Source organism: Nocardia sp. BMG111209 (assembly GCF_000381925.1).
GTDB lineage: Bacteria > Actinomycetota > Actinomycetes > Mycobacteriales > Mycobacteriaceae > Nocardia.
The window spans coordinates 972,042-1,197,357 of record NZ_KB907308.1 but is presented as its reverse complement, the minus strand read 5'-3'; the positions used below and the strand labels follow the sequence as shown (position 1 = coordinate 1,197,357).

Sequence of the window (225,316 nt, the reverse complement as noted above, 5' to 3'; positions counted from 1 at the left end):
TCGACCTCACCCGCAGCATCGCCGAGGTCACGGCGGATGACGTTGCGGTGCAGGAGATCTGGCGTTTCGTCGACAATCCGTACGAAGCGCTGCGGTACCTCCGGGACCGGGCCGCCGTGGCCATCGCCTGCGACAGCCTGGGCCTGAGCGAAGCCATGCTCGACGCCACCGTCGACTATGCCCGCGTCCGTGAGCAATTCGGCCGGCCGATCGGCTCCTTCCAGGCGGTCAAGCACGCCTGCGCCGACATGCTGGTCCAGATCACGATCGCCCGCAAACTGGTCGACGCGGCAATCGACGGTCTGACCGACGAATCGGCGGACGGCGCCGCCGCGGCGATGGCCGCGTCCTACGCCTGCACCGCCGCCGTCGAGATCGCCGGTAAGGCAATGCAACTGCACGGCGGTATCGGCTACACCTGGGAGAGCGGCATCCACACCTATCTCAAACGCGCCATGCTGAACCGGTCGCTGTACGGATCACCCGCTGAACACCGCCGCCGCCTGTCGCGGCGCTATGCGTGAGGATGTGGCGAACCGCCCTCCGCGGTAACCGATTCGAGCTTTGGATCAGCGACCGGTCCAGCGCGGTGAGCGCTTCTCGGCGAAGGCCCGCGGACCCTCCTGCGCGTCGTCGCTGGTGTAGCAGTACTCGGCGGCGTGCCGCGCGGCCTGCAGGGCGGCGGAGCGACCCATTTCCGTTGCGAGCATGACGGTTTCGCGAGCCGCGCGCACCGACAGCGGCGCTCCCGCGAGCACGTCGGTGGCCAGCTCCAAGGCGACGGGCAGCAGATCCTCGGGTTCGGCGATCCGGTTGACCAGGCCGATCTCGTAGGCGCGCTGCGCGGTGATCGGCTTCCCGGTCAGCAGGATCTCCATCATGATCCGTTGCGGGATCATGTGGATCAGCGGCGAGGCCCACGGCGAACTACGGCCCACCTTCACCTCGGTGATCGCGAATCTCGCGGTACTGCTGGCCACGCACAGATCGCAGGCCTGCGCGATCATCCAGCCACCCGCGAAGGCGACGCCGTTCACCGCCGCGATGGTCGGCTTGGACAGCTCGATGGTGTCGTAGGGCAGCGGGAACATGTCGCGAGGGGGCACCCGCATCCCGGTCTCCACCATTTCCTTCAGGTCGCCACCGGCGCAGAACGCCTTCTCGCCGGCGCCGGTGAGGATCGCCACCCGCGCGTCGGGATCGTGTTCGAAACGGTCCCAGGCTTCGAACAGGCCCTCGCGCACATCCTTCGACAGACAGTTGCGCGTTTCGGGCCGGTTCAAGGTGATCACGGCGATGCCGTCGGGGCGCGCGTCGTAGACGACAGCGTCGGTCATCAGAAACCTCTCTGCTGGATCGTGTGAGCGGCCCGATCCAGATCCTCCCGGAAGTCGGGGTGCGCGATCGCGATCAGCCGGCGGGTGCGCTCGGCGAGATTCTGCCCGCGCAGTTCGGCGGCGCCGAATTCGGTGACGACGATGTCGACATCGCTGCGGGCGGTGGTCACCGGTCCGGACAGGGTCGCGGTGATCCGGCTGATCGTGCCGCCCTTCGCCGTCGCCGGTAGCGCGATGACGGCATGGCCGCCGGGGGAATTCGCTCCGGCGCGGACGAAGTCGACCTGCCCGCCGGTGCCACCGAGATACGCGGACCCGCTCTGTTCGGCGTTCACCTGCCCGGTGAGGTCGACCTCCATCGCCGAATTCAGGGTCACCAGATTGTCCAGCTGGGCCAGCACCGCCGGGTTGTGCGTGTAATCCGTGGTGCACATGCGGATTTCGGGATTGCGGTGGGCGAAGTCGTACAGGCGGCGGGTGCCGATCAGGGCACCGGTGATCGAGACGCCGGCGTCGATCCGCTTGCACGCGTTGGTCACCACGCCGGCCTCGGCCAGATCGACCAGGCCGTCACCGATCATGCCGGAGTGCACACCGAGATTGCGCCGGTCGTGCAACTGCCGCAGCAGCGCGTCCGGCACCGCACCGACGCCGGTCTGCACGACCGCGCCGTCCTCGATGTAGGCGGCGGCGAATGTCGCGATGGCCGTGTCGGTTTCGCTGATCCGGGCCGGCGGCACCTCGACCGGCGGCCGCGAGACATGTACCGCGTAGTCGATTCGCGCGGCGGGCAGGCGCTCGCCGAGGGTGAACGGCACCTGATCGTTGACCTCCGCCACCACCACCCGCGCGGATGCGACCGCCGCCAGGACGTGATCGCTGATCAGGCCGAGGCTGTGGTTGCCGTCCGCGTCGGCGGGGCTCACCTGTACGAAAGCCACTTCGCAGCCGAGGATTCCGGCCTCGATCATGGGCCCGACCCGGCTGACGTGACAGGGCACCACCGCGAGCCGATGTTCCTTCGCCAGTGTGCGCAGGGTGCCGATCGCACCCATGCTCGACAGCGCGAAACTGTCGGTGGCGGACGGGGTGAAGATGCCGGAGAAACTGGTCGCCACGAAAACCGACAGCCCGCCGATGTCGCGGCCCTGCGCGATCAGCGCCTCCAGCAGGGTGGTCGGCTCCCCGCACGCCTGCCCGACCACGATGCGATCGCCCGGTCGCACGAAATGCGCCAATTCCACGGCGGTTTCGGGCAGTACGGTCGGGGTGCTCATCGCGGTCCCCAGCCGTCGGCGAGGTCGTCGGTGTGCTCACCGAGCCGCGGCGCCGGCCCGGCCACATGGCCGGGAGTGCGGGAGAACCAGGTCGGCGGGCCGGGGAACCGCACGGGACCCTGTGGGGTGTCGACGGTTTCGAAGAAGCCGACGGCGTTCAGGTGCGGATCCTCGAACAGATCGTCCAGGCTGCGTACCGGCGCCGCGGGAATGTCCAGCGATCGCAACAGATCCAGCCATTGCTGAGTGGTGCGCTCGGCGAACGTCTCACCCAGCAGCGCGTACACGGTGTCGATCTGCTTGGCCCGCTGCGCCAGGGTCGCGAACTGCGGACCGGCCCACGCGGGCTTCACCGCCTCCACGAACGCCGTCCACTGCTTGTCGTTGTAGACCAGCGCGCCGATGTGACCGTCCTTGGTGGCGTACGGCTTCCGGTTCGGCGCCAGCGCGCGCGGATATCCGGCCGGCGCCAGCGGCGGGGTGAACATCGCCCCGTTGGCGTGTTCGACGAGCATGAACGAGGCCATGGTCTCGAACATCGCGATCTCGACTTCCTGTCCCTCACCGGTGCGTTCACGGTGGAACAGCGCCATCATGGTGGCGTAGAGGGCGGTCAGCCCGGCCACCTTGTCGGCGAGAATGGTGCCGGCGTAACTGGTCTGCCCGGTCAATTGCTGTTGGACGTACGGCAATCCGCTCTCGGCCTGGATGGTGTCGTCGTAGGCGGTGCGGTTCGCGTCCGGCCCGCGGCGGCCGTAGCCGTAGCAATTCGTGTACACGACAGCGGGATTGATCGCCGCCACCGCCGGATAGTCGAAGCCCAGATCGGCGACCGCCTTGGCGCGCATGGAATGGATGAACACGTCCGCGTCGGCGATCAGCCCGCGCAACGCCTCCTTGCCGGCGGCCGATCGCAGGTCGAGCACCACGCTGCGCTTGCCGCGGTTCACGTTGACGAAGACGCCGCCGAGACCGGGCTCCGGGCCGACCGAGATGTAGCGGGTGTTGTCGCCGGCGGGGGGCTCGATCTTGACCACATCGGCCCCCATATCGGCCATGATCTGGGTGCAGTACGGGCCCATCACCATGGCGGTGAGGTCGACGACCCGCACTCCGGACAGTGGACCATGTGTCATTCGCGCCAGCCCCTCATGTCACTGCCTCCTATCCAATGAATCTTTGAAAGGATAGATCAAAACAGTGAATCTTTGTAAGGATAGTGATATCAAGGTTGCCGTGGAGAGCTTCACCGATCCGGGCGTGCCGGGCCAGGGCATCGCCCTCCCCGCGTCGATCGCCGCCGTGCTGGACACCGCCCTCGCGCGGCAACCCGATGCCCCCGCGATCGAGGCGGCCTCGGGCGTCTGGTCGTACGCCGAACTGGACGAACGGGCCGGACGGGCCGCGGGCGCGCTGTGGGAGCTCGGGGTGCGCCCCGGCGACCGGGTGGCGGCCTGCCTGCCCAACGACCTCGACATCGTCGCCGCATTCCACGGCTCGCAGCGCATCGGCGCGGTGTGGGCCGGGATCGGCGAGGCGCTCGCGGTGGGTGAACAACAGCAACTGCACGACACGATCGAACCCACCGTGGTCCTCGGCGGTCCGCGTTGCCTGCTGACCGGGCCCACCGTCGTGAGCCTCGACCGCTGGCTGGGCCTGTTGGACACGGCTGCCGCCGCGCCGGCCGTCACCGTGGATCTCGATGCCCCCGCCGGAATCGCTTTCACCAGTGGCACTTCCGGTGCGCCGAAGGCCGTGGTGCACAGTCAGCGCAACATGCTGCTGCCGGGTGCGGTCCTGGTCGCCACCCGCGGCTACGGGCCGGATCTGCGCAAGGGCGACAGCTTCCCGCTCACCATCCTCAACCTCGTCGTGCTGTCCACGCTGCTGACCGCCCAGGCCGGCGGCTGCGCGGTGATCATGAACCGCCGCGACGTCGACGGGGTCGCCGAGTGGATCACCGGCCGGCGCGTGACGGTGTGGAACGGCGCCCCCGCGCAGGTGTACGACCTCGCGCAGCGTCCGCAACTCGACCTGAGCTCACTGCGCGAGGTGTGGAGCGGCGGCGCCGACACCTCCGACGCGCTGCGCCGGAATTTCGCCGCGGCACACGGCCTGACCCCGCGCGCCACCTACGGCCTGACCGAGGCGCCGACGGTGGTCGCGATCGATCCGGCGGGCGAACGCTGGCAGCCCGGCACCGGCGGTCAGGTGCTGCCGCACCTGGACGTCGCCGCGTACGACGACGCCGGCCACCGGCTGGCCCCCGGCGAACTGGGCGAATTGCGCATCACCGCAACGACTTCCGGCCCGTACGCGAATCTGTGGCGGCCGATGCTCGGCTACTGGGCCGACGGTGGCGTACAGCCCGTCGACGCCGATCCGACCCAGACCGGCGATATCGGCACCGTCGACGACGAGGGCTGGCTCGCGGTCCTGGACCGCAAGAAGCTGGTCATCATCCGGGGCGGCGCGAACGTGTATCCGCTGGAGGTGGAACGGATCCTGACCGCCCATCCCGGCGTGGCGAAGGCCGCCGTCTACGGCATCCCGGACGACCGGCTCGGCCAGCGGGTCGCCGCCGTCGTCGAAACGGCCGGAACCGCAGTCGATTTCACCGCACTGGCCGAGTCGTGCCGCCGGGAGCTGGCGGGCTACAAGGTCCCCGAGCTGTGGTCACGGGTGCCGGATCTGCCGGTGAACGCGATGGGCAAGGTGGTGCGCCCCGGGCTCCCGGAATTCGTCGCCGCCCACCGCCTCACCGAGAACGCCGGGGAGTGACCATGCCGTCTCGCAGTGTCACGGACCTGTTCGCTCTGAACGGCCGCGTCGCGATCGTGACCGGCGGATCCTCCGGCCTCGGCGCCGCGACCGCCACCGCACTGGCCGAACTCGGCGCGCGGGTCGCCGTGGTCGCGCGCCGCAAGGACCGGCTGGCCGAACTCGCGGAGCGGATCGACGGCCTCGCCATCGCCTGCGATCTGTCGGACCCGGGCGCGGTCGCCGCGGTCGTCCCCGAGGTCGCCGAAACCCTCGGCCCCCCTGAGATTCTGGTGAACGCGGCCGGCAACCGGTTCTCCGAGGACCGCGCCGAATCCGAGCAACTGGCCGACATTCGCGCCACCATCGACCTGAACCTGGTGGCGCCGTTCCTGTTGTCCCAGGCGGTCTTCCCGCACATGTGTACCACCGGCCGCGGCAGCATCGTCAACGTCTCGTCGATCAGCGGCCGGGTCGGCGTCCCCGGCATTCCCCAAGCATCCTATGCCGCAAGCAAATTGGGCCTCTCCGGCCTGACCGCCGAACTGGCCGTGCAATGGGCCCGCCACTCGATCCGCGTGAACACGGTCGCCCCCGGCTTCTTCCGCAGTGAGATCACCGACGCCCTCTACGACAGCGAACGCGGCGGCGCCTACCTGCGCCGCAACACCCCGCTGCCGACCGAGGGCACCGCCGACGACCTGATCGGCGCGATCTCCTGGCTCGCGGGCGACGCCGCCCGCTACGTCACGGGCCAGACCATCGTGGTCGACGGCGGCTGGACGGCACGATAACCCCTGCCCGAGTGGCCTCCGGTAGCCGTACCCGCGCTACTGCGTAGCGCGGCAGCGTACCGACGCGGCGCGAAGTAAGCACCGCGGCAGGGGGTTTCGTGTCATGACACAGGGCTTCCAGCCGGAGCTTCGGTCCGTGCGGTGTGGTGCCCCGGTTACCGGCCCCGCTCACCGGAACGGGGTCGTGCGTGACGGAAGCCTTCGCCCGGGGATCTTCTCGGCTCGACGGCGACGTGCCTCCACCTGCTCGGGTGACCGTTCCACCTCGACGGCGCGCAGTGTTTCCTGCGTCTGTGCACTCATGGTTCGCCTTCCATGACCATCGCCAGCAAAGGTTCGACACGCATCGTCCGGGCCCACGCCGACGACGCGCAGGGTGAAGCTCGAGCCGACGTCACACCTCAGCGGCGCGTTCGGCAGACTGGTCGGCTGTGAGGCTGCCCGAATTACCCGACCTTCCCGTGCGGGAGGTGCTCGGCGATGTGGCGTCGGCGCTGACCGGCGCGGGTGCCGCGGTACTGGTCGCGCCGCCGGGCACCGGTAAGACGACGCTGGTGCCGCTGGCGCTCGCCGCGCGGACCGAAGGGAAGGTCGTGGTCGCCGAGCCCCGGCGGCTGGCGGCTCGGGCGGCGGCCGCGCGGATGGCGTCGCTGCTCGGCGAGCAGGTGGGTGAGACGGTCGGCTATTCGGTGCGCGGTGATCGCCGGGTCGGGCCGCGCACCCGGATCGAGGTGGTCACCTCCGGGCTGCTCGTCCGGCGTCTGCAGGGCGACCCGGAACTGGCGGGCGTGGACGTGGTGATGCTCGACGAATGCCACGAGCGGCATCTCGACGCAGACCTGCTGCTGGCGCTGCTGCTCGACGCCCGCGGCGGACTACGGCCGGACCTGCGCGTGCTCGCGACCTCCGCGACCGTGGCGGCGGACCGCTTGGCGGCGCTGCTCGGCGGCCCGGACCCCGCCCCCGTCGTCGAGGCGCACGCGCGCACCTACCCGGTGGAGCTCGCCTACACCCCCGCGCTGCCCCGCGAGCGATTCGAGGCGCGGGTGGCGCGAGCCACCCGCACCGCACTCGCCGAATCCGCCGGCGATGTCCTCGTCTTCCTCCCGGGAGCAGGCGAAATCCGCAGAGTCGCAGCGCTGTTGGGCGGCATCGGCGAGATCGACGTCCTCCCGCTGCACGGCCGCCTGCCCGCATCGGCACAGGACACCGCGCTGCGTGCGGGACCGCGGCGTCGTGTGATCCTGTCCACCGCGGTCGCCGAATCCAGCCTCACCGTGCCCGGTGTCCGGATCGTTGTGGACGGCGGCCTGGCCCGGGTACCACGAGTCGACCACCGACGCGGCCTGACAGGCCTTGCGACAGTACGGGTTTCGGCCGCCGTCGCCGAACAGCGCGCCGGCCGCGCCGGTCGCGAGGGACCCGGCCGGGCCTGGCGATGCTGGCCGGAGAACGAGCACGCGACCCTGCCCGCCTATCCGGAACCGGAGATCCGCACCGCCGATCTGACCAGGCTCGCACTGGAACTCGCCTGCTGGGGCACCCCCGACGGCAGCGGCCTGGCCTGGTGGGACCCACCGCCGACCGGCGCGCTGACCGCGGGCCGCGAGGTCCTCACCGCACTCGGCGCACTGGAGGGCGGCGAGGTCACCACTCGCGGCAGGCGCATGGCCGCATTGGGACTGCATCCCCGGCACGCGCGCGCACTGCTGGACGGCGCCGCCGAGATGGGAGCTCGCGCCGCGGCCGAGGTCGTCGCCGTCCTCGATGACGACACCCTGCTGCCCGGCACCGATCTGGTCGCCGGCCTGCGCACCCTGCGCGCCGATCGTCCCGACCGCTGGCGCCGCGAGGCGCAACGACTGGCCCGACTGCTCGACCGGGCCGAGCCCGGACGGCCCCCGCCGGACGACGCGCCGCTCCCCGAAGCACATGCACAGGCGAGTTCCACAGTCCCACCGAAGGATTCACCGCCACACGACGATCGGGCCGCTACCGCACGGCCCCGGTCCACGGTCGCGCCACTTCCCGGCGACCCGTCGCTGATCGTGGCATTGGCCTACCCGGAGCGCCTGGCACGCCGCCGGGCACCCGGCTCGGCGAGCTATCTGATGGCCGTCGGCACCGCGGTGACCCTCCCGCCCGGATCCGGTCTCGGCGACACCGAATGGCTCGCGGTGGCGGTCGCCGACCGGGATCCCGGGCGGGCCGAGGGCCGGATCCGGCTGGCCGCCGCCGCCGACGAGGAGCTCGCTCGGCGCGCGGCCCCGGCCCTGCTCACCACCACCGACGAGGTCGACTGGACCGACGGTGACGTGACAGCGCGGCGCGTGACCCGCCTGGGCGCGATCACCCTGTCCGACAAGCCGTTACGACAGCCGTCCACCGAGGCGCTGACGGCCGCCGTACGATCCGGCCTGCGGACCGAAGGACTCGCCCTGCTGCGCTGGTCGGACGACGCGGTATCACTGCGACAACGCATGGACTTCCTGCACCGCACCCTCGGCGCACCCTGGCCCGCGGTCGACGACGAGACACTGTCCGACGACAACACCTGGCTCGCAACCGAACTCGCGACCGCCCGCCGCCGCGCCGACCTGGCACGCATCGACGCCGGCCACGCACTGCGCCGCCTACTGCCCTGGCCCGCAGCCACCCGCCTCGACGAACTGGCCCCCGAACGCCTGGAAGTGCCCTCCGGCAGCCGAATTCGCCTCGACTACACCGCCGACCCACCGATCCTCGCAGTCAAGGTGCAGGAGATCTTCGGCTGGACCGAGACCCCACACCTGGCCGACGGCCGCATCGCACCGGTACTACACCTCCTGTCCCCGGCCCAGCGCCCGGTAGCGGTCACCGCGGACCTGAAGTCCTTCTGGCACACCGGCTGGCCCCAGGTCCGCGCCGACCTACGCGGCCGCTACCCGAAACACGCCTGGCCCGAAGACCCCACCACCGTCCCACCCCACCGCGGCACCGCCCGCAACGCCAAACGATGAGCGCTACGAGTCCCCTTGGGGCAGCAATGATCACTCCGAGACCGGCCGCGCACCGACAGGTTTTGTGTGAGTGCGCTGATAAGTCGCCGGGATCCTCTCCTACGGAACAGGTTTCGAACCCCCGTCCTCGAATGCCCTGCGAGCACCCGGGCGGTGCCTATCGGTCGAGCAGCGGCTCGGACGGTGGATCGACATGCCCGTCGGAATGAGGCCGAGGACCGGGGTGTCACGAGCGGGCCTCGCTGGTCCATGATCGTCGCCGTGCCTCTGAGAGGCTGTCGGCTGCCGAATATGCGGCAATAGTTACACTGGTTACATCAAAAATTCCCCTCAGCTTGGAATCTTTGCAGGATCGAGTGATATTTTTGATGGGTGGTCCGTGATGAACGATTCCTAGAGCTCGCCGGCTTTGCGGAGTCGCAGTGGGGCCTGCTCACCGCTGCTCAGGCCGCAACCCTGGGTGTATCCGCTCAGCAGCTCAAGCGCCTTGCCGATCGGTCTCTGATTGTTCGCATTCGACACGGCGTCTACCGGCTGGCGGGCCTCGCGGAGTCGCCGGAGGTTGCGATCCGGTCCGAATGGCTGGCGCTGGAGCCGGCCCGGCCCGCTGGTGAACGGCTGGCCGACCCGGTTCCCGTCGGCGTGGTATCCCATCGGTCGGCGGCAAACCTGCAAGATCTGGGCGACCTCGACGCGGACATCCACGAGTTCATCGTTCCTCGCCGCCGCAGCACTCGGAGTCTCGATGTTTCCTTCCACGTCGGGGCCGTCGGCCGCCACGAGTGGCATATCGTCGACGGCCTACCTGTCACGCGCCCCTCGCGAACCGTGGTCGACCTCGCCGCTGCGCACACCGATGGAGGTCACCTGGCGACGGTTCTACGCGACGCCATCCTGAGCGGTGATACCACCGCGTCCGAACTCGCCGAAGCGCTTCGCCCATACGCCCACTATTACGGTGTCGCACTCGGCGACGGTTCCACCCTGATCAGGAACTTCATCGAGCAGGCCGGCCTGCCGGAGTCCGTGCTGTCCCTGGCCGCTCACTCGGATTCACCGGCGCTGGCCGAGGCCGTGCTACGGAACATGCAGGCCAAACCCACCAAAGTTCGGGTCGACACCAGCGCCACAGCCGTTGTGTCCCATGACCCGAACGCCACAGTGGCAGCCGATCTGCCCGCCGAGGTGTGGAAGTATCTGCGTGACCGGGTGGGCGGGGCGGTGCTCGACGAGGTCCTGCGGAAATTGCCGGACGTCGCAGCCGCCGCCTCCGACGACATCGTGCGCAAGCTGATGACCGAATTGGGTGCGACCTCACAGGTATTGCCGGCGGATCGTTCCGGAGCAAGCGGAGAAGACGAAGGGGGACAGTGACGGTCTACAAGACCGGCTCGGCCTTCAAGGCCGCGCTGACTCGACTGCTCCGGAACATGTCACACGTGACGGGCCGTCCGGTGGCCGAGCTTCACCGCGAGTTCTTCATGCAGCGCTTTCTTGCGCGGATCTTCACCGACCCGACCGTGCCATGGATCGTGAAGGGCGGCGGCGGATTACTGATCCGTCTTCCGGGCGCCCGCTACAGCAGAGATCTCGACCTGCTGCACACCACCGCCGATCTCGAGCAGGCGGTGACCGAACTGCGGGAGATCGCCGGCACCAGCAAAATCGACCCGTTCCTCTTCGATATCGCCCTGAAGACACGGCTCACCGGCCACACCGAGGGGGCCACTCTCAACGCCACCGCATTCTTCGGTGCGATGCGACTGGCGCAACCGATCCCTATCGATCTGTCGATCGGCCGGGAACTGATCGGCGATATAGAACGCCTTGTCCCGCGGCCGGTCATTGAGATCGCGGATGTGGCACCACTGCCGAAGTTCGCGGTTTACCCCATCGCCGACCAGATCGCGGACAAAGTCGCAGCGATGTACGAGTTGCATCGGGGCGGGGGAACTCCTTCCACCAGATACCACGACCTCGTCGATCTGCTGCTGCTCACGCGCGCGTATCCCGTCGACGCGGCGAAGACCAGGGCAGCTTTCGCGCGGGAACGTGCTCGTCGTGGCAACGTCGCGTTGCCGTCGAGTATCTGCTCGCCCGGTCCGGGGTGGACGATCGGTTACCGAAACGAAGCTCGATCATCGACGTTGCCGACCGATCTACACGTCCTCGAGGCGGCGCTCGGGTCCGTGGGCGAATGCCTGAACCCGCTGCTCGACGGCACTGTCACGGCCGGGGAATGGAACCCCGAAAGTCGTTACTGGACAACATAATTCATGGTCCTGGTCCGATCCGGATGCTCGGCGGCGATCGCAGGCGATGCCGCCCGGATGCTCTCGCGAGCACCCGGGCGGTGTCCGTCAGCTCACGACTTCGGCTCCGGTCGGTGGGGGCGTCAGCTCTCCCAGTTCCGCGTCCGTCAGTAGTCGGGAGCGGATCAGGAAGCGGACGCCCTCGGGGGCTTCGAGGGAGAAGCCGCTGCCTCGGCCGGGGACCACGTCGACGGTGAGGTGGGTGTGTTTCCAGTACTCGTATTGGTCGGCACTCATCCAGAAGGGGGTGTCCTCGCTCACGGTGCCCAGGAGGACGTCGGCGGCGCCCACGCGGAATTCGTTGCGCGGGTAGCACATCGGGGCGCTGCCGTCGCAGCAGCCGCCGGACTGGTGGAACATCACCGGGCCGTGTTGCCGAATCAGGGTGTGCACCAAGGTTTCCGCGGCCTCGGTGAGATCCACGCGGGTGGGCATCAGAAGAACCCGAGCTTCTTCGGTGAGTAGCTCACCAGCAGGTTCTTGGTCTGCTGGTAGTGGTCGAGCATCATCTTGTGGTTCTCGCGGCCGATGCCGGACTTCTTGTAGCCGCCGAAGGCCGCGTGGGCGGGGTAGGCGTGGTAGCAGTTGGTCCAGACGCGGCCGGCCTTGATGCCGCGGCCGAGGCGGTAGGCGGTGTTGGCATCGCGGGTCCAGACGCCGGCGCCGAGGCCGTAGAGGGTTTCGTTGGCGAGTTTCAGGGCCTCGTCGACGGAGTCGAAGGTGGTCACCGATACCACCGGGCCGAAGATCTCCTCCTGGAAGATGCGCATGTCGTTGCTGCCCTTGAAGATCGTCGGCTCGATGTAGTAGCCGTTCGGGTAGCGGTCGACCTTGCGGGAGCCGCCGCCGGTGAGGACCTCGGCGCCCTCCTGCCGGCCGATGTCGAGGTAGGACAGGATCTTCTCGTACTGGTCGTTGCTGGCCTGCGCGCCGATCATGGTGGTCTCGTCGAGCGGGTCGCCGCCGACGATCGCCTTGGTGCGGGCGATGCAGCGCTCGATGAACTCGTCGTAGATCGAGGACTGGATCAGCGCGCGCGACGGGCAGGTGCACACCTCGCCCTGGTTCAGCGCGAACATCACGAAACCCTCGACCGCCTTGTCCAGGAAGTCGTCGTCCGCGGCGGTGACATCCTCGAGGAAGATGTTGGGGCTCTTACCACCCAGCTCCAGGGTGACCGGGATGATGTTCTCGCTGGCGTACTGCATGATCAGCCGGCCGGTGGTGGTCTCGCCCGTGAACGCGACCTTCGCCACCTTCGGGCTGGAGGCCAGCGGCTTACCGGCCTCCACGCCGAAACCGTTGACCACGTTGAGAACTCCCGGCGGGAGCAGGTCCGCGATCAGCTCCACCACCTTCAGGATCGAGGCGGGGGTCTGCTCGGCGGGCTTGAGCACCACGGCATTTCCGGCGGCCAGCGCCGGCGCCAGCTTCCAGGTCGCCATCAGGATCGGGAAGTTCCACGGAATGATCTGTCCCACCACGCCGAGCGGCTCCTGGAAGTGGTAAGCGACGGTGTCGGCGTCGATTTCGGAGATGCCGCCCTCCTGCGCGCGGACCGCGCCGGCGAAGTAGCGGAAATGGTCCACCGCCAGCGGCAGATCGGCCGCCTTGGTCTCCCGGACCGGTTTGCCGTTCTCCCAGGTCTCCGCGACGGCGAGCGCCTCCAGATTCGCCTCGATCCGATCGGCGATCCGGTTGAGGATGTTGGCCCGCTCGCCCGCGGGGGTCGCGCCCCAGGCGTCGGCGGCGCGATGCGCGGCGTCCAGCGCCAGGTCGATATCGGCGGCCGACGAGCGGGCGACCTCGCAGATCGTCTCCCCGTCGACCGGGGACGGATTGTCGAAGTAGCGGCCCTCGACCGGCGCGGTCCACTCGCCCCCGATGAAATTGTCGTACCGGGACGGGTAATCGACGACGCTGCCGTCCGCGCCGGGCTTGGCGTAGATCATGGCTGTGCTCCTCGCTGAGTCGAGACGGTCGGTGATGTGGATCACTATGCTCAGCGCGGGTTGGCGGAAGGTTGACGACACGGCGACGCGACCGGAACCGCCGGTTCGTCAGCGGCGCAGCGCGGTGTGCCGGCGGGCCACGGCGACGGCCCGGCGGGGATCGTCGGGCGGCAGCAATTGCAGCGCGTGCTCGTGTACGGCGATGTCGTCGGGCACCCGCTCGCCGTAGCGCAACGCGTGCGACGGATCCGGATCGGCGAGTACCGCGGCGCGCACGCCGACCGCGAGATGGTCGCGCCACTCCACGATGCCGGGCGTGTCGGAGCCCGGCAGCAGCGGTCCGCGATACAGCCGGACCGCGGTCGCGGTGTCACCGGCCGCCAGCGCGGCGACCAGCTCCACCGCATCGCAGGCCAGCGGGGTGGTCAGCCGGTAGACGCGGTTGGCGATCTCCCCGCCGGTGGCCCGGCGCAGATGGGAGACATCGGCTTTCAGCGTGCTGGAACCCGCCTGGCGGCCGCCGTAGACGGCGTGGTGCAGCCGCTGCGGGGTGAATCCGTCCGGTTCCAGCGCGAGCAGCGTGAGGATCTCCAGCTGCCGCGGCCGTAGCCGGATCGGCCGCCCGGCGCGGGTGAGGCCCGCGGCGCCGAGACAGCGCAGGCGGATGCCGGTGACCGGCGTGGCGGCGGTCTCGGCGCGCAGCTGGGTTTCGATGGCGCTGACCAGGGTTCGCACCGTCGACATCGCCAAGGGGTTCGAGCGGTCCCAGGAGGCCGACAGATCCAGGACCCCGAGCCGGTGTCCGTCCGGGGCGTGGATCGGCGCGCAGTAGCAGACCCAGCCGTGCAGCGCGGCCACCAGATGTTCGGCCGAGAACACCGTGCTCGGCGTTCCGGTGCGCAGCGCCAGCGACAGCGCGTTGGTGCCCATGTGCGCCTCGTCCCAGCGGCCGCCCGGCGCGAAGTTCACCTGTTCGGCGCGGCGGCATGGCCGGTCCGCCGTAGGACCAGAGGATGGTGCCGTCCGCGTCGGTGACCGCCGCGATGTAGCCCGCGTCGTGCGCGATGCTGTGCAGCGCACCGGTGAGCGCGGTGACCGGACCGTGCAGCGGCGAGGCCGCCCAGCGCGGGCCGATGTCGGCGGAATCGTCCGGGGCGCATGTGGTTTCGGGATCGACGGTGCGCATCGAGCGCTGCCAGGACTGGGCGACCTCGCGCCGCACCCCGGATTCGGCGGGCGCGGGCACCGGCTGCGGCGACCCGGGAATCACCCGCGCCCATTCCTGTTCCAGCGCGGCCCGCCGCCGCGACAGGCTGCTCCGCTCCGTCATCGGACGAGCCCTTCCGCACGACACTCTCGCGAACCATCATGCACCACCGGTGCATCCGGCTGCGGCGAGTTCGGTGGTCAGTCCGGATCCGGGCCGGGGAAGTCCTCGATGAAGCGTTCGTACCCGTCCAGCAGCCTTGCCAGGCAGAACTCGAAATCGGCGTCCGCCCAGTCGACATTGTCGTCGTCGAAGGCGCGGGCGCTCAGCGTCCGGACCAGTGCCGGGAACCGTTGCGGATCGAGGACCCGCGCGAGGATCTCGGGGTAGCCGGTGATCTCGGTAGCGTTCCGGGTGTCGCGCTGGAACCGTGCCCGGCCGATGACGTACAGCGAGAGGTTCAGTACCAGTTGTAGTTTCAGCTGGTCGGGGACGTTCGTGCCCTCCACGGCGGTGAGGCCGGCGTTCAGCCACGCCATATTGTTGGGGCCCATCGGCGGGGTGGCGATCGGGATGTCCAGCCACCACGAATGTGCCTGTAGCGCACGGAATTCCGCCCAGGCCCAGCGGTGCAGCCCATCCCGCCACGGGGTTCCGGGCGGGATGTCCGGCGGCGTGCCGACCACGCGGTCGGAGAGCAGATCCAGGAGGGTGTCCTTGCTGTCGACGTAGCGGTACAGCGACATGGTGGTGAAGCCGAGCCGTTCGGCGACCCGGCTCATCGACAGCCCGGCCAGCCCGTCGGCGTCGGCGATCGCCATCGCCGCGTCGACGATCTGGTCGAGGCTCATGCCGCGCCGCGGGCCGCGGCTGCCCGCACTGCCGAGCCCCCAGAGCAGCTCCACCGATTTCGGCAGTGTCACCTCGCCGGGCCCCGGCACTGCCCTCTCGCCGGGCCCCGGCAGCGCCCTCTCGCCGGGCTTCGGCAGTGTCACCTCGCCGGACTCCGGCCGTGTCACCTCGCCGGGCTCGTCCACAGGGTCTCCGATCGTCGTCGTTTCCTGGACGTCATCTTGCCCGGTCCGGAAAACTGTGTATCTTATAAACAGAGTGTACCTCGCACACAGTTTCTCTCGATCGGATGTCCCATGGCTCCTCCTCCCACGTCCGCCATCGCCGTCACCGGGCTGGCCAAATCCTTCGGCGGTGTTCCGGTGCTGTCCGGGATCGACGTGAATGTCCCTGCCGGAACGGTCTTTTCGCTACTCGGCCCGAACGGCGCGGGGAAGACCACGATGGTCCGGATCCTCGCCACGCTCGGCGCCGCCGACCGCGGAGAGGTCCGCGTCGCCGGCCACGATGTGCTGCGCGAGCCGGACGCGGTGCGCCGGCTGATCGGCGTCACCGGCCAGAACTCCGCGGTCGACGACGTGCTGACCACGGCCGAGAATCTGCGGCTGGTCGGCAATCTGCTGCATCTGACCGGCGACGAGATCAGCCGCCGCACCGGCAATCTGCTGAAACGGTTCGACCTGGTCGCCGCGGCGGGTAAGCGGGCCGGTGCGCTGTCCGGCGGCACCCGCCGCCGGCTCGATCTGGCGATGAGCCTGATGGGCGATCCGCGGATCCTGTTCCTCGACGAGCCCACCACCGGACTCGATCCGCGCAGCCGCCGGGAGCTGTGGGCCGTGATCCGGGACCTGGTCGCGGGCGGCGTGACGATCTTCCTCACCACCCAGTACCTGGAGGAGGCCGATCAGCTGGCCGACCGCATCGCGGTGCTCGACGGCGGGCGGATCGTCGCCGAGGGCACGCCCGCCGAACTGAAGCAGCTCGTGCCGGGCGGGCACATCCGGCTGACCTTCACCGATACGGCGGGTCTGACCGCCGCTTCCCGGCTGGTCCCGGCCGCGGAGACCGATGCCGGTGAACTGGCGCTGCGCGTGCCGTCGGACGGCAGCGCCGGGCAGATCGCCGGGCTGCTGGGCCGTTTCGCCGACGAATCCATCGCGATCGGCGAACTCACCATCCACACACCGGATCTCGACGACGTGTTCTTCGCGCTCACCGGCGCACCGGCCGGAAAGGAATCCCGATGACCCACACCACCACCATGATCCGGCCGCCGGCGGCGGTCCGGGCGGTCCGTGAGGCGACGACGATGGCCGGCCGCAACCTCCGGCACACGCTGCGCAGCCCCGACACCATGATCATGACGCTCGCCGTGCCGATCATGATCCTGCTGCTGTTCGTGTACATCTTCGGCGGGGCGATGCGCGTCGACGGGCACTACATCGACTACGTGGTGCCCGGAATCATCCTGCTGTGCGCCGGATTCGGATCCGGCACCACCGCGGTCGGCGTCTGCACCGATATGCGCAACGGCATCATCGACCGCATCCGCACCCTGGCGGTCCGGCGGTCGTCGATGCTGGTGGGCCATGTGGCGGACAGCGTGCTGCGCAACCTGTTCACCACCGCGCTGGTGGTACTCGTCGCCGTCGCAATCGGTTTCCGGCCCACCGCCGATCCGCTGCGCTGGCTCGGGGTGCTCGGGCTGGTGGCGCTGTTCGTGCTGGCGTTGTCGTGGCTCGCCGCGGCGCTGGGACTGCTGGCCGCGAATCCGGAGGCGGCCAACGGCTTCACCTTCGCCTACATGTTCCTGCCTTATGTCAGTAGCGCTTTCGTGCCGCCGGACACCATGCCGGTGTGGTTGCGCTGGTTCGCCGCGAATCAGCCGATCACGCCGATCACCGAAACCATCCGGGGCCTGCTGATCGGCACGCCGACCTGGCACGACGCCGTACTCGCGGTGGCCTGGTGCGCCGGCATCGCGATCGGCGGCTATCTGCTCGCAGGTGCGCTGCTGCGGCACCGCACGCGGGATTGAGCAGCGGGGCTTGATCGGCGAATGACGGTCGGGTACAGACAGGTTCCATGAATATGCGAATGTCGGCGATCGGTATCGGGGCGCTGTGCCTGTTGCTCACCTCCTGCGGGGGTCTGCACGGTCACCCGGTGCCGGCCGCCGATACCCCGGCCGCCGCGATCCCCACGAGCAAGGCCGCGGCCGTCTCGCCGGGCGCGACGCTACCCGAGATGACGGCGTGGGTGCAGGCCGGGCAGTCGGTGGATCGCAAGGGTTTCCACACCGTCACCCGCGACGGCGCCACCACCGATCTCGGTGACGATGTGGCGTTCACCAGTCCGTCGCAGAAGATCAAATGCATGACCTCGTCCAAGATGTCGCCGTACGCCGAGGGGCTCAGCTGCCTGGTGCAACTGGTCGACCCGCCGGCCCGGCCCGCCACGGTCGGCGCCGATTCCAACTGGGTGGGCGGGTGGCTGGACTATCCCGGCGATGCGCTGAATGTCGGCGCCCAGCACGGTGATCCGGGTCAGTTCGTGAACGGGTACGGCGCGGTGCTGGACTACGGCAGCCGGCTCACCTTCGGCGACTACGACTGCCGGATGGACAGCAACGGGCTCACCTGCGTCGACAAGTCCGCCGGATCCGGTGCGCGGATCAACGATTCGGGTGTGCAGCCGGTCGGCTGCCTGCAGCGCACCGATCCCGGTACGCACGGTGTCGCATATGCCTGCGCCGGTGCGGATTCCTCGTCACCGGATACCGACACCAGCACGACGACCACCGCACGGCCGACCCCGACCCGGTAACCGGGCCGGGGCCGGGCGTGATGCCGGTGCGGCGGTACCGATCACGCCGTCCCGGCGGCCGGCCCGTCGTCGGCGAATCCGAAGGCACAGAAGGTCCAGACCTCCTCGGCCGTGATCGGCCGGCCGGGGAGATCGTCGTTGCTGCCGATGGACTGGGCCAGGAACAGCACCATCTGCGTCATCAGGGTGGCGGTGCGGTCGGCGTCGACCTCGGTACGCAATCGATGTGCGGCGCCGACCTTTTCGATCAGTTCGGTGAACAGCGCCACCAACGGGGTGTGCGCGAGCTGCACCTCGGCCGGATGCGTCACCAGCAGCTGGGTGGCGAACTCGGTGAGCAGCGGGCGGATCGGGGCCGCGTCCGGCCGGGACAGCTCGAACAATTCGTGACAGGCCGCCCGCAGCTGCTGCAGCGGGTCGGTGTGGACGGCGGCCGCGGCGTGGATCTGGTCGGACAGTTGTGCCAGCGCGTCCTCGTACAGCGCGAGCAGCAATTCGTGTTTACCACTGAACTGCAGGTAGAACGTGCGTAGCGACTGTCCGGAGCGATCCACCACCTCCTGGACGGTGAAATCGGTATTGCCCTTTTCGACGATCAGCGCGCGGGCGGCCTCGAGGCATTCCTGAACCCGTTGCTCAGCACGAAGTTTCGCGGTTCGGATGGACCGCTCCACCGCGCGTTGCTTCCAGACCGGCTCTTTCCTGAAGGTGCCCACCGTGTGATCGGCCTTTCGCCAGCGTTGGAGAGAGCAAGCTTACACTCCGACTACGTACTAATTCTCGAATAGGAGAATAGCATTCTCGCATGGGATGTATGTGGAAGTTGACACTCATTCGCTGGGCGAAATAACGGTGTGGGCCGAGTCGGGTCTAGTAGCTGCCCGACGCACTGCCCGTCGGCGGGCGGTAGTAACCCGGACCGCTCCAGACCGGCGGCCCGTCGTGCCAGCGCGGCGGGTGGTAGCCCCAGCCGCCGTCGTGGCCGCGGTGGCCCCAGATCTCGTCACCCTGCTGCTGCTGGGTGATCGGGACTCCCTGTGCGAAAGCCGCTGCGGCGGTGAGGCCGACCGGCGCCGCGGCGACGGCCGCGACCACCGCGATGCGGGCGGCCGTTCTGGTCAGTGCTGTGTTGCGGAACATCGGATCTCCTGAGTTCGGACGGCCGGTAATTCCGGACCAGCCGTTCACAATGATGCCATCGACCAATGTACCGTTATCTATCGGCGAGATCCAGTTTCAAGGAAACTTAGGCAATAACGGCAGTTGAGCGGTGTCGGTGGGGAACTTTTCCAGATGGTCACCATCTGACGTGCCATCGATTGGCGGCATGTTCGCCATCGTCCTTGCGCGGCGAGGCGGTCGAATCCTCTATCAGTTGATTAGATCACATGATAGAGATTCGGCACGGCGGAGTGCCCGGCCGTGATTAGAATGCGCCTGGTGACCGATGCGAACGGGAGTGACCTGCGGGTGAGCGAGGCCGAACTCGCCATGCCCACCGAGCGCCGGCTGGTGCTGGCGGCGGAACGACTGTTCGCCGAACGGGGCATCGACGGTGTCTCGCTGCGCGCGGTGATGGCCGCCGCGGGCACCAATGTGGCGTCGGTGCACTACCATTTCGGATCCAAGGAAGCGCTGGTCGAGGTGTTGATCCGGCAGCGCAGCGACGAGGTCGCGGCCCGGCGCACCGCCCTGCTGGACGAGATGGAACAGGCCGGTCCGATCACCGTCCGGCAGCTGGCCGAGGCATTCGCGCTCCCGGTGTGGGAGATGGCCACCGGCGACGGCGCGGCGTGGGTCAAGTTCATCGCCGGCATCGTCGGCAGCGGACATCCGGCACTGTCGCTGGTGGCCGAGGGATTCACCGAGCAGGCCGTGCGGTTCATGGCGCTGCTCACCGCCGCGCTGCCCGAATTGCCCGGCGCCACCGCGCGTTTCCGCCTCGCGCAGGCCATGACGCTGACCTTCCAGGTGCTCGGCGATGTCCACCGCACCCAGGACCTGATGGCCATCTCGGGCCTGCGGCTGAGCCCGGACCAGGTCTACGCCGAACTCGTCGACGTCGTGACCGCGATGCTGTCCGGGCCCCCCGCCTGATTCAGCGGCCGAGCAACTCCGCCGCCAGTGCGCGGATCGCCTTCTTGTCCGGCTTGCCGAGCACCGTCAGCGGCAGCGCGTCTACGGGCAGTACATGTTTCGGCGACTGCACCGGCCCCTTGGCCCGTTTCACCGCGGCCTGGATCTCGGCGGTGACGGCCGCGACGCTGTCCGCGTCGCGCGCTTCGGGTTTCAGCACCACGACCGCGGTCACCGCCTCACCCCATTGCGGATCCGCCACACCCACGACGGCGACCTCCAGCACCTGCGGATGTTCGGAGACGACATCCTCCACCTCGCGGGGGAACACGTTGAACCCGCCGGTGACCACCATGTCCTTGCTGCGGCCGACGATGTGCAGGAAGCCGTCGGCGTCCTCGCGGGCCAGATCGCCGGTGCGCAGCCAGCCGTTGCGGAACGTATCCGCCGTCACCTCGGGCAGATTCCGGTAGCCGTTCGCCAACAGCGGTCCGGAGACACAGATCTCGCCGACCTCGCCCGCGCCGACCGAATTGTCCTCGGGGTCGAGCAGTTTCACGCGCAGCGCGGCCGCGGGACGGCCACAGGAGGTCAGCCGCTCCTTGTCGTGTTCGTCCTTGGCGAGGTAGCTGATCACCATCGGCGCCTCGGATTGCCCGTAGTACTGGGCGAAGATCGGGCCGAACCGGTCGATGGCCTCGGTGAGGCGAGCCGGATCGATCGCGGAGGCGCCGTAGTACACGATCTCCAGCGACGACAGGTCGCGGGTGCGGCTGTCCGGATGATCCAGCAGCGCGTAGATCATCGAGGGCACCAGCATCGTCGCGGAGATCCGGTATTCCTCGATGGCGCGCAACACCTCTCCGGCGTCGAAGCGCGGCAGCACGAAGCACTGACCGCCGAGCAGCACGGTCGGCAGGAAGAACGCGGCCCCGGCATGGGACAGCGGCGTGCACAACAGGAATCGCGGCCGCCGCGGCCATTCCCATTCCTGCAGTTGGATCGCCGTCATCGTCGCCATCCCGCCGGCGGTGCCGACCACACCCTTCGGCTTACCGGTGGTGCCGCCGGTGTAGGTGATCGAGATGACGTGATCCGGCGCCAGTTCGTTCGCCTCGATGGCCGGATCGGGTTCGTACTTCGCGACCTCCGCGAGCAGATTCACCCCGACATCGGACAGTTCGTCCGGAACCGGGCCCAGCACGAGGACTTTCGTGAGCTCCGGGACCCGATCGACCAGGGCGCGGGCGCGCTGCACGAACGGCGGCAGCGGATCCAGGATGAGGGTGGTGATGCCGGCGTCGGCCAGCACGTAGGCGTGGTCGTCCAGGCCGCCCATGGGATGCAGTGCGGTGCGGCGATGTCCGCGCACCTGGCCCGCGCCGAGGATGAACAGCACCTCGGTGCGGTTCAGCGCCAGCAGCGCCGACGGGGTGCCGGTGTCGACGCCGTGCGCCGCGAAAGCCTGGATGTACCGGCTGATCTCGGCGATCACGTCGGCGCCGGTGAGCACGGTGTCGCCGAGGGTCATCACCGGTGCGGTGCGGTGCCGGCGCAGACCCGCCAGCAGGGAATGCCCGTTGTGCACCGGAAGCCGCAGCCGCGTATCGGGATCGATGGTCGTCATGAGGGGGCTCCGATCGGTTGCCGTCAGTTCTGTGCCGCGCCGGCGGGCGCGGCGTAGGCGGTGACCATGCAGGCGCCGCCGAGTCCGAGGTTGTGTGCCAGGCCGATTCGCGCACCCGGCACCTGCCGGTCGCGGGCCAGCCCGCGCAGCTGCCAGGACAGCTCCGCCGCCTGCGCGAGGCCGGTGGCGCCGAGCGGATGCCCCTTGGAGATCAGCCCGCCGGACGGATTCACCACCCAGCGGCCGCCGTAACCGGTGGCCCCGGATTCCACCAGTGCGCCGGATTCGCCCGCCGCGCACAGGCCCAGCGCCTCGTAGGTGATCAGCTCGTTGATCGAGAAGCAGTCGTGCAACTCGATGACGTCGACGTCGTCCACGCCGATTCCCGCGGCGTCGAACACCTTTCGTGCCGCGGCGCGGGTCATCGGCGCGCCGACCACGTCGATCATCGACCCGGCGCCGAAGGCGGAGGCGTCGTCGGTGACCAGCTCCTGGGCCAGGATCTCCACCGCCTGCGCCTCGAGCCCGTGCGCGACCACGAAATCCTCGCTCGCGATCACCGCGGCGGCGGCGCCGTCGGACATGGGGGAGCACTGCGAGCGCGTCAGCGGGCCGTGTACCGGCCGGTCGCCGAGCACCTGCTCGAGGGTGTACGGATCCCGGAACTGCGCCAACGGGTTTCGGGTCGAGTGCTGGTGGTTCTTCACCGCCACCGCGGCCAGCTGCTCGGCGGTGGTGCCGTAGCGGCGCATGTGCTCGATCGCGGCATTGCCGAAGAACTGGGTGGTCATCGGCGCGGTGCCGAATTCGAACTGCCCGGCCATCGCCTTCAGATGCGCGTCGATGGTGGTGACCTTCGGCGCGGCGCCGGATCCGGCCATGGCCTCCTTCGTCATCTGCTCGAAGCCGACGGCCAGGGTCACCTCCGCCGATCCGGCGCCGACCCATTCCCGCGCGAGCATCAGGGCGGTCGACCCGGTCGCGCAGTTGTTGTTGACGTTGACGATCGGGATGCCGGTCAGGCCGATGTCGTACAGGGTGCGCTGCCCCGCCGCCGACGGCTGGAACACGTAACCCACTGCGGCGCGCTGGATCCGGTCGTAGCCGATTCCGGCATCGCTCAGCGCGGCGCCCACCGCCGCACCCACCATCTCCGGATAGGTCCACTCCCGGGACCCGTTCTTGACGAACGGTGTCATCCCGACACCGACGACGAACACCCGTCGCATCCTGTGCCTCCTCCACTGCCCTCGAGCATGAACCGCCCGCGGCCTACTGTCCGGTGAATCTCGGTTCCCGCTTCTCCACGAACGCCTTCCGGCCCTCCCGCGCATCGGCGGAGGTGATCACCTCGCGCACGAACCGCGCCTCGACGGCGCGTGCCTCGTCGTCGGGCAGCCAGCCACTGGCCAGCAGCGCCGCCTTCGCGTGCTGAACCGCCAGCGGTGAATTGCGGGCGACCCGCTCGGCGAGCTCGTGCGCGCGGGCCAGTGCGGTGCCGGCCGGCGCCACATGCCCGACGAGCCCGAATTCGTAGGCCTCCCGGGCGGTGAGCGGTTCGCCGGTGAGGATCATCTCCATCGCCTTGGTGTACGGGATCTGCCGCTTCAGCCGCACCGTCGACCCGGCGCCCGGGATCAGCCCGCGCCGCACCTCCGGCAGCCCGAACACCGCGTGCTCGTCGGCCACCCGGATATCGGTCTGCTGCAACATCTCCAGACCGCCGCCGAGGCACGCGCCGTTGACCGCCGCGATCAGCGGTTTGCGCAGCGACCGGGTCAGCAGCAGCCCGCGGCCCAGCACGCCCGGATCGAAATCCGCGCGCCGCTGCCCGTCGGTCATCCAGCCGTCGCCGAGATCGCCACCGACGCAATAACTCTCGCCCGCACCGGTGAGAATCGCGACCCGGATCGTGTCGTCGGCGTCGATATCCTGCCAGGCCCGCGCGAGCAGTTCGATCATCGGCAGATTCAGCGCGTTGCGACGTTCCGGGCGGTTCATGGTGACCACCGCGATCGCGCCGGATCGCTGCAGCAGCACCGGTTCCGGGCCGTTCATGCGTCCGGCCGATCGCCGCCGACCACCCAGAGCGCGTGGAACTGCGAGGCGCCACCCATCGCGTGCCCGATCGCCCGCCGGGCGCCGGGGACCTGCCGATCGCCGGCCAGCCCGCGCACCTGGAGCGCCGCCTCCAGGAAGCGCACGAGACCCGTTGCGCCGGTGGGGTTCCCGGACAGCACCCCGCCGGACGGATTGATCGGCAGCCGGCCCTCGAACCGGGTGTCGCCCGCGTCCACCAGCCGCCAGCCCTCGTGCGGCGGCGCCAGGCCGATGTTCTCCAGCCACATCGGCTCGTACCAGCTGTAGGGGATGTACAACTCGGCGAGGTCGATCTCGCCGGCCGGATCGGTGATACCGGCCTGCCGGTACGCGTCGGCCGCGCATTCGGCGCCGGCGCGCGGATTCACCTCGTCGCGGCCCGCGAAATGACCGGTCTCCGTGCGCCAGGACATGCCGTGGATCCAGGCCGGCGGCCGGGCCGGCGCGCCGATGTCGTCCCCGCCGGTCAGCACGATCGCCGCGGCGCCGTCGGAGGACGGGCACGATTCCAGATAGCGGATCGGATCCCACAACATCGGTGAGTCCCGGACCTTCTCGACGGTGATGTCCGGCATGTGGATGTGCGCGTACGGATTTCGCAGCGCGTTGCGCCGGTGGTTGACGGCGACCTGCCAGCCGATGTGCTCGGGGGCCTGCGCGCGGCGGATGTACTCCCGGATCACCGGCGCGAAATGACCACCGGCCCCGGCGCCGAGCTTCGCACTGAACGGCAGCGGCCGCGACAGCGCCCAGGTGAAATTGCCCTCGGATTCCTTGGAATACGCCGCCACCAGTACCCGCCGGGCAAGGCCCGCCTGGATCAGGTGCGCGCCGTAGATGGCCGCGTGCCCGCCGACGCTGCCGCCGGTGAACACCCGGGTCACCGGTAAACCGCACGCGCCCAGCGCATCCGCGAGATACAGTTCCGGATTCATCACGCCATCGAACAGATCCGGCGTCTTCGACAGCACCACCGCGTCGACCTCGCCGAGCCCGAGTTCGGCATCCTCGAGGGCGGCGGCGACGGCCTCCCGGACCAGCGCGCCGATCGTCACCTCGCGGCGCTTGGCCTGCTTGCCCTGACCGACGCCGATCACCGCGACCGGTTCACCCACGACGATCTCCTTCCAGCAGGCACACCAGGTTCTGCTGCAGCGCTTGGCCGTTGGTCGCATGCGCCAGCGCGCGGCCGGCCCGGCCGGTGCGGATCGCGGCGGCCGCCTCGGCGATGCGCAGCAGTCCGGTCGCGGTGGCGGGCCGTCCGGCCAGCGGGCCGCCCGAGGGGTTGACGACGGTCGTCCCGGTGAGGCCGAATTCGCGGACCAGCAGGGGTTCCTGCGCCGAATACTCCACGTGCAGTTCGGCGACGTCGACCGCGGCCGCCGCGAAACCGGCGGTGGCCGCGGCCTTCTCGGCGGCCAGCCGCGCCGACGGCGCCCGGGTCAGGTCGCGCGAACCCGGATAGTGGGTGTCCATCCGGTGGTCGATCCCGCGGACCCAGGCGGGCCGGTCGGTGAGGTCCCGGGCGGCGTCACCGGCCGCCAGCACCACCACCGCCGCGGCATCGCCGATCGGTGAGATGTCGTGGGCGCGTAGCGGACTGGCCACATACGGGGCGGCGAGCAGGGTATCGGCCGCGACGGCGCCCGACACCTGGGCGTACGGATTCGACCGCGCGGCGGCGAGGCTGCGGGCGACGATGCGGGCCATCTCGCGTTCGGTGGTCACACCGGCGCGGATCAGCGCGTCGGCCTGAATTCCGGCGATCGCGTCCCGATGTGGTCGCAGCGGCGTCAGATAGTAGGGGTCCAGCTGCGTGGGGACGACCTCGTCGAGATCCGCCGGCAGTGAGCCGCGGCCGATTCCGTACACCAGCGCGATATCGCCGTGGCCCAGTTGCAGCCACGTCCACGCCTCGTGGAAGGCCCAGGCGGCGTCCATCTCCACGTGCGATTCGGAGATCGGCGGCCATGCGCCCACCGCGTCCAGCGATTCGATGTACGCGAAGGTGCGGCCCTCGTGGAAGTCGTGACTACCAGAGCACACGAAATCGATACGGCCACGCTCCAATCCGAGTCCGGCGAGCGCCGCCCGGATCACCGGCAGCAGGATGCCCGCCATATCGTCGCGCCGGTTCGCGGCCGCGCAGACCGACTGGGCGTCGCCGACGACGGCCACCTCACGCATCGCCGGCTCCGGCCGAATCGTGCTGCGGCACCGGCCGATAGTGCCGGATGCTGGTCCACGACGGCGCCGGATCGCCGTCGGTCCAGACCGGTTCCACCTCCATGCCGATGTGCACATCCGCCACGTCGACCTCGCGGATCAGATGCATCAGCCGGGTGTCGGCCCCGTGCGGCCGGATGTGCGCCACCACGTACGGCGGATCGATCTCCTGCCCGGGAAACGGGAAGCTCACCACACAGAAGGTGGAAACCGTTCCGCGCCCGTCGAGTTCGGTGGTGGCGCCGAGTTCGACCAGGCACCGCGCGCAGAATTCGGGCGCCGGCAGGTAGACCCGGTGACACGACGGGCACGCCCGCGCGAGCAGCCGCCGCTGCGCGAGCCCGCGCAGGAAGCCGGACCGGCCGGCCCCGGCGACGAACGTGTACCGCATCCGCAGCGGGGTGGGCATCACCGTGACTGCTTCCGGCAGTGGACGATTCACGATTCCTCCAGCGGTTCGAAGCACACCAGGTCGCGTAGTTCGCCGCGCGGCTCGTCGGCCCAGCGGGCCCGGACCCGCAACCCGTGCCGCACCCGGTCCGGATCGCCGCCGGTGTCGACCGCGCGGAAGAAGCTGCCCTCGGCGCCGTCGACGGCGACCAGTGCCCAGGCGAAATCGTGGTCCACCGGATCACCGTCGCGGTGCGGCACCCACGTCCACGCCTCGACACTGCCGTATGGCTCCAGATCGACCAGCTCGTCCAGTGATTCGCCGGTGACCGGGTCGAATTCCGCCGGGGGACACAGGATCGTGCCGCGCCGGGTCCGCACCCCGAGCAGTCGCCGGTCCCGCAGGCCACCCAGGAAGGTGCCGACCACCGTCCCCACGGTCCGCTCGAACGGGAACGCGATCTCGTATCCCGCGCACAGGCTCTCGGCTCCGTCGTCGTCGGCCATCGCGCTCCTTCCTCCGAGCCCGGAGTCTGCCTCAATCAAGTGATTAAATCAAGTGCTTGAACGAGGCGGGCGGCATCCGGGTGCACGGCGGGTTGCGGGAATTCGACACGGATATCACGATCCGCTTGGAATCGGTTGTGAGTTCGCTGGGGATCTGCGGAATGCATTGCGATGTCGAGAGGAATGGCGTGCAATGTTAGCGGTCCCTATGACCGGCGACAACCGGAAGAGGTATTAGTTGTGAAATCGAAATTGCTTGCCACTCTGTTCATCGGCGCGGCCGCGAGCATGATGATGGTGCCCGCGATCGGGGCGGCCTCGGCATCGCCGGCCGACCTGCCGGGCATCGCGCACCAGCAGCCGTGGGACCACGATCGTGACCACGACGGCTGGGGCGGATTCGAGCGACCGGGCTGGTTCGACCCGCGGGATCCGTTCCGCAACGACTGGCACTGCGACCGGCACGGCCGCTGGCACGAGGACGAGCACGACCGTTGGGGCCATGACGATTTCGGGCGTTGCCACGCCTGGTGACGCATCCCTGATCGATGCGCTCGCGGCGCCACCTTCCCGGTGGCGCCGCACCCGTATTCGGCGTATGTGACGGGCTGTGTACGGGGGCAGAGAATGCTTACGGTTTGCTGTTTTTCCTGGAGGTTTCGCCGCCGCTGCACTGTACTGATTCAGGTCCCCGCGATTCCCGGAAGAAAGAAAGGGATTTCGACGTGAAACGAAAACTGATCGGTACATTGTTCGTGGCCGCTGCGTCGGGTGCGCTCGTTGCCGGGCCGATGGTCGGCTCCGCGCTGGCCGACGTACCCGGATGGGCACACCAGCAGCCGGGTCCGGACTGGGGTGGATTCAACCGGCCCGGCTGGGCCGATCCGGCGGATCCGTTCCACAACGACTGGCACTGCGACCGGCACGGCCGCTGGCACGACGACGAGCACGACGGCTGGGGGCACGACGACGGCCGCTGCCATGCGTGGTGACCGTTCCCGCTGACGAGGCGGGCCTACGACCGGCGCGGCGATCCGATACGGATCGCCGCGCGTACCGTATTCGGGGCCGGTCACCCAACCCCGAGGAGCGCGCATGGCCGTCGAAGCCGTCCGGATCGAGACGGTCGAACCGTATGTCGACCCCCGCTACGAATCGGTCCGGGGCACGGTCGCCTTCGCCGTCGACCCCGCGCATCCGGCGAACGCGCGGATCACCGATCTCGCCCTCGCGCCGCGCGACGGCGACGGAGCGGTGCGATTCGAGGCCGATCTGCGGATGGTGCGCCCGGTCGGCGCCGGCAGCCGGAACCTGTTGCTGCTGGTACCCAATCGCGGCATGCTCGGCGGCCTGCCACTGAGTATGGGCGGCACCCCGGACTACACGAATCTCGAGAACGTCCCGCCCGGTGACGGATTCCTGCTGGACCGCGGCTGGACCGTCGCGTGGTGCGGCTGGCAGTGGGATGTGCGCCGCGGGCCGGGACAACTCGGCCTGACCGCGCCGGAGGCGGCGGTCGAACCCGGCTGGATGCGTGTCGAATGGCGTGCCGACATCGCGGAGAAGGAACATCCGCTCGCCGATGCCATGGCCGGTCTCGGCGCGCTGTTCTCGTTCACCGAATATCCGACCGCCGACCTCACCGACCCGGCGGCGGTGCTGACCGTGCGCACCGCGCCGGATGCCGAGGCGGTCGAGATCCCGCGTGGCGATTGGTATTTCACCGACCCCACGCATATCGCGCTGACCGGCGGCTTCCGACCCTTCCACTGGTATCGGCTGGTGTTCCGGACCTCCCGGGCCCCGATCGCCGGCTGCGGCCTGCTGGCGGTCCGGGATCTGGTCTCCCACCTGCGCACCGGCTTCGAGCACACCTTCGCCTACGGCATCTCGCAATCCGGCCGCTTCCTGCGGCAATTCCTGTGGGACGGAATGAATCTCGACGAGTCCGGGCGGCGGGTCTTCGACGGCGTGCACATCGATCGGGCCGGCGCCCACCGTGGCGAGTTCGACCACCGGTACGCACAGCCGTCGGTGACCGGGGTCGACGGTTTCGGCACGCTGCCACCGTTCGACACCGCGGGCCTGCTGGCCCGCCAGCGGGCCCTGGGCGGGGTCCCGAAGGTGGTGCAGGTCAACACGGCCGCCGAATACTGGCGCGGCGATTCGGCGCTGATCCACGTCGACGCCGCGACCGGCGCCGACCTGCCCGAGGATCCGGATGTGCGGGACTACCTCGTCGCCGGGACCGATCACTTTCCGCCGATGGGTGGTGTGAAGGCATTCTTCCCCGCCGCGAATCCGCCGCACGACCTGGATATGACGCCGGTGCTGCGCGCCCTGCTGATGGCGCTGGAGCAATGGGTGCGCGGCGAGGCCGACCCGCCGGACAGCCGGGTGCCGCGCGTCGTGGACGGCACCGCGGTGCCGCGTGCGGAGGTGCTGGGCCGATTCGCGCATGTGCACCGGCCCGATCCGGGCGCGCTGGCCGTCCCGCGTCACCTCGATCTGGGGCCCGGCGCCGATCAGGGCATCGGGCAGTGGCCCGCCCGGCTCGGCGAGCCGTATCCCGCGCTGGTGTCCGCGGTCGACGACGACGGCAACGAGATCGCCGGGATCCGCCTGCCCGCCGTCGAGGTCCCGGTGGCCGCCTACACCGGCTGGAATCCGCGCCGGCCGATGCCGGGACTCCCCGATGTGCTGTACGAAAGGCTCGGCAGCAAGGTCGATTTCCCGCCCGGCCGGCCCACGGTGGCGCAGCGCTACCCGACCGTGGCCGCCTACCGCACCGCCGTCGCGGCCGCCGCGGCCGCCGCCGACCGGCTGGTGTCGGCGCGACTGTTGCTGCCGGCGGACCGGACCGCGGTGGTGGCCGCCGCGGTCGCCGAATTCCGTTCCGCCGCAAGCTGACCGCCGATCGTCCGGCCGGGATCAGCCGCGCAACGCGTGGTCGGCCAGGGCGGTCCAGTCGGCCAGGACCTGTTTGCGGCGGGCCCGGTCCCGGCCGACCATATCGTCGAGGGTGGCGCCGCGTACCACGTTGATGGTGATCCAGAACGCGGACTCCAGGCGTTCGCGGGGGAGCGCCGGATCCAGCCGGGCGGTGCACATGTCGAGCAGTTCGACAGTGAGATCGTGCTGTACGCGCAGCATTTCGCGCCGCAGCGCGCGCTCGTAGGCGATGCCGACGTAGAGTTCCACCGCCGCGCGCCCCAGCTTGCCGGCGAAGGTCGCCGTCACCAGCTCCACCAGAACGCCACCGGCGGTGACGTTCTCGCCGAGGGCGCGGGCGCGCCGCTGCATCGCCTCGCGCTGGCGTTGGGTCAGATGGCCGATGGTCTGGGCGAACAGTTCCGCGCGGGTGTGGAAGTGGTGCAGTTGCGCACCGCGGGTGACCCCGGCGCGCGCGGTGATGTCCGCGATCGAGGCGCTGCCGTAGCCGACCTCCGCCAGTGAGTCGATCGCCGCGTCCAGCAGCAGCGCCCGGGTCCGCAGACTCTTCTCCTGATGTTTGTTGGGCGGCAGAGGAGAGGTCATCGGTCCAGTCTAGCGGGGACAAATTGCGTGCTGTCTTGCATGTAATCAAGTGCGGTACGTAATGTGATGAGCAACGACGTCGAATGCGGTGAGGAGAGGGACGACATGCCGGTGGACCGCCTGCTGCCCACCCCGGAGGCCCGGGACCTGCTGGAGCTGACCCGGGAGATCGCCGAGAAGGTGCTCGAACCCCAGGTCGTCCCGGCCGAGAAGAACGAGACCTATCCGGGGGAGGCGTTCCGCGCGCTGGGGGCGGCCGGATTGCTGAGCCTGCCGTACCCGGAGGAGTTCGGTGGCGGCGGGCAGCCGTACGAGGTGTACCTGCAGGTGCTGGAGGAGATCGGGTACCGGTGGGCGGCGGTCGCGGTCGCGGTGAGCGTGCACAGTCTGTCGTGCCATCCGCTGTTCGCCTACGGCACCGCCGAGCAGAAGCAGCGGTGGCTGCCGGATATGTTGTCCGGCACTCTGATCGGCGCCTACAGCCTGTCCGAACCGCAGGCCGGATCGGATGCGGCCGCACTGCGGTGCCGGGCCACCGAGGCGCCCGGCGGGTACCGCGTCACCGGTTCCAAGGCGTGGATCACCAACGGCGGCAAGGCCGATTACTACACCCTGTTCGCCCGGACCGGCGAGGGATCGCGCGGGATCTCCTGTTTCCTGGTGTCGGCCGATACGGAAGGGCTCGACTTCGGCCGGCCCGAGGAGAAGATGGGGCTGCGCGCGGTACCCACCACCACGGCGTCCTACGACGATGCGTTCGTCCCCGCCGAGCGGCGTATCGGTGAACCGGGGCAGGGACTTTCGATCGCGTTCAGCGCACTCGATTCCGGCCGGCTGGGTATCGCCGCCGTCGCCACCGGACTCGCGCAGCGCGCCCTGGACGACGCGGTCGCCTACGCCAAGGAGCGGGAGGCGTTCGGCCGCAGGATCATCGATCATCAGGGCCTGGGATTCGTCCTGGCCGATATGGCCGCGGCCGTCGACACCGCGCGGGCCACCTACCTCGACGCCGCCCGCCGCCGGGACGCGGGGCTGGCGTACTCCCGTCAGGCCAGTGTCGCGAAACTGGCGGCCACGGATGCCGCCATGAAGGTCACCACCGATGCGGTCCAGGTGTTCGGTGGCTACGGCTACACCCAGGACTTCCCGGTCGAGCGCTATATGCGGGAGGCGAAGGTGATGCAGATCTTCGAGGGCACCAACCAGATCCAGCGCCTGGTCATCGCCCGGCATCTGGCCGGGGCCTAGTCCGGCACACCGGCCGCCGGTGCGGGACCGGATCAGCCGCGGCCGCGGATCAGCGGCAGGTAGACCTCGTCGATGATGTCGACGAGCACGTCGTCGGGTGCGCTGGGGACGCCGCGGACGACGAATTCGTTGCGCAGCAACACCATTGCGACCGTCGCGACGCGGGGATGCAGGGCCTCCGGGGCGGCCTCGCCGCGCGCGACGGCCCGGCCCAGAATGGTGAGACAGTCGGCGGTCATGCCGTCGGCGGACTGCTCGGGCAGCCGGGCCACCAGTTCGGTGGCGCCGCCGGCGGCCGCCAGCAACTCGCGCAGGATCGTGCCGAGCGGTGAACTCCAGTGCCGATTCGCGCGGCGGAGCAGTTCGAGCATGTCACCGCGCAGGTCGCCGGTGTCCGGCCGGTCGACCTCGGTGGTCAGCTGCCGGTAGGCGGCGATACCGAGCGCCAGGCGGTTCGGCCAGCGCCGGTACAGGGCGTTCTTGTTGGTGCCGGCCCGCTGCGCCACCTTGTCCATGGTGAGCCCGGCGAAACCCGATTCGGTGAGTTCGTCGGCGGCCGCGCGCAGGATTGCCGCTTCCAGGGCGGCCCCCCGCCGCCGGGTCCCCGCGCCGCCTTCCGTCTCCGCTGCTTCCGACACGGTTACCCACGGTACCCCGCACCCACATGCTTGCGGTCCCGCACTCCTCGGCAATAGGGTACTTCAAGTACCGTATTTTCCCGATGAAGGGTTCGATCATGCGCGCCAGAGGTATCAGCTACGACACCCGGCTTCCTGCAGAACGGCACGTTCTCCCGTCCCGACCTCGATCCGGAGGTGGTCGCGCGTGAACTGCGGATAGTTCGCGACGATCTGCACTGCAACGCCGTCCGGGTGATGGGCGGGGATCCCGGGCGACTGGCCCTGGCCGCGCGCCTCGCCGCCGATCTCGGCCTGGAGGTGTGGTACTCACCGTACCCTCTCGATCTGAACGCCGACGAGATCCTCGCGCTCTTCGCCGCCTGCGCCGACGAGGCGGAGCGGCTGCGGCGCGGCGGCGCGGAGGTGGTCTTCGTAGCGGGCGCCGAACTGTCCCTGATGGTTCCGGGTTTCCTCACCGGGGACACCTTGGCGCAACGACTCGACGGGCTGTTGCGTCATCGCGACCGCCTGCCCGCCGTGATCGCCGAGGTCACCCCGCGGATCAACGACTTCCTCGCCGCGGCCGCCGCGACGATCCGGGAGCGCTTCGGCGGTCCGATCACCTATGCCGCGGTCCCGTTGGAGCGGGTCGACTGGTCGCTGTTCGATATCGTCTCGGTGGATCTGTATCGATCGGCCGAGGTCGCCGACGCCTTCGCCGAGGGGGTGAGAACCGTGGTGGCCCAAGGCAAACCGGTCGCGATCACCGAATTCGGCTGCGCGAGCTTCGCAGGCGCCCCCGATCGCGGCGCGAGTGGGCTGGACATCGTCGTGAAGGACGAGAACACCGGCGCCCCTTCGCATCTGGACGGCGACTATCTCCGCGACGAGGCCGGGCAGGCGCGATACGTGCGCGAACTGCTCGACATCTTCGACACCGAGGGCGTCGACGCCACCTTCGTCTTCACCTTCGCCCTGCACGACTTCCCGCATCGGCCCGGCGAATCCCGGCGCGATCTCGATCTGGCGAGTTACGGCATCGTGCGGGTCCTCGAAAAGGGCACGGGCACGACCTATCCCGGCCTGTCCTGGGAGCCCAAGGCCGTCTTCGCCACGGTCTCGGCCGCCTACGCGGGGTGACGGCCGATCCCGGCCGGTTCGGCTAGGTTGGGGGGCCGGTATCCGATCAGCGAACAGGAGGGCACGATGGAGTTGGGCAAGGTGCTGGCACCGGTGATCCACGGGTTCAACGGCGGGATCGTCGCCCTGACGAAGGCGCCGTGGATCGGGCCCCGGGTGAGCCGGTACATCACCGAGATCACCTATGTGGGAAGGAAATCCGGCCGCACCATCACGACGCCGATCGGCTACACCCGCTCCGGTGACGACGTCACCATCGCCGTCTCGATGCCGGAGCAGAAGTCGTGGTGGCGCAATTTCCTCGGCGACGGCGGGCCGATCACCATCACACTCGACGGCGTGGCCCGGACCGGGCACGCGGTGACGCAGCGCGACGACAAGGGCGTGCGCGTGCAGATCCGGCTTGACCCCGCCACGTCGGCCTAGGGGCCGATCAGTTCTGGCGGGGCAGCAGTTCCGCGGCGAAGCGCTCGGTGAACTCGTCGAACGGCTGTTTGCCGGTGGGTGTGACGACGAATTTGGTCAGCCCGGCCGCGAGATAACCGTCGATCAGGCGGTGCAGTGCGGGCCAGTCGGCGGCGATCAGGTCGCGCGGGTCACTGTCGGGCCGGCGGCGGCGGATCGCCGCCGCCAGGTCCGCGGGCAGTTCGCCGTCGGCCAGGGTCAGGTTGATGCCGAAGTGATCCGGTTCGATCTCCCGGCCGGCCTCGGCGGCGGCCGCGCGGATGGCGCGGATGCCCGCGTCGGCCTCGGCCGCGGTCAGGAAACTGCCCAGCCAGCCGTCGCCGTACCGGCCGATGCGGCGGAATGCGCCGGGCGCGGAACCGCCGAGCCAGATGTCCAGCGGCCGGGCCGAACGCGGCCGCAACGCCACCTCCGGCACCTCGAAGAATTCGCCGGTGAACGGGCCCTCGCCGCCGTCGAGCGCGGCGCGCAGCAGCCGCAGCGACTCGTCGAAGACCGCACCGCGTTTCCCCTCGGGCACCGGGAACAGCGCGCGCTCGCCGGGCCGGGCCGGCTGCAATCCGAACACCGGCAGCACCCGCTTCGGCGCCAGCGCGGCCAGCGAGGCCAGCTGTTTGGCGACCAGCACCGGATTGCGTCCCGGCAGGATCGCCACCGAGGTGCCGACCTTCAGCCGGGTGGTCCGCGACAGCGCGAACGCCATGCCGACGATCGGCTCCACCGCCTCGGAGTAGACGATCTCCGACAGCCACAGCGAGTCGATCCCCGCGGCCTCCAGCCGGTCCACCATCGCGGGCAGTTCCTCGGCCGCCGTCTGTGCCCCGGACCCGACCCCGAACCGAATCTTCATGCGCGCCGCCGTCCGCGTAGGTAGTCCGAGACCACTGCCGTGCCCAGCCCGTCCAGATCCGGTGCGACCACGCGACCGCCGCTGCGGCGGGCGACCAGATCGACGAAGGCCTGCAGCCGCGGATCCTCGCCGAGCATGAACACCGTCACCGACGCACCGAGTTTCGCGAGCGCGTCCACCTGGGCCATGGTCACCGCCAGGGTGCGCTGATCCGGCGGCCAGTTGAACCAGGTGTCGCCGCCCGGTTCCAGATGCGCGGTCGGCTCGCCGTCGGTGACGACCAGGACGACCGGCACCGCGTCGGGATGGCGGCGCAGATGCCGGGCCGCGAGCAGCAGCGCGTGGTGCAGGTTGGTGCCCTGCTCCCAGACCGCCTCCAGGGCGGTCAGCTCGCCGATGTCCACCGTGCCCGCGTGCCGCCCGAAGGTGATCAATTCCAGTGCGTCGGAACGGAATCGGGTGCTGATCAGCTGGTGCAACGCGAGCGAGGTGCGCTTCATCGGCAGCCAGCGTCCGTCCTGCACCATCGACCACGAGGTGTCGACGCAGAGCGCGACGGCGGCGCGGGAGCGCTGCTCGGTCTCCATGATCTCGACGTCGGAGACGTCAATCCGTACCTCGCGCCGCCCGGTCGACGCGGACCGCAGCACCGCGTTGCGCACGGTGCGCGACACGTCCCACGGTTCGGTGTCGCCGAACTGCCACTGCCGGGAACCGCCGGTCGGCTCGCCCGCGGCGCCGGCCCGCGCGGTGTCGCGCTCGCCGCGCCGGGATCGCAACCGGCCCACGATATCTCGCAGCGCCACCTCACCGAGACGGCGTAAGGCCTTGGGCGTCAAGCGAAGCGATCCGTCGGAGGTGCGCTCGAACAGGCCCTGGCGGCGCAGTTCCCGCTCGAGTTCGGCGAGCCGTTTCGCGTCGACGCTCGCGTCCTCGCCGAGCTGGCGGGCCAGCGCGTCGAGATCGATGTCCTCCAGCCGGGCGCCGGGATAGGACTGCGCGAGTTGTTCTGCGAGCGCGTCCAATTCGGCCAGATCCTGCAGCGCCTGCGCCCCCTCGCCGAGGCCGAGCGGATCCTGCCCGCGGAAGCGCTGGGACGACTCCCAGTCCTCACCGGGACGCAGCGCGCGCAGATTCGCATCGAGGGCGGCGACCTGCCCGGCGATGCGCGGATCGCCGAACGCCTGACCGATCAGCTCGGACAGTTCCGCCCGCTGCTCCTCCGACATCGAGTTGAGCATCCGCTGCGCGGCCGCCGCACGCGCGGCGAGCGCATCGATCAACTCGTCGGTGTTGCGCGGATTCTCGGGGAAGAACTCGCCGTGCTTGGTCATGAAATCGGCGAACTGCCGCTCGGTGTCCTCCCCGCGCGCGTGGGTCGCGAGCAGATCGTTGAGATCGGACAGCATCTCGCGGATCCGCTCGACATCCTCGGGCGTGGTGCCCTGCAGCGCCTGTTTCATGCCCTGGAACCGGGATTCCATCAGCTCCTGGCCGAGCAGATCCCGGATCTTGCGGTAGTTCTCGCGGCCGGTCTCGGACTTCCACCGGTATTCGGACAGTTCGTTGACCGCGGCCGCGGTACTCGACGGCAGCGCGTCGAGCTGGGCCTCGGCGAAGCGGGCATCGTCGGAGGGATCGGGGAACAGGGCGCCGCGCTCGGCCTCGACGGCCTCGTCCAGCAGTCGCCGCACCTCCTGCAGGGTGCCGTCGAGCCGGTTGCGCCGGGTGATCTCGGCCCGGCGCTGCCACAGCCGCCGGGTCAGCTCCTCGAGCCCGCTCATGTTGCGGGTACCGCGCCGCAACAGCTCCTGCAGCGCCGTGCGCGGCGAGCTACCCTCCATGACCTCGCGCCCGATCTGGTCGAGCGCCTCGCGCAGATCCAGTGGGGGCGCCAGCGGATCGGGGCCGTCGTGGTACGGCCCGTAGGAGTAGCGGCCGGGGACGGTCATCGCCCGTACACCGCCATGCCGTCGTCGGAATCCTTGGCGATCTGGCGGGCCAGATACAGCGCCTCGAGGCCGAATTCGACGGCCGCCGCGATCCGGGTCGGCGGATCGGCGGCCTCGGCGCCCAGGCGCCGGGCCACCTCGTGCAGCACGGGCAGTTCCGGCAGCGCGGCCAGTACCTCGGTGCCCGCCACCCGCTCGCCGGTGGTGACCAGATGTCCGTCGCCCACGGCCTCGGCCAGCGGCCGCAGGTCCAACCCGCCGAGCCGGCCGCGCGCGGTCTCCGCGAAGGAGCGGCGCAGCAGGTGGGTGAGATGTTCCTGTTCGCGGCCCTCCTCGCCGGATTCGAATTCGAGCTTGCCGCGCAGGACCGCGGGGACCGCGTCGAGATCGACCGGCCGGGCGACCGCCGGCGTCTCACCGATCAGCGCGGATCGGCGCAGCGCCGCGGCGGCGACGGTCTCGGCCGCGGCGACGGCGAACCGCGCCGACACGCCGGACCGCTGGTCGATAGCGGAGGATTCGCGCAGCTGCCGGACGAATCGGGCCAGCACCTCGACCAGCGGATCGCCGACCTCGGCCACCAGGTCGGCCTCCTGCCGGATCAGGGCCATCTCGGCCTCGACCGTCAGCGGGTAGTGGGTGCGGATCTCCGCGCCGAACCGGTCCTTCAGCGGGGTGATGATCCGGCCGCGGTTGGTGTAGTCCTCGGGATTGGCGGTGGCGACGAGCAGCACGTCCAGCGGCAGGCGCAGCGTGTAGCCGCGGACCTGGATGTCGCGCTCCTCCATCACGTTCAGCAGCGCCACCTGGATGCGCTCGGCGAGGTCGGGTAGCTCGTTGATAGCGACGATGCCGCGATGCGAGCGCGGCACCAGGCCGAAGTGGATGGTCTCCGGATCGCCGAGGCTGCGGCCCTCGGCCACCTTGACCGGGTCGACATCGCCGATCAGGTCGCCGACGGAGGTGTCGGGGGTGGCGAGCTTCTCGGCGTAGCGCTCGGAGCGATGCCGCCAGGCCACGGGCAGGTTGTCGCCGAGTTCGGCGGCCAGCCGGCGCCCGGCCGGGCTGATCGGCTCGAGCGGGTGCTCGCCGAGTTCGGCGTCGGCGATCACGGGGGTCCACTCGTCCAGCAGGCCGATCAGGGTACGCAGCAGTCGGGTCTTGCCCTGGCCGCGCTCACCGAGCAGCACCACGTCGTGGCCGGCCAGCAGCGCGCGCTCCAACTGCGGCAGCACGGTCCGGTCGAAGCCGACGATGCCGGGCCACGGATCCTCGCCCGCACCCAGCCGGGCCAGCAGATTCTCGCGGATCTCGGTCTTGATCGTGCGTGGCAGGTAGCCGGCCGAGCGCAGCTCGCCTGCGGTGGTGGGCAGGTGTTCAGGAACTGTCACACTTCGACGCTACGTCGATCGAGCCACGGCGTCGATGTTCCGGTGAGCGCGGAAACCTGCCGGAAATACAGTTGACAAGTTCGCCGCCAACGGTATTCATGTGCTGGGTGGTAATGCCGTTCCGGCCCCGGGGGTCTCGGGCCACGGGTGAGCTCAGTGCCGTGACCAGCGCAGACGGTTCCACCCCGGTCGGCAGCAGGATTCGATTGTCCGGTCAAGCGGAATCGCCGCACTCCGGCATCAATGTGATGTAAATCACTGACGGTCGGGTGATGTCCGAGTTGGGCTGGTGCGCAACGGAATCCCGATCGGACAAGTGGCAACTTCACCGCAAATTAACCTTGTGCACGCCGTCACGACAATTCTGAGGATGCGCCGATTATTAGCCGGGCTCTAGCATCCCCGGTGATCACAGTTTGCTTGCGATCGTGGAAAACCCGAGGCAGACGGGTTGGAGGCATCGCCATACCCAGGAAGTACCTGAGATTCAGATGAGGAAGCTAACAACCATCGCCGCGCTCGCCACCGTGGCGGTCGGCGTCACCACGGGCGTCGCCTATGCCGATCAGGCATCCACCCCGCAATCCGTGCAGGTGCACACCCTCGAGCAGCGTCAGGACGTCGGCCAGGAGATGGACGTCAACGGCGTCCACTACACCCTCGGCCGCGACGGCGACTCGGTCCTGCTCACCGCTCCCGACGGCAGCTTCGACACCGTCGACGGCAACCTGGTCGTGAACGACGCCGACGGCAACGCGGTCGACGCGCTGCCGCTGAACTACCGCAAGGACAATGTCGCCTTCCCGATCGCCGCGCAGATCGACGATCACACGGCCCGGCTGACCCCGGCCGTCGCCGGTGGCGTCGCCGCCGACGGCCCGCTCGCCGCCGAGGCCATCGCGGCGGCCAAGCCGATCGAATCCTTCACCCCGCGCGATCAGCAGGAGCTCGGTGCGTTCTCGCAGCGCGCCAGCATCGCGAGCACCGTCGGCGCCGTCGTCGGCGCGATCGTCGGCGGCGGCATCGGCTGCATCGCCGGTGCGGTCGTGGGTTCGGTGTCCGCGGCCATCACCACGCTGCTCGGCGGATTCCTGCCGGGTGCGGTGGTCGGCTGCATCGCCGGTGTCGCACTGGTCGGTTCGGTCGGCACCCTGGCGGGCGCCGCCCTGGTCGCCGGTCCGGTCGTGCTGTTCTCGGCCTTCCAGTACTTCTCGACCATCCTGTCGCCGTGCTCCGGCCCGGGTACGTACTGCGTCGACCCGGCAGCCCCGGCTCCGCCGAAGTGATATCGGCTCCGGCCGTGTGACATCGGCTCCGGCGGTGACAGCGGCTCCGGTCGTACGTCACCGTCCCGGGACGGGTGACGCCGGTCCGGATCGGCGAACGGTCCGGTCCGGCAACATGGTTCGGAATCACAACTACACACCGGTCGGTACGGGTGCGCTGCGTGATCGCGGCGCACCCGTATCACGTTCCCGACCTGCGCACCAGGGCAGCCACATCGGGTTCGCTGGCAGTCAATCGCCTTACGCCACTATCATTCTCGCGATAGGAACCGGGTAAGCCCAACGACTGCGAAAAGAGCTCGCCATGATCATCGCGGCCCTCCACGACACGCTTCTCGCTCAGGTCGGCAACCCCACCCCGGAGACCCCGCCGGCGGCGGACAAGCTGATGAAGCTCGTGCGGTACTTCACCTGGTTCGTACTCCTGTCCGGCGTGCTGGCGATCACCTATGCCGGTGGGCATTTCGCCTGGGAGAAGTGGACCGGCGGCGGATCGCAGTCGCCGAAGATGGTGGCGGGGGCCATGATCGGCGGGATCGTCGCAACCAGCGCCGGCACCATCATGAACGCCGTCATCGGCTGATCGGCGGCCCGAGCCCGGCGGACATCATCGCAGCGGAATCCATTCCGTGCCGGTCGTGGCGGCGGCGAGCGCGTCGGGCAGCGGTTCGATACCGAGCCCGGGACCGCCGGGGACGCGAATGTACCCGTCCGACATCGCGATCGGCTCGGTGACGTCCCGGTGATAGTAGCGGCTCGACGGCGTGATGTCCGCGGGTTCGGTGCACCCGGGCAGCGCGGCCACCGCCAGATTGGCGGCCTGGCCGAGACCGGTCTCCAGCATGCCGCCGCACCAGGCGGGAATGCCCGCGGCGACGCAGACATCGTGCACGCGAAGCGATTCCAGCAGACCGCCGACCCGGCCGGGTTTGATGTTCACCACCGCGCAGGCACCCAGCTCGATCGCCGCCGCGGCGGCGCGGGCCGACACGATCGACTCGTCCAGGCAGATCGGCGTACGCAGGCGGCGGGCCAGGACGGCATGGTCGCGGATATCCTCCTCGGCGAAGGGCTGTTCCAGCATGGCGAGCCCGAATTCGTCGAGCACGGTGAGCCGGTCGGCATCGGCGAGGGTGTAGGCGGCATTGGCATCGACCTGGAGCAGGACGTCGTCGCCGAAGCGCTCGCGCACCGCGCGAACCGGTTCGACATCCCAGCCGGGCTCGATCTTCAGCTTGATCCGTCGGTACCCCTCGCCGAGATGGGTCGCGACGGTGTCGAGCAGCGCGGGGATGCCGTCCATGATGCCGATCGACACACCCGAGGCGACCACCGTCCGCGTGCCACCGAGATAGGTTGCGCAGGAGAGGTTCCGGGCACGCAGCCAGGCATCCAGCAGCGCCGTCTCGACAGTGGCCTTCGCCATCGGGTTGCCCCGCACCCGGGCGAATACCGGCGCGATGTCCGCCGGTTCCGGATCACCGTGCGCCGCCAGCGCCGGCAACAGGAACCGGCGGACGACCTCGGCCGCGCCATCGAGATATTCGGCGGAATAGCTCGGATCGGGCAGCGCGACGCATTCACCCCACCCCTCGGCCTCCGGGGTCATCAGCCGCAGCAACAGGATCCAGCGATGCCGCTCGGTACCCATCGAGGTCCGGAACGGTTCGCGCAACGGCAGCTCCAGCCACCGCAGTTCCGCACCCTCGAGCTCCATCGGCCCAGCCTAGAGAGCCGACCGGCCGACCGGGGGGATACGGTGCCCGCGCACGCCGGGGCTGTCGCGGCGAAGTTGCCGGTGCGCAGCCCTATTCGGACGGGACGGCGGCCCGGCGCCAGGCCGACGGGCTGATGCCGCGGGCGCGTTTGAAGGCGGTGCTGAAGGCGAAGGCGTCCTGGTAACCGACCGTGCGGGCCACTGTCGCGATCGGGGTGTCGTTGTCCCGCAACAGATCCGCCGCCAGGGTCATCCGCCAGTCGGTGAGGTAGGCGAGGGGTGGACGGCCCACCAGTTCGGTGAACCGTGCGGCGAAGGCGGCGCGGGACATTCCGGCGCCGGTTGCCAGTTCGGCCACCGACCAGCGATGAGCGGGTCTGTCGTGCAACAGGTCCAGGGCTCGGCCGATCGCGAGGTCCGCGAGAGCGCGTGTGCGGTCCGGGATTTCGCCGCCGGGCCGGACGCACCACTCTCGAAGTGCCAGTACCAGGAGCAGATCCAGCATGCGGTGCAGCACCGCGTCCTGGCCCGGTTCGTCGCGCGCGACCTCGGCGGACAGCAACTCGAGCGGTGTGCGGGTGCGCGGTCCGGCCGCGACGATCGCCAGTGGCGGGAGTAGTTCCAGTAGCCGCGTGCCGACGGCGCCGTGTAGTTCGTAGGCCCCGCGCAGCAGCACGGTGGCGCCGGGGAGTCCGTCGCCGTAGCTGCGGGGGCCGACCGGGCGGGACGCCACGGGATCCGCGTCGAGCGGCTGCTTGCGGCCACCGCGGATCACGACCTGTGGCGGCGTGCCGGGATCGTCGCAGATCGTGTGGTCGGTGTCGCCGGTGAGCAGTGCGATGTCACCGGCGGCGAGTCGGCGCGGCGGTCGTCCCGGATCGTCGAATCGGATCCAGCCGTGCCCGCCGAGCACCGCCACCAGCGTGAGATCCGGTGGCTCGGCGAAGGCCAGTGCCCACGGTGGCCGCTGGATCAACTGCCGGATCGTCGACCGACCGGTCTGCGCGCGGCACAGCAGATCGCTGAGCACATCCATGCCGGCACGATAACCCGTGGACGATCACAAAGGAAATGCGGACCATAACCCATGGATCGTCTCACCGGATCGCGGTTGAGTGGATTCCATGACCGACATCCTGATTCTCGGCGGTACCGGTACGACCGGCCGCCGCATCGCCCATCGTCTGTGCGCCGCACAGTATTCGGTGCGGACCGCCGCCCGCGACAACGCCGACCACCGTCCCGGCAGCGCGGTCACCGACGGCGTCGAGCGCGCCCTCGGCCGGGCGGCCCGTTCGTTCGAGGATTTCGTCGCGGCGGCCGCGGCGGCGGGCGCGTGGGGAGCGGTTCAGTCGAGTCCGGGCATCGGCAGTCCCGCGTAGTTCTCCGCGAGTTCCGTTGCGGCGGCGCGTGATCCGACGACGCGCCGGAGCTGGGACAGTTGCAGCCGGGCGTCGAAGTCGTCGCCGTGCCGGTGCAGCATCGTGGTCATCCACCACGAGAAATGGGTGCAGCGCCACACCCGTTCCAGCGCGGTGTCGGAATACGCTGCGGCAGGGGCGGTATCGCCGTCGCGCAGCCAGGCGATCAGGGCGCGGGACAGCAGGGCCACGTCGGCGATCGCCAGGTTCAGGCCCTTGGCGCCGGTGGGCGGCACGATGTGCCCGGCGTCGCCGGCGAGGAACAACCGGCCGTGCCGCAGCGGAGTGGTGACGAAACTGCGCATCGGCAGCACGCTCTTCTCCGTGATGACACCGGTTTTCAGCGTCCAGCCGTCGAGTGCGAAGCGGGTGGCGAGGTTGTCCCAGATCCGGTCGTCGCTCCACCGGTCGATGTCCTCGTCGGGCGTCACCTGGAGGTAGAAGCGGCTGACCGTGTGCGAGCGCATACTGTGCAGCGCGAAACCGTCCGGATGCCAGGCGTAGATCAGTTCGTCGGTGGACGGCTCCACATCGGCGAGCACCCCCAGCCAGGCGAACGGGTAGTTCCGTTCCCAGGTGTGCCGCAACGCATCCGGGATCGCCTGCTTGCTCGGGCCGTGGTAACCGTCGCAGCCCACCACGATCTCGGCGTCGACGCGGCGCGGGTGACCGGCGGCGTCGACGAAGCCGACATACGGTCGCTCGCCGTCGATCTCGTGCGGCGTCACCTCCGTCGCCTGGTAGAACGCGGCCTGTCCGGCGCGTTCGCGGGCCGCCAGCAGATCCTTGGTGACCTCGGTCTGCCCGTACACCCACACCGAGCGTCCGATCAGGTCCACGAAGTCCAGATGGTGCCGCTCGCCGGGCCACTGCAGATGAATCCCGCGGTGTTCCATACCTTCTCGGTCCAGGCGTGTGCCGAGTCCCGCGCGGCGCAGCAGATCGACGCTGCCCGCCTCCAGGATTCCGGCGCGGACGCGCGCGGCCACATGCTCGGCGCTCTGCCGTTCGATCAGCACCGAGTCGATGCCCGCGGCATCGAGCAGATGCGCCAGCAGCAGCCCGGCCGGGCCGGCGCCGATGATCGCCACACGGGTTCGCATGTGCGTGACTCCTCGTCGGATCGGGATGGGGTACCGGAATCCGGCGCGCGACACGCCGCCCGCCGGTCCTCCTGAGGATGCGGTACCGGGATCACGGGCCACCACCACTGTTCCATTGAATGGGTGAAAATGCCGGTTTGTGCTGGTAGAACTGATTCATGGCGAGGTCGACCAGCGGTGAATCGGTCCTGGAACGGGTCGTGCGCATCTTCGAGGCGTTCGACACGGAGACCCCCGCGATCACGGTGACCGAGCTGGCCCGGCGCGCCGGATTACCGCCGGCGACCGCGTCGCGCCTGGTCGGGGAGCTGGTCGGATACGGCTGGTTGCGTCGCGACGCCGACCGCCGGGTCCGGATCGGGGTGCGGATGTGGGAACTGGCGGTGCGCGCGTCCCCGACCCTCGGCCTGCGCGAGGCGGCCATGCCCTATATGGAGGATCTGCACGCCGTCGTCGGGCATCACGTCCAGCTCGGTGTGCTGCACCATCGTGAGGTGCTCTATGTCGACCGGTTGTCGGCGCCGGGTGCGGTCCGCAACGTCAGCCGGTTCGGCGGCCGGATGCCGCTGCACGCCACCTCGCCGGGACTGGTGCTGCTGGCGTACGGCCCGGTCGAACTCCAGGAGTCGATCCTGTCGGGCCCGTTGCGCGCCTTCACCGAACGCACCCCGGGCGATTCGCGCACCCTGCGCACCCTGCTCGGCGAGATCCGGCGCACCGGCTACGCCTACTGCGACGGCTTCATCGACGACCTCTCCACCGCCGTCGCGGCCCCGCTGCGCGGCCGCGGTGACCATGTGGTCGCGGCGCTGTCGGTGATCGTCCCCCGGGACGGCTCCGCGCGCTCGATCCTGCCCGCCCTGCTCGCCGCCGCCCGCGGCATCTCCCGCACCCTCCAATCCCCGGGTTTCGCCGCCACCGGCTGATCCCGGCCGCCGAGGTCGCGAAATTTCCTTCCATTGAATGGATCCCGGGTGGTGCTCGGCGTCCCGGACCGTTCATGCTCCGCTGCATGAGCGTCATCCGTGAGCTGCTGATCGGCGGCAAGGAGACCCCCGCGCGATCCGGCCGCACCGTCGAGGTGGTGAACCCGCACACCGGAATTCGGTTCGTCACGGTCGCCGCGGCCGCACCGGCCGACGTCACCGCCGCCGTCGATGCCGCGGCGCACGAATTCGAATCCTGGTCGGCGCTGGGCCCGTTCGAGCGGCGCGCGATCTTCCTGACCGCCGCGGATCTGCTGGAGCAGCGGATCGAGGCGGCCGCCGACACCATGGCCGGCGAGGTCGCCGCCACCCGCGGCTGGGCGTACTTCAATGTCGGCTTGGCCGCCAACGTCTTCCGTGAGGCGGCGGCCGCGATCACCGCGCCGCGCGGTGAGGTGCTGACCGCGCAGCAGCCCGGGGTGCTGGGTATGGCACTGCGCGAGCCGGTCGGCGTGGTCGCGGCGATCGCCCCCTGGAACGCCCCGCTGATCCTGTCGGCCCGCGCGGTCGCCGCACCGCTGGCCGCGGGAAATACGGTGGTACTCAAGCCCAGTGAGGCCGCGCCCCTGTCCAGCGGCCTGTTCGTCGCCGATGTGCTGCGCGATGCCGGACTGCCCGCGGGGGTCCTGAACGTCGTCACCAACGCGCCGGCCGACGGTCCCGCGGTGGTGGCGGCGCTGATCGCCGACGAGCGGGTCCGGGCGGTCAACTTCACCGGCTCGACCGCGGTCGGCCGCATCGTGGGAACGCTTGCCGCACAACACCTCAAGCCGGCCGTCCTGGAACTCGGCGGTAAGAACTCGGTACTGGTCCTCGCCGACGCCGATGTCGACTATGCCGTCCGGGCAACGGTTTTCGCGACCTTCGCCAATTCGGGCCAGATCTGCATGTCCGCCGACCGCATCCTGGTGCACGAATCGCTGGCGGCGGAGTTCACCGCGAAACTCGCCGCGGTGGTCGCGAACCTGCCCACCGGCGGCCCCGAGGATCCGGCGACCGTGATCGGTCCGTTGGTGAACGCCGCTGCCGCCCAGCGTGTCTCGGCGCTGATCGCCGACGCCGTGGCGCGGGGTGCGACGGTGCTGGCCGGTGGCGGCGAGCCCACCGGCGCCCTGCACCCCGCCACCGTGCTGACGAATGTGCCCGCCACCGCCGAGATCGCGCAGGCGGAGATCTTCGGCCCGGTCTCGGTGGTCGAGACCTTCGCCACCGACGACGAGGCGATCGCGCTGGCCGACGACACCGCGAACGGCCTGTCCGCGGGCATCATCACCGAGAACGGCACGCACGGCCTGAAGGTCGCGGCCCGCCTGCGCACCGGCATCGTGCACATCAACGACCAGTCCGTCGGCGACGAACCGCAGGCCCCCTTCGGCGGATTCAAGGCCTCCGGCTACGGCCGTTTCGGCGGCCGGTGGGGTATCGAGGCGTTCTCGAACACCCGCTGGGTCACCCTCGCCACCGAACACGCGCAGTTCCCCGGCTGATCCGGATCCCGCTGAGCGCAACCCTCGTCGGCCCGATGTCGCTGCGCTACCGTCGCGGCCATGACGAGTGTGCCCACCGACCTGACCGTGCTGGAAGTCGAGTGGGACCACCCGGACGCGGTGCTGCTGCGCGGCGAGATGGCCGCCGAGGTGGGCCCGCGCTACGCCGGCCTGATGCGTGAGCTCCCGGTGAACCCCAACCACGTCGACCCGGACACGGTGGTCCGCACCTACCTGGCCTACGCCGACGGCCCGGCCGGCCACGCGGCCGTCCGCTGGAACGGCGGCGACCTGGAACTGAAGCGCATGTTCGTCCGCCCCCGCTACCGCGGCTCCCGCACCGCCGCGGTCCTGCTCGAGGCCGCCGAACACACCGCCCGCACCCTCGCCCTGCCCCGCCTGATCCTCCAGACCGGCCACCTCCAACCGGAAGCGGTCCGCTTCTACGAGCGCAACGGATACCAGCGCATCCCGCATTTCCCGCCCTACGAGGTCCTGCCCCTGTCCCACTGCTTCGAGAAGCGGTTCGCCTGAAGGGATTTCGCGGCTCCGCAGGCTTGCGCGCGAAACGTATGACGTAATAATTGCGTCATAGTATTATGCAGAGATGCTATTTCCGATGCCTGCCCTGACCGCTGCCGACGAGCGTGTGCTGGCCGACGTGGATCGTATGCGGGACGGACTGCGGTATCAACTACAGGGCAGGCCCGCGAAGTGGACGGGTGGCCTGCGCCGGTTCCTGACCGCGGATGCGGTCGGGGCCTCCAATGCGATCGAGGGGTTCAAGGTTTCCACCGTCGATGTCGTGGACCTGATGGCGGGGGAGCGCGATGTCGACGTGTCCGAGGAGAACCGGGCGGAGACCCTGGCATATCAGCAGATGATGACCTATATCCAAACCCTGCACTCGGTCGCGGATTTCGAGTACGGCAAGGGGCTGCTGAATGCCCTGCACTGGATGTTGCAGGGGCATCGGCACACCGAGCGCGGGCCCGCGGGGCAATGGCGTCCCGGTCCGGTCTATGTCACCGCCGCGCGTGACCCGAGCATCGCGGCTTACACCGCGCCCGAGGCCGATTCCGTGCCCGGGTTGATGGCGGAGCTCGTCGATTGGCTCAACGGTGACGACCGGTCGCATCCGCTGATCCGGGCGGCGATGGCCCATCTGCATCTGGTGTCGATCCATCCGTGGTCCGACGGTAGCGGCCGGATGTCCCGATCTCTCCAGACCTTGATGATCGCGCGGGAAGGTGTTCTGGCGCCGGAGTTCTCGTCGATCGAGGCGTGGCTCGGGCGTCCCGGTAACACCTGGGAGTACTACCAGGTGCTGGGCCGTCGCGGGCCGACCTATCGCCCGGATCAGGATGTCTCCGAATGGATTCGCTTCAATCTGGTGGCGTATCACCAGCAGGCCCAGACGGTGCACGCGCGGTTCGTCCGGTCCGGCCGGGTGTGGAATGCGTTGACGGAGTTCACTTCCGGGGCCGGACTCGACGAGCGCCTGGTGACCGCGCTACACGATGTCGCGATGTCCGGGCGGGTCCGCCGGACCCGCTACGAACACGGTGAGGCGCTGAGTGTGCAACAGGCACAGCGGGATCTCCGCGAAGTCGTGTCACGCGGGATCCTGGAACCGGTCGGGCGGACCCGGGCCAGGTTCTATGTGGCCGGTCACTCGTTCCCGGACTCGGCCCTGAGTCTCGCTCGTACTCCGGTCACCTTGGACGACCCCTACGCCGACTGAGCGTCACCCGAAGTCGGCCGGTCACGCACCACCGAGAGTCTTCAGAGCGTGATCGACATCGTCGATGGTGTTGTGGAGGTGGAAGGAGAAGCGCAGGTTGGCGTTTCGCGCGGTGGCGACGATGCCCGCGGGGGACAGCAGTGGGGCGAGGCGGGTCGCGTCGGGGATGGTGACGATGGGGGAGCCGGGGGCGGGGAGGACGGGGATGGACAGGGCGGACAGGCCCGTGCGGAAGTGGTCGGCGAGGGTGAGGTCGTGAGCGCGGACGGCGTCGACCGTCAGATGCTCCACGAGGTCCAGACCGGCGAGGGTGGCGGTGACGCCGAGCCAGTCGGGAGTGTCGTCGAGGCGGCGGATCGTGGCGGCGAGACGTTGGGGCGCATACATTTCCGACCATCGGTCGGCGGCGGCGTACCAGCCGGGGGCGAGGGGACGCAGGCTTTCGGTGGCCTCGGGGCCGGCGGCGAGGAAGGTCACGCTGCGAGCGCCGAGCAGCCATTTGAAGGTGGCGCAGACCCAGTAGTCGGCGTCGTCGAAATGCAGCGGTAGCCACCCGGCGGCCTGGCTGGCGTCGAGCAGCAGGCGGGCGCCGTGAGCTCTTGTCGCCGTGCGCAATTCGGCCAGGTCGAGGAGGCGGCCGTCGGCGGATTGGACCAGGCTCGCGGCGACCAGCGCGGTCTGCGGGCGTACCTCGGCGGCGAGGCGTTCGAGCGGTACGGTGCGCAGCGACAGGTCGCCCCGGTAGCGGAACGGGCCCGGTACCGAGGCGAAATCGCCTGCGGCGACCAGTACTTCCGCACCGGCGGGCAGGGCCGCGGCGACCGGGCCGATCAGGGCGGCCACCGTGCTGCCGACCGCCACATCGCCGGCGGTCGCACCGGTCAGCAGTCGTGCGAAGGCCGCGCGGGCCGAATCCACGCGGTCGTCGTGCGCGTTCGGCGCGGCCCGCCCGGCCGCCCAGTCGTCGGTGACCGCGCGTACCGCGGCGAGCACCCGGGCCGGGGGCAGGCCGTAGCTCGCGGTGTTGAGATACGTGGCGTCGGGGGCGAATTCGCCGGGTGCGAGGGGCTGCATGGTCTCAGTGTCGAACCGCCGGGACCCGCGGCACCAGAGCCACCGGCGGGTCGCTGGACCGGAGCTCAGACCGGGCGCAGGCCGTTGACCGCGACCGACAGCAGGCGGGGGGCGGCCTCGGGGGAGTGCTCGCACGCGGTCGCGATGCCGTGACCCAGGCGGATCAGGTCGCGGGGTTCGAGGTCGGTGCGGACCAGACCGGCCTGCTGGGCCGGGATCAGCACGGCCGCGGCCGCATCGGTCATCATGGTGCGGCACAGGTTGAAGGTTTCGGTGGTCTGGTCCATCGAGGCCTTCAGGGTGAGCGCGAGGCTGTGCTCGCTCAGCACATAGGCGACCTGGTCGTGCAGCCACTGCTCCAGGGCCTTCATCGGCTCGAGGGTCTCGATCAGCTCGAAGGCGCGACCGGCCAGGTGCTCGATCCGGGCGCGGTAGACGGCCTCGATGAGCGCCTCCCGGTTGGGGAAGTGGCGGTACAGCGTGCCCGCGCCGACGCAGGCGCGGCGCGCGATGTCGTCCAGGGGCGCCTCGGGCCCGTGCTCGGTGAAGGCCTGACGGGCGCATTCGATGATGCGCTCGTAGTTGCGCCGCGCGTCGGCGCGCATCGGCCGCCCTGGAGACGGTGCGTCCACGAACCCTCCCACTAGAAACGGACAGACTCTCCGTTTACTCTTGCGTAAGCGGAGGCCATCTCCCTATGCTATCTCCATCGGAAACGGAGAGTCTCTCCGCTTAGTTCCTCACCGATGGAGCATCCTTGTCTACTACCACTACTGTGTCCTCCGACACGCCGGTTCGCGCCCGATTCGGGCAAATTAGACCCGGCGTCGTGCTGACCACGCTGCTCAGCGGTCAGCTGATGATCATGCTCGACATCACCGTCATGAACGTGGCACTGCCGCGGATCCGGTCCGACCTGGACTTCAGTCCGACCGGCCTGTCCTGGGTGATGAACTCCTACACGCTGGTGTTCGGCGGGTTGTTGCTGCTCGGCGGCCGCGCCGGCGATCTGTTCGGCAGACGCCGGCTGTTCCTGCTCGGCATCGCCCTGTTCACGCTGGCCTCGCTCGGCGGCGGGCTGGCGCCGTCGGCGGCGTGGCTGCTGGTCGCGCGGGTGGTGCAGGGCATCGGCGGCGCGCTCGCCGGACCCAGCACCCTGGCGATCCTCACCACCACATTCAGCGAACCGAAGGCCCGAATCCGTGCGCTGGCATGGTTTTCCACGATCGGCAGCGCCGGATTCGCGATCGGTCTGATCGTGGGCGGACTGCTCACGCAGTGGTTCGGCTGGCGGTCCGTGCTGTTCATCAACGTGCCGATCGGCGCGGCGGTGGTGGTGGCGGGGCTGCGGTATCTGCCGGAGACGCCGCGGCAGCCGGCCCGGCTGGATCTGCCCGGCGCCTTCACCGCGACCGGCGGTGTCGCCGCCCTGGTCTACGGATTCATCAACGCCGCCGCGCACGGCTGGTCCGCCGCGGTGACCGACATCTCGCTGGCGGCCGGGGCGTTGCTGATCGTGGCCTTCGTGGCGATCGAATTCCGTACCGCGCAACCGCTGTTGCCGATGCACCTGTTCGCCGACCGCAATCGCTCGGCCGCCTACGCCAATTTCTTCCTCGGTCCGATGGCGGGCATGTCGATGTTCTTCTTCCTCACCCAATATCTGCAAGAGGTACGCGGAATGAGCTCGCTGACAACGGGTTTCGCGTTCCTGCCGACGGCGGTGACGATGTTCACCCTGGTGCGCCTGATCCCGCGGCTGCTGCCGCGGCTGGGGCCGAAGGTGATGACCATGACCGGCACCGTCCTGATGACCGGCGCGCTGGTGCTGCTGACCTTCCTCGGCACCGACACCGCGTATTTCCCACTGATCTTCGTGGCGACGACGGTGATCGGTATCGGGATCGGCCTGGCCTTCTCCCCGTTGAACGTGCTGATCATGGCGAATGTGCCGCCCGCCGAGGCCGGTGCGGCCGGCGGTGCGCTACAGACGTTGCAGCAGACCGGATCCGCGCTCGGACTGGCCATCCTGGTCACGGTGTTCGGCACCGCGACCCGGCACGCCACCGGTTCGGCACATCACGTGCTGACCGAGGGCGTGACCGCCGCGTTCGCCGGTTCGGCGGTCGTCGGGGTACTCACCCTGCTGATCGCGACCACCTTCCGGCGACCGGCGAACTGAGCGCCGGCCCCGATCGGACCCGCCGCGCCTGCGGGCACGGCGGGTCCGGTCGTCCGCGAATCGACTCACCGTGAATCAAAGGGGCCTGCCCGTAACCCGATGCGCCTACTATCCGGAAGAGTGACTGCCCGCTTGCCGTTGATCGATATCTCCCGGTTCCGGGGGTCCGCCGCCGACCGGGCGGCATTCCTCGACGACCTGCGGCACGCCGCGCACGAGATCGGCTTCTTCTATGTCGTCGGCCACGGCGTACCGGACGAGCTGACCGCCGGGATCTTCGACGTGGCCCGGCAGTTCTTCGCGCTACCGGCCGCGCAGCGCCTGGAGATCTCGAACATCCACTCACCGCAGTTCCGCGGATACACCAGCACCGGGCACGAATACACCGCCGGCGCCCCGGACCGCCGGGAGCAGATCGACATCGGACCCGAGCGCGAGGTGCTCGCACCGGTGCCCGGGGCCCCCGCCTGGACCCGGCTGATCGGTCCCAACCAATGGCCGGCGCAACTGCCGCGGCTGCGCGAGACCACGCTGGCCTGGCAGGCCGAGGCGCTGCGGGTGAGCCGGGAGGTGTTGCGCGCCTTGTCCGTTGCGCTCGGCCAGGACGAGGGCTATTTCGACGCCTGGTTCGACGAGCAGGCGTCCACCCACGTGAAGATCATCCACTATCCGGGTCGTGACACCGGCGATTCGGACCAGGGGGTCGGCGCGCACAAGGACTACGGCTATCTCGCCCTGCTGCAACAGGACGAGGTCGGCGGTTTGCAGGTGCAGGGCCCGGACGGGTGGATCGACGCGACGCCGGTGCCGGGCAGTTTCGTGTTCAACATCGGTGAGATGCTCGAGATCGCCACGCGGGGCTATCTGATCGCGACCCGGCATCGGGTGGTCAGCCCGGCGCCGGGCGTGGACCGGTACTCGGTGCCGTTCTTCCTCGGCCCCCGGCTGGACGCGGTGGTCGAACCGCTCACGCTCCCAGCGGATCTCGCGCCGCTGGCCCGTGGCATCAGCGACGAGGCGGACAATCCGCTGCTGGCCGCCTACGGGGAGAACGCCCTGATCGGCTGGCTGCGTTCGCATCCGAAGGTGGCCCAGCGCTGGTGGTCCGATGTGCCGGAGCAGTCTTGACGGAGGATTGGTCTTTCGAGACGCGGCAGATTCACAGTGGGGCACAACCGGATCCGGCCACGGGTGCGCGGGCCACGCCGGTCTACCAGACCACCTCGTACGTCTTCCACGACGCCGAGCACGCCGCGCGGACCTTCGCGTTGCGCGACCCGGAGACCCACGCCTACACCCGGGTGTCGAATCCGACCACCGCGGTCGCCGAGGCCCGGCTGGCCGCGCTGGAGGGCGGGGTGGGTGCGGTGGCGGTGGCCAGCGGGCAGGCGGCGGTATCGCTGGCGCTGTTGACGATCGCGCGCGCCGGTGACCACATCGTCGCGGCCGCAACGCTTTACGGCGGCACCTACAACCTGCTCGCCTACACCTTCGCCGATCTCGGCGTCACCGTCGATTTCGTGCACGATCCCGACGATCCGGCGCGGTGGCGGTCGGCGATCCGCCCGAACACCAAGGCGCTGTTCGCCGAAACCGTGGGCAATCCGCTCGGCAACGTGCTCGACGTGGCCGCGGTCGCCGAGATCGCGCATGCCGCCGGGATCCCGCTGGTGGTCGACAACACCGTTCCCACACCGTATCTGCTGCGCCCGATCGAGCACGATGCCGACATCGTGGTGCATTCGACCACGAAATTCCTCTCCGGGCACGGCACCGCCATCGGCGGCGCCGTGATCGACAGCGGCCGTTTCGATTTCGGCGCCGAGCCGCGGCGCTGGCCGCAACTGAACACCCCGGACCCGAGCTATCGGGGTCTGGTCTTCGGCGCCGAGTTCGGTGCGCTCGGCTATCTGACCCGGTTGCGTACCAGGCTGCTTCGCGATCTCGGCCCGGCGGTATCGCCGTTCAACAGTTTCCTGTTGCTGCACGGGCTGGAGACGCTGTCGCTGCGGGTGGCCCGGCACAGCGAGAACGCGTTCGCGATCGCGGAATGGCTGTCCACCCGGCCGGAGGTCGAGCGGGTGCACTACGCCGGGCTGCCGTCGAGCCGCTGGCACGCGGCCGCGAAACGGTATCTGCCGCAGGGCGCGGGCGGCGTGCTGGCCTTCGAGCTGACCGGCGGGCTGGCCGCGGGCCGCCGGTTGGTGGACCGGTTGCGCCTGTTCAGCCATCTCGCCAATATCGGCGATGTGCGCAGTCTGGTGATCCATCCGGCGTCGACCACACATGCGCAGCTGGACGCCCGGCAGCAGCTCGACAGCGGGGTGACCCCCGGTCTGGTGCGCCTGTCGGCGGGCCTGGAAGGGACACGCGATCTGATCGCGGATCTGGAAGAGGGATTGGGTGGCTGAATTCGCCGGCACGACCGGAACCGTGCACCATCAGCGCTGGGAGCCGCCGCGGCCGCGGGCCCTGGTGGTGTTCTTCCACGGTCTCGGGGAGCACATCGGCAGCTACGAGCCGTTCGCGGCGGCGTTGCGGGACGCCGGATTCGCGTTCTGGGCCGCGGATCACGCCGGGCACGGCCGCAGTGCGGGCGAGCGCGTACTGATCACGTCGGTGGATGATCTGGTCACCGACGCCGCGACCCTGATCGGGCTGGCGCGGCGGCAACATCCGGAACTACCGCTGATCGTGGCCGGACATTCCCTGGGCGCGTTGGTGTCCACGCTGCTCGTCGCCGAACGTCAGGTGCCCGCAACGGCTCTGGTGCTGGCCGGGTCCTCGCTGGTCGTCGCCGGGGAAAGCTGGGTGCTGAAGGTGCTGGCCGCGGGCACCGATCCCTGGGAGCTGCGCCGGGATCCGAGCGAGATGGTGCGAAATCCCGCCTACGCGCAGCAGATTCGCGAAGATCCGCTGACCTGGCAGGGTGGCCTGCGCTTGCAGACGCTCGGCGCGCTCGGCGAGGTCGCGCCCCGGATCCCCACGGCCCTCGGCGCACTCACGCTGCCCGTGCTGTTCGTGCACGGCGAGGACGACGATATGGCCCCGGTCGCCGGGGTCCGGCAGGCCGTGGCGGCGCTTCCGGATGCCCGCGCCGCGATCTTCCCGGAGGATCGGCACAACATCCTCAACGAAATCGACCGCGACGAGGTCTACCGTGCCGTGGTGGCCTTCATCGACGAGCAGCTGTAAAGGATCCACGATGACACGCGCACACCGGAATCCGGTGGCGGCGGCCGCGGCCGCCGCCACCGCGCTGCTGGCCTGCCTCGCCCTCGCGGGCTGCGGTACCGGCGGCGACACCGGCCCGGGCACCGTCGCGCAGACCAGTCAGGCGGCGACGCCGCCGGACACCGAACTCGACACCGGGGCCACGGTCAACGTCCGCCTGACGCTGGAACCGACCAGCCTCAACATCTTCGGCACCGCGGGCACCGCCCTGGAACAGCTGTTGCTGGACAACGTCTATCGGAGCTTGCTGAGCATCGACACCAATGCCAAGGACAAGATCGTCCCCGGCCTGGCGAGCGCGTGGGAGGTCGCGCCGGACGGGCTGTCCTACACCTTCCATCTGGCGCCCGGCGCGAAATTCCACGACGGGTCCCCGCTGACCGCCGCGGACGCGGTCTGGTCGCTGAACCAGCAGATCGCGCCCGGCTCGAAATCGGTGCGCGCGGCCAACTTCAGCTCCGTCGCCGAGGTCACCGCGCCCGATCCCGCGACCGTCCGGCTCACCCTGAAGCAGCGCGACACCCAGCTGCTGTGGTCGCTCGCCGGTCGCGGCGGCATCGTCTACAAGCAGGGCACCGACTTCGCCACCCTGGACGGTGCGGAGAACGGGTCCGGCCCCTTCCGGCTGACCCAGTGGAACCGGGGCTCCTCGATCACGTTGCAGCGCGACGATTCCTACGCGGGCGCGAAGCCGAAGGTCGCGAAGGTGGTGTTCCACTACATCAAGGACCCCAACGCGGCGAACAACGCGGAATCCACCGGGCAGACCGATATCCAGGTGGCCGCCGATCCGACCCTGCTGCAACCGTTCACAGGCAACGGCAAATTCACGGTGCTGCGCGGCACCACCACGGACAAGTTCGTCCTCGCGTTCAACGGCTCGCAGGCGCCGTTCACCAATCCCGATGTGCGGCACGCGATCCGGCAGGCCATCGACAAGAAGTCGGCGGTGCAGACCTACGGCGCCGGCGTGGTGATCGGCAGTGACGTGCCGCCGCAGGATCCCTGGTACGAGGACCTCACCGGCATCGACGCCTACAACCCGGACAACGCGAAGAAACTGCTCGCCGCCGCCGGTTTCGCCAACGGGCTGCAACTGACCCTCGACGTGCCCAACATCTATCCGCCGTCGGTCACCGATGTGCTGGTCTCGGATCTGAAGAAGGTCGGCGTCACGCTCGTGGTGCGGCAGGTGGAGTTCCAGACCTGGCTGCAGAAGGTGTACACCAACAAGGACTTCCAGCTCAGCCTGGTCGACCATGCCGAGCCGCACGATCTGGACAACTACACCAAGCCCACCTACTACTTCGGTTACGACAACAAGCAGGTGCAGCAGTGGTACGCCCAGGCCCGCACCGCCGCCTCCGACGCCGAACGGGACACGCTGCTGAAGAACGTGGCCCGGCAGATCTCGCAGGACGCCGCCACGGATTGGCTGCTGCTGGTGGAGACCACGACCGTGGTGCGCAACGGGGTCTACGGGGTACCGCAGGCCGAGACCAGCAACCGGTTCGATCTGAGCACGCTCGCGGTCGGCAAGTGATACTGCCGTCGTGACCGTATTCCTGTTGCGCCGCACGGGGTTGCTGGTGGTGTCGCTGGCGGTGGCCAGCGTCGTGGTGTTCGCGTTGCTGCGGCTGCTGCCCGGCGATGTGGCCGCCACCATCGGCGGTATCAACTACAGCCCGGCCCAATTGGCCGCGCTGCGAGCGGATCTGGGGCTCGATCGGCCGCTGCCGATGCAGTACCTGTCGTGGATCGGCGGTGTGGTGCACGGTGATTTCGGCCGATCCCAGCTCAACGGCACCTCGGTGAGCGCCGAACTGGGCCGGAAGCTGGAGGTTTCCGGTCCGCTGGTGATCGGCGCGATCGCGGTGTCGCTGAGTCTGGCCGTGCCGCTGGGCACCTGGGCGGCGATGCGCAACCGCACCGTCGCCGGCGGTGCGCTGTCGGCACTGTCGCAGCTGGGTATCGCGATCCCCGGGCTGTGGCTGGCGCTGCTGCTGATCACGGTCTTCGCGGTCGAGCTGAAATGGCTGCCCGCGCAAGGGTTCCCGGTGGACGGCTGGGCGCATCCGGGGCAGGCGATCCGCAGTCTGGTGCTGCCGTGCCTCGCCCTGGGCCTGACCGAGGGCGCGGTGCTGCTGCGGTTCGTGCGGTCGGCGGTGCTGGGTGTGCTGCACGCGGACTTCCTGCGCACCGCGCGATCGAAGGGTCTCACCCGCGGACAGGCGTTGCTGCGGCACGGTTTCCGCAATGCCGCGCTGCCTGTGGTCTCGATCCTGGGTCTGCAGGTCGCGACGCTGCTGGTCGGGGGAGTGGTGGTGGAGACGGTGTTCACCCTGCCCGGCGTCGGCAACATGCTGGTGGCCGACGTCGGCAACCGTGATCTGGTGAAGGTGCAGGGCGAGATGCTGCTGCTCGTCGCCGCCATCACGATCATCGGATTTCTCGTCGACATCGCCCATCGGCTGATCGATCCGCGCCTCGGGGCCGCGCGGTGAGCGGGTTCGGCCCCCGCCGGGTCGCCGCGTGGCGACGGCGCGGCCGAGCGCTGCGCACGGTGCTGCGGGCGCTGGTGCGCCGGCCGGCCGGGGTGTTCGGCCTGGCGGTGGTGGTGATCCTGGTGGTCGCCGCGCTCGTCTCGGTGTGGTGGACGCCGTTCGATCCGCAGGCCACCGATCCACATGCGGCCTGGCTGTTGCCCTTTCAGCGCGGACATGTGCTGGGCACCGACCGGGTGGGCCGGGACCAGTTCAGCGAACTGCTGGCGGGCAGTCGCGAAACCCTGGTCGTCGCCGCCGGTTCGGCGCTGCTCGCCGCGATCATCGGCCTGGCCCTGGGTATCACGGCCGCACTCGCCCCGCGCCGCCTCGGCGCGGTGGTGGCGCAGGCGATCGATCTGATGATCGCGTTCCCGGCGCTGCTGCTGGCGATGGTGCTGGCCGCGGTCTACGGCAGCTCACTGGCCACGGTGCTCGCCGCGATCGGGATCAGCGCCGGGGTGGCGGTGGCGCGGGTGTCGCGCGGGGAGATCGCGCGGGTGCTGGCCGCGGATTTCGTGCTGGCGGCCCGCGCCGCGGGCGCCTCGACGCCGCGGATCGTGCGAAAACATCTGCTGCCCAATATCGCTCCCACCCTCATCGTGCAGCTGTCGCTGGTGATGGCGGTGTCGGTGCTGACCGAGGCCGCGCTCACCTACCTCGGCTACGGCAGTTCACCGTCGACCCCGTCGTGGGGTGGGCTGCTGCACGAACAACAGGCCTACATCTCGGCCCGGCCGCTGCTGGTGGTGTGGCCCGGCCTGGCCGTCGCCCTGACGGTGCTGGGCCTCAACCTGCTCGGGGACGCCCTGCGCGATGCCACCGATCCGCGACTGCGGCAGGGCCGGATCGGCCGGCGTGGGGGTGCCGGATCGCCCCTGGCGGTCGGCGCCGTGATCGCCGAGTCCGACGTGGTCGCCACCGAGCGCCGCGCCGCCGACGCCGGGAGTTCCGCGTGACACTGCTGCGGGTAGCGGACCTGACCGTGCGCCTCGGCGGCCGGACGGTCGTCGACGACGTCGGATTCGAGCTCGACGCCGGGGAGCGCCTCGGCCTGATCGGCGAGTCCGGATCCGGGAAAACGCTGACGGCCCTGGCGATTCTGGGCCTGCTGCCGGACGAGGCCGAGGTGTCCGGCAGCGTCCGCCTGGACGGCGCCGAACTGCTCGGCCGCGGCGACCGGGAGCTGTCGCGGATCCGCGGCAACCGCATCGCCATGGTCTTCCAGGAACCGCTGTCGGCGCTGAATCCGCTGATGCGCGTGGGCAAGCAGATCGCCGAGCCGTTGCGCCGGCATCGCGGGCTGTCCCGCAGAGAGGCTCTGGCCGAGGCGGTTTCGCTGGCCGCGAAGGTGGGTCTGCCCGATCCGGAGGTGCTGGTGCGCGCCTATCCGCATCAGCTGTCCGGCGGCCAGCGGCAGCGGGTGGGTATCGCGATGGCCGTCGCCTCCCGGCCCGCGTTGCTGCTCGCCGACGAACCGACCACCGCGCTGGACGTCACCGTGCAGGCCGACATCCTCGCGCTGCTGGCCGATCTCGTCGCCGAACAGGGCACCGCCCTGCTGTTCGTGACCCACGATCTGGCGGTGCTGGCCCAGGTGGTGCAGCGCGTGCTGGTCCTCGGCGACGGCCGGGTCCTGGAATACGGCCCCCTGGACCGGATCCTGCACGACCCGCAACACCCTTACACCCGAACACTTCTGGACCTGGCCCGCGCCGCCGCCTTCCGCGGCCCTGCCGCGACCCACTCCGCCGGGGACCCCGAGCCCGCGCCCCCGACTGCCGGGGCTCCGAATCCGGCTGCCGAGGCCGCGAATCCGGTCCGCTCGGACTCGACGGAGGGAACCCGATGACCACCGACGGGGAGGTACCCCCGCTGCTGACAGCCACCGGCCTCACCCGCAGCTACCGCTTGCCCCGGCGGGGCCTGTGGGAACGCCCGCAGATCCGGCATGCCGTGCGTGAGGTCGGTTTCGACCTGCCCGAGGGTGGCCGGCTGGGCATCGTCGGCGAGTCCGGTTCCGGGAAGTCGACCCTGCTGCGCCTGCTGCTGGCGCTGGAACCGGCCGACGCGGGGACGGTCCGCTACCGCGGCCGCGTGGTGGCCGGTCGTGACCTGCGCTGGTTCCGCCGCGATGTGCAAGTGGTGTTGCAGGATCCGCTGGACTCGCTGGATCCGCGCGGTACGGTGCGCGATTCGATCGCCGAACCCCTGGAATGCCTGCGCATCCCGGGTGACCACGATGCCCGCATCGCCGAACTGCTCACCGCCGTCGGCCTGGAACCCGATGCGGCCGAGCGTTATCCGCACGAATTCTCCGGCGGCCAGCGGCAGCGCATCGCGATCGCCCGCGCCCTGGCCCCGCAGCCGGCGGTCCTCGTCGGCGACGAACCCTTCTCCGCGCTGGACGCCTCGGTCCGGGCCCAGATCATCGAACTGGTCCGCGATCTCGCGGCGCGCTTCGGCCTGTCGCTGATCCTGGTGTCGCACGATATCGGGGTCGTGCAGCAGTTGTGTGCCGAACTGCTCGTGCTGAAGGATGGGACGATGGTCGAATCCGGCTCGACCGCAACCGTTCTCGACGATCCACAGCATCCCTACACGCGAAAGTTGCTGCGCGCGGTGCCGACGCTGCCGGGGTGATGCGATGTGCGGCGCACAGTTTCCGTCCGAGACCGAGGAGACGAACCGGTGACGATCGAGATCGACACCCTGACCGATCCCGCCGAGGTGCGGGCCGCCGGGGCGATATTCCGGACCGCGATGGTCGGCCTGCCGCCGGTGCCGGCGGAGGTGGCCGACAGCCTCGTCGAACCCGGTCGCACCCTCGGCGCGCGGCTCGACGGGGAACTCGTGGGCGGGGCCGATTCCTACACCAGCCGGCTGGCGGTGCCGGGCGGGCAGTGGGTTTCGCATGCGGCGGTCACCCATGTCGGGGTCCTGCCGACGCACACCCGGCGCGGCGTGGTCAGCGCGCTGTTGCGGCATCAGCTGACCGAGGTGGCCGCTCGCGGCGAGGTCGTGGCGAGCCTGCGTGCGACCCAGGGTGGTATCTACGAGCGGTTCGGGTACGGCGTGGCCACCTCGTCCGCCACGGTCGAGGTGGATCTCCGGCGTGCCCGGCTGCGCGACACCGTGCCCGACGGCGGACCGGTCCGCTACCTCGACCCCGCGGCGCGCTGGGCGGCGCTGCCGAAGATCTATGCCACCGAGGGCTTCTCGTGGACCGGTGCGATCGATCGTCCCGAATACTGGTGGCGGTTACAGGAATCGGTCGCGGCCGGTGGCGGATGGACCGTGGTGCACGGTGAACCCGGCGCCGAGGACGGTTTCCTGCGCTATCGGGCCGCCGATACCGACGGCTGGCCGCGGCAACCGCGGCGCACGGTGGTGGTGGACGATTTCGTGGCGACCACACCTGCCGCCTTCCACGGGCTGGTGCGGCATCTGCTGTCCCACGACATCCTCGATCGGCTGATCGTCACCTTCACCCCGCTGGACAGTCCGTTGCGGCATCTGTTCACCGACGAGCGCGCGGTCACGGTCACCGGGGTCGCCGACGAGACGTGGCTGCGGTTGGTGGATGTGCCCGCGGCGCTGGATCGCCGCACCTACCGCGGGGGTACGCCGGTGGTCGTGGCGGTCACCGATTCGATCCTGCCCGCCAACTCCGGCCACTACCGGATCTCGGCCGAGGGAGCCGTCCCCACCGGCGATCCGGCCGATCTGAGCCTCGATGTCGCGGCCCTGGCCGCCGTGTACCTCGGTGGCACCGCCTGGCGGCAACTGGCGCTCGCGGGCCGCGTCCACGAACATCGCCCGGGTGCGGTCGATGCCGCGGATACGTTGTTCGCCACCGGCATTCAGCCGTTCGGCGGCACGTTCTTCTGAACCGCGGCCGGCTCAGCGCGGCCGATCCGGCAGGTCCCGGGGCCGGATCGCCTTGTCCCGGTACATCGCCGAGTCCACCGTGTGCATGAGCGCGTCGATATCCTGTGGGCGCCGGTCGACCAGGGTGGTGCCGACGCTGGCCCCGATCGAAACCGGTTCGCCGGCTACGACTATCGGCTGGGAGACGGCGGCGAGGAGGCGATCGGTGACTTCGGCCAGTTGCCGCGGGCCGGTGCAGTCCTCGATCAGCACGATGAATTCGTCGCCACCGATACGGGCGGCGAGCCCCTCCGGCGCGGCGGCGTCGCGCAGCCGTTCGGCCACCGTACGCAGGACGCGGTCGCCGACGGTGTGGCCGTGCGCGTCGTTGATCGCCTTGAACCGGTCCAGATCCAGATAGCACAGCCCGATCGGGCCGGTGACATGGGCGAGCCGGTCGAAGAACAGGACCCGATTGGCCAGGCCGGTGAGATTGTCGTGGTGGGCGTCGTGCCACAGCCGGTCGGCGAGGGCCTTGCGCTCGGTGATGTCGACCGCGACGCCGATCAGGAACCGCACCCGTCCGTCGGCATCGCGTACCACCGACATCGACAGGTCGATATCGGTGTGGCTGCCGTCGGGCCGGATGGTGTGGGTCTCCATCCGGAACCGGTCGACCTCGCCGAGCAACAGCAGCCGGAACCGGTCGTACGCGGGGCCGATGTTGTCGGCGCCGAGAATCTCCAGCACGGTGTGACCGGGGATGCGGTCCTGCGGGACGCCGAGCATCTCGGCGAAGGCCGCGTTCACGTCCAGGACCCGCCCGGTCTCGGCGTCGATGGTGCCGATACCCACCGAGGCCCCGGCGAACACCGCGGCGAACCGCGCCTCCGACAGCTGGCGCTGGGACTGCGCCTCGCGCACGGCGGCCAGCGCCGCCGCGAGGGTGCTCTCCTGCTCGGCCAGTGCGGCGGAGCGCAGCGCCGCGGTGAAACCCGCGGCGAATTCGCTCGCCGCGTCGATCGCGCGCTGCCGCACCCGCTCGTATTCCGGTCCGGCCCGGTCCGGGCAGGCGGCGTCGACCATGTCGCGGCAGATCACCGCGATCGAGCGGCTCACCGCGGTCGCGTCCCGATAGTTGGCCTCGACCAGCGCGGACGCGGCCGCCCGCGCCACGCCCGGCTCGGCCGTGCCGCGCAGGACCGCCAGCAGTTGCTCGCCGAGCCCGGCCAGCAGCGCCTCGATCCGGGTTCGCGTGAGGGTGGGTGCGACCACGCCGTCGAGCGCGTCGGCCCAGCGCACCCCCAACTCGTGCGAACCCACAGCTACACCCCTGCCGTATCGTCGATCCTCGACATAGTTCCTGTTCCGGCGAGTGTGCGCGCCCGGCTCGGCAGCTGCCGCGGCGCCCCCGCACCCGCCGGCGCGCTCAGATCCTGCGTCCCACCCCCGCCAGACCGAGGGAGCGTCCGGGGGCCTCGTGCAGATCGCGGTCGGATTCCGGCCGCCACTGCGGCAACTCCACCACACCGGGCTCGATCATCTCCCAGCCGTCGAACATCGCGGTGATGGCCGCGCGGTCGCGGAAGCGGATGCCGACGTGACTCGTGTTGGCGGAGTGGTCACCCAGCAGCGCCGCGTCGTCGGGGCGCAGCGCGGAGGTCAGATGCGAGATGGCCACGTAGCTGCCCACCGGCAGCGCGGCCCGCAGCGCCGCGACCCGTTCGGCGGGCCGCTCGTCGTCCTGGAGCAGGTGCAGCACCGCGATCAGCAGCAGCCCGATCGGCTCGCCGACATCGATCAGGCCGGTGCCGGCGGCCGTGGCGAGCAGTTCCTCCGGCTTGCGCAGATCGGCCTGGATCGCGTCCGCCCCCGGCACGTTCGCGAGGATGGTGCGCGAATGCGTGACCGCCACCGGATCGATGTCGGCGTAGAGCACCCGGATGCCGGGATCGATCGACTGCACGATCTCGTGCACATTGCCGGCGGTCGGGATGCCGGAACCGATGTCGAGGAACTGCCGGATACCCGAGTCGGCGAGGAAGCGGACCACCCGGCGCAGGAAGGCCCGGTTGCTCAGCGCCAGCCGTGGCAGATCCGGGACGAGTTTCTTGGCCTGTTCCGCGACGAGCCGATCGATCTCGAAGTTGTGCGAACCACCCAGCAACGCGTCGTACATCCGGGCCGGGCTGGCCCGCGTCATGTCCACACCGTCGGGTGCCCATGCCGGTCTGTCCACGCGAAAACCCCTCTTGCGCTTGTATTTCCGAGTCTCCGCCCGAGCGGCCACCCGGCGTGCGCCGAATCGGCGGCACGGGTATACCAGCGGATATTAGTCTCATCGGCGCCGGACGTCGATCTTGTCCGCTACCAGGGGAAACCGGCGCGTGCGGCGCTCGCCGGCGCTGCCGGGCGGTGGCCGGGTTCCCACTGATTCGTTGACACGATGAAACAAATGATCGTACATTGTTTCATATGGGGACGGATCGCGACGATGTGGATGAACGAATCATGGACGCGGCCTTGGAGCGCATTCTCCAAGTGGGTATCCGCCGCGCGAGTCTCGACGATATCGCGCGCCGCGCCGGGCTCAATCGCATCACCATCTATCGCCGTTTCGCGGGTAAGGACAATCTGGTCGAGGCCACGCTGGCCCGGGAGACCCGGCGCATGCTCGCCGAGGTGACCACGGTCGTCACCACGACCGAGGGCGTCGACGCCCAGATCGAGGCCGCCGTCCTGTACGTGTTGCGCACCACCCGCAGCCATCCGCTGGTGACCCAGTTGCTCAACGTCGCCCCCGACGAGGCGATGAGCTTCTACACCGTGCGCGGCGAGGAGATGATCCGGCAGGGTGTCGACTACATCGTCGCCGTCCTCGAACTGACCCGGCAGCGCGGCCTGATCGACGACTACGATCCGCGTCCGGTGGCCGAACTCCTTGCCCGGCTGGCACATTCGCTGTTCCTCACCCCCGGGGGCGGCGTCGACTTCAAGGATCACGATCGCGCACGGGAATTCGTGCGCGCCGCCGTCGTGCCGCTGGTGAAACACGGCATCGGCCCGAAGGAGACCACCGATGAATTCACCCGTCCCGCATCGTCATCCCGCGACGCCCCGTAAGGTGCCCGGCCTGCGGGCCTTCGCCGTCCTGCTGAACATCGGCACGCCGGATCCGCGGGAATGGCAGGCGCTCGGTGAGGCGCTGCTCGTCGGCGACGAGCCGATGGACCGGCTGGTCGAGTGGATGTCCGGCGAGCGCGCCGGCGGCCCGGCGACCACCCGCCCGCTGTTCGAACGCGCTCTGCGCGAAGGGATCTCGTCGATTCCCGATGCGCCGGAACCGTTGCGGGAGTTCTTCGGCCGGTACGAGACGGCGCCGGACTGGGTGGACTGGCCCACCATCCGCCGCGCCGAGCAGGTCTTCCGGATGGGCGGCACCGACGGGTTGTACATCGCCCGCGACGTCGCACTGCTCGGTGGCTATCTGGCCTCCGGATTCAACAAGACGCTGATCCGCACCGGTGCGCTGGAGAAGGGACCGGCCAAGCGGTTCGCCGAGACCCTGCAATGGGCCCTGGACGTCACCTCCGAGGAGGGGATGCGGCCGCTCGGCCCCGGCTACCGGGCGACGATGCAGGTGCGGCTGATCCACGCGCTGGTCCGCAAACATGTGGCGGCGCAACCGGATTGGGACAGCGCCGCATGGGGGCTGCCGATCAACCAGACGGATATGGCGGCCACCCTGGTCGGTGCGCTCATCTCGCCGTTCCTGGGCGCGATGCCGATGGGGGTGGTGCCGGCCCGCGGCGATCTGGCCGCCGCGGCCCACCTGACCCGGTACGTGGGCTGGCTGATCGGGGTGCGGGACGAGTGGCTGCCCGACGGTTTCCGGGATTCGGTGCGCATCCTGTACCACTGCATGACCGCGATCACGAATCCGGACGAGACCAGCGCGCAGCTGGCCATGCCGATGGCCGACGATCCACTGGGCTGGCACTATCCGAATCTGGCCGGGCTGCGCGGTCGGATCGCGCGGGCGCAGCACCTCTCGATCGCGAGTATGTTCCTCGGCCCCACCTCGATGCGGCAACTGGGCCTGCCCGCGACCGTGCCGCCGTGGTACCCGCTGGCGCGCATTCCGGTGAATCTGGCCCGCAGCGCGATCACCCGGATGCTGCCGGGCGGGCCGGCGCGCGCCGCGCTGCACGGCCGCCGCCGTCAGGAACGGTTCCTGCGCACCCTGATCGGGGACCGACCGGCGGTGATCGGCGAATCGGTCCGCTCCGCCGCCTGACGAGTCGATGTTGCTGGGCGGATGCGAGATAATTTGCCGCTCGTTTCCGCCGAGGTCACCGGTTCCGGCAACCCGCCACCGGACCGGAGCTCGAGCGCCTACCATGCAGTTGGCCGGTCTCGTGCGCCGAAACCGGCCGAACCGCAATGTAGCTCGATCGTAGCCGATATGCGGGGAGTGGGCCTCGGCAACCTGCCGATGTGGACTTGTCGGTGTCATGGGGCATGCTCTTGGCACGCAGACTGTCCACGAGCCCGTCCGGAGTACCCCATGTCGTCCCGTCGAACGAAGCCACAACCGCTGTCCGACACCGAGATCCGGCAGATCGCCGCGGACATCACCGCCGGCACACCGCCGATGGTGTGGTTCACCGCGGAGGCTGTCGGCGTGCCGGAAGGCCGTTCCGGCAAGGTGGTTGCCCTCGGAGATCCCACCGAGGGCGACTTCCTGCAGGTTCGGCCCACCGGTTCCAAAGATGTGCTGTCGTTCTCGCCCACCGAAGTGACGTTGACCAAACCGGCCCGGCGCACCACGCCCGCGGCCCCGAGTTCCAGGAAGGACCCCGCCTTGACGACCCCGTCCACCGTGACCCCAGCGTCGGCGCCGAGTCAGGAGCCGGCGAACCACGTTGCCGCCGAGCCGAATCCGGCCCCGGCGACACCCGCCGCGGCGCCGGGAGCGGGCGCCGACCCGGCCGGCGCGAAGCCCGCCGGCGCCGCCCGCGCACCCCGGGAGAAGGCTCCTGCGGCCCCGAAGAAGGCGAAGGTGGCGGAGGTCACCGTGACGCTGTCCGGCACCGCCGACGGCGAATGGACCGTCGACGTGGTCAACGGCAAGAAGCGCACCGTGCGCGGCCTGTCGGTGTCCGGCGCCGCGGTCGCCCAGGCGGCGAGTCTGCTGCATCCGGAGGTCGCCGAGGTCGTCGATTCGGTACTGGAGTCGGTGCGTACCAGTCAGCGGGCCAAGGTCGAGCAGTTGCAGACCGAACTGGAGAACGCGCGCCGGCTGCTCGACGAACTCTCCGGCTAGACCGCGGTCTCCCGCCGCCAGTTGCGCCGGCTGCCCGCCGCCGCATGGCCGAGATGGCGGATGTCGTCGTAGAACACGTACCCCAGCGAATACTCCTTCGCGTGGTACATCGCCGAATCCGCCTCGCGCAGTAGGTCGTACACGGTGTCGTCGGCACTGCGCGGGGCGTCGCAGGCGATCCCGATGCTGGTGGCCACCGATACCGGGCCGGCGGTGAGTTCGAACGGTTCCCGGAAGGCGGCGAGCAGCCGCTCGGCCAGAATCGCGGACTCCTGCCGGTTCGCACAGCCCAGCACCACGAATTCGTCGCCGCCGTACCGGGCCGCCAGATCGTCGTGACCGATCACGTGGCGGATCCGGTCCGCGGCGCCGGCGATCAACTCGTCGCCGACGGCGTGGCCGTGGGTGTCGTTGATGGCCTTGAATCCGTCGAGGTCGAGGAACAACAGGCACAGCGGCCGCCCCGCCCAGCGGTCCGCGTACACCCTGGGTGCGCGCAGCAGCGCGGCCCGGTTCGCCAGGCCGGTCAGCAGGTCGTGATCGGCCTGGTACTGGGCCCGCCGTTCGCTGCGCAGACTACGCACGACCGCGCGCTCGCTGCGGGCCAGCACGCCGACGAGCAGTACCGCCAGCAGTGCGGAGACCACCGCGCGATCCAGGGTGTCGAGATTGGCCCCGACCACCGGCCCGAGTGAGGCCACCACCAGCAGTACCGCGATGAAGCTGGCCCGCTGCCGGGACTGATGCGGATGGATGTGCCGCGGCTGCCCGACGGTGACCATGGTCGGATGCAATGCGGCCAGGCCGACCAGCAGGAAGGCCAGCAGTTCGGGGATGAGCAGCAGATTCGGGCCGAGGGTGAGATATCCGGCGGCGTCGAGGTTGTAGCCGAGATCGCCGGCGAGCACGGTCAGCAGGCAGCTGTGCACCAGCCGCAGCGAGGTCTCCGAACGCCCGGCGGTGACCATCGAATGGGTGACCACCGTCAGCAGCAGCGCGTCGACGATCGGATAGGTCACCCGGATCAGGGTGGGCCCGTCGAAGACCCGCGCCGCGTGCAGGACCGGGGAGATCAGGAAGGTCCAGGAGGCCAGCAGCGCGCCCAGTCCGATCAGCCAGGAATCCAGGATCAGATCGATGTGGAAGGTGCGCCGCGGCACCAGCCACAGCACCGCCGCCGCACCGACACCCACGTACCCCCCGAGGGTGAACAGATCGGCCAGCGGCGGCGGTATGGGCCACTCCAGGAAGTCGCGCAGCGTGGTGCCGACGCAGAACAGGACCGAGGAGGCCGCGAGCAGGAACCACGCCACCGGGGCCGGCGGCCGATGGCGGTGCACCCCGGTACAGATCATCGCCAGCGTGGCGGCCACCACCACGAGCATGGCCACCAGCGCGAGCGGCCGTCCCGCCAGCGGCACCGTGATCACCGCCAGGATCAGGACGGGCGTGGTCGCCCACCAGGGCGACCTGGTTCGGCACCAGTTGCGATCGGTGCGATGTCCGTCGGCTGCCATCAGCCCCCCTTGTCCACGTAGTCCCCTGTGAACCGTGCCGCGTAGTAGGTTTGTGCGTCCTCCACCGCGACGTCAGCATCCGCCTGCTCATCGAGCGCTGCTCGCAGCGCATCGGCGAACGAAAAACGAGAGTTGTTGTACGAGCAGATGTCCCAGCCGACGACCGCGCGTTCGGCCGCCAGGATCCGGACAATCGAAGTGATCATGGCATGAAATGCCGTGCCCTGTCGCGCGGTCGGGTCGACCAATGTGAATCCGGCATAATAGATCGCGCCGCGGGCCGCGTGTAACGGAAAACGTGCTGCGAAGTAGTCCGGGCTGATCCACGGCACCGTCTCCAGGTGCCGGGTCAGGGTACTGAGGCCCACGGGGGTGCCGCCGGTGGTCCGGGCCACATGTTTCTGCACCCGGGGGTCGGTCATCTCTTCGTGAAACTCGTTGCGGTACAAGACTTGCCGTGCAATTGCCCGGGTGCGCAACGGGCCGAACGCGGTCTCGTACAGCCGATGGAAAGCATCGATCTCGGCATCGGGGATCGTGGTCTCGATGCCGACGTGGATCGCCGCGGCGGCGACCGAATATTCCGCGCCGGCCGTCACGACCGGCTCCGGCCGCCGGAACGGTTGCGGCCGAGCAATCTTCGGCCGCCGGTGTCCGCGCAGGCCGCCGCGTCGGCCCGGAGCGCCGGTTCGCCCCAGCCCGCGGTGGCGTAGGCGGCCAGGACCAGTGCGCACACCGGTCGCCCGTCGGCCCGCGCCTCGATCGTGCAGGTGCGTACCGGACCGAAGCGCTGCGGCCGGCCGGCGGTCATGTCCGCGAGGCTGGCATGGATGAGATCGTCCACCTCCCTTGCGGTTTCGCCCTCGTGCTCGACGAACAGCCCGGCGCCGGAGCCATCGGACTGCAATGTCCAGCCCAGTCCGGCGGCGGCGCGCGCCCCCGGCTCGGCGGCGTACCCGGCGGCGTAGACGCAGTACAGCCGATCGCCCCAGACGATCGGTTTGCGCACCCGGCGGGTCCGTTCGATGGTCGCCCGCGGTGGGATCACCGACGACAACCGGATCAGATTCGCGTCGCCCACGCCGAGATCGCGCAACGCCGCGTCGAACGCGGCGATCGGGGTCGCCCCGGCCCCCGCCGCGGCGCCCACCTCGATGGCCGGTGCCGCGGTCCGATTCGATTGGCGCACATCGTCACCGAGCGCGTCGAAACTGTGGTGTCCATAGGTCGCGATCATGTGCGTCCTTCCCCTGCCGTCCCAGTGTCGCATTTAAAAGGCTGGTGTTGCGGCAAATTGGCTCGGCGTGCCTCCGCGGGCGAGTGACCGCAGGTGCCGACCTCGCGCGGGTATGTTCATCCCTGTTGACGGGGTACTCGGTGATAGCGAAGTCGAATCGGCACGTGGGGTGAAAACGGCACAATTCGGCCTGTTAGATGACGTGCCATCATCTATCGGCACTGTTTACATCGTGCCATCATCTGTGTAACTTGTCTGCAATCTGCAGTTCATCTGGTTCGCAATGTAAGTGGTGCAGAGAATGTCGTCACGCGTCCGGGAAGCCCGTTTCGAGTATCTGCCGAGCCGTTCGCTGGAGTGGTACGCGGAGTTGGACAGACCGCGCGTTCTGTTGCGGCGCTACCGCGCGTGGCTGTCCGCGACCCGGACGCGGCGGGTGCTGGTGCGGCTGTTCGCGGCGCCGCTGATACTGCTGACGCTGTGGCTGATCGGCGGTTCCGTGGCCGACGCGAACAACGGCACATTATCCGGCGGCAGTATGTCGGCTATCGACGGTTTGTCCTGGACGGACGTCCGGGACACCTCCGACGTCCCCCTGTCCAGCTACCTGTTCGCGACCGATTCCGGCAACCTGCTGCACCCCGGGACCACCGCGCTGGCGCTGGTGCTCGGCGTCGAATTCACGATCTTCATGGTCGTGGTGATCAGTGCCGTCTGGGTGACCGGCTATGTCCTGAGCTTCCGCTGGCTGGACTGGCTGGGCAAACCCCTGACCGCGATCGGCGACGCGCTGACCCATCAGATCGCGACGCCGATCGTGCTGGCCGTGAGCGCCACCGCGGGCGCATTCCTGGTGGGCTGGTTCGTATTGCGCGGATATCACGCCAAGGCGGCGCTGCAGGTGGCGGCGATGCTGGCCGTCGCGGTGCTGGGCGCCACCTATCTCGCGCATCCCCTGGCCGATGTGCTGTCCTCGAACGGCCTGCTCGCACAGGGCCGTAACGTCGGCATCACGATCGCGGCCGGCGTCGCCGGACAGGACAACCCGCGGTCCGGCGAGATCCTCACCGGACTGCAGGGCACCCTGTCCGACAATTTCGCGCGACATCCGTTGCAGGTGTGGAACTTCGGGCATGTGGTCGACGATCGGCCCGGCTGCCGCGCGGCCTGGTCGGCGGGGGTGCGCGCGGGCAGTCAGACGCAGATGGCGAACGAGCTGGCCGGCTGCGGAGATGCCTACGCGCACGCCAAGATCGACAATCCGAGCTTCGGCCAGGTCGGTACCGGCCTGGTGCTGATCGTCTTCGCGACGATCCTGCTGTTGTTCCTGGCGTATCTGGCGATCAAGGTGTTCCTGGCCGCGCTGTCGTCGGTGTATCACGGCATCCTCGCCGTCTTCGGTTTCGCCGCAGGCGGTTTCGTGTACGGGCCGACCCAGGCCTTCCTGATCCGGAACCTGGTCGACATCTTCGCCGACGCCGTGGCGATGGTCGTCTACACGGTCTTCCTGGGGGTGTACACGCTGCTGCTGGACGCGCTGTTCCGCTCCGCGCCGGGCAGCGGGATGGCGGTGATCTTCGTCGGGGCGATGGTGCTGGTCGCCGGATTCGCGCTGTTCCGGCGGCTGGATCTGAGCATCGCCGGCGGCCAGGTCCGGGTGGTCGAGCAGATCCGGGCCGCGCTCGCCGGCCGTCCCGCCGCCACCGGCGCCGCGTCACCGGCGGAGATGAGCGCCGCCTCGCTGCGCTACAGCCTGTCGCCCGGACATCTGGCCGGGCGGGCCATGGCCGGATTCAACGAGCTGGGTGCGATCAACGCCAACCCGGTCACCTCGTGGATGTTCCGGCGCCCCAACCCGTTCGGTTTCTATTCGAAGCAGATGCAGCACATGAACGAGCTGAACTACCGGCTGCTGCTCGGTGAGATCCCGCCCGAGGCGGCCGGCGGCTGGATGGCCCGGCTCACCGCCGGCAAGAACGCGCACGACGGTGCGGCCCGCGCGGCCGCGGAAACGTTCGGCGGGTACAACTCTCGCGCCGCGGCGGCCGCGGTCACCAATGTGCTGGAGCTCGGTGGCGACGGCGCCGACGCGCAGGGCGCCCTGCTGGCCGCGGGCTTCTCGCCGAGGATGGCGGAGCACGCGGTCCGGGTACATCGGCACATGCTGGACGAGGCCAAGACCAGCGATGTCACCTACCAGCCGCTCGGCGAGGCCGCCGCCGCGCTGCGATTGGCCTCGCGCACCCGCGAGTACTCGCCGGACCGGCGCGGGGCGTACACCGCGCAGGTGGCCGAGGCGGCGAGCCTGTTCGAGCGCGCGGCCACCCGGCCGCTGTGGGACGACGAACACGATGTGGATCGCGCATTCGTCGCGCGGGCACTGCATCTCGTGGACAGCCACGCCGATCTGCAGGAGATCAAGGATCGGATTCCGGTCTCCGAGTGGCGTTCCGTCACCGACGACACCCGTCGCAAGGTAGGTGTCGAGATCGCACAACGGCTCAAGGAGACCAGTACCCGATTCCACCTCGACCCCACCGACGCCAACCACGTCGCGGCGATGGAGATCGCCCGCAGCGCGATGCGGATCGACCGTTTACTCACCAGCGACCAGGCCAGTCTCAACCTGTGGACCAAATGACACCCACGCGGACGCGTCACCGATAGAGGAACCGATATGTCAACCTCGCACACCCCACCGCCACCGGCGCCATCGCGGACGCCGGCCCGGATCGTCCGAAGCCTGGTCCCGGCCCGCATGGACCGGCTGCCGTGGACCAGGTTCCACTGGCTCGTCGTCGTGGGTCTGGGCGTGTCCTGGATCCTCGACGGACTCGAGATCCAGATCGTCAGCAGTATGGGCGGACCGCTCGGGGACATCCGCACGCTGCATCTGAGCAGCGGCCAGGTCGGCGCGACCGCGTCCTGGTATCTGGCCGGACAGGTGGTCGGCGCGCTGTTCTTCGGCCGTCTCACCGACCGGCTCGGCCGCAAGAAGCTGTTCATCCTGACGCTGGCGATCTATCTGCTCGGCAGCGGACTGGCCGGATTCGCCTGGAACGCTTGGTCTCTGTTCCTGCTGCGGTTCCTGGCCGGGACCGGGATCGGTGGCGAGTACACCGCGATCAACTCCGCCATCGACGAGATCATCCCGTCCCGGTACCGCGGCCGGGTCGATATCGCCGTGAACGGAACCTATTGGGCCGGTGCGGCATTGGGCGCGGCGGCCAGCCTGATCCTGTACAACGAGAATTACGTTCCGGTGCAATGGGGTTGGCGGCTGGGCTTCTTCATCGGGCCGGTGCTCGGCCTGTTCATCATCTTCGTGCGGCGCGGGATCCCGGAGAGCCCGCGGTGGTTGCTCACCCACGGCCGTGCCGAGGAGGCCGAACGCACCGTCGACGAGATCGAGAATCGATTGCAGGAGTACGGGGTTTCGCTACCACCGGTGGACGAGAGCAGGATGCTGGCGCTGACGGAGACCGACCGGCTCAGTTATCCGCAGATGGCGCGAATCTTCTTCGGCCGCTACCCCGCTCGCTCGTTCCTCGGCTTCTCGATGATGGCGACGCAGGCCTTCCTCTACAACGCCATCTTCTTCACCGAGGGCCTGGTACTGATCCACTTCTATCATGTGCCGTCGGACCACACCGGGTACTACTTCTTCCCGTTCGCGATCGGCAACCTGCTCGGACCGCTGGTACTCGGGCCGCTGTTCGACACCGTCGGCCGGCGGATCATGATCAGCGGCACCTATCTGCTGTCCGGCGTGTTGCTACTCGGTTCGGCGTGGGCCTTCCACGCCGGAATCCTGAATGCCACGACGCAGACCGTGTTCTGGTGCGTGATCTTCTTCTTCGCCTCGGCGGGCGCGTCCTCGGCGTATCTGACCGTCAGCGAGATCTTCCCGCTGGAACTGCGCGGCCAGGCCATCTCGTTCTTCTTCGCCATCGCCCAGGGCGCCGGCGGCGTGGTCGCGCCGTACCTGTTCGGACATCTGATCGGCGGTTCCGACAACCCCAACCCGGACCGCGTGCCACTGACCTGGGGCTACGTGATCGGGGCGGTGACGATGATCGTCGGCGGCCTGATCGCCTGGTTCTTCGGGATCGCCGCCGAGGGCAAATCGCTCGAGGACATCGCCGATCCGTTGTCGAAGGCACAGGAGCCGGACCCGGGCAGCGGGACACCGCGACTCGCACCCGGTGAACCGGCGGTCTGACCTCGGCCGCCGTCCGGTGGCCGCGGGCGTGGGCTCAGCGTCGCCGATTCGCCACGCGGCGGACGAATTTCAGGCCGGACCAGTCCTCGCCGAGCGCGGCGACCTTCACATCCACGAGGCCGGTGGCGAGGAGGAGTTCGCGCACCAGGTTGTCCGTGATGTCGCTGTCGTGACCGGCCGCTCGCCGGGGCCACGCGATCCACAGCATCGCGTGGTCGTCCAGCGCCGCGGCCAGATCCGCTGCCTCGCAACGCACGTCGTCCAGCTCGCGGTAGAACGCGATCGTCACCTCCGCACCCGCCGGGCCGCCGTCGCCGATCGTGCAGCCGGCGGGCAGTTCCGGCACCGGCCAGCCCGCGGGCCGGTGGTGGAGATGAACGGTGTGACCGGGCTTGATCCCGATCTTCCGGGTGAGGGGGTCGGTACTCATACTCACTCTCGTACAGGACGTTTCACCCGAGGAGCGTGACCACCAGTGGGATCCTGCGCAAGTCGTCGAGGGTGCAGCACATACCGGCAAGCATGCTGACCGCGCGCATACCGATCGAATAGTCGGGCATCCCAGGGTCGAGGTAGTCGAGGTCGAAGGTACCGGCGTTCTCGAACGCGACACGCAATTCATCCGGCATGCCGGGCAGATCCGCTTCGAGATCCAGATTGTCCACGTCGACCCAGGCGAGCTCGTTTCCGTCGACCCAATAGGTCAGACTCGCGTCTGCGTTGATCGACAGCATGCTCGTCGCGGCAACACGGCCGTCGGCGGACAGGAGGCGCGTGCTGCTGTGGTCGGTGGCACCGGAGTCGTCGTAGACGAATGTCCACTCACCGATGCGTCCCGCGAGCAACGCCGCGCCCTCACGTTCGTCGGCGGCGAGGGCAGCCGCAGGCAGCGAGGTCCACTCGTCCGGCCTCGAACCGGGCAGCTCGCATGTCCGGAACCACCGGGGCTTGGCTCCCAGTACTTCCAATGCCGCGGTGGGCTCGAGCCCACGCACCACGTGGACACAGTGGTTCGGGTCGTCGTTCGCCAACCCGCTGATCCACAGTGGTGTTCCCTGGTTGTCGAGGGTGTTCGACGGAAACCGGGGCGTCGGCATGTGCCACCTCACTTCATGGACCGGTACAGAATAGGGGCCGTTCTCGGTGCGGTCCCGAACTCCGACGACGGCGCACCCACATCGGCCCGCCCGGGTGAGGCGGCGGTCCGGCGGGGTACCCGGTGGCTAGGATCCCAGACGCGCGACGACTGAGCTCCGGGACCAACAGCACCGACAGGAGAGTTGTATGCCGCCCACCGCTGTCGCAGGGCACACGATCGGTTCCACGGTGGCGGGCGGCCCACCCGCGCTGGCGGCGGGCACGCTGCGCCTGGATGCCGCGCCGGTCGATTATGTGCTGGTCGCCATCTATTTCGTCTTCGTGCTGGGGATCGGGTTGCTGGCCCGGCAACGGGTGTCGTCGAGTATCGACTTCTTCCTCTCCGGGCGGTCGCTGCCGGCGTGGGTGACCGGGCTGGCGTTCATCTCGGCGAATCTGGGTGCGGTCGAGATCATGGGCATGTCGGCCAACGGAGCCGAATACGGCATGCCGACGATGCACTATTTCTGGATCGGCGCGGTACCGGCCATGCTGTTCCTCGGAATTGTTATGATGCCATTTTATTATGGCTCGAAAGTGCGTAGCGTGCCGGAGTTCATGCGGCGGCGTTTCGGGACCGGTGCGCATCTGGTGAACGCGCTGAGTTTCGCGGTGGCGCAGGTACTCATCGCCGGGGTGAATCTGTATCTGCTCGGCTCGATTCTCAATGTGCTGCTGGGGTGGCCGTTGTGGATTTCGGTGGTGGTCGCGGCGATCATCGTGCTCTCCTACATCACCCTCGGCGGATTGTCCGCGGCGATCTACAACGAGGTGTTGCAGTTCTTCGTCATCGTGGCGGCGCTGCTGCCGTTGACGCTGGTCGGGCTGCACCGGATCGGCGGCTGGAACGGGTTGCGGGACAAGGTGACCGGGCTGTCCGACGGGTCGCAGCAGTGGCATTCGTGGCCGGGTAACGAGCTGAGCGGATTCTCGAACAACGTGTTGTCGGTGATCGGCATCGTGTTCGGACTCGGGTTCGTGCTGTCGTTCGGGTACTGGACCACCAATTTCGTGGAGGTGCAGCGCGCGCTGGCCACGCATTCCATCTCCGCGGCCCGCCGCACGCCGATCATCGGCGCCTATCCGAAGATGTTCATTCCGTTCATCGTCGTGATTCCGGGCATGATCAGCGCGCTGCTCGTGCCGCAGATCGCCGAGCTGAAGGCGACCGGGCACGGTGACGCCACCTACAACCAGGCGCTGCTGTATCTGATGAAGTCGGTACTGCCCAACGGGTTGCTGGGTATCGCGCTGACCGGATTGCTGGCCGCGTTCATGGCCGGTATGGCCGCCAATATCTCCGCCTTCAACACGGTGTTCAGCTACGACCTGTGGCAGCAGTACGTGAAGAAGGATCGGCCGGACGGCTACTACCTCACCGTCGGCCGGCTCGCGACCGTCGGCGCCACCGTGATCGCGATCTTCACCGCGTTCATCGCCGGTCATTTCTCGAACATGATGGACTATCTCCAGACCCTGTTCTCGTTCTTCAACGCGCCACTGTTCGCGACGTTCATCCTGGGCATGTTCTGGAAGCGGATGACCCCGACCGCCGGTTGGGTCGGCCTGGTGTTCGGCACGCTGTCGGCGATCGTGGTGTTCGTGCTGAACAAGACCGAGGTGATCCACCTGTCCGGTCAGGGATCCAGCTTCGTCGCCGCGGGTGTGGCGTTCGTGGTGGACATCGTGCTCAGCGTCGCGGTCAGCGCGGTGACCACGCCGAAACCCGCCGCGGAACTGGTCGGACTGGTGTATTCGGAAACCCCGAAAGAGCAGCTGAACGACCCGGATGCCGCCACACTGCCCTGGTATCAGCGTCCGGTGCTGCTGGCCGGGATCGCGCTGGTGATCGTCATCGCGCTGAACATCTTCGTCGGCTAGCTGCCTCGAAAACCGGAGGAACACAATGCTCTTCGACATCCGCACCATCGTCGGCGCGCTGCTCGGCATCTACGGCATCATCCTGACCGGCACCGGCCTGATCAACGACACCACCGCGGACCAGGACCGCACCGGCGGCTGGAACATCAACCTGTGGGCGGGAATCGGCCTCATCGTCGTCGCGATCCTCTTCCTCACCTGGGTCCGCCTGCGGCCGGTCGAGAAGCGGCGGGTCGCTCACGACGGCACCGAACCCGTCCCGGCCGGCTCCGACGCACCCGCCGGGGAGAAGGGGACCCGGGGTGGGACCGGTGAGCCGGGCGCTCCATCGAGCCGCCCCGCCGACGACGCGGGAACCACCCGGACTCGTCCCGGCGATGAGCCGGGCACCTCGCAGAGTCGCCCCGACGGTGAGCCGGGGTCCGCACCGAATCGGTTGTCCGAGTAGCAGTTACGAGACGGTGCCGGCGTGCCCCTCATTCGGCGTCACCGCCGACGCACTCCGGCACCGTCTCGCACTACGTTCATCCGATCGGCAGGTGTGCAGCTTGCTACCGCATCCGGTTGCGGCACCGAATCCGATTGCTACGCCGCGTCCGGGTGCCGCATCTGGATCCGGCTGTCGTATCCGAATCCACCTGCGGTGGAGCGATTCTCGGGTTGTGGTGGGCCGATTTCGGTTGTGAGGACCGTTCTCACGCTGTGCGCGGCCTCCGGAGCAGGCCGAGCAGAACATCGACGGCCAGGAACACCAGCAGCGGTATCCCGATCAGCGGGGCGAACCAGCCGACCGCGGCCGCGATCACGGCCAGAGGGACCAGCAGCGCAACCGGGGTGCGGCGGAGTGCGCCGCGCCGGGGTGGCCGTCCGAAGGACGGTCGCTGTCCGGTACGCACGGGCCGTCGCTGCCACCACATCAGGTAGCCGCGGACGATCACCGTGAGCAGCCCGATCATGGTGGCCAGCAACAACAGCTGATTGGCCAGGCCGAACATCATGCCCATGTGCAGCTGAATGCCCCAGTTGGCCAACTTCGCCGCCAGCGGCCAGTCGGCGAAGCGCTGGATATCGGTGACGGCACCCGTGGACCCGTCCACAGCCACCGCGTCCTGCGTGAGCACACCCGACAGCCGACGCTCCTTGACGGTGACAGCATCGGCGCCGGTCGCCGGGACGGTGATCTCCACCGGCCCGTCGAGCCCCTGTGCGCGAGCGGTCGCGAACACCGCGTCCAGCTGCCTGTCCCGATCGCCGGAGGCCACCGCATGCGAACCGTGATGGTCGTGCTCCCCGGCGGGGACAGCGGACTGTCCGGCACCGGGCAGTGCCGTCCGCACCGACGGTGTGGTCCAGCTCAGTTCCGCACGCAGCCGATCGATGTGCGCACCGGCGTGGGTCGACCACGTCATCCCGGTCGCGGACAGGAACAGCAGCGGCAGCAGGATCCAGACCCCCACGGCCGCATGCCAACCCACCGTCCGCCGCCGACCGGCCCGCGACCGATCCGGCCACAGCAGCCGCCGCACTCCACCTCTCCGCGATCGTCGCACCCAGAGCACCAGCCCCGCGAGCGCGACAACCCACAACCACGATGCCGCCAACTCGCTGTAGAGCCGGCCGGTCTCCCCGAGATGCAGGTTGCGATGCAACCGGTCGATCCAGGTTCGCAGCGGCAGTGCCCCGGTACTGCCGTAGACCACCCGGTCACCGACCGGATGCGCGGTCTGCGGATCGATGAACACCGCCCGGTTCTCCGATTCCCCCAGCGTGGGATCGGTGAACAGCACCCGGGTGGTGTCCCCGGTCCGCTGTGCCGGATCCACCGCGGAGAGCACGAGATTCGGCTCCACACCGCGCGCCGCCGCCACCTGCTCGGCCAGCGACCGCGCGGGCCCGGTCGAATCCACGTGCAGCAGATCATGATTCACGATCGACTCCACGGTCGGGGCGACCGCGTACAGCCCCCCGGTCACCGCCGCGACCAGAATGAACGGAGCCACGAACACTCCGGCATAGAAATGCAGCCGCAACGCCAACGCGGCCAACGCCTTTCGCATCGAATATCGATGCGGTTCCTCGCCGGGCGGCGCCTCGGCATCCACCACATCCGTTAAATCGGTAAGACTCACAACAACTCCTGTTTCGAAAAAGGTTCACCAGAGCCCGGCCCCACCCGCCGCGCTGTCGTTCACACCCGTGCCACCGTTCAGTCCGGACCGACCGCATCCGCCACGAGTGGCACCGGTCACGCTCGCCGTGGGTGGTGCCGCCGATACATCGGACGCATCCGCCGTTGGTCGTACCGCCCGTTGCACCGGTTGCGCCCGCCGTCGGTAGGCCGTCTGTTGCGTCGGTCGAGTCGGCCGTGGTGGTGCGGCCCGGTGCGCCGGTCGTGGCGCCGGTGGCAGTACCGCCGATTGCGTCGGACGCATCCGCCGTCGGCGTGCCGCCTGTTGCGTCGCCGACGGCGGATGCCGCCTACACCAGCCGCGTCCAGCGTCAGCGGTACCGCCTACTGCGGCCGCTGCATTCGCCGTTGGCGGTGCGACCTGCACTGGCTGTATCCCAGTTGGCGATACTGCCTATTGCGAGGGCCGCATCCGCCATCGCCGGGAGCAGCAGCGGTCCGCTATCGCTGTCCCATACCGGCAGCGCTTGTGGCCCACCGGCCGAACCCGTTGGCGGTGACGGCCTTCCGTGGTCGTGCGGATCGCTTCAGCCCCACACTCGTGGTTCGACACGACGTCCGGCCGGTCGAACCGCGATTTCCGGCTACCCGGCGGTCGCAACTCGGTCGTTTCCAACTCCGCCGGTACGGGGTGGATCCGCTCGGCCGCCAACCGAATATGGAAACCGCGAGGTCCCGGCGTCGACCGGTTCGGCGCGAGGGACCCGGCAGAGTCCCGCGCCGACCGAGTCGCCACCCGCGGCAGCGGTGCCGTTGCGGGTGCGGCCGTGGTGATGTCGGCAGCCTCCGAGCGGACGAGCGGCACGACTCCGCGACGGTGCCACTCCGCGGCAGCACGTGACTGCCGTGGTGGATACGCAACTTCCTGTCGTATCGGCAGGAGGCGGGCGTATCCGCGTGGGACACATGCCCGCACGACAACCAGGCACTCACCTCGGCGCGGCTCCGCACCGGCATGCGGAGTGGGCCGGGTGTATTCCCGGAGCGGGACTGCTCGTTCGGCACGGTTCGGTACACCGGCAGCTGCAACCGAAAGTCGCAAAAGCCAACGGATGCTGAAGGATTCAGGCGGCGAGCGGTGCGGGTGGACCGCGGGTGCGGAAGGTGTCCGCAGGGAAGATTCGCAGGATCACTCGATCGCGGTGAGCGATCGGGAGGGCCGGGGGTCCCGCCGGGGCGGGGGTGCGCAGCAGGAGAGGGAGGGCTCGGGATGCGGCGGCGCAGGCGATGCCGTAGGCCGCCTCGGCGCCGCGGATCAGGACGGCGGCGCAGCAGGCGGCCATCGTGTGCGCGGCGAGCATGGCGGGGGTCCAGGGCGACCGGTGCGGCATTCCGGCCATATCCATGGTGAGGGTGGCGTGGCCGAGCAGCTGGCCGCCGAGCAGCGCCGCCGTCAGCGTGGCGATGCCACCGCCGGCGGAGCCCAGGCCGGTGATCAGGGCGCCGATCACGCTCGCGCCGGCCAGCAGCAGTCCCAGCGAGCCGGACGACACCGGCATGCCGCCGGAGGCCCAGCCGTGGGCGGCGATCGCCAGCGCCGCCGACATCGCCCCGGCGCAGCCGCCGCGCAGCCGCGCCACCGCCACCCGGCGCGCATGCGCCGTGGCGAGGCTGCGGCCGGGACGGCGGCCGGGGTCGATGATCACGTGCCGATGGTATCCGGCGGCGGGGGCGGGTTACTCCGCCGGGACGTCCATCTCCACCAGGGACCTGCGCAGCAGCTTGCCGGTGGCGTTGCGCGGCAGTTCGTCGAGGAAGATCACCTCGCGCGGCACCTTGTAGCGGGCCAGGTTGGACTTCACCCAGTCCTTGATCTCCTGGGGATCGCGGGTACCGTCCGGTCCCTGAACCACGAAGGCGCGCAAGCGTTTCCCGAATTCCCGGTCGTCGACGCCGATCACCGCCGCCTCCAGTACGTCCGGCCGGTTCGCGATCAGGTGCTCGACCTCCTGCGGGAAGACGTTCTCGCCGCCGGAGACGATCATGTCGTCGTCGCGGCCGTCGATGAACAGCAGGCCGTGCTCGTCGAAGTGGCCGACGTCACCACTGGACATCAGGCCGTCGACGGTCTCCTTGGTGCGGCCGTCGGTGTACGCCTTGAACGAGTGCGCGTTGGCGATGAAGATCGTGCCCGTCACGTTCGGGCGGGTGATGCGCTTGCGGTTCTCGTCGTAGAGGGCCAGCCGGATCCCGACCGGCGTGCGGCCCGCGGTGTCGGGGGCCAGCCGCAGGTCGGCGGGGGTGGCGACGGTGATGATCGCGCATTCGGTGGAGCCGTACACGTTGTAGAGCGCGTCGCCGAAGTAGTCGAGGCTACGGGTCACCACGTCCGGCGGGATCGCCGAACCGGCCGCGAAGATCACCCGCAGCGAGGACATGTCGTACTTCGCCAGCGTCTCGGGCGGCAGATCCAGGATGCGCTGCAACATGGTCGGCACCACGACCAGCGATTCCGCTTGGAACGCAACGATATTCGCCAGCGTGCGCTCCGGATCGAACCGGCGCTGCTGGAAGATCATCCGATTGCCCAGGGCCAGGCCGAGAGTGAACTGGGACAGGCCGGTGGCGTGGAAGATCGGCGCCGCCACCACCATGGACGAGTTGCGCGGCAACGGGATTCGATCCAGGAACTGCGCGGAGATGAGCGGGCTCACCTTGTCCCGGGGCGCGCCCTTCGGGGTGCCGGTGGTGCCGCTGGTGAGAATCACCGTGCCGCCGGGTTTCTCGGGCGCGGGGATGGCGTCGGCGGACTGCCCGGCGGACAGCGATTCCAGGGTGGGGGTCGCCGGATCCACCGCGTCGGCCGCGTCCACCCAGGTGAGCACCCGCGGCACGGTGGCCGGGATCGCGCTCATCAAGGTGGTGAACTCGCTGTCGTGCAGGACGGCCTTGGCCTGCTCACGGGCCGCGACGTCGGCCAGCTGCGGCTTCGCGAACCCGGTGTTCATCAGGACCGCGCGCACCCCGAGCTTGCCGGTGGCGGCGAGGGTCAGCACCATACCGCGATGATCGCGGGCCAGCACCGCGATCACATCGCCCGGACGCAACCCCTGCGCCTGGAATCCCCGGGCCAGCTGATTGGATTGCGCGTCGATCTCCGCGAAGGTCATCTCGCCGGCCTCGTCGACGATCGCCGGCGCGTCCGGATTCGTCTGTGCGGCATGCATGATCACCCCGGCGAACGGCCCGTATCGGGTCACGTTGAGCGCGGAGCGCAGCGCCAGATCCAGGCGCAGCGGGTTGAACAGCCCACCCCTGCGCATGGCGTTGACTCCGCGCGTCAGATCGCCGACTCTACGCAGAGCGGTGCTTGCCGACGGAAGGGCAGCTGACATGGGTGACAACCTTCCGCGATGCCGCCGTGCGCCGGCGGATCGCAACATCGAGATCCGGTGCGAGGGGACGACATCGGCCGGCGGGCGCCCGGCCGATGTCTGTGTAACCGAGAGTATCCTATATCCCCGCCCGAGAGGCCCGGTACGCCTACTTCAGTTCGGTGCTGGTCAGTCCGAGTACCCGCCGCGCGACGATCAGCTGCTGGATCTGCTGGGTGCCCTCGAAGATGTCGAGGATCTTGCGTCATATTCTCCCGATCTTGGCCGGTTTCCTCAAAAGTAGCCGCTGACCTGGCAATCTGCACTTGTGAGATCTCGCTGATTCTCAGGCCTTTCGGCTGTGTGACGGCCTGGAGACGGCCTGGCGCGCCGTCCTCCTTTCACGCCCTGATCGAGCAGATATGCCAGACTATCTGGCGGCTGAGTTGATGCACTCCGCTGTGCACCGGACCGGCCAACCGCCACTCGTAGACGAGTGCTCCGGTCTCGGGACGGCCGGTCGGTCGGGCCGTCCCGTCAGTCTGGGATCGACTGTGGGAGAGCAAGCCGGAGATGAGGTACCGCACGCCTAGCATTGCCCGCTCGTTTGCAGTTGAGCGCCCGACGTCCGCAGAGGTACCGCGCTTGTCCGTACTTCCACGTGGGCAGCGGTTCTTTCATTCGGAGGTCATGTTGCGTCCGTGGTGATCCGGGCGACTTGTGCCGCTGTAATAGCAGCCGCGCTGCACAGATCCAGCAGATGGCCCGTACAGTGTCGGCCCGTGCGTCGTCAGCTCAATCCCAGCTTGAGCAGCGCGGACGGGTTGGAAGCACTCGATTTTTCATCGCTGGACGCTTCGGTTGTTGCATCATTGAGGGAGGATAGGCTTAGTCCATGCGGAGGGAGGTGACCTGTGCGAGCACCGAGAGAAGACAAGATCACTCTCGACCTTGAAGGAGAGGACCTTGATCCGCGTGCAGTGGCTGACGCCATCATTGCCGTTGAAAACCTTCTGAAAAGCCTGGACGTGACAGGATCGCTGTATGAGCCTCCTGAGGGAGTCGAGTACGACCTGACGCTGTCTGAGCTGTCGATCGGCAGTGCGCATCTGACTCTGATGGCGCCCCGCGATCGTGCAGAGGTGCTTCAAATGGGCCTTTCGAATCTATCGATCAGACCTGAGGTCCCTCGCGGGTGGAACCTTAAGTCGGTTCAGGCTCTCATAGACCTTGGAAAAGTGAGTCGCAAGCGCGGTGTCAATGAGGTTCGACTCGGTCGCCACAAAGCGAATGCTCGAATAGACGCGGAAATTCAAGCAAATGCGGAACAAGTGTTATCAACGAGGATCATGGCGTTGGGCTCTGTAAAGGGAACCTTATATCGCTACATAAATGATCGACGCCGCTCTGCCGCGTTAAGGGATTACCGCACCGGCGACTCGGTTGAAATATCTTTCCCACCTGCACTAACTTCCGGGGTAAGGCGTGCTTTAGATTCCGAAGTAGAAGTGTGGGGGATAGTCGAGCGGGATCCGGATAATAAGCTAGTCAAAATATACGCAGAGGGCATTGAAGTGATACATGGCCCGGATGAGGAAGTCGAGAGTGCCGATCCGGTCGGGCTACTGGGCGGCGATTGGACTAATGGACTCGACCCGGTCGATTGGGTGAGAGCGCAACGTGACTAGAGCACTTCCCAGGGTCGTTGTTGACACGTGCGTGGTGGTTGATCTCTTAACGGGTATCGATCCCATTCGTGCGGAAAGATCCAAGTATGTTCTCGATAGGCACAGCACTGATTATCAGATCCTCTTACCGGCGATTACTCTAACAGAAATTGCGGGCACTGGTGATATTCGAGGAAACCATCTCCTGCCTGAAATTCGCGAGGCGCGCGTCAAAGCTGCTAACAAGTGGATCGATGCGAGCAAGTTCCTGGTAGCAGAACTCTCTGAACGGCTAGCGCGCAAAGCCGCCTTTCTTGCAGTGCAGAATCAGCTTAAGGGACCTGATGCCACCGTACTTGCAACGGCAATCGAATGGCATTGCACGAGGCTCTATACTCGGGATCGTGGTATACTAAAATGTGATGGGGATTTTCCCGGGTTGAAAATACTTGAGCCGGAAGATCCACCACTTGCACCCCCGACTCTCTTTGGCGATGGTGAATCTTGACTCCTGTACTAATAGGAGCGTGCAAATTCTCGTCACCTCGTTTCCTTCTACTTGCCGTGGACGGAAGATTGTCGCTCTCGATGCTTGCGGTCGTTGGCGGACGTTGAAGCTGAACGGGATACCGGTGCCGATCTGCGAATTATCTAGATTGGCTCATTGGTCGGCATCGCCTCCGTCGTACAGCTCTGCGGACTAGCTGCGGACTCTGAGGGTGGCTAGGTGACAAATGCTCGGCCACTGAGCGGTCTCGTCCAGGTGACTTCCTTTCCCCGGCCTCCTCCTACTGCCCATCCCGAGCGGGAGGGAGGTCGTGTCAAGGGTGCCTTTCCCTTGACGCGCAGAGCGAGGCCAGATAATCGGGGCCATGAGGAGGCGGGGATTACGCAGTCACACGAGCCTCGTCGACAAGCTGCCAGGCTGTCCTCGCCTCAGATTTTGTTGCGTAATTCCTTCGCGCAGTACAGTCCGCTTCCAGGTGATCGGTTCTTCAACTGATTGATGAACTGTTTTTTGGCATCGTGCGCAAGACCCATGAATTAAGGTGGTCCAAGTTTTCTTTGGGCTTCGCATCGGTTTTAGTGTCTTTGGTCAATCGGAATCGAAGAACCGCTGCCTGCTGTGTTGAACTGATCGGAAGAGTCAGGGTTACATCAACCCAACTAGCCTCGCGGAGCGGGATAGCGCTAGCGGACGATATCCCCAGTCTGGCCTTCCAGCTCACGACATCAGGGGCCAGCACTACCAGGCCGGCTGGTTGCTCCGATGCCCCGTAAGGGCTAATCGCCTTCAACCGACGTTTAGTGAAAGCTAGCGTACCCGGTAGCGGTTGCCGGTCATCAGCTGTTGTGCTGAAAGTAATGTGGCCGTCGGTCATCTCGAACTGCTCGCCTGTCGGTGCCACGACCGCAATGTTGTGTCGGTGCTTCGGGAAAAGGATGTGCTGACCAGGAACCGTATCTATGAGGATCTTGCCATCGACAGTGAGTACGGCCATCGGGAGTTTTGGAGCCGCTTCGCGGGTCTCATAGAGCGTTGCGTTGGCCTGAATCAGGTCGAGCCCTGGGACCGCGGCAGACGGGGCAAGGATCGACAACAACTCGGCCCGAGTCGCAGTACGAAGGCCCGTGCCATCACGCCACGGAAGAGCGGATGTCGTCCAACCGGTCTTTGGAACCTTCACCAGGTAGGGCGCCTGTTCGGTTTCGAACTGGAGCGCGAAGACTGGGCCGTGGTCAGTGGTGACCCGCAGTACAGTGAGATTCGGGGCGACGTCGTGCGCGAACTCTGCGCGCATCTGCATCCACCAGGTGTTCGGATCGACGTCGCCGGTGAGTTCGATTACTTGGTGTCGGTTTTCGCTCAAGCCCACAATCCAAAGGATTGAGTTTCCCCTGGCCGCGTTAGCCATTCCGGCTATTTGGCAGGCGTTCTTGGGTTCAGGCCAAGCCCCCTTGGCCTCTGTCCAGTCATCCTCGATCTTGCCGCCCGCGATGACATCATTAACGATCTCGTTGACGCGGATCTCAAGCTGGATCTTGTTCACGAAGAGTCAAAGTACTGCAACGAACGACCGGTCTCGGCGTCCGCACCTTCCTACGGCCGGACCACGGCCAGGCCGAGAACTGGTGCCGGTGGTCGCATTCGAGGCCGCGGAAGAGCCAGCCGGGTACGGCTCTGGAAGCGCCCACACTGCTTGGTCGTTGCAAGAATCAGGCATCAGGGCGAGCCAGCGGTGATACCCCGGTCGCCAAAGCGGCGCCGACGCGCCCGACGGGCCCGCTGGCCGGAGCGAGCGGAGGCCGGGCGGCTGCGCGGCGCCGCGTGGCGGCGCCGCTGGGCGGCGCGAAGCGCCGCCTCTTGAACCTATACAGCGAAATTCGGCAGTCGCTCTCGTGGACATCCCTCGTGGACAGTCTGTTTACCAGTCGCACTGCTGCTGGCCGCTACGGTGACGGCGCTTCAGCGGTCTGCCGGAACGAAGGGCGGCTTCGCCATCAGGTGAAGTAGGGCTCAGGCCTTTTCTCGAGGCCGGACCGTATGCGGGTCATGATCGACGGGTGGATGTTGAGCGCCGGCAGGTCGGCGGGCTCGACCCACAGCACCTCTTTGGATTCGGAGCTGGTTCGTGGCTGTCCTGCGATGGGGTGAGCGGTGAAGCAGATCGAGAATTCCTGGCGCACTTCGCCATCGTCGTAGGCGATTACGTGCTTCGGGTTGGCGAAGATGCCCAGAATCGCTGTGGGCTGCACTGAGATTCCGGTTTCTTCGTGGACTTCCCGCGTGACCGCTTCGCTGACCGTCTCGCCGATCTCCATGCCGCCGCCGGGCATGGAGTACAGGTCGTTGTCGGTGCGGCGGATCATCAGCAGCCGGCCGTTGTAGTCGAGGACGAACGCGCTGACGGCCACTGTAAGGCTGTTGGCCGCTGGGGCGTCCGGGTCTTCGTAGTAGTCGACTCGCGCCATGTAACAACCCCTTTCAAATGGTGGCGTAGCCACCGGGCGTGATGCCGAGTGTGCCAGGTACCGTGGCCGCATGATTTCGGCCGTTGTGTTCGACGTCGGCGAGACGCTGGTTGATGAGACGCGTGAGTACGGGACGTGGGCGGACTGGCTCGGTGTGCCGCGTCATACGTTCGCGGCGGTCTTCGGTGCCATCATTGCGACCGGAGGAAGCTACCTCGATACCTTCCAGGTATTCAGGCCGGGGTTCGACCTGGCCGAGGCGAGGCGGGCTCGGGCAGATGCCGGCCACCCGGAGTCCTACGGTGAGGATGACCTGTACCCCGACGTACGCCCTGCGCTGTCAGAGCTACAGCGACAAGGCATTTGGGTCGGCATCGTCGGCAACCAGACAGTGCGATCCGGCCGGATCCTGCGCAGCCTGGACCTGCCTACTGACTTCATCGCGACCTCTGACGATTGGGGTGTGGAGAAGCCGTCCGCGGAGTTCTTCGCGAGGGTCGTGGAGGCCGCGCCGGCGCCTGCTGACCAGATCGTCTATGTCGGTGACCGGATCGACAACGATGTTGCTCCGGCGAAGAAAGCCGGAATGCGGACTGCGTATCTCCAGCGTGGGCCGTGGGGATGGATACTCCGGGACAGGCAAGAGGTTACGGACCTGTCCGATTGGAAGATCAACGATCTCGGGGAGCTTCCAAAAATTGTTGCAGCGGAAAACAATTCGGCTAACCGACCGTAGTGCATCGGGTGTCGAAGTCCGGCAGGAGGCAAGTCCGTTCGGATGGGTGCCTGGTCAGCAGCGTACTCGGATGTAGTCCGGGCGAATGATCACGCGAACCGCTGCGGCGTCTGACGACTGCGTGCCGGTGATGGGCGGATGATCGCTACGGTCTTGTCGTCGTGCCGCTTGGAGCGCGGCTGGAGTTGCCCATCCGGATCGTGGTGCGCTTCCCATTCGTGGCAGTCGGAGAGAAAGTCGTTCAGCGCTGACGTGTCCAGCCGCGCTAGCTGCTCCCACGAAAAGCCCAGCGGTGCAAGCATATTCGCCGCCCCATCGGTCGCCATGACTACCCAGCTCACGGAGCTTGCCGGGTCGCGCCTGACGATGGCGTGTTCCGCGGCGGTCGGGTCTGCTTCGGCAATCCAGTAACCGTCCTCACGGTTTCGCCACTGTCGCTGCCTCGATTGGAGCGCCGTGAGTAGGTCGTGGTGGCGCCGGTCGTATCCGCTGCCGGCCGCCAGCCTCGCCCGGTACTCACGCGATTCGGGTAGGTCGAGTGCTGCAAGACGATTGTCGGTGAGGATGCTCTGACTCCCATCGGTCCATCCGATGACGATGGGCGAGTCGCCGAGCAAGAGAGTCTCGATGGCATCGTGACGGAGCCGGACGATTGCCACAGTGCTCGATGGTGCTGTTCCTGGGCGGATCTGGAGCGCATCGGCGGTCGACTCGATGGCACTGGAGAGGATGGCTTGGAGTCCGTCGGGAGAGTTTAGGCGTTGGCGGAGTTGATCACAGAGCAGATCGACGTACCTGCCCGAGGTGGGCATCATGGGGTCGTGGGCGGTAGCACCGTCCAGAATGACTACGCCACTCGTGGTAATGGAGATCCGGTCCTCGGCGGAGCTTTCCTGGAGCTGAGCGGTGACGACGTTCATAGTGCCTCGATGTAGGGGCCGACGATGAGACGGCTGTCTGTCACGGAGAAGTCTGCATCGAAATCGCATTCGACCACTCCGTTGATCAGTTCGGCGGCTGGATCGAACACGGCAGTGAGGTGTCCATCGAGCCAGTGCGCGACACCGAGCGAGCCTATGGAGGTGATGCCGGCGATATGAACGAGGATGCGATCCGTGTCACGGTGACGAGCAAAATACCCGATGTCAGTGCGGTCGCTGCTGTCGCGCCGGTACGGTGAGCGGTGCCGCTGCCCGGTCCGGGCGTCCGTGATCCACCAAGCTTCCTCGTCCCGCTCGAATCCGAGAATCGGATCATGTTCGAGAAGCTGCTGCGCGATCGGCGCCGACTTCGGTCCGCAGATGATGACGCAGTCGCCTGCCGGCGGGACGGATCGGTCGGGGTCGATGGCAAAGCTGTTGTAGGCCAATGAGAGTCGCGACAGTGTTGATTCCACGGCCTGTTGGGTTGCCTGGTCGTTCGCGTCGAAGAAAGGTCGTTTTCGGCCCTCTTCCAGCCCGAATCGCCTCGGGATGCCGACATTGACAGGCCCGACCCCGAAGAAGGCGCGCTCGGGCTGCGGTGCAGTCGCCCGGATCTGGCTGATCCGCCCTTTTGTGATCCCAAGCTGATCGGCGATCTCGGTGTAGCTGAGGCCGCGATGATGGGCTTCCTCGATCGCCGCCTTCCGTAGCCTGGCAAGCTCGGTCGCGCGCTGCTGATACACGGTCATCAGCTCAGCGGCACGTCGGCCACGACGGATCGGGTCCGGGTCGTTCCGGACCTCGTCGAAGTCATCAGCAGTCGACACGCAACTGAGTTTAGAGGCCCTTGACTGGACTGGATGCAAGGCGTACCTTCGATTTATCCCCCCTAAACCAGATGGCCAGCGATTCATCCAGCGAGTTTATGGGGGGTAAACAAAACGGAGGAGAACTTGATGGCGTTGAAGGATGCACGGTCTGGGACGGCTCCGGCGGGGGAGGACCGGGTGGAGCGGGGGACTGGGGAGTCGTCCGGGCCTGCTGCTGGGCGCGAGCGGGATGACGCGAGTGTCATGGATCGGCTGGACATCTTGTGTGCTCGATTGGATGCGCTCGAGGGCCGAGTCAGCGATGTCGAGCGGACTCGATCGCGGTGAGGCGGGCCTCGAAAGTATCGAGCCGGTTCATGATTGCGTCGAGCTGCTGGAGCACGACGGGGTTGGTCGGGATGCCGGATTCGCTGGTGTCATCTGCGGGGCGGGCACGATAGAAGGTGCCGCGGCCCTGCCAGGAGACGATCAGACCCTCGTTGCGGAGCACGTCTATGGCGGAGCGCACGGTTTCCCTGGCGACTCCCCATTGTTCGGCCACTTTCGGCACGGATGGCAGCTGTGCGCCCGGCTCGTACGCGTGGCGCAACTCGTCGGCGATGCGCAGGTAGACGGGCCGCGGGTCGTCGGGGTCCATCAGTCGGTCTGTCATGAAATCTAGTTTACTCATATGTTCTAGACAATCTCAGTAACCCAGTAGTCAGCCAGTTACCGCCCATTCAACGGCCTAATCCATGTTATCTAGGTAACCTAGTCGATGAATATTCGGATTCGGCACCGCCTCACTCTCCCGGAGACGTTATGTTCGGCCTTCCACCGTCCAGTCACGCGGCGATACCCGACGATCAGATGACCGATGGTTCGGCTCATCAGGTGATGCAATCGCATCTCGAGTGCTCGATCGAGGTGTGCGCCGCCAAGGCGCAGGCGCACCGGTATCTGGTGTCCGCCGGGAAGCTCGTGCCCGCCACAGTCCCGCACTTCGGCTATTGACGGCGGGAAACACTATGAACGACAGCAAGTTTCACCGCGCTCCAGTGGGCAACGTGATGACCGTCGCCGAGCAGCATGCGGTCATGAACGACTCGCTGCACGCTCGCTGCACCTATGACACGTGCGAGTTGTGGCGGTATTGCTGGCTGAACCTCCGCGCGCTGGGGCACGCACACCCGGAGGAAACCCCGGAGCGTTGCCCGCGGTGCCGTGCCGAAGCCTGCACTTCGAAGTCTTCCCGGTCGGCGTAAGGATTCAGGGCCGCTGGACCGGGAGGAAGGGTAGCCCCCGATGTTCGACAGTGCTCGGGGCGGGGGCTACCACCCTTTCACACTCGAGGAGAACGGATAGTGACCGACGACCAGGCCCCCACTCGCTTGATACTCGTACGCCACGGCGAAGCGCACGCCAACGTCGACGACATTGCCGCCGGCGCTCGTGCTTGCCGTGGGCTGACCGACCGAGGCCGCGAACAAGCCGACAGGCTCGTGAAATGGTTTGCCAATCAACAGGATTACCGGATCGCTGCCGTGTACAGCAGTACCGCCACCCGCGCGAGGCAGACCGGCGAAATCGTCGCTGCCGCCCTCGACCAGCCGGTATTTCCTTCGCTGTCGGCGCCGAACTACGGCAAGGGCGAAGGCCGGCCGTGGCCGGAGATCATCGCCGGATTCGGTGATGCGCCTGCCTTGCGCCCGGACAAGCCCATAGCGCCGGGTGCTGAACCGTGGACGACCTATCAGCGCCGGACCGGCCATGACCTGGCCGACCTCGTGCGGCGGTACCCCGGTGAAACCGTCGCCGTGGTCGCCCACCGGGAGACTGCCATCGCCGCGTCGATGAACTTCCTCTCCCTCTTGCCCTGGGCGCGCGCGGACATCACGTTCAGCGTGGACTACACCGGTGTCACCATCTGGCAGTATGCACCGCTCCGGCACACCGATCCTCGCGACGGCTACAAGCGATGGAACCTCTTGCGCCACAACGACACAAGACATCTCGACTGACTTTCACACTTCCCGGTCCGCTCCCTCACTGCACACCAGTGCGGACCGGGAACCCGGAGGAGGGCGTGGTTTTCCGGACCCGGCCACGCGAACCGGACGCAGACCCGGTCCGCCCCGGAAACCGCTCTCTCACCGGAAGCCCTTGCCGTGCAATCCGTTTCCTGTACGGCAGGGGATCGAAGCCTTGGTGGTACCCGGCCCTATGGTGCCGCCCTTCACCCAGCCGGGTACCGCCAGGGTGATCCACGCACGATTCATCGCTTCAGGGGAAATCTGTTGACCGCTCTACCTACTGCCGCGCTCGTGATCTGCGCGCACACCGATGTTGATCAGGCACACCGGCTCTGGCGTGAACACCGCGCGTGCACCACGTACACGTGCGTCGTCAAACGCGCCGCCCTCCAAATCCTCACTCTCGCAGGCAAAGTCGTACCCCAGACCTCGAGCCTGCACGAGCGCGCCGCCCGGCGAGGCATCCCTGTACCCGGACCGCACGAACCTACCGCCCCGATGCTCACGTTGGGCACCGCGGAACTGCTCGCGACCCTGGAAGGACTCGCCCGCGTATGACCAGCCCCACCCCCACTACCGAACCCGCAGCGGTCCGGATGTTCTTCGGCTTCACCGTCGCGGGCGAGAGCTCACCGATGCCGCTGTACGGTGCTGCCGCCGACACCTACCGGCCGTGTAGCACCCCCGAATGCGCCGGCGACCGCGAGGAGGACTTCCACACCGTCACCGTCTACACGCTCACCGAACCGGTCTTCCCGTGGTGGACCACCGTCGAAATCCACCTCTGCGAGACCGGGCACGCCACGATCGTCGCTCGTCCCACTGCCGCTACTCTCAGACCCCTGCACACCGATGTCGATGAGAAAGTCATCGCCTCGCGGACGTTCGAGATCGTCAGCGTCGACGGGCAGCACCGCAGCGTCCTGGACGCCATCGAGACCGACAACGGGTACGACTGCCAGATCTGCCGGCGCGCCTGGGGGATGGCCTGGTACGAACTTCCGGAGAATGTTCGCGCCGGAATCCCGCAGTGGTTCACCACCTGGTTGTCGCTGGAACTTCATTGGTGCGACGGCTGCGGGCACGGCCAGATCAAACACCACAGCTACACCTGCTTCGCCGCAGCCGCCCCGCCGGCAATCGACCGGTAGGCGCCGATGACCACCTCCACCACTGTCGCTGTCCTGCACGACAATCACATGTCCTACCTCCACCGCCGCGCCGCCGCACTGCTGCTGCAACTGGCCGAACACCCCTACGAGGACGGCTGGGCACTCCTGCGGGAAGAACCTGCCGCCGTAGTCCACATGGCCGCCATGGCTCTACAGGCCACCGTCACGGAGCTGGCGCAGCAGCAGAACACGAGCATTCTGGCGATCCTCGAACGTAGTGGTGTCCGCGTCTGCGTGAACGATGCGTGCGAGCACGGACTCACCACCACCGATACGGCCGTGATCGCCGCTCCCTTCTAGAACGTCTCGCCCCGGCCTCCCCGGCGGTACGAGAACAGCGGAACCCCGATGCCATCACCGAGCCGTCCTCGGGGCATCGGGGTTCATGCCGTCTGCGCCTTGCCGATGCGGCTCCGGTAACCGACTTCGACCCCTGGTACCTACAGGGGGTGCCACGACAGTGGTTACGTCGGGTCCTGGTTCATGCGGTGTCGAGTGTGCAGCGCTCGACGCGTTGTTCGACTGTGGCAAGCCGATTCTCGATGCTGCTGAGGCGCGTGAGTATGGCGGCCAGTTGCCGCGCTATCGGATCGTCGGCGGAATCGTCTTCGGAACGGGCTTGGTAGAAGGTTCCTTTGCCTCGCCAGGACACGACGAGACCTTCCGAGCGCAGCACTTCGACGGCGGAACGGATCGTCTCCCTGGCCACTCCCCAGGTCGCGGCCAATGCCGGCACCGACGGCAGCTGCTTCCCCGGTTCGTAAGCGTGGCGAAGCGAGTCGGCGATCCGCAGATACACGGGCCTCGGGTCGACGCTGGGTGGCCGGTCTGCCATGACCAGACCGTACCACGGACTAGGTTACATAGTTGCTAGCAGTCTTCTATGTATCACCTAGACAAGACTAGTAAACTATCGTAGTCTAGTCCTGTCGGGTGGTCCGGCGCTCGAGTCGATGGAGGTAGAAGACATGGCGATCAAGAAGGGCTATCAGTTCCCGATCGCGTTCGGTGAGGCGTTCCCGCAGGGCCTGGTGGGGGTGGGGGAGATCTCGGCGATGACGAAGTACAACCCGACGCCGGGTGCGATGGCGGAGCAGATGTTCGACATCGATCCGAAGACGGGGGAGGGGACGGGGTTGCCGTTGTGGAAGATGACGGTGACCGATCCGCATCAGGACAAGGCGAAGCGGGCGTCGTTCGAGATCGTGTTCGTCGCGCAGGTGCAGCCGGTTCCGGCGACTCCGGAGATCGTGCCGGGGACCGGGATGCGGATGATCGAGTTGGAGGGGTTGACCGCCGAGCCGAAGGTGATGGGGCAGGGCGAGTTCAAGTACCTGGGTTTCCAGTACCGGGCGACCGGGATCAAGGGCGACACCTCGGGTGCGAAGCGGCCGGCGGCCGGGAAGGCTGCGTGATCGTCGTGTCGTGGATGTCGCTGCATGTGCATGAGTACGACGGTGTGGAGGCGCAGTACACGCCTGCGCACGGCACCGATTACGGGGCGCAGATCGCTGCATATGTGCTGGTGAAGTTTGCCGGTGGTGATGCCTCGATGGGCCTGAAGATCGAGGATGCGCGTGTTCTGGCGGAGTCGCTGTCCCGGATTTTGATGCTGCACGACTCGGTGGAGCACCTGGCCGCGGAGATGTCCGCAGACGTGTCCGAGCAGTCGCCGAAGGTGGCGTGATCGTCGTGAATCAGAGGGCGATGCGGTGGGCGCGGATATTCGCGGTCCTGGTGATCATCGGTGTCGGCGCCGCCGCATTCCGTCTGTCGTTCTCGACTCTGCGGGATCTCGCGAAACTTGCGCACGTCCCGGCGTCGGATGCGTGGCTGTTGCCGTTGATCATCGACGGCACGATCGTCCAGGCCACGGCGGCGGTGCTCGTGCTGTCGAAGTCGCAGGAACGTCGTTGGTTCACGGGGGTGTTGGTGGTCGGCGCGGTGGTGTCGGTGGCCGGTAACAGCCTCCATGCGATCGCCAACGGCCACGAACTCCCGGCGTGGGCGTGCGCGGTGGTCGCGGCTATCGCACCGGTCGGCCTGCTGGTCGACACTCATGGTTTGGCGTTGCTGCTGCGCACCACCGCCCGAAATACGCAACCGGACCCCGTGCCGAATCCGATGACTGAGACTGCGCCGGAACCGATCCCGGAACCCGAACTCGTCGCCCCGGCACCCGCTCCGGCGCCTGTTCCCGTTGCTGCTGCGGTGCGTCGTCGCCCGGTGCCGGTGGTACGGCCCGTGTTGCCGCTGACGGCTCGGCCTCCCGGCGTGTGACTCGTCGCGGTTGCTCGATCGCGAAGTTCCCCAACTCGTTTCGATCCATTTCTGTGCACCCCGAGGAGGGGTGATGTCTGAGCCTGTGCGTTTTTCCTCCGGTCCCGGCGCCCTGCCGAATATCGCGACCGGTATCGGGGTGGTGGTGATTGCTGCTGGTGTCGGCCTGGCGCTGGTGTCCCACCATGTCACTCCTACTGTCCCGCATCCGCAGTCGACTCCGGTCCCGTCTGCTGTGGGGACGTCGTCCTCGCCGATCGCTCCGCCTGTACCCGCCTCGTCCGTGGCGCCGGTGTCCCCGGTGACCGGTCCTGGCTGCTGGATGTTCTGCGGTGAACCGCCGTTGCCGCCGGCGGATTCGTCGGGGTGCCGCTTGTTCTGTGAACTGTCCCGCCCGACCGGGGACGGTGCCCGATGATTCCCGCGGCAGAGCTGGCCCCGATGCTGATTTCCGGTGGTGCGGCATTGGTGCTGGGTGCCCGGATGCTGCGCTGGTCCCGCACACCCACCGCCGCTGCCCCGACCGTGGCCGACATCCTCGCCGATGCCCCGGCCGCGCTGCGTCCGGCGGTGTTGTGCTTCTACGACCAGGCGCAGGAATGGGTCATGTGGAAATCGCTGGGCCTGGGCTCGGTGGACGACGGGTTCCCGCACGTCGTCGATGCCGTCTACACCGGTCACGGCTTGGATGTGGAGATTCAGATCCGTGGTGGCCAGAACTTGAAGACCTGGACCGACCCGGACACCCTCGACGCGTTGGCCCAATACATCGGCGTCCCGGAAGTCACTGCCACGCAAGCGTTTCCGGGGTTCGTTCGGCTTCAGGTGCGTGTGTTCGACACGCTCGCTGCCCCGGCCTCGGCGCCGCGGGTGGTCGGCGATGGTGTGGACCTGGAGGCGGTCCCCGCGGGCGTGTTCGAAGACGGCGACACGTGGAGTGTCCCGATCCAGGGTCGGCATGTCCTGCTCGGTGGCCGCACCGGGTCGGGGAAGTCGGGGGTGTTGTGGTCGCTGGTCAACGGCATGGGTCCGGCGATCCGCTCCGGTCGTGTCGAGTTGCGGGTGATCGACCCGAAAGGCGGTATGGAACTCGGCTTCCTCGAACCGCTGTGCACCCGGTTCTCCTGCACCACACCGGAAGAGATGGTCGGCCAGCTGGAAGAGACGGTCGCCGACATGCAGGAGGCCGCCCAGCGGTACCGCGGGGACAAGGTCCGCAAACCGGTTCCGACCCCGGACAACCCGCTGGTGGTCACGATCATCGATGAGGCCGCGACGTTGTCGGCGTTCACCGAACCGGAGATGCAGCGGCGGTTCCAGCGCGCGCACGGCCTGTTGCTGTCGCAGGGCCGGGCGCCGCTGTTCTCGGTGATCGAGACCGTGATCGACCCGTCGAAGGAGAACGTGCCGCAACGGCAGTTGCTGCCGTACCGGATCGGGCTGGCGATGGACGAACCGACCCAGGTCGCCATGATCCACGGCCAGGGTGCCCGTGACCGTGGCTCGCACTGCGACCGGATTCCGCACTCGACGCCGGGTGTCTGTTTCGTCCAGGAGGACGGTACGGCCGGGTTCCGGCGTGCTCGGGCGTTCCTGGTCACCGATGACGACGTGGATCGCATCGTCGCCGCCTACAAGCCGGTCCCGCGGCCGGTCAACCTCGCCGATTTCGAGAACGGATCCGCAGCATGACCATTACCGACTATCTCGAACATGTCGCCGATGCCGATCTCGATGACCGGATCTGGTTGCGGCAGTGGACCGAACGCCGCGGCCTGGCCGGTGTGGAATGCCCCGACGAGCCGGAACCGTGACCGGCATGACCACAGAAGGCAATCGGAAATACTTGAAACCTACTGTCTCGCAGGTCAATCCGATCGTTCAGGCGGCGGCTGATCAGGTACGTCGCTCGAAGAATCGGACCGCGCGACGCAACGCGAGAGACCTGCCGCAGGCCACAGGTCGAGATCAACAGTCCCTGTTCAATATTTCGGGGGTGACCGAATGACCACCATCAACTCTGATCTTCATGTCCGTGTCGAGCCGACCCGGACCGGCCCGCAGGCTCTGGAAGTCGTCGGTGCTGGGTTCCTCGGCCTGGCGACCATTCTCGGCAACCTGATCTGTTGGGCGGTGTTGTTCCCGATGCTGTCGCTGCCGTTGGCCGTCGTGGCGGCAGCGGGTGTGCTGTGGGGTTGGCCGGCGGCTGCTGTGGCGTTCGGCGTGTCTGCTGCGGGATTGATGCTCTGGCGCTGGAAGCGGCCGGAGATGTTCGAACGATGGGTGACCGGCCGCGCGCGGAGCCGGTTCCTGGTGTGGTGGCGCTACCGGTACCGGTGGAACACCCATCTGTACGCCTGCGGATTGGCCATCGAGAATGCCGGGATCGCGAGAGTTCCTGTGCTGCAACAGGTCATCATCGGCACGGCGGCAGATGTGCTGCGGGTGCGGATGCTGCCCGGTCAATGCCCCGCTGACTACGAGAACCGCGTCGAGCACCTCGCGCACGCCTTCGGCGCCACGGAATGCCGGGCCACGATCACCGGTCCGGCACTGGTGCAGCTGGAGTTGCGCCGCGGGGACACCCTCGCCACTCCGACCCGGATACCACCGGTCGGCCTTCCCACTGACAACCAGGAAGGAACCGCAGAATGACCGACTCGCCAGCGACGAACCACGCGGTCTCAGACGACGCCGTGAACCCGGCCGTCGCCTCTGGTGACCGGTTGACGGCGGCGGAGCGGCGCGCCATGCCGAACATCGTCGAAGTCGCCCAGGCCGCCGCCGAGAAGTACAAGGTGTGCAAGCGGCCGATCCCGATGCGGGGCTTCCGGCCGGAGTCCGGCGAGTCCAAATACATTGCGGCAGCGTGCAAGACGACACGTGCATCCGAGTGCCCGGCCTGCGCGCAGAAGGCCAAGGCGCTGCGGGTGACCCAGTGCAACGAGGGCTGGCACATGCTCACCGAACCCGACGACGCGATACGGCCGCCGACCGAGCACCAGACCGAACTGCTGACCGCGCGGGCGGACCTGCTCGCCGAATACAAAGCTGCCCGTGCCGCCGACGATGAGCAGACCGCTCAGGGTTTCCGCGAGGTCATCGCGGATCTCGACCGGGAACTCCGCGAGTCGGGATTGCGGGGCCGTATCCCCGGCATCGACGCGGAATCGAAGCCCAGGTCGGTGAAGTCGACGCGCCGCCGGCAGGACTTCCCCAACCTGCCTCGGAAAAAGGTCTCGAAACAGACGGTGGGCCGGAGGTATGCGGGCAAGTATCAGCCGTCGACGTTCCTTACCGCGACCCTCGGTTCCTACGGCCGTTGCCACGCCGACGGTGCGGTCAACAAGCAAGGTGAGGTGTGCGGGGACGGTTCGCCGGTCGACCCCGACACCTACGACTACCGGCGAGCGGCGCGGGACGCGATTTTCTTCCCGATGCTGTTCGACCGGACCGTCCAGAACTGGCGGCGGGTTACCGGCCGGGATGTGCAGTACTTCGCGACGGTGGAACCGCAGCGCCGTGGCGCCCCGCACGCGCATATCGCTGCCCGCGGCACGGACCCGCATGCGGTGATCGCGGAGCTGCTGGCGGGGACGTATCACCAGTTGTGGTGGCCGCACTTCGACCACGAGGTCTACAGCGACGACCGGATGCCGGTCTGGGACTACCGGGCGGACGGGTTCGTGGATCCGGACACCGGCCACGCACTGACCACCTTCGACCACGCCAAAGCCGTAATGGACGCCGTGGACGAGGTGGAACCGGCGCACGTGGTCCGCTGGGGTGTCCAGACGAAAGCCGTCGACATCGACGGCGCTGACCTCGATGCGGACGGCGAACGTGGTCCGGTGCGGCCGAACAAGGCCAAAGGTGTGCTCGGCGGTACCAAGGACGCGAACCGCCTGATCGGCTATCTGACCAAGTACCTCACGAAGTCCATCGGGGAAGTCCTCGAAGCACCGAACGAACGGACCCGCCGGCACTACGAGCGATTGCACGCGGAATTGCAGCGCACGCCCTGCTCCCCTTCGTGCGGGGTGTGGCTGCGATACGGCATCTCCCCGCGGAACGCGAATGCCAAGACCCAGCCGGGCCGCTGCAAGGGCAAGGCACACCGCCGCGACACTCTCGGCCTGCGTGGGCGCCGGGTGCTGGTGTCGCGGCGGTGGAGCAACAAGACCCTGCCCGATCACAAGGCGGACCGGATCGAGTTCGTCCGCCGGGTCCTGGCGGCGGTCGGCAAAGCGAAGCAGGAGCAATCGGAGGGCTGGATCGTCCGCCTGACCGACACGTCCGACCCCGATGTGCCGACGCGAGAGCAACTCATCTTCTCGGCAATCGCCCAGCGGTCGATGTGGCAGAACGACTACAACGAGGCACTCGGCCTCATGGGTTCGCCTGGTTTGCAACAGGTTTCGAGCATGCCGGTCGCGGCGTAGGAGTTGGAGAGATGGAGCTACCGGAGAACCGGTTGTGGACGGTGGATGAGGCGGCGTACTTCCTCCAGATTCCGAAAAAGACTCTGTACCAATGGAGTTGGCTGAACGAGGGGCCTCCGGTGCGGAAGGTCGGTCGGCATTTGCGGTACGACCCGGCGAAGGTGCGGTCATGGGTCGGCGTTGAGGTGGCGGCGTAATGGGACACATTGAGGATCGGTGGTTCCGGCCGAAGCGCAATGAATCCGGGGACCCGGTGCTCAATGGACGCGGCCGGCCGGAATTGGAGCGGACTGAGCTGTACGGCTCGGGTCTGCGCTACCGGGTCCGGTACATCGACCCGTACGGCCGTGAGCGATCGAAGTCGTTCCCGGACAAGCAGAAGAAGCGCGCGGACGACTTCCTGATCGAGGTCGAATCCGATAAGCGTGAAGGCAAATATATCGACCCGCGGGCGGGCCGGACGAAGTTTCGGCAACAGGGCGAGAGCTGGCTGAAAGCACAGTCACCGGACCCGGCGAGTCGATATGTGCTTCGCCGGCGGCTGGAAAACCGCATTTATCCGGTGTTCGGAGACATGTGGCTCGGCGGTGTCGGTCCGGCCGAACTCCGGGATTGGGTGGATGACCTCGACGCCCGGAAGTACTCCGACAACTACAAGTCAGTCTTGTTCGACATCGTCGCGGGAGTTCTCGATTCGGCAGTGGACGACAAGCTGATCCGCGAGAACCCTTGTCACGCCAAATCGGTCCGTCGTCCCGTCCGCAGAAGTCCGAAGGTCTCGATCTGGAAGCACGACCGGCTCCGGGCCGTTCGTGGGGGCATGCAGAAACGCTACGAGATCGCGGTTCCGCTGGGTGCCGGGCTGGGGTGCCGGCAGGGCGAAATACTCGGCTTCTCACCGGAATTGGATATCGACCGTGACGGCCAGGTCGCCCATGTACAGCGACAGGTGAAGCTGGTCGACGGTGAGCTGATGTTCGCTCTACCGAAGCGGGGCAAAACGCGATACGCGCCAATGGCGTCGTCGCTGCTGGACGAGATAGACCGATACCAGGAGGATTTCCCGGCGGTGCCTGTGACGCTGCCGTGGGGGAGTGCTGACGGAGAGTTGGTGACGGTGCCGTTGTTGATCGTCCATCCGGCCGGGCGAGCGTTCAGCGGAGATCTGTTCTCGAAGATCGCATGGAAACCGGCGTTTGCCGCGGCCGGCTTGACGTATGTCAATCGCGCAGACGGGATGCATGCGCTCCGTCACCTGTTCGCCTCGACGCTGCTCGGCCGCGGGGTGTCGATCAAGGAACTCGCCGAGTACCTCGGCCACGCCGATCCGGGGTTCACGTTGAAGTTCTACGCGCATCTGCTGGACGACAGCCATGAGCGCGCGCGTCTTGCGCTGGACGCGGTCTGGAAGGACTGGGCTGTGCCGCCTGACGGCCTGGCGGCGGCCTGATGGCGAGATTCGAGGCGAACGGATCGTTCGGCAACAATAGGACCGGTGCGGGTCACGAGGTGATCCGCACCGGTTTCCTGTTGTGCGACAAGCTATTTCAGCTCCGTGCTGGTCAACCCAAGTACCCGCCGAGCGACGATGAGTTGCTGGATCTGCTGGGTGCCCTCGAAGATGTCGAGGATCTTCGAATCGCGGCCCCACTTCTCCAGCAGGGTGCGCTGCGAGTAGCCGAGGCTGCCGCCGAGTTCGACCGCCTTCAGGGTGACGTCGGTGCCCATCCGGCCGGCCTTGGCCTTCGACATCGAGGCCTCGAGCGAGTTCGGCTTCTTGTTGTCCGCCATCCACGCCGCGCGCAGCGACAGCAGGTACGCGGCCTCCCAATCCGCTTCCAGTCGAAGGAATTCCGCGGCCGCGGCGTGCTGGTTGTTGGGCGGTACGTCGTAGGAGATCTCGACGCCGGCCTCCTCGAGGATGGCGCGCAGTTCCTCCAGCGCCGCCCGGCCGACCCCGATGGCCATCGCGGCGACCAGCGGACGGGTGTTGTCGAAGGTCTGCATGACCCCGGCGAAACCCTTCTCCACATTCACTTCCGGGCTGCCGAGGATGTTGTCGGCCGGGATCCGGCAGTCCTCCAGGCGCAGTTCGGCGGTGTCGGAGGCCTTGATGCCGAGCTTGTGCTCGAGCCGGGAGACGGTGAGGCCCTTGGCATCCCGCGGCACCACGAACGACTTGATGGCCGCGCGGCCCTTGGTCTTGTCGACCGTCGCCCACACCACGATGTGGGTGGCGCGCGAGCCGGCGGTCACGAAGATCTTGGTGCCGTTGAGCACCCACTCGTCGCCGTCGAGCACCGCGGTGGTGGTCACCGCCGCGGAGTCGGAGCCGAAGGACGGTTCGGTGATCGCCATCGCGGCCCACACCTTGCCGAACCGCTGCAACTGATCGTCGGTGGCGACCGCGGCGATCGCGGCGTTGCCCAGGCCCTGATAGGGGATCGAGAGCATCAGGCCGACATCGCCCCAGCAGGTCTCCAGCGCGTTCAGCAGCGCGGACATGTTGCCGCCGTTGGCATTACCGCGCGGCTCGGACGAATCACTCCCGACGCCTTCGCCTTTCACCTTGCGGCCGCCGGCCGCGCCCGAGATGTTCTGGGTGCCGGAGTCGGACAGGCCCTCGATCATGGCGGACATGGTGTCCAGTTCCACCGGGTACTCGTGCTCGGCGAGGTCGTATTTGCGCGAGATCGGGCGGAAGATCTGCGCTCCGACCTGATGGGCCTGGTTGGCGCTGGCCCGCAGCTTCTTGGGAAGTTCGAGATTGATCATCGGATTGTCTCCATCGAAAAGTCTGAATCGGTGGCGGGCGGCCTACACCAGCACGATGCCCTCGGCGACGCCGATACCGCGCAGATCGCGATACCAGCGCTCGACCGGGTGCTCCTTGGTGAAACCGTGTCCGCCGAGCAACTGCACGCCGTCCAGGCCGATCTGCATGCCCTTGTCGGTGGCCAGCTTCTTCGCCAGCGCCGCCTCGCGGGCGAACGAGAGGCCCTGTTCGGCACGCGAGGCGCCGCGCAGCGTGACCAGCCGGATGCTGTCCAGTTCGATCGCGATGTTGGCGACCATGAAGGCCACGGCTTGGCGGTGCGAGATCGGCTCGCCGAACGCCTCGCGCTCCTTCACATAGGGGATCACGTAGTCGAGCACGGCCTGTCCGGTGCCGACGGCCAGCGAGGCCCAGCCCAGCCGGGCCAGCCGCACCGCGTCGGCGTAGTCCTCGGCGTGCGCGGCGGCGTCACCGTCGCCGAGGATCGCCTCGGCCGGTACGGCCACGTTGTCCAGGATCAGCCGGCCCAGTCCGGCGGCCCGCAGGCCCATGCCCGGATCGGCCTCGATGACGATGCCCGGGGTGTCGGATTCGACCACGAACAGTGCCGGTCGGCCGTCCAGTTCGGCGCCGACGACGAACAGTTCCGCGTCTCCGGCGGCCGGGACCAGGCTCTTGACCCCGTTGAGGCGGAATCCGCTGGGGGAGCGGGTGGCCTTGGTGCGCAGCGTGAACGGGTCGAACAGGGCCTGCGGCTCGGCCAGGACGACCGAGGCCTGCGGCACGTTCTCGCCGGTGAAGGCGCCGAGATAGGTCTGCTGCTGAGCATCGGTACCCCACTGCGACAAGGCCACCGCGACGCCCGACGGCGCCAGGATCGGCAGTGCCAGGCCCATGTCGCCGTGCGCGAGCGCCTCGGCGACCAGCGAGTTGGTCACCGCGCCGCGCTCGGTGGCCGCGCCCTCGAGTTCCTCGGGCACATTGATCACGGTGATACCCAGTTCGGCCGCGCGCTCGAGCAGATCGCGCGGCGCCTTGGCGGCGCTGTCGGCGTCGAAGGCGGCCGGGCGCAGGATCTCGCCGGCGAAGTCGCGAACCGTCTCGACGATCATCTGCTGCTCGTCGGTCGGGGTCAGGTCGAAGTAGTCCTTGGTGCGGGATTCGTTGTCGGGCAAGCGCTTCGGCTTGCCGCCGCCGGTCACCCGGCCGAACGCCCGAGTGGCGGCGCCGAGGGTGCGGAAGCCGGTCCTGGTGCCCTCGTAGGTGAGCCGTTCGAGCGGCTTGCGCAGGTTGTACTTCTCGGCCAGCTCGGATCCGGTGATGGTTGTCATGACCCGCATGGCCGCGCCCATCCAGTCGCGCTTGACCGGGTTGAGGCCGACGGCCGAATCCGCTCGGCCCTTCGTTGCGGAGTCTCGAGTGCTCATGGTCACCAGTCTTCTCAGGTGTATGGGAGGAACGGGGGTTCGCATCTTACTGTCGGGTAAGGCTATCTTACTCCAGAGTAAGAAAGCCGTCGAGCCGCAGCATACAGTTCGCGAATTGCGCCCGAGGGCAGCCGTCAGCGCCACGCTCGCCAGGTCGGCGGCGCGGTACGGGGGAGCGCGGGGGTCAGCGCAGGCGGGCGAGCACCCGATCGTGCAACCGGCCGTTGGTGGCGACGGCGCTACCGCCGTGCGGCCCGGCCGAACCGTCGAGCGCGGTGAACGCGCCACCGGCCTCGCGGACCAGAATGTCCAGCGGCGCCAGATCCCACAGCGACACCTCCGGCTCGGTGGCGATGTCGACCGCCCCCTCGGCCAGCAGGCAATAGGAGAGGAAATCGCCGTATCCGCGGGTGCGCCACACCTCGTCGGTGAGACCGATCAGCTGATCGCGTAGGCCCAGATCCCGCCAGCCGGACAGGCTGGAGATGGCCAGACTGGCCGCGGCCAGGTCGCCGACCGCCGATACCCGGATCGACCGCGGCGGCTCGTCGCCGAACCGGGTCCACGCCCCCGCACCCGCGGCCGCCCACCAGCGCCGCGTCAACGCCGGCGCACTCACCGCCCCCACCACCGGCACCCCGTCCACCAGCAGCGCGATCAGCGATGCCCAGACCGGCACGCCGCGCACGAAGTTCTTGGTGCCGTCGATCGGATCGACCACCCACTGCCGGCCGGCGAACGCCGCATCGCCACCGAACTCCTCGCCGAGCACCGCGTCCTCGGGACGCAGCCGCTTCAGGGTCGCCCGTACCGCCTGCTCCACCGCGAGATCCGCGTCCGAGACCGGGGTCAGATCGGGTTTGCTGTCGACGGTGAGATCCAGCGCGCCGAACCGCGCGCGGGTGATCGTGTCGGCCTCGTCGGCCAGGTGCAGGGCGAGCTCGAGATCGGCGGCAAGTGCGGTCACCCGGCCAGATTACGGATGCAGCGGGATGTCCCAGACGGCCGGCCAATCCTTGCCGCGGAACGCCGCATCGATACCGCCGTCGCAGAAGATCACCGAGCCGACGAAGAATCCGGCCCGGTCGGACAGCAGATAGGCGACCAGATCGGCGATCTCCTCCGGGCGGCCCGCGCGGCCGACCGGCGTGGCGCCGAGGAAGCCCTTCAACCCCTCACCGGTCAGCGCGTCGTCGCGGCCTGCCTGGGTCATCGGGGTGTCGATGAGACCGGGCGCGATCGCGTTGAGCCGGATGCCTTCTTTGATGTACTCCGCCGATCGGGTGCGGGCGTACCAGGCCAGCGCCGCCTTGGTCGCCGGATAGGCCTGGATGGCGCCCAGGTCACCGAAGGATTCGGCGATCGCGCGGGCCTTCTCCTCCTCGCCGGCGAGACAGGCCTCGGCCAGCTCCACCGGCCAGCCGGGCTGGGTGGTGGTGGAATTCGACGAGATCAGCACGACCGACGGATCCGATCCGGCGCGCAGCAGCGGCCGCAGCCCCTCCAGCAGCGTGATCGCGCCGAAGTAGTTGACCGACACCAGCAGTCCGCCGGGCCGTCCGGTGGCCGCCGCCAGGCCCGCGAACGGCAGGAAGCCGTCGAGACTGCCCTCGGCCAGCCGGGTGACCTCGGCGATCGCGTGCGCGCGGCCGTCGGGGGTGCCGAGATCCGCGACCACCTCCGCATCGCGCAGATCCACCCCGATCACCCGGTGCCCGGTCCCGGTCAGACGGGCGGCCAGCGCGGCACCCATCCCCGACGCGCTGCCCGTGATCGCGATGCCACCCATATCTCCGCCTCTCGTCGCGCCGGGGACTGTCCGGAACGTGCGGCCGAGCCTAGGCGGAAACCGTGGCGGGACGGGCCGGCCGGTCCCATCCAGTGGGCGGCCGCCCTAGGCGATCGGGACCCGCCGCGCCGCGGCCAGCGCGCTCGCCCACCAGTGCAGCTGGTCGAGCATCGTCGCGGCGGCCTCGTTCGGGCCCGACGGGTCGATCAGCTCGCGGGTGGTCATGTCGAACAGCTGGAAATAGCGGGGGAACGAGACGTAGTTGCGGACGGTGTGGGCATCCAGTTCGCTGAACACCGCGCGCAGATGCTCGATCGCGATCAGGCCGCCGCTGTGACCGCTGTAGCCGACGAATCCGATTGCCTTGCGCGACCATTGGGCGAAATGCCAGTCGATGGCCGTCTTCAGCGAGGACGGATAACTGTGGTTGATCTCCGGGGTCACGATCACCACCGCGTCCGCCTCGTCCAGGGCGCGGGTGAGCTGCGGCAGCGTGCCGGGGCGCGCCGGATTCGGGTCCATCAGCGGGGAGACCGCGGGCAGGGCGTGCGGCAGGGTGATCTCGGCCAGGTCGACCACCTCGACGGTGAATCCGCCGTGCCGCTCGGCCTCGGCGGCGAACCAGCGGGCCACGTTCGGGCCGAACCGGCCGTCGCGAACGCTGGCGATGATGACGGCGAGCCGCAGTTCGGTGCTGGACATACTTCTCCTCGGAGTCCGGTCACATGTCGCGGCCCGGTGGGCCACATGTCGCGGCCCGGTGGGCCACATGTCGCGGCTCGACCGAGCCGCCTCTCGACTCTGCGGGCCCGCCGCGGCCGGAGGGAGTCCGCGCCCAGAGTGGTAGTGGCACGGCCACCCTCCGCCGCACCGGCGCGGTTACGGTGGATTGATGGCGGCTTCCGGTGTGCGCGACGACAACGAGCTGGGCCTTTTCCTGCGCAGCCGCCGCGAATCGCTGTCCCCGGCGGAGGTGGGCCTGCCGTCCGGTCCGCGTCGCCGCACCCCCGGCCTGCGCCGCGCCGAACTGGCCATGCTGGCCGGGGTCAGCGTGGAATACCTCACCCGGCTCGAACAGGGCCGCGACCGGCATCCCTCGGCCGCGGTGCTCTCGGCGCTGGCCGATGTGCTGCGGCTCGCCCCGCGGGAGCGGGTCCATCTGAACCGGCTGGTGAAGGCGGTCACGCCCGGTTTCACCTGCCGCGGCAGCCTGGAAGCGAACCGGATGGTCCGCCCGGCGGTCCGCGCGGTGCTGGACCAGCTCGAACCCGCGCCCGCCGCGGTGCTGAACCGCCTCGGCGAGGTGCTGGCCTGCACCGACGGCTATCGCCGGCTGGTCGGGCCGACCGGTCAGCTCGACGGCGGGCTCCCGGCCTGTTTCCCGCGGTATCTGTTCACCGATCCGCGGGCCCGCGCGGCCTATCCCGATTGGGAGCACAAGGCGGACAAGGCCGTGGCGGGCCTCAAACAGGGCCCGTACCGGCTGGATCCGGAGGTCGCCGCGCTGGTCGACGAGCTCACCGTGACCGCCGGCGCGGAGTTCACCCGGCGGCTGGAGACCGTGCCCGGACTCCCCGACGCCAACGGCACGGTCCGGATGGCACATCCGGAGGCCGGTCCGCTGCGGCTGACCTACGAGCGGCTGGAACTGTGCGCCGACGACGATCAGCACATCCTGATCCAGCTGCCCGCGGACGAGGCCACCGCCGCGGCCCTCGACGCCCTGCACGGCCGCCGGCCCGGCGCCCTGCGCGCGGTCTCGGGCTGAACATCCGCGACCGGGCACCGCGCCCGACCCGGTCGTATGAGACCCGGCGCCGGGCGGCCGGTAGATTGGACGATCGTGCATCCTGACGTGTCCGCTGACCTCGCCGAACTCGACACCACCTTGAAGACCGTCGAGGCGGTCCTCGACGTCGACGAGTTGCGGCGCCGGATCGACGAGCTGGAGCACCAGGCGGCCGATCCCGAACTGTGGAACGACCAGGAACACGCGCAGCAGGTCACCAGCGAGCTGTCCCACGCCCAGAACGAACTGCGCCGCGTCACCGATCTGCGGCAGCGCCTCGACGATCTGCCGGTGCTGTACGAACTGGCCGAGGGCGAGGAGGGCGAGGCCCGCGTCTCGGCCCTCGCCGATGCCGACGCCGAGCGGACCGGGCTGCACGCCGACGTCGAGGCCATGGAGGTCCGCACGCTGCTGTCCGGCGAGTACGACAAGCGCGAGGCGCTGGTCAACATCCGCTCCGGCGCGGGCGGCGTGGACGCGGCCGACTGGGCGCAGATGCTCATGCGCATGTACGTCCGCTGGGCCGAGCGGCACAAATACGCCGTGGAGATCTACGACACCTCCTACGCGGAGGAGGCGGGTATCAAGAGCGCCACCTTCGCGGTGAAGACGCCCTACGCCTACGGCACCCTCTCGGTCGAGATGGGCACGCACCGGCTGGTCCGGATCAGCCCGTTCGACAACCAGGGCCGCCGCCAGACCTCCTTCGCCGAGGTCGAGGTGCTGCCGGTGGTCGAGACCACCGACCACATCGACGTGCCGGAGACGGAGATCCGCGTCGACGTCTATCGCTCCTCGGGCCCCGGCGGGCAGAGTGTCAACACCACCGACTCCGCGGTGCGCATCACCCACATCCCCACCGGCATCGTGGTCACCTGCCAGAACGAGAAGTCGCAGCTGCAGAACAAGATCTCCGCGATGCGGGTGCTGCAGGCCAAACTGCTCGAGCGCAAGCGGCAGGAGGAGCGTGCGCAGATGGACGCCCTCAAGACCAACGAGGGCGCCTCGTGGGGCAACCAGATGCGCTCCTACGTCCTGCACCCGTATCAGATGGTGAAGGATCTGCGCACGAACTACGAGGTCAACAACCCCACCTCGGTGCTCGACGGGGATATCGACGGCTTCATAGAAGAGGGCATCCGCTGGCGGATGCGCCAGATCGCCTGATCCCCATGGTTGGAATGCCTCCGCCCGGCCGTAGTAGCCTGTGCGGCGTGAGTTTCGGCGGCCGGGGGCGGCGCGATGCCCGCGTTTTCCGGCCGGGAAGGATGTGGCGATGACCGAATACCTCGCCGCCGGTACCGGATCCGATCTCCTCGACTGGGCTCGTTCCAGCGGACTGGAGATCGTACTGCTGGTGATCGGCGCGATCCTGTTCAGCCGGCTCACCACCTTCGTCCGGGACCGCATCACCCGTCAGATCGACAGCGGCTTCCGGTCCAGCGATTCACTGGTCCGCACCGAGGCCGCGAAACATCGGCACGCGCTGGCCCAGGTGCTCAGCTGGTTGGTGCTGACGATCGTCTACTTCCTGCTGACGATCGAGGTGCTCAAACGCCTCGGCTTCGAACTCGGCGGACTGGTCGCGCCGGCCGCCGTGATCGGCGCCGCGATCGGTTTCGGCGCTCAGCGCATCGTGCAGGACCTGCTGGCCGGATTCTTCCTGATCACCGAGCGGCAGTACGGTTTCGGTGACGTGGTGAGCATCGCGGTCACCGGTCAGCCGGAGCCGGCCGAGGGAACCGTCGAGGATGTGAACCTGCGCATCACCACGCTGCGCAACGCGGACGGCTCGGTGATCACCGTCCCCAACGGGCAGATCGTGAAGGTCACCAATCTGTCCAAGGACTGGGCGCGCGCGGCCATCGATGTCCCCGTGCCCGCCACCGCCGACATCACCAGGATCAACGAGATCCTGCACGAGGTCGGCGCGCGCGCCTATCAGGACGGCGCGCTGAAATCGCTGCTCCTCGACGAGCCCTCGGTGATGGGCGTCGAGGATCTCACCGTCGACCAGATGAATATTCGGATGGTTGCCCGGACGTTGCCGGGCAAGCAGTTCGATGTTGGACGCGAGCTGCGCGCCCGGGTGGCCGCGGCCCTGCGCCGGGAAGGTCTGAGTGAAAGTGCGTAAACCCGCGACCGTCGGTACGTCGTCGGCCGTCCGTAAATCCACGGCGATCCTGGGTGGCGTATGGATCGCCACCTTCATCGTGTACTTGTTCGTCAAGCCCGCTACGCCGGATCACACCGGATTTCCGATCGCGAACACCTTCCAGAAATCGGGCGTCACGTCGACTCCGGCCCGCTGACGCGAATGTGACAGATCACATCCGGCGGAGGTCGCGGCGGCGCTGCCCGGTGGATGCTGGCTAGACTGCTCCCGTGATCACGCTGCGGAACGTCACCAAGTCGTACCAGACGTCGACACGTCCCGCGCTGGACAATGTCACCGTCGATATCGGCAAGGGTGAATTCGTTTTCATCATCGGGCCGTCGGGGTCGGGTAAGTCGACCTTCATGCAGATTCTGCTCAAGGATGTGAAGCCGACGACGGGTGAGGTACTCGTCGCCGACTTCCGGGTCGACAAACTCCCGGGCCGCAAGGTGCCGAAGCTGCGGCAGCGCATCGGCTGTGTGTTCCAGGATTTCCGCCTCTTGCAGCAGAAGACGGTCGAGCAGAACGTGGCCTTCGCGCTGGAAGTGATCGGCAAGTCGCGCAAATTCATCAATCGTTCGGTGCCGGAGGCGCTGGACCTGGTCGGCCTGTCCGGTAAGGCGGACCGGCTGCCCAGTGAGCTGTCCGGCGGCGAACAGCAGCGGGTGGCGATCGCCCGCGCGTTCGTGAACCGGCCGCTGGTCCTGCTGGCCGACGAGCCCACCGGCAACCTCGACCCCGATACCAGTCAGGACATCATGGCGCTGCTGGAACGTGTCAACCGCACCGGAACGACGGTGCTGATGGCCACCCACGACAATCACATCGTCGACATGATGCGGCGCCGGGTGATCGAACTCGATCGCGGCCGGATCATCCGGGACGAGGCGACCGGCGTGTACGGGGTGGGTCGCTGATGCGCATAGGCTTCCTCATCCGCGAGGTCGTCACCGGCCTGCGGCGCAACGTCACCATGACGGTGGCGATGATCCTCACCACCGCGGTCTCGCTGGCGATGGTCGGCGGCGGTCTGCTCGCCGTGCAGCTGACCTCGAAGACCGAGAGCATGTTCCTGGGCCGGCTCGAGATCCGGATGTTCCTCACCCCGGACGTGTCGGCGGCCGACAACGATTGCACCCAGGATCCGTGCCGGGTCCTGATGTCGCAGCTGAAGCAGCAGGCCGGCGTGGTCAGCGTGCAGTTCACCAGCAGCGCCGACGCCCATCGGGAGGCGACCGAGGTCACCTTCAAGGACCAGCCGGAAATGGTCCAGATGATCAAGGACACCAAGTTCCCGGCGTCGTTCCGCGTGAAGATGACCGACCCGGGCCAGTATCCGAAGCTGATGCAGCAGTATTCGTCCCGGCCCGGCGTGCTGAGCGTGCACAGCGATCAGGACTTCGTGGATCGGCTGGTCGGGCTGTTCCGCGGCGTCGGCAACGCGGCGTTCGGCCTCGCCGCGTTGCAGGCGGTGGCGGCGTTGCTGCTGATCGCGAACATGGTGCAGATCGCGGCGTTCACCCGCCGCGAGGAGGTCGGCATCATGCGCATGGTCGGCGCCTCCCGCTGGTACACCCAGCTGCCCTTCCTGCTGGAGGCGGTCTTCGCGGCGCTGATGGGATCGCTGCTGGCGGTGGTGGGCCTGTTCATCGCCCGGCCGCTGGTGATCAACCCCGCTCTCGGCGCGCTGTCCGACAACGGCATCGTGCCCCGGCTCACCGATTCGGACATCGGTGTCGTCTCCGGCTGGATCATGTTCGGCGGCATCGTCTTCGCCGCCGCCACCGCCTACGGCACCCTGCGCTACTACGTCCGCGACTAATGTTCCCGCGTTCCGGCGCCCGGTCCGTTCGGAACCGGGCGCCGGAAACGTGTGCGGCTGTGCGAACCCGTCGCGGGCGGGCTGGCGTGTCGCGCCGCGGTCCGTAGGATGGGCGGAGTGAATTTCGCGGAAACTTCCGACACCACATCCGATTCACTGTCGACCACGAGCTCCGACCTGCCGGGTTCGACCGCGAATTCCGATGCCGCACACGAGATTCTGCGCCGGGTGTTCGGATACGACAGCTTCCGGGGATTACAGCGCGAGATCGTCGAACAGGTCATCTCCGGCGGCGACGCGCTGGTACTGATGCCCACCGGCGGCGGTAAATCGCTGTGCTACCAGATCCCGGCGCTGGTGCGTCCCGGCGTCGGCGTGGTGATCTCCCCGCTCATCGCGCTCATGCAGGATCAGGTCGACGCGCTGACCGCGCTGGGGGTGCGGGCGGGCTTCCTCAACTCCACCCAGTTCCCCGACGAGCGGCGGACGGTCGAGGCGCAGTTCCTCGCCGGCGAGCTCGATCTGCTGTATCTGGCCCCGGAGCGGCTGGGCGTCGAGTCCACGCTCACCCTGCTAGACCGCGGCAAGGTATCGGTGTTCGCCATCGACGAGGCGCACTGCGTCTCGCAGTGGGGTCACGATTTCCGGCCGCACTACCTCGCGTTGTCGGTGCTGCACGAGCGCTGGCCGGACGTGCCGCGCATCGCGCTGACCGCGACCGCCACCCAGAAGACGGCCGCGGAGATCGCCGAGCGGCTCGATCTGACCCGGGCCCGGCATTTCGTCGCCGGCTTCGACCGGCCCAACATCCAGTACCGCATCGAGCCGAAGAACCGCCCCGACCAGCAGCTGCTCGCCTTCATCACCGGCGAGTACGCCGGCGAGGCGGGCATCGTGTACTGCCTGTCGCGCAATTCGGTGGAGAAGACGGCCGAATTCCTCACCCGCAACGGTGTGGAGGCGGTGCCGTACCACGCGGGGCTCGACGCGCGGGTGCGCGCGGCCAACCAGTCCCGGTTCCTGCGCGAGGACGGCCTGGTCGTCGTCGCCACCATCGCGTTCGGGATGGGTATCGACAAGCCCGACGTGCGCTTCGTCGCCCACCTCGACCTGCCCAAATCGGTGGAGGGCTACTACCAGGAGACCGGCCGTGCGGGCCGCGACGGCCTGCCGTCCACCGCGTGGATGGTCTACGGTCTCGCCGACGTCGTGCAGCAGCGCAAACTCATCGACTCCTCCGAGGGCGACGCCGCGCACCGGCGGCAGCTGCAACAGCATCTCGACGCGATGCTCGCGCTGTGCGAGACGGTGGAGTGCCGCCGCACCCAGCTGCTGGCCTATTTCGGGCAGCGCGGCGAGCCGTGCGGCAACTGCGACACCTGCCTGAACCCGCCGGAGTCCTGGGACGGCACGGTCGCCGCGCAGAAGGTGCTGTCGACGGTGCTGCGGCTCAAGCGCGAGCGCAGCCAGAGCTTCGGCGCGGGGCACATCGTCGACATCCTGCTCGGCAAGTCCAATCCGAAGGTCGTGCAGCACAACCACAACGAGCTGAAGGTGTTCGGCGTCGGCGCCGACCTGCGGGATGTGGAGTGGCGCGGCGCGATTCGCCAGCTGCTGGCGCAGCGCCTGCTGGCGGTGCACGGCGAGTACGGGGTGCTGGTTCTCACCGAGGCCAGCGACGAGGTGCTGTTCTCCGGCCGCAAGGTGATGCTGCGCCGGGAACCGGAGCGCGCCAAGGCCGCGAAGGCGCCGCGCGCCAAGACCTCCCGGCTCGCCGCCGCCGATCTGGCGCCCGGCGACGCGGACCTGTTCGAGCGGTTGCGCGCCTGGCGCGCCGGCGTCGCCAAGGAACAGGGCGTGCCCGCGTACGTCGTCTTCCACGATGCCACGCTGCGCGAGATCGCCGCCCGCAAGCCCGCGACCATGTCCGAGCTCGGCGCGATCAGCGGTATCGGCGAGAACAAGCGCGCCAAATACGGCGACGGTGTGCTGGAAGTGGTGGGGGGAGAGGGCGGTTCGGCGGCACCGGCCGCCGAACCGGTTTCTTCCGGCCGTGGTTCCCGGGCGTCGGGATCGGCCGCCGGGCGCAACTCCCGTGCGGCCGAACCGGCCCCGGCGCGCGGTCGCGCCCCGGGCGGTACCCGGCCGGCCGAGCCGTCGGCCCCGAACCTCGACCACGAACCCCCGCCGGACTGGGATTTCGAGCCGCCGCCCGAGGACAGCTACTGACCGCTGCCCGCCACCCGGATTCCGTTGCGGCGGTATCCTGTATCGCACCAGGGCGGTCGGCATCGGAAGACGGTGCCCGTAAAAGTCCGGCAGCGAGCGGGATTCGGGTCGACCGGGTAACTCATCCCACGAACCGGACGTGATGGGATAGCGTGCGGCTATGACGGATCACCACCAGCATCAGGCTGACAACAGTCCCAGCATCTCCACCGATGCCGGTGGTCCGGACGGGCCGGAGCTGCGTGGATCGGGCAGGAGCGTCCGGCTCAGCAACGTGGTGGATGCCGCGTTGCTGCGGCCGCGGCGGCGGGCGCTCGGTCGCCCGCGGGTGTCCACCGTCACCCTGACTCTCGTCTGGATCGGGTTGTTCGTGCTCTACCTGTGGGTCCATCCGGGCTGAGCCGGCTGTCAACAGGGTGGATCCGCCGGATCTCCCGCCAGCGCCGCCGCCACCAAGGCCACCGCGCGCGGGTCGGCCAGGAGGCCGTTGTGGTCGACCGGACGGAACGGGCAGCCGTCCTGCAGCCAGATGTCGCGATCGCCCGGGGTCGGCATGGCGAGCAGGGCCGTCTCCGGCGGCGTGATGACCTCGTCGGTCCGGCTGGCGATGGCCGTGACCCGGACCCCCGGGCTCGATTCACCACCCGCGTTGAGCCGGGCCAGCATCGGTGATCCGGCCGTCTGCTGCACACCCGCGGTGCCGAACACCTGCGCGGCGATATGCGGGCCGTCCATACCGAGTTGCGCCAGATCGGGATACCGGCCGGGCAGCCCGGCATAGGTGGATCCCCGATACGGGGTGCCGAGCGTGACCACCGTGCGGGCCGCGCCGGGATGGGTCGACAGATATTGCCGGATCACCGTCCCGCCTGTCGAATGGCCCACCAGCGCAACATGTTCCGCGCCGGTCCCGGATCGTACGGAATCGACGAGGGCGGCGAGTTCGGCGGCGGTGCCGGTGATGTCGGCGACCCCGTACACCGTCCGCCCCGCCAGCGCCGCCCCGATCGGCCCGAGCCCCGGCCAGCCCTTGACGGCATCCGAACCGCTGACGGCGGCGCCCGGCATCTGCGCCCGGCCCAGATTCGCGGTGAACACGCAATAGCCGTCCTCCCGCAGCGCCGGCGCCAGCACCGAGAAACTGCGCTGCGCATCGGTTCCCGAGCCGTGCACCAGCACGACGGGATCCGGATGGGCCGACGCCGGACGGCAGGAGAAATCGTTGACGCCGGGCGGCAGCGGTTCCGCGGCGCTCGCCGGGGCCGTCGCGACGAGCGCGGTCGCCGCCGCGCACAGCAGCGCCGCCAACGGCCCGGCGGCCCGGCCGATCACGGCTGCACTCCCAGACCCGCCGCCAGCACCGGCCAGGAATTCTCGAAATCGTCCTGCCAATAACCCCACGAATGGGTTCCGGTGGGATGGAAATCGTAGGTGGCGGGAATGCTCAGGCTGTTCAGCCGGGTCTGCATATTGTGCGAGCAGTAGTCCGTCGCGGCCTCGATGATGCCGCCCAGCACGATCTGATTGGCGAACAACCACGGACCCGACAGCGAATATTTACCGCCGTACACATCGTATTTCCCCGGGATCCCGCTGCCGTTGGAAATGTAGATCGCCTTGCCGCGCAACCCCTCCGCCTGCACATACGGGTCGTTGCGCACCCAGTTCGGGTCGTCCGGCGGGCCCCACATGTTCGCCACATCCGACAGCCCCCATTCCTCCACGGTCAGCCGGACGAATTCGCGCCCGACCGGATCGCTGGTCTGCGCGCAGCCGCTGTAGGCCGCGACCGCCTGATACAGATCCGGCGTGGTGGCCGCCAGCGCCAGCGTGCTCGTGCCGGACATGGAGTATCCGGCGATCCCGTTGCGGCCGTTGGCATTCAGATGCGCGTTGAGCAGCGGCGGCAGCTCCTCGGTGAGGAAGGTGCGCCACTTGTTGCGGCCGAGCCGTGGATCGTCGCGTTCCCAATCGGTGTAGTAGCTGAACATCCCGCCGATCGGCGTCGCCACCTCGACGTTCTTGCCGGAGAGGTATTGCAGCGCATCCGTTTTCGTCGCCCAGGTGGACCCGTCGATCCCGCCGGCGGAGCCGAGCAGCAGGTACAGCACCGGCCGCGGCACACTCTCGTCCGCGGCCCGCTGGATCTGCACCGGGATGTCGGCGTCCATCGCCGCCGAATGCACCGTCACCGTCTCGTGCCGTGCGTCGACGGTCTCGATCCCGACGATGGCCGAATCCGCCGGTCCGGCCTGCGCGGCGGCGGCCCCACCGGCCGCGATGGTGATCCCTGTCAATGCGGCACACAATCGCCGACGCCCGCCCCGAGTCTTGTCCGTCATCATTTTCTCCACGAGCGTCCCGAACACCGAATGGGCGCCGGTCGCGCCCGCCGACTCAGGTTATGAACGGGCGCAACGTATTTCACGACGAGAATTGCTTGGACAGGACTTTTCGGGGCGTAACACCACGGGCCGGATTACGATGTCCGGTTTCGGAACAAGGCCGGATTTCGGCGCCGGCCGGGTCCGTGCACGGCGCCTGCCGGCGCCCCGATGCTGACCGGCCCGGATGATTTCCCGCGGCGGAGTCGTTGACAGATCGGTCACCACGACACCGGTCCGTAAGCTGGTCGGACAGTGTGCCGAGGTGTAGGTGCGATCGGAAAACAATTTGCCGCTCACCAGGGCGGACATGCTAGAAGGGTGTACATGAAGGAGAAAGGCCGCAAGGTCATCGCCACCAACCGCAAGGCGCGGCACAACTACGCGGTGCTGGAGACGTTCGAGGCCGGGGTGGCGCTGGTCGGTACCGAGGTGAAGAGCCTGCGGGAGGGCAAGGCGTCGCTGGTCGACGCCTACGCGACCATCGACGACGGTGAGGTGTGGCTGCGCGGCCTGCACATCCCGGAGTACGGCCACGGCACCTGGACCAACCACTCCCCGCGTCGCACCCGCAAACTCCTGCTGCACCGCCGCGAGATCGACAAGCTGACCGGCAAGATCAAGGAGAGCAGCCAGACCCTGGTCCCGCTGTCCATGTACTTCGCCGACGGCAAGGTCAAGGTGGAGCTGGCCCTCGCCAAGGGTAAGCAGGACTACGACAAGCGCCAGGACCTGGCCAAACGCACCGCCGAACGTGAGGTGACCCGCGAACTGGGCCGCCGCATCAAGGGCATGCGCTGAGCATTCCCCCAGGTCGGCACCCCTGGAATGATCCTGCGTACAAAGATGTTATTATTGGCAGCCCGGCCTCACCGCCGGGTGGGTCACCCTCCGGGGTGGCAACTGAATCGCAACAACAGACGGGGCTGAACGGTTTCGACTGCGTACGTCGATTCAGGGGAAGCGTGTCGGTGCAGGCAGGAGACCACCGTATAAGCGTCGCTGTAACCCTATAAGCGCCGATTCTCATCAGCGCGAGTACGCCCTCGCTGCCTAAGCAGTAGGACGTCTCTGTCAGCCCGGGCCCGCCCTCGGCCCGGTCACTGGCATCAGCTAGAGGGCTCACCGTCCGGGCCGGTCGCGGGTTCGGACGGGACAACAAACAGCGACTGGGATCGTCATCCCGGCTTGTTCGCGAGACCGGGAGATCCGAGCAGAGGCCCAGCGAACTGCACACGGAGAAGCCCTGGAGAAGCGGCGGAGGACCCGGGTTCGATTCCCGGCAGCTCCACAAGGGTGGTCTTACTCGAACCGGGGTCTTTGACCTCGGGGAGGGTAAGGCCACTTTCTTCGTTTCTAGCCCCGCCACCTGGCCGTGTCGGCCGTTGCGTGGCCTTATGGAATCTGCGGCTTCCAGCTGCATCATGCAGGTCGGCGAAGGGCTGGTTCAGCTGATCCGATCTGATACCCTCGACATCGAGGTAGAACCGCTCATAAAACGTCTGGTTGAGGAGCCGCCGGATAGCGTCGCTACCTTGTTCGTACAGTCGTTGAGGGTCGGCAGTCAGATCCAAGGCGCTCATCAGCACCTCGACGCCGACCGCCAGTTCCGCCCCGGTCGCCGCCAAGTTGGCTTCGACGGTCGCGCGATCGTTCCGTATGTGACGCAGTCGGGCTTTGATTTTGTCCTGGGGAAGCTCGCCCTCAACGGCGATGTCGAGCAGTCGCTCCTCCTTGGCGTCCAGCTCTTTCAGCCGTCTCTCCATACTGGCGTGCATCGCACGGATACCGGTCTGTTCATCTGCCAGCGCTCCCTCCAGCAGCGTCCGAACGTCTGCCGTGAACTGGGCAGGCAGTTGTATGGTGGTGTAGTGGTCGATGATGGCCTGCTCGACCTGTTCCACCGGGAGGTAGGGGAGATCGCAAAGACCCTCCTGACGTCCGCGGCACAAGAAGTATCCGTAGAGGTTGCCGGTCCGATTCTTCGCCTCGGTGTAGATCAGACGGGCAGTCCGGTCCGCGCGATGACAGCGCTGGCAGAAGAGTGAACCCTTCAGGTAGTGCTGGAGAACTCTGTCGCGTTGGCCGGGACGACTACGCAGGTCCAGCGCGTCTTGCACGCGATCGAACAGCTCTTGGGTGACGATCGGTTCGTGTCGGCCAGGATAAAGTTCGCCGTCATAGTCGATCCAGCCAGCATAGTAGGGGTCTTGCAGCATCTGGTGTAGTCGCTTGAAAGTCACCGGCCGTTCGGGAAACTTGCCGCTGGCGCGGGCCGTAAGGCCGAGGTCTGTCATCGTGGCTTCGAGCAGTTCGAGTCCGTAGTCACCTGTTGCATACAGCTCAAACGCTTTGCGCACCAGAGGCGCTCGGTGTTCGTCCTGCGCAACGGTGTTGATCAGCTTTCCTTCGTATTCAACACGCACGTTGAGATAGCCGATACGGGCGACGCCGAGTGTGCCGCCGTTGATGGCCTTCGTGCGCATCTTCTCCTGAATGTCCAAGCCTTGCAGCGTGTTCATCAGGTGGTTCATCACGTCGAGCATGCCCTCCATCGCAACGGCATGCGGACCCTCGCCGAAGTCCTCTTTGGCGCTGATGAGGCGGACGCCCATCTTGTTTAGCTGGGTTTCGATGATGGCGGCGTCGAAGCGATTGCGGAAGGCGCGGGAGCGCATGTAGACGATCACGTACCCAACTTCCGGATGCTTGGTCAGGTACTCCAGCAACTCGCGGATGACAGGGCGCTTGTCGATGGTCTTGGCCGAGTAGCCGGGCTCGACGAATTCCTTGATGACCTCAGCCTTGAGGCTATCGGCTTTGGCGTTGCCGAGTTCACGCTGGGTAAAGATCGACAGGCCATCGGGGTCGATGTCAATAGCTGTGTCAAGCTGCCGTTTGGTCGAGACTCGGAGCAGCAGAACGGCTTTCTTGAGTTGGGAGTTTCGAGAGGTTGTCTTACGTGCCACGGGATTCCTCTGTCTGTAGATGAGCGGTAGCTGGAATTTGAGTAAAATCTGGAATCAGACGTCGATGGGGCAGTAGGGCTTCTCGCAGTGGAATCCATTGTTGGAGTACGATTGTGTCGTGCGTTTGTTGGGCCATTTTGACGGTGAATTTGACGGCTACAGCACCACACATGTACAAGCTTGTTCTTCGTCGTAGTTGTAAGAATACAGGGGTCAGATCCGAATCGCCGGAGAGTGTTACAAGCTTTACGAATTTTCGGTGATCATCGCTTATATTTCCACTGTCTCCCGAGGCCGACGGCATATTGGGGTCGCTGAAATCGTCGTCCGACGGGTCGCTGAGACGGCTACGTGAACTGTCCCCTACATACAAGAGCTGCCGACCGACGCGGTCAAGTGCCTGGTATTGGGCTTCGCTGTCACCGTGTTGATAAATCTCCTGTGTTGTGAGGACGCTGGCGTGTCCCAAAATCAATTGGGTATCTCGTGCGGGAACTCCGGCATTTTTCAGGAAGGTAGCCGCTGTATGCCGGAGATCGTGAAGTCTGATGCGCCGCAATCCAGCCCGGTCGCACAGGCGATTGAAATTTACCGTGAGAGTGCCGGGTCGAATGGGTAGTCCTCCGGAGGTGAGGAATATCAGGTCGCCCAAGGAGTGCTTTGGCGCGATAAACTCGGTTGCAGCTTGATGGCGCGATAGAAGGTCCCGTATTGCTGGCAGCAATGGCAGCGTCCGGTTGCCTGCCTTGGTTTTCACTGGTCCGGTCATCAGCTGTGTTTTTACTTCTATCAATTGCTGCCGCACGTGGATCTGATTGCGCTCCCAATCTATGTCGCTCCATCTAAGTCCCAATACTTCGCCTCGACGCATGCCGTATACGAGCAAGAGGACGTATACAATAGAGTATTTGTGTGTTTGACTGGCGGTGAGAAATCGCGCAGCTTCCTCTAGTGACCATGGAGTGATGACTCTGGCAGTAACGCTCGGTAGCTCGACTAAACGGGCGACATTTCGCATTACCAGTTCCTCCCGCATTGCTCGGGTGAGAACAGCGCTGAGCACCACACGGATATGCCAGATGGTCGAGATCGACTTCCCCAAGGTCAACTGTCGATTCATCATGTGCTGTAGTCGTGCCACTGACAGCGTCGTAAGCAGTTGGGAGCCGATCATCGGCTTGATGTGAACCCGAATGATTTCGGCGTAGAGGAGCAGACTTGACGATCGGAGTCTCGTTGGGGCGATCTCACTCATCCAGTAGTCGATATATGCGCTTAGGGTCCATGAACGATCCGGGATCAGAATGCCGCGCGCGGCGTCGGCTGAGTGCACGACCAGCTTGATCTGGACTTCCTGTCGGGTTTTGCCATACACGCGGAGACGACGCCTCGTCCCAGCGATCGTACCGAGGTAGATCGCCCCCTCCCACCGTCCGTCCTTACGTCGATATACGGATCCTTCGCCACTGTGTCGTCGGCCGCTCATGGTCGGCCTCCGACCTTGACCAGCTGTTTCACAAACCGATCAGCTTCCGCCACTGGCACGAAGCGTCGTCGGCCGATCGTCACCGTCGCGAGTTGTTGCTGGTGGATCAACCGGTAGAGACTCCATTTGCTGATCCGCAGGCGTGCACAGGCTTCGGTGATCGTCAATAAGCGACCGCCTATGTTCTGCTCGTTCGGTTGAGTGCCGGAGGTAAATTGTTCAATGAGCCAATCCCGTTCAATCATATGCCCATCGGCAATACGGAGTGCGGCACTACCGAGTGTTCGCAGCATGCGGCGGCTATCGAGGTCGAGCGCTGTCATTGTGCTCGCCCCCCATGTCGGTGATTCGCGCCAGAATCTCTAGCATCAAAGCAGATTCCATGCTCCTCACTGAGCGCAGCAAAGAATACCTCGATCTTTTCCAGAACATTCGGCGGCACATCATATTTCGCGCAAAGATAGGTTCGGAGGGTAGGCAACGCATCGCCAGATGTCGGTCCGACGATGGCAAAGAATACGTTGGCCGGAGATATCTCGAGGACGTCAGCGATAGCTTTCAAGTTGTCGATCTTCGGATTGGCGATCTGACCGCTCTCAATACGCCAGTATGTGGACGGGTCAATGCGTGCTCGGCGAGCGACCTGGGGAGCTGAAAGCTCCAGCGCCTCACGTCTTTCCCGTAGCAGTCTCGCGAGCTGCTCGATCTGATTTGGCGTCATTTCGGTTGCCTCCGTTTGTGCTTCAAATAATACGCCCGGAACAATTGCGAAACAACGAATTTCGACAATTTCACAACGTGAATTTAATAAATGTTTAATTGCTTTGGTGAATATTGCGCTGCTGGGTTTTGTATTCACTATCACCTCCTTTGGTTCGTTTGAGTAGTGGCCGATCGGACCGTGAAGAGGATGAATCCTCGATTCGCTGATCCGATCGGCTGTGTCGCCGGGAGCTTGAGCGCTGTCCGACTGGTGGTGCTACTCGCTGGCCTGTGGGCCGCGCCGTCCGCTCGGACGCCGCGTGCCCTTCGCCGCTTCACCCTCGCTGGATTCCGGCTCGTCCTCTTGGACGGGCGGTGGCGGAGTGGGAGCGGTGAACAGGTTGGCGATAGCCTCCTGCCGCTCCCTGGCCTGCCGTTCGATCTCTTCCCTCGCGGCGGTGGCCTTGGCGATCAGCTCAGGATCTCGTTTGGCGGCCTCAATGTAGGCGTCGACCGCTTTGAACGATTCGGCCTTGAGGCTTGTGCCGCGCAGTTCGGCGATCCAGGTGAGCTGAGCGTGGCGAGCAGGGTCGAGTTTGATGGCCAGGGTGATTTCCCGGCTGCTGCTCGATCCTTCGGGTGTGGACATCGCTCCTCCTCGGTGCGAGCGGCCGGTAAGCGCTGATGCGTTTACGGGGACGGCCGCAGGACACCGACGAGTTCACTGGGAGGTTCAGACGACTAGTTCGAGGGGTGGCGGGGTGCTGCCAGATCGTCTATCGGATGGCACTGGATAGCCAGGGATGCTTATCTGCGAGTCGATCTCGTTACCCCAGGCATCCCATCCTGGTTGGCGCCGGCGGGCGAAGAGTTCGAGGTATGGGCCGTCGCAGAGTCTTTCGATAATTGCAAACTGCTCTTCAGGCTTGTGGCTGTGCTCGTCGTCGTCAGTCTTAGGCGACGAGCAGTGCTGATCTGCTGCCGATCATGGGCATCGAATCCCGTCACCACCGATCCACCGACCAGTTGCTCGACGGTACGACGAACGGCTGCGGCATGTCGAGCAGGCGAGCCGATCAGGTACTCCACGCCGGTGACGTCGGCGCGTGCCTCCAGGATGAGTGGCGGTGCGTGCCGCTGGGCTGCCCAATGTCGTAGCAGCCCGATCGCGGATTGTTCGCGGAAGGGATGAGGCCAGAACAGCAGCTGCCACACGAGAGTGCCTGGCGTGAGAGGAAGAGGAAGTTGCTCACTTGTCATGGTGCGCCTCCTCCTTGCTGGAGCGCGGAGTTGCACTCGCACCGGCGTTGTCTTTGTCCGTCACCCGACTGCTGTCCTGCATCGCGATCGCAATGACCGCACGGCTCAACTTTCGAAGATCTGGCGGATCGCGGCGAACGCTGCTGACAGTGATGCGCCGCTCCTCCTTCGATGTGCCGCGACTGCCACGGCGGTGGTTTACTCGTCCTGTTTTTGACATAGCTCTAGCCCTCCACGAATTTCTTACGGTTTCTATTTCAGAGATTCACCCGATAGGTGGTCTGATCGGCGATTGCATTGATGCAATGCCTGTATTCACTATGTGATGCTTGAATTTGTTCGACAATGATGTTCGCTGATTCCACAACACCGAAACGAACAGGAAATCTTGCGATAAACTTGCAGCGTTTTACCAGCGCTCTTTCAATGTACGAATCACAACGATCACGCCTACCGTCAAGCCGATGAGGGCGGCGATGCCGAGGATCATCAGCAGCGTGGGCAAGATCGCTTGGATCAGGGACACCGCGCAGTAGATGGCCAGTGCGGCAACGAAGATGCTGATCCCGACGCTGACGATCTTGTCGCTCCACTTTTGGGGCTCGCTGCCGCTCATCACTGCTCCTCCGCCGCGTTGACACTGGGCCATTGATGCATCCACTTGATCGTCTCGTCAGCCAGCATGCCCGTCAGTTCCAACACGAGACATGCCGAACGCGGGGCCATATCTTGATGAACGCCAACGACATCCACGATTTCGGACAGTGCGCCAGAGATCAACGCAATGGCCTTATTCGCCAAATGTTCGGCAGTGATCGGGTGGTCTCCTCGGGGAACGCCGACAATGAAGTCGCTCGGCTCGCTGATGGGGTCGTGTTGGTTATGCGGGTTGTTCATAGTCATTTCCTTTCACCGTGCAGGGATTTCGGACGAGCAACTCGGGGCTTCCGGGCGATCTCGCCCGCTGCCAGGCCATGCCCGACGACCGCCGGACTCTGTTGCAGCGCCAGATATTTCGCGGCCATCACCTGGGCGTAGGCAGCTTCACCCTGGAGGGCGTGATGTTGCCGCACGAGGCGAGCCTTTTCGAGGGCACGCTCGGCCATCACGAACGGCCATGAGCGGGCCAGTTTGGTATGGGCGCGTACTTCCCGCCGATAGTCCTGCCGGGCAACGTCAATTTTGTCCGCGACGGCATCGGCGTAACGGAAGCTGTTGATCCAACTGCCCAACGCGATACCAGCAGCCAGGGCGCCGAAGACGAATCCCGACGTCTGCCCCTCGATGGTCGCTCGCAGAGCGAAGATGCCCACCGCCACGAACAGGGCGATCAGGGCAGCGATGGCCGACGTCACCAGCACGTACTTTCGTCCCGCCAGCGGCCCGAGCAGTAGTGCCCGATATGGCTCAAGCTCATCTGACAGCGCGTCGTCGTCCTTGCGCCGTTCGTGGGCCTGCTTGAGGTACTTGAACTCGCTGCCGACCATCCCTGCTAGGACCGTCGCCATGCTGGCCGACGTTGCTTGCATCACGGCCAGGGCCGGGACCTCGCCGTACGCGATGCCCGCGCCGCCCAGCCCGGCGATATCTCCGAGGAGGAGCAGTACGAGACCGACGAAGTACCCCCAGCGAGATCCGCTCTTGCGCTTCGCGAATGGTCCCAGTGCTGCCGCCAACTGGATATAGCGATCCCGCGCGGTCGTGACGAGCGGCCAGTTCGCGTCGATCACTTCGTAGCTCGACTGCCGGGCAAGCTCCAGTCCCGCCGCGGTGGACGCGGGCTTGGTGACTGCCTGTTCGCCGATGGCCGTGTGAGCGCGGAGCTGCTCGATCCCGAGTTCGTCAAACTCCTTTTCGACATAGAACTCCGACACGTCGGGTGGCCGCGAAACTGCCGCCGCCTCACTGACCGGAAGCATCTGAGCCTGTTTGGCCCTCGCCTCCAGCAAGGCCCAACTGTCCAATCCGGCAAACCGCTTCAGACGTTCGCCCAACGAAATGCGCTGCATCGTCATCGCCCCGCCCCGTCCGTGACCACAGTGCAGCGGGCCGCACCGGTCGCGGTGCAGAGCTTGCTGTAGAACGCTTTCAGCGCGTCGACATAGACCGTCGACGGAGCTTGCCCAATCGTCTTGCCGATATCCGTCACCCGGACATCAGCACCTGTCAGATTCGGCACGGCAACCTGTTCGGCCAATCGTTCGGCACGGGCGGGAGTCAAGGCAGGATCGGCCAACGAGATCTGGCTTGTCGCCTGAATGCCGTCCGTCGTGATGACGACGTGCAGGTCGTAGCGCGACGCGTCCGGATCGAGCTGCCGCTTGTATTCGCCGCTCAGACCGAGCTGCGCGCTGATATCTGTGCTATCCGCGGGCAATTTGGCGCTCGCGATCGGCAAGTTCTTGTTGACCTCGGCCATCACTGAGTCCGTCATAGCCGGCTCGCGCCGCAGCCGGGCGTTCTGTGTCGCGCCCGGCAAGTGCATGTCGCCGTCGTAGACCGCCGCGGTCGCGGCCGAACTTCCTGAGAAGGCGTCGATCCGTGCACGACCGCCGCAGATCAGGGCATAGCGCACCAGCTGGCGAACAGGGTCGAGGCGGCCTACCTCGCCCGCTACCGCCCGCCGACTGCCGCTGACATCGATGGCAGCTCGGGCGGCAATCTGGCGGCCGGCTGGGCAGGACGCGGCGATCTGCTTGGACTCCGAAAGGTCATGGGGCGCATTGCCGGACGAGCAGCTGACCGCTGCGCTGACGAGCACGACGGTCGCCAGACTGAGCAGAATGCCGCGAGCGGTGGACGACAACCTGGGCCAGGCTGGCAGGAAGTGGGTTGTAGATATCACTGGAATGCTCCTGTCTGAATGTGAATCTTGGGAATCCGATGTTGAATCGGGTGGAGGAGGCGCGGTTTCGGGAGGTTGCCTACTACCGTGGCCGCTGGTTTACCCGGGAGATGGCAGTGCCCAGGCTGTGGTGAATGGTTCCACTTTGGGGTTCCTCAGTTTCCGTAATTGGTGTTCTCTGCGGTGAGCAAGGCTTGAACTCACACGAACAGCGTGAACAAGAAAACCGCCATCGACCAGGGCCGATGACGGTTTTGTATGGGTTGTGCAGGAGTTTTGTAGGGGTTCGGGAGGGCCTACGTAGGGTTTCCGTCGGGGCCGAGCGGCGGATTGACGGGCGGTTGTGATGACGGCGGCGATTGCCGCTCATCGTCGTCTTGGTCGCCTTCAAGCTCGACTAGGTAGGGAATGAGTTTTTCCTCTTTCATACCGGCGAGATAGTCAACATCGGTGTAATCGAAACCGCCGCCGATGTCACGGGGTTCCGGTTCGGTTTTCATGGCCTCGAATATCTCTGTTTCGATTTCTGGGTAACGTTCTGCCAGGTGGGTTAAGAGATAGTCCAGGCCGTTACCCACATGTTTGAGTTCAAGATGTGCAGCAGCGAGCGAATCGGCCGCCGCAGTGCGCTTGATCTGGCGATGAAGATTGAGCGCAAAATCACCTAAGGTGAATTCTCGAATATCTTTCTCGGGCTTATACCTCGGGATACGATTAGTATCCGGAAATGGCTCCGGCTCATACTCTGATGGATTTGCAGGGAATTGTTCACTCATGTTTTGTCTTCATATTTACACGCTCACGCCATTCCGTCAATAGCGTCGCGTGCCGATAAGGTTCTAATCAGCGACGCCAGGAGGCTTTGCCTGGTAACATGTGCAGCCGTGGAAGAGCTTCAGGTCGCACTATCTAAGCAGCTCAATAATGTGCGCAATAATGGATTGGCTGCGCTTGATGACCCCACTCGCAAAGATCTTGACACGACGCTGCTAGAGCAGGCTGCCGCAACTGTCCCCGGCTATGAGCCGACGATGACCAGAGCCAGCGCAGTAACGCACCTGCTTGAGTACGAAATTCCTCGAATAAGGGTTCCGGGTCATGGCAAATGGCTTTTGATTTTGTTTGGACTCCGGGACGACGTGGCCGATTTGCCCACTAAGCAGCTTCGGATTGTCGCGGCAAGAACTGCGGGCTACGAACCTGACGCATTCAAACGTCCCGGTGGCCCGGAAGATAAAGCGCTTCTATCGCTCGCCGCTGTGATCCTGGCTGACTGTTTCTCGTCTCCCGAATCAGTACATGAGGAACAACCAGCAGCCGAAATTCCAGCGACATTGGCAACCGCTTGGTGCGCGCCGACAATCAATGATCCCGAACTTATGCGCGCCGTTTCCGACCTCGCCGCACAAGTCAGCGACCAATGGTCGAAGGAAGAGCGTATTCGGCAGATTAGCGATCCGTTTCCGATACCAATCAGATGGACAAACGGCCCATCGGTTTTAACGGACCATTGGCAAATTATTCGCGGTGACCTTAATCGTGACGACGCAATCGACCTCACAAACAGCCTCCCTAACGTCAGGGCGATGTTTGAGTCGATCCCCTCAGGGCGGCTCGTCATCTTAGGAAGCGGAGGGATGGGCAAGACGAGTCTTTTGCTGCGGCTTGTCATTGACTTTATCGCGCACCACGATCCTTTGAACGCTGTCCCGGTTATTTTCTCGATTGCCTCTTGGAATCCGACGCAAAATTCACTGCGGGATTGGCTGCGGTCTCGGCTCGAATTCGACTACCCAGCGCTTCGGAAAATGAATCGCGATGGTCAATCACTAGCCGCACAGTTACTACGTCACCGACTCCTGATCCCCGTACTTGATGGGTTCGATGAGATGACACCGGCTCTGCGTCCTGATGCAATTCGAGCCTTGAATTCCTCATTGAGTCCTGGTGACCCACTTATACTGACGAGTCGGCCGTACGAGTACGGAGGTGCGGTTGAGCAGAGTGACGTCATTACTGGTGCTGCGACAATTTTCCTCAGCCATCTAGAGCTGGATGATTTAGCGGCTTACCTGCCACTGACCGCGCGCCCGGATTATCGGCGCGAAGATTCCGGGACAAAGTGGAGTTCGGTCTTACGTCAGCTCAAAAATGATTCGGATAGCGATCAAGCCACGCGCCTTTTAGCTGTGCTTTCAACACCGCTTATGGTGTCGCTAGCACGCAGAATCTACAGCGATACGTCAGCTGATCCAATTGAGCTGATGGACTCTAATATGTATAGCACTCAGGCCACCTTGGAGCGGCATCTGCTTAGCCGGTTTGTTGATGTGGCTTATGATGATCTGCCGGTCGAGCAGTTGGATCATTCCCGATATCGGTCGACCAAATGGGACGCAAACCGGGCGCGTAGTTGGCTGGAATCCTTGGCATTTAGAATGTATATGTATCAGGAAGGGCCGCTGTTTGCATGGTGGCAGCATGCAGCTCTCTCCGCTGTACCATTCATAATCGGTTTTATTTCCCTGTTGATTACTCTAGATCATGCCAGGCATGGTATGCACCCATGGTATGCGGCCTTGATCGTGGGGGCTGGTTCGGGGCTTCTTATGATAAACCCTTGGCGTTCCTTTCGTGATGAAGGTGAGCCCAGCTCGTATAGCAAGAGCCGTGGAGGGCGTCATATAGCTCGCGTCGTCGGTGCATGGCGAACGGAATTGAATGCTTCTTGGCCTAATATAGTTGCAAACTTTATTCCTCTGCTCGGGATGTCTCTCGTCTTGGTGAGCGTGATAATCAACTTGCATACACCATGGTATGTGTGGTTCACGATCCCAACCGTATTCGTGGCGTTCTTTGCCATGCAGATTGTCGAAGAGTTGGTAAGTGGCCGAGTCGATACCGTGAGAGCGATAAGTCCGTCAGCAATATTGGTGGCCGCACGAAGGAAGGCTGTCATTGATGCGGCTCTAACGGGACTGATTGCCGCGGCGGCAGCGTACGGAGTACTTCTGAGCTTCATAGATGGAAGAGCGCCGAGCTTCATAGTGTGGTATGAAGCCTGTGGTTTGTTCGCAGCGGGGTGGGGAGTCGGCTATGTCATTAGCTCTCACTGGGGCCGCTGGATCTATCGACGGATGCTTTGGGCGTTAACGGGATCGGCTCCCTGGCGCTTCATGCGCTTCTTGGACGATGCCCACCGCCGTGGGATACTGCGCCAAACGGGTAGCGTTTATGAATTTAGACATGTGCTGCTGTGCCAGTTTCTCGCTGTTTCCGGTCAAGGTCGGGCGAGAATCTTGCCACCAGGGCGATATATCGACCTCCAAGCGCGCATAGACTTAGCGGTCGATCGGTTTCGATGGGGCGAATACGAATTAGCCTTGGAAGAACTCGATGTGCTTGCGTCGAGTCGTGGTTTCTTGAATAGAAGAGGCAAAGCGAAACTGCGCACTCTGATCGAAGAGCTAGGCTCGTCGATCGAATCTCCCTCCATCGCCCTGGAGTCGTAGAAGTAGCCCTTCTCGGGCAGTGCTTCGCCCGGCAGGCTACATGAATCTGCATAATTCCATTCGCTTGGGCAACAGTGAACGGCACGATCGGTACGTGGTGCGCCTTCGGATCACACAGCGCGACAGCCTGATACATGGACGGACCCTCTACTGTCGGGCAACTATTAGGACTGTGCCCAAGTCCCACCCTGGCTTTCGCGCGGCCTACACCAAACCGCCCGCCGACCACTATGCGTCCGGCGTATAGCCCCGCCGCTGCCCGGGGACTAGGCTCGGGTCGCTTTATGGGGAGGACCAGAAATAGCCAGTTCAGCGGGGACAATCGAATGGAAGGATCTCTGTTTCAGCATGACGACCACCGCACTCGATCAGCAGGCAAAGCCGCAGCGGCACAAGGTGACCGGGGATGTACATCTCGTGCTTCGCCGCGGTGACCAGGTGCTCTACGGTCAGCGCCAGAACACCGGTTTCGAAGATGGTGCATGGCATCTGCCCTCGGGCCACCTGGAGGCCGGCGAATCTGTCATCGCCGCCCTGATCCGCGAAGCCGACGAAGAGATCGGGGTGACGATCAACCCGGAAGATGTGCACTTCAGCCACATCATGCACAACTCCTCGTCGGGCGGGCGGATGGCCTTCTTCTTCACCGTCACGAACTGGCAGGGCGAGCCGACCAACCGTGAGCCCGAAAAGTGTAGTGCCCTGGACTGGTTCGCAGTGGCGGCGTTGCCCGACCACATGATCGCCTACTGTCGCGAGGCCATGCAGCACATTGCAGACCAGCGCACGTTCTCGACCTTCGGCTGGTAGATGATGAACAGTCCGTCCGGCCCGGTGGTGTGCGTCAGCTACTTGGCGCTGGCGGAACTGTGGACAGTGCCTCGGTTCCCACTGGCCAATCATGGCGCAGAAATCCGAAGCGTTGAGCGGTCGGTGACAGCTGACGGCCCGATGACAGCGGCGGTGCTCGCCTCGATGGGAGCGCCGACCCATCTCATCGCCAACAGCATCGGCGACGACGAGCCCGGCCGGTTCGTCCGGCAGTGGCTCAATCCGCGTCACATGACGATAGATCGTGCGGCAGCGGCAACCGCCACCCCGCGGATTGTTGTGACCGGTGATGACCAACACACGCGCACCTGGTTCGCCCATTTGCCTGGAGTCGTCGCCAGCTTGGAACGGGCTGATCTATCGCCGGTGGCCGATGCGTCGTTCGTCTACCTAGATTGCTATGAGCTGATCGAATCCGCCGTCCTGCGCGTGATCGAGGCCGTCATCGCTGCTGGCGTGCCCCTACTCCTCAACCTCGGCGGTTCCGACCTCTCGCCCGATGTGGCAGCGGCGGTGCGCGGATACGCCGGCCTGCTGGTGCAAACCAACGTCGATGATGCAGCACACGACGACGCCAGCCATCGCTCGATCAGTGCTGGACCAGACGCGAGCAGCCTGGGCGATTGTCACGGCCGGCGCCTACGGCGCTGTGGCACTCAGCCGATCGGAAGTGGTGTCAGTACCAGCTTTCCCGGTGACGGTTCGTCATACCCACTGTGCCGGGGCGGCGTTTTCCGGCGGGCTGCTCTACGGACTCAGGGACGGATGGTCAATGCAGCGCAGTTTGGTTCTTGGATCGGCCAGCGGGGCGCTGCGGTGTGCACGACATCAGAGTGCCCCGCTGCCGACGCTGGCTGAGTTGGAAGCGTTGAGGCCGGGAGGCGGAATCGGCGTCGCGAGTTAGCGCCGTGTCAGCGAACCTTCTCGGCGGTGTGGCCGCTATCGCCGCCTCGTCGTCGTGACTTGTCGCAGAGGTCGGCGCATTGGAAAGTGCGATTGACCCGTGACGGCGTCGACGAGCCGTAGCCCATGATCGGATGGTCGATGTAGCAGACAGGACCACCGCAGTACGAGCAGACCTTCGATCTGTCGATATTCATGTAATGAAGCGTAGCGAGCGACACCGACAGCGAATCGTTCGCGATCTGCCGTCGATGCCGCTCGCCATGGTCAGAAGACGTTCCACTCCTCCAGCCAGCCCGTCACCTCGGCGAACCGTGCTCGGCTCATATGCTTCGCCATGGCCTCCGCTTCCGGCTCGTCCTTGTTCCCGTACTGCCACCACGCCTCGCCGGTCTTGCGGTCCATCACGAGGAAGCGGTCCTTCACCGCCGGACCACGAATCACCAGGCTCACCGTGAAGGGCTCGGCTACCACGGCGTGCACCATGCTGTGGTGCAGGGCGTAGCTCGTGCCGACCGGCTCCTCGCGCGCCTGGAGCACCGGCAGTTTCACCGGGTCGATCTGCTCGTCCACTTCGGCATTGCCGAACAGGAAATGCCGGTACTGTCCGCGCAGGATGCGGCTGGCGTACGACCACCGATGGTTGTGCGGCCGGTCGAAATACCCTGGCAGGAAGATGTGCAACCGGATACGTACGCCGGGGTCGTCGTCGCTGTGGAGCACAATCTTGTCCAGGATGTCGTAGTGCTCGCACATAGCCAGCAGGTCCGGCCACTCGGGTAGTTTGTCCAGCCGTGCGCGCACGATTCGTGGTTCGGCAGCGAGTGCGTTCAGCGCTTCGCGGCAGTTGAGTTCGACATCATCGATGTCGTCCCAGTCGATCCAGCACAAGTTTTCAGCAATACGATCCATTTCGTCCATCAGGTCCTCATTCCTCTGGCTTGGCGCTGGATTTCCACAACCGGCAGACCGGCACGATGTCGTCGTAGGTCGCGCACGAGGCGCTGCCCATCACCATCTCCTCCGCTGGGCAGCCGCCTTGGCAGGCGCTGGCTTTGCAGCCACCGCAGGAACTTTCGGCCAAGACGCTGGTGAACAGATCGAACTCGTTGACGCCGTTGTTGAGCTGTACCTTGCCGTCGACCATCTGGGCGAAGTACAGATCGGTGTCGAACAGGAAGGAACAGACGTAGCAGCGGCCATCCGGGAAGATCGAGATCCGATCCAGGGTCCGGCCGATGCACCCCTGGTAGCCCTCGGCGGCGTAGCGCGCCATTTCGTCGCGACGGGCGTAGGTCGGCTGGTACCACACTCGCGTCTTGTACTGCGGTGCAATCTCATTCAGGCGTTCGCAGAACGTCACCCACTCCAGCGGATTCATCGCCATTTCCGCATTGCCGTGCCCCGTGCCGATGGTGGAGAAGACATGGAACTTCACCAGGCTGACGCCAAGCTCGTCGGCGATATCGAGCAACTGGAGCGCATCGCCTTCGTTCGCCTTGTTGACAGTGCAGATGATCCGAGTATCGAAGCCGCGACCGGTCAGCTCGGTCGTGGTTTCGAGGGCGGTGTCGAAGGTGTTCGCGCCACGGATCGCGTCGTGGCTGATGCTCGTGCCACCATCCAGGCTGACCTGAATGTAGGCGAAGTCATCCGGCGCGAGCTGGCGGAATCGACGCAGGGCAGGCTTCTGGGCGTTCGTTGTGGTGATGACGTGTTCGTAGCCGAGCTTCCGGCTGAGGCGGATCACTTCGCAGTAGTGCGGGTGCAACGTCGGCTCGCCGCCGAGGATGGTGAGTTTGTCGCCGCCCATCCGTCGCCAAGTCGTGAGCGTGTCCACGATCTGCGGCAGCGGCATCTTGAGTGCTCGGTCGAGCCGTTCGCCCATGTAGCAGTGCTCGCAGCGCAGTTGGCAGGCTTCGGTGATGTAGAGATAGACATTCCGGAAGCGGCCGTAGGCGATGCGGTCGATGCGATCCGGTTCGGGGAGGTTGCCGCCGCGTGGCATCCGAGCATGGCCGTAGCCATCGCCCGTCGCTCGCGGGGTGGGCAGATCAACAGTGGTCATAACGAGGCGCTCCGGGAGATAAGTAGCGGGGCAAGCAGGTTCGCCGCCCCGTCGATGGTGTTTGTGGTGTCGAGATGGGTGACGGCGATACCGGAATCAGTGAATCCGGCCCGAATACCTGCTGCCGCCTGGTGGTAGCGCTGCATCCGAGCCTTGAACAGCCGAGGCGAATCACCCCGGCGGGGATGCAGTAGCCCGCGGCAGTGGGCGCACTGCCAGGGGTCTGCATCACTCGGGATCGCCGGCAAACGAGGATCGGAGATCGGATCTCGCTCGCAGCGGTGGCAGACCTTCCGGTTCCGCGAGCGCTGCTTTAACGTCTTGGCGTCGGTCAGGAGTTCGATCGCCTCGACATGACAATTCGGTGCAACTGCCCGTACGGCGGCAAGCAGCTGATCGACCTGGCTCGCCGAGCCCGGGAAGTTATCCAGGAGCACGGTGTGGATGCCGGAATTAGAGGCAGCATCGGCGAAGTACAAGCGCACCGCTTCCATCACAGTGAACTCGTCGATCCATCCCAGCCGTTCGCTGCTGGCGGCGGTCACCGCCAGCACCTCCTTGGATACATGCTCACGCAGGCGAAAGACCCGACGTCCAGGTTCGGATCCGAGTCGAAGCGTGAGGGTGGTTTTTCCAGCGGCTGGCGGGCCAAATATGGGTACTACAAGGGACAATGTCACGGCCTACCCCTTTCCTAGCGGCCAATTCTCGGGACGGGCCAAGGGTGGGTCGAAGGGCCGAAAACGGCCACGACAGAGGCGAATACGGGGTATGTATGAAACGCATAGGCTTTGTTGTCAAGCGCTGGTAGGGTCACCCGACCAAGGCAGAAGGCGACGAAAACCCCCAGGAAACCCGGGAGCGGGCCATCATGACGCGGATACCCCAGATGCAGCGCTACTGCGCCCGTTGCGGGACGAGGCTGAATAACTACAATCACGACTCGTGTTGTGCACCTTGCGAATCCGCGTCCCGCGACCAACGGCAACAACCGCCACTTTTGCCGCCCGCCTTCTGGCTGACCGATCAGATGCGCGATGCCCTTGCTACCTGGCATATAGGGAGGGTCATCTTCGCCTACCGCACGCACCCCTTTCATGGCCGCGCACTGCCGCAGGAACTTGTTGCCAATTGGCTCGGGCTGACGCAGGCGCAGCTCAGCCGGATCGAGAAGGGTCCCGCGCCAGAACAACTGTCGAAGTTGATCCGCTGGGCCGAAGTGCTGGCCGTCCCGCCCGAACATCTGTGGTTCAAGCTGCCTGCGGGTTCCGGCGCTACCCTCGATCATGTGAACCGCCAGGAATTCGTTCGTGCCGCCCTTGGCGTGACGGTGGCGGCAGTGACCCACCAGCCGCTCGCTGAACTGCTTGGAAAGATCGAGCCGACGCCGATCCCGTCGACGGTGGGCCTCGCCGAGATCGAACAGGTGCGAACGGCTGCGCGTGAGTTCAGCTCGTGGGATCACACCTACGGCGGTGGGCTCGTCCGGGAAGCCGTGTCTGCACAACTGCGCTACGCCGTGAATCTGCTTGGTGCTGGTTGCGCGGAGAAACACCGGACAGAGCTGCACAGTGCGGTCGGTTTCCTCGGGCATACAGCAGGCTTCATGGCCTTCGACGCTTACGCCCATGCCGATGCCCGCAGCATGTTCCAGCTCGGCCTCACCTGCGCTGAAGAGGTCGGAGACTGGCATCTCCGCGGCAAGGTGCTGTCCTCGATGGCGCGGCAAGCCATCTGGTGCGGGCATCCCGACGACGGATTGACCTTCATCGAACTGGCGATGGTGCGCGCCGATCGGCTGACCGCAACGGAAAGGGCGATGCTGCACTCAGCGCGGGCGCGGGCGCTCGCCAAGCTCCATCGGACCGAGGAAGCTGTCCGAGCGGTCGGCCAGGCCGACGACGAATTCGCGCACGCCTCGCCGACGAATGACCCACCGTGGATGTCGTACTACGACGCGGCCCAGCACTCGGGCGATACCGGCCATGCCCTGTTCGATGTCGCGCTCGATGGCCGATTTGTAGGCGAAGCCAGGCAGCGCCTAGAGACAGCGGTTGCCGGACATACGGCCACCTTCGTTCGCTCGCGGGCGATTTCCGGGATCAAGCTGGCGTCGCTGACGATGGCCACCGGCGACCCAGTCGAGGCTGCTTCCTTCGGCCAGGCGGCGCTCGTTGATGCTGGCCATGTGCGTTCGCGTCGCGCGGCTGATGATCTGCGTGAGCTTCGTACCCTCGCCGAACCGCACCGTCAGGCCGGAGAAGTTGAAGAACTCGATGCACGAATCGGCAGCGCCTTGGTGGGTGCATGATCGCAGGGGAAACGGACCTGCTTGGGATCGTGCGCGTCGCCGGAACCGCGGCCGGGCTTGATGTCGCAGATGTCCAGCCTTTTCGCCAAAGCGAGAACGCCCTCTTCCGGCTGCCAGGGCACATCATCGCTCGCGTCAGCCGACCAGGCCAGTACGTTGCCGCGCAGCGTGAGGTGAACGTTGCTCGTTGGCTGGAAGCATCGGGTATCGCGGCCGTACAGGTTGTGCCGGACGTCGATCAGCCGGTAGTGATCGACGGTCTGGCGGTGACCTTCTGGCGAGAGCTGCCGCCGCATCAGCACGGCACGCCTGTTCAGGTGGCCGCGGTGCTGAAGCAACTGCATCACCTGCCGCCGCCGGTGGATTTCGATCTCGGTCAGGTGGCGCCCTTCGTACGACTGGAGGAGCGCATCGCGGCGGCGTCGATCCTGAGCGATCAGGATAGGTCGTGGTTCCGCGGGCATTTGACTGAACTCCAGCAACGATGGGCGGAACTTCCGGCCGGGCTGCCCTGGTGCGTCATCCACGGCGATGCCTGGGTGGGCAACGTCTTCGCGGCCGACGATGGCACGGTGCGCCTACTCGATCTGGAGAGGACATCTTTCGGGCCACCCGAATGGGATCTGGTGCACACGGCGATAAAGTGGCGGTCCTTCGGCTGGATCACTGAGGAGCAGTACGCCGAGTTCTGCGAGGTCTACGGGCATGACGTCACGACGTGGGCGGGGTTCGAGCTGCTTCGCGACATCCGGGAGTTTCGGATGACGACGATGGCAGTCCAGGCAGCGTCAGCGAATCCAGCTCGGGAAGAGCAGGCGCTGCACCGACTCGCCTGCATCCGTGGTGAGCGGGGACCGCGGCCGTGGACTGGGTGGAAAGCGCTGGAGTGAGCAAATCTTTATCGACAGAAGTGCGGCTTCATCAAATACTGGCCGTACCTCTCGGCGGCCTCAGCTATTACTTGATCGACGGTCCTGCCGCGCAACTTGACGGCGTCGAGCCACGGTTCGTCGTGTGTATGTAGCCACGCCGTCCCGATTTCTGGAATGTAGTGAGCGAGTGCGCCCACGGTGGGCGGCTGGCCGGGAATATTGATACAGACATGCTCAGTCGGGTCGCCGCCGGGCGGAAGGTTTTCGCGCAACTCCACGATTCCTGGCTCAGGTCGATAAACCGATATCTCAGTAAGCCACGGGGCTACGAATATTGGATCAGAGTGGAACCGAAAAGGCTGATTTTTGTTTCCGGATACGCGGGACATGTAGCCACCAACGGTCGGAATGTCATTGCTCGCGACAAGAGTCATCATCGAAAAAGTCAGCGTAACTTCTTCGGGCGCTTCGGGAGGTGATGGCAGTAGCGGACGTAATCCCTGAAAGTATCTATAAGCGTCACGGTCTCCTACCCAGGATCTTCTAATGTGTGTCCGATCTTCGATGCTACCATTTGCGATCTTCCACAGCCGTGGTTTTGGGATTCGAGTGGCAACCACGAATGACTTTGAGATCAATGAACTAATCTCGTTAGTTTCGCGTATGTAGGCGGCGAGGTCCTCTAAGACCTCCTCAATTGATCGACCCCGCAACTTGGCTGCCCGTTTTATAGCTGTCTCGGGTGTGTCGCCAGCGAATCCGATGACAGTATCATCATCAAGCAGGACAATTTTTTGTCCGGGATTTTCGTAGGCTCGATCCGTGAAGCGATCATCATTCGAATTGGTGATCTTGGTGTCGGCAACGATCGAAATCTGAGCCTCATCCACGTCGGTTATCCCCGCAACCACGAGTGTCATTCGGTCATCCTAGCGCTGCCGTGCGTGAAACACGAATGCCGCAATGAGGTGATAGTAGCGATTCGACTACACGTCCTCGACAATGAAGCGGGCGCGCTCGAAGAGTTCATCAAAAGTAATTATCTCGACGTCGTGTATCGCATTTCTGAAAAGTTCGAAGGATGATGTTTTCTCAGGATTTATTCTTCCCGCAGCCGAAAGCTCCGTTAGGTTTCCGATAACGACTACCTGTTTTGCTCTGATTGATGACACCTGGATGTCTGTCGGAGTTCCATCGTCATCGTAAAACTGGTGGATATTTGCGTTCATCAGACGCAGCGCCTTGGCAACGGTCTTTTGCACTTGAGCTACAGCTCCTGCAAGCTCTTTCGAGGCTGGGTAGACACCTGAGCGATAGGCTTCGCCTTCTACCAAATCAGTGGTATGCGTTTTTATCTCACAGAATACTAGGCTACTGATAAACCCCTTCGACCGCATGACAGCATCGCTACGCTTCCCAGCGCCAGTAAATATATTTTGTCCTGCGGTGATCTGTTCAAGTTTCGCATCGCCGTCAAGCCGCTCACACGCCACGAGGGAGAGCCCATATCCAAAGATCCATGAGTTTTGTTCAAAAAAGTTCTGCCAAACTGCTTCGATGCCGGGAAGCTTCCTATCGGGCTTCTGGAGTTCTTTGCGTTCACGTTCAAAATATGTCGGATCGTTTAACAGGAGATCGAATCTATCAATCTGCCTTTTTCTGTTGGTCATGATATTAATGTCTGCCTGAGTCAACGGTGAATCCCCGATGAAGGCTTGCACTGCATGTAGGACAGTTTCACGATCTTGGCCCTGAAGCTGCTCGGCAAGCTTCGCGCTATCCGTGTTAATCACCCGGAAACTGTTATCAGGCATTGTGACGCCTTTGAATGCCTGAACGAAGTCAATAAGACGCCAAAATTGCTCGTAGCAGCTGTCAGTGTCTACGGTTGCTTTGATGATGGTTGTAATTTCGTCGGCGGACGCGACGTGTTCGAAAGCCTTCTTTCCTCTCTTGGAGGTATCCCTCTTCCAGAGTCGCAGGCGCGGCGAATATTCGTCGCCCTTTTTGATCAGCGTTATTTGACAAAGCGTGCTTACCTGCGGTCGTTTCTCAAGTACAAAGTCGGTGACGAGATGGTTGGCCTTGGTATCGAAGAAGTAATGAAGCCCCGACGGATGTCCGCTGTCGCGTATCTCTAATTTAGAGAAATCACCACTTTGCATGTCGAACTCAGTTTTATCCGGCAAGTATGACTTCGCCCATGCCATATTTTGGTTCCTCCCGAAGCCTAATTATATATAGAACAATTGTTTTGTCGATCAGTGTCGAGAAACCCGCTTGTCGATTGGCGCGTTGAAGGAAGAGTCTACGCTCGCGCTCGTCCACCTTTTGGCCTGATCGTCACCCCGGCTTCACGCAGCACCTTCGCAACCGTCCGTTTCGCCATGCGATGCTCCACCTTCAGCTGCACCATCGAAGCGCCAGCCTCGTACTTGGCGATGATCTCTGTGCGTTCGTGCTGCCCCAACTGCTTCTTCTGGCCGCCTGATGTCCGTGCCCGTGACGGCCGCGACTGGCGCGGTCCGCTTTTCTCGATGCGTTCCTGCACCTCAGAGAGATGCTGCAAGATGTCGGTCCGGTTCGAGTAAGTTCCCGCCATGTCCACTGAGAAGGCCCGGTCCACATGGACCGGGCCTTCGCCGTTTCTGGACCTTCTGCAATGAGCCTCTGGCGCTCCGAGGCCGCAACACGATGCCATTCAAACTGCTCCACCAGATGCTCCAGGACCAGTGCTACGCGGGCTGGATCGATCGTGTCGAGGAGATCGGCCGTGGTGGTTGTGTCTGCGGAGTTGTGCGGAGGGGTGAACCATCGGGCTGTCACCGGGCAGTAGCCGCAGCGGGAGTGCTCGCTGCGCACGTCAGCGCCACAGCCAGCGAGGCAGAATAATGTATATTTTGCGCAGCGCTGGGTGGAGTCTCGGTCCAGCACCTGACTTGACGGCGCGTATGCCACGGCTGCGGCGGATTCAGGCTGCGTCGGTGTGGTGGCTGGTGAACTTCACTCGGGTGTCGTCGGCGTCGAGGGCGATGTTGAGGGTGGCGTCGAGGGCGTCGGCGAGTTTGGCGAGAAGCGGGAGAGTCGGGACGGTGTCGGAGCCTTCGATTCGCGAGATGTCGGCCTGAGTCAAGCCGGCACGTTCCGCGAGGTCTGCCGGGGTGAATCCGAGCTCGGTTCGGCGGTCGTAGACAGCTTTGGCCAGTGCGATGGAGAGCTTGATTTCGCGGCGGGCTTCGGCGGCATCGTCGGATTCGGTGTAACCCTCTGCGAGTTTACGTTCCCGGAGGATCGTCCAGTGTGCGTGGCTCATCGGTCCATTTCCCCTCTATGGATCGGAACAGGTTGTCGTTCAGTGGATTCCGAGATACCTGCCGAGCGCATCGTCGAGTTCGGCCATGGCGTCGCGGGACAGGTTGCCTACCTGATCCTTCAGGTAGTCGGTGTCGATGGTGCGGATCTGGTCGACGAGCAGCCGGGTCTCGCGGCCGTCGATCTCGACGAGTGGCCGGAACACCGAACCGTCCGCTGACGTGGATGCCGGGACGATCGTCACTGTCGACCCGAGCCAATCCGAGGGGCTGACCAATACGCCGAGGCGCCGGCCGCGCTGCTCGTGCCCACGCTTTGCCTCGCCCAGGTCGACCTTGTATGCCGCGCCGCGAATGAGCATCACCAAGCCTCCGGCTCGTCGTTGAGATCCTCGTCGCGCAGTCGTTCGGCGTCGGATTGCGCCTGCTGTAGCCATTCCTGGCGGTCGAGGAGGCGCAAGGCTCGTCGGATTACGTCGGTGGTGTTCTCGTCGTCGTGTCGGGCGCGGTCGATGATGCGCTCGTCGTCGGGGGTGGGGCGGAAGGTGATCGTGGCGGCCATATGACAAGTGTACGACCAATGTAAGACGCTGGTGCGGCCTCGGGCCTGCGGGTCAGTAGTGGTAGCGAGCCTGCGCGATGAGGATGTTGCCTTCGGAGACGGCATAGACCAGACGGTGCTCGTCGTTGATTCGGCGGGACCAGTACCCGGACTTGTCCCCCTTCAATGGTTCGGGCTTGCCCACGCCGTTGAACGGATCGCGTTCGATGTCGTTGATCAGGCGAAGAACTCGGAGTGCCATTTTCCGATCTGTAGTGATCCAATGACCGAGATCTTCGAACGCGACCTTCGCGAAAGTGATCTTCATTCGAGTTCTTCCGCGAGCCGTGCCAGATCCACCTCGACCACCTCGCCGGCTTCGAGTTGGGCGATGCCCTGGGTGAGCCGTGCGGCATTGGCCGGGGAACGCAGTAGGTACAAGGTCTCGCGGAGCGAGTTGTACTCATCTTCGGAGATCAGGACAGCGTTGCCTTTGCGGCTGGTGATGTGGATGGCGACAGCGTCGTCGTTGACCTGTTCGATGAGCGGGTACAAGTTGGCGCGCGCCTCGCTGGCAGACATGCTGGTCATTGGGGGGCTCCTAATCCTGATTCCACACCGATGGTACCGGATTGTGGTACGACAAGGCCACTGCTGCCGGTGTAGCGTCGCTGGTCCGCTGCATGGGCAAGTCGACATCACACCTTGCCGGCGCGTAGGAAGTCGGCGGAGTTGGCCAGGCCGGCGGTTTCGACGGCGCGGGCGGCGGGGAGTAGGACTTCGAGTGCTGTCTCGATGCCCGGGATGCCGTGGTACGCCGTTGCGGCGAGGGTGTCGGTGCGGGATTCGATGTGGGTTCGTAGTGCGCGGCCTGCTTCGGTCGGCTTGCTCGACTCCGTCAGGAGGCCGCGGTCGATCAGGCGGGATTGTGCTGTCGTCCAGTCGGTTTCGCTCCAGCGGCGGAAATCGCGCCACATCTCCGGGGGTGTGCCGGTGTCGGCGGCGAAGAGGACGACGGCCTCGCAGGCGTCCAGGCCTTCGGTGAGCAGGGTGGCGAAATGGCCGTCGCCGCGGTGCTCGCGGAGGGTGGTCACGGCTTGCCAGAGGGCTTCTTCCGGTCGGTCGGCGGGTGGGAGGTCGCGGTTGGCGGCGAAGAGGGTGCGGCCGGATACGGGGGCGGCGGCTATTGCCGCGGTCAGGGCGGGTAGTGCTTTTGGCGCGGCGTCGGTGAGGTCGGGGGACAGGGTGCGCAGGACGTTCGCGGCCGCGGTGCGGCGGGTGTCCAGAATGGTTGTGGGAGTGGCGAAGGTCCAGGCGTCGGGGATCGCGCGGCGGACCATCTCGGGGTGGAAGTTGTAGAAGACGGCCTCCACGACGCTGGGGCCGACCGGGCCGAGTGGGGCCGCTCGGCCGGCGAAGTAGCCCATCCAGTAACCGCGCAGGCCCGTTGCTTTGAACGCCGCTATGCATTCGGGGGCGAAGTAGGTGACTCCGTGCAGCGGTTCGAGAACTCGCCACATGGCTCGGGCGAAAGCAGCGTTCATGGGATCGACGATACGACCGGGCATTCCGGCGGGGATGCCGGGAGCTTCTCACCGTCTTCACACGATATCGGCGCCGATTCGGTAATGGGGCGGTCGTAGCGTCGGTGCCGGTACCTCGGGTCCGGGGTTCCCGCGTCGCGCCGAGCGGATACAGTGCCGATTTCGGGTGGCGTGTCCGAAATTTCGACGGTGCCGGGCACCGAGGACGGTAGGAGTACCGGATGATGGGACGGCGTGGGGCGGCGGCGATCCTGGCGGTTGCGGTGGGTGTGGCGGTGGGGTCCGTCGCCGGATGCGCCGGTCGCGTGCACGCGGCCGCGGGGACGACGGTGACCTTCGACTTCGGCGGTCGCCAGCGTGAATACATTGTCCATCCGCCCGCTCATCCGGCCGACGGTCCGCTGCCGGTGGTGCTCGCGTTCCACGGTGGCGGGGGGACCGCGCCGCAGATGGAGCGCGAGACCGGGTTCGATCGGCTTTCCGACGACGCCGGATTCATCGCGGTGTATCCGGCGGGGTACGAGCGGTCGTGGAGCGACAGTCGCGGCGCGGACACCAAGGCGGGGGCCGCCGGGGTCGATGATGTCGGATTCGTGTCGGCGATCATCGATCGTCTGGTGGCCGACAATCACGCCGATCCGGCGCGGATCTTCGCCACCGGGATGTCCAACGGCGCGATCTTCACCGAGGATCTGGGTTGCCGGCTCGGGGGCCGGATCACCGCGATCGCGCCGGTCGCGGGGGAGCTCTCGCAGCCGGCCGCGGCCACATGCCAACCGCCACAGCCGGTTTCGGTGCTCGAGATCCACGGCACCGACGATCCGATCGTGCCCTATGCCGGTGGCCCGGTGCGGATCACCAGTAACGGGCACGGTGGTCCGGGAGCGGTGCCGGTCTCGTCGGTGGCGGACACCCAGCGGCAATGGTTGTCCGTGGACGGGTGCACCGCGCCTGCCGCGGTCGATACGCTGCCGGACACCGCGCACGACGGTACGACCGTCACGGTGTCCGTGACCGGCGGCTGCCGGGACGGAAGCCAGGTCCAGCTCTACTCGGTGGCCGGCGGCGGGCACACCTGGCCCGATGGGACGCAGTATCTTCCGCAGGCGATCGTCGGCAAGGTCACCCGGCAGTTCGGCGCCTCGGCGGTGATCTGGCAGTTTTTCAGCACACTGCACCGGTGAGCATCGGCCCGGCGAACAGTGTGTTCGTACGTGCTGGGCACAATGTGTCGAGTGGGTGTGGATCTGGAGATCATGCGACTGCTGGCCCGGCACCGGAACCCGGTGGCAACCACGGTGGCGCGATGGGCGATGAACGTCGGGACCAACGACCGCACGCTGGTGCTCGCGGTGCTGGTGTTGCTGGTGGTCGCGGTGGTGGTGCGCCGGTGGCGGCGCGGGGTGCTGACCGTGGTCGGTTCGGTGGTGCTGGCAGAGGTGGTGGCGAGGGTGCTCAAGCATCTGATCGGCCGGCCGAGACCGCCGCGGGAGGTGTCGCTGGTGTTCGTGCACTCCTCCGCGATGCCGTCCACGGTGGCGGCGATGACGGCGGCCGGGGCGGTCGCGCTGTACGCGGTGGTGCCCTGGCCGATCAATCGGCGCTGGGTGGGATGGCTGCTCGTACTCGCCGCCGTCTGGGTCGGGATCGCGATGGTCTATCTCGGTGCGCATTGGCCCAGTGATGTCCTGGCGGGGTGGTGCGTCGGGCTAATCGCGGGGGGTCTGGTGGTCCGATTGTCGCGCAGGTCGGCCCGCCCGGCGCCGAAACCTGTCCAGCGCTAGCCTTTTCGCTGGGCACGCGGAAGCTCCGTGCCGGTTCCGGTGTCGCGGTGCGCGATCCGCGATCGAGTGGCCGAGCGACGGCGGGCGGAAAAGTGCCGGGTGCAAACCGGGGATCCTGGGTATGACCCGGATATGTTCGCCATCATCGCTTCTGTTCTGTTCGTCATCGCGCTGCTGCTCAATATCGGTGGGGGCTCGTCGGGTACCACCATCGAGGGGTTCGTCATCGCCGGGTTCATCGGTATATCCCTGCACTTGGCGGGATTGAGTGCCCGGATTCCCACTCGCAGTCAGTGGCGGTCCCGGGGCGGGTTCCGTCGTCGCCGTCGCGTCTGATCCGTGAAAGCCGCGGGGCGGGAACGAGTTCAGGCTCGCGCGGTGGACTTCGCGGCCAGGTTCGCCAGCAGTTGCAGGGCTGTGGCGCTGGGTGAGCCGGGGTCGACCGTGTGGGCGATCACGGCCTGGTCGGGATCGCCGGGGAGGCGCAGGGTTTCGAAGTTCAGTTCGATCCGGCCCACCAGGGGGTGGAGGTAGGCGTAGCGGCCGTGGGTTTTCTCCTTCAGGCCGTGCTGCTGCCACCGCGCGCGGAATTCCTCGCTGGCCGTGTGCAATTCGGCGATCAGGGTGGTGATGTCCCGGTCGTTCGGGTGGCGGGTGGCCTCCAGGCGGAGATAACCGGTCACGTCGGCCAGTTTGGCCGGCCAGTCCTCGTAGAGGGCTCGCATGCCCTCGTCCAGGAAGATCAGGCGGGCCAGGTTGCGGTGTTCCGCGGGGAGGGCGCCGAAATCGGTGAACAGGGCCGCGGCCAACGGGTTCCACGCCAGGACCTGGGTGCCGCGGCCCAGTACGACGGTCGGCACCTCCGCGGAGTCGACCAGGAGGCGGAGGCCGGGACGGACCCGTTGTTCGGCGGGTTCGTTGTCGGCGCGGGGGCGGGCCAGGCGGTAGAGATGGTCGCGTTCCACGTCGGACAGGCGCAGGGCCCGCGATACCGCGTCGAGGACGGATTCCGAGAAGTGCAGGGTGCGACCCTGTTCCAGGCGGATGTAGTGGTCCACGCTGACGCCTGCCAGCAGGGCGAGTTCCTCGCGGCGCAGGCCGGGGACCCGGCGGCGGGTGCCGTGTTCGATCAGGCCGACCTCGTCGGGACGGAGGCGGGCCCGCCGGGAGCGCAGGAATTCGCCCAATTCGGCTCGCCGGTCCAAGGTCATATCCCCAGTATCGCGGATTCGGTGGCCGCGCCGACTGGTCACGGCGTGCCCAGGCTCGGGCGGCACTGCCACGGCGCGCGGTGTTCGGCGACGGTGGATACGGAACGTTCGAGCACTGGCAGGAGAATGGTTGTGGGCGTGACGTATTCGCTGGGTGATACCGGGATGGACATCAGCGCACTGGGTTTCGGGACGTGGGTGATCGCCGGGTCCGGGTGGCAGTACTCCTGGGGAGCGACCGAGGACGAGGCGTCGATCGCGGCGATCCGGCATGCGGTCGATCGGGGGCTGAACTGGATCGACACCGCGCCTGCGTACGGGGTGGGGCATGCCGAATCACTGGTCGGGCGGGCACTTTCCGGGATACCGGAATCGGAGCGGCCGTTCGTGTTCACCAAGACGGGGCTGGTGTGGGAGGACGGTGACGATCTTCTGGGGCCGCCGCGACGGATCATGCGGCCCGAGGCGATCCGGCGGGATCTGGAACAGTCGTTGCGGCGGTTGCGGATCGATCACATCGACCTGTATCAGGTGCACTGGCCGGATACCGGCGCGGCGTTCGGCAGCGAGGCGCCGGGGACCGGCTCGACGCCGCTGGAGGAGTACTGGCAGGTCATGGCGGATCTGCGCGAGCAGGGGGTGGTCCGCGCCATCGGGCTGTCGAATCATGATGTGGGACAGCTGGACCGGGCCGAGGCGGTGGCGCACGTGGATGTGATCCAGCCGCCGTTCTCGGCCGTCAACCGCACCGCGGCGGACGAGATAGCCTGGGCTGCGAAGCATTCCACCGGGGTGATCGTGTACTCGTCGTTGCAGTCGGGATTGCTCACCGGCGCGTTCGCGGCGGATCGGGTGCTGGGTGCCGACGATTGGCGGTCCGGGCATCCGGATTTCACCACCGGACTGGCCGCGAATCTGGCACTGGTGGAGGCGTTTCGGCCGATCGCTCGGCGGCACGAGGTCTCGGTGGCGGAGGTCGCGCTGGCCTGGACGGTCGCCTGGCCGGGGGTCACCGGCGCGATCGTGGGGGCGCGTACGCCGGAACAGATCGACGGATGGGCGGGGGCCGGTGAACTTCGCCTGGACGAGGGCGATCTCGCCGATATCGCGGCGGCGATCGTCGCCACCGGGGCCGGCGCCGGTCCGGCGCGGCCCTGACCGGTGTACGCCGTCACCGAATTCCGGGCCGCGTGCGGTCAGGAGGACCGGCTGCGCACCGCCCTCGAGGCCATGATCGAGCCGGTGCTGGCCGAATCCGGTTGTCTCGCTTATCAACCCTTCGTCGATCCGAACGATCCGGCGCATCTGGTCGTGATCGGACGATGGACGGGATCACCGGCCCTGGACCGGCACCTCACCCTGCCGCACAGCCGATATCTGGCCGAGGTGCTCGCCGTGGTCCTCGCCGAGCCGGCCGTCGTCCATCGGCTGGTGGAGCCGGCGGCCGGGTAGCCTCAGGCCTCGCCGTATTGCGCGGCAATCTCTTTCGAGCCGCCCCAGCGGGAGTAGGTGGGGGACTGCGGCCAGCCCGCGGGTGAGTCCTGCCACTCCTCCTGGCGGCCGAACGGCAGCAGGTCGATCAGGGCGAAGGTGTGGGTGAGCTGTTCGGTGCCGCGGCCGTCGGTGTGCCAGGTGCGGTAGACCGTATCCCCGTCGCGCAGGAACACATTGACGGCGAAGCCGCCGCCGAGCGGCGCACCGACATCGGCGCCGAACGGGCTGTTCGCGGTGGAATACCAGGTCATCCGGTTGCCGACCCGCCGCTTGTAGGCCAGCGCCTCGTCGATCGGCCCCTGGGTCACGATGACGAACCGGGCATCGTAGTTGCCGAGGAATTCCAGCCGGGTGAACTGGGCGGTGAAGCCGGTGCAGCCGGGACACTGCCACTCCGCATCCGGAAACCACATGTGGTTGTAGACGATCAGCTGGGATTCGCCCTCGAAGATATCCGCCAGGCGCACCGGCCCGTCCGCACCCTCGAGCACGTATTCGGGCATCTCGACCATCGGCAGCCGGCGGCGCTGAGCGGCGATCGCGTCCAGTTCGCGGGTCGCCGCCTTCTCCCGGACGCGCAGCGCGTCCAGTTCCCGCTGCCAGGTCTCGGCATCGACGACAGGCGGTATTGCGTTCGTGCTCATGAGAATCCTTACCGGTCACGGTCACAACCTCGGTCGGAGGTAGGACCGCCCACGGCCCGCGGATTCATCGGTGCGTCCGCTACCGCACCGGCAGCCGGGCCGCCTCCTCGTAGCCGAGTTGGACATCGTGGATGTTCTCGTCGCCGGCTACGCGGACGCTGCTGGTCACGGTGGGGTAGCCGCGGGTGACGACGACGTAGTCGCCGGCGGGGAGGTGGGGGACCTGGTAGCGGCCGTCGTCGTCGGTGCGGGCGGTGGCGACGTGGTTGCCGGTGGGGTCCAGGATCGTGATGTGGGCGTCGGGGACCGTGCGGCCCTCGGCGCGGACCACGCCGCCGAGGACGGCCAGTGACTCCAGGTCCGTGTCGTGGCGGAGCAGGCCGCTCTCGGGGACGGTCACGGTGGTCGCGGTGGGGCGGAGGTGTTCGGCGGTGACGACGACGGTGTGGGTGCCCGACGGGACGCCGCGGCAGGTGAAGCCGCCGTCGGCGCCGGTGGTCGCGGCGCCGACGACCTCGCCGTGCGGATTCGTCAGGGTGACGGTCGCGTTCGGTACCGGCTCGCCGGTCTCCGCGCGGCGGACCGTGCCGGACAGTTCGCCCGCGTCGGGGAGGGTGAGGTCGGCGCGTTGCGGGCGGTCGCCGAGGGTGACGGTGACCGCGACCGGCTGATGGCCGTGCGCGGCGGCGATCAGGACGTAGTCGCCGGGGCCCGGCGCATCGATGCGGTAGGCGCCGTCGGGGGTGCTCGCGGCGCGCGCGATCTGATGTCCGTGCGGGTCGATCAGGGTCAGCACGACACCGGTCACCGGCAGGTCGCTGCCGTGCCGGATGTGACCGTGCAGTGCGGGTCCGTGCAGTGTGGCGGGGGCGTGCAGGCCGCCCTGCAGCGGTTCCGGCGCCACCGTGTCGACGAGCTCGGACTGCGGTTCCATCGCCGGGACCGCCGGGATCGCGATCGCGGCGAACGAGGCCAGCAGGGCCACGCCGCCCAGGAACCAGAACACGTTGGCGTAGCCGGAGTCGGCGGGCAGGCCGTGGGCGGTGTGCGCGCCGGAGGTCAGGATGACCGACGAGATGGCGCTGCCGATCGCGCCGCCGACGGTACGGACGTTGGCGTTCATGCCGGTGGCCGCGCCGGTCTGGGCGGGTGGCACGGCGGCGACGATGATGGCCGGCATCGAGGAGAACGACAGGCCGATGCCCACGCCGAGCAGGGCCGTGGCCAGATAGATCTGCCAGTCGTGATCGTGGCCGACGGCCAGCAGCGCGAAGGCCGGGACGGTGATGATGCTGCCCACCAGCACGATCACCTTCGGGCCGAGTCGCGCCGACAGCGGGCCGAGACCGAGGCCGATCACGAACATGGCCACGGACAACGGCAGCATGTACACGCCGGATTTCGTGATGCTGGCGCTGAGGCCGTAGCCGGCGACCGATCTCGGGGTCTGCAACAGCTGCGGCAGGAAGGTCATCATCGCGTACATGCCGACGCCGGTGAGCACGGCGACCACGTTGGTCGTCCACACCGCCGGGATCCGCATCGTCCGCATATCGATCAGCGGGGTGGTCGAGCGCAGTTCGACGACGACCCAGCCGACCGCGGTGACCACCGCCAGCGCGAACAGGCCGAGGGTGGTGCGCGAGACCCAGCCCCATTTCGGGCCCTCGCTGACCGCCAGCAGCAGCGCCACCAGCCACGCCGACAGCAGCAGCGCCGCGAACCAGTTGATCCGGCCGGGACTGCGTACCGGCGATTCGGGGACGAACAACACCGCGGCCACCGTGGCGAGCGCCGTCATGATCATCGGAATCCAGAACAGCCAGTGGTAGTTCAGGTGGTCGATGATCGGCCCGGCCAGCACCAGGCCGACGCCGGAGCCGACCGCGAGCAGTGAGGAGGCGATGCCCACCGCGCCGTGCAACTTACGGGCGGGGAATTCGTCCCGGATGATGCCGAACGCCAGCGGGATCACGCCGCCGCCGAGGCCCTGGATGACCCGCGCGACGATCATCACGCTCACCGATTCGGTCAGCGCGGCGATCAGCGAGCCGACGGTCAGCGCGAGCAGCGTGAAGACGAGCATCCGCTCCTTGCCGACCTTGTCGCCGATCCGGCCGAGGATCGGCGTCGCGACCGAGGCGGAGAGCAGATATCCGGTCATCAGCCAGGTCGCGGTGGCCTGCGTGGTGTGCAGGGCCGGGATCAGCAGCGAGAAGACCGGCACCACCATCGACTGCAACAGGGCATACGCGCTGACGCCCGCCAGCAGCACCGCGAAGACGACGTTGTAGTGCGGGCGAGACTTGACGAGGGCCATCGAACGTTCCTCCCCACGAAAACACTTCGTTCGAGTAACGTACCAGAAACGGAGGCTCCCTCCGAATCGGACGCCGGTGCCGGCGCACCCTCAGCGTCCGCCCAACCGGCCCTCCAGCACCAGCAGGAATTCGCCGAGAATGCGCGCGAGATCGGCGCGCTCGGCCGCCGGCAGGCCCGTGATCAGCTCTTTCTCGTACGAGAGCTGTTGCGGGATCAGTCGATCGGCCAGGTCGCGGCCGGTCTCGGTGAGTGTGAGATGAGCAACTCGGCGATCGCGGGCATCCGAGCGGCGAGTGACGAGACCGCGCTCCTCCAGCGCCCGGACCCGCTTGGTGACGGCGGCGGGGGAGGCGTAGGTCTCGCGGGCCAGCTGGCCGGGGGTGCGGCCCGCACCGGCCGCGGGCGCCGGGACGGATTCACCCACCGGGCCGCCCGCCCGGCGCAGCGCGCACAGGATCTCGAATTCGGTGCGGCTGAGCCCCTCCCGGCCCAGCGGCATCTCGGTGACCTCCTGCAGCAGCGTGGCGCAGCGGCTGATCCGGCCGATCACCGCGACGGGCTCGAAGTCCACGCCGGGATAGGTGATCTCCCATTGCCGCAGGGCTCCGGCGACCACGTCGCGCGATTCGCTCATCGGGGTACTCCGGTGGTGAGGTCGGCCAGCAGCCGGTGGCCCCGGCGTTCGGCGCCGACGATACGCGCGTCCGGCAGTGCGCTGCTCCACCATTCCCCGGCCGCGGTGTCCGCCGACTCGCGCAATTCGACCAGTGCGGCGGCCAGGCGGTCCCGGTCGTCGGCGGCGATGATCGCGGCCTCCACCCGGTCCAATGCGGCGTCGGCGTGCCGGCCGGCCCGGCGATTGGGGATCGCGAAACAGGCCAGCAGCCCGAGCGCCGCGCCCACGCAGGTGTCGAGCCAGCGGCCGAGGACCAGCTCGGCAGCGGGCTGCGGTGCGGCGAATTCCGTCATCAGCAGGGCCATCGGGGTGACGAAGGTGGAGCCCAGCCAGTAGTTGCGCGACATCGTCGCCTCGGCGCCGACCTGGCACAGCAGCACCACGACGATCATCGTGACCGGATGATGGGTGATCGGCGTGAGCACGGTGAACGCCGCCACGCCCGCCAGGTTCCCGACCGTGCGCTGGACGGCGCGATGCCAGCTCAGCGCGGTATTGGCGACGAACACCGTGGCGGCGGTGACCACCGCCCAGTAGGGCCGGTGCACGTTCAGCGCCATCGAGACCCAGCCCGCGGCGGCACAGCCGACCGCCACCCGGACCCCGATCGGGAAGTACGCCGAGCGGGGATCGAAGGCGCGGATCACCTCCGGGAATCCGCGGCGGCCGGGGGCGCGCTCGGCGGCCACGCCGCGCAACTCCGCGGCCTCGGCCGCCCGCGGCGCCACGACGGGTACCGCCCGCCCACGCCGCAACTGCCGGGACCAGTCGGCGAGCTGCCCGGCGGCGCCGGAATCGGGATCGGCGGCAACGGATTCCGCGCGGATCAGCAGCCGGGCCAGCGGCGCCGGATCGCGATGACTCTGGCGCAGGGCCTGCCAGGCGGCCTGGACGGCCACCGCCGTGAGGTGCCGCGATCGGCCGAGCGCCGGATCGTCGGCGGGCAGTCCGGCCTGCCGGGACACCGCCAGCAGTGCCCGCGCGACGGCGAGCCGCTCGGGTCCGCTCGGCCGGACCAGGGCGGGAGCCAGGCAGACCAGCCAGGCGAACGCGCCGGTCAGCAGGGCCAGGGCGAGATGTCCGGGCAACTGCCCCGGCGTCTGCGGAGTGAACGCCGCGGTCGCGGTGACGAAGGTGAAGATGATGTTGCCGGGTGGCCCGATCCGCGCGGCGTCGCAGCCCACCTTGTAGGCCGCGGCCAGCACGGCGATGACGGCGACCCGCACGGCCGCCGAACCGGTGTGCGCGGCGGTGGTGAGCGAGATCGCGGTGCCCGCCCACATGCTCAGGACCACCCAGGCCATCGCCCGCGCGCGGGCCGCGTAGGGCATACCGTGCGCGTACAGCGCGCACAGGCCGCCCGCGGTGGTGTAGAGCGCCAGGCTCAGCCGGCCGGTGCCGAGCAGCGCCACATCCGGGACCCCGACCGCCACGACGCCGCTGATCGCGGGTTTGTACCAGATGTCGGCCGCCGGCCGCAGCCGCAGCATGCCCCGCACCGGCAGCACGCGGCGCAGATCGGGGTGGCGGACGGCACGATGGCGGCCGCGGGACCGGGGGGACGCGAGGAGGGGCACACGAGAAGCTTAATAGATGTTTTACTTGGAAAATAGTTGAGCTGCGCCACAGGTCACGGGATCAGCAGCTGATAACTCTTCTCCTGGTGCCGCCGCCGCAGCCGCCACCGGCCGTCGGCGCGCACGTACTCGTCGACGTACCAGATCCCGTTGAGCAGTACCTGCTGCCCGCCCTTACCGTCGGACATCACCATCGGGTTGTGGCACATCGAGCGGGCGGTGGCGGTGTCACCGGCCACGGTGATGATCGCGTTCCCGATCAGATGCTGATAGGCGAGGAAATTCGGCAGCACCTCGGCGAGGAATTTCTTCGTCGCGGCCGGATCGCCCGCGGCGCCACCGGTGGCCGAGTAGTCGATGTACGCGTCGGCGGTGAAGATGTCGTCGAGCAGATCCCACTGCCGGGAGTCGACCGCGTGCGCGTACCGCGCCATCAGCTCCTGGATCTCCAGCCGATCCGAAATCTCCTGCTGCGACAACATATCCGCCTCCGTGCCGTCGATGGGTCGGACCCCATGCCAGCAGAATCCGGCACACGTCCGGGCGGAATCGGCGGAACCGGTTGCGGCGCAACGGCCTACGCGGCGTACAGCTCCACGAATCGGTGCAGCGAGCGATCGATGTCGCCCTTCAGCGTCTGTGCGACGACGGTGCCGATCGGACCGAACAGCGGCCGGCCGCCCAGATCGATGCGGACGGTGACCACCGAACCGGTTCCCCGGGCGGCGATGTCGAGGCTCAGCCCGAGTTTGGTGCCGCCCTTGCCGGATCCCTCGAGGGCCAGCCGGTGCGGAGCGTCGGCGGTGCGCACCGTCCACCGCACCCGGTTGCGCAGACCCTTCACCGTGGCGATGCCGACCAGTTGGGTTCCGGCAGTGAGCTGTTCGGGTACCTCGCCGCGCCAGGCCTCGTGCATGACCAGCCAGCGGTCCAGTTCGCGAAGATCGGCGGCGTGCGCCCACGCCTGCTCGGGCGGCAACGGTACATCCACCGACACTGTCAGTTTCGCCACCCGCGCATACTAACCGGTATCGTACCGATGGGCATTCACTGGCCGGTTCGACCGATTACCCGCAGGTCCCGATGATGACCGGAATGGCCGCCTCTGGGCGTGTCGCGCGCGCCACGCCGAGAGAAGATGGAATCTCGGCTAATCCAGAGTTTCGCTCGCGGCGGTATTCGACTAAAAATATCCTGTGCCGTTACCACCCGTGATCAACTGGCTGACATCGAATCTCACCGGCCTGGAGGCGAGATGACCATCGAACACCCCGTAGGGGACGAGGTTACGCATCTGGCGCGGCGGGTCGAGAAGGCCCGCGGGCGGCTCGCGTACCAGTTCGACCCCGCCCTGACCGAAGCCCTGTCCGAGGACGAGCTGACCGCCGAACGCCAACTCGCGGAGAAGATCCGCGTGGAGGAGCGTGAGCAGCGCTGGCGGCACGTGCAGGCGCTGTCGAAGGCGTCGAACCACGCGCGCAAGACTTCTCAGGAGATCGCCAAGGCAGATATGCGTGATCTGTTGCTGGCCAGGAAGGCCATCGCCGCGCAGCGACGGGAATCCAGCCCGCACGCGAAACTGGCCTCGCTGTACCGGCATCGGTCCATGTCGCTGCGGGCACTGGCCGGCGTGGTGGCGGCCGGCATGCTGTGGTCGGCCGTCAACGTGCAGCACAACATCGCGCCGGGTGGCCCGAGCGATCCGCTGTACTGGTTCAGTTACCTGCTCGAAGCGATGATCAGTGTCTGCCTGGTGATCATCATGGTCGGCACCAACAAGGTCGCCGAGTGGGGCATCATCGACAGCCGCCGTCAGGTGGCGGTCGCGGAAGGCGCGCTGCTCGCGCTCACCGTGGGCCTCAACACCTATCCGTACATGAAGTCCGGCGGTTGGTACGACGTGTGCGTGCACGCGGTGGCGCCGGTGATGATCGGTGTCGCGCTGCTGATCCACCACGCCGCCAGCGCGCGGTACGGGCTCGCCATCGCGCGCGCCACCGAGACCGTGCGCGATATGCCGGATCCGGCCGAGCAGATCCGCCGCTCGATGCCCACGTTCGTGAGCTTCCTGCGCGACGGCGGTACGCCCGAGCCGAATTCGAGCCGTCCGGTCGCCGCGCTGCCGGCCCAGGCCACTGCCGCCGAGCCCACCACCAAGGTGCGCAGCACGCGTAGTTCCGATCGGGTGTCGAGCGACCGCGATTCGACGCTGCTCGATGTGGACGAGCCCAATACGGATTCGATCTTCGCCGTGGCCCCGGCCCGGGACACCGGCGACAAGGTCAACGGAAAGTCCAACGGTGCCAAGTCGAGCAAGTCCGTCGACGACGGCAACCCGTCGACCGATTCGTTCAACATCTACGACACCGGGCAGTTCCGCATCGCGGATTCGCTCGAACAGGAACTGGCCGAACTGCGGGCCGAGCGGCGCAAGGCCCGGTCCACCAAGCCGCGGGACGACGAATGAGCTGAAGCCACGGCACATCGACGAGATCCGGCCCGGACCGCGGGAAATGCGGTCCGGGCCGGATCTTTTCGGGTCCGGTTCGGGTCCGGGGGGAGTCGGCGCGATTCGAGACCGCGCCGGGCCCGGGACTTCGCCACGGGCTCGGGCGGTTTCAGCGTTCCAGGCCCAGTGCGGTCCGCAGGACCGTGACTCCGGCGGTGAGCGCGTCGCCGCCGGCGGTCCAGCCGATATCGGCCGGCTGGGTGGTCAGCACCACGACGATGTAGCGCAGCGGCTCACCCCGGCGGCCGGCGATCAGGCCGGTGGTGTTGAGCGTCGTCGACGAATTCAGCGCCATCCAACCGGGTTTCACGGCCCACGCGACACCCGGCAGCAGCGCGGCCGGGATGCCGAACAACTGGTCGGTGCCGTCGGCGGAGATCTCGGTCACATGCTCGAGCGCGTCCATGATCACCTGACGCTCCGGCTGCGGGGCGGTGGCCGTGATGTACCGGTAGATCGCCGCGACATCCTTGGGCGTGGTGCGGGTTTCGCCCCACTGGCCCGGATCGTCGGGCGGCACGGTGCCGGGCAGGCCGATCTTCTGCGCCATCCGCGTGACGATGTCGACCCCGCCGTCGCTGACCCAGAGCTCGTCGGCGATGCCGTCGTCACTGGTGGTCAGCATCTCGCGGACCTGATCCGCGATCGGCGGATCGGCTTGCGCCGCGGCGGCATCCGGCGGGAGTGGCGCGGGATCGGCGCGTTCCAGCGCGTCCAGGGCGATCAGCAACTTCACCACCGAGGCGGTGTAGAACTGCTGATCGGTGTCGACGCCGGCGATTTCGGCGCCGGTGGTGGTGTCGACCACCTCGATGCCGACCTGGCTGCCGGGTGCGGTGAGATCGATCGCGGACTGCATCTGCCCGGCGATCGCGGTCGCCGAATCGACGAGCAGGCCGGGTGAGGACGTGGTGACCGGAGCCACGGTGGGGGGCGCCATGGCCGGTGCGAGGTCCACGGGGCGTGCCTCCGCCACCTGAGTGGTCGCCAGTGCCGAAACCCCCACCACCGCACACCAACACGCCAGCCAACGCACCGGGCGCCGACGGATCGGAATTGCGTTCATACCTCTATAGGAACCTTTTCTGACTGTGGAATCCTCGAGGAAAAGATAGTAACCGTCTGTCAACCCGTGGCGACAGTCGGAAAGCTTCGATCCGAGGGACACACGGGACGACACACCCGGGAAACCGGGGGATCCACGATCGCCGTGACCGGAATATCCTTGAAGTTCAGGTCGAAGGTTGTATCGAGGTCGTCGTGACGCACAGCGATCCGCTCTCCACGGAACGTGACCCGATCGCGGGGTTCGCGGCCGAGCTGGCGGCTGCCGGTTTCACCGGCCCCGTCGAGATCGGCAGCGGCGGTTTCGGTGTCGTGTACCGCTGCCGCCAGCCCGCCCTGGACCGTACGGTCGCGGTCAAACTGCTCACCGCCGAGACGGATCCGGACAATCTCGAACGTTTCGTGCGGGAACAGCTGGCGATGGGCAAGCTCTCCGGACATCCCAACATCGTCGACCTCTTCGAGGTGGGCACCAGCGCCGCCGGACGGCCGTACCTCGTCATGCCGTACCACTCGCGCGGTTCGCTGGAGGCCCACATCCAGGAGTGCGGCCCGGTGGGCTGGACCGAGGCGGTGCGGATCGGGGTGAAGATCGCCGGGGCGCTGGAGACGGCCCATCGCGGCGGCACCCTGCACCGGGACGTGAAGCCGGGCAACATCCTGCTCGACGACTACGGCGAACCGCAGCTGGCGGATTTTGGCATCGCGCGGCTGGCAGGCGGTTTCGTGACCACCGCGGGCACGGTGACCGGTTCGCCGGCCTTCACCGCCCCCGAGGTGCTGCAGGGGCAGCCGCCGGACGCGGGCGCCGACGTCTACGGCCTGGCCGCCACGCTGTTCTGCGCGGCCACCGGGCACGCGGTGTTCGAGCGGCGCAGCGGCGAGCAGCTGGTGGCGCAGTTCCTGCGCATCACCCGGATGCCGGTGCCGGATCTCGCCGAATACGGGCTGCCGCCGGATCTCACCGACACGATCGAGCGGGCGATGTCGCGCGACAGATCCGATCGGTTCACCACCGCGGCCGAATTCGGTGACCGGCTGCGCGAGATCCAGGCCCGGCACGGCCTGCCGCCGGACGAGCTGCCGGTTCCGTTGGCGGACAGCGGATCCGAGCCGGACGCGGACGGCCGGACCTCCTCCGCCACCACGGAGAGCCGGACCACCGCCGCCGACATCCGCACCGTCGCCGTCCGGATCGGTGCGACGGGATCGCGCACCACCCCCACACCGCCGGTGCCCGCCACCCGTTTCCGGCCGCCACCGGCCACCCAGGGGCTCGTGGCGCGTGATCGGCTGCTCGGGATGCTGCGGCGGGGCCGGGACCGCAGACTCGCGGTCGTCCACGGCCCCACCGGATTCGGTAAGAGCACCCTGGCCGCGCAGTGGTTCGGCTGGCTCACCGCGGAGGGTACGGCCGCGGCCTGGCTGACCGTCGATCGCGACGACGACAACGTCATCTGGTTCCTGTCACATCTGATCGAGGCGATCCACACCGTCCGGCCCGCGCTGGCCCGCGAGCTCGGCCAGTTGCTGGCGACGCACGGCGACGAGGCCGAACGGTACGTGCTCACCTCGCTGATCAACGATATCGACGCCCGCGGTGAGCAATTGGTGGTGGTGATCGACGACTGGCATCGGGTCACCGATCCGGCCACCACCGCCGCGCTGCGCTTCCTGATCGAGAGTTGCAGTCCCGCACTGCACCTGGTGGTGACCAGCCGCAGCCGCGCCGGCCTGCCGATGAGCGCCGCCCGCGCCCGCGGCGACCTGGTCGAGATCGGCGCCGCCGCACTGCGATTCGAGCCGGCCGAGGCCAGGACCTTCCTGGCCGGTCTGGTCGGGCCGGAGCTCGATCCGGAGGATGCCGACGAGCTCACCGCCGCCACCGAGGGCTGGATCACCGCCCTGCGCCTGGCCGCTCTCGCGCTGCGCGACAGCGACGATCGCGGCGGGCTGATCGGCAATCTCAGCGGCCGGCATCACCTCATCGGCGAATTCCTGGCCGAGAACGTCCTCGACACCCTGGAACCCGACCTGCTCGAATTCCTCACCGCCACGTCGATCTCCGACCGGGTCTGCGGCGATCTGGCCGCCGCCCTGACCGGTGTCGCGGACGGGCAGGCGGTGCTGGAGCGGATCGAGCAGCGAGATCTGTTCCTGCGCAGGCTCGACGACGGCCACTGGTTCCGCTACGACCACCTCTTCGCGGAATTCCTCCGGCAGCGGCTGGAACGGGACCGGGCACAGGGGATCACCGAGCTGCATCGCACCGCATCGCGCTGGTTCGCCGGGCAGCGCCTGGTCGGCGAGGCCGTCGACCACGCGTTGCGGGCCGGGGACGAGGCGGCCGCGGTCGCGCTGGTCGAGGCGGACGGCATGTCGCTGCTCGAACACGGCCACGCCGCGGGCCTGCTGGCCCTGGTCGGCACGCTGCCGGGCGCCGCCGTCGACACCCATCCACCGCTGCAACTGCTGCTGGCCTGGGCGAACACCCTGTTGCACCGCCCCGATCCCGCCGGACAGGCGCTGCGGCGGGCCGAGGACCTGCTGACCGGGACGCCGGGCGACACCACGCTGCTGCGCGCGCAGGCCGATGTCGTGCACGCGGTGGTGGCGCTGCGCGCGGATCGGTTGTCCGGCATCGACGAACAGCTCGCCCCGTGCTTCGAACACGCGGACCGCCTGCCGCCGTACGTGGTCGGGATCGCGGCCAATATCGCCACCTATGTGGCCGCCTACCGCTACGACCTGGACGAGGCCCACCGCCGCCAGCGCTGGGCGGCCCCGTACATCCGGCGGAACCGGGGCTCGTACAACGAGATTCACGGACTCTGCTTCCTGGGCGTGGCCGCCGGGCTGCAACTGGACATCCCCGGCGCGGAGAAATACTTCCGCCGCGCGCTGCGCCTGGCGCGCCAAACCGGTGGCAGCCAGTCGTATCCCGCGCGCCTGGCCGGTGCGCTGCTCGGCGAACTGCTCTACGAACGCGGCGAGGTGGCCGCCGCCGAACGCCTCATCGACGACGGCTACAAGCTCGGGCCCACCGCCGGCATCGTCGACTTCAAACTGGCCCGCTTCGTGGTCGGCGCCCGGATCAAGGCGCTGCGCGGCGATCGGGGCGCCGCCATCCGCCGCCTCACCGAGGGTGCGCGGGTGGCCCACGCCATGCAACTGCCGAGGTTGCGCGCCGAGGTCGAGAACGAGCGGTTGCGGCTGGGCCTGCCACCGCATCCGGAATTCGGCGAACTACCGGTGCTCGACTACGCCGACCGCCGCGCCCCGGCCGATCCGGTCGACGAATTCACCGTCCTGTACGAGGAATTCACGGCCATCCGGCTGCTGCTGCCCGACGATCCCGAATCGGCGTGCCGGTGGGCGCACGACTGGGTCGACCGCCTGGAATCCGTCGACCGTCCACGCGAACTGCTGAAGGCCCGCCGCCTGCTGATCGGCTGCCTCGCCGCCGCCGGCCGCACCGGCGAGGCGAAGGCGCTGGCCGCCCGAGTGGCCGCCCAGTGCGCCGTCTTCGGTTCCGTCCGTTACCTTCTCGACGGCGGCCCGTACGTGGTGGCGGTGCTGGCCGCACTGCGCGCGGATCAGGAGTCCGGCCGGTGGCGGCCCGAATGGCCGCACGTGCCGGAGGAATTCCTCACCGCATTGATGGCAGCGCCGGTCGCGCAGACCATCTGACGCTCAGGCGGCGGCCATCGCGGAGAGGAGCTCGTAGCCGACGTGCGCGGCGGCGATGCCGGTGATCTCGGCGTGGTCGTAGGCCGGCGCGACCTCGACGATGTCGGCACCCACCAGATTCACCGCGCGGAACGCCCGGAGCAGGTGCAGCAGTTCGCGACTGGTGAGGCCACCGGCCTCCGGAGTGCCGGTACCCGGCGCGTGCGCCGGGTCCAGCACGTCGATGTCGACCGAGACGTACACCGGGCGGTCGCCGACCCGGGCCAGCATCCGGTCGACGGCCGCGGCGACGCCGTCGATCTCCACCTGCGGCGCGGTGATCGTGGCGAAGCCGAGGCGGCGGTCGTCGTCGAGGTCCTGGTCGCTGTAGAGCGGACCGCGAGTGCCGATGTGCAGACTGGCCTCCCGGTCGATGAGACCCTCCTCGGAGGCGCGGCGGAACGGGGTGCCGTGCGTGACCGCGGCGCCGAAATACGTGTCCCAGGTGTCGAGGTGGGCGTCGAAGTGCACCACGGCGACCGGTCCGTGCCGGCGGGCCACGGATCGCAACAGCGGTAGCGCGATGGTGTGATCCCCGCCGAGCGTCAGCAGCCGGGCCCCGGTCCCGGTGAGATCATCGCTGGCCCTTTCGATCTCGGTGATCGCCGCACCGATGTCGAAGGGATTGCAGGGAATATCGCCGGCGTCGGCGACCTGCAACCGCTGGAAAGGGCTGACGTCGAGCTCGGGGTTGTAGGGCCGCAACAGTTTCGAGGAGGCGCGCACATGTGCCGGGCCCAGCCGCGCGCCGGGCCGGTAGCTGACCCCGGTGTCGAACGGCACCCCGACGACGGCGACGTCGGCGGCGGTGACCTCGTCCAGCCGGGGCAGCCGGGCGAAGGTGGCCGGGCCCGCGTAACGGGGAACCAGGGTGGCGTCGACGGGTCCGACAGGAGACATCGGCGGATCCTTTCCGGGAGAGGGGTACTGGGTGTCCGGCTAGTCCGTGTAGCCGGGGGCGACGCGGTCCAGCAGTCGCAGCAGGGCCGCCCAGGCGAGCTCGTAACCATCAAGGTCGGCGTAGTCGTCGCCGGGGGCCGCGCCGGTGGTCAGCTGGTGTGCGGCGCGCGCGCAGACCTCGGGCGGTGGTGTGGTCACCGGGCCCGCGGCGGTGGCCGTCAGCTGGATCCGGCAGGCCCGCTCCAGATAGAACATGCGCAGAAAGGCTTGTGCCGGAGTACTTCCCACGGTCAGCAGGCCGTGGTGACGCAGGATCAGCGCGGGATGGCCGCCGAGATCGGCGATCAACCGCTGTTGTTCGGCCCGGCCGAGCGCCACGCCTTCGTAGTCGTGGTATCCGATCCGATCGTAGAACTCCATCGAGATCTGGTTCAGCGGAAGCAGTCCCGCGGCGCTTGCCGCCACCGCACAACCGGCCTGGGTGTGGGTGTGCAGGACGCAGTGGGCATCGGCGCGGGCGGCGTGCACGGCGGAGTGGATGACGAATCCGGCCGGGTTCACCCGCTGCCCGCCGTCGCCGACCGGGTGGCCGCCGGCGTCGACGATCACCAGATTCGAGGCGGTGATCTCCTCGAACAGCAGCCCGTACGGGTTGATCAGGAAGCGTGGCTGCGCGCCGGGCAGCCGCAGCGAGATGTGGGTGAAGATGAGGTCGGTCATCCCGAAATGGGCGATCAGCCGGTACACCGCCGCCAGTTCCCGCCGCAGCCGCGCCTCCGGGCTCATCGGTAGCCCGCCCGGTCGGCGACCCGCTGCTGGAACAGCGCGGTGATCTGATCCCAGGCGGCGACGAGGTTGGTGGCGTCGGCGGCCGGGGAGTGCCGTCCGGCTTGCAGCCGGCGCAGGATCGGCAGATCCTGCTCGTTGACCGCGAACAGCGCCTCGGCCAATTGTGTTCGGGTGCCCGCGAATTCGGCCCCGGCGGCGGTGCGGTCCACGAACACCGCCATATGCTCCAGGGTGCGGCCCGGCGCCAGCGGATCGAAACCGATCACCTGGAACCAGTCGGCCTCCAGGAACAACAGGGCATTGGGGAAGACACAGAAGATGTCCTGCCGTTCGAGCAGATCGGCGGGCAGGTCGCCCAGCCACGGCAGGCGTTTCTCGGTCTTGCCGGTCTTGCCGACCGCGCCGCGGGGATAGCTGCCGCCCATGATGTCCGGCCGCAGCACCAGATCGTCGATGTCCAGCGCGGCCGCCACCGGACCGACCTGAGGATGGATGAACGGCAGGTGATAGAAGTCGAGGAAGTTCTCCACCACCAGTTTCCAATTCGCGGCGATGTCGAAGCGGCGTTCCTCGACCGGATGCAGGCGGTCGAAGGCGATGTGCGACCAGCGTCGCAGCAGGGGCGCGAGCCGGTCGGTGAAGTCGGCCGCGCAGGCCTGCGGATCGGCGTCGGCGGCAGCGAGATCCACGAAGATCAGGCCCGCCCAGACGTGGGCCGCGACCGGGATCAGGGCCAGCCGGTCACCGAGCTCGGCAGCGACGGCGCTCCCCTTGGCGCGGCCGTAGAACGGTGCCGCGCAGAGCTTTCCGTCGAGTCCGAACGACCAGCAGTGATAGGCGCACTGGATGCGTTTGCGTACCACCGTCGGTTCCTCGGTGAGCGTCATGCCGCGGTGGCGGCAGGCGTTGTGGAACACCCGGATCCGCTGCTGCTCGTCGCGGACCAGCAGCAGCGGTTGCCCGGCCACGGTGACCGGATGCACCGCACCCGGCTCGGCGAGCCAGTGGGCATAGCCGGCCCACACCCATCCGGCGCCGAACACCAGTCGTTGCTCGGCCCGGAATTCGTCCTCGCCGGTGTAGGCGCGCGCGGGCAGCAGCGCGCGGCCGGCCGGCGGTTCGGTCAGCGGTCCCGCGGCGATGTGGTTGCCGCCCAAGGGTTGTGCGGCGGTATGCGCGGTGGTCACGAGGTTCCTCCTGGGGTGCGGGCGAGGTCGTCGCAGGCGGTGGCGAAGGCCGCGGCGGCGCGGTCGCGCAGAGTGAGGGTGTCGGCCCACCGGTCGGACAGCTCGCGGCCGTCGGGACCGGTGATCGCGTACGGGGTGGTGCCGAGTTCGGTGCAGAACATCACCGGCTCGCTGCCGCCGCGGTACCGGAGGGCGGCGGTGAACGCGCGAATCCACCAGTCCCGGAACTGGTCCTCCCAGGCGCGATGTTGCGGGAAGCCCAGCGGGATCTGCACCTGGCAGCGGGTCGCGACCCGGCCCTGCACGGATTCGGCGCGCTCCAGCACGGCGGTGAGCAGTTCGTCGGTCGCGGCCGGCACCGGTAGCGGAATCTCGCTGCCGCACACGTAGTGCGACAGATCCATCGCGAGCCGGATCGCCGGATCGAGGATGCGCAGCAGCGCGACGGTGCGGTGCAGATCCTCGGTCAGTGTGTTGCGGTGGGTCTCCAGTTGCATGGCCACCCCGGCACCGGCGCAACGGCGGTGCCAGCGCTCCAGCACCGTGGCGAGGACGGCGGGCTCGTCGTCGAAGAGGCGGCCGCACACCACCATTCGGTCCGCGCCGACCGTGCCCGCATACCGCAGGGCGGCCTCGAGGTCCGGGTCGTCGGCGACGAAGGCGAACACCGCGACGCGCAGTGCCCGCCCGCGCAGTGCGGTCGCGAGCCGTGCCGCCCCGGGCCGCTGCCGCGCGCCGAGATCGACGGCGGCGCCGTCGAACCCGTTGCGCTCCAGCAGATCCAGCTGTTCCTCGAGCTGCCACGGTCGCGCGCCGCGATAGGGCAGGTCCTCCATCGCCCACAGTGAGTTGAACAGTTCCAGCCGCGGCCCGGTCACGATCGGGCCGCCGGTTCGGCGATCGGGTGCAGCGGCCGGCCGGTGTGCCGCCAGTGCACGACGTTGCGTGCCTGCGTCAGCACGTAATCGCGGGCGGCGGCGTCGGACAGATAGGCGACGTGCGGAGTGAGCAGCACCTTCGGATGCCCGGCCAGCCGGTCGCCGGCCGGTGGCGGCTCGATGTCGAGCACGTCCAGTGCCGCACCGGCGAGGTGGCCCGAATCCAGCGCGGCGGCAAGAGCTTCCGCGTCGACCAGGCCGCCACGGGAGACGTTGATCAGCTGGGCCCCGGGGCGCATGCCGGCCAGCAGGTCCGCGTCCAGCAGTCCGGTGGTCGCGGCGGTGAGCGGCAGATGCAGCGACAGCAGGTCCGCCTGCGCCACCACCTGGGCCAGCGGCGCGGCCGTGACGCCGGGCGGGATCGGCCCGTGCCCGTACCCGAGGATCCGGTGCACGGATCCGGCGGCGAGCGCCGCGACGCGTGATCCGGTGCGCCCCACACCGATCAGGCCCAGCGTCAGTTCGGACAACCGGCGCGGGCCCGGCACGGGCCGGGCGAGCCAGTCCCGGCGGCCGGACAGGGTGAAGAAGTCGAGGCGGCGCACCAGCGCCAGCGCGAGTGCCCAGGCGTGGGTGGCGACCTCCTCGACGGCGGCGTCCCCGACGGCGGCCACCCAGACGCCACGCGCGGTGGCGGCGGCCACGTCCACGGTGTCGCTACCGCGGGACAGCAGCGACACGATCCGCAGCCGCGGTAGCCGATCCAGCAGCGCCGCGTCGACCGGCGCGTAACCGGCCAGCAGGGCGGTGGCCCCGGCGGCGGCCGCGGCGATCTCGGCCGGATCGCGGGTGGCCAGCACGCGGACCCGGAATCCGTTGTCCTGCAGCAGCTTTACGCCCGGCGAGGGGTCGAGGTCGTCGATATCGGTGTAGACGGCGAGTTCCGGCATGTCGGCCCGCTTTCAGTGCACGTGCGCCAGGAAGGCGCGGGTGCGTTCGTGTTCGGGCTGGGTGAAGAACTGCTCCGGCGGCGCCTGCTCGACGATCACACCGGAGTGGAACAACGCCACCTCGTGCGCGACCCGCCGGGCGAACCGGGTCTCGTGCGTCACCACGATCATCGTCATGCCCTGGGCGGCAAGATCTTCCATCACCACCAGGACCTCGTTGACCAGCTCCGGGTCGAGCGCGGAGGTCGGCTCGTCGAACAGCATCACCGACGGCTCCAGCACCAGCGCGCGGGCTATCGCCACGCGTTGCTGCTGTCCGCCGGACAGTTCGGAGGGGTAGTGGCGCATCCGGTCGGCCATGCCGACGCGTTCCAGCATGGCCTGTGCGCGCTGTGTCGCCTCGGACCTGCCGATCCGTCGCACCGCCGTCAGGCCCAGGGTGACGTTGTGCAGCACGTCCAGGTGCGCGAACAGATTGAAACGCTGGAACACCATGCCGATCTCGGCGCGCTGCCGCGCCAGCCGCCGCTCCGGTATCCGCACGGCGGCGCCGGTGCGCCCGGACTCGGCGCCGATCTCCTTGCCGTGCAACAGGATCGAACCGCTGTCCGCGGGTTCCAGCAGCGACATCAGGCGCAACATGGTCGACTTGCCGGATCCGGACGGGCCGAGCACGGCCTGCACCGTGCCGGCCGCGATGGCGAAGTCGACGCCGTCCAGGACCGTCTGTGTCCCATAACTTTTGCGCAGGCCGACGGTCTGCAACAGGGGGGTGTGCACGGTGGGGCCTCCGGCAGATCGCGGGACGGTGGCGGATTCGTTCATCGGACCGGCACCGCCTCGGGCGCCGCGACGGCCGCGCGGGCCCCGGCGGCGCGGGAGACCCAGCGGTAGCGCCGCTCGATCAGCGCCTGCACGGCCATCAGCGCGCTGACGATGACGAGGTAGTAGACCAGTGCCGCGCTGTAGTACTCGGCGTAGCGGAAGGTCACCGACACCCCGACCTGGGCCGTGGTGAGCAGTTCGCGCAGCGAGATCACCGAGGCCAGTGAGGTGTACTTCAGCAGCGCGATGAGTTCGTTGCCGGTGGGTGGCAGTGCCACCTTCACCGCCTGCGGGAGAACCACTTTCAGCAGCACCTGATGCGGCGCCAATCCGATCGCGCGGGCCGCCAGGTGCTGGCCCTCGTCCACGGATTCCAATGCCGAGCGCAGGATCTCGGCCATGTAGGCGGCCTCCACGACCGCGAAACCGAACAGCGCGGCCAGGAACGGCGTGAACCAGTGCTCCCGCAGGGCCGGAAACAGCTGCGGCCCGGCGTTCCAGATGATCAGCAGCACCAGCAGGGTCGGGATGGCCCGGAAGAACCACACGTAGGCGCCACCGATCGCGCGCGGCAGGGGCCGGGTCGCGGTGCGCAGCAGGGCAACCGCGAACCCCAGCACTGTCGCCAGCGCCATCGAGACCACGGCCAGCGCCAGCGACAGCCAGGCGCCGTGCAGGAACTCCGCCGAGGTCAGCGCGGACCAGAAGATGTCTCGATCGAAGGTCATGGCGCTATCCCTGCGCGACCCTCGCCGGGTCCAGGCCGTACTTGGTCGCCAGTGCACCCAGCGCGCCGTTCTTCGCCAGCGTGCGCACCGCCTCGGCGGCCGGCGCGGACAACGGTGAGCCCTTGCGGGTGTACACGCCGAAATCCGTTTCGGCGGCGAAGACGTTCGGCACCGCGGTCAGCGCCTTGCCCGACTTCGACACCATGTCCACCACGGCGACGTCGGTTTCGATCAGCGCGTCCGCCTTGCCGTTGGTGACGGCGGCGACCGTCTCCGCGGTCTTCGGATAGGCCTGCACCGTGATGCCGGGCCGGCCGGCCGCGGTGAACTTGCCCGAAAGTTTCTGCAGCGTCTGCTCGTTGACGCCGCCGCCCTGCACCGCGACCGTCTTGCCGGACAGGTCGTCGGCGGTGGCGATGCGGGTGTCACCCGTGCGCACGAGCAGTCCCGGACCGGTGTGCAGGAACGGCGCGGCGTCGGCCACCTTGGTGCGATCCGCGCTGATGTACAGCGCCGACCACAGCACATCGCAGCGCTGGGCCTGCAATGCCGGCATCAGCCCGTCGAAGGCGGTGACCTGCCAGGTCACCTTCAGCTGCCAGAGGTCGGCCAGGGCGCGGGCGGCATCGGAGTCGAAGCCGGTCGGGTCGGTGGTGTTGCCCTCCGGGAAGTACTCCATCGGCGGATATTCCGGGTCGGTGCAGATCCGGAGCTCGCCGTCCTTCAGCAGTCCGGCGGGTGCGGCCCCGTGCGCGCTGCTGCCGGCGGATCCGCTGCCGCACCCGGCGGCGAGCAGAGCGATACCGAGCCCTGCTGCCACCAGCTTCAGCTTTTTCATCACGTCGATCTCCTGTTGGTGCGGTGGCGGTTGTGCGAAGTTTGCGCGTCGATCGGTCGCTGTCTCGACCGTGGCTGAACCATAGAAATTGCGATAAGTTTTGTCTAGTCGTAATTAGTTGCCGGACAAGGGGTTTCATCGATGAAATGTAAAGAGATGTTCGCATCGATGGCGCTGCGTAGCCGGAAGATTGCGACCGTGCTGCCGATCTGTAAAACCGGGGTGGACCGGATGTCGATTGTTAAGTTCGGATGACCGCCCCGGGTCCGATCGGCATCCACCACCTGGATGCCCGCATCCTCGATCACCTCCGCCGGGACGGGCGGATCGGCCGCAACGAACTGTCGGCGCGCCTCGGCGTGTCTCGGCCGACGGTGTCCAAACGCCTCGACGCGCTGTTGGAATCGGGGCACACCCGCGTCGTCGGCATCGTGCACCCGGCCACCGTCGGGCTGGAGGCGCTGGCCCACGTCTCGATCAGCGTCGAACAGCCGGTGCGGCAGGTGGCCGCGCGAGTGGCGGCCCTGCCCGAGGTGCCGTACGTCTCGCTGATCAGCGGGCGGTATCCGCTGATCGCGGAGATCCGCTGCGGCGACGCGGCGGAACTGGCCGGCGCGCTGGATCGCATCCGCAGCATCGACGGCGTGCGCGACACCAACACGCTGTACTACTCCGATCTGATGATCGACGCCGGCCAGCCGCAGAAGGTCGCTGCGGCAACCCTGGACGCGCTCGATCGCCGCCTGCTCGCGCGGTTGCAGGAGGACGGCCGCGCCTCCTACGCGGTACTGGCCGCCGCGGCCGACACCACCCCCGGCACGGCGCGGATGCGGGTGCTGCGCCTCATCGACGAGGGCATCGTCCGGATCGGCGCGCTGTTCGCCCCCGGACACGGCGACGCCGAGGTGGCCGTCGGATTCGGGGTGCGGGCCAGCGGCCGGGTGTCGGGACTGTCGCCGCTGGTCGCGGAACTGCCCGGCGTCCGGTTCCTCGCCGCCACCATCGGCCGGTTCGATCTGCTCGGAACGATCTACGCACCGCGGCTGGACGAGGTGGTGTCGGCACTGGATCGGCTGCGCGCGCTGCGACCGGTACTGGAGGTCGACAATTGGGTCCATCTGGACCTGATGAAGGAGCAGTACGGCGTCCCGATGCGCTGACCCCCGGGGATGCGAGGGCGTCGCGGGTAGGGCAGGGTGGGGGCGTGCACAGCATTGTCCTGGACAAAGTTTCGGTGACATACGGCCATCGGACGGTGTTCACCGACCTCGACGTCGTCTTCCCGGGCGGCCGCTGCACGGCACTGGTCGGCCCCAGCGGGGTCGGTAAGACCACGTTGTTGCGGCTGTTGAACCGGCTGGCCGAGCCGTCGTCGGGGGTGATCGGCCTCGACGGTGTGCCGCTGACCGAGCTGGACGTGCTGGAGTTGCGCCGCCGGGTCGGGCTGATTCCCCAGCAGCCGGTGCTGCTGGCCGAGATCGTGCTGGACGAGGTGCGGGTGGGCCGCTCGGATCTGCTCGAGGCCGAGGTGGTGGGGCTGCTGGCCCGCGCCGGACTGCCGGAGTCGTTCCTGCATCGCCGCTGTGCCGAACTGTCCGGCGGCGAGGCGCAGCGGGTCTGTCTGGCGCGCGGGCTGGCCGTGCAGCCGGAGGTGCTGCTGCTGGACGAGCCCACCTCGGCCCTGGACGAGCAGGCCGCCGCGGTGATCGCCGACCTGATCCGCGGCCACGTCGCCGCCGGTGGCGCCGTCATCCTGGTCAGTCACGACAGCGTCTTCGTCGGCACCGTGGCCGACGAGATCCTGCTGCTGGAACAGGGCCGGCTGTCACATCTCGGCGAGCTGGGTGAACGGGAGTTCCGGTGAACACGAACACAGCGCACGCACTGTCGGTACCCAGCTGGTGGGGTGTCGCGGCCTCGCTGCTGCTGGTGGCGCTCGCGGCAGGGATCGCCTATCGCCAGCGGCTGCGGCTGACCCGGGAGCTGCTCATCGCCGCCGCCCGGGCCGGGGTGCAGTTGATCGCGGTCGGCGCGATCCTGTTGCTGCTGTTCCAGCACACCGGCCTGCCCGGCGGGCTGGCCTGGGTGGCGCTGATGATCGTGGTGGCGGGGCAGGTGGCCGGGCGCCGCGGCGCCGGGCTGCCGCATGCGGTGTGGGCCGCCACGATCGGCGTCGCCTTCGGCGCGGTGCTGACCCTGGGTGTGTTGCTGGTGTTGCGGGTGATCTCCACCGAGGCGCGGGTGGTGGTCCCGGTCGGCGGCATGATCGTTTCCGGGGCCATGCAGGCCACGGGGGTCGCGTTGCGCCGAGTGCACGAGGACGCGATCGCCGCCCGTCCGCAGGTGGAGGCCCGGCTGTGCCTCGGCCTGGCCGCCGAGGAGGCGTTCCTGCCGTACCGCCGCTCCGCCCTGCGCACAGCGCTGGTACCGGTGATCGACTCGACGAAGGTGGTCGGGCTGATCAGCCTGCCCGGCGCGATGACGGGCCTGATCCTCGCCGGGGTGGATCCGCTGGTGGCCATTCGCTATCAGATCGTCGTGATGTACATGCTGCTGGCCGCCGCCGCGCTGGCCGCGCTCGCCGCCGCACGCATCGCCGAACGGTGGCTGTTCGACGAGGCGCAGCGGCTGGTGCCCGTCGCCGTCGATTGACAGCCTGAGCGCCGGGGGCTCACAGCGCCGCGAGGACGCACGCCCCGAGGAAGACCACCTGCACGACCGTCCGCAGCGGCAGCGGCATGCTCTTGATGCCGAGATCGGCGCGGGCGGCGCGGACGTTGGCGGGGAACATCACCAGCAGCAGCACCGCCAGGCAGATCGCCGCGACCGGGGCCACGGGTGGGATGAGAAGCCCTGCCGCACCGGCGAATTCGAGAATTCCGGTGACGGTCACGAGGGTCGCGGCGGCCGGTAGTCGCGGCGGCACCATCGCGATCAGGCCGCTGCGGCGCGGCTCGGTGAAATGGGCGATGCCGGTCAGCAGGAACATGGCGGCCAGCCCGAGGCGGGCGGCGTGCGGCCAGGAATCGAGCCAGCCGGTCAGGTGCAACCACCCGGCGAGCCGGGCGATCGCGGTGACGACGAGAAGTACGACCAGTGGTGCCATCGGGGACTCCTGATATCGGTTAATCTTGACAGTGGAAAGATTAGATCCGCCCCGTAAACTTGTCAACGTCAAGATGATGGGTCAGGATCGGATCATGACCAAGAGCGCCTATCACCACGGCGACCTGCGCGCCGTCCTGCTCACCGCCGCCGCCGAGCAGATCGCGGCCGAGGGCGTCGACGGGCTGTCGCTGCGCGCGCTGGCGCAGCGGGCCGGGGTGTCGCACGCCGCGCCTGCCCACCACTTCGGCAACCGGCAGGGTTTGCTGACCGAACTGGCGATTGCCGGATTCGACCTGCTCGCCGACGAACTACATTCCGCCGCAGGCGATTTCCGCGAGGTCGCGGTGGCCTATATCCGCTTCGCGCGGAACCATCCCGGGCATTTCGACATCATGTACCGGCACGATCTGCTGCGCGCCGACGACGAGCGGCTGGCCGCCGCGCGGCTGCGCTCGGGGACCGAATTGCGCTCCGGTACAGCCGAACCGGGATCAACCGCCCAATCGAGACGGGCCGTGCAGCTGGCCGCCTGGTCGCTGGTGCACGGATTCGCCACGCTGTGGCGCGAGGGCGCGCTGGTGGGATCGCAACTCGGCGGAGACGATCCGGAGGAACTCGCCCGCCGGATGGTCGGCACCGTGCGATTCGAACCCGAACCGCGATAACGGACATCGCCCGCGGCGGTTCGGCCGGCCCCCGCCCGGTTCCGCGGTTCTCGCGTTTCGGATACGGTGTTTCGCAGCGTGGCCACAGCTGTACCGATATGTTCGCCGGAACGAGTACAGGAGGGGCATGGGCACGGATGTGACGCTGTTGCACCGATTCGTGGTGTCCGAGCTCGTCACGGCCGGACTGGATCGGGACACGCTCCTGCGCGAATGCGACATTCCGGAGTGGACGCTGAGCGGACCCGGTGTGCACCTGCCGAGTGCGACGTTCGCCCGGCTCTGGGAGATCGGCTGCGATCGGCTCGGTGAGCCGGATCTGCCGCTGCGCATCGGAACTCGTTATCCGCTGCGCACGGCCGAGTTGTTCGACTATCTGTTCGCCACCGCCGCCACGGTCGGCACCGGACTCGCGACCTGCGGCCCCTACATCACCGCGGTCAGCACCAATCACGGTGCCGCCCTGCGATTCGACGGCGAGGACCGCGCCACGGTGGTGCTCGACATGATCGAGGGCGAGGGCCGGGGCCGCGATCTGGTCCAATTGTGGGGCCTGACCGCGATGTTGACGCGCACTCGGCGGGTGGTCGAGGGCCCGCTCGATCCGGTGCGGGTGACGCTGCGGCAGAACGCGCCTCGCGACGACCGTCGCTGTATCGACGTATTCGGCACGGCCGGAATCGAATTCGGCGCCGACGCGGACACCATGACGTTCCGCGCCGCAGATCTCGACCGCCCGCTGACCACCGCCGACCCGATGCTGGCGCAGGTACTGCGCCCGCTGGCCGAAACCCTGCCGCCCCCACCGGAACTCCCGGCCGCCTGGCCCCGCCGGGTGGCCGGCGCCCTGCGCGCCGCGCTCACCGACGGCGAGGTGTCGCTGGAGGTGGTGGCGCGGCGGCTGGCGATCAGCCCGCGCACCCTGCAACGCCGGCTGTCCGAGGCGGGCACCAGCTGGCGGCGTGAGCTCGATCGCGCCCTGGGGGTCCGGCGATGAACACCGATGTGGCGCTGTTGCACCGTTTCGTCATCGGCGAACTCGCGGCCGCCGGCGTGGATCCCGCTGCGCTGCTGCACGAATGCGGCATCCCGGCCTGGGCGTTGTCCGGCGGCCCGGTGCATCTGTCCAGCGGCACCTTCGGCCGGCTGTGGGAAATCGCCGAGAAGTGGCTCGACGAACCGGAAGTCGCGTTGCGCGTCGCCTCCCGTTACCGGCTGCGGGTACTCGGGCTCTACGACTACCTGTTCGCCACCGCCGCCACGCTCGGGGCCGGATTGGCCACGTGCGGACCGTATGTCGGCGCCGTCACCACCAATCACCGGTTCGATCTCGTGGCCGACGACGAGCGGGAGAGCACGCTGTCGCTCGAGATGATCGACGGCGCGGGCCGGGCCCGGGACCTCATCCAGCTGTGGGGTCTGGTGGCGGTGCTCACCCGCGCCCGCGGCACCGTCGACGACCCGCTGACGCCGGTCCGGGTCCGGCTGCGGCAGCGCGCCCCCCGCGACCATCGTGCCTACGTCGACGTGTTCGGCACGGCCGCAATCGAATTCGAGGCACACTCGGATTCGATCACCTTCAGCGCCGCCGATCTGGCACTGCCGCAACGGACCGCCGATCCGGTGCTGGCGCGGGTTCTGCAACCGCTGACCGCGACCCTGCCGCCCCCGCCGCCGCTGGCCACGGCCTGGCCGCAGCGGGTCGCGGTCGCGCTGGCGGCCGCGCTGGACGACGGCGACCCGTCGCTGGCGGCGGTGGCGCGCCGGCTGGCGACCAGTCCCCGGACACTGCAACGGCGCCTCGCCGAGGCGGGGACCACGTGGCGGCGGGAATTGGAGCGCGCCCGGCTGACCCGGGCGGGCGCGGCGGGACCGTTGAGCCCCCGGCGGCAGGCGCGGCTGCTCGGTTACACCGACGCGGACACGATGCGCAGATCGGAGCGGCGCTGGACGCTGGCGGCCCGCATCCTGCAGGCCGATCCCCGCGACTGAGATTCAGGCGCGCAGGTTGCTGGCCGCGATATTCCAGAAGGTGCCCCGGTCCAGCGCCCGGAAATCCCAGGTCTCGGCGATGGCGTACGTGGTGGCGACGATGGCCGGCACGTCGAAGTCCTCGCGTGTGGCGGTGCCCTTCGCCTCCAGTTCGGCGATCACGTACGCCGTCGCGGATTCGCAGGTGTTCAGCACGGTATCTCCTCTCGTCTCGGGAAACTCAGCCGATCGATGGTCCACCCGGCCTGCCGCACACGGGGTTTCGCGGCGAGCACCGAGCCGGGGGCACGCCGGCTCGGTGCCCCCGGCGGTCCCGGGTGCGGGGCGGCAGCCCGATCGCGGCGGATCGGGCCCGGGAACGACTGTTGCGCCGATGCGGCACGGATTCAGTGTCGTGGCTGCCGGACGGTGAGGCCAGCGGAAAACGCGCCACCTCGGGGCAAACGCGCCAAACTGGGGTGGCGGTACGACGACGATTGCTCAGACGCAGGGACTTCGAGTGTACCGGCGCGTACGTCCCGCGCGTAGGGCCCGCGACCGGGCGAACTCGTCGCAATGCCGGTTTCGTCCCACCGCGGGCGGACCGTCCGAACGGAGCGGTCAGTCGTCCCCGCGCGGATCCGGATCGCCGGCGGGCGGGTCCGGCGGGACTCGCAGATGCGCGGTCAGCAGCAGATGATCGAAGGCGGTGATCACCTCCGCCGGTACGCGCGGCACCTCGAGCAGATCACCGAGCAGCCGGGCGGCCAGCAGCTGCCACTTGATGTTGGTCTCCTGGGACCGCCATCGCAGCACCTCGAACGCCTGATCGGCGCCGATCCGGTACATGGTCATCAGCACCCCCTTGGCCTGTTCGATCTCGGCGCGGGTGCGGATGATCTCCGGCAGCCGCGTATCGAACAGCTCGCGAGCGGTGTCGGCGACGACGGTGCCGAGGTCGACGTAGAACCCCTCGGTCCCGATGGCCTGTCCGTCGGCGTCGATGATGAGATCGGCGACCACCATCACGGTGTGGACCCGGCCCGCGGTGTCGACGACCCGGTGCCGGCTCGAGAACGGCACCGCGCGGGTGGCCGATCGGGTGATCGCCGCGGCGACATGGTCGCGGTCGTCCGGATGTTTGTGCGCCAGCAGCAACGCCGTGGTCGGTTGCACCGCATCCGGCGGATATCCGTGCATCCGGAACACCTCCGGCGACCATTCCCAGCGCTGCGACTCGAACCAGAACCGGAACCGCCCGGCGACCGGGATCGGAGCGTGCGCATCGCCCGCCGGATCCGCCGTACGATCGCCGGCCGAGATCGCCGCACGGCCGTCGCTCGGCGTCATCGCCACGGCCACCCGCCATTCCCACGCATCGTCAAGTCACCCGTCTCACAGAGCATTCGTTCGTGCTCCGCCGGGGACTGGGGCGGAATGGTGGGCCGCTGTCGGCGGCCCGGACCGGACCAGCCTAGCACTGGTGGCGTACCGGTCCGGAAATCGGCGGCCGGCGCCGAGCGGGTGTGCAGTCGTGTTGCGCCGCAGGCGGTTACACGCGCAGGCCGGCCTCGATGATGGCGCGGGCGATGGTGTGCAGCGGCGTCCGGTTCGTGCGCGCGTGCTTACGGATCAGATCGAACGCCGCGTCGGGGGTGATGTTCCGCACGGTGGCGATGATGCCCTTGGCCTGTTCGATCACCACCCGGGACTCCAGCGCCTGTTCCAACTGCTCGGTGACCTGCTGTTGCTGATTCCACTTGTTCGCGTTGACGATGTACCCGGTGGCGACGGAGGCGAGGATCCGCGCGGCGTCCAGATCCGCCTCCGACCAGATGCGCGGCCCGGCGCTGTAGAGGTTGACCGCGCCGAGTCGCTCCTCGTTCAGCCACATCGGAATGCCCGCGACCGCCAGCACCCCGACCTGCAGCGCCGTTTCGGTGTACCTCGGCCACCGGTCCGTGGATTCGCGCAGATCGCTCACGGCCACGACCTCACCGGTGTGACTGGCCTCCATGCACGGTCCCTGCCGGCTGAGCTCCTGCACCCGTTCCAGGGTGGCGACCGGGGCGGCGGTGGCGCTCACGAACCGCAGCACACCGTCCTCCAGCAGGCAGATACCGGCCCCGACCAGGTCGAAGACCTTCGTCACACTCATACCGAGCTCGTCGAGTGCCGTCTCCACCTTGTAGGGCGTCGGCAACAGGCGGGCGAATCGTGCCAGCGCCTCCACCAGAGCCGAACTGTCGTGTGCCATCACCGGCCTCCCGATCACGGCGGCCGTCGCTCGGCCGCGTCTCCTTCCAGAGCTACCCGAGCCGGCGCGCCCGACACAGCCCCGGCGAGCGCGGCCGCCGCCGGTCCTCGGCACAGTGTGCCGACCACCTCGGATGCGGACCCCCCCGGACATGAGGCGGCCCGGCGTCGCGGCGTGTTGCCATGAGCCGGGCCCGCGTCCGTTGTCCGTCCGGGTCAGGCGGCCTTCGGCTCGATCAGCTGGATGTCCAGCTCGATGGCGACCTTGTCGCTGAGGAACGACGACGGCAGGCCCGCGCCCACGCCCAATTCGGTGCGCGACAGCGAACCGCTCGCGGTGAAACCGGTGTGCCGCTCGCCCTCCCGGAACTCCTGCACGCCGCCCCACTCGACCGCGAGGGTGATGGGCTTGGTCACCTCGCCGAGGGTGATCTCGCCGACGACCTCGAAGTCCTCGGCGACCCGGATCGGCTCGAGCGCCTTGAAGGTCAGGGTCGGCCGCTGCTCGACGTGCAGCAGGTCCGCGGTGCGGACGTGCGCGTCGCGCTGCTCGTTGCCGGTGTCGAACGACTCGAGGTAGACCGTCGCCGAGATCAGCGCATATCCGGACTCGTCCACGACGAAGCCGGCTTCGAACTTGTTGAACCGGCCGCGCACCTTGGAGATGCCCAGGTGGCGCACGGTGAAGTTGACCGACGAGTGGGCCGGGTCGAGGGCCCAGGTGCCGGGGAGCAGAGTGGTCTGTTCAGGAGTGGTCATAGCGCCGAGAGTAAGCGGACCCCGGTCCGCTTAACCACACCGCACTGATCCTGGTACTGACAGGGCGCGGATAACAGGGCGGGGATCCGGCAGGATGGTGGGGTGACGCAGTCCGAGTTCGCCGAATTCCTGATCGCCCGCCGCGCGCTGTTGCAGCCGGAGGAGGTCGGGTTGCCCAGTGGTCGCCGCCGGCGGACCCCGGGCCTGCGGCGCGAGGAGGTGGCCGCCCTGGCCGGCGTCAGTGTCGACTATCTGGCCAGACTGGAACAGGGCCGCGACACCAATCCCTCCACCGGAGTTCTCGGTGCGCTCGCCGACGCCCTGCGGCTCAACGAGGTCGAGCGGCATCATTTCGGCAAACTGGCGATGGGAATGGAGCGTACGTCCACCTGCCCCGGCGCGAGCGAGGCGCACGATCAGGTGACCGAGACCATGCAGGCCGTGCTGGACGGACTGCATCCCACCCCGGCCTTCCTGGTCGGCCGCTGGCTCACGGTGCTCGCCTCCAACGCCGCCTGGCGTGATTTCGCGGAGCCGCTGGGCCTGCTCGACGCCGAGGCCGAGGGCAATCTCGCGTACTACGTCTTCGCGCATCCGCGGGCCGCGCAGTACTGGCGGGACTGGTCCGGGGTCGCGGATCTGATGGTGTCGCTGCTGCGCGCGGCCCGCTCGCAATGGCCCGAGGACGGGCGGCTCGGCGCGATGATCGACGCCCTGCACCGATTCCCGGAATTCGTCCGCCGCTGGCGTTCGCACCGGGTGGTCGAACATCGCCGCGTCACCATGCATCTCGACCATCCGCGCCGCGGCGAGGTCGAGGTCGAGGTCGAATTGCTCACTCCCGCCGCGGATCAGACCATGATGGTCTGGCTGGTCGACCGCCGCCGCGCGCCGGCGCGGGGCCTGCGACTGGTCAACGAGTAACGCCCGCACGCAGATCGGCCCGCCACCTGGCGTGGCGGGCCGATCCGGGCTCGGCTACTGGCGGCCGGCCTTCTGGCGCATCCTGTCCGCGGCATTCTTCATGCCGGACTCGGCTCGATCCCGGTTCTCATTCATCTCGGCCTCGGCACGTTCGCGGCCCTGGCGCATGTCATCGGCCATCTGGCCCATGCCGCGCCGGTTGTCACCGGCCATCTGCTCGCGCTCGTTCTGTGCGCGGTCCGCCTGCTGCTTCATCGGCTTCTTGGCCTTGGCAGCCACCTGGCCGGGCTTTTTGTTGCGGTCAGACATCTGAACCTTCCTATCGGTCGGGTCACGTCCGAACAGAACCTGCGGTCGGGACGAGCCTCATCCGGCTTGTCCGCCATCGGGTGGAACGTCGCCGAGTCGGCGTGTGATCGCCGTTCCGGCCACCGGTGAATCTGCCACAGCAACTGTTTCGACAACCAGCCTGCGGCCCTAACCATCCTGGCGATCGGCTCGCGCGGGTGTCAAACAAAGAATTCGTACCGATGCAGCTAGTGTTGCGCTAACGCAACGGGTCGGGACGCCAGCTGGTCCGCACACGCCGCTCGGGAGGAATCATGACGAGTACGGTGACCGACGAATCCCGGATCGACCCCGGGGGTACGGCCGCCACCACCGCAACCGAATCCATCGCACCGCGCTCACCCGGAGAGGTGGCCGCCGAGGCGGTACGCGATGTCGCGATCGCCGCGGCGCGCGAAATCACCGGCGTGGACCGGGAAGTCGAGGTGCGGGTGAAGATCGCCCGGGGCGAGCTGGCCCTGGCCCTGCAACTGCCGATCCGGTATCCGATGCCGATCTGGCAGGTCGCGACCGCATGCCGCGCCCACGTCCGGCAGCGGGTGCAGGAGCGGTTCGGTATGCCGATCCGCCGCGTCGACATCGAGGTGACCGAGCTACCCCGGAGGGCACTATGATTCGCCGCCCGCATCGCGCGGTACCCGCGGCCGTCCTGGCACTGGTACTCCTGGGAATGAGCGCCGCCGTGGCGCTGACCATGATCCCCGGACTGACCGGCGCCCCGGACTATCTGTGGCGCGACGTCGTGGTCCGCATCCTGCACGACATCAGCTGGAACGACACCCGGGTCGCCGCAGCGGGTCTGGCCGCGGTCAGCGGGGGAGTGGCGCTGCTCGCGCTGGCGGTGCTGCCCGACCGGGCCACGGTACTGCCGCTGGCCCCCGGCGACGGGATCGCCGCCGGCATCGCGCGATCCGGCCTGTACCGCGCGCTCGGCGCCGCGGCGGAATCCGTCGAGGGGGTGCATTCGGCCCGGATTCGGTTGCGCCGCAAGAAGGTCCGGGTGGTCGCCCGGGCCGGTGCGCGTTCTCCGGAACTGCGCCGCGCGGTCCGCGAGGCCGTCGACGAGCGCGTCACCCGGATCGCCCCGGCCCCCTCGCCGCGGGTGTCGGCGCGGGTGCGCCGACTGGGATCCGTTGCCCGGCAACATCATTCGAATCGCGGTGGCTGGGGGCGGCGATGATCGCCCGGCGGCGCGGCCGGATCCGGCCCAACCGCACGGTGCTCGCGGCGCTGGGACTGCTGCTGCTCGCCCTCGGCGGCTACGCGCTGACCGCCCATCTCGACGAGCTGAGCTGGGTCGACGCCGCGGATCCGGTGGTCCCCGGCACCGAACTGCCGCCGGACTGGGTGTGCTGGGGTATCGCGGTGGTGGCCGCGGGAATCGGGCTGGCCAGCCTGCGCTGGGCCGTCGCCCAGGTGCCCCGCACCCCCGGCGCGGTGCGCTGGCACGCGCGCGCCGCCGGTTCCGGCGATCTGGCCGTCCTGGATTCGGCCCGCATCGCCGCGCCGCTGGTCGCCGATCTGGAGACCTATCCGGGGGTCCGCTCGGCGACCGCCTGGGTCACCGGTTCGGGCCGCCGGCCGCGGGTGCATCTGCTGGTGCGGGCCGCGCAGGACACCGATGTGGTGGCGCTGCGCGGGCGCATCACCGCGCATGCGCTGCCGCGACTGCGCCAGGCCCTCGAGGTGGATGCCGTCCCGGTGAGTCTCGAACTGCGCCTGGAGGATTCGCCGGCGGTCAGCCCAGCACTCGGGTGACGTAGGGGTTGGCGAAGCGGCCCTCGGGATCCAGCCGCCGCCGGACCTGCTGGAAGCGATCCCATTCGGGGTATCGGTCGCGCAGGGTCTCGGCGGTCTGGAAGTGCCGCTTCCCCCAGTGCGGCCGGCCCTGGTAGCGGTCGAAAACCGCCTCGCAGGCCCGGAAATACGGCTCCCACGCCATGCCGCGGTACTGATGCACCGCGATGTAACAGGTCTCGCGGCCGCCGGCCGGGGAGAGGAAGGCGTCGTCGGGTGCGACGAATCTGACCTCGGTCGGCATCGGCGAATCGAATCGCGTGCCGATCTCCTTGATCTCGCGCAGCGCGGCCGCGGCGTGCTCGCGCGGAATGGCGTATTCCATCTCGGTGAAGCGGAACAGCCTGGGGGAGGCGAACACCCGGTACGAGCGGTCGACCTGGCGGCGATAGCTGCCGGCGTACGCGGCCAGCCGCTGCACCCACGGGATCAACTGCGGACGGCGGCGGGTCAGGCGGCACAATCCGTCGAAGGTGTAGTTGGACATGGCGATATCGGCGAACCAGTCCACCACCTCGGGTCGCGGCTGCTCCGGCCCGGCCACCCGGTTGTTGCGCTTGGTCATCGCCAGCGGGCTGTGCGCGAACATGTAGAACTCGAAATGCTCGTTCCCGTCGACGAATTCGTCGAGATCGGCGAGCACCTCCGCGAACGGCACCGGACGCTCGATGCCCTCGAGCACGAACGACGGCACGAGTTGCAGGGTCACCGCCGTGACCACCCCGAGCGCACCGAGATTCACCCGCGCCGCACGCCAGCCGTCCGGATCGGTCCGCTCGTTCAGTTCCACCCGGCTGCCGTCGGCGAGCATCAGTTCCACCGAATGCAGTGCGGCCGAGATGTTCCGGAGCGTCCCGCCGGTCCCGTGGGTTCCGGTGGCGGTCGCGCCCGCGACGGACTGCACGTCGATATCGCCGAGATTCGGGAAGGCCAGCCCGAACGGGTGCAACCGGGTACTGATCGCGTTCAGGGTGGCGCCGGCCTCGACCCGCACCAGGCCGGTGTCGGTGTCCACGTGCCGGATCCGATCGAGATTCGACATCCGCAACAGCGTGCCGTCGGTGAGCACGGTGTCGTTGAAGGAGTGGCCGGCTCCGGCGACGCGCACGGTGTGCCCGGCGGCTGCTGCGGCCGCGAGCGCGGCGGCCACCTCGTCGGGCGAACCGGGGGCGGCCACGGCGGCGGGCGCGCACTGCTGGTCTCCGGCCCAGTTCACCCACAAGTTGGTCATCCGTCCAACTTTAGGGGATGAGTGTGTCCTGCACCACCGGACGGGCGGAATCGCATGGTTCGCGGGCGGTTCGCCGGATCGGTGCCGGCCCGGCTCACTTCTTGCGGGCCGCGAACACCGCGTGCTTGGCGGCGTGGATCTCCTCGTCGGTGAGCGGGCCGACCGGCAGCGACTGCCGCGGCACGGAATCGCCGCGGAGGCCGTCCAGCAGGATCGCGAGATACCGCCGCCACGCCTCCGGATTCACCGAGCGGGTGAGGGTGGCCATCGTCTCGACCATGGTCATCAGCGCGAAGAAATCGGTGCCGGCGATATCCGGACGCAGCGCTCCCACCGCGATGGCGTGCTCCAGAAGGTGATTCATCGTCGACTCGATGCGCTCGTGCACGCAGCCCAGCCGCTGCACCGATTCGGGCACCGACAGCATCATCTCGCCGAGGCCGCGATTGTCGGCCATGTGGCGGCACGCGAAGTCGCAGAAGCCGACGAGCCCGGCCCACGGATCGGGATCGGCGTCGGCCGCCTCGGCGGCCTCGGCCAGTTCCGTCATGCCCTGGACGAACACCTCGTTGATCAACTCGTGCTTGTTGGCATACCGCCGGTAGACAGTGCCGATGCCCACACCCGCGGCCTCCGCGACATCATCGAGAGTGACCTCGAGCCCGCGCTCGGCGAACAAACGCCTGGCAGCGGCCAGGATGCGCTGCTGATTGCGCACCGCGTCGGCGCGCAAACGGCGAGGTGGGGCGGGTGTGGTGGCGGGATTCACACTGACATTCTACTCGGAAACGGGATTAAGTGGAGGGAGCTGCTCCGTTATGGTGGTAGCTTCGTGGAAGCAAGTGGAGGAGAACCCTCCGCATACTGGTAAACCTTCGGCCAACCGATTTGAGGGACTCATGAACTCCGCTGTCGATCTCGACAACCGGCCCGGCGGGGCGCCGCCGGGCCCGGTCACGCATCGAGCCGAGCGCCGGAGCAGGCGAGGCTCGCACGCCGCGCGCTGGTGGGTGCTGGCCGTCCTGGCCGCCGCGCAGCTGATGGTCGTGCTCGACGCGACCGTGGTGAACATCGCACTGCCGGAAGCGCAGCGCGCCCTCGGCTTCTCCGACGGCGACCGCCAGTGGGTGGTCACCGGTTACGCCCTCGCCTTCGGCAGCCTGCTGCTGCTCGGCGGACGGCTGTCCGACCTGTTCGGCCGCCGCACCACCTTCATCGTCGGCCTGATCGGCTTCGCCGCCGCCTCGGCCATCGGTGGCGCCGCGAACGGCTTCGAGATGCTGGTGGCCGCCCGCGTCGCGCAGGGCCTGTTCGGCGCGCTGCTGGCGCCGGCCGCGCTGTCCCTGCTGACCGTCACGTTCACCGAACCGTCCGAGCGAGCGAAGGCGTTCGGCATCTTCGGTGCCGTCGCGGGTACCGGCGGTGCGCTGGGCCTGCTGCTCGGCGGCGCGCTCACCGAATGGGCATCGTGGCGCTGGGTGATGTACGTCAACCTGGTGTTCGCCGCCGTCGCGCTGATCGGCGCGGTGCTGCTGCTGGCCAAGCACACCAGCACCGAGCGGCCGAAGCTCGACATCCCCGGCACCGTCGCGGTGACCGCCTCGCTGTTCGCCATCGTGTACGGCTTCTCGAAGGCCGAGACGAACGGCTGGGGCAGCGGCACCACCCTCGGCTTCCTGATCGGCGGCGTGGTGCTGCTGGTGGCGTTCGTCGTACTGGAGTCGCGGGTCGCGAATCCGCTGCTGCCGCTGCGCGTGGTGCTCGACCGCACCCGCGGCGCGTCCTACCTGGCGGTGTTCGTCATGGGCATCGGGATGTTCGCCACCTTCCTGTTCCTGACCTACTACCTGGAGAACACGCTCGGCTTCTCGCCGATCCGCACCGGTGTGGCGTTCCTGCCGATGGTCGCCGCGATGATCCTGTCCTCCACCACCAGCCCGTCGGTGCTGCTGCCGCGGGTCGGCCCGAAGGTCACGATGGGTGTGGGCTATCTGCTCGGCGGTGCCGCCATGGCGCTGCTGACCCGGATCGACGTACACACCTCGTACGCGACCCATGTGCTGCCCTCGCTGATCCTGATGGGCCTGGGTCTCGGCGCCGCGGTGTCGGTGGCCTTCCAGGGCTCGACCGCCGGTGTGCACCACCAGGACGCGGGTGTGGCCTCGGCGATGGTCAACACCATGCAGCAGGTCGGTGGCTCGATCGGCACCGCGCTGCTGAGCACGGTGGCCTCGAGCGCGGCGACGAGCTACGTGCGTGGTCACCTGCCCCCGACCCCGGATGTGGTGGCGGAGGGCGCGATCCACAGCTACGTGACCACATTCTGGTGGGCGACGGTGATTTTCGTGGTCGGCGCGGTGCTGGTCGCGGCGATCGTGCCGAACAAGGTGCCCGTCCCCGCCGAGGGCGAACCGGTGCTCGCGCACTGATATTCACTGAGCAGTGCCCCGGTCCGGGTGAAACGGGCCGGGGCACAGTCGTTTCAGCGGCGGCGGACCGCGCAGGAGGCGGCGGCCTTGGCCCGGTCCACCTCGTCGTCCCGCAGCGGCGGGACCGAAAGTTGCTGGCGCGGTTGGTCGTCGCCGCGGATCCCGTCGAGCACGATGTCCAGGTACCGCCGCCACACGTCCGGATTCACCGACCGGGAGAACGCCGCGACCGATTCGACCATCCCGACGATCGCGAAGAAATCGGACGACGCGATGTCCGGCCGCAGTACCCCCGCGTCGCGCGCCCGGTCGATCACCGTCGCGATGGCCGGTTTGACCCGATCCCGCATGGACACGAAACGTTCCATGGCATCGGGCAATTCGAGCATCACCGCGCCGAAACCGCGATTGTCGGCCATGTGCCGGCAGGCGTACTCGAGCAGTTTCACCAGGCCCGCCCACGGATCCGGATCGGCGTACGCGGATTCGGCGGCCTCTGCCATCGCGTCGACGTGGCGCTCGAACACCTCCGCGATGAGCTCCTGCTTGTTGGCGTAGCGCCGGTACACCGTGCCGACGCCGACCCCCGCGGCCTCCGCGACATCGTCGAGCGTGACCTCCAGACCCCGTTCGGCGAACAGCTGCCGGGCCGCGGTGAGGATCCGCTGCTGATTGCGGGCGGCGTCCGCGCGCAACCGCCGTGGTGGCGCCGTGGTGACGGGATTCACTCCATTATGTTAACAAGCATCCGCGGGAACCGGAGCCGATAACTCCTATTTACCTGATACCAGCAAATTTTCGGCGATCACTCGGGCGGATCCGGTGGCCGCCGCCGCGGCGCCGATGACATCGCCCAGGTCGCGTCGGGGGTGGGGATCCGGTCGCCGACGGCGGGTCCGGCCGACCGGCCGCCCGACGCCAACCACGGAGATCGCTGGCAGTTAGCATGACAGCCGTGGAATTCCGAATCCGGTAGGAGGTTTCCAGGTGGGTTTGCGAACCAGCGCGGTCGCCGCGGGATTCGCTACCGTATTCCTTCTGGGGCGACGGTGATTCTGATGACGAGCCGGGCGCAGACGATACGGAAAGGAGGCCCGAGCATGGCCCACGATCGAGCCGGACGGCCGGCCCGGGCCACCGACCTGGAGGACATACCGCATCTGGTGACGGCCTACTACAGTCGCATTCCGGATCCGGCCGATCCGGCGCAACTGGTGGCATTCGGTACCTCCGGGCACCGCGGATCCAGCCTGGACTCCGCCTTCAACGAGGCGCACATCCTCGCCGTCACCCAGGCGATCGTCGAATACCGCGCCACCCGCGGCATCACCGGCCCGGTCTACCTCGCCCGCGACACCCACGCGCTGTCCGAACCCGCCTGGACGACCGCGCTGGAGGTGCTCGCCGCCAACGATGTCACCGCGATCATCGACGCTCGCGACCGCTACACCCCCACACCGGTGCTCAGCCACGCGGTGTTGCGGCACAATCGCGGCGGTACCCGGCATCAGGCCGACGGCATCGTGGTCACCCCGTCGCACAATCCGCCGCGCGACGGCGGCTTCAAATACAACCCGCCCCACGGCGGCCCGGCCGATACGGTCGCCACCGACGCCATCGCCGCGCGCGCCAACGAGTTGCTGCGCGGCGGCCTCGCCGGGGTGAAGCGCACCACTCTCGCGCATGCGCTCGCGACCACCGTGCAGCGCTACGACTACCTCGACAACTACATCTCCGACCTGCCGAATGTCTTGAACCTGGACGCGATTCGCGGCGCCGGCATCCGGCTCGGGGCCGATCCGATGGGCGGCGCGAGCGTCGACTACTGGGAGGAGATCGGCCAGCGCTACGACCTCGAGATCGAGGTGGTCAACCCGTTCGTCGACCCGACCTGGCGGTTCATGACCCTCGACGGCGACGGCAAGATCCGGATGGATCCCTCCTCCAAGTACGCGATGGCCTCACTGGTCGCCATCCGCGACGACTACGACATCTCCACCGGCAACGACGCGGACGCCGATCGGCACGGCGTCGTCACCCCCGACGGCGGACTGATGAATCCCAATCACTATCTCGCCGTGGCGATCGAATATCTGATCGCCAACCGGATGGGCTGGGACGCGCTCACCAAGATCGGGAAGACCGCGGTCACCTCCGCGATGATCGACCGGGTGGTCAGCGTCCTCGGCCGGCAGGTGCACGAGGTGCCGGTCGGCTTCAAATGGTTCGTGCCGGGCCTGTTCTCGGGCTCGCTGGCCTTCGGCGGCGAGGAGAGCGCCGGCGCCTCCTTCCTCCGGATGGACGGCACCGTCTGGACCACCGACAAGGACGGTATCTTGCTCGCCCTGCTGGCGGCCGAGATCACCGCGGTCACCGGGCGCAGCCCCGCGGCGGGCTACGCCGAACTCGAGAAGCGCTACGGCAGTCCCGCCTACGCGCGCATCGACGCCGCCGCCACCCCCGACCAGAAGGCCCGGCTGGCCGCGCTCGCCCCCGAGGACATCACCGCCGGCGAGGTGGCCGGCGAGCCGATCGTCAACATCCAGACCCGCGCCCGCGGCAACGGCGCGGCGCTCGGCGGCGTGAAGGTGTCCACCGAGAACGCGTGGTTCGCCGCCCGCCCCTCGGGCACCGAGGACAAGTACAAGATCTACGCCGAATCCTTCCACGGCCCGGAACATCTGGCCGAGGTGCAGGCGGCGGCCGAGGAAGTGGTGGGCCGCGCACTCGGCTGAGTGCGAGAGTTGTTCGCGGTCCGGTTCGGCTGTGGTGGTGAAGGTGTGACGGTGCGTGACGAGATGGTGACCGGCCGGCGCTTGCCGACCGAGATCTGGGTGCTGATCGTCTCGGCCTTCGTGGTCGCCGTCGGATACGGACTGGTCGCCCCCGCCCTGCCGCAGTTCGCCCGCAGCTTCGGCGTCGGGATCACCGCGGCCTCCGCGATCGTGAGCGCCTTCGCCGGGATGCGGCTGCTGTTCGCGCCGATCAGCGGCCGACTGGTACAGCGCCTGGGGGAGCGGACGGTCTACCTGTCCGGGCTGCTGATCGTCGCGCTGTCGACCGGCGCGTGCGCACTCGCACAGAGCTATTGGGAACTGATCGTGCTGCGGGCCCTCGGCGGTATCGGCTCGACCATGTTCACGGTGTCGTCGCTCGGACTGGTGATCCGCCTGTCCCCGCCCGCCGAACGCGGCCGGGTATCGGGCCTGTGGTCGACCGGCTTCCTCGTCGGCTCGCTCGGCGGACCGCTGATCGGCGGTGCGATGACCGGCCTCGGCCTGCGGCTGCCGTTCGTGATCTACGCGGTGGCCCTGCTGATCGCCGCGTTCGTGGTGTATCGCAGCCTGCGCGGCGCCGGCCCCGAGGCGTCGGTGGCCGCCGCGGACGTCCCGGTGCTGAGTTTCCGTGCGGCACTGGCCCGGCCGGCGTATCCCGCGGTGCTGTGGTCCAACTTCGCCAACGGCGTCGCGGTGCTCGGCGTGCGGACCGCCCTGGTTCCGCTGCTGGTGGTGGAGGTGCTGGGACAGTCCCGGGCCCAGGCCGGCGTCGCGCTCACGGTATTCGCCGCCGGGAACGCCGCGGTGCTGTTCGCCGCCGGTCGCATCTCGGATCGCCTGGGCCGCAAGCCGTTTCTCATCGCCGGGACCGTGGTGTGCGCGCTCGGCACCCTCGGCGTCGGCCTGGCCCCCGGCCTGATCTGGCTGCTCGCCGCGTCGTTCGTCGCCGGACTCGGATCGGGCCTGTTCAGCCCCGCGCAACAGGCCGCCGTCGCCGACGTGATCGGCGCGCGGGCCCGCGGCGGCCCGGTGCTGGCCGGATACCAGATGGCGGGCGATCTCGGCACGGTCCTCGGCCCGATCGCGATCGGGGCACTGGCCCAACGGGTTTCGTTCGAGGCCGCGCTCGCCGTGACGGCGCTGCTGCTGTTCGCCGCCGCCGTGGTGTGGACGGTGGTGCCGGAACCGTCGCGCCGGGTGGAGTCCGATACGGTGCCATGACGTTTCACCCGGTCAGTCGATGACAATTGTCGTGGGTGCGCCGGCGCATCCGGTCATAGCCTGGGCTCATGACCCGGAATCCCTTGTCCGCCTTGTTCTCCCGGATCGGTGATCGCCGCCCGGCGGTCACGGCCGCGGTGTTCGCGGTGACGGCCGCCGTCGGCATCGCACAACTCGTGCACCCGGGGCTGTACGACCTCGGCCGGCGCGACGGGTCCGCGATCGACCGCGGCGAATGGTGGCGGCTGCTCACCGGCATGTTCCTCCAGGACGGATGGCTGGCCGGCCTGTTGTTCAACCTGACCCTGCTGGCGGTCGTCGGCGTCGTCGCCGAGCGGGTGTTCGGCCGCGGCAGCTGGCTGCTGCTCTATTTCGGCTGCGGACTGTTCGGCCAGCTGATGAGCTACGTCTGGCTCCAGCCGACCGGCGCCGGGAATTCGATGTGCGTGGCCGGCCTGCTGGGCGCGCTGGCCTCGGCGGTCCTGCTCGCGCCGAGGCGATTCCGGATCCCGATCCCGTGGCGCCTGCGGCTCCCGGCGCTGGCGCTGCCCGTCCTCGCCGTCGTCGACACCGTCCTGCACGACAATCACGGCCTACCGGCACTGCTCGGCCTGGCACTGGGCGCGCTGCTGCTGCCCGAATCCGCCACCGCCCCTTCCGGTGCTTTCCGCGCGCCGGTGCGGCAGAGTGTTGCGCGTGACTGAACGGAGCTCGAAGTACACGCCGCGGCCCATGTCGAACGTCACCACCTACGCCCTGGGCGGCGTCGCGCTGGTGGTGGCGGTGCTGATCGTGGTGTTCGTCGTGCGCTGGAACAGCGACCACGGCCTGAAGGTCCGCGAGGACGGATACGGATCGGTGCACGACGGCGCCGTGCAGGCACTGCTGGACTCCGACGGCGCGATCGTGCTCGGCAAGCCCGGCGCGGCGCACACCGTCGACGCCTTCGAGGACCCGCTCTGCCCGTCCTGTGGCTCGCTGGAGCATCTCTTCGGCCAGGAGATCTCGCACAAGATCGACGACGGCAAGCTCGCCGTCCGATACCGCTTCGTGAACTTCCTGGATCCGAAGTCCGGCAGCAAGGACTACTCGACCCGCGCGATCGCCGCCCACGAATGCGTGGCCGACACCGGCGACGGTCCGCTGTTCTCGAAATTCCACCAGCTGATGTTCACCACCGAACAGCCCGGCGAGAACGGCGGCGACCTCACCAACGCGCAGATCGGCGACGTCGCGAAGCGGGCCGGCGCCCCCGACACCGTGCAGCAGTGCATCACCAAGGGCACCCGGGTCGACGCGGCCCGCATCCACGCCGAAGCCGCGCTGGCCGCGCTGAAGTCGGCGAACGGCGGGCAGATCGCGACCCCCACCGTGCTCGACGGCGGCAAGCGACTCGACGTCGACACCGCCGACTGGGTGACGAAAATCGCACCGTGACGGCGGATACCCGGTCCGAGTGGTCATCCCCTCCCACCCGGACCGGATCCGCGACCGCGGCCCAGAGGCCGCGACCGGCGTATCGGCTAGCGACCGGCAAATGCTACGGATCGATCTCCGCGGGCGGTGGATCCTCGCCGAGCAGCGCCTCGTACACCCGATTCCGGGCATCCGCGATCGCGTTGACGGTGTCGCGCAACTGCCCGGCGACGGCCGCGTAATCGCTTCCGGCACTGGTCCGATCGAGCTCGGCCTCCAGCCGCCGCCGCAACTGTTCCAGCGCCGCGATGCGTTCCCGCTCCACCCCGACATAGATGACGGTCGGCGCGGGCGGCCGATCCGGATTCTCCATGACGTGCCGTGTCCTCGTGTTCGGAGTGTCAATGCTGCCGCGGACGGCGTCGATCGAAACGGTCACCACGCCACCGGCCCCTCGGTCGCCGCATCCTCGGGCGTCGACCCCGCCAGTTGCCGATGCGTGAGCCGATGCGCCGCAATCGGATACGTCAGATCGAGTCCGGGCTGCGGGGTGGGCGAAACCATTGCCGCCGTATCGATCCGGCTCTCGGGAGCCTCGGAGTCGATGTGCGGGAACAGATATCGAGCCCCCTCCCGCACGGTGGTGTGCCGATCCCCGGTAGGACTGCTCCAGCTCAGCCGATCACCGTCGAGCCGCCGCACCCGCCACCCACCGGCCGACGACCGCAACCGGTGATGATGGGAACAGAGCGCGACCGTACTCCCCACGACCGCCGAATCATGGTGCGAGGCAGACCGTCCGGCCCCACCACGGCCGTGCCCGCCCCGCGGATTCTCACCCCTCGAATCGACCGCTTCCATCACACATTCCGCCGCCGCGACGGTGCACCCCGGAAACCGGCACTGCCCCTCGATCGCCCGCCGGGCCTCGTCGCCGGAATCCCCCCGCTCCGAAACAACCTGCAGCCGAGCCTGTTCCGCGATCCGCCGCACCAGCGCCGCATCCACCGGCCCGTACCCCGCCAGCAACCCCGGATCCTCGGTCAACCCCGCCAGCGCCTCCACCGACACCCCGACCTGCACCAACGCCCGCGGCACCCCTTCCGGCGCAGCCCCCGCCGGACACTCCGCCCGTCCACAGGCGCAGGCCAGCATCTCGTCCCCCTGAGCCAGCGCCACCAGCGCATCGGCCCGCCGCTGCGCCACACTCCGCGGATCCTCCGCGCACACCCGAGACCCCATCTCGCGCAACCGATTCGCCACCACCTGCGCCCCCATCGCGGGCAACACCCCGTCGAACAGGGCGACCCCGTCCTGCAGCGCCGAGATGCGCACATCCCGATCCAGCTCCCGCTGCTCCCGCCGCCGCTGCTCCCCGCCGGGATCGATCTTCGTCACCCAGCGCCGCGCCGTCTGCCGCAACCGCGCCGGCGTGGACCGCGCCGCCGTCTCCACCAGCGTCCGCTCCACCTCCGCCAGCACCTCGACCGGCAGATCCCGCACCGCCGCCACGATGACCTGAGCCCGCGCCAGATCGATCAGCCCCGACTCGAACGCCGCCGCGGTCTGCGGCAACTCGTCCAACCCCAGCCCGACATCGATCAACGCCGCGGCAACCTGCTCTCCGACATACACCGCCGCCGTGGCCTCCGCGGCCGCGAACTCCCCGGCCGCAGCACCCCCGTGCCGCTTCTCCCCGCGCCGGCGCCGATACAACTCCCGCACCGCCCGCACCTCCGCGGCCTGCGCGAACGCCGCCGCCCCATGTGCCCGCCGCAACGCGTCGACCAGCACCTCATCGCTCATCGCCTGAAGCTCTCCGCTGTCGAACATGTGTTCGAGCCTACCTTTCGAACGCCTGTTCCACCAGTCCTGCATCCAGGCGATTTGGTCCCGGCGCAAACGGTGGTGTAACTTCATCGAGGCCAGCGGGGAACACCTCCGACGGCAAACAACAACTGAACAACCTGGGGCTATGGCGCAGCTGGTAGCGCACCACACTGGCAGTGTGGGGGTCAGGGGTTCGAGTCCCCTTAGCTCCACCTGAAATCGCAGGTCAGGACCGATTCGGAATCGGTTCTGGCCTGTTTTGTTTGAACCGATTCGGGCCTTCGTAGGTGAATGCCCACGCGCCGGATCGTGGACCGGCGGCTCAGCGACCGGGCGTTCGGCGGTGATCGACCGTTCCACCACATGCAGCAACGATTCGCGGGTGTGCTCGTCGATCATCGACGCGATCTTCACCGCTCGGCGTCGACGGTCGAGTCGAACTGAAAGTCCAACGCCCACATCACTTTCGGAGCATCGGCCTCGATCGGCTCATTGTCCACGAGCAGGCACCTTCGGTACCGGCCGGGTGCAGGTCTTGGCCTGAATAGGTTGTTGCACAGTGGATTCAATGGTTGACGGACGTTCGCCGTTGCCTGTTTCGCCGTTGAAGGCAGCAGCGTTGTGGTGAGTTAGCATGACGCCTGCGCGTAGAGCTAAGCCTGAATCCACCGATGAATTCGGTGTATTTGGGTGTGTCGAAATGAAGAAAGTGCCTTCTGACCTGGGATGATTGGAGTTACCACACAACAACCAAGACAAGTTCCGAAAGACACTTTCAGTGCGATTGTTCCACAGGTTCGCCGAGTCCTCGGCGAGGTTCGATGATGATGGCCTCGTGTCGGTGGCGGGGTTGGTTCCGGTGATGACCCTGGCCGAGCAGACGGGTCTGACCAGGCTGTTGACCGAGAAAATTGCCATCGACGCGCCACGAGTCAAGTCCGGGTCGGTGAACCCGGCACCGAAACTGGCCACGTTGATCGCCGGGATGTGTGCGGGTGCGGACAGCATCGACGATATCGGTCTGCTGCGCAGCGGCGGGTGCAAGACGCTGTTCAGTGGCGTGTATGCGCCCTCGACGGTCGGGACTCTGTTGCGGGAGTTCACATTCGGTCACGCCAAGCAGTTGGAGTCGGTGATGCGCGAGCATCTGCTGGCCTTGACCGCGCGCGCGGATCTGTTGCCCGGTGCGGCTGTGCGGACCTTCGTCGATATCGATTCGCTGCTGCGCCCGGTCTATGGCCACCAGAAGCAGGGCGCGTCGTACGGGCACACGAAGATTGCTGGGAAAAAGGTTCTCCGCAAAGGACTTTCACCCCTGGCAACCACGATCAGCACCGACCTGGCGGCACCGGTGATCGCCGGGATACGGCTACGCGCAGGTAAGACCGGCTCGGGCAAAGGTGCCGCATCGATGGTTACCGCCGCGATCGGCACCGCTCGTGCCGCCCGCGCCACCGGCATCGTGCTGGTGCGTGGGGACTCCGCATACGGCACCCGCAAAGTCGTGTGCGCCGCGTTGCGCGCCGGGGCACAGTTCTCGCTGGTACTGACCAAGAATTCGGCGGTCAACGCCGCGATCACCGCGATCGGCGAAGACCAATGGACTCCGGTGCGGTATCCCGGTGCCGTGCGTGATCCCGATACCGGTGAGTGGATCTCCGACGCCGAGGTCGCCGAAATCTCTTATACCGCTTTCGCTTCCACGAAAGACCGGACCACCGCGAGGCTGATCGTGCGCCGGGTGAAAGACGCCCGATACCCCGATGCCCTGTTCCCGGTCTGGCGGTATCACCCGTTCTTCACCAACTCCACCGAGCCCGTCGCCGATGCCGACATCACCCACCGCAAACACGCCATCATCGAAACCGTGTTCGCCGACCTGATCGACGGGCCACTGGCTCACATTCCGTCCGGGAAATTCGGCGCCAACTTCGCCTGGGTCCTGTGCGCCGCGATCGCCCACAACCTGCTGCGCACCGCCGGAATACTGGCCGGTGGCCGACTCGGCCGGGCCCGCGGATCGACCCTGCGCCGCAAAATCATCACCATCCCCGCCCGGCTCGCTCGCCCTCAACGGCGTCCCATCCTGCACCTGCCCCGCTGCTGGCCCTGGGCGGACGCATGGCTCACGTTGTGGCACAACACAATCGGTTACACACCACCACAACCCGACAGCATCTGACCATCCCCGCCCGACGGGCCCGAACCGAGGACTCACGTGGAAAAGCTGGCCAGGCCAGCGGCTACCCCACGCCCGAAACCCGCTGGTCCGCGCGCCGCAGGCGCGCGGACCAGCACGAAACCCCCGTCAGTGGATTCAGGCTAAGGAATTCAGACATATGAGACATACCGAGCAGTTCTTCGACAACGTCGAGGAGTGGGCCGCGCTGAGCGACAGCTTTGCCCCTGCAACGCACCAGTACCGCGAGCCGAAACGTTGGCAGTCGAGTATGTCTGTTCAGAACACCGGTAGCTATACACTCCTGCACTCGGAAAAGCGCGGGGAGGAACTATTGACAAGGCCGACCTCATTGCTTCGAGGTTCTGCCGTGGATCAATACTGGATCATGGTTCCGGAAATGGGAGTGCACGTGGCCCGGAGTGGCGGTCGAACCTTGCGTTTCCCGCCCGGCCGAGCAGCATTGATTCGGCTCGACACACCGATCGCCCTGTACATGCCGCCGTCGAAAGTGTACGTACTGTCGCTGCCGACCGCTGACATCGACAATCGGTTGTCGAAACGCGAATCGACCCATATGGTCCTCGGTCTCGAATCCGGGCTCGGACGGATCGTAACGAACATGATCCGAACGACGCGGTCCGAACGAGATGGCTTGACAACGAGAGACTTCAATTCCGTCTGCGACCGCATCACAGAATTGGTATGCCTTCAATTGATAGGCGACGTTGAACCGCCACAGGCACAACTGACCGAAACAACCGAAGCGATCAGACGTTTCGTGCGAGACAATATCGGAGTTGGAGATACTCGGCTACCTGCCGTCGCTCGAGCGCTTGGTTGGTCGCCTCGCCATCTGAGATCGATTCTGCATCGTGCTGGCACGACATACCGCGAACTGCACCGGGACGAGGCTCTCCGGGCAGCCCGCGACATGCTGGAATGGCACGGTCCGCAGGCATTGAGCATCAGCGAAATTGCGACTCGTGTCGGATTCAGCAAATCCTGGTTCTGGACTGCGTTCAAAACACGTTACGGAGAGACACCGCTCAATTTCCAGAAACGCAGACGCCACGAGCTGTCGCCGTACGGGATCGGTCCCGACAGCATGGGACCCGAGGCCCGGTAAAGGCAGGCGCGCCGCGGCCATGGCCTCGACCTATACCCGTCAGGCGGGCACATCACTACTTGGCGTGCCGCCGCTGGTGAACAGTTTCCAGGACAGCGTTTTGGGCTGGTCGTGGATGAGATAGGTGAATGATTTCTCGTCTTGAAGCGAAAAGACGCCGCTCTCGTGCAGGCGCCGCGCGAGGTCCGCGCTTTTGACGGCGACCTTCAGCGGTCGGGACTCACCGATTTCTGCCAGCTTTTTCGCGAAGGCGCCTACCGCATCACTACCCTCGATCGAACCGAATGGTTCGTAAAAATAGACGGCAGTGACGTCTTCGGGTAGAGAGACTTCGAGTACGTCCTTGTTCACGGTGCGTACATGATCCAAGCCCAATCCGGCTGCGTGCCGATTGGCGAAGCTCGCGAAGTCGGGCTCGATCTCCATCCCGTACACTTTCTTTGCCGAGGTGAATATCCCGAAGAAATCGACGGCCTTGCCGGTGCCGGAGCCGACATCCACCAGGACATCGTCGGGACCCAGGTCCAGGGCCTGCTTGGCCCAGGTCAAGTACCTGATATCCGAGGGCTCCGGGGGGTAGACATCCTCCCGGCCACCGAATCGTCCCGCGACCTTCGACATCAAGCCGTCGGCTCCGAACTGCTGTTGCGGTCGATCATCCTTCGGAATGCCACTGAACTTGTATTCCGGCAGACCCAGAACGCTTCCGAACTCGCGATCTGCCTGCCCGTGATCATCTCGATCCACCAGTCCCCGCAGCTCACCGAACCACTCCGCTCGCGCGGCATCGCGCCTTCCCGGATCCTCGTCGAAGAACAGCGACTGACGACGTCCGACCCGGTCCGCGTCACGAAGCCGGTGGTGATCGGTGGCGGACCGACCCGTAGCAGGCTCGGCACACGCCTGCTGCCCCGCGCAGGTCCTCGGTTCCGATGCGGTCGGTCCCTCACCTGCCGCCGCCACCTCGTGACCGATCCGCCCGTCGATTTTTATCATGTCGTCGACATCGCCCACTATGGACTCGGCCATACCTCTGCCGGGCCAAGCTCGGACAGCGTTTCTGGCCAGGCTTTTCAGATCGTGCGCGACCTGGACCAGGGCTTTGGAGAGGCTGCTCACTCGCGCCAACCCACCGCGACGAACACAGCAAGCGCATCCAGACCCGCGTTACGGGCCGTCGCCAGCGGGTCGGCTCCGCAGTCGGTATTTCGCATAGTGGCGAAGACCCGTTCGCCGTGCGGAACCAAGGTGAGTGCGGTCGGCTGACCGAATCCGCTGCGACAGCCGGTGATGAATGTGCGGCTCACGGAGCTGCTCCCTCTCTCGGTACGCGGTTCCATAACGCTGTGTATCGGCGAGGGCCCGCAAGAACTATGGACATATCGGCGGTGGCCCGCCGCGACGACGGCCGATCCGGACGCTGGTCTGCGGGCCTATGCGGTGAAACAACATAAAGGTCACCGGTTCCGTCGAGCCTGGGCAGCGCTGCGGTTCGATGAAGGCGCGAGCGTCGATATCGAAAAGGTGCACCGGCTCTGGCGTGAGGAGGGCCTGCAGATCGTCGAGCACCACCCCGCGGAAACGGGCTGGTATTTCGTCGGTGCCGCACAGCCCGGGGCTGTGGCAGATCGACGAAACATGAGCGACATGTGCCCGAGCGCAGGTGCATCACCGTGCGCACCCGAACAATACGTTACCCACTACACCTTGGAGATCTCACCGACGGTCGTCGATGCGGCCGGCGAGCGAGCTGGTGCGGGAGCCGCGTGTTGCGTCCAGCGGTGCCCGTTCGGTAGTGCCGAACTACGCGCGGATTCCGGTTGCCGTCGTCGACGTTCCGCTCTGAGGCTGAGATCTGTGCTGTCGGCTTCACGAGCGCGGGCGAACAGCAAGACTCGATGCGGGATGCATTGTCGGGCAAGCCTTCACGATCGAGGGCGACGACGCTCGGCACGAAAACAGCGACGGCCCCTGGTTCAGAATCGAGGCGACAACATGATTCACAAGCTTTGGCTACTCGGGCGATCTGCGATCGTCGGCACCCACATGGTGGGAGAGAAGCTTCGACAGGCAAAGTGTGCGATCGAGGTTCGACACAACGTGCCGGTGTAGAAGCCGACTTGCCGACCAGCCTGTTCGCGAAGACCACAAGCACATTCAGCCAACGTCTCATGCCCGGTGGCGCGAGTCTCGTGACGAGGCAGATCTCGACGCGACGGCCGCGGTGAGATCCGCTCCGAAAATGGAGCGTTTTCATATTCACGGGTTTCGCTGGAGCCGACACCATGCCGCTCAACGCGTGATGCCCGAGCGTAGGGACGATCGGACGAGAGAGCAGGAGATACATCGATGAGCTCGGCAACCGCGACCGCGTCGGTGAAAACAGCAACGAGTACAGGGCCGATCCGCGATGCGACCGCAGTACCAGGCGGATCAGGTCCGACATGGTTCCCGCTGTGGAATGCCTCATATGGAAATCAGGGTGACAGCGCCGATAGCCGAAGGAATGACACCTTCGGGATGGGTGCCGGTCACGTCCGGTGGGATGGATAGGAACGCCAGTGGCCATCACCGATATTCAGGCGTTCGCCCACCTCACCGAGACCGACATCGAGGCGCTCGGTCGAGAACTGGACCAGATCCGCACGGACATCGAACACTCACTCGGGCAACGGGATGCAGACTATATCCGGCGCGTCATCAGGATTCACCGTGGTCTCGAGGTGACTGCGCGTGTGTTGTTGTGCGCCAGCCGATACCGGGTGCCGCGGAGGGCCGGGACCGTCATCTTGGCGGCCTCGAAGATCATCGAGATGATGGAGCTCGGCCATAACATCAGTCACGGCCAGTGGGATTGGATGAACGATCCCGAAATCCATTCCACCAGCTGGGAGTGGGATTTCATCGGCCCGTCCGCTCACTGGAAGCGGTCGCACAACTACGTTCACCACACCTATACCAACGTCTACGGGATGGACGAGGACCTCGGTTTCGCAGTCTTGCGGATGACCCGCGACGAGCCGTGGCGTCTCGTTCATCTGCTCCAGCCGGTGACGAATCTGCTCATCGCCGCGTCGTTCGAGCTGGGCATCGCGGTGCACGACTTGGCACTCGAGCGACGGCACCTGGGCATTCCCCGCAACAAGCTGGGGTCGAAAGCGGACATCGAGTTCGCGCGGAAGATCGCGCGTCAGGTCGGTAAGGACTTCGTGCTGTTCCCCGCGCTGAGCGGGCGGCGAGGGTTCCGGCAGACACTCGCCGCGAACGCGACGGCGATCTTGCTGCGCAACCTGTGGTCATATCTGGTGATCATGTGCGGACACTTCCCGGACGGCGCCGAGAAATTCACCACCGGACAGCTGCAGGGCGAAACCCGTGGTGAGTGGTATCTACGGCAACTCCTGGGGACCGCGAACTTCACCGCCGGGCCGGCGCTGGCGTTCCTGACCGGCAACCTCTGCTACCAGATCGAACACCACCTGTTTCCTGACCTGCCCAGCAACCGCTACCCCGAGATCGCCGAACGCGTGCGCGCCCTGTGCAACAAATACGACTTGCCTTACACCACCGACTCGCTCACCGCGCAGTTCTGGCTGGCCTATCGCACCACGTGGAAACTTGCACTGCCCGACCGGTTGCTGCGCCGGACCTCGGACGATGCCGCGGAAACCCGATCCGAACACAAGTTCTCCGGGATTTCACTCACCACGAACGGTCAGTTCCCGCCGTCCGCGACCGACCCGATCACCGGTACGAGGCGTGGGCTGCGCACCATATTGGCCGCGGCCGACTCGTCCCGACGGTCCGTGGATCACGGTCGAGGCAGATGGTTTCGGTGGGACTGGGTCGCATCGGTCGTGGGCAAGTGCCGATAGCAGCGGAAGGTCAGGTGTTGACGCACGAACGACCGCTGGTTCGGATTCACGCCGGAGTCGCAGGCCGCAGCCTGGCTCTGATGGTCGGTATGGCGATCGGCACGGCCGATGAGCCCGCTGCCTTACCGCAGCGGCCCGACCGAGCGGGTGGACTGGTCATCGGCGTACTGGTCCTGTCGATCGCCGGCGCCGCCACCGGCCTTCGTCATCGACGGTGAGCTGAGCCGCGAGCACGAACTCGAGATCGCGCGCTCGGTCGGTGCCGACGCCCTGGGGATTATCGGCGAGCCGCCGGCTGGCTCTCTTTCAAAGGCGACCCATCACGTACATATCGTATGAAGGAAGACACCTTGTTCGGCGTGCCGGAGCTTGTCGATGAAGCCTGCAAACGATACACGGTAACCACCGTGCCGGCCGATGCCCGAGCGGTGTCCGGACCGTCGGTGGCGCACACCGCGCTGGTCGGTCGCCGACCGGTACGAGGGTAAGCTCTCGCCGCAGTAGTCGAGGTTGCGAGCAGTTGGGTGTCGGATGCGTTCTGACGAGGAGGATTTCCGGTCGTCGAGGACGCCGGAGGTCGGTGTGTTCGGTGCCGACGAGGAGATCGGTCGTGATCTCGCGGCGGTGAACTGGGCCGGTACCGCGCTGGGGCCGACTTCCGACTGGCCGGTGAGCCTGCTCACCGCGGTGAGCGTCGTGTTGTCCTCCAGATTCCCCATGTGGATGGCCTGGGGACCGGATCTCACGTTCTTCTGCAACAGCGCCTACCGCCGTGACACCCTGGGCCGCAAATATCCCTGGGCGCTGGGGCGGCCGGCGAGTGAGGTCTGGGCGGAGATCTGGACCGATATCGGCCCGCGCATCGACACCGTGCTGTCCACCGGACATGCGACCTGGGACGAGGCGCTGCTGCTCTTCCTGGAGCGATCCGGCTACCCCGAGGAGACCTACCACACCTTCTCCTACAGTCCGCTGCGCGACGACCACGGCGCGATCGTGGGAATGCTGTGCGTGGTGAGTGAGGACACCCAGCGCGTCCTGAACGAGCGCCGGATGGCCTGCCTGCGGGACCTGGGCTCGGATCCCAGTGTGATCCGCACGCAGCGGCAGGTCCTCATGTTCGCCGAGCAGCAGCTCGCCCGCAATCAGCGTGATCTCCCGTTCACGATTTCCTATGTCTTCGACGATGCGGGCAATGCGGTGCTGGCCGGGTCCAGCGGTATCGTGGCCGGACATCCGGCAGCGCCGCAGCTACTGACCGGCGACGATTCCGCGGACGTGTGGCCGCTGCGCGGGGTTGCCGCGGGGGAGACCGTGCAGATCGATCTCGATCACGCGCGGTTCGCCGAACTGCCGCGCGGGGACTGGTCGCAGCCGCCGGTTCGCGCACTGATGGTGCCGTTGCGGCAACAGGGTGGTGAACCCTACGGGTTCCTGGTGGCGGGCTTGAACAGGTTCCGCGCGCTGGACGAGAGCTATCACGGCTTCGTGTCACTGGTCGCCGCGCATCTCGCCGCCGGTATCGCCAGTGCCCGCAGCTATCAGGCCCAGCAGCGGCGCGCGGAGGAACTGGCCGAACTGGACCGGGCCAAAACGACCTTCTTCTCCAATATCAGCCACGAATTCCGAACTCCGCTGACGCTGATCATGGGACCCGTCGTCGAATTGCGCGGGCGGGCCGACGTATTGGACGAACCGGCCCGCGAATCCCTCGACATGGTCCACCGCAACAGTCTGCGGTTGAACAAATTGGTCACGATGCTGCTGGATTTCTCGCGCATCGAGGCCGGTCGGATGCAGGCCCGCTATGCGCCGACCGATCTCGCGGTGGCCACGGCCGAATTGGCGAGCGTTTTCGAATCGGCCATCGACCGGGCCGGACTCACCTTCACCGTGGACTGTCCCCCCGCGGCCGAGCCGGTCTATCTCGACGCCGGCATGTGGGAGAAGGTCGTCTTCAATCTGCTGTCCAATGCGCTGAAATTCACCTTCGACGGATCCATCGGTGTCCGGGTGCGGGCCACCGACACCCATGCGGTCGTCACGGTGGCCGATACCGGCGTCGGGGTGCCCGCCGCGGAATTGCCGCGCCTGTTCGAGCGATTCCATCGCATCGCCAACACCCGCGCGCGTTCGCACGAGGGCAGCGGGATCGGCCTGGCGTTGGTGCGGGAACTGGTGGAACTGCACGGCGGCACGATCAGCGCCACCAGCACCGAAGGTGCGGGCACCATCTTCACCATCGTCCTGCCGTTCGGGTCGGCTCATCTGCCGGCCGACGCCCTCGTGTCGACGCGCGACGCCACCGATGCCGCGGTGGCCGACCAGTACGTGCAGGAAGCACTGCGCTGGCTGCCGGCCGATGCGGCCGGTGCGATGGCCACCCTCGCCGATCGGCGGGGAGCGCCGGGGACGGACATCGGCGCGCCGGCCAGCGTACTGATCGCCGACGACAACGCCGATATGCGCGATTACCTGTCCCGCCTGCTGACCGGCGCCAACTACGAGGTCCGTGCCGTCGCCGACGGCCTGCAAGCGCTGCAATCCGTCCGCACGCAGTCGCCGGACCTACTGGTCAGCGATGTGATGATGCCCGGCATGGACGGGCTGACCCTGGTGGCGACGTTGCGCGCCGATCCGCTCACCGCCGCGATACCCGTGCTGCTGCTGTCCGCCCGATCCGGGCAGGAGGCCGCCATCGAGGGGTTGCAGGCAGGCGCGGACGACTACCTCGTCAAGCCGTTCGCCGCCGCGGAACTGCTGGCGCGTGCGCGGGCCATCGTGAGACTGAACCGGCTGCGCAGCCATCATGCCCGCTGGCGTGCCGCGCTGGTGGACTCGCTGCAGGAGGCGTTCTTCGTCTGCGACGAACGCGGCGCGATCGTCGAGATCAACAGCGCGTTCACCGACATCCTCGGCTACGGGCCGGAGGGCCTGCCCTACGCGCCGAGCCGCTCCGACGGCGATACCCCGCCGCGGGCGCCACAGCAGATCGCGGACATGCTCGCCGACGCGGAGGCCGGCAGCCACAACCACACCTTCCAGGTCGCGCACCGCGACGGTCATCGGATCTGGATCACCGCCACGGTGAATCCCGCCGAGGACCCCGACACCGGCCGCCGGGTCATGGTCGGCACGCTCCGCGATGTCACCGCCGAGCACTACAACATTCAACGTCAGGCCGCCCTCGCGGCACTCAACAATCAACTCGCCCAAGCGGATACGGCCGCCGAGGCGCTGGCCGGCGCGGTGGCCGAGCTGCGCCAGATCTGGCAGGCCCGGCGGGTGCTGGGCATGATCTTCGCCGGGACGAGCGGCGACGCGCGTTCGCGGACATCGGAACCGGCGGTCGTCGCCGCCGGCGCGTCGCCGCACTGGAGCGATCTGGCGGACGACGTGCAGGCGACCGTCGCCGGCCTGCGTGACGGCGACCCGCTCACCGTCACGACGTACCACCCGAACAGTGCCGGTATCGCGCTGCAACATCCCGAGGGTGTGCTGGTCATGTGGGTCGAACTCGCCGAGCGCCGGCTGTTCACCGCCGAGGATCAGACGCTGCTGACCATGCTCGCGGGGCGGCTCGGCCAAGGACTCGCCCGCACCTACCAGCTACAGCAGCAACGCGAGATCGCGCTCGCCCTGCAACACGCGATCCTGGGCCCGCAGCAACTGCCGGAGGGGTTCGCCGTGCGCTACCAGCCGGCGTCGCGTCCCCTCCAGGTCGGCGGCGACTGGTACGACGTGGTCGATCTCGACGACGGCCGGATCGGCCTGGTCGTCGGCGACTGCCTGGGACACGGTCTCGACGCGGCCACCGTCATGGGTCAACTGCGCAGCGCGTGCCGTGCGCTGCTGCTGGAACATCCGAGCCCCGGCGCCGCGCTGACCGGCCTGGACCGATTCGCCGCGCGGCTGCCGGGTGCGAAGTGCACCACCGTGTTGTGCGCGGTGCTCGATCCGGCCAGTGGTGAACTGGTCTACTCGGCCGCCGGACATCCGCCGCCGATCCTGGTCCACGCCGACCGCACCACCACCCTGCTCCAGGAGGCGCGCGCCCTCCCGCTGGGTATCCGGGTCGGTCAGCCCCGCCCCGAAGCCCGGGTCACCCTGCCGTCCCGGGCCACCCTGCTGCTCTACACCGACGGCTTGGTCGAACGTCGTCGGCGGCCGCTGGACGAGGGCATCAACGCCGCCGGCGACCTCGTCGGCGACGGCCGTGCCAGCACCCCGGAGGAGCTGGCGACCCTGCTGATGGCCCGGATGTCACCGAGCGACGGCTACGAGGACGACGTGGCGTTGTTGCTGTTCCGCCAGCCGGCCCCCTTGCACATGGAACTACCCGCCGAGGCCGATCAACTCGCCCCCGCCCGCACCGCGCTGCGGCACTGGCTGCGCCGCTGCGGCCTCGACCCCGACCAGGCCTACAACATTCTGTTCGCGACCAGCGAGGCCGTCGCCAACGCCATCGAGCACGGCCACCGCAACAACCCCGGCGGACTCATCCGGGTCCGGGCCACGGCCCTGGTCGACCAACTGCACGTCACCATCACCGATACCGGCACCTGGCAGACACCGCGCCCCGCCGAGAACCCACAACGGGGCCGGGGCATCACTCTGATGCGCGCCTTGATGCACGATGTAGCCATCGAGCCCGGTACCACCGGCACCACCGTTCACCTGCACGCGAGGATCGAGTCATGACCAGCCCCCTGTCCCTCGGCGCGAGCCGCCGCGCCGACGGCACGGCCGTGCTCACCGTCACCGGAGAGATCGACCTGAGCAACAATCAGGCATTCACCCACGCGCTGGCGACCGTGGTCGCCGAGACCGGGAACGGCACCCGGATCATCCTCGACCTGAGCGGCGTGGAATTCCTCGACAGCGGTGCCATCAACACCCTGTTCACCCACGCCGAGCACATCCACCTGATCGCCAACCCGATCCTGATGCCGGTACTCACCGTCAGCGGCCTCACCGAATTGCTGACCGTCGAACAGGTATGACCCGCTGCGAGGGGTCAGGTGCGGATCGAACGCTGGGCCCACAGGCCGGCGACGACGTCCATGATCCACCGCTTTCGCCAGCCGAAGGGCATGTGCTCGACCGGTAGTGCCGGCTCGCGTTCGGCCAGTCGTTCACCCAGGAGACGGAGCATCTCCTGGGCTCTGTGCTGATCCGCTGGATGCCCGGAGAGCGCGGCGAATCCGTTGATGATGAGTTGCTTCACGCCGGTGGCGTGGACGACCTTGACGATCGCCTTCGCCGCTCGGGTCACCTGCTTGATGCCGTCCGTCTCGTCGATCGATACCAGGAGGAAGAGGCAATTCTCGAACCGATTCGGCACGTCGAGCTGCCCGGGATCGAGATCGATCGCCTGTGCCGTAGGCGATTTCACGGCGTACTCGAACGTATCGCACTGCAACGACAAGATCAGCACCGAGGGTCCTCGGCTGTTGCGCCGGCCTTCGGACCGCGCGGGGCGACAGTGGACGATTCGGGCCGGTGTGGTGGTCGCGCTGGATGCCACTGATGGTTGTCGGACGGCGATGTGTCGGGCGATTCCACGACTACCTGCTTTCGATGGCAAGCCGGCTTAGCCAGCTGGTAACACAACCGGCTAGATTCTCGCTCAGATGTCGCCTCGGGTCGTCGTGGATCCTCCCGTCACTGAGAAGCCGGCTCCGAATCAGCGAACAGATGGAGATTTCGGCAGCATGCGGCACCTGCCGCGCCAGCACTTCGATCTCCGCCGAGCGACGATACCGGTCGGTATTCAGTCCGCTAAAGTGTTGCGGGCACACGTGTTTCGGATTTTTGGTTCGGATGCGGCTCGTACGAGGATCGGTCCGGTGCCGAAAACGACGGAATACCATCACCTTCGGTGAAAGCTGCCCGGAAAGGCAGGCGTTGATCGGGATGCAATCCAGGCGCAATTGCGTTGGGGGGCAGGCTGTTTCGTACCGCTGCCGACCGTCCTCTGTCCGGTGCAGCGCGCCGCCACGGGTGTGACGCGCGATCAGGCGCGATCGGCGGTGGTGCGGAAGAAACGGTGGAGCAGCGGCGCGAGGGTGCGGGCCGACACGTTGTGGTTCTGGCCTTCGAGAAACAGGGCGCGGCCGTCGGGCAGGGTGTCGGCGACGGCCCGCGTGGCCTGCCGGAGGTTGGCGGGGCTCTTCGCGCCGCCGATCACCAGCGTGGGCACCGTGAGCGTGCTCAGTTGCCGCGCCGGGACCTCGAAGTCACCCATGATCGCGGCATCGTAGGGGAGTGAGGCGGCCACCCCCTTCATCTTCGGCCACATCGGGGTGACCCGCATGAGCAGGGGAAATATCGCGGGAGCGCCGATGACTCGGGTGAGGTAGAAGGTGGCGGCCTCGGCGCGGCGATCCGCGGCGATCAGCCGGGTCAGGACGTCCGCACTGTCGGCGGGTGGCTGGTGTCCGGACTTGTCGATCGCGACGAACGGCGGCTCGTACAACGCCAGCCGGGTGATGTTCAGGCCCGCTGCCGCCGCGCGCAGCGACAGCGCCGCTCCGGAGGACAGGCCGAACACGTGCGCCGAGCCGCCCGCGACGGTGATCAGCGCCTCGAGATCCTCGATCTCGCGTTCCACGGCGTAGGGCCCGGTGTCGCCGCTGCCACCGCGGCCGCGGCGGTCATAGTGGACGACGGTGAATTGCGATGCCAGCAGTCCGGCGAGGGCGTGCATCGGGCCGAGGCGGCGGGTGCAGAAGGCGCCGTCGACGCAGATGACGGCCGGTCCCTGGCCGATCGTGTCGAATGCGAGGTGGTTCCGTCGGCCGATGTGACGGTGCCCCGGGAAATGGCGGTGGCCATGATTTCTCCTTGTGAGTCGCAAATGTGTCGAACGAGTCGCGGCGTGTCCGCCTCCTCGACGAACGGCGGCGGGTCCGATGGACACGAGCTACGACGACGGCCCGGTCGACCCCGCTTCGGTGTCGCTCATCAGGGGGCATGCGCATTCGTGGTCGGAGGTGCCGAGTTCGCGCAGGCGACGGTGCAGGTAGGCGCGCTCGGCCTCGTTGCCGGTGCGTTCCAGGGCCGCGCGGTACGCCCGTGCGGCCTCGGTGGTCCGGCCCAGTCGCCGCAGCAGATCGGCACGGGCCGCGGGCAGCAGATGGCCGGTGGCGAGTCCGCCGTCGCGCTCGAGTTCGTCCAGGAGTTCCAGGCCCGCTCGCGGCCCCGATCGCATCGCGACGGCGACGGCCCGGTTCAGCGCGACCGTGGGCGAGGGGACGCGGGTCAGCAGCGCGTCGTACAGTTCGACGATGTGCGCCCAGTCGGTGTCGGCGGCGGTGTCCGTGGTGACGTGGCAGGCCACGATCATCGCCTGTAGCTGATAGGGGCCGATCCGTTCCCGCCGCGCCGCGTGCCGCAGTTCCGCGAGTCCGGCCGCGATGCGGGAGCGGTCCCACCGGGTGCGGTCCTGCTCCTCGAGCGGCACCAATGCCCCGTCCGCCGACACGCGGGTCGCCGATCGCGCGTGTTGGAGCAGCACGAGGGCGTGCAGGCCGCGCGCCTCCGGGTCGTCGGGCATGAGTTCGACCAGCAGCGCCGCCAGTCGCAACGCCTCCTCGGCCGGCTCCGGACGGTACAGCTCGGTCCCGGAGGTCGCGAGGTAGCCCTCGTTGAACAGCAGGTAGATCACCGCGAGGACTGCCCGGGTGCGTTCCGGCAGCAGATGCCGCGGCGGCACCCGATACGGGATGCCCGCCTCACGGATCTTCTGTTTGGCGCGCACCAGCCGTTTGGCCATCGTCGCCTCGGAAACCCCGTATGCGCGGGCGATCTCGGCTGTCGTCAGCCCGGCGAGCGTCCGCAGCGCGAGCGGGACCTGCACGTCGAACGCGAGCGCCGGGTGGCAGCAGGTGAACAGCAACCGCAGCCGCTGATCCTCGACACCGCTGTCCAGCGCGTCGAAGTCCGGCTCCGCGTCGTCGTGGCCCTCGGTCGTCACCAGTTGCCGCAGTTTGCCGTCCCCGACCCGGTCGCGGCGCAGCCGATCCACCGCCCGGTGTCGCGCGGTGGTGAGCAACCAGGCGCCCGGCCGGTCGGGGACACCGTCGCGGGGCCACGTCTGCCACGCGAGGGCGAATGCCTCCTGTGCGCACTCCTGCGCCAGATCCCAATCACCCGTGACGCCGATCAGGGTCGCCACCAGCCGCGCCCATTCCCGGCGGAAGGCGGTCGTGACGGCGACGTCGATATCGCTCACGGCTCGCGGATCGGCCGGATCTCGACCTGCCCGAATGCGCAGGCCGGATGGGTGGCGGCGATCTCGATGGCCTCGTCCAGATCCTGGACATCGATCAGGGCGAAGCCGCCGATCTGATCCTTGGCCTCGATGTAGGGGCCGTCGGTCAGCAGTACGTCGTCGCCGCGCACGCGCACGGTCGTCGCGGTCCGGCTCGGCCGCAGCCCCTCGTGCGCACGCAGCACACCCCGTTCGATGAGGTCGCCGAGCCAGGCGTGGAAGGCCGTCAGGTCCGGTTCGGCCGTGTCCTCCTCGGCGGGGGTCTCCTGCGCGCTGATCATCAGCAGATACCGCATTGTCTTCGGTCCTCTCGTCTCGGCTACCAGGGCGACGAACGTGAGCACTGCCGAAGGACGGGTGCGCCGGGAATTCCGCCGAGAATTTTTCCGCGCGGCGTTCATCCGGTATGCCGCCCAACAATAGGGCAATTCGCGGTCCTGCCGCGGCCGTCGCGTTCGTCGGGCCGATGACCGTGACGAAGGGATTTTCCGTGGACATCTCCCCGGTATCGATACGAGCGGGGCGGCGGGAATGGCTCGGCCTGGCCGTGCTCGCGCTGCCCATCCTGCTCATCTCCGTGGACTTCAGCGTGTTGAACCTGGCCCTGCCCCGGCTGACCGCCGACCTGTCACCCAGCGCCACGCAGCAGCTGTGGATTCTGGACATCTACGGCTTCATGACGGCCGGGTTTCTGGTGACGATGGGAACCCTCGGTGACCGGATCGGCCGGCGCAGGCTCCTGCTAGCGGGCGCGGTGGCGTTCGGGGCGGGCTCGGTGCTCGCGGCCTGCTCGACCGGGTCCACCATGCTGATCCTCGCGCGAGCCCTGATGGGTATCGCCGGCGCGACCCTGGCACCGTCGGGGCTGGCGCTGATCCGAGTCATGTTCGCGGATCCGGCGCAGCGGGCCGCGGCGGTGGGGGTCTTCACCGGCTGCTTCACGGTCGGCGCGATCACCGGTCCGATCGTCGGCGGTGTGATGCTCGCCCATTTCCGGTGGGGCTCGGTATTCCTGCCGGCCGTGCCGGTGATGCTGCTGCTGTCGGTCGCCGGACCGCTGCTGCTCCCCGAGGACCGCGATTCCGATGCGGGCCGCCTCGACGTGCCGAGTGTCGCACTGTCACTGGTCACCGTGCTGCCGGTGATCTACGGGATCACCGAGCTGGCCCTCGATCGCGGGCAACCGCGGGCCTGGGCCGGGATCGGTGTGGGCCTGGTGGCGGGACTCGTCTTCGCCCGGCGCCAGCGCCGCCTGGCCGCTCCGCTGCTGGAGCCGGGCCTGTTCGCCGACCGCGTGTTCCGCGGCGCGTTCACCATGTCCGCGGTGGTCGGTGCCGTACAGGGCGGGACCATCCTGATGATCAATCTCCAGCTGCAACTGGTGCTCGGCTGTTCGACGCTGCGCGCGGGCCTGTGGATGATTCCGTCCGCCGCCGCGATGCTCGTCACGATCGGCCTCGGCCCGGCGCTCGCCCGCATCGTCCGCCCGGCCTACATCATCGCCGCGGGCCTGGCCGTCGCCGCGGCCGGCTATGTGATCGTCACCGTGGTCCCCGCGGACGCCGGACCACCGCTACTGATCACCGGTTTCGCGCTGGCGATGGCGGGGATCGGGCCCGGTACCGCACTCGGATACGACCTGGTGCTCGGCGCGGTCCCGCCCGAACGGGCCGGATCCGCGGCGGGAACCGCGGAGACCGGCGGCCAGTTCGGTGTCGCGGCCGGTGTCGCGATCCTCGGGAGCGTCGGTGCGGCCGTCTATCGCGGCCACGTGCGCATACCCGCCGGCGTGCCACCGGAGCAGGCCGGCCCCGCGCACGCCGCGATCTCAGGTGCGGTCACCGCCACCCGCCGACTGCCCGAGGCGCTGGGCTCGCAAGTCCTGTCGTCGGCCCACGCGGCCTTCACCACGGGCCTGCACGTCGTCACCGCTCTCGGGGCATCGGCCCTCGCGGCACTGGCTGTGCTCGCCTTCATGGAATTCCGGCACATCCCACCCCACGGCACCCGCACCGACGATCACGCCGCGCAACAGTCTCCCCGATGACGTGCGGATCGTGCGGACGTTTCAGGATGCCTTCGAGCCGGCGCAGAGGCTGGACGAACCGGTGCTCAGCAGTTGCAGAACATGCTGGAAGAAGTCGCATCCGCCCGGCGCGCCGATGGGGTACTCGACGCACGCCGAGACCGGCTTCCGGTGCATCGCAGCCGCCCGGATGCACAGCCTGGACTACGTAGTCTAGACTTCGGATATGTCCTCGGTCAGTGCCTCTGCGGCGGCAGCGGCCACGAATTTGCGGGTTCTGCTGAGCCGGTTGCGTACTCGGCTTCGGGAGGTCGATACGGCCGAGGATCTGACGCCGTCGCAGACCTCGGTGCTGATTCGGCTCTTCAGGGACGGTCCGGCGACGACGACCGAGCTCGCCGGTGCGGAACGGGTGCGGTCGCAGTCGATGACGGCCACGCTTGCTGGGCTCGATCGGCTCGGGTATCTCGTCCGATCACCCGATCCGGCGGACGGCCGGCGGCAGGTGATCACCTTGACCTCGTCGGGCCGTACCCGGGCCGCGCACCGCCGCCGGGCGCGGCAGGAGTGGCTGGCCGAGACCATGCAGGACCGCTACACCGAGGCCGAACGGCACACCATCAACGAAGCGCTCGCGCTGCTCGAACGGATCACCGATGAGCCGAAGTGACAGAAACAGGAGCACCATGCACCCCGTAGAAATTCTTCTTCTTCCGCTCGGCTGGGCGTTGCGCAAGCGGCGTTCGGACGAATCCGCGAGCATCGCCGATCTTCCGGAGTTCGCGACCGCGAACCGTATCGTGCTCACCTCGCCCAATTTTCGTGACGGAGAGGTCATTCCGGCGAAGCACTGCGGGTTGTTCATCGGTGACGAGATCTCGCCTGCCCTCACGTGGGACGAACTCCCGGCCGGCACAGCGGATCTGATCCTGGTGATCGAGGACCTCGATGTCCCGACCGCCGCGCCGGGTATCCACACCATCGCGGAATTCGCGCCGAGGTCCGGTGGTCTCCCGGAAGGTGCGCTGACACCGGAGGATTCGGGTTTCCGGTTTCTTCCCAACCGCCGCGGTCAGGCAAAGTATGTCGGGCCCAGACCGATTCCCGGCCACGGGACCCATCGTTACCGCTTCCACCTCTACGCCGTGGACATCGATGTCGATCTCACGAAGATCGCCGACGTCGGACAGTTGCGATCGGCGGTCGACGGACATGTGCTGGCATCCGGGACACTCACCGGCACGAGGAAGTCCTGATCTCGCGAAACGGCGCGGCCGGAACGCGAGTGCGCCGCATTGACCGGGGATCCGATCGACCGTACCGTCGAGAGCGGTAGTGATCGAAAGCCTTGGCACGCAAGGTGTTCGATCCGGGACGAGGATATCGGGGTGGGTTGCATGCTGGTCGAGTCGGCGATCGGGGACGCGTACGGGGCGGGTTTCGAATATGCGGAACCGGAATTCGTCGCTCGATACAACACGATGCGGGACTACGTTCAGCATCCGACGCATCCGGGGATCCGGCCCGGGGCCTATACCGACGACACGCAGATGAGTCTCGCCATCGCGGAAGTCCTTGTGGCGGGCGGGGAATGGAGCCGGGAGCGGTTGGCCGAGCAGTTCGTCCTGGCCTTCCGCCGCGACGAGCGCGTCGGCTACTCCCGCCGATTCCAGGCTTTCCTCGACACCGCGTACACCGGTGCGGATCTGCTGCGCCGTGTCGATCCGGCCAGTGACAAGAGCGGTGCGGCCATGCGGGCCGGGCCGATCGGCCTGCTGGCGGATGTCGACGACGTGCTGAATCACGCGCGGGTGCAGGCGAGTATCACCCACGACACGCCGTTGGGAATCGAGGCGGCGCAGGCCGCGGCGCTGGCGGTGCACTACTGCCACCATCGGCTGGGTCCGGTGGCCGAGTTGCCGGCCTGGGTCGCCGGTCGGCTCGGACCGGAGTGGGCCCGGCCGTGGCAGGGGAAGGTCGGGGCGAAGGGGTGGATGAGCGTGCGGGCCGCGCTCACGGCGGTGGCGACCGGTAGCGGTCTCACCGAAATCCTGCGCACCTGTGTGGCTTTCACCGGTGACGTCGACACCGTCGGCACCATCGCGCTGTGTGCGGCCTCCCGCTCGCCGGAGATCGCGCAGGACCTGCCCGACGCCCTGATCACGGGCCTGGAGAACGGCGCGTTCGGCCGGGATTACCTGCGGGAGTTGGATACTCGGCTGCTGGAGACGTTCGCCTGAGCGACCGGCGACTCAGGCGGGCTGCCAGAGTTCGATCCGGTTGCCCTCCGGATCGGTGACCCAGCCGAACCGGCCGACACCGTCCATCTCCTGCACCTCCTCGGCCACTTCCGCTCCGCGGGAACGCAATTGGGTGAGCATCGCGTCCAGGTCGCGGACCCGGAAGTTGAGCATGACCTGCTGGGTGCGGGAACCGAAATAGTCGGTCTCGGCCTCGAACGGCGCGAAGACCGTCGGTCCGGGCTGCTGTTGCCACAGGCCGTGCTCGTCGGCGTCGAGGCCGAGACATTCGCGATACCAGGCGTTCAGGGCCACCGGGTCGGCGGCGCGGACGAAGTAGCCACCGATGCCGAGCACACGTTCCATGCCGACATCTTCGCGCATGTCCGGCGGATCGGCACTGCCGGTCAGTGCGCGGCTGCCGGGCGGACGGAACGCTCGGCCAGCGTGATCGCCCATCGGGCCGGGATGCGACCGGCCAGCCGCGCCACGACGGCGTTCGCCGCGCCGTCGACCACGTCCGGGCCCTGTCCGGCGAGGGCCCGCCAGGTCGCGTCGACGACCTGCTCCGGGGTTCGGCGACTGCCGACGGCCGCGTCCTCGCCGGCGACCTCGAAGAAGGCCGTATCCGTGGCCCCGGGACTCACCGCGAGCACCCGGACGCCGGTGCCGCGGGTCTCGGCCCACAACGCGCGGGTGAAGGACAGGACATACGCCTTGGTCGCGGCATACACCGCCATGTGCGGGACCGGCTGGAACGCGGCGGTGCTCGCCACGTTGACGACGGCGCCCCGGCCGCGAGAGAGCATGCCGGGCAACAGGATTGCCGTGAGTTCGGTCAGCGCGGTGATGTTCACCGCGATCTGATTCGACGCCACCGCGGGGTCGGTGGCGGCCAGGTCGCCGTGGCTGCCGAGGCCCGCGTTGTTGATCAGGCCGTCGACGGTGATCGCGCGCTCGGCGAGTTGCGCGGTGAGCTTCGAGGCGGCGCCGGGGGCGCTCAGGTCGGCGGGTGCGACCTCCACCTGCGCGCCGAAGCGGGTGTGCAGGTCGCGCGCCTGTTCCTCCAATACCTCCGCGCGGCGGGCGACCAGGACCAGGTCGCCGCCGTCCGCGGCGACGCGGGCGGCGAAGGCTCGTCCGATTCCGGAGGATGCCCCGGTCACCAGGACGCGCTGTCGTTCGAAGTATCCGGCCATGACCAGCTCCTTAATTAAACCTGCATGATGGTCTAATTAATACAGGTATGATGCAGCCATGGCAAGTCCCCGCAGCAACACGCCGGCCCCGCGACGAGTCGGCCGGCCACCGGGCCCGACCGAGCACGGCGCGGCGTCCCGGGAGCGCATCCTGGACGCCGCCGCGACGGTGTTCGCGCAGCTCGGCTACGACCGCGCGCGGATGGCCGATGTGATCGAGGTCAGCGGAATGACCAAGGGCTCGGTCTATTTCCACTTCGAGAGCAAGGAGGCGCTCGCCGTCGCCGTGCTCACCGAGAAACACGCGCGCTGGATCGAGCAGGTGCGGACCCGGCTGGCCGCCGCCCCGCCCGGACTGCCGCGGCTGGAGGCGCTGCTGCCCGCCGTGCTGGAGATGCACCGCGACGATCACGACGCCTGGGTGATCTCGCGCCTGAGTCAGAACCTCGCAGCCGTCCCCGCGACCCGCCCCCTCGCCGTGGAGCTGACCCGCCGCTGGATCGACGACGTCGCCGAACTCATTCGCGAGGCCCAGCGCATCGGCGACATCACCGGCGATACCGATCCGGACCTGCTCGCCACCGTCCTGGTCGGCGCCTTCGACGGTGTGAAGATGACCATCGAGGTGCTCAGCGACGACGCCGCCACCGCCGATCAGCGGCTCGAGGCCAGCGGCGGGGTGCTGCTCACGATGCTGCGCTCGGCCGTCGCCCCGCGCTGATCCGTTGTCGCACAGGTCGATCGGTGACTCACGGCATCTCGCGAGGCTCCTGCGGCTCGTTCGATCCGGTGAAGGAGCTGGTCAGCGGTACGTGCCGGGGACGGGCCTGCAGTTCCCGGTCCGCGCGGGCGCGGACGCGGCGGTCCTGTCTGCGCGAGGAGGCCAACTGCCAGGGCACCGAGGTGACCATGACCCCGGGGGTGAACAGCAACCGGGCCTTGATGCGCAGCGCGGACTGGTTGTGCAACAACTGTTCCCACCAGCGGCCGAGCACATATTCGGGGATGAACACGACGATCAGGTCGTTCGGACGTTTGTCGCGCAGGCGCCGTACGTAGTCCAGGATCGGGCGGGTCACCTCACGGTACGGCGACTCGAGGACCTTGAGCGGAACCGGAAGATTGTGGTTCTCCCACTGCTCGACCAGCGCGCGGGTGTCGGCGATATCGACGTTGACCGTCACCGCTTCGAGGTTGTCGGCGCGGGTGGCGCGCGCGTAGGCCAGTGCCCGCATGGTCGGCAGGTGCATCCGGGACACGAGCACGATCGCGTGGACCCGGCCCGGTAGCAGCATGTCCTGCTCGCCGCCCTCGGTTTCGGCCGCCACCCGGTCGTAGTGGCGGCGGATGGCCTTCATCAGCACGAAGAACATCGCCATCCCCGCGACGGCGATCCAGGCGCCGGCCACGAATTTGGTGATCAGCACGATCAGCAGTACGACCGCGGTGAAGGTGAACCCGACGGCATTGATGGTCTGGCTGCGGCGCATCCGCCGCCGCGTGGCCGGTTCGGTCTCGGTCCGCAACAGCCGATTCCAGTGCCGGATCATTCCGGCCTGCGAACAGGTGAACGAGACGAACACCCCGACCACGTACAGGTGGATCAACCCGTTCACATCGGCCCGGAACGCCACGAGCAGCACCAGCGCCATGATCGACAGCAGCACGATCCCGTTGGAGAACGCGAGCCGATCACCGCGGGTGTGCAGCTGGCGGGGCAGGTACCGATTCTGGGCGAGCACCGAGCCGAGTACGGGGAAACCGCTGAACGCGGTGTTGCAGGCGAGGAACAGGATGAAGCCGGTCGTGATCGACAGGATGTAGAACGCGACCGGGAATCCGGAGAACACGGCCTGGGCGATCTGGGCGATGAGCGTCTTCTGGTGGTAGTCCGCCGGCGCCCCGATCAACCGGCCGGGATCCTCGGCGATCCGGGCCTTGGTGACCATTGCCAGGCCGACCAGGCCGAGCATCATCGTCACCGCCAGCGCGCCCATCATGGTGAGTGTCGTCGCGGCGTTGCGTGATTTGGGTTTGCGGAACGCGGGCACGCCGTTGGAGACGGCCTCGACCCCGGTCAGCGCGGCCGAGCCCGACGAGAAGGCGCGCGCCAGCAGGAATACCAGCGCGAAACCGGAGACGGCGTGCTCGGATCGCAGATCGAAGCCCGCGCTCTCCGCATGCATCGGCGAGCCCAGCAGCCAGCGCACCAGGCCGGTGGCCAGCATCGCCATCATCGCGAAGATGAACGCGTACACCGGGATCGCGAACGCCGCACCCGATTCCCGGATCCCCCGGAGGTTCGCGCCGGTCACGACGAGCACGACGACGACCGCCGACCAGACCGGATGCTGGCCCACGATCGTGATCGCCGACCCGACATTCGCCACCCCCGACGCCGCGGAGACCGCCACGGTCAGCACATAGTCCACGAGCAGCGCGCTGCCCACGACCAGTCCGAAGTCGGGACCCAGATTCTCGGTCGCGACCTCGTAATCGCCGCCGCCGCTGGGATACGCGTGCACGTTCTGCCGGTAGGACGCCACCACCACGACCATGACCACGCAGACCAGGGCCGCGATCCACGGCGTGTAGGCGAAAGCCGACAGCCCGGCGACGGACAGCACGGTGAAGATCTCGGCCGGCGCGTAGGCGACACTCGACAGTGCATCGGAGGCGAACATCGGGAGCGCGAGGCGCTTGGGCAACAAGGTATGGGACAGCCGATCACTACGGACCGGGCGACCAACCAGCAGGCGCTTGGCAGCGGCCGTCACACGGGACACTCGCGCAGCCTACAAGAGTCCTGCCATACGTCCGACCGAGTGGGATTTCGCGGGGGCGCTCCGGGACTACGGTCGGCGCATTTCGTCGCTCATCGGAGGTTCCAGCGGCGATCGGTGGCCAGCAGTTGCCATTCCCGGCTCCACAGCCGGTACCGATGCCGGTTGATCAGATGGTCGGCGGCCCACAGGGCGAGTACCAGCGTCAGCACGCCGCCGCCGTAGGCGAACAGCGCGGTCAACGCGGCGTCACCGGCGTTCTGCGAGCGGGTGGGTGGCGGTACCGCGCGATCCCCGGCGGCGTTCACCAGGATCGGGATCGGATCGTTGACGTGCTTGCCGGACTGCACCGGGACCGACCCGGTGTGCAGAATTCCGCCGTAGGTCCAATGTGCCGATGCGGCAAAGTTTTTGGGGCTGATGAGCGAGGAGTCGACATCGGTGACGGCGACGACATCGTGCAGGGCCGCGCGTTCGCGATCGGCGTCCGCGGTGAGGCGGTGATACTGAGCCGTGCCCAGGGTGGCCGCGGCGGGCATCGCGGCAATGGCGATGACCAGCAGGAGGATTCGCAGTACGTGCCGGATCCGGTAGCCGCCCGGCATGAGCGGGTTGCGCCACGCGCGGACGGTCCACCACGGACTCGGAAACATGGTGGGCCGGTTCATCTTCGCGGATGTCATCGTCGGAGTCCTGTTCACAGTCGACCCGCTGGCGGTCGGGTACGTCGTCTACTGTCGAGCAGTGCCGAGCGGCGGTGACTCGGCAGGGCGCAGCATCGCACCCGAGTGGGCGACCGGCACCGGCTCGGCGGGACCTCCGGGAAACCGTCGGTCGCGCGTGAATCCGCGGCCGTATCGCGGTCGATGTGGCGATACCCGGAAACCGACGATCCAAGCGACACGGTTGCGTCACAGTGCTCGGTGGACTCCGCGGGCCGTGACGATGCGGTCCGCAGCGGCGGACCCGGCTCCGAGTGGCCGGGCCCGCGTCGAAGAATTCCTACGAGGACAGCGAGGGCGCGAACTTGCCCGCGGCGGAGATGGTCTGGCCGCAGATGTCGCCGTAGGAGTCGAGCCGGACCTCGAACGGGCGGTCGGCGGTCTTCACGATCACGATGCAGCTGTTGGGGAGGGCCGGGCCCTCGAACTTCACGGCCTGGTGGCCGGCGAGGTCGTCGATCGGGGTGGCGCGGAGGTTCGGGTCGCCGCCGACTCTGGTCTCCTCCTCCCAGGACTTGCCGTCGTAGATCAGCGTCATCCGGTTGCCCTGATCGCTGATGAAGGAGCAGCCGTTCGAGGAGGCGGTGGCGATGTCGTTACGGGTGGTCGGGTCGTAGCCGGCGGCCTGGACGCTGTCGGAATCGTCACAGGGCTGGTAGGCCGGGCTCTGGGCGGAGGCGATCGGCACGGCGGCCCACAGCGCGGTCGCGGACAGGATGCTCACCAGGCACACGGATTTCATCAGGTTCCCATTCGTTGTCGGAGCGGACACCGCCGTGTCCGCCGACAACATACTGGTATGCCGATGGCCACTCAACAGATGCCTGAGGTCAGCGCAACCGATAGCGCAGGAATCCGGCGTGTTTGTGGCCGCCGCCGGAGTATCGGACCGGCGATGCCGTGGTGTGGTCGGCGATCAGCCGCAGCCCGGTGGCCAGGCTGCCGGCGAGGTGCTCGAGCACATCGGGCGTGAGGTGCTTCGAGAAGGCCGCAGCCTCGATGAGTTGCCGTCTCACCTGGTCGATCTGCTGGTATGCGTCGGGTATCCGCGCCGGTTCTGACACGATCCGGAAGCGTACCTCGAGTCGAACAAATATTCGATAGTTGGTCCGGCGGAGACGATTCACTCCTCGCCGGTGTACGCGGCGAGGATCAGCCGGGCGGCCAGCCGGACGTCGGCCTCGGCCTCGGCGGGTGTGATCTTGTGGCTGAGCCAGGACACCAGCACGCCCCACCAGCTGTAGGTGAGCAGGCGGATGACACCGAGGTCGACCTCGTCGGGCGTCCGGCCGAGGGTGTCGATCACGGCCCGCACCAACGCCAGTCGCGGCGTCACGCCGTCGCCGCCGCTGACGTAGCCGGCGGCGACGGCCTGCATCATCGCCCCGCACAGCCGCGGGGTGCGCAACAGTTCGCGACTGAGCGCCACCAGATTCTCGCCGACGTCCGCGACCGGATCACCGGTCGGCGACGACCACTGGGTACCGACGAAGGCACCGATCCGCTGCTCGAAAACCCCTGAGAACAAATGGGATTTGGACGGGAAGTAGCGGTACAGCGTGCCGATCGCGACCCCGGCCTGCTTGGCGACGTCGAGCATCTGCACACGGTCGTAGTCCGCGCCGGCGCCGAGAGTGGCGGCCGCGTCGAGAATGCGCTCGCGCCGCTGCACCTGCTGTCGGGAGACGGGTGCCGCGGGTGGGCGGGTTTCGGCGATTCGGGCCACTGCGCGAGTCCTTTTCGTCGATGCGGCCGGGTTCGGCCGCGGTCGTGCGGTTCCGGCCGGGTGCGGAACGACAGTACCGCCGCCTCCCACGCGGCCTGTTGCTCGATCACGGCGATCAGGACGCGACCGAACGCCCTTCGGCCGGCCGGCGCGACTCGGCGTAGAGGGCGTCGGCCACCGTGCGCGTCGCCTCCATCACCAGCGGCGCGACCCGTTCCAGCGCGGCATCGGCGGTCCCGACCACCGACAGCGCGCCGACCGGCCCGTCGGTGTTGCGGACCGCCATACTCACGCAACCGAACCCCGGAAAGCATTCGCCCCGTTCGAAAGTCAGCCCGTGCCCGGTCCGGATCCGGCTCAGTTCCCGGTGCAGGACCCCGAATTCGCCGATACTGCGCGGGGTACAACGCAACAGCATCCCGCCGAGCTGCGCCTCCACCCGTTCCGGCGGCACCCACGCCAGCATCGCCTTGCCCAGCGCCGTGCAGTGCGCGGGCGCCCGCCCCCCGACCCGCGAGGGCACGTCGACGACGGACCGCCCACCCACCTTGTCCAGATAGTAGATGTCGGGCCCGTCCAGCACGGCGAGGTGAACCACCAGTTCGGTGCGCAACGCCAACTCCTGCAACACCGGCGCGGCGGCGACCCGCAGCGTGCTGTGCCCGATCTCCCGCCCGCCCAGCCCCAGCGCCCGGCTACCGAGCCGATACCCGATATCGGTGCGATCCAGCCAGCGCAACCGCACCAACTGCTCGAGAATCCGGTACGCGGTCGACCGCGGCAACCCGGTGCACCGGCACACCTGCTCCAGCGTGCGCCGGGTGTGCGGTCGCTCGAACAGATCCATGATCAGCGTGATCCGTTCGATCATCGACGGCGGCAGTGCACCCGGCACCGCCGCCGACCCGGCATCGCTGGTCAGCATCGAGGTCATGCCACCCACCTCACGAGAAGACTGAAATCAATTCTAGTTTGACGCTAGCAGCGCCGAGCCCGTCCGCCAAGGGGATGTTCGGCGCGCACCGGATCGCCGCGCCTCACGCCGGTGCGGGGTCGGGGAGGACCGCGAGCCGGATATGTTGCAGCCGTGCCGGATCCGCGACGAGTTCGTATTCGGTGATGCGGTCGCCGTCGAAGGTGAAGCGGACGAGTAGGTGCAGCCGGGTGTGGGGAGCGATCGCGAGGGCCGGCGCGTCGTCGGCGAGGAGGACGGTCGCGAAGCGGCTGTTGCGGCCGAAGGTGGCGATCTCGCGGGCCACGGTGGCCGCGCCGCGGGCCTCGGCGGGGCGGCCGGGGCCGAGGGCGTGCGGGTCGGCGCGGCGGATCACGTCGGGGGACAGCACGTCCAGGACGGCGTCCAGGTCGCCGCTGCGGGCGGCGGCGAGGAACCGTTCGACGGTGTGGCGGTGGCGGGCCAGTTCGGTGGCGGGGATGTCCGGCCGGCCGCGGACCTTGGCGCGGGCCCGGCTGGCGAGTTTCTTCGCCGTCGCCGGTGAGCGGTCGACGATGGGGGCGATCTCGTCGAAGGTGACGGCGAACATGTCGTGCAGGACGAAGGCGATGCGTTCGCTCGGCGTCAGCCGGTCCAGCACCACGAGCAGGGCGCGGCCCACCGAATCGGCAAGGAGCGCTTCGGCTTCCGGGTCGCGTTCCGAGGTGGCGCCGTCGGGCAGCTGCTGTCCGGCGAGATCCTCCCGGCGGGTGGCGCGGGTGCGGAGCATGTCCAGGCAGATGCGCGACACCACGGTCGTCAGCCAGGCCGGTGGATTGTCGATGTCGCCGGTGCCGGTGGCCGCCAGCCGCAGCCAGGTCTCCTGGACGGCGTCGTCGGCCTCGGTCGGCGAGCCGAGCATCCGGTACGCGACGGCACGGATGTGGTCACGATGCCGGTCGAACAGTTGCCCCGATTCGGGGTCCATCACGGGTCACCTTTCCCTGTTGCCGAACGTCGACACAGTAGGCAGACCGGTACGAACGACAACGGGAACGAGAGAACTGTTTCGGCGCTCCGGCCGCGCTGTTCTGCTACATCGACGCGATCATGGGCCCGCCGCAGTGGGCGGACCTCGGCATGTATCTGCAGACGGTCATGGTGTTGCTGCGCGCCGAGGGTCTGCACAGCTGCCCGCAGATGGCGTGGTCGAGCTATCACCGCACGGTCGCGGCCGTGGTCGCGCCGCCGCCGGATTCGATCCTGTTCTGCGGCTTGGCGATCGGATACGAGGACGAGACGGGTGCGCACGAGCGGATCCGCCGGGCGCCGCTGTCCCAGACCGTCACCGTCGTCGACGAACAGGCAGATCGTTAGTTCGGGTAGTTATCGAGAGTTTATCAACCTATTGTAAATACCCGTGGTGGTGAGCGAGTCCGGAGCGGACGCCGGTGAGACTGCGGTGCGGTTGCGGCTGGCGGTCGGCCGGATCGCTCGCAAGCTGCGGCAGGCCAAGGCCGGTGCGGGTGGTTTGGCGCTGTCCGAGAGATCCGTACTCGCCCGGCTGGATCGGGAGGGCGAGAGCTCTCCCACCGCCCTGGCGACCGCGGAAGGGGTTCGGCCGCAGGCCATGGCGGTGACGCTGGCCGCGCTGGAGGAGCGCGGCCTGATCACCCGGCGGCCGGACCGTTCCGATGGCCGCCGTGCCGTGGTGTCGATCGAACCCGCCGGACGCGGGCTGATCGCCGATCGGCGTTCGCAGTCGGCGCGATATCTGGCCGACGCTGTCGAGAGTGAATTCACTGCGGCCGAACGGCGTGTCCTCGAGGCGGCCCTGCCGCTGCTGGATCGGCTCGCGGAACGATTGTGACGGTGAGCAGATGCAGATCGTGGATGAGAAGGCCGCCGGTCCCCGGACCGGCGACCGGTACAAATGGGTGGCGCTGTCGAACACCACGCTGGGCGTGCTGATCGCGACGGTCGACGCGTCGATCGTGATCATCGCCCTGCCGGCGATCTTCCGGGGCATCGGCCTGGATCCGCTGGCGCCGGGCAACATCGGCTATCTGATGTGGATGATGCTCGGCTACCTGCTGGTGTCGGCCGTGCTGGTGGTCGTGCTCGGCCGCCTCGGCGACATGTTCGGCCGAGTTCGCATGTACAACATGGGATTCACCATCTTCGCGCTGGCTTCGCTTGCGCTGTCGGTGGATCCGTTCACCGGAGCGCACGGTGCGATGTGGCTGATCGGTTTCCGGATCGTGCAGGCCTTCGGCGGCGCGATGCTGACCGCGAACTCCGCGGCCATCCTCACCGACGCCTTCCCGGCCCGCCAGCGCGGAATGGCGTTGGGTATCAACCAGATCACCGCATTGGCGGGGCAGTTCCTCGGATTGCTGCTCGGCGGGGTGCTGGCCGCGATCGACTGGCGCGCGGTGTTCTGGGTGAGCGTGCCCATCGGGGTGATCGGCACGGTGTGGTCGTACCGCAGCCTGCGGGAGATCGGCGAGCGCCGGCCCGGCCGGATCGACTGGATCGGCAATGCCACCTTCACCGCCGGAACCAGCGCGCTGCTCATCGGGATCACCTACGGCATCCAGCCGCACGGCGGTCATTCGACCGGCTGGACCAATCCGTACGTGCTCGCCGCCCTGATCGGCGGCGTGGCGATACTGGGTGTGTTCTGCGTCGCCGAGACCCGGGTCGCCGAGCCGATGTTCCGGCTGGCGCTGTTCCGGGTACGCGCGTTCGCCGCGGGAAACCTTGCGGCGCTGCTGACCTCGATCGCGCGCGGCAGCCTGCAGTTCATGCTGATCATGTGGTTGCAGGGCATCTGGCTGCCGTTGCACGGTTACGCCTACGAGGACACCCCGTTGTGGGCCGGAATCTTCATGTTGCCCTTGACGTTCGGATTCCTGTTCGGCGGGCCGATCTCCGGCTGGCTGTCGGATCGCTTCGGCGCGCGGCTGTTCGCCACCACCGGGCTGCTGCTGGTGTCCGCGGCCTTCCTCGGATTGCTCGCGCTCCCGGTCGATTTCCCTTATCCGGCCTTCGCAGCGGTACTTTTGCTGGCCGGGCTGGGGCACGGAATGTTCGCCGCGCCCAACACTTCCGCGATCATGGGCAGCGTCGCGCCCGAATATCGCGGTGTCGCTTCGGGTATGCGCGCGACCTTCCAGAACTCCGGGACCGCGATGTCGATCGGGCTCGCGTTCTCGCTGATGATCACCGGCCTGGCCGGCACGTTGCCCGGCACCCTGTCCGCGGGGCTGCGCGACCACGGCGTACCGGCCGCCACCGCCGCCGATGTCGCCGGACTACCGCCGGTCAGCACGCTGTTCTCGACCTTCCTCGGCAGTAATCCGATCGCGCATCTGCTCGGCTCCACCGGTGTGCTGAACACGCTGCCGGCCGCCGATGCCGAAACCCTCACCGGTAAGCGGTTCTTCCCGGCGCTGGTGTCGGGGCCGTTCCATCACGGCCTGCTGATCGTGTTCGGCGCGGCCGCGATCATGACGCTGATCGCCGCGCTGGCCTCGGCGTTGCGCGGCGCGCCGCAGGTCGCCGAGCGCGGCTGATCCGGGAGTCGTTGCCGTTCAGCAGAAGTCGGAGCCACCGTCCACGTTGATATCGGCTCCGGTCATGTAGGTGTTGCGCCGGGAGGCGGTGAACGCGATCACCGCCCCGATCTCGGCGGGTGCGCCGGCTCGCGGCAGATGCGCGGGATGCCCGAAGTTCTCGGCTATTCCGCGCATCACCGCGCGCAGATCGGTCGGGTCGATGCCGACGCTGCGGGCCCAGCGTTGCAGGCCCTCGGAGGCGAAACTGCCCGGAGATACCGTGTTGACCAGGATTTCGTCCTTCGCCAGGGTCAGTGAGAGGTTCTTGGTGATGCTGGTGACCATCGCCTTGGCGGCGGTGTAGGCGATCAGCGACTCGGTCTGCCGCTTGGTGGAGTGGGCCGAGATGTTCACGATCCGTGCCCATTCCGCGCGCCGCAGCAGCGGCAGCGCCGCCCGCACACAGCGGACCATGCCGAGCACGCCGAGATCTATTGCGGCCAGCCAGTCCTCGTCGGTGAGGTCCTCGAAGCCGCCGCCGGTGTCGGGTCCGGCGGCGTTGATCAGGATGTTGAGCTCACCCCAGCGATCGCGCACGGTGTCGAAGGCGGCGATCACCTCCTCGGGACGGGTCAGATCCGCGCGCAGGGCCACCGCGTCCGCGGCGCCGAGTTCGAGCAGGCGGCTGACCGTCTTCTCCAGCGTCGCCGGGGTGCGGGCCAGCACGGCCACCTTGGCGCCGTCGGCGGCGAAACATTCCGCCGCGGCCAGCCCCATCCCCTGTGTGCCGCCCTGCACGACCGCGGTCGCACCCGCCAGTCCGAGATCCATCCCGGCACCTCCGTATGAAAGTGAACGAGACCGTATCGTATCATTGCGGATTCGGCGCATCCGAGGGATCGCGCGGCCGACAATGGTGTAGGTCACGCCGTCGCGGCCCGGTGGGGTGCGGGGGATCGACTACGATAAACGACACTGTTTCGTTTCACTTGACCGATTCGGCCGATTCCACCGGAAGGAGTGCCCGTGCCGCGCCCGCTCGCGTCGGAGGAATTGATTCTGCGTGCGACGATCGACATTCTGGCCGAGCACGGTATCGATGGTCTGGCCGTGGACACGGTCGCCGCGACGGCCGGGGTGAGCAAGGCGACGATCTACCGCCGGTGGGGTTCGCGGGCGCAGTTGGTACACGCGGCGATCACCTCGTTGCAGCGGCCGCTGGTGGATCCGGACACCGGATCGTTGCGCGCCGATCTGCTGACCCTGTTGCGGCAGTTGGCCGCCTACGTGTCCGGCCGCGACAGCGGCCGGGTGTTCGCCTCCTTCGTCGACGCGGCGACCCGGGAACCGGAACTCGAAGTGCTGCGCAAGAAGTCGATGGCCGACGCGCGCGACATGTACGAGCGGGTGCTACGCCGCGGTATCGCCCGCGGCGAACTCCCCGCCGGCGCCGATACCGGCCTCATGACCGATCTGCTGATGGCCCCGGTGATCTATCGCGCGCATTTCGAACGGAAATCGGTGCGCGGCGGTTACGCCGATTCCGTGGTGGACATGGTCCTCGCCGCCTCCCGCGCCGCCGATCAGCCGGCCCAGCGCGAGGCGTGAAAATTCGCCGGTAGCGCGACCACGTGGACGTTCTGTCCCGCGGTCGGCGCCTCGACGCATTGCCCGTCGCCGATGTAGAGCATCACGTGACTGGGATATCCGCCGTTGAATTCCGCGGCCGGGAAAATGAGATCGCCGGGCCGGATGGCATCGATCCCGATCTTGTCCAGTTGCTGATATTGATCGGCGGCGGTGCGCGGGATGTCGACACCCGCCGCGTCGGCGGCATAGTGCGTCAGCCCGGAACAATCGAAGGAATTCGGTCCCATGGACCCGTATACATACGGCTTGCCGACCTCGGTGAGCGCCGCCTGCACCGCCTTCCCGGCCGGGGTGTCGTCCGGCTTCGGCGGGCTGTCGTCCGGGGGTGCGGCGGATTCCGGTGCCGGAGCGTCGTTCCGGCCGGCGTGGCCGGGCAGGAATTCGTCGGCGAGTCTGTCGATGGCCGCCGCGGCCTGATCCATCGCGGCGCTGGATCCGGTCACCAGATTCTGCGCGTTCTGCAGGGCGGTGCCGAGGGTGTCCTGCAACTGCTGCCGGCCCGCCGGGGTGTCGGCGGTGACCCCCAGTTGCGTCAGCCGATCGGTGAGGTCGCGGACCAGCGTATCCATCGCGGTCCTGCCGGTATTGCTGTGGTCGGCCAGCCCGCCGAGCCGGTCGGACAGCCGATTGTCGATATCGCCGTAGGCCGCGCCGGTGTCGCCGTGCCCGGCCTGGGTGGCGGCCACCGAGTCGGGCGCCGTGCCGGTCGGGGATCCGGTGACGCGGATATCCGGCGCCACCGGGGTTTCCGGCACCGGGGGAGCGGCCGCGGCGCCACTGCCGTAGGCGGCGGCCAACTGCTGCACGGTATCCGGCACCCGGGCCAGCGGATTGCCCGGATCGCCACCGGTGAGACCGCGCAACATCGCGCCCACCGCGGGCAGCACACCCGCGAACGGATTCGGGGGGTCACTCGGATCCGGTTGTGACAGTGCCGAATCCTCGCCGTCTTCTGCCACCGAACGACCGCCTGTCGAACCGTACCGACCCGAAATTCGATCTTCATGATACGGGCCGCGCTCGGAACATGACTCGTCATGCATGGGAACAGGTGGCGAATTCACCTGTGCCGCAGCGATTCCGGTGTCGCGTCACCGCGAAGCCGCGCACCGGGATCCGCGGCCGGCCGGGCGGGACCGGTCGGCGTGTTATTCTCCCGAGGCCAGGCATCCGATCCGGCTCCCGCGGATGCCGTGTTCGTCGAGGGGGTGTTGTGCGATGGGCGGTCGCCAGGATGCCTCGCAGGAGTCAGGGACGAACCCGGGCTTCGCGGACCGTGACCAGCGCTTCCGGGCGATGACGCGCGCGCGGATGCGCGGCGGCGTGGTCGGCGCGGGACCCGTTCCGGCGCCGGGTGCCGCTCGGTGAGTGCCCGCACTTCCTGGAATTTCACGCCGGACGAGTTCGCGTGGGTCTGGGAATCCGAGACCGGGGAGGACGCGCCGCCGTTCCCGATCAGCATCCTCGAAAGTCACACCACCACAACCGAACACGTGCGATATCGCGCGGCGGTGAGCGCTCGGTACCCACGGCACGCCGATCCGGACCTCACCGCGCCGCTGCGTGCGCTCGCCGACCCCGATCTGCGGATCGTGTCCTGGGGGCGACTGCACCACTCCGATGTCCGCTTGCGCGCACTCGGCGCCGTATCCGGGCCCCTGGGGGTCGTACTGTCCCAGAAGCCCGGTACCGCAGCGGATTCCGGCGGTGATCTGCGACTGGTCGTCACCGGCCCCGGGCATCTGGGCGGACATCTCGCGGCCGGTCTGCCGCCGGCCGCCGCCGGTGCGGCGGGCACCATGACCGGCACCACTCCCGGGGTTCGCGGGGAGGAACAGACGCGCGACGACGCCGCGCAGCGTCCGATCGAGGAACGCATGCGGGTCCTGCTGCGGGCGCCGCGCTCGGCGGAGGGCTATCTGCGCATCGAGCGCGGCGCGGCGCGGCCGGTGGAGCATCTCAGCTGGTTCGACGTCCTGCCCGACACCCGGGTGGGCGGCCGCTATCTCGTCGACGTCGGCGACGCCGAGACCACCATCACCGCGGTCTCGGCCGAGGAGCTCGCGGCGCAGATCACGCGGCGCGCCGGGATGGCGGGCTGAGGCGCCGACTCAGCGCAGCTGCTGCCCGAGACCCGCGATGATCACCTCCACGTCGAAGCGGAACTGCTCGTCGGGCCGGTCCGGGGCCCGCCGGTCGGCGGCCAGCCGGTGCAGCAACGGAAATTGTTCCGGTGCGGCGGTTTCCAGCGCGTGCAGCACATTCTCCGCCTGTGGATCGGCGCGGCCCCCGGCCACCGCCATGGCCTCGCGCGCCGCGGCGTGCGCGACGCCGGACACCAGGGTGATGGCCCGCCCGGCGTCGTCGACCTCGAAACCCGCGGCGGTCAGCGATTCGATGATGCGCTCGACCACCTTCAGGGCCGCCGTATCGGTCACCCCGTCGAACCGCACATAGGAGATCAGCACGCCGACGCGGGCGAACGCCTCCTTCGTCGCCGTCGCGTAGGACCGCAGTACCTGCCGCCAGTCGGCGTGCGCGGGCAGATCGACGCGGCCGATCTCGGATTCGAAGGCGTCCAGCGCGACCAGTTCGAGCAGACCCTCCCGGTCGCTGACGTAGTAGTTGAGCGCCTTGCGATCGACGCCGAGCGAATCGGCGACGGCCTGCATGGTGAGCTTCTCCGGCGCCAGCCCGCGCGCGGCCGCGACGATACGGTCCCGGTTGATCTTGCTGGGCCGGCCCCGGCCCCGAGGGCCCGCGGGCGCCTCCGGGCCGGGTGGATATCCGCTGCTCACCCGCTCAGCCTACGGAACGCCCCGATCAGCGCCGCCGCAGGATTCCGCGCGGCAGCGGCAGCGGCAGGTCGGTGTAGGTCACGATGCCCGGGGCGGCGGCGACCACCGCCGGGATGGCGTGGATGGGCGGCATCGCGGTGAGGATGTGGCCGAGCACCATGAAATCGGCCATGGTCTGGGCCTGGAAGTCCGGCGGCGGGAGGAATCCGACGCTGGTGGTCACCGTGGGCCGGCCGTCGATGGTGATCTTCCAGCCGTCGCCGTCGAGCTTCCAATCCGGTTCCAGCGTCTGGCCCTTGCGCCAGCGGAAGTTGAGATCGATGACGACCTCGTCGCCGACCAGGCCCTGCCAGCTGATGAATGTGCCCGCGACACAACCCTTTCCGATGGTCCACGAGCCGAGATCGAGATCCTCTGTGGTCTGGGCGAATTCGGCGACGCAGCGCACATCGTCCAGCTCGGTGCCGAGCGCGTCGGCGAGCAGGCGCACCGCCTCGGCGAACACCACGGTGCCCTTCGCGGCCGCCTCCTGCAGCCCGGGATCGCCGATGGGCCGGCCGAATCCGACGGGCTTCTCGGTCTCCGGGGAATCGTAGAAGGTGGTGTCCGCGGATTCGGCGATGGTGACGCGATCGACCCGGTCGCAGGCGTTCGCCGAGACGATCGCCAGCAGCTCCGCATATCCCGGGCTGCTGCCGGAACCGAAGATGGTCGAGCCGCCGACCAGGCAGGCCTGCTGGATCCGCTCCCGGTCCGCGCCCAGGTTGTGACCGGTGATGAAGGCGGCGGTGGCGACGACGTTGGCGCCGGAGGACAGGATCCGGACCAGCTCGTCGACGTCGAACCACATCGGGTTGTAGACCACGCAATCCGGCTTCAGCGCCAGCAGGGCGTCGACGTCGTCGGTCGCGGTCACCCCCACCGGCTCGATCCCGGCCAGCTCGCCGACGTCACGGCCGACCTTGTCCGCCGACCAGGCGAAGCAGCCGACCAGTTCGATGTCCGGATGCGCGGCCAGCGCCTGCACGGAACTCTTGCCGACATTGCCGGTCGTCCATTGAACGACGCGATAGGGGGTCGATGGCATCGAAAAACCTCGTTCACTCACGGTCCGGCCACGCGGCGATGCCGGCCGGTTCGGCTTCCTGCTTACACCCGCCGCAGCGCCCGGCGAGGCCGTTTCGCAAAATTTTTCCCGCCAGGTGAATAATCGCGACCGAATCCCCGCCACCCGCCGGGACCGTCCCGCCGACCTGTCGGTGACCCCCGCTAATCTGCGGGAATGGTGAGATCGGAGTCGGCGCTGCGCCGCGTGCTACGCGAGTTGGAGAAACTGCTGCAGTCGTACGGATTCCACGGCGCCGAGCCCACCTGGGTCCGGCCGGAGCCGGGCGGCCTGGCCACGGTCGGCCGCACCCGCACCTTCCGCACCTGGACCGGCGGTCAGCAGGTCCTCGAATTCGGCCTGAGCCTCGGCGCCACCCCGACCGCCTGGTGGGAATTCTGCAACTGGCGCAACACCCAGCGCGGCCTGCCGCCCACTCCCTTCGAATCCGCCACCGGCCCCGGCCTGCTCACCGACCACGGCCTGCCCCCGGACCAGACCGGCCTGTGGTCGGTGCGCCTGGACCCGGACCAGCCCGGCGGCCACGTCCTGCAGGCCGATATCGACACCGTCCGCGCCGAACTGCCCCGCCGCGTGCACACCTACGCCCGCCGCGCCCTCCGCCTCCTGGAACCTGGCCGCTACCTGGACGAACTACTGGCAATCCCCGACCCGAGAGCCGACACCTGGGAAGCCATCACCATCCTCCTCGCCGACCGAGGCCCCACCCCCGACCTGGACGCCGCCTTCGACCACCTGCGAAACCACTTCGCCGACACCGACGCCCCCTACGCCGAACACGTGATCACCTACGCCCGCACCCGAGCCACCACCCCCACCCGATAACCACAACCGCCCCGCCCCAACCCCTTCCGTTCGCACCGGCCCCCTACCGGCCCAGGTTTCCGCCCGACCCGGCGGGCTCCACCAGCCCGGTCAGGAATTCCTGCGTCTCGGCATCGACCGCATGGATCACGACGCCCCGCATCCCCCGGGTGAGCAGCACCTTGTAGATGTTCCGGATCGACTTGTCGAAGGTCTCGTCCGACACCGGATTCGACTTGGTGTGCTTCAACGCCTTGTCCTGGTTGCCCTCGCGGACACTCACGAGGTGACCGTTGCGGACGACCAGATCCGGTCCGATGATCACCCCGGCCCAGTCGTACTCGAAACCCTGTGCCGTATAGATGCATCCGACCTGGCCGAACCCCCTGGGATCGGAGGCCCACACCGGGCTCGGCGGCGCATCGCCGACGGCCCGGATGCCGCGGAGGTTCCACGGCATCGACCAGTCGCCGATGACCACGTCGTTCACCAGCGTGCCGTCGGGTTCGGGGGAACTCCAGGGCCAGCAGTACCCGGCGGCGATACGAGCGGTCCAGCCGTCGGAGTTCTTGTCCCGCAAGAAGTTCTCCATCTCCCGCGGTGACGGGGCGATCCGGATCTCGAAGGCGGGATCGCCGGGCCAGGCCGTCGGGCCGCCGGCCCGGAGATCGAGCAGGCGCAGCACCCACTCGTCGTAGGCGGCGCTACCACCGCAACGGAACTGGCCGTCGAGTTCGATGTGGTGTACGACATAATCGGATCGCGCTGCGTGCGAACGGATCTCGTGGACAGTGCCGACCTCGCCCGGCCGGACCACCTGATGTTCGTCGAGCAGGAACACCGGCACCCGCGCGGCCGCCATCAGTTCATCGACCTGAGGTCGCTTCGTGCGCTGCTGTTTCGGGGTGAACCGGTTCGTCGAGACTTCCCGGATGCGGTGCGCCTCATCGCAGATCAGCACGTCCAGCTGGTTCCGC

General features: G+C 67.7%; 229 protein-coding genes, 1 tRNA gene, 1 other RNA gene and 3 pseudogenes (2 of these 234 only partly in view). 113 read left to right on the top strand and 121 right to left on the bottom strand.

Annotated elements, in window-relative coordinates:
• Window positions 1–524: the end of an acyl-CoA dehydrogenase family protein gene (locus G361_RS0129200; RefSeq protein WP_019930679.1), read on the top strand. It extends 607 nt beyond the left edge of the window; the window shows 524 of its 1,131 coding nt (coding positions 608–1,131); its start codon lies beyond the left edge, outside the window; the stop codon is at window positions 522–524.
• 45 nt (window positions 525–569) lie between these two features.
• On the opposite strand, the gene G361_RS0129195 is transcribed toward G361_RS0129200, so the two are convergent.
• The 3 genes from G361_RS0129195 to G361_RS45305 are packed head-to-tail and all read right to left on the bottom strand — an operon-like array spanning window position 570 to window position 3,750.
• Window positions 570–1,337 (bottom strand): enoyl-CoA hydratase/isomerase family protein, encoded by a 768-nt coding sequence (locus G361_RS0129195; RefSeq protein WP_019930678.1) that lies wholly within the window; start codon window positions 1,335–1,337, stop codon window positions 570–572.
• Complete coding sequence (locus tag G361_RS0129190) at window positions 1,337–2,614, bottom strand: acetyl-CoA hydrolase/transferase family protein (RefSeq protein WP_019930677.1); 1,278 nt, start codon at window positions 2,612–2,614, stop codon at window positions 1,337–1,339. The genes G361_RS0129195 and G361_RS0129190 overlap by 1 nt, the downstream gene beginning before the upstream one ends.
• Window positions 2,611–3,750: a CaiB/BaiF CoA-transferase family protein gene (locus tag G361_RS45305; protein WP_081635631.1), complete on the bottom strand. Its 1,140-nt coding sequence runs from the start codon at window positions 3,748–3,750 to the stop codon at window positions 2,611–2,613. Before G361_RS45305 ends, G361_RS0129190 begins: the two co-directional genes overlap by 4 nt.
• A gap of 100 nt (window positions 3,751–3,850) precedes the next feature.
• On the opposite strand from G361_RS45305, the gene G361_RS0129180 reads away from it, so the two are divergent.
• The 5 genes from G361_RS0129180 (at window position 3,851) to G361_RS0129155 (ending at window position 11,440) form a co-directional block, all read left to right on the top strand.
• Window positions 3,851–5,395 carry a class I adenylate-forming enzyme family protein gene (locus G361_RS0129180; RefSeq protein ID WP_019930675.1) on the top strand — a complete coding sequence of 515 codons (1,545 nt, stop codon included), beginning with the start codon at window positions 3,851–3,853 and terminating at the stop codon, window positions 5,393–5,395.
• A gap of 2 nt (window positions 5,396–5,397) precedes the next feature.
• Entirely contained in the window at window positions 5,398–6,168 is a 771-nt protein-coding gene (locus G361_RS0129175) for an SDR family NAD(P)-dependent oxidoreductase (RefSeq protein ID WP_036495579.1), read from the top strand.
• A 431-nt stretch (window positions 6,169–6,599) separates the two neighbouring features.
• Window positions 6,600–9,167 (top strand): ATP-dependent helicase HrpB, encoded by a 2,568-nt coding sequence (hrpB, locus tag G361_RS0129170; RefSeq protein ID WP_196814657.1) that lies wholly within the window; start codon window positions 6,600–6,602, stop codon window positions 9,165–9,167.
• A gap of 372 nt (window positions 9,168–9,539) precedes the next feature.
• Window positions 9,540–10,541 (top strand): type IV toxin-antitoxin system AbiEi family antitoxin domain-containing protein, encoded by a 1,002-nt coding sequence (locus G361_RS48680; RefSeq protein WP_081635630.1) that lies wholly within the window; start codon window positions 9,540–9,542, stop codon window positions 10,539–10,541.
• Window positions 10,538–11,440 carry a nucleotidyl transferase AbiEii/AbiGii toxin family protein gene (locus tag G361_RS0129155; RefSeq protein WP_019930670.1) on the top strand — a complete coding sequence of 301 codons (903 nt, stop codon included), beginning with the start codon at window positions 10,538–10,540 and terminating at the stop codon, window positions 11,438–11,440. Before G361_RS48680 ends, G361_RS0129155 begins: the two co-directional genes overlap by 4 nt.
• Window positions 11,441–11,527: 87 nt before the next feature.
• On the opposite strand, the gene G361_RS0129150 is transcribed toward G361_RS0129155, so the two are convergent.
• The 4 genes from G361_RS0129150 to G361_RS0129135 form a co-directional block, all read right to left on the bottom strand.
• Complete coding sequence (locus G361_RS0129150; RefSeq protein WP_019930669.1) at window positions 11,528–11,914, bottom strand: DUF779 domain-containing protein; 387 nt, start codon at window positions 11,912–11,914, stop codon at window positions 11,528–11,530.
• Complete coding sequence (gene adh, locus G361_RS0129145) at window positions 11,914–13,431, bottom strand: aldehyde dehydrogenase (protein ID WP_019930668.1); 1,518 nt, start codon at window positions 13,429–13,431, stop codon at window positions 11,914–11,916. The genes G361_RS0129150 and adh overlap by 1 nt, the downstream gene beginning before the upstream one ends.
• 108 nt (window positions 13,432–13,539) lie before the next feature.
• A complete protein-coding gene (locus tag G361_RS45295) occupies window positions 13,540–14,400 on the bottom strand; it encodes a hypothetical protein (protein ID WP_019930667.1) in 861 nt (286 codons plus the stop codon).
• A 438-nt stretch (window positions 14,401–14,838) separates the two neighbouring features.
• A complete protein-coding gene (locus G361_RS0129135; RefSeq protein ID WP_019930665.1) occupies window positions 14,839–15,675 on the bottom strand; it encodes a TetR/AcrR family transcriptional regulator C-terminal domain-containing protein in 837 nt (278 codons plus the stop codon).
• A 111-nt stretch (window positions 15,676–15,786) separates the two neighbouring features.
• Here G361_RS0129135 and G361_RS0129130 point away from each other — a divergent pair, with 111 nt between their 5' ends.
• The 3 genes from G361_RS0129130 to G361_RS45290 are packed head-to-tail and all read left to right on the top strand — an operon-like array spanning window position 15,787 to window position 18,316.
• Window positions 15,787–16,737: an ATP-binding cassette domain-containing protein gene (locus tag G361_RS0129130; RefSeq protein ID WP_019930664.1), complete on the top strand. Its 951-nt coding sequence runs from the start codon at window positions 15,787–15,789 to the stop codon at window positions 16,735–16,737.
• Window positions 16,734–17,528: an ABC transporter permease gene (locus G361_RS0129125; RefSeq protein ID WP_019930663.1), complete on the top strand. Its 795-nt coding sequence runs from the start codon at window positions 16,734–16,736 to the stop codon at window positions 17,526–17,528. Before G361_RS0129130 ends, G361_RS0129125 begins: the two co-directional genes overlap by 4 nt.
• 47 nt (window positions 17,529–17,575) lie before the next feature.
• Window positions 17,576–18,316, top strand: coding sequence for a hypothetical protein (locus tag G361_RS45290; RefSeq protein WP_019930662.1), 741 nt, complete (start codon window positions 17,576–17,578; stop codon window positions 18,314–18,316).
• A 41-nt stretch (window positions 18,317–18,357) separates the two neighbouring features.
• On the opposite strand, the gene G361_RS0129115 is transcribed toward G361_RS45290, so the two are convergent.
• Together G361_RS0129115 and G361_RS0129110 are read right to left on the bottom strand one after the other, a co-directional pair.
• Window positions 18,358–19,032 carry a TetR/AcrR family transcriptional regulator gene (locus G361_RS0129115; protein WP_026343639.1) on the bottom strand — a complete coding sequence of 225 codons (675 nt, stop codon included), beginning with the start codon at window positions 19,030–19,032 and terminating at the stop codon, window positions 18,358–18,360.
• Between the two features lie 154 nt (window positions 19,033–19,186).
• On the bottom strand, window positions 19,187–19,456 hold the full coding sequence (locus G361_RS0129110) for a hypothetical protein (protein ID WP_019930660.1): 270 nt from the start codon (window positions 19,454–19,456) through the stop codon (window positions 19,187–19,189).
• A gap of 291 nt (window positions 19,457–19,747) precedes the next feature.
• On the opposite strand from G361_RS0129110, the gene G361_RS0129105 reads away from it, so the two are divergent.
• Window positions 19,748–20,413, top strand: a complete 666-nt coding sequence (locus tag G361_RS0129105) for a TetR/AcrR family transcriptional regulator (protein WP_019930659.1) — start codon at window positions 19,748–19,750, stop codon at window positions 20,411–20,413.
• A 1-nt stretch (window position 20,414) separates the two neighbouring features.
• On the opposite strand, the gene fadD8 is transcribed toward G361_RS0129105, so the two are convergent.
• Genes fadD8 through G361_RS0129070 form a run of 7 tightly spaced genes read right to left on the bottom strand, consistent with a single transcriptional unit; the run spans window position 20,415 to window position 27,242 of the window.
• Entirely contained in the window at window positions 20,415–22,019 is a 1,605-nt protein-coding gene (fadD8, locus tag G361_RS0129100) for a fatty-acid--CoA ligase FadD8 (protein WP_019930658.1), read from the bottom strand.
• A 23-nt stretch (window positions 22,020–22,042) separates the two neighbouring features.
• A complete protein-coding gene (locus G361_RS0129095; RefSeq protein WP_026343637.1) occupies window positions 22,043–23,248 on the bottom strand; it encodes a thiolase C-terminal domain-containing protein in 1,206 nt (401 codons plus the stop codon).
• A 43-nt stretch (window positions 23,249–23,291) separates the two neighbouring features.
• Window positions 23,292–24,077, bottom strand: coding sequence for an enoyl-CoA hydratase-related protein (locus G361_RS0129090; protein WP_019930656.1), 786 nt, complete (start codon window positions 24,075–24,077; stop codon window positions 23,292–23,294).
• Window positions 24,074–25,234: a thiolase domain-containing protein gene (locus G361_RS0129085; RefSeq protein WP_019930655.1), complete on the bottom strand. Its 1,161-nt coding sequence runs from the start codon at window positions 25,232–25,234 to the stop codon at window positions 24,074–24,076. The genes G361_RS0129090 and G361_RS0129085 overlap by 4 nt, the downstream gene beginning before the upstream one ends.
• Complete coding sequence (locus tag G361_RS0129080; protein ID WP_019930654.1) at window positions 25,227–26,306, bottom strand: hypothetical protein; 1,080 nt, start codon at window positions 26,304–26,306, stop codon at window positions 25,227–25,229. The genes G361_RS0129085 and G361_RS0129080 overlap by 8 nt, the downstream gene beginning before the upstream one ends.
• Entirely contained in the window at window positions 26,299–26,754 is a 456-nt protein-coding gene (locus tag G361_RS0129075) for a Zn-ribbon domain-containing OB-fold protein (RefSeq protein ID WP_036496010.1), read from the bottom strand. The genes G361_RS0129080 and G361_RS0129075 overlap by 8 nt, the downstream gene beginning before the upstream one ends.
• 29 nt (window positions 26,755–26,783) lie before the next feature.
• Window positions 26,784–27,242 carry an OB-fold domain-containing protein gene (locus tag G361_RS0129070; RefSeq protein ID WP_019930652.1) on the bottom strand — a complete coding sequence of 153 codons (459 nt, stop codon included), beginning with the start codon at window positions 27,240–27,242 and terminating at the stop codon, window positions 26,784–26,786.
• A 240-nt stretch (window positions 27,243–27,482) separates the two neighbouring features.
• On the opposite strand from G361_RS0129070, the gene G361_RS0129065 reads away from it, so the two are divergent.
• The 3 genes from G361_RS0129065 to G361_RS0129055 all read left to right on the top strand — a co-directional run bounded on the left by G361_RS0129065 (window position 27,483) and on the right by G361_RS0129055 (window position 30,152).
• Window positions 27,483–27,776 carry a hypothetical protein gene (locus tag G361_RS0129065; protein ID WP_019930651.1) on the top strand — a complete coding sequence of 98 codons (294 nt, stop codon included), beginning with the start codon at window positions 27,483–27,485 and terminating at the stop codon, window positions 27,774–27,776.
• Window positions 27,777–27,967: 191 nt separating this feature from the next.
• Window positions 27,968–28,234: a hypothetical protein gene (locus G361_RS0129060; RefSeq protein WP_019930650.1), complete on the top strand. Its 267-nt coding sequence runs from the start codon at window positions 27,968–27,970 to the stop codon at window positions 28,232–28,234.
• Window positions 28,235–28,337: 103 nt separating this feature from the next.
• Window positions 28,338–30,152, top strand: a complete 1,815-nt coding sequence (locus G361_RS0129055; protein ID WP_019930649.1) for an alpha/beta hydrolase domain-containing protein — start codon at window positions 28,338–28,340, stop codon at window positions 30,150–30,152.
• Between the two features lie 21 nt (window positions 30,153–30,173).
• Here G361_RS0129055 and G361_RS0129050 read toward each other — a convergent pair whose 3' ends face one another.
• Window positions 30,174–30,779 (bottom strand): TetR/AcrR family transcriptional regulator, encoded by a 606-nt coding sequence (locus tag G361_RS0129050; RefSeq protein ID WP_019930648.1) that lies wholly within the window; start codon window positions 30,777–30,779, stop codon window positions 30,174–30,176.
• A gap of 105 nt (window positions 30,780–30,884) precedes the next feature.
• Here G361_RS0129050 and G361_RS0129045 point away from each other — a divergent pair, with 105 nt between their 5' ends.
• Window positions 30,885–32,027: an acyl-CoA dehydrogenase family protein gene (locus G361_RS0129045; RefSeq protein ID WP_019930647.1), complete on the top strand. Its 1,143-nt coding sequence runs from the start codon at window positions 30,885–30,887 to the stop codon at window positions 32,025–32,027.
• 32 nt (window positions 32,028–32,059) lie between these two features.
• Here G361_RS0129045 and G361_RS0129040 read toward each other — a convergent pair whose 3' ends face one another.
• Complete coding sequence (locus G361_RS0129040; RefSeq protein WP_019930646.1) at window positions 32,060–32,665, bottom strand: TetR/AcrR family transcriptional regulator; 606 nt, start codon at window positions 32,663–32,665, stop codon at window positions 32,060–32,062.
• A 177-nt stretch (window positions 32,666–32,842) separates the two neighbouring features.
• On the opposite strand from G361_RS0129040, the gene G361_RS45285 reads away from it, so the two are divergent.
• Together G361_RS45285 and G361_RS0129030 are read left to right on the top strand one after the other, a co-directional pair.
• On the top strand, window positions 32,843–33,787 hold the full coding sequence (locus G361_RS45285; RefSeq protein ID WP_019930645.1) for a hypothetical protein: 945 nt from the start codon (window positions 32,843–32,845) through the stop codon (window positions 33,785–33,787).
• A 66-nt stretch (window positions 33,788–33,853) separates the two neighbouring features.
• Window positions 33,854–34,213 carry a nitroreductase/quinone reductase family protein gene (locus G361_RS0129030; RefSeq protein WP_036496008.1) on the top strand — a complete coding sequence of 120 codons (360 nt, stop codon included), beginning with the start codon at window positions 33,854–33,856 and terminating at the stop codon, window positions 34,211–34,213.
• A 7-nt stretch (window positions 34,214–34,220) separates the two neighbouring features.
• On the opposite strand, the gene G361_RS0129025 is transcribed toward G361_RS0129030, so the two are convergent.
• The 3 genes from G361_RS0129025 to G361_RS0129015 are packed head-to-tail and all read right to left on the bottom strand — an operon-like array spanning window position 34,221 to window position 38,445.
• Window positions 34,221–35,102, bottom strand: a complete 882-nt coding sequence (locus tag G361_RS0129025) for a TIGR03854 family LLM class F420-dependent oxidoreductase (protein ID WP_019930643.1) — start codon at window positions 35,100–35,102, stop codon at window positions 34,221–34,223.
• On the bottom strand, window positions 35,099–37,054 hold the full coding sequence (locus G361_RS0129020; RefSeq protein WP_019930642.1) for a VWA domain-containing protein: 1,956 nt from the start codon (window positions 37,052–37,054) through the stop codon (window positions 35,099–35,101). The genes G361_RS0129025 and G361_RS0129020 overlap by 4 nt, the downstream gene beginning before the upstream one ends.
• The gene (locus G361_RS0129015) at window positions 37,051–38,445 is read right to left on the bottom strand and encodes a sigma 54-interacting transcriptional regulator (protein WP_019930641.1); all 1,395 of its coding nucleotides are present in this window, start codon (window positions 38,443–38,445) and stop codon (window positions 37,051–37,053) included. The genes G361_RS0129020 and G361_RS0129015 overlap by 4 nt, the downstream gene beginning before the upstream one ends.
• A gap of 491 nt (window positions 38,446–38,936) precedes the next feature.
• On the opposite strand from G361_RS0129015, the gene G361_RS47355 reads away from it, so the two are divergent.
• Together G361_RS47355 and G361_RS0129005 are read left to right on the top strand one after the other, a co-directional pair.
• Window positions 38,937–39,731, top strand: a complete 795-nt coding sequence (locus G361_RS47355; RefSeq protein ID WP_081635628.1) for a hypothetical protein — start codon at window positions 38,937–38,939, stop codon at window positions 39,729–39,731.
• Between the two features lie 304 nt (window positions 39,732–40,035).
• Entirely contained in the window at window positions 40,036–40,314 is a 279-nt protein-coding gene (locus G361_RS0129005) for a hypothetical protein (protein ID WP_019930639.1), read from the top strand.
• Between the two features lie 24 nt (window positions 40,315–40,338).
• Here G361_RS0129005 and menC read toward each other — a convergent pair whose 3' ends face one another.
• On the bottom strand, window positions 40,339–41,448 hold the full coding sequence (gene menC, locus G361_RS0129000; protein ID WP_019930638.1) for an o-succinylbenzoate synthase: 1,110 nt from the start codon (window positions 41,446–41,448) through the stop codon (window positions 40,339–40,341).
• Between the two features lie 91 nt (window positions 41,449–41,539).
• Window positions 41,540–42,484 (bottom strand): AraC family transcriptional regulator, encoded by a 945-nt coding sequence (locus G361_RS0128995; protein WP_019930637.1) that lies wholly within the window; start codon window positions 42,482–42,484, stop codon window positions 41,540–41,542.
• An 88-nt stretch (window positions 42,485–42,572) separates the two neighbouring features.
• On the opposite strand from G361_RS0128995, the gene G361_RS0128990 reads away from it, so the two are divergent.
• Window positions 42,573–42,830, top strand: a complete 258-nt coding sequence (locus G361_RS0128990; RefSeq protein ID WP_019930636.1) for an NAD-dependent epimerase/dehydratase family protein — start codon at window positions 42,573–42,575, stop codon at window positions 42,828–42,830.
• Here the strand turns inward: G361_RS0128990 and G361_RS0128985 are convergent.
• Window positions 42,797–43,972 (bottom strand): 4-hydroxybenzoate 3-monooxygenase, encoded by a 1,176-nt coding sequence (locus tag G361_RS0128985; protein WP_019930635.1) that lies wholly within the window; start codon window positions 43,970–43,972, stop codon window positions 42,797–42,799. The two genes, G361_RS0128990 and G361_RS0128985, sit on opposite strands and share 34 nt — an antisense overlap.
• 158 nt (window positions 43,973–44,130) lie before the next feature.
• Here G361_RS0128985 and G361_RS0128980 point away from each other — a divergent pair, with 158 nt between their 5' ends.
• The 4 genes from G361_RS0128980 to G361_RS0128965 all read left to right on the top strand — a co-directional run bounded on the left by G361_RS0128980 (window position 44,131) and on the right by G361_RS0128965 (window position 48,189).
• Window positions 44,131–44,898: an IclR family transcriptional regulator gene (locus G361_RS0128980; protein WP_019930634.1), complete on the top strand. Its 768-nt coding sequence runs from the start codon at window positions 44,131–44,133 to the stop codon at window positions 44,896–44,898.
• 86 nt (window positions 44,899–44,984) lie between these two features.
• Window positions 44,985–46,445, top strand: a complete 1,461-nt coding sequence (locus G361_RS0128975) for an aldehyde dehydrogenase family protein (protein WP_019930633.1) — start codon at window positions 44,985–44,987, stop codon at window positions 46,443–46,445.
• A 60-nt stretch (window positions 46,446–46,505) separates the two neighbouring features.
• On the top strand, window positions 46,506–46,979 hold the full coding sequence (locus G361_RS0128970) for a GNAT family N-acetyltransferase (RefSeq protein ID WP_019930632.1): 474 nt from the start codon (window positions 46,506–46,508) through the stop codon (window positions 46,977–46,979).
• Between the two features lie 85 nt (window positions 46,980–47,064).
• Window positions 47,065–48,189, top strand: coding sequence for a Fic family protein (locus G361_RS0128965; protein ID WP_196814656.1), 1,125 nt, complete (start codon window positions 47,065–47,067; stop codon window positions 48,187–48,189).
• Between the two features lie 21 nt (window positions 48,190–48,210).
• On the opposite strand, the gene G361_RS0128960 is transcribed toward G361_RS0128965, so the two are convergent.
• Both G361_RS0128960 and G361_RS0128955 read right to left on the bottom strand, forming a co-directional pair.
• Window positions 48,211–49,263 (bottom strand): aminotransferase class V-fold PLP-dependent enzyme, encoded by a 1,053-nt coding sequence (locus G361_RS0128960; RefSeq protein ID WP_019930630.1) that lies wholly within the window; start codon window positions 49,261–49,263, stop codon window positions 48,211–48,213.
• Window positions 49,264–49,328: 65 nt separating this feature from the next.
• A complete protein-coding gene (locus G361_RS0128955; protein ID WP_026343632.1) occupies window positions 49,329–49,895 on the bottom strand; it encodes a TetR/AcrR family transcriptional regulator in 567 nt (188 codons plus the stop codon).
• Between the two features lie 143 nt (window positions 49,896–50,038).
• Between G361_RS0128955 and G361_RS0128950 the strand changes: the two genes are divergently transcribed.
• From G361_RS0128950 to G361_RS0128905, 10 genes are all read left to right on the top strand, one after another.
• Window positions 50,039–51,445 carry an MFS transporter gene (locus tag G361_RS0128950; RefSeq protein ID WP_052172881.1) on the top strand — a complete coding sequence of 469 codons (1,407 nt, stop codon included), beginning with the start codon at window positions 50,039–50,041 and terminating at the stop codon, window positions 51,443–51,445.
• Window positions 51,446–51,565: 120 nt separating this feature from the next.
• Window positions 51,566–52,573, top strand: coding sequence for an isopenicillin N synthase family oxygenase (locus tag G361_RS0128945; protein ID WP_026343631.1), 1,008 nt, complete (start codon window positions 51,566–51,568; stop codon window positions 52,571–52,573).
• Window positions 52,570–53,856 carry an O-acetylhomoserine aminocarboxypropyltransferase/cysteine synthase family protein gene (locus tag G361_RS0128940; protein ID WP_019930626.1) on the top strand — a complete coding sequence of 429 codons (1,287 nt, stop codon included), beginning with the start codon at window positions 52,570–52,572 and terminating at the stop codon, window positions 53,854–53,856. Before G361_RS0128945 ends, G361_RS0128940 begins: the two co-directional genes overlap by 4 nt.
• Window positions 53,849–54,640: an alpha/beta hydrolase gene (locus G361_RS0128935; RefSeq protein WP_019930625.1), complete on the top strand. Its 792-nt coding sequence runs from the start codon at window positions 53,849–53,851 to the stop codon at window positions 54,638–54,640. The genes G361_RS0128940 and G361_RS0128935 overlap by 8 nt, the downstream gene beginning before the upstream one ends.
• Window positions 54,641–54,650: 10 nt before the next feature.
• The gene (locus tag G361_RS0128930; protein WP_019930624.1) at window positions 54,651–56,222 is read left to right on the top strand and encodes an ABC transporter substrate-binding protein; all 1,572 of its coding nucleotides are present in this window, start codon (window positions 54,651–54,653) and stop codon (window positions 56,220–56,222) included.
• 10 nt (window positions 56,223–56,232) lie between these two features.
• Window positions 56,233–57,183: an ABC transporter permease gene (locus G361_RS0128925; RefSeq protein ID WP_019930623.1), complete on the top strand. Its 951-nt coding sequence runs from the start codon at window positions 56,233–56,235 to the stop codon at window positions 57,181–57,183.
• Window positions 57,180–58,181, top strand: coding sequence for an ABC transporter permease (locus tag G361_RS0128920; RefSeq protein WP_019930622.1), 1,002 nt, complete (start codon window positions 57,180–57,182; stop codon window positions 58,179–58,181). Before G361_RS0128925 ends, G361_RS0128920 begins: the two co-directional genes overlap by 4 nt.
• Window positions 58,178–59,074 carry an ABC transporter ATP-binding protein gene (locus G361_RS0128915; RefSeq protein ID WP_019930621.1) on the top strand — a complete coding sequence of 299 codons (897 nt, stop codon included), beginning with the start codon at window positions 58,178–58,180 and terminating at the stop codon, window positions 59,072–59,074. The genes G361_RS0128920 and G361_RS0128915 overlap by 4 nt, the downstream gene beginning before the upstream one ends.
• Window positions 59,071–59,865 carry an ABC transporter ATP-binding protein gene (locus G361_RS0128910; protein WP_019930620.1) on the top strand — a complete coding sequence of 265 codons (795 nt, stop codon included), beginning with the start codon at window positions 59,071–59,073 and terminating at the stop codon, window positions 59,863–59,865. Before G361_RS0128915 ends, G361_RS0128910 begins: the two co-directional genes overlap by 4 nt.
• A gap of 48 nt (window positions 59,866–59,913) precedes the next feature.
• Window positions 59,914–61,113: a GNAT family N-acetyltransferase gene (locus tag G361_RS0128905; protein ID WP_019930619.1), complete on the top strand. Its 1,200-nt coding sequence runs from the start codon at window positions 59,914–59,916 to the stop codon at window positions 61,111–61,113.
• Window positions 61,114–61,125: 12 nt separating this feature from the next.
• On the opposite strand, the gene G361_RS0128900 is transcribed toward G361_RS0128905, so the two are convergent.
• Window positions 61,126–62,415, bottom strand: a complete 1,290-nt coding sequence (locus G361_RS0128900; protein WP_019930618.1) for a sensor domain-containing diguanylate cyclase — start codon at window positions 62,413–62,415, stop codon at window positions 61,126–61,128.
• 106 nt (window positions 62,416–62,521) lie between these two features.
• Window positions 62,522–63,331: an SAM-dependent methyltransferase gene (locus G361_RS0128895; RefSeq protein ID WP_026343629.1), complete on the bottom strand. Its 810-nt coding sequence runs from the start codon at window positions 63,329–63,331 to the stop codon at window positions 62,522–62,524.
• Window positions 63,332–63,567: 236 nt separating this feature from the next.
• On the opposite strand from G361_RS0128895, the gene G361_RS0128890 reads away from it, so the two are divergent.
• The 3 genes from G361_RS0128890 to G361_RS0128880 all read left to right on the top strand — a co-directional run bounded on the left by G361_RS0128890 (window position 63,568) and on the right by G361_RS0128880 (window position 66,418).
• Window positions 63,568–64,215, top strand: coding sequence for a TetR/AcrR family transcriptional regulator (locus G361_RS0128890; RefSeq protein ID WP_019930616.1), 648 nt, complete (start codon window positions 63,568–63,570; stop codon window positions 64,213–64,215).
• The gene (locus tag G361_RS0128885) at window positions 64,172–65,389 is read left to right on the top strand and encodes an oxygenase MpaB family protein (protein ID WP_026343628.1); all 1,218 of its coding nucleotides are present in this window, start codon (window positions 64,172–64,174) and stop codon (window positions 65,387–65,389) included. Before G361_RS0128890 ends, G361_RS0128885 begins: the two co-directional genes overlap by 44 nt.
• 270 nt (window positions 65,390–65,659) lie before the next feature.
• On the top strand, window positions 65,660–66,418 hold the full coding sequence (locus G361_RS0128880) for a DUF6319 family protein (RefSeq protein ID WP_019930614.1): 759 nt from the start codon (window positions 65,660–65,662) through the stop codon (window positions 66,416–66,418).
• Here G361_RS0128880 and G361_RS0128875 read toward each other — a convergent pair.
• The 3 genes from G361_RS0128875 to G361_RS47350 are packed head-to-tail and all read right to left on the bottom strand — an operon-like array spanning window position 66,415 to window position 69,172.
• Window positions 66,415–67,935: a GGDEF domain-containing protein gene (locus tag G361_RS0128875; RefSeq protein ID WP_019930613.1), complete on the bottom strand. Its 1,521-nt coding sequence runs from the start codon at window positions 67,933–67,935 to the stop codon at window positions 66,415–66,417. The two genes, G361_RS0128880 and G361_RS0128875, sit on opposite strands and share 4 nt — an antisense overlap.
• Window positions 67,935–68,534: a hypothetical protein gene (locus G361_RS0128870; RefSeq protein ID WP_019930612.1), complete on the bottom strand. Its 600-nt coding sequence runs from the start codon at window positions 68,532–68,534 to the stop codon at window positions 67,935–67,937. The genes G361_RS0128875 and G361_RS0128870 overlap by 1 nt, the downstream gene beginning before the upstream one ends.
• The gene (locus tag G361_RS47350) at window positions 68,531–69,172 is read right to left on the bottom strand and encodes a pyruvoyl-dependent arginine decarboxylase (protein WP_019930611.1); all 642 of its coding nucleotides are present in this window, start codon (window positions 69,170–69,172) and stop codon (window positions 68,531–68,533) included. The genes G361_RS0128870 and G361_RS47350 overlap by 4 nt, the downstream gene beginning before the upstream one ends.
• 301 nt (window positions 69,173–69,473) lie before the next feature.
• Here G361_RS47350 and G361_RS0128860 point away from each other — a divergent pair, with 301 nt between their 5' ends.
• Both G361_RS0128860 and G361_RS0128855 read left to right on the top strand, forming a co-directional pair.
• Window positions 69,474–71,813 (top strand): hypothetical protein, encoded by a 2,340-nt coding sequence (locus G361_RS0128860; protein WP_026343627.1) that lies wholly within the window; start codon window positions 69,474–69,476, stop codon window positions 71,811–71,813.
• Window positions 71,814–71,930: 117 nt separating this feature from the next.
• Entirely contained in the window at window positions 71,931–73,394 is a 1,464-nt protein-coding gene (locus tag G361_RS0128855; RefSeq protein WP_019930610.1) for an MFS transporter, read from the top strand.
• Between the two features lie 34 nt (window positions 73,395–73,428).
• Here G361_RS0128855 and G361_RS0128850 read toward each other — a convergent pair whose 3' ends face one another.
• Both G361_RS0128850 and G361_RS0128845 read right to left on the bottom strand, forming a co-directional pair.
• Complete coding sequence (locus G361_RS0128850) at window positions 73,429–73,824, bottom strand: DUF3052 family protein (protein ID WP_019930609.1); 396 nt, start codon at window positions 73,822–73,824, stop codon at window positions 73,429–73,431.
• Between the two features lie 22 nt (window positions 73,825–73,846).
• Window positions 73,847–74,425: a DUF6461 domain-containing protein gene (locus tag G361_RS0128845; protein WP_231387117.1), complete on the bottom strand. Its 579-nt coding sequence runs from the start codon at window positions 74,423–74,425 to the stop codon at window positions 73,847–73,849.
• Window positions 74,426–74,678: 253 nt separating this feature from the next.
• Between G361_RS0128845 and G361_RS0128840 the strand changes: the two genes are divergently transcribed.
• Together G361_RS0128840 and G361_RS50540 are read left to right on the top strand one after the other, a co-directional pair.
• Window positions 74,679–76,412, top strand: coding sequence for a sodium:solute symporter family protein (locus G361_RS0128840; RefSeq protein WP_019930607.1), 1,734 nt, complete (start codon window positions 74,679–74,681; stop codon window positions 76,410–76,412).
• 25 nt (window positions 76,413–76,437) lie between these two features.
• Entirely contained in the window at window positions 76,438–76,860 is a 423-nt protein-coding gene (locus G361_RS50540) for a hypothetical protein (protein WP_019930606.1), read from the top strand.
• A gap of 247 nt (window positions 76,861–77,107) precedes the next feature.
• Here the strand turns inward: G361_RS50540 and G361_RS0128830 are convergent, their stop codons facing one another.
• The 4 genes and pseudogenes from G361_RS0128830 to G361_RS51220 form a co-directional block, all read right to left on the bottom strand.
• Entirely contained in the window at window positions 77,108–78,541 is a 1,434-nt protein-coding gene (locus G361_RS0128830; RefSeq protein WP_026343625.1) for a PepSY domain-containing protein, read from the bottom strand.
• A 1,123-nt stretch (window positions 78,542–79,664) separates the two neighbouring features.
• Complete coding sequence (locus G361_RS45265; RefSeq protein WP_019930604.1) at window positions 79,665–80,246, bottom strand: hypothetical protein; 582 nt, start codon at window positions 80,244–80,246, stop codon at window positions 79,665–79,667.
• A gap of 30 nt (window positions 80,247–80,276) precedes the next feature.
• Window positions 80,277–81,935: an acyl-CoA synthetase gene (locus G361_RS0128820; RefSeq protein WP_026343624.1), complete on the bottom strand. Its 1,659-nt coding sequence runs from the start codon at window positions 81,933–81,935 to the stop codon at window positions 80,277–80,279.
• Window positions 81,936–82,083: 148 nt separating this feature from the next.
• Window positions 82,084–82,176: pseudogene (locus G361_RS51220) on the bottom strand (hypothetical protein); the annotation flags it as partial.
• A gap of 652 nt (window positions 82,177–82,828) precedes the next feature.
• On the opposite strand from G361_RS51220, the gene G361_RS49780 reads away from it, so the two are divergent.
• Both G361_RS49780 and G361_RS48670 read left to right on the top strand, forming a co-directional pair.
• Window positions 82,829–83,602, top strand: coding sequence for a hypothetical protein (locus G361_RS49780; RefSeq protein WP_155981827.1), 774 nt, complete (start codon window positions 82,829–82,831; stop codon window positions 83,600–83,602).
• Window positions 83,595–84,089: a PIN domain-containing protein gene (locus G361_RS48670; RefSeq protein WP_081635627.1), complete on the top strand. Its 495-nt coding sequence runs from the start codon at window positions 83,595–83,597 to the stop codon at window positions 84,087–84,089. Before G361_RS49780 ends, G361_RS48670 begins: the two co-directional genes overlap by 8 nt.
• Window positions 84,090–84,576: 487 nt before the next feature.
• Here the strand turns inward: G361_RS48670 and G361_RS49775 are convergent, their stop codons facing one another.
• On the bottom strand, window positions 84,577–85,632 hold the full coding sequence (locus G361_RS49775) for a hypothetical protein (protein WP_155981826.1): 1,056 nt from the start codon (window positions 85,630–85,632) through the stop codon (window positions 84,577–84,579).
• A gap of 451 nt (window positions 85,633–86,083) precedes the next feature.
• Window positions 86,084–86,554, bottom strand: a complete 471-nt coding sequence (locus G361_RS0128810; protein ID WP_026343623.1) for an NUDIX hydrolase — start codon at window positions 86,552–86,554, stop codon at window positions 86,084–86,086.
• Window positions 86,555–86,624: 70 nt separating this feature from the next.
• Here G361_RS0128810 and G361_RS0128805 point away from each other — a divergent pair, with 70 nt between their 5' ends.
• Entirely contained in the window at window positions 86,625–87,290 is a 666-nt protein-coding gene (locus G361_RS0128805; protein ID WP_019930600.1) for an HAD family hydrolase, read from the top strand.
• Window positions 87,291–87,379: 89 nt separating this feature from the next.
• Here the strand turns inward: G361_RS0128805 and G361_RS45260 are convergent, their stop codons facing one another.
• The 3 genes from G361_RS45260 to G361_RS47345 form a co-directional block, all read right to left on the bottom strand.
• Window positions 87,380–88,210 (bottom strand): protein phosphatase 2C domain-containing protein, encoded by an 831-nt coding sequence (locus G361_RS45260; protein ID WP_019930599.1) that lies wholly within the window; start codon window positions 88,208–88,210, stop codon window positions 87,380–87,382.
• Window positions 88,207–89,040 carry a sigma factor-like helix-turn-helix DNA-binding protein gene (locus G361_RS0128795; RefSeq protein ID WP_026343622.1) on the bottom strand — a complete coding sequence of 278 codons (834 nt, stop codon included), beginning with the start codon at window positions 89,038–89,040 and terminating at the stop codon, window positions 88,207–88,209. Before G361_RS0128795 ends, G361_RS45260 begins: the two co-directional genes overlap by 4 nt.
• A 298-nt stretch (window positions 89,041–89,338) precedes the next feature.
• A complete protein-coding gene (locus G361_RS47345) occupies window positions 89,339–89,695 on the bottom strand; it encodes a GntR family transcriptional regulator (RefSeq protein WP_231387116.1) in 357 nt (118 codons plus the stop codon).
• Between the two features lie 149 nt (window positions 89,696–89,844).
• Between G361_RS47345 and G361_RS0128785 the strand changes: the two genes are divergently transcribed.
• The 4 genes from G361_RS0128785 to G361_RS0128770 all read left to right on the top strand — a co-directional run bounded on the left by G361_RS0128785 (window position 89,845) and on the right by G361_RS0128770 (window position 92,527).
• Window positions 89,845–90,036, top strand: a complete 192-nt coding sequence (locus G361_RS0128785; protein WP_019930596.1) for a hypothetical protein — start codon at window positions 89,845–89,847, stop codon at window positions 90,034–90,036.
• A 350-nt stretch (window positions 90,037–90,386) separates the two neighbouring features.
• Entirely contained in the window at window positions 90,387–91,043 is a 657-nt protein-coding gene (locus G361_RS0128780) for a histidine phosphatase family protein (protein WP_036495577.1), read from the top strand.
• Window positions 91,044–91,609: 566 nt separating this feature from the next.
• Window positions 91,610–92,206 (top strand): hypothetical protein, encoded by a 597-nt coding sequence (locus tag G361_RS0128775; RefSeq protein WP_155981825.1) that lies wholly within the window; start codon window positions 91,610–91,612, stop codon window positions 92,204–92,206.
• 6 nt (window positions 92,207–92,212) lie between these two features.
• Window positions 92,213–92,527: a hypothetical protein gene (locus G361_RS0128770; RefSeq protein WP_019930593.1), complete on the top strand. Its 315-nt coding sequence runs from the start codon at window positions 92,213–92,215 to the stop codon at window positions 92,525–92,527.
• 181 nt (window positions 92,528–92,708) lie between these two features.
• Here G361_RS0128770 and G361_RS0128765 read toward each other — a convergent pair whose 3' ends face one another.
• Window positions 92,709–93,062, bottom strand: a complete 354-nt coding sequence (locus G361_RS0128765; RefSeq protein ID WP_026343620.1) for a winged helix-turn-helix domain-containing protein — start codon at window positions 93,060–93,062, stop codon at window positions 92,709–92,711.
• Window positions 93,063–93,195: 133 nt separating this feature from the next.
• Between G361_RS0128765 and G361_RS0128760 the strand changes: the two genes are divergently transcribed.
• From G361_RS0128760 to G361_RS0128720, 10 genes are all read left to right on the top strand, one after another.
• Window positions 93,196–93,642 (top strand): hypothetical protein, encoded by a 447-nt coding sequence (locus tag G361_RS0128760; protein ID WP_019930591.1) that lies wholly within the window; start codon window positions 93,196–93,198, stop codon window positions 93,640–93,642.
• Window positions 93,639–93,914 carry a hypothetical protein gene (locus G361_RS0128755; RefSeq protein ID WP_019930590.1) on the top strand — a complete coding sequence of 92 codons (276 nt, stop codon included), beginning with the start codon at window positions 93,639–93,641 and terminating at the stop codon, window positions 93,912–93,914. The genes G361_RS0128760 and G361_RS0128755 overlap by 4 nt, the downstream gene beginning before the upstream one ends.
• 5 nt (window positions 93,915–93,919) lie before the next feature.
• Window positions 93,920–94,507 carry a DUF2637 domain-containing protein gene (locus G361_RS47340; protein WP_231387115.1) on the top strand — a complete coding sequence of 196 codons (588 nt, stop codon included), beginning with the start codon at window positions 93,920–93,922 and terminating at the stop codon, window positions 94,505–94,507.
• 414 nt (window positions 94,508–94,921) lie between these two features.
• Complete coding sequence (locus G361_RS45245) at window positions 94,922–96,199, top strand: FtsK/SpoIIIE domain-containing protein (protein WP_019930588.1); 1,278 nt, start codon at window positions 94,922–94,924, stop codon at window positions 96,197–96,199.
• Entirely contained in the window at window positions 96,196–96,321 is a 126-nt protein-coding gene (locus G361_RS51525; protein WP_019930587.1) for a hypothetical protein, read from the top strand. The genes G361_RS45245 and G361_RS51525 overlap by 4 nt, the downstream gene beginning before the upstream one ends.
• 5 nt (window positions 96,322–96,326) lie before the next feature.
• Window positions 96,327–96,515 (top strand): hypothetical protein, encoded by a 189-nt coding sequence (locus G361_RS48665; RefSeq protein WP_081635685.1) that lies wholly within the window; start codon window positions 96,327–96,329, stop codon window positions 96,513–96,515.
• The gene (locus G361_RS0128735; RefSeq protein WP_019930586.1) at window positions 96,512–97,162 is read left to right on the top strand and encodes a hypothetical protein; all 651 of its coding nucleotides are present in this window, start codon (window positions 96,512–96,514) and stop codon (window positions 97,160–97,162) included. The genes G361_RS48665 and G361_RS0128735 overlap by 4 nt, the downstream gene beginning before the upstream one ends.
• A 95-nt stretch (window positions 97,163–97,257) precedes the next feature.
• Window positions 97,258–98,949, top strand: coding sequence for a replication initiator (locus G361_RS0128730; RefSeq protein ID WP_019930585.1), 1,692 nt, complete (start codon window positions 97,258–97,260; stop codon window positions 98,947–98,949).
• Window positions 98,950–98,960: 11 nt separating this feature from the next.
• A complete protein-coding gene (locus G361_RS51925) occupies window positions 98,961–99,146 on the top strand; it encodes a helix-turn-helix domain-containing protein (RefSeq protein ID WP_019930584.1) in 186 nt (61 codons plus the stop codon).
• Window positions 99,146–100,399, top strand: coding sequence for a tyrosine-type recombinase/integrase (locus G361_RS0128720; protein ID WP_019930583.1), 1,254 nt, complete (start codon window positions 99,146–99,148; stop codon window positions 100,397–100,399). Before G361_RS51925 ends, G361_RS0128720 begins: the two co-directional genes overlap by 1 nt.
• A 92-nt stretch (window positions 100,400–100,491) precedes the next feature.
• Here G361_RS0128720 and G361_RS0128715 read toward each other — a convergent pair whose 3' ends face one another.
• The 5 genes from G361_RS0128715 to G361_RS0128695 all read right to left on the bottom strand — a co-directional run bounded on the left by G361_RS0128715 (window position 100,492) and on the right by G361_RS0128695 (window position 105,643).
• Window positions 100,492–101,724, bottom strand: coding sequence for an acyl-CoA dehydrogenase family protein (locus tag G361_RS0128715; RefSeq protein WP_019930582.1), 1,233 nt, complete (start codon window positions 101,722–101,724; stop codon window positions 100,492–100,494).
• 42 nt (window positions 101,725–101,766) lie between these two features.
• A complete protein-coding gene (locus G361_RS0128710) occupies window positions 101,767–103,152 on the bottom strand; it encodes an acyl-CoA dehydrogenase family protein (protein ID WP_155981824.1) in 1,386 nt (461 codons plus the stop codon).
• A gap of 184 nt (window positions 103,153–103,336) precedes the next feature.
• Complete coding sequence (gene hisN / locus G361_RS0128705; protein WP_019930580.1) at window positions 103,337–104,119, bottom strand: histidinol-phosphatase; 783 nt, start codon at window positions 104,117–104,119, stop codon at window positions 103,337–103,339.
• Window positions 104,120–104,128: 9 nt separating this feature from the next.
• The gene (locus G361_RS0128700; protein WP_019930579.1) at window positions 104,129–104,941 is read right to left on the bottom strand and encodes an SDR family oxidoreductase; all 813 of its coding nucleotides are present in this window, start codon (window positions 104,939–104,941) and stop codon (window positions 104,129–104,131) included.
• 105 nt (window positions 104,942–105,046) lie between these two features.
• Window positions 105,047–105,643: an NADPH-dependent FMN reductase gene (locus G361_RS0128695; RefSeq protein WP_019930578.1), complete on the bottom strand. Its 597-nt coding sequence runs from the start codon at window positions 105,641–105,643 to the stop codon at window positions 105,047–105,049.
• Window positions 105,644–105,833: 190 nt separating this feature from the next.
• On the opposite strand from G361_RS0128695, the gene G361_RS0128690 reads away from it, so the two are divergent.
• The 8 genes from G361_RS0128690 to G361_RS0128655 all read left to right on the top strand — a co-directional run bounded on the left by G361_RS0128690 (window position 105,834) and on the right by G361_RS0128655 (window position 113,339).
• A complete protein-coding gene (locus G361_RS0128690) occupies window positions 105,834–106,709 on the top strand; it encodes a helix-turn-helix domain-containing protein (protein WP_019930577.1) in 876 nt (291 codons plus the stop codon).
• A 75-nt stretch (window positions 106,710–106,784) separates the two neighbouring features.
• Window positions 106,785–107,897 (top strand): peptide chain release factor 2, encoded by a 1,113-nt coding sequence (gene prfB / locus G361_RS0128685; RefSeq protein ID WP_026343619.1) that lies wholly within the window; start codon window positions 106,785–106,787, stop codon window positions 107,895–107,897.
• A 109-nt stretch (window positions 107,898–108,006) separates the two neighbouring features.
• The gene (locus tag G361_RS0128680) at window positions 108,007–108,864 is read left to right on the top strand and encodes a mechanosensitive ion channel family protein (RefSeq protein ID WP_019930575.1); all 858 of its coding nucleotides are present in this window, start codon (window positions 108,007–108,009) and stop codon (window positions 108,862–108,864) included.
• Window positions 108,857–109,042: a hypothetical protein gene (locus tag G361_RS0128675; protein WP_019930574.1), complete on the top strand. Its 186-nt coding sequence runs from the start codon at window positions 108,857–108,859 to the stop codon at window positions 109,040–109,042. The genes G361_RS0128680 and G361_RS0128675 overlap by 8 nt, the downstream gene beginning before the upstream one ends.
• Before the next feature lie 73 nt (window positions 109,043–109,115).
• Window positions 109,116–109,805: a cell division ATP-binding protein FtsE gene (gene ftsE, locus G361_RS0128670; RefSeq protein ID WP_019930573.1), complete on the top strand. Its 690-nt coding sequence runs from the start codon at window positions 109,116–109,118 to the stop codon at window positions 109,803–109,805.
• Window positions 109,805–110,710 carry a permease-like cell division protein FtsX gene (gene ftsX, locus G361_RS0128665; RefSeq protein WP_019930572.1) on the top strand — a complete coding sequence of 302 codons (906 nt, stop codon included), beginning with the start codon at window positions 109,805–109,807 and terminating at the stop codon, window positions 110,708–110,710. The genes ftsE and ftsX overlap by 1 nt, the downstream gene beginning before the upstream one ends.
• 108 nt (window positions 110,711–110,818) lie before the next feature.
• On the top strand, window positions 110,819–112,939 hold the full coding sequence (recQ, locus tag G361_RS0128660) for a DNA helicase RecQ (RefSeq protein WP_019930571.1): 2,121 nt from the start codon (window positions 110,819–110,821) through the stop codon (window positions 112,937–112,939).
• Between the two features lie 160 nt (window positions 112,940–113,099).
• Complete coding sequence (locus tag G361_RS0128655; RefSeq protein WP_019930570.1) at window positions 113,100–113,339, top strand: hypothetical protein; 240 nt, start codon at window positions 113,100–113,102, stop codon at window positions 113,337–113,339.
• Window positions 113,340–113,347: 8 nt separating this feature from the next.
• Here G361_RS0128655 and G361_RS0128650 read toward each other — a convergent pair whose 3' ends face one another.
• Together G361_RS0128650 and G361_RS0128645 are read right to left on the bottom strand one after the other, a co-directional pair.
• On the bottom strand, window positions 113,348–114,271 hold the full coding sequence (locus G361_RS0128650) for a triacylglycerol lipase (RefSeq protein ID WP_019930569.1): 924 nt from the start codon (window positions 114,269–114,271) through the stop codon (window positions 113,348–113,350).
• Window positions 114,268–115,281: an alpha/beta hydrolase gene (locus G361_RS0128645; RefSeq protein ID WP_369797950.1), complete on the bottom strand. Its 1,014-nt coding sequence runs from the start codon at window positions 115,279–115,281 to the stop codon at window positions 114,268–114,270. The genes G361_RS0128650 and G361_RS0128645 overlap by 4 nt, the downstream gene beginning before the upstream one ends.
• Window positions 115,282–115,650: 369 nt before the next feature.
• On the opposite strand from G361_RS0128645, the gene smpB reads away from it, so the two are divergent.
• The 3 genes from smpB (at window position 115,651) to G361_RS51215 (ending at window position 117,371) form a co-directional block, all read left to right on the top strand.
• Window positions 115,651–116,124 carry an SsrA-binding protein SmpB gene (gene smpB, locus G361_RS0128640; protein ID WP_019930567.1) on the top strand — a complete coding sequence of 158 codons (474 nt, stop codon included), beginning with the start codon at window positions 115,651–115,653 and terminating at the stop codon, window positions 116,122–116,124.
• A gap of 121 nt (window positions 116,125–116,245) precedes the next feature.
• Window positions 116,246–116,617: a transfer-messenger RNA gene (gene ssrA, locus G361_RS47840) on the top strand.
• 103 nt (window positions 116,618–116,720) lie between these two features.
• The gene (locus tag G361_RS51215) at window positions 116,721–117,371 is read left to right on the top strand and encodes a hypothetical protein (protein WP_063711890.1); all 651 of its coding nucleotides are present in this window, start codon (window positions 116,721–116,723) and stop codon (window positions 117,369–117,371) included.
• Window positions 117,372–117,482: 111 nt separating this feature from the next.
• Here the strand turns inward: G361_RS51215 and G361_RS51920 are convergent.
• The 11 genes and pseudogenes from G361_RS51920 to G361_RS49765 all read right to left on the bottom strand — a co-directional run.
• A pseudogene (locus G361_RS51920) lies at window positions 117,483–118,292 on the bottom strand (recombinase family protein); the annotation flags it as partial.
• Window positions 118,282–119,667 (bottom strand): site-specific integrase, encoded by a 1,386-nt coding sequence (locus G361_RS48655; protein ID WP_196814653.1) that lies wholly within the window; start codon window positions 119,665–119,667, stop codon window positions 118,282–118,284. The pseudogene G361_RS51920 and the gene G361_RS48655, both read right to left, overlap by 11 nt.
• Window positions 119,668–119,774: 107 nt before the next feature.
• The gene (locus G361_RS48650) at window positions 119,775–120,101 is read right to left on the bottom strand and encodes a helix-turn-helix domain-containing protein (RefSeq protein WP_196814652.1); all 327 of its coding nucleotides are present in this window, start codon (window positions 120,099–120,101) and stop codon (window positions 119,775–119,777) included.
• On the bottom strand, window positions 120,098–120,637 hold the full coding sequence (locus G361_RS48645) for a helix-turn-helix transcriptional regulator (RefSeq protein ID WP_155981823.1): 540 nt from the start codon (window positions 120,635–120,637) through the stop codon (window positions 120,098–120,100). Before G361_RS48645 ends, G361_RS48650 begins: the two co-directional genes overlap by 4 nt.
• Before the next feature lie 120 nt (window positions 120,638–120,757).
• Entirely contained in the window at window positions 120,758–121,129 is a 372-nt protein-coding gene (locus tag G361_RS45240) for a hypothetical protein (protein ID WP_019930565.1), read from the bottom strand.
• 84 nt (window positions 121,130–121,213) lie between these two features.
• Entirely contained in the window at window positions 121,214–121,384 is a 171-nt protein-coding gene (locus G361_RS48640) for a hypothetical protein (protein WP_231387156.1), read from the bottom strand.
• A 765-nt stretch (window positions 121,385–122,149) separates the two neighbouring features.
• Window positions 122,150–122,356 carry a hypothetical protein gene (locus tag G361_RS0128620; RefSeq protein ID WP_036495572.1) on the bottom strand — a complete coding sequence of 69 codons (207 nt, stop codon included), beginning with the start codon at window positions 122,354–122,356 and terminating at the stop codon, window positions 122,150–122,152.
• Entirely contained in the window at window positions 122,356–122,637 is a 282-nt protein-coding gene (locus tag G361_RS0128615) for a hypothetical protein (RefSeq protein ID WP_036495571.1), read from the bottom strand. The genes G361_RS0128620 and G361_RS0128615 overlap by 1 nt, the downstream gene beginning before the upstream one ends.
• Window positions 122,638–122,639: 2 nt before the next feature.
• A complete protein-coding gene (locus G361_RS0128610) occupies window positions 122,640–123,755 on the bottom strand; it encodes a hypothetical protein (protein WP_019930562.1) in 1,116 nt (371 codons plus the stop codon).
• The gene (locus G361_RS0128605) at window positions 123,752–124,546 is read right to left on the bottom strand and encodes a hypothetical protein (protein WP_155981822.1); all 795 of its coding nucleotides are present in this window, start codon (window positions 124,544–124,546) and stop codon (window positions 123,752–123,754) included. Before G361_RS0128605 ends, G361_RS0128610 begins: the two co-directional genes overlap by 4 nt.
• Before the next feature lie 335 nt (window positions 124,547–124,881).
• Window positions 124,882–125,361, bottom strand: a complete 480-nt coding sequence (locus G361_RS49765) for a hypothetical protein (RefSeq protein ID WP_155981821.1) — start codon at window positions 125,359–125,361, stop codon at window positions 124,882–124,884.
• A 108-nt stretch (window positions 125,362–125,469) separates the two neighbouring features.
• Here G361_RS49765 and G361_RS48630 point away from each other — a divergent pair, with 108 nt between their 5' ends.
• From G361_RS48630 to G361_RS51915, 3 genes are all read left to right on the top strand, one after another.
• Window positions 125,470–128,097 carry an NACHT domain-containing protein gene (locus G361_RS48630; RefSeq protein ID WP_155981820.1) on the top strand — a complete coding sequence of 876 codons (2,628 nt, stop codon included), beginning with the start codon at window positions 125,470–125,472 and terminating at the stop codon, window positions 128,095–128,097.
• Window positions 128,098–128,445: 348 nt separating this feature from the next.
• Entirely contained in the window at window positions 128,446–128,907 is a 462-nt protein-coding gene (locus G361_RS0128595; protein ID WP_019930559.1) for an NUDIX domain-containing protein, read from the top strand.
• Between the two features lie 520 nt (window positions 128,908–129,427).
• The gene (locus G361_RS51915) at window positions 129,428–129,832 is read left to right on the top strand and encodes a carbohydrate kinase family protein (RefSeq protein WP_369797949.1); all 405 of its coding nucleotides are present in this window, start codon (window positions 129,428–129,430) and stop codon (window positions 129,830–129,832) included.
• A 7-nt stretch (window positions 129,833–129,839) separates the two neighbouring features.
• On the opposite strand, the gene G361_RS49760 is transcribed toward G361_RS51915, so the two are convergent.
• The 4 genes from G361_RS49760 to G361_RS0128575 form a co-directional block, all read right to left on the bottom strand.
• Entirely contained in the window at window positions 129,840–130,028 is a 189-nt protein-coding gene (locus G361_RS49760; protein WP_155981819.1) for a hypothetical protein, read from the bottom strand.
• Between the two features lie 70 nt (window positions 130,029–130,098).
• On the bottom strand, window positions 130,099–130,752 hold the full coding sequence (locus tag G361_RS0128585; RefSeq protein ID WP_036495567.1) for a hypothetical protein: 654 nt from the start codon (window positions 130,750–130,752) through the stop codon (window positions 130,099–130,101).
• A gap of 7 nt (window positions 130,753–130,759) precedes the next feature.
• Window positions 130,760–131,899 carry a radical SAM protein gene (locus tag G361_RS0128580; protein ID WP_026343616.1) on the bottom strand — a complete coding sequence of 380 codons (1,140 nt, stop codon included), beginning with the start codon at window positions 131,897–131,899 and terminating at the stop codon, window positions 130,760–130,762.
• Entirely contained in the window at window positions 131,896–132,579 is a 684-nt protein-coding gene (locus G361_RS0128575; protein WP_026343615.1) for an AAA family ATPase, read from the bottom strand. Before G361_RS0128575 ends, G361_RS0128580 begins: the two co-directional genes overlap by 4 nt.
• Window positions 132,580–132,899: 320 nt before the next feature.
• Between G361_RS0128575 and G361_RS45235 the strand changes: the two genes are divergently transcribed.
• Window positions 132,900–134,210, top strand: coding sequence for a helix-turn-helix domain-containing protein (locus G361_RS45235; RefSeq protein ID WP_155981818.1), 1,311 nt, complete (start codon window positions 132,900–132,902; stop codon window positions 134,208–134,210).
• Window positions 134,207–135,100, top strand: a complete 894-nt coding sequence (locus tag G361_RS0128565; protein WP_019930553.1) for a phosphotransferase family protein — start codon at window positions 134,207–134,209, stop codon at window positions 135,098–135,100. Before G361_RS45235 ends, G361_RS0128565 begins: the two co-directional genes overlap by 4 nt.
• A gap of 8 nt (window positions 135,101–135,108) precedes the next feature.
• Here G361_RS0128565 and G361_RS49755 read toward each other — a convergent pair whose 3' ends face one another.
• The 9 genes from G361_RS49755 to G361_RS45225 form a co-directional block, all read right to left on the bottom strand.
• On the bottom strand, window positions 135,109–136,002 hold the full coding sequence (locus G361_RS49755) for a hypothetical protein (RefSeq protein WP_155981817.1): 894 nt from the start codon (window positions 136,000–136,002) through the stop codon (window positions 135,109–135,111).
• Between the two features lie 66 nt (window positions 136,003–136,068).
• Window positions 136,069–137,292 carry a Shedu immune nuclease family protein gene (locus tag G361_RS48620; protein WP_081635620.1) on the bottom strand — a complete coding sequence of 408 codons (1,224 nt, stop codon included), beginning with the start codon at window positions 137,290–137,292 and terminating at the stop codon, window positions 136,069–136,071.
• Window positions 137,293–137,390: 98 nt separating this feature from the next.
• On the bottom strand, window positions 137,391–137,708 hold the full coding sequence (locus tag G361_RS45230; RefSeq protein ID WP_019930551.1) for a helix-turn-helix domain-containing protein: 318 nt from the start codon (window positions 137,706–137,708) through the stop codon (window positions 137,391–137,393).
• Between the two features lie 345 nt (window positions 137,709–138,053).
• Window positions 138,054–138,395, bottom strand: a complete 342-nt coding sequence (locus G361_RS0128550) for a helix-turn-helix domain-containing protein (protein WP_019930550.1) — start codon at window positions 138,393–138,395, stop codon at window positions 138,054–138,056.
• A 39-nt stretch (window positions 138,396–138,434) separates the two neighbouring features.
• Window positions 138,435–138,755, bottom strand: coding sequence for a type II toxin-antitoxin system PemK/MazF family toxin (locus tag G361_RS0128545; protein WP_019930549.1), 321 nt, complete (start codon window positions 138,753–138,755; stop codon window positions 138,435–138,437).
• The gene (locus tag G361_RS0128540) at window positions 138,755–138,955 is read right to left on the bottom strand and encodes a hypothetical protein (RefSeq protein ID WP_019930548.1); all 201 of its coding nucleotides are present in this window, start codon (window positions 138,953–138,955) and stop codon (window positions 138,755–138,757) included. Before G361_RS0128540 ends, G361_RS0128545 begins: the two co-directional genes overlap by 1 nt.
• Window positions 138,956–139,007: 52 nt before the next feature.
• Window positions 139,008–139,262, bottom strand: coding sequence for a Txe/YoeB family addiction module toxin (locus G361_RS0128535; protein WP_019930547.1), 255 nt, complete (start codon window positions 139,260–139,262; stop codon window positions 139,008–139,010).
• A complete protein-coding gene (locus G361_RS0128530; protein ID WP_019930546.1) occupies window positions 139,259–139,525 on the bottom strand; it encodes a type II toxin-antitoxin system Phd/YefM family antitoxin in 267 nt (88 codons plus the stop codon). Before G361_RS0128530 ends, G361_RS0128535 begins: the two co-directional genes overlap by 4 nt.
• Before the next feature lie 107 nt (window positions 139,526–139,632).
• A complete protein-coding gene (locus G361_RS45225; protein WP_063711887.1) occupies window positions 139,633–140,478 on the bottom strand; it encodes an SCO6745 family protein in 846 nt (281 codons plus the stop codon).
• 221 nt (window positions 140,479–140,699) lie between these two features.
• Here G361_RS45225 and G361_RS0128520 point away from each other — a divergent pair, with 221 nt between their 5' ends.
• The 3 genes from G361_RS0128520 (at window position 140,700) to G361_RS0128510 (ending at window position 142,598) form a co-directional block, all read left to right on the top strand.
• A complete protein-coding gene (locus G361_RS0128520) occupies window positions 140,700–141,662 on the top strand; it encodes a PHB depolymerase family esterase (protein WP_019930544.1) in 963 nt (320 codons plus the stop codon).
• Window positions 141,663–141,713: 51 nt separating this feature from the next.
• Entirely contained in the window at window positions 141,714–142,262 is a 549-nt protein-coding gene (locus G361_RS47335; RefSeq protein ID WP_019930543.1) for a phosphatase PAP2 family protein, read from the top strand.
• A 132-nt stretch (window positions 142,263–142,394) separates the two neighbouring features.
• Window positions 142,395–142,598 (top strand): hypothetical protein, encoded by a 204-nt coding sequence (locus G361_RS0128510; RefSeq protein WP_155981815.1) that lies wholly within the window; start codon window positions 142,395–142,397, stop codon window positions 142,596–142,598.
• Between the two features lie 29 nt (window positions 142,599–142,627).
• On the opposite strand, the gene G361_RS0128505 is transcribed toward G361_RS0128510, so the two are convergent.
• Window positions 142,628–143,473 (bottom strand): helix-turn-helix transcriptional regulator, encoded by an 846-nt coding sequence (locus G361_RS0128505; protein WP_019930541.1) that lies wholly within the window; start codon window positions 143,471–143,473, stop codon window positions 142,628–142,630.
• 138 nt (window positions 143,474–143,611) lie between these two features.
• On the opposite strand from G361_RS0128505, the gene G361_RS0128500 reads away from it, so the two are divergent.
• Window positions 143,612–144,631 (top strand): aldo/keto reductase, encoded by a 1,020-nt coding sequence (locus tag G361_RS0128500; protein ID WP_231387112.1) that lies wholly within the window; start codon window positions 143,612–143,614, stop codon window positions 144,629–144,631.
• Between the two features lie 3 nt (window positions 144,632–144,634).
• Entirely contained in the window at window positions 144,635–144,925 is a 291-nt protein-coding gene (locus G361_RS0128495) for a putative quinol monooxygenase (protein ID WP_019930539.1), read from the top strand.
• Between the two features lie 2 nt (window positions 144,926–144,927).
• On the opposite strand, the gene G361_RS0128490 is transcribed toward G361_RS0128495, so the two are convergent.
• The 6 genes from G361_RS0128490 to G361_RS0128465 all read right to left on the bottom strand — a co-directional run bounded on the left by G361_RS0128490 (window position 144,928) and on the right by G361_RS0128465 (window position 151,198).
• Window positions 144,928–145,611 (bottom strand): DUF899 family protein, encoded by a 684-nt coding sequence (locus G361_RS0128490; RefSeq protein WP_019930538.1) that lies wholly within the window; start codon window positions 145,609–145,611, stop codon window positions 144,928–144,930.
• 79 nt (window positions 145,612–145,690) lie between these two features.
• On the bottom strand, window positions 145,691–147,931 hold the full coding sequence (locus G361_RS45215; protein WP_019930537.1) for an MFS transporter: 2,241 nt from the start codon (window positions 147,929–147,931) through the stop codon (window positions 145,691–145,693).
• Window positions 147,932–148,021: 90 nt separating this feature from the next.
• Window positions 148,022–148,567 carry a MarR family winged helix-turn-helix transcriptional regulator gene (locus G361_RS0128480; RefSeq protein WP_019930536.1) on the bottom strand — a complete coding sequence of 182 codons (546 nt, stop codon included), beginning with the start codon at window positions 148,565–148,567 and terminating at the stop codon, window positions 148,022–148,024.
• Complete coding sequence (locus tag G361_RS0128475; RefSeq protein ID WP_196814650.1) at window positions 148,564–150,186, bottom strand: FUSC family protein; 1,623 nt, start codon at window positions 150,184–150,186, stop codon at window positions 148,564–148,566. The genes G361_RS0128480 and G361_RS0128475 overlap by 4 nt, the downstream gene beginning before the upstream one ends.
• A 53-nt stretch (window positions 150,187–150,239) precedes the next feature.
• Window positions 150,240–150,668: a nuclear transport factor 2 family protein gene (locus tag G361_RS0128470; protein ID WP_019930534.1), complete on the bottom strand. Its 429-nt coding sequence runs from the start codon at window positions 150,666–150,668 to the stop codon at window positions 150,240–150,242.
• A gap of 95 nt (window positions 150,669–150,763) precedes the next feature.
• A complete protein-coding gene (locus tag G361_RS0128465; protein ID WP_019930533.1) occupies window positions 150,764–151,198 on the bottom strand; it encodes an SRPBCC family protein in 435 nt (144 codons plus the stop codon).
• 243 nt (window positions 151,199–151,441) lie between these two features.
• On the opposite strand from G361_RS0128465, the gene G361_RS0128460 reads away from it, so the two are divergent.
• On the top strand, window positions 151,442–152,653 hold the full coding sequence (locus G361_RS0128460; protein WP_019930532.1) for a hypothetical protein: 1,212 nt from the start codon (window positions 151,442–151,444) through the stop codon (window positions 152,651–152,653).
• A gap of 151 nt (window positions 152,654–152,804) precedes the next feature.
• On the opposite strand, the gene G361_RS45210 is transcribed toward G361_RS0128460, so the two are convergent.
• Complete coding sequence (locus tag G361_RS45210) at window positions 152,805–153,653, bottom strand: serine hydrolase (protein WP_019930531.1); 849 nt, start codon at window positions 153,651–153,653, stop codon at window positions 152,805–152,807.
• A 302-nt stretch (window positions 153,654–153,955) separates the two neighbouring features.
• Between G361_RS45210 and G361_RS0128450 the strand changes: the two genes are divergently transcribed.
• A complete protein-coding gene (locus G361_RS0128450; protein ID WP_019930530.1) occupies window positions 153,956–157,450 on the top strand; it encodes a serine/threonine-protein kinase in 3,495 nt (1,164 codons plus the stop codon).
• A 3-nt stretch (window positions 157,451–157,453) separates the two neighbouring features.
• Here G361_RS0128450 and speB read toward each other — a convergent pair whose 3' ends face one another.
• From speB to G361_RS0128410, 8 genes are read right to left on the bottom strand one after another with little or no spacing between them, the layout of a single operon-like run.
• Window positions 157,454–158,389: an agmatinase gene (gene speB, locus G361_RS0128445; RefSeq protein WP_019930529.1), complete on the bottom strand. Its 936-nt coding sequence runs from the start codon at window positions 158,387–158,389 to the stop codon at window positions 157,454–157,456.
• Between the two features lie 39 nt (window positions 158,390–158,428).
• On the bottom strand, window positions 158,429–159,175 hold the full coding sequence (locus G361_RS0128440) for a class II aldolase/adducin family protein (RefSeq protein ID WP_019930528.1): 747 nt from the start codon (window positions 159,173–159,175) through the stop codon (window positions 158,429–158,431).
• The gene (locus tag G361_RS0128435) at window positions 159,172–160,365 is read right to left on the bottom strand and encodes an aromatic ring-hydroxylating dioxygenase subunit alpha (RefSeq protein ID WP_019930527.1); all 1,194 of its coding nucleotides are present in this window, start codon (window positions 160,363–160,365) and stop codon (window positions 159,172–159,174) included. The genes G361_RS0128440 and G361_RS0128435 overlap by 4 nt, the downstream gene beginning before the upstream one ends.
• Complete coding sequence (locus G361_RS45205; RefSeq protein WP_019930526.1) at window positions 160,362–161,243, bottom strand: sugar phosphate isomerase/epimerase; 882 nt, start codon at window positions 161,241–161,243, stop codon at window positions 160,362–160,364. Before G361_RS45205 ends, G361_RS0128435 begins: the two co-directional genes overlap by 4 nt.
• On the bottom strand, window positions 161,240–162,193 hold the full coding sequence (locus G361_RS0128425; RefSeq protein WP_019930525.1) for an NAD(P)-dependent oxidoreductase: 954 nt from the start codon (window positions 162,191–162,193) through the stop codon (window positions 161,240–161,242). Before G361_RS0128425 ends, G361_RS45205 begins: the two co-directional genes overlap by 4 nt.
• A gap of 12 nt (window positions 162,194–162,205) precedes the next feature.
• Window positions 162,206–163,018 (bottom strand): amino acid ABC transporter ATP-binding protein, encoded by an 813-nt coding sequence (locus tag G361_RS0128420; RefSeq protein ID WP_019930524.1) that lies wholly within the window; start codon window positions 163,016–163,018, stop codon window positions 162,206–162,208.
• A complete protein-coding gene (locus G361_RS0128415) occupies window positions 163,015–163,746 on the bottom strand; it encodes an amino acid ABC transporter permease (protein WP_019930523.1) in 732 nt (243 codons plus the stop codon). The genes G361_RS0128420 and G361_RS0128415 overlap by 4 nt, the downstream gene beginning before the upstream one ends.
• A gap of 4 nt (window positions 163,747–163,750) precedes the next feature.
• Window positions 163,751–164,584 carry a transporter substrate-binding domain-containing protein gene (locus G361_RS0128410; RefSeq protein WP_019930522.1) on the bottom strand — a complete coding sequence of 278 codons (834 nt, stop codon included), beginning with the start codon at window positions 164,582–164,584 and terminating at the stop codon, window positions 163,751–163,753.
• Window positions 164,585–164,835: 251 nt separating this feature from the next.
• Here G361_RS0128410 and G361_RS0128400 point away from each other — a divergent pair, with 251 nt between their 5' ends.
• From G361_RS0128400 to fetB, 3 genes are read left to right on the top strand one after another with little or no spacing between them, the layout of a single operon-like run.
• Window positions 164,836–165,744 (top strand): Lrp/AsnC family transcriptional regulator, encoded by a 909-nt coding sequence (locus G361_RS0128400; RefSeq protein ID WP_019930520.1) that lies wholly within the window; start codon window positions 164,836–164,838, stop codon window positions 165,742–165,744.
• A gap of 44 nt (window positions 165,745–165,788) precedes the next feature.
• Window positions 165,789–166,448, top strand: a complete 660-nt coding sequence (locus G361_RS0128395) for an ATP-binding cassette domain-containing protein (protein WP_155981813.1) — start codon at window positions 165,789–165,791, stop codon at window positions 166,446–166,448.
• A complete protein-coding gene (gene fetB / locus G361_RS0128390) occupies window positions 166,445–167,236 on the top strand; it encodes an ABC transporter permease (protein ID WP_019930518.1) in 792 nt (263 codons plus the stop codon). Before G361_RS0128395 ends, fetB begins: the two co-directional genes overlap by 4 nt.
• A gap of 19 nt (window positions 167,237–167,255) precedes the next feature.
• Here fetB and G361_RS0128385 read toward each other — a convergent pair whose 3' ends face one another.
• Window positions 167,256–167,690: a DoxX family protein gene (locus G361_RS0128385; RefSeq protein WP_019930517.1), complete on the bottom strand. Its 435-nt coding sequence runs from the start codon at window positions 167,688–167,690 to the stop codon at window positions 167,256–167,258.
• A 94-nt stretch (window positions 167,691–167,784) separates the two neighbouring features.
• On the opposite strand from G361_RS0128385, the gene G361_RS0128380 reads away from it, so the two are divergent.
• The 3 genes from G361_RS0128380 (at window position 167,785) to G361_RS0128370 (ending at window position 170,349) form a co-directional block, all read left to right on the top strand.
• Window positions 167,785–168,357, top strand: a complete 573-nt coding sequence (locus tag G361_RS0128380) for a TetR/AcrR family transcriptional regulator (RefSeq protein ID WP_019930516.1) — start codon at window positions 167,785–167,787, stop codon at window positions 168,355–168,357.
• A gap of 127 nt (window positions 168,358–168,484) precedes the next feature.
• Window positions 168,485–169,354 (top strand): AraC family transcriptional regulator ligand-binding domain-containing protein, encoded by an 870-nt coding sequence (locus tag G361_RS0128375; RefSeq protein WP_019930515.1) that lies wholly within the window; start codon window positions 168,485–168,487, stop codon window positions 169,352–169,354.
• Window positions 169,351–170,349 (top strand): AraC family transcriptional regulator ligand-binding domain-containing protein, encoded by a 999-nt coding sequence (locus G361_RS0128370; protein WP_019930514.1) that lies wholly within the window; start codon window positions 169,351–169,353, stop codon window positions 170,347–170,349. The genes G361_RS0128375 and G361_RS0128370 overlap by 4 nt, the downstream gene beginning before the upstream one ends.
• 3 nt (window positions 170,350–170,352) lie before the next feature.
• On the opposite strand, the gene G361_RS0128365 is transcribed toward G361_RS0128370, so the two are convergent.
• From G361_RS0128365 to G361_RS0128350, 4 genes are all read right to left on the bottom strand, one after another.
• Window positions 170,353–170,544, bottom strand: coding sequence for a hypothetical protein (locus tag G361_RS0128365; RefSeq protein WP_019930513.1), 192 nt, complete (start codon window positions 170,542–170,544; stop codon window positions 170,353–170,355).
• A gap of 405 nt (window positions 170,545–170,949) precedes the next feature.
• A complete protein-coding gene (locus tag G361_RS0128360; RefSeq protein ID WP_155981812.1) occupies window positions 170,950–171,678 on the bottom strand; it encodes a PAS and ANTAR domain-containing protein in 729 nt (242 codons plus the stop codon).
• Between the two features lie 202 nt (window positions 171,679–171,880).
• Entirely contained in the window at window positions 171,881–172,585 is a 705-nt protein-coding gene (locus G361_RS0128355) for a GAF and ANTAR domain-containing protein (protein ID WP_019930511.1), read from the bottom strand.
• A 215-nt stretch (window positions 172,586–172,800) separates the two neighbouring features.
• A complete protein-coding gene (locus tag G361_RS0128350) occupies window positions 172,801–173,343 on the bottom strand; it encodes a YceI family protein (RefSeq protein ID WP_019930510.1) in 543 nt (180 codons plus the stop codon).
• A gap of 102 nt (window positions 173,344–173,445) precedes the next feature.
• Here G361_RS0128350 and G361_RS0128345 point away from each other — a divergent pair, with 102 nt between their 5' ends.
• On the top strand, window positions 173,446–174,267 hold the full coding sequence (locus tag G361_RS0128345) for a helix-turn-helix transcriptional regulator (RefSeq protein ID WP_019930509.1): 822 nt from the start codon (window positions 173,446–173,448) through the stop codon (window positions 174,265–174,267).
• 54 nt (window positions 174,268–174,321) lie between these two features.
• Here the strand turns inward: G361_RS0128345 and G361_RS0128340 are convergent, their stop codons facing one another.
• Window positions 174,322–174,576 carry a hypothetical protein gene (locus G361_RS0128340; RefSeq protein ID WP_019930508.1) on the bottom strand — a complete coding sequence of 85 codons (255 nt, stop codon included), beginning with the start codon at window positions 174,574–174,576 and terminating at the stop codon, window positions 174,322–174,324.
• Between the two features lie 293 nt (window positions 174,577–174,869).
• On the opposite strand from G361_RS0128340, the gene G361_RS45200 reads away from it, so the two are divergent.
• From G361_RS45200 to G361_RS0128325, 3 genes are read left to right on the top strand one after another with little or no spacing between them, the layout of a single operon-like run.
• Window positions 174,870–175,229 (top strand): hypothetical protein, encoded by a 360-nt coding sequence (locus tag G361_RS45200; protein WP_019930507.1) that lies wholly within the window; start codon window positions 174,870–174,872, stop codon window positions 175,227–175,229.
• Window positions 175,226–175,795 carry a DUF6286 domain-containing protein gene (locus G361_RS45195; protein WP_019930506.1) on the top strand — a complete coding sequence of 190 codons (570 nt, stop codon included), beginning with the start codon at window positions 175,226–175,228 and terminating at the stop codon, window positions 175,793–175,795. Before G361_RS45200 ends, G361_RS45195 begins: the two co-directional genes overlap by 4 nt.
• Complete coding sequence (locus tag G361_RS0128325) at window positions 175,792–176,373, top strand: hypothetical protein (protein ID WP_019930505.1); 582 nt, start codon at window positions 175,792–175,794, stop codon at window positions 176,371–176,373. Before G361_RS45195 ends, G361_RS0128325 begins: the two co-directional genes overlap by 4 nt.
• On the opposite strand, the gene G361_RS0128320 is transcribed toward G361_RS0128325, so the two are convergent.
• Window positions 176,354–177,643, bottom strand: a complete 1,290-nt coding sequence (locus G361_RS0128320; protein ID WP_019930504.1) for a D-arabinono-1,4-lactone oxidase — start codon at window positions 177,641–177,643, stop codon at window positions 176,354–176,356. The genes G361_RS0128325 and G361_RS0128320 overlap by 20 nt on opposite strands.
• 94 nt (window positions 177,644–177,737) lie before the next feature.
• Window positions 177,738–178,412: a TetR/AcrR family transcriptional regulator gene (locus G361_RS0128315; RefSeq protein WP_026343609.1), complete on the bottom strand. Its 675-nt coding sequence runs from the start codon at window positions 178,410–178,412 to the stop codon at window positions 177,738–177,740.
• A gap of 130 nt (window positions 178,413–178,542) precedes the next feature.
• Between G361_RS0128315 and G361_RS0128310 the strand changes: the two genes are divergently transcribed.
• A complete protein-coding gene (locus tag G361_RS0128310) occupies window positions 178,543–180,072 on the top strand; it encodes an MFS transporter (protein ID WP_019930502.1) in 1,530 nt (509 codons plus the stop codon).
• Between the two features lie 53 nt (window positions 180,073–180,125).
• Here G361_RS0128310 and G361_RS0128305 read toward each other — a convergent pair whose 3' ends face one another.
• On the bottom strand, window positions 180,126–180,800 hold the full coding sequence (locus G361_RS0128305; protein ID WP_019930501.1) for a TetR/AcrR family transcriptional regulator: 675 nt from the start codon (window positions 180,798–180,800) through the stop codon (window positions 180,126–180,128).
• A gap of 372 nt (window positions 180,801–181,172) precedes the next feature.
• Here G361_RS0128305 and pgm point away from each other — a divergent pair, with 372 nt between their 5' ends.
• From pgm to G361_RS0128285, 4 genes are all read left to right on the top strand, one after another.
• The gene (gene pgm / locus G361_RS0128300) at window positions 181,173–182,807 is read left to right on the top strand and encodes a phosphoglucomutase (alpha-D-glucose-1,6-bisphosphate-dependent) (RefSeq protein WP_019930500.1); all 1,635 of its coding nucleotides are present in this window, start codon (window positions 181,173–181,175) and stop codon (window positions 182,805–182,807) included.
• Window positions 182,808–182,870: 63 nt separating this feature from the next.
• Entirely contained in the window at window positions 182,871–184,070 is a 1,200-nt protein-coding gene (locus tag G361_RS0128295; protein ID WP_036495962.1) for an MFS transporter, read from the top strand.
• A gap of 68 nt (window positions 184,071–184,138) precedes the next feature.
• Complete coding sequence (locus G361_RS0128290; protein WP_019930498.1) at window positions 184,139–184,774, top strand: rhomboid family intramembrane serine protease; 636 nt, start codon at window positions 184,139–184,141, stop codon at window positions 184,772–184,774.
• Entirely contained in the window at window positions 184,767–185,507 is a 741-nt protein-coding gene (locus G361_RS0128285; RefSeq protein WP_026343607.1) for a thioredoxin domain-containing protein, read from the top strand. The genes G361_RS0128290 and G361_RS0128285 overlap by 8 nt, the downstream gene beginning before the upstream one ends.
• A 103-nt stretch (window positions 185,508–185,610) precedes the next feature.
• Here G361_RS0128285 and G361_RS0128280 read toward each other — a convergent pair whose 3' ends face one another.
• Both G361_RS0128280 and G361_RS0128275 read right to left on the bottom strand, forming a co-directional pair.
• Window positions 185,611–185,859, bottom strand: a complete 249-nt coding sequence (locus G361_RS0128280) for a hypothetical protein (RefSeq protein ID WP_019930496.1) — start codon at window positions 185,857–185,859, stop codon at window positions 185,611–185,613.
• Window positions 185,860–185,921: 62 nt separating this feature from the next.
• Window positions 185,922–187,319 carry a DUF222 domain-containing protein gene (locus G361_RS0128275; protein WP_026343606.1) on the bottom strand — a complete coding sequence of 466 codons (1,398 nt, stop codon included), beginning with the start codon at window positions 187,317–187,319 and terminating at the stop codon, window positions 185,922–185,924.
• 136 nt (window positions 187,320–187,455) lie between these two features.
• On the opposite strand from G361_RS0128275, the gene G361_RS0128270 reads away from it, so the two are divergent.
• From G361_RS0128270 to G361_RS48615, 3 genes are all read left to right on the top strand, one after another.
• Window positions 187,456–187,528, top strand: a tRNA-Ala gene (locus tag G361_RS0128270).
• Window positions 187,529–188,094: 566 nt separating this feature from the next.
• On the top strand, window positions 188,095–189,498 hold the full coding sequence (locus G361_RS0128260; RefSeq protein ID WP_019925568.1) for an IS1380 family transposase: 1,404 nt from the start codon (window positions 188,095–188,097) through the stop codon (window positions 189,496–189,498).
• Window positions 189,499–189,655: 157 nt separating this feature from the next.
• On the top strand, window positions 189,656–190,624 hold the full coding sequence (locus G361_RS48615; protein WP_081635616.1) for an AraC family transcriptional regulator: 969 nt from the start codon (window positions 189,656–189,658) through the stop codon (window positions 190,622–190,624).
• Window positions 190,625–190,663: 39 nt separating this feature from the next.
• On the opposite strand, the gene G361_RS47330 is transcribed toward G361_RS48615, so the two are convergent.
• Entirely contained in the window at window positions 190,664–191,743 is a 1,080-nt protein-coding gene (locus tag G361_RS47330; RefSeq protein ID WP_155981811.1) for a hypothetical protein, read from the bottom strand.
• On the bottom strand, window positions 191,740–191,931 hold the full coding sequence (locus G361_RS0128250; protein ID WP_019930493.1) for a hypothetical protein: 192 nt from the start codon (window positions 191,929–191,931) through the stop codon (window positions 191,740–191,742). The genes G361_RS47330 and G361_RS0128250 overlap by 4 nt, the downstream gene beginning before the upstream one ends.
• A 1,254-nt stretch (window positions 191,932–193,185) precedes the next feature.
• Between G361_RS0128250 and G361_RS0128245 the strand changes: the two genes are divergently transcribed.
• The 4 genes from G361_RS0128245 to G361_RS0128230 all read left to right on the top strand — a co-directional run bounded on the left by G361_RS0128245 (window position 193,186) and on the right by G361_RS0128230 (window position 199,502).
• Window positions 193,186–194,499, top strand: coding sequence for an acyl-CoA desaturase (locus G361_RS0128245; RefSeq protein WP_019930492.1), 1,314 nt, complete (start codon window positions 193,186–193,188; stop codon window positions 194,497–194,499).
• Between the two features lie 108 nt (window positions 194,500–194,607).
• Window positions 194,608–194,838, top strand: coding sequence for a hypothetical protein (locus G361_RS49750; RefSeq protein WP_155981810.1), 231 nt, complete (start codon window positions 194,608–194,610; stop codon window positions 194,836–194,838).
• A gap of 192 nt (window positions 194,839–195,030) precedes the next feature.
• Window positions 195,031–199,200, top strand: coding sequence for a SpoIIE family protein phosphatase (locus G361_RS0128235; RefSeq protein WP_019930490.1), 4,170 nt, complete (start codon window positions 195,031–195,033; stop codon window positions 199,198–199,200).
• A complete protein-coding gene (locus G361_RS0128230; RefSeq protein WP_019930489.1) occupies window positions 199,197–199,502 on the top strand; it encodes an STAS domain-containing protein in 306 nt (101 codons plus the stop codon). Before G361_RS0128235 ends, G361_RS0128230 begins: the two co-directional genes overlap by 4 nt.
• Window positions 199,503–199,516: 14 nt before the next feature.
• On the opposite strand, the gene G361_RS0128225 is transcribed toward G361_RS0128230, so the two are convergent.
• The 4 genes from G361_RS0128225 to G361_RS0128210 all read right to left on the bottom strand — a co-directional run bounded on the left by G361_RS0128225 (window position 199,517) and on the right by G361_RS0128210 (window position 203,070).
• On the bottom strand, window positions 199,517–199,936 hold the full coding sequence (locus G361_RS0128225) for a threonyl-tRNA synthetase editing domain-containing protein (RefSeq protein ID WP_019930488.1): 420 nt from the start codon (window positions 199,934–199,936) through the stop codon (window positions 199,517–199,519).
• 579 nt (window positions 199,937–200,515) lie between these two features.
• Entirely contained in the window at window positions 200,516–201,208 is a 693-nt protein-coding gene (locus tag G361_RS45185; protein ID WP_019930487.1) for an alpha/beta fold hydrolase, read from the bottom strand.
• Window positions 201,209–201,424: 216 nt separating this feature from the next.
• Complete coding sequence (locus G361_RS0128215; RefSeq protein WP_019930486.1) at window positions 201,425–202,735, bottom strand: RNA polymerase sigma factor; 1,311 nt, start codon at window positions 202,733–202,735, stop codon at window positions 201,425–201,427.
• Window positions 202,732–203,070 carry a YciI family protein gene (locus G361_RS0128210; protein ID WP_019930485.1) on the bottom strand — a complete coding sequence of 113 codons (339 nt, stop codon included), beginning with the start codon at window positions 203,068–203,070 and terminating at the stop codon, window positions 202,732–202,734. The genes G361_RS0128215 and G361_RS0128210 overlap by 4 nt, the downstream gene beginning before the upstream one ends.
• Window positions 203,071–203,240: 170 nt before the next feature.
• Between G361_RS0128210 and G361_RS0128205 the strand changes: the two genes are divergently transcribed.
• From G361_RS0128205 to G361_RS0128185, 4 genes are all read left to right on the top strand, one after another.
• Window positions 203,241–204,821, top strand: a complete 1,581-nt coding sequence (locus tag G361_RS0128205; RefSeq protein ID WP_063711886.1) for an MFS transporter — start codon at window positions 203,241–203,243, stop codon at window positions 204,819–204,821.
• Window positions 204,822–205,026: 205 nt separating this feature from the next.
• Window positions 205,027–205,470, top strand: a complete 444-nt coding sequence (locus tag G361_RS0128195; RefSeq protein WP_019930482.1) for a MarR family winged helix-turn-helix transcriptional regulator — start codon at window positions 205,027–205,029, stop codon at window positions 205,468–205,470.
• 16 nt (window positions 205,471–205,486) lie between these two features.
• Window positions 205,487–206,056: a YbhB/YbcL family Raf kinase inhibitor-like protein gene (locus G361_RS45180; protein WP_036495562.1), complete on the top strand. Its 570-nt coding sequence runs from the start codon at window positions 205,487–205,489 to the stop codon at window positions 206,054–206,056.
• 141 nt (window positions 206,057–206,197) lie between these two features.
• Entirely contained in the window at window positions 206,198–207,040 is an 843-nt protein-coding gene (locus tag G361_RS0128185; RefSeq protein ID WP_019930480.1) for an ADP-ribosylglycohydrolase family protein, read from the top strand.
• A gap of 12 nt (window positions 207,041–207,052) precedes the next feature.
• On the opposite strand, the gene G361_RS0128180 is transcribed toward G361_RS0128185, so the two are convergent.
• Together G361_RS0128180 and G361_RS0128175 are read right to left on the bottom strand one after the other, a co-directional pair.
• Window positions 207,053–207,406, bottom strand: coding sequence for a VOC family protein (locus G361_RS0128180; protein ID WP_026343605.1), 354 nt, complete (start codon window positions 207,404–207,406; stop codon window positions 207,053–207,055).
• A gap of 41 nt (window positions 207,407–207,447) precedes the next feature.
• The gene (locus G361_RS0128175; RefSeq protein ID WP_026343604.1) at window positions 207,448–208,239 is read right to left on the bottom strand and encodes an SDR family oxidoreductase; all 792 of its coding nucleotides are present in this window, start codon (window positions 208,237–208,239) and stop codon (window positions 207,448–207,450) included.
• A gap of 58 nt (window positions 208,240–208,297) precedes the next feature.
• Here G361_RS0128175 and G361_RS45175 point away from each other — a divergent pair, with 58 nt between their 5' ends.
• Window positions 208,298–208,960, top strand: a complete 663-nt coding sequence (locus G361_RS45175; protein WP_019930477.1) for a TetR/AcrR family transcriptional regulator — start codon at window positions 208,298–208,300, stop codon at window positions 208,958–208,960.
• 28 nt (window positions 208,961–208,988) lie between these two features.
• Here the strand turns inward: G361_RS45175 and G361_RS45170 are convergent, their stop codons facing one another.
• The 7 genes from G361_RS45170 to G361_RS0128130 all read right to left on the bottom strand — a co-directional run bounded on the left by G361_RS45170 (window position 208,989) and on the right by G361_RS0128130 (window position 215,389).
• On the bottom strand, window positions 208,989–211,025 hold the full coding sequence (locus G361_RS45170) for an APC family permease (protein WP_196814649.1): 2,037 nt from the start codon (window positions 211,023–211,025) through the stop codon (window positions 208,989–208,991).
• An 89-nt stretch (window positions 211,026–211,114) separates the two neighbouring features.
• Complete coding sequence (locus tag G361_RS47325) at window positions 211,115–211,705, bottom strand: hypothetical protein (RefSeq protein ID WP_019930475.1); 591 nt, start codon at window positions 211,703–211,705, stop codon at window positions 211,115–211,117.
• 319 nt (window positions 211,706–212,024) lie between these two features.
• Window positions 212,025–212,486, bottom strand: coding sequence for a hypothetical protein (locus G361_RS0128155; RefSeq protein ID WP_019930474.1), 462 nt, complete (start codon window positions 212,484–212,486; stop codon window positions 212,025–212,027).
• Window positions 212,487–212,574: 88 nt separating this feature from the next.
• Window positions 212,575–212,808, bottom strand: coding sequence for a DUF6374 family protein (locus G361_RS0128150; RefSeq protein WP_019930473.1), 234 nt, complete (start codon window positions 212,806–212,808; stop codon window positions 212,575–212,577).
• Between the two features lie 59 nt (window positions 212,809–212,867).
• On the bottom strand, window positions 212,868–213,470 hold the full coding sequence (locus G361_RS47820) for a TetR/AcrR family transcriptional regulator (protein ID WP_019930472.1): 603 nt from the start codon (window positions 213,468–213,470) through the stop codon (window positions 212,868–212,870).
• Window positions 213,471–213,585: 115 nt separating this feature from the next.
• Complete coding sequence (locus G361_RS0128135; protein ID WP_019930470.1) at window positions 213,586–214,404, bottom strand: IclR family transcriptional regulator; 819 nt, start codon at window positions 214,402–214,404, stop codon at window positions 213,586–213,588.
• Window positions 214,405–214,507: 103 nt separating this feature from the next.
• The gene (locus G361_RS0128130; RefSeq protein WP_019930469.1) at window positions 214,508–215,389 is read right to left on the bottom strand and encodes a sigma-70 family RNA polymerase sigma factor; all 882 of its coding nucleotides are present in this window, start codon (window positions 215,387–215,389) and stop codon (window positions 214,508–214,510) included.
• A gap of 74 nt (window positions 215,390–215,463) precedes the next feature.
• Here G361_RS0128130 and G361_RS45160 point away from each other — a divergent pair.
• From G361_RS45160 to G361_RS0128115, 3 genes and pseudogenes are all read left to right on the top strand, one after another.
• Window positions 215,464–215,778 (top strand): annotated as a pseudogene (locus G361_RS45160) (nitroreductase family protein); the annotation flags it as partial.
• 43 nt (window positions 215,779–215,821) lie between these two features.
• A complete protein-coding gene (locus tag G361_RS0128120; protein WP_019930467.1) occupies window positions 215,822–216,271 on the top strand; it encodes a MarR family winged helix-turn-helix transcriptional regulator in 450 nt (149 codons plus the stop codon).
• Between the two features lie 10 nt (window positions 216,272–216,281).
• On the top strand, window positions 216,282–217,979 hold the full coding sequence (locus G361_RS0128115; protein ID WP_019930466.1) for an MFS transporter: 1,698 nt from the start codon (window positions 216,282–216,284) through the stop codon (window positions 217,977–217,979).
• An 18-nt stretch (window positions 217,980–217,997) separates the two neighbouring features.
• Here the strand turns inward: G361_RS0128115 and G361_RS0128110 are convergent, their stop codons facing one another.
• On the bottom strand, window positions 217,998–218,792 hold the full coding sequence (locus tag G361_RS0128110) for an SDR family NAD(P)-dependent oxidoreductase (RefSeq protein ID WP_019930465.1): 795 nt from the start codon (window positions 218,790–218,792) through the stop codon (window positions 217,998–218,000).
• Window positions 218,793–218,987: 195 nt separating this feature from the next.
• Here G361_RS0128110 and G361_RS0128105 point away from each other — a divergent pair, with 195 nt between their 5' ends.
• Window positions 218,988–219,569, top strand: a complete 582-nt coding sequence (locus G361_RS0128105) for a TetR/AcrR family transcriptional regulator (RefSeq protein ID WP_026343603.1) — start codon at window positions 218,988–218,990, stop codon at window positions 219,567–219,569.
• Here G361_RS0128105 and G361_RS47320 read toward each other — a convergent pair.
• Window positions 219,545–220,570 (bottom strand): NlpC/P60 family protein, encoded by a 1,026-nt coding sequence (locus tag G361_RS47320; RefSeq protein ID WP_019930463.1) that lies wholly within the window; start codon window positions 220,568–220,570, stop codon window positions 219,545–219,547. The two genes, G361_RS0128105 and G361_RS47320, sit on opposite strands and share 25 nt — an antisense overlap.
• Before the next feature lie 405 nt (window positions 220,571–220,975).
• On the opposite strand from G361_RS47320, the gene G361_RS0128095 reads away from it, so the two are divergent.
• Window positions 220,976–221,713, top strand: coding sequence for an ESX secretion-associated protein EspG (locus tag G361_RS0128095; RefSeq protein ID WP_019930462.1), 738 nt, complete (start codon window positions 220,976–220,978; stop codon window positions 221,711–221,713).
• 9 nt (window positions 221,714–221,722) lie between these two features.
• On the opposite strand, the gene G361_RS0128090 is transcribed toward G361_RS0128095, so the two are convergent.
• Window positions 221,723–222,409 (bottom strand): TetR/AcrR family transcriptional regulator C-terminal domain-containing protein, encoded by a 687-nt coding sequence (locus G361_RS0128090; protein ID WP_019930461.1) that lies wholly within the window; start codon window positions 222,407–222,409, stop codon window positions 221,723–221,725.
• 25 nt (window positions 222,410–222,434) lie between these two features.
• Entirely contained in the window at window positions 222,435–223,496 is a 1,062-nt protein-coding gene (locus G361_RS0128085; protein ID WP_019930460.1) for a dihydrodipicolinate reductase, read from the bottom strand.
• Window positions 223,497–223,691: 195 nt separating this feature from the next.
• Here G361_RS0128085 and G361_RS0128080 point away from each other — a divergent pair, with 195 nt between their 5' ends.
• Complete coding sequence (locus G361_RS0128080; protein WP_019930459.1) at window positions 223,692–224,360, top strand: hypothetical protein; 669 nt, start codon at window positions 223,692–223,694, stop codon at window positions 224,358–224,360.
• A 43-nt stretch (window positions 224,361–224,403) separates the two neighbouring features.
• Here the strand turns inward: G361_RS0128080 and G361_RS0128075 are convergent, their stop codons facing one another.
• Window positions 224,404–225,316 carry the 3' end of a DUF2075 domain-containing protein gene (locus G361_RS0128075; RefSeq protein WP_231387111.1) on the bottom strand. 989 nt of this gene lie beyond the right edge of the window, so the window shows 913 of its 1,902 coding nt (coding positions 990–1,902); the start codon falls outside the window, past its right edge; the stop codon is at window positions 224,404–224,406.

Excerpts from the sequence above, each read along its gene's own strand:
- G361_RS0129195 (WP_019930678.1), bottom strand. The coding sequence starts at position 1,337 with ATGACCGACGCTGTCGTCTACGACGCGCGCCCCGACGGCATCGCCGTG.
- G361_RS0129190 (WP_019930677.1), bottom strand. The coding sequence starts at position 2,614 with ATGAGCACCCCGACCGTACTGCCCGAAACCGCCGTGGAATTGGCGCAT.
- G361_RS45305 (WP_081635631.1), bottom strand. The coding sequence starts at position 3,750 with ATGACACATGGTCCACTGTCCGGAGTGCGGGTCGTCGACCTCACCGCC.
- G361_RS0129175 (WP_036495579.1), top strand. The coding sequence starts at position 5,398 with ATGCCGTCTCGCAGTGTCACGGACCTGTTCGCTCTGAACGGCCGCGTC.
- G361_RS0129150 (WP_019930669.1), bottom strand. The coding sequence starts at position 11,914 with ATGCCCACCCGCGTGGATCTCACCGAGGCCGCGGAAACCTTGGTGCAC.
- adh (WP_019930668.1), bottom strand. The coding sequence starts at position 13,431 with ATGATCTACGCCAAGCCCGGCGCGGACGGCAGCGTCGTCGATTACCCG.
- G361_RS0129130 (WP_019930664.1), top strand. The coding sequence starts at position 15,787 with ATGGCTCCTCCTCCCACGTCCGCCATCGCCGTCACCGGGCTGGCCAAA.
- G361_RS0129125 (WP_019930663.1), top strand. The coding sequence starts at position 16,734 with ATGACCCACACCACCACCATGATCCGGCCGCCGGCGGCGGTCCGGGCG.
- G361_RS45290 (WP_019930662.1), top strand. The coding sequence starts at position 17,576 with ATGAATATGCGAATGTCGGCGATCGGTATCGGGGCGCTGTGCCTGTTG.
- G361_RS0129110 (WP_019930660.1), bottom strand. The coding sequence starts at position 19,456 with ATGTTCCGCAACACAGCACTGACCAGAACGGCCGCCCGCATCGCGGTG.
- G361_RS0129105 (WP_019930659.1), top strand. The coding sequence starts at position 19,748 with ATGCGCCTGGTGACCGATGCGAACGGGAGTGACCTGCGGGTGAGCGAG.
- fadD8 (WP_019930658.1), bottom strand. The coding sequence starts at position 22,019 with ATGACGACCATCGATCCCGATACGCGGCTGCGGCTTCCGGTGCACAAC.
- G361_RS0129095 (WP_026343637.1), bottom strand. The coding sequence starts at position 23,248 with ATGCGACGGGTGTTCGTCGTCGGTGTCGGGATGACACCGTTCGTCAAG.
- G361_RS0129090 (WP_019930656.1), bottom strand. The coding sequence starts at position 24,077 with ATGAACGGCCCGGAACCGGTGCTGCTGCAGCGATCCGGCGCGATCGCG.
- G361_RS0129080 (WP_019930654.1), bottom strand. The coding sequence starts at position 26,306 with ATGCGTGAGGTGGCCGTCGTCGGCGACGCCCAGTCGGTCTGCGCGGCC.
- G361_RS0129075 (WP_036496010.1), bottom strand. The coding sequence starts at position 26,754 with ATGCCCACCCCGCTGCGGATGCGGTACACGTTCGTCGCCGGGGCCGGC.
- G361_RS0129070 (WP_019930652.1), bottom strand. The coding sequence starts at position 27,242 with ATGGCCGACGACGACGGAGCCGAGAGCCTGTGCGCGGGATACGAGATC.
- G361_RS0129055 (WP_019930649.1), top strand. The coding sequence starts at position 28,338 with ATGGCCGTCGAAGCCGTCCGGATCGAGACGGTCGAACCGTATGTCGAC.
- G361_RS0129050 (WP_019930648.1), bottom strand. The coding sequence starts at position 30,779 with ATGACCTCTCCTCTGCCGCCCAACAAACATCAGGAGAAGAGTCTGCGG.
- G361_RS0129045 (WP_019930647.1), top strand. The coding sequence starts at position 30,885 with ATGCCGGTGGACCGCCTGCTGCCCACCCCGGAGGCCCGGGACCTGCTG.
- G361_RS0129030 (WP_036496008.1), top strand. The coding sequence starts at position 33,854 with ATGGAGTTGGGCAAGGTGCTGGCACCGGTGATCCACGGGTTCAACGGC.
- G361_RS0129025 (WP_019930643.1), bottom strand. The coding sequence starts at position 35,102 with ATGAAGATTCGGTTCGGGGTCGGGTCCGGGGCACAGACGGCGGCCGAG.
- G361_RS0129020 (WP_019930642.1), bottom strand. The coding sequence starts at position 37,054 with ATGACCGTCCCCGGCCGCTACTCCTACGGGCCGTACCACGACGGCCCC.
- G361_RS47355 (WP_081635628.1), top strand. The coding sequence starts at position 38,937 with ATGAGGAAGCTAACAACCATCGCCGCGCTCGCCACCGTGGCGGTCGGC.
- G361_RS0129005 (WP_019930639.1), top strand. The coding sequence starts at position 40,036 with ATGATCATCGCGGCCCTCCACGACACGCTTCTCGCTCAGGTCGGCAAC.
- menC (WP_019930638.1), bottom strand. The coding sequence starts at position 41,448 with ATGGAGCTCGAGGGTGCGGAACTGCGGTGGCTGGAGCTGCCGTTGCGC.
- G361_RS0128995 (WP_019930637.1), bottom strand. The coding sequence starts at position 42,484 with ATGGATGTGCTCAGCGATCTGCTGTGCCGCGCGCAGACCGGTCGGTCG.
- G361_RS0128990 (WP_019930636.1), top strand. The coding sequence starts at position 42,573 with ATGACCGACATCCTGATTCTCGGCGGTACCGGTACGACCGGCCGCCGC.
- G361_RS0128985 (WP_019930635.1), bottom strand. The coding sequence starts at position 43,972 with ATGCGAACCCGTGTGGCGATCATCGGCGCCGGCCCGGCCGGGCTGCTG.
- G361_RS0128980 (WP_019930634.1), top strand. The coding sequence starts at position 44,131 with ATGGCGAGGTCGACCAGCGGTGAATCGGTCCTGGAACGGGTCGTGCGC.
- G361_RS0128975 (WP_019930633.1), top strand. The coding sequence starts at position 44,985 with ATGAGCGTCATCCGTGAGCTGCTGATCGGCGGCAAGGAGACCCCCGCG.
- G361_RS0128970 (WP_019930632.1), top strand. The coding sequence starts at position 46,506 with ATGACGAGTGTGCCCACCGACCTGACCGTGCTGGAAGTCGAGTGGGAC.
- G361_RS0128965 (WP_196814656.1), top strand. The coding sequence starts at position 47,065 with ATGCCTGCCCTGACCGCTGCCGACGAGCGTGTGCTGGCCGACGTGGAT.
- G361_RS0128960 (WP_019930630.1), bottom strand. The coding sequence starts at position 49,263 with ATGCAGCCCCTCGCACCCGGCGAATTCGCCCCCGACGCCACGTATCTC.
- G361_RS0128930 (WP_019930624.1), top strand. The coding sequence starts at position 54,651 with ATGACACGCGCACACCGGAATCCGGTGGCGGCGGCCGCGGCCGCCGCC.
- G361_RS0128910 (WP_019930620.1), top strand. The coding sequence starts at position 59,071 with ATGACCACCGACGGGGAGGTACCCCCGCTGCTGACAGCCACCGGCCTC.
- G361_RS0128890 (WP_019930616.1), top strand. The coding sequence starts at position 63,568 with ATGGGGACGGATCGCGACGATGTGGATGAACGAATCATGGACGCGGCC.
- G361_RS0128885 (WP_026343628.1), top strand. The coding sequence starts at position 64,172 with ATGAATTCACCCGTCCCGCATCGTCATCCCGCGACGCCCCGTAAGGTG.
- G361_RS0128880 (WP_019930614.1), top strand. The coding sequence starts at position 65,660 with ATGTCGTCCCGTCGAACGAAGCCACAACCGCTGTCCGACACCGAGATC.
- G361_RS0128875 (WP_019930613.1), bottom strand. The coding sequence starts at position 67,935 with ATGGCAGCCGACGGACATCGCACCGATCGCAACTGGTGCCGAACCAGG.
- G361_RS47350 (WP_019930611.1), bottom strand. The coding sequence starts at position 69,172 with ATGATCGCGACCTATGGACACCACAGTTTCGACGCGCTCGGTGACGAT.
- G361_RS0128860 (WP_026343627.1), top strand. The coding sequence starts at position 69,474 with ATGTCGTCACGCGTCCGGGAAGCCCGTTTCGAGTATCTGCCGAGCCGT.
- G361_RS0128855 (WP_019930610.1), top strand. The coding sequence starts at position 71,931 with ATGGACCGGCTGCCGTGGACCAGGTTCCACTGGCTCGTCGTCGTGGGT.
- G361_RS0128850 (WP_019930609.1), bottom strand. The coding sequence starts at position 73,824 with ATGAGTACCGACCCCCTCACCCGGAAGATCGGGATCAAGCCCGGTCAC.
- G361_RS0128840 (WP_019930607.1), top strand. The coding sequence starts at position 74,679 with ATGCCGCCCACCGCTGTCGCAGGGCACACGATCGGTTCCACGGTGGCG.
- G361_RS50540 (WP_019930606.1), top strand. The coding sequence starts at position 76,438 with ATGCTCTTCGACATCCGCACCATCGTCGGCGCGCTGCTCGGCATCTAC.
- G361_RS0128820 (WP_026343624.1), bottom strand. The coding sequence starts at position 81,935 with ATGTCAGCTGCCCTTCCGTCGGCAAGCACCGCTCTGCGTAGAGTCGGC.
- G361_RS0128810 (WP_026343623.1), bottom strand. The coding sequence starts at position 86,554 with ATGGCGCGAGTCGACTACTACGAAGACCCGGACGCCCCAGCGGCCAAC.
- G361_RS0128805 (WP_019930600.1), top strand. The coding sequence starts at position 86,625 with ATGATTTCGGCCGTTGTGTTCGACGTCGGCGAGACGCTGGTTGATGAG.
- G361_RS45260 (WP_019930599.1), bottom strand. The coding sequence starts at position 88,210 with ATGAACGTCGTCACCGCTCAGCTCCAGGAAAGCTCCGCCGAGGACCGG.
- G361_RS47345 (WP_231387116.1), bottom strand. The coding sequence starts at position 89,695 with ATGACAGACCGACTGATGGACCCCGACGACCCGCGGCCCGTCTACCTG.
- G361_RS0128785 (WP_019930596.1), top strand. The coding sequence starts at position 89,845 with ATGTTCGGCCTTCCACCGTCCAGTCACGCGGCGATACCCGACGATCAG.
- G361_RS0128775 (WP_155981825.1), top strand. The coding sequence starts at position 91,610 with ATGACCAGCCCCACCCCCACTACCGAACCCGCAGCGGTCCGGATGTTC.
- G361_RS0128770 (WP_019930593.1), top strand. The coding sequence starts at position 92,213 with ATGACCACCTCCACCACTGTCGCTGTCCTGCACGACAATCACATGTCC.
- G361_RS0128765 (WP_026343620.1), bottom strand. The coding sequence starts at position 93,062 with ATGGCAGACCGGCCACCCAGCGTCGACCCGAGGCCCGTGTATCTGCGG.
- G361_RS0128760 (WP_019930591.1), top strand. The coding sequence starts at position 93,196 with ATGGCGATCAAGAAGGGCTATCAGTTCCCGATCGCGTTCGGTGAGGCG.
- G361_RS45245 (WP_019930588.1), top strand. The coding sequence starts at position 94,922 with ATGATTCCCGCGGCAGAGCTGGCCCCGATGCTGATTTCCGGTGGTGCG.
- G361_RS51525 (WP_019930587.1), top strand. The coding sequence starts at position 96,196 with ATGACCATTACCGACTATCTCGAACATGTCGCCGATGCCGATCTCGAT.
- G361_RS48665 (WP_081635685.1), top strand. The coding sequence starts at position 96,327 with ATGACCACAGAAGGCAATCGGAAATACTTGAAACCTACTGTCTCGCAG.
- G361_RS0128735 (WP_019930586.1), top strand. The coding sequence starts at position 96,512 with ATGACCACCATCAACTCTGATCTTCATGTCCGTGTCGAGCCGACCCGG.
- G361_RS0128730 (WP_019930585.1), top strand. The coding sequence starts at position 97,258 with ATGCCGAACATCGTCGAAGTCGCCCAGGCCGCCGCCGAGAAGTACAAG.
- G361_RS51925 (WP_019930584.1), top strand. The coding sequence starts at position 98,961 with ATGGAGCTACCGGAGAACCGGTTGTGGACGGTGGATGAGGCGGCGTAC.
- G361_RS0128720 (WP_019930583.1), top strand. The coding sequence starts at position 99,146 with ATGGGACACATTGAGGATCGGTGGTTCCGGCCGAAGCGCAATGAATCC.
- G361_RS0128715 (WP_019930582.1), bottom strand. The coding sequence starts at position 101,724 with ATGATCAATCTCGAACTTCCCAAGAAGCTGCGGGCCAGCGCCAACCAG.
- G361_RS0128710 (WP_155981824.1), bottom strand. The coding sequence starts at position 103,152 with ATGAGCACTCGAGACTCCGCAACGAAGGGCCGAGCGGATTCGGCCGTC.
- G361_RS0128700 (WP_019930579.1), bottom strand. The coding sequence starts at position 104,941 with ATGGGTGGCATCGCGATCACGGGCAGCGCGTCGGGGATGGGTGCCGCG.
- G361_RS0128695 (WP_019930578.1), bottom strand. The coding sequence starts at position 105,643 with ATGTCCAGCACCGAACTGCGGCTCGCCGTCATCATCGCCAGCGTTCGC.
- G361_RS0128690 (WP_019930577.1), top strand. The coding sequence starts at position 105,834 with ATGGCGGCTTCCGGTGTGCGCGACGACAACGAGCTGGGCCTTTTCCTG.
- G361_RS0128680 (WP_019930575.1), top strand. The coding sequence starts at position 108,007 with ATGACCGAATACCTCGCCGCCGGTACCGGATCCGATCTCCTCGACTGG.
- ftsX (WP_019930572.1), top strand. The coding sequence starts at position 109,805 with ATGCGCATAGGCTTCCTCATCCGCGAGGTCGTCACCGGCCTGCGGCGC.
- recQ (WP_019930571.1), top strand. The coding sequence starts at position 110,819 with ATGGGCGGAGTGAATTTCGCGGAAACTTCCGACACCACATCCGATTCA.
- G361_RS0128655 (WP_019930570.1), top strand. The coding sequence starts at position 113,100 with ATGACGGATCACCACCAGCATCAGGCTGACAACAGTCCCAGCATCTCC.
- G361_RS0128645 (WP_369797950.1), bottom strand. The coding sequence starts at position 115,281 with ATGACGGACAAGACTCGGGGCGGGCGTCGGCGATTGTGTGCCGCATTG.
- smpB (WP_019930567.1), top strand. The coding sequence starts at position 115,651 with ATGAAGGAGAAAGGCCGCAAGGTCATCGCCACCAACCGCAAGGCGCGG.
- G361_RS51215 (WP_063711890.1), top strand. The coding sequence starts at position 116,721 with ATGGAATCTGCGGCTTCCAGCTGCATCATGCAGGTCGGCGAAGGGCTG.
- G361_RS48650 (WP_196814652.1), bottom strand. The coding sequence starts at position 120,101 with ATGACAGCGCTCGACCTCGATAGCCGCCGCATGCTGCGAACACTCGGT.
- G361_RS45240 (WP_019930565.1), bottom strand. The coding sequence starts at position 121,129 with ATGTCCACACCCGAAGGATCGAGCAGCAGCCGGGAAATCACCCTGGCC.
- G361_RS0128620 (WP_036495572.1), bottom strand. The coding sequence starts at position 122,356 with ATGAGCGGCAGCGAGCCCCAAAAGTGGAGCGACAAGATCGTCAGCGTC.
- G361_RS0128615 (WP_036495571.1), bottom strand. The coding sequence starts at position 122,637 with ATGAACAACCCGCATAACCAACACGACCCCATCAGCGAGCCGAGCGAC.
- G361_RS0128610 (WP_019930562.1), bottom strand. The coding sequence starts at position 123,755 with ATGACGATGCAGCGCATTTCGTTGGGCGAACGTCTGAAGCGGTTTGCC.
- G361_RS49765 (WP_155981821.1), bottom strand. The coding sequence starts at position 125,361 with ATGAGTGAACAATTCCCTGCAAATCCATCAGAGTATGAGCCGGAGCCA.
- G361_RS0128595 (WP_019930559.1), top strand. The coding sequence starts at position 128,446 with ATGACGACCACCGCACTCGATCAGCAGGCAAAGCCGCAGCGGCACAAG.
- G361_RS51915 (WP_369797949.1), top strand. The coding sequence starts at position 129,428 with ATGTGGCAGCGGCGGTGCGCGGATACGCCGGCCTGCTGGTGCAAACCA.
- G361_RS49760 (WP_155981819.1), bottom strand. The coding sequence starts at position 130,028 with ATGAATATCGACAGATCGAAGGTCTGCTCGTACTGCGGTGGTCCTGTC.
- G361_RS0128585 (WP_036495567.1), bottom strand. The coding sequence starts at position 130,752 with ATGGACGAAATGGATCGTATTGCTGAAAACTTGTGCTGGATCGACTGG.
- G361_RS0128580 (WP_026343616.1), bottom strand. The coding sequence starts at position 131,899 with ATGACCACTGTTGATCTGCCCACCCCGCGAGCGACGGGCGATGGCTAC.
- G361_RS0128565 (WP_019930553.1), top strand. The coding sequence starts at position 134,207 with ATGATCGCAGGGGAAACGGACCTGCTTGGGATCGTGCGCGTCGCCGGA.
- G361_RS49755 (WP_155981817.1), bottom strand. The coding sequence starts at position 136,002 with ATGACACTCGTGGTTGCGGGGATAACCGACGTGGATGAGGCTCAGATT.
- G361_RS48620 (WP_081635620.1), bottom strand. The coding sequence starts at position 137,292 with ATGGCATGGGCGAAGTCATACTTGCCGGATAAAACTGAGTTCGACATG.
- G361_RS0128550 (WP_019930550.1), bottom strand. The coding sequence starts at position 138,395 with ATGAGCCACGCACACTGGACGATCCTCCGGGAACGTAAACTCGCAGAG.
- G361_RS0128545 (WP_019930549.1), bottom strand. The coding sequence starts at position 138,755 with ATGCTCATTCGCGGCGCGGCATACAAGGTCGACCTGGGCGAGGCAAAG.
- G361_RS0128540 (WP_019930548.1), bottom strand. The coding sequence starts at position 138,955 with ATGGCCGCCACGATCACCTTCCGCCCCACCCCCGACGACGAGCGCATC.
- G361_RS0128535 (WP_019930547.1), bottom strand. The coding sequence starts at position 139,262 with ATGAAGATCACTTTCGCGAAGGTCGCGTTCGAAGATCTCGGTCATTGG.
- G361_RS0128530 (WP_019930546.1), bottom strand. The coding sequence starts at position 139,525 with ATGACCAGCATGTCTGCCAGCGAGGCGCGCGCCAACTTGTACCCGCTC.
- G361_RS45225 (WP_063711887.1), bottom strand. The coding sequence starts at position 140,478 with ATGAACGCTGCTTTCGCCCGAGCCATGTGGCGAGTTCTCGAACCGCTG.
- G361_RS0128520 (WP_019930544.1), top strand. The coding sequence starts at position 140,700 with ATGATGGGACGGCGTGGGGCGGCGGCGATCCTGGCGGTTGCGGTGGGT.
- G361_RS0128510 (WP_155981815.1), top strand. The coding sequence starts at position 142,395 with ATGTTCGCCATCATCGCTTCTGTTCTGTTCGTCATCGCGCTGCTGCTC.
- G361_RS0128505 (WP_019930541.1), bottom strand. The coding sequence starts at position 143,473 with ATGACCTTGGACCGGCGAGCCGAATTGGGCGAATTCCTGCGCTCCCGG.
- G361_RS0128490 (WP_019930538.1), bottom strand. The coding sequence starts at position 145,611 with ATGAGCACGAACGCAATACCGCCTGTCGTCGATGCCGAGACCTGGCAG.
- G361_RS45215 (WP_019930537.1), bottom strand. The coding sequence starts at position 147,931 with ATGGCCCTCGTCAAGTCTCGCCCGCACTACAACGTCGTCTTCGCGGTG.
- G361_RS0128480 (WP_019930536.1), bottom strand. The coding sequence starts at position 148,567 with ATGAGCGAATCGCGCGACGTGGTCGCCGGAGCCCTGCGGCAATGGGAG.
- G361_RS0128470 (WP_019930534.1), bottom strand. The coding sequence starts at position 150,668 with ATGTTGTCGCAGCAGGAGATTTCGGATCGGCTGGAGATCCAGGAGCTG.
- G361_RS0128460 (WP_019930532.1), top strand. The coding sequence starts at position 151,442 with ATGACCATCGAACACCCCGTAGGGGACGAGGTTACGCATCTGGCGCGG.
- speB (WP_019930529.1), bottom strand. The coding sequence starts at position 158,389 with ATGTCTCCTGTCGGACCCGTCGACGCCACCCTGGTTCCCCGTTACGCG.
- G361_RS0128440 (WP_019930528.1), bottom strand. The coding sequence starts at position 159,175 with ATGAGCCCGGAGGCGCGGCTGCGGCGGGAACTGGCGGCGGTGTACCGG.
- G361_RS0128425 (WP_019930525.1), bottom strand. The coding sequence starts at position 162,193 with ATGCCGGAACTCGCCGTCTACACCGATATCGACGACCTCGACCCCTCG.
- G361_RS0128420 (WP_019930524.1), bottom strand. The coding sequence starts at position 163,018 with ATGAACGAATCCGCCACCGTCCCGCGATCTGCCGGAGGCCCCACCGTG.
- G361_RS0128415 (WP_019930523.1), bottom strand. The coding sequence starts at position 163,746 with ATGACCTTCGATCGAGACATCTTCTGGTCCGCGCTGACCTCGGCGGAG.
- G361_RS0128410 (WP_019930522.1), bottom strand. The coding sequence starts at position 164,584 with ATGAAAAAGCTGAAGCTGGTGGCAGCAGGGCTCGGTATCGCTCTGCTC.
- G361_RS0128400 (WP_019930520.1), top strand. The coding sequence starts at position 164,836 with ATGACCGCCCCGGGTCCGATCGGCATCCACCACCTGGATGCCCGCATC.
- G361_RS0128385 (WP_019930517.1), bottom strand. The coding sequence starts at position 167,690 with ATGGCACCACTGGTCGTACTTCTCGTCGTCACCGCGATCGCCCGGCTC.
- G361_RS0128380 (WP_019930516.1), top strand. The coding sequence starts at position 167,785 with ATGACCAAGAGCGCCTATCACCACGGCGACCTGCGCGCCGTCCTGCTC.
- G361_RS0128375 (WP_019930515.1), top strand. The coding sequence starts at position 168,485 with ATGGGCACGGATGTGACGCTGTTGCACCGATTCGTGGTGTCCGAGCTC.
- G361_RS0128370 (WP_019930514.1), top strand. The coding sequence starts at position 169,351 with ATGAACACCGATGTGGCGCTGTTGCACCGTTTCGTCATCGGCGAACTC.
- G361_RS0128360 (WP_155981812.1), bottom strand. The coding sequence starts at position 171,678 with ATGACGCCGAGCGACGGCCGTGCGGCGATCTCGGCCGGCGATCGTACG.
- G361_RS0128355 (WP_019930511.1), bottom strand. The coding sequence starts at position 172,585 with ATGGCACACGACAGTTCGGCTCTGGTGGAGGCGCTGGCACGATTCGCC.
- G361_RS0128350 (WP_019930510.1), bottom strand. The coding sequence starts at position 173,343 with ATGACCACTCCTGAACAGACCACTCTGCTCCCCGGCACCTGGGCCCTC.
- G361_RS0128340 (WP_019930508.1), bottom strand. The coding sequence starts at position 174,576 with ATGTCTGACCGCAACAAAAAGCCCGGCCAGGTGGCTGCCAAGGCCAAG.
- G361_RS45200 (WP_019930507.1), top strand. The coding sequence starts at position 174,870 with ATGACGAGTACGGTGACCGACGAATCCCGGATCGACCCCGGGGGTACG.
- G361_RS45195 (WP_019930506.1), top strand. The coding sequence starts at position 175,226 with ATGATTCGCCGCCCGCATCGCGCGGTACCCGCGGCCGTCCTGGCACTG.
- G361_RS0128325 (WP_019930505.1), top strand. The coding sequence starts at position 175,792 with ATGATCGCCCGGCGGCGCGGCCGGATCCGGCCCAACCGCACGGTGCTC.
- G361_RS0128320 (WP_019930504.1), bottom strand. The coding sequence starts at position 177,643 with ATGACCAACTTGTGGGTGAACTGGGCCGGAGACCAGCAGTGCGCGCCC.
- G361_RS0128310 (WP_019930502.1), top strand. The coding sequence starts at position 178,543 with ATGAACTCCGCTGTCGATCTCGACAACCGGCCCGGCGGGGCGCCGCCG.
- pgm (WP_019930500.1), top strand. The coding sequence starts at position 181,173 with ATGGCCCACGATCGAGCCGGACGGCCGGCCCGGGCCACCGACCTGGAG.
- G361_RS0128295 (WP_036495962.1), top strand. The coding sequence starts at position 182,871 with ATGGTGACCGGCCGGCGCTTGCCGACCGAGATCTGGGTGCTGATCGTC.
- G361_RS0128290 (WP_019930498.1), top strand. The coding sequence starts at position 184,139 with ATGACCCGGAATCCCTTGTCCGCCTTGTTCTCCCGGATCGGTGATCGC.
- G361_RS0128280 (WP_019930496.1), bottom strand. The coding sequence starts at position 185,859 with ATGGAGAATCCGGATCGGCCGCCCGCGCCGACCGTCATCTATGTCGGG.
- G361_RS0128275 (WP_026343606.1), bottom strand. The coding sequence starts at position 187,319 with ATGTTCGACAGCGGAGAGCTTCAGGCGATGAGCGATGAGGTGCTGGTC.
- G361_RS48615 (WP_081635616.1), top strand. The coding sequence starts at position 189,656 with ATGAGACATACCGAGCAGTTCTTCGACAACGTCGAGGAGTGGGCCGCG.
- G361_RS49750 (WP_155981810.1), top strand. The coding sequence starts at position 194,608 with ATGAGCCCGCTGCCTTACCGCAGCGGCCCGACCGAGCGGGTGGACTGG.
- G361_RS0128235 (WP_019930490.1), top strand. The coding sequence starts at position 195,031 with ATGCGTTCTGACGAGGAGGATTTCCGGTCGTCGAGGACGCCGGAGGTC.
- G361_RS0128230 (WP_019930489.1), top strand. The coding sequence starts at position 199,197 with ATGACCAGCCCCCTGTCCCTCGGCGCGAGCCGCCGCGCCGACGGCACG.
- G361_RS45185 (WP_019930487.1), bottom strand. The coding sequence starts at position 201,208 with ATGCACGCCCTCGCCGGACTGCTGGCATCGCAATTCACCGTCGTCCAC.
- G361_RS0128210 (WP_019930485.1), bottom strand. The coding sequence starts at position 203,070 with ATGCGGTATCTGCTGATGATCAGCGCGCAGGAGACCCCCGCCGAGGAG.
- G361_RS0128205 (WP_063711886.1), top strand. The coding sequence starts at position 203,241 with ATGACCGTGACGAAGGGATTTTCCGTGGACATCTCCCCGGTATCGATA.
- G361_RS0128195 (WP_019930482.1), top strand. The coding sequence starts at position 205,027 with ATGTCCTCGGTCAGTGCCTCTGCGGCGGCAGCGGCCACGAATTTGCGG.
- G361_RS45180 (WP_036495562.1), top strand. The coding sequence starts at position 205,487 with ATGCACCCCGTAGAAATTCTTCTTCTTCCGCTCGGCTGGGCGTTGCGC.
- G361_RS0128185 (WP_019930480.1), top strand. The coding sequence starts at position 206,198 with ATGCTGGTCGAGTCGGCGATCGGGGACGCGTACGGGGCGGGTTTCGAA.
- G361_RS0128180 (WP_026343605.1), bottom strand. The coding sequence starts at position 207,406 with ATGGAACGTGTGCTCGGCATCGGTGGCTACTTCGTCCGCGCCGCCGAC.
- G361_RS0128175 (WP_026343604.1), bottom strand. The coding sequence starts at position 208,239 with ATGGCCGGATACTTCGAACGACAGCGCGTCCTGGTGACCGGGGCATCC.
- G361_RS45175 (WP_019930477.1), top strand. The coding sequence starts at position 208,298 with ATGGCAAGTCCCCGCAGCAACACGCCGGCCCCGCGACGAGTCGGCCGG.
- G361_RS47325 (WP_019930475.1), bottom strand. The coding sequence starts at position 211,705 with ATGACATCCGCGAAGATGAACCGGCCCACCATGTTTCCGAGTCCGTGG.
- G361_RS0128155 (WP_019930474.1), bottom strand. The coding sequence starts at position 212,486 with ATGAAATCCGTGTGCCTGGTGAGCATCCTGTCCGCGACCGCGCTGTGG.
- G361_RS0128135 (WP_019930470.1), bottom strand. The coding sequence starts at position 214,404 with ATGACCTCGATGCTGACCAGCGATGCCGGGTCGGCGGCGGTGCCGGGT.
- G361_RS0128130 (WP_019930469.1), bottom strand. The coding sequence starts at position 215,389 with ATGGACCCCGAATCGGGGCAACTGTTCGACCGGCATCGTGACCACATC.
- G361_RS0128115 (WP_019930466.1), top strand. The coding sequence starts at position 216,282 with ATGCAGATCGTGGATGAGAAGGCCGCCGGTCCCCGGACCGGCGACCGG.
- G361_RS0128110 (WP_019930465.1), bottom strand. The coding sequence starts at position 218,792 with ATGGATCTCGGACTGGCGGGTGCGACCGCGGTCGTGCAGGGCGGCACA.
- G361_RS0128085 (WP_019930460.1), bottom strand. The coding sequence starts at position 223,496 with ATGCCATCGACCCCCTATCGCGTCGTTCAATGGACGACCGGCAATGTC.
- G361_RS0128080 (WP_019930459.1), top strand. The coding sequence starts at position 223,692 with ATGGTGAGATCGGAGTCGGCGCTGCGCCGCGTGCTACGCGAGTTGGAG.